The sequence below is a fragment of the Sorangiineae bacterium MSr12523 genome, assembly GCA_037157775.1.
Classification (GTDB): domain Bacteria; phylum Myxococcota_A; class Polyangia; order Polyangiales; family Polyangiaceae; genus Pendulispora; species Pendulispora brunnea.
The window spans coordinates 4900686-5131371 of sequence record CP089982.1; the positions used below are offsets into that span (position 1 = coordinate 4900686).

A 230686-nucleotide genomic window follows, 5' to 3' on the forward strand; every position below is an offset into this window, starting at 1 on the left:
CTGGGGGCGGGTCGTTGGAGGTCCACATGCCTCCCAACCCGGTGACCATCTCGGGTGTCGGAAATTTCCGCACGCGCCGCAGCGGCGGCCAATATTCCGTGTCCTCGAGAATCTCGGCGCACTCCCGCTCGAAGCAGCCCCTGTCGGTTCGCCCCACGAGTTGCTCCGCCGCGCCGTCGTTCACGAGCACGAGCTGCATTTCGTCGGCCATGGCCGGAAGGAGAAGATCGGATGAAATTCCGTCACCGTCGACGAGCCCCGTCCACGTGCAATAGCTGATCATCGCGCCGGCGCTGTTCGTGGTCACTTCGTACGGGGCCACGGAGATCCGGGAGCCCGTACGGCCGAAGCGCTCGCGCAGGAGTTTGCGCTGTTTTCCGTAGAGCACGTGCAGTTCGCGGTACTCCATGGTGGCAAATTGCGAATGAAGCGGATGATCGGAGGGCAACCGCAGCGGCTCCCAGCGGCCATTTTGCAGCACCACGGGCCTGGCGCTGGTCGGCTTCGGATGATCGAACGTGCTCCACCCGATCGCGCCCAGCTGGCGCAGCCCGTCGACGTCGTCGGAGCCGGTCACCACGAGCAGATCGTTGTGGGCCACCAGGGCAACTGGCTCGCCCCGAACTGCCAAGTTGGAAATCGCATCGGTCAGAAAAATGCGCGAGGAATCGAAACCGTCTTTCGTGGCGCTTTGGAATGTACCATTCCCAATTCGCTGGAAATCCGGACGTACCGAGGCGGCGGCGGCCGCAATGGCCGTCTCCAGAGGATCGCTTTCGAATGACAAAGTGCGGGCTGGTTCGACGCCCGCGTTCGTGGGAACGACGAACATGAATGAGAGAAATTCATTGAGTCGCCACGCGGCTGGGGGCTCGGAGTGGCCTTCCAACTCCGCGGCGAGACGGGGAAACTCCACGGCAGCCCGGGAACCCACGAGCGGAACGACGTCGCTCGGCAATCGTGCGCTGTTCTGCATTTCGATTTTTCTACCCTGGTTGATGGCCGGATTGGGTTGGTAATCAAGAATACCATTACATGGCCAAGTGTCGGCTCGTTCGTCTTTTCGAATTGGATATTCGGTATTCGCGTGCGGCCGTGAAAATTTGTGGCGTGCCTCGGCCATGGCGAGCTGAGGTCGCCTCATCGAGCGCGGAACTCGTAACGTATCGAACAAAAAGGTACGGTCTTGCCGGATCTCCCTCGGGCATCTACGTCGTAGGCCATGTCCAGCGAGAGACTGCGAGTCGAACTTCCGACCGGGCAGCATAAAGCCGTGATCGGTGGAATGCCGATTGCCTATCACGTCCACGGAAGCGGGCCGGTCGTGCTTGCCCATCCCGGTGGTCCAGGCGGCGAGTGGGGCTATCTACGGATGCCGGAGGTCGAGAAATTCGCCACCGTCGTTTACGTGGAGCCCCTTGGCACCGGCGCTTCCGGGCGATTGGAGAACCCGGGCGACTATGGCCTGCAGCTCGACGCGTCCAACGTCGAGGGATTGCGTATTCACCTGGGCATCGAGAAGTTTGCCTTTCTCGGCCACTCGTACGGCGGCTTCGTGGCATTGACGTATGCCCTGGCGCACCCGGCTCACGTGAGCGCGCTCATTCTGTACGACACGTCGCCGACGAACGGGCCGGACTTCGACCAGGACGTTGGGTCGAACCTGCAGTCGTTCAAGGACGAGCCTTGGTTTGCGGAGGCCACGACGGCCTTCCAGCAATTGAGCCGCGCCCAGAGCGATGAAGAGCTCATGGCAACGTTCGCCCGCGTCCTGCCATTGTACGTGGCCAATTGGGCCGAGCGGCGCAACGAGCTCGAGGGGCGCATCTCTCGCATGCGGGTTTGCCTCGAAAGGGCCTTTCGCCGAAAGGGGGACGCGCCCGCGGTGCCAGGTACGCCTGCGGGCCGCCCCGCGCCGCACGACTCCTACGACGTTCGCGCTCGCCTGGGCGAAATCAAAGCGCCGACATTGGTGCAAGTGGGCGCCAAGGACTTCATCTGCTCCCCCAAAATGGCCGAGGTGATTCATCGCGGTATCGCGGGCTCGCGCCTGGCCGTCTTCCCGGATACGAGCCATTTCGCCCATATCGAAACGCCACAAGAGTATGCGCGGACCATTCGGGAGTTTCTTTCGAACGTGTAAGAATTGGTGCTGTCAAGGGATCGTTGGTCCCTTGGCGGGTCGTGCGCCGGCATCTAATTCGGATTCATGTCGATTCTCTCCAAAGGCGCCCGCTTTTTCGGGCGAACGCTCCCGTTTGCATGGATCACGCTGGTGGCGAGCGCATGTTCGCAGGCAAAATCGCCCGTCATGGGGGCGGCCGAGACCGAACGTCCGGATAGCCGGCTATCGCAGGGCGATCATACGGCGATGATCGGCGGAATGCCGATTGTCTATCACGTCTATGGCAAGGGTCCTGTCGTGTTTGCCCATCCCGGCGGCCCCGGCGGTGGCTGGGGCTATTTGCGTATGCGGGAGGTCGAACAGTTCGCCACGGTCGTGTACATCGAGCCGATTGGGACGGGGGCATCGGGCCGGCTGTCCAATCCGGCCGAGTACAGCCGCCTGCTCGATGCGGCCAATGTCGACGGATTGCGCGCACACGTGGGGATCGAGAAGGTCATGTTACTCGGCCACTCCTACGGCGGATTCGTCGCATTGACGTATGCCCTCACGTATCCCGATCACGTGGGCGCGCTCATTCTGTTCGACACGTCGCCTACGACCGGACCAGACTTCCAGAAGGACGTTGCCTCGAACATGGAGTGGTTCAAGAACGAACCGTGGTTCGGCGATGCCTCGGCGGCCTTGGACGAGGTGGACCACGTCCAGACGGACGAGGCAATGACGAAGACCTTCACGCGTGCGGTGCCCTTGTACATCGCCAATTGGTCGCAACGCCGCCAAGAGCTCGAGGGGAAGCTTCCTGCCTTCCAGCTCTATGTGGAAAGGAACCATCGGCAGAAGGCCAACATGCCGCAGGACCAGCCGGTCCCGAAGGGCCCCGCGTACGACGTTCGGCCCCGCCTGGGCGAAATCAAGGTGCCCACGCTCATCGAGGTGGGCGAAAAGGACTTCATCTGTTCCGCGAAGATGGCCGACATCATGCATCGGGGCATTCCCGGCTCGCGGCTGGTCGTGCTGCCGAACACGGGGCATCTCGCCCACGTGGAGACGCCGCGGGAGCACGCGCGCGTGATCAGGGAGTTTCTCGGGCAGGTTGCAAGATGATGCGACGCTCGGCGTTGCGCTCGACGGCGGAGCGGCTGTAGAGCAAGGGAAACGTATTTCCGGTGCTCCACGATTCGGCCAGATCGCGGTAGTGCGGTGAGTCGGGGAGCCCGGATTGGCCCGGGGTGTTGATCGCGCGTGACGCGTCCCAGTTGCCCACGTCGAGGACCATGCGGAAGGACGCTCCCGCCGTGTGCAAAAAGTCCTTTTCGTAGGTGGACGCATTGACGGTGAACTCGGAGCCGCCCCGGGGAAGCGGACCGACGTCCAAGCGTGCGCGAGTCCCTTCATCGAGCAGCGGCGAGAACGGATGCTGGAAAGACGAGTGCAAGAGGCGCCCCCATTTCCACTCGGTGGATTGCGGGCCTAGAAGCCGCGTCGTGTCGGCATACGCGGCCTCGAGTGTGTCGGAAAGGAGGCGATCGCGCTTGGCCGTGGCGTCTTCGCCGAACCAACGTTGCGGATGCTCGAGGCCGTCGAGAAGGACCGCGAGATCGGGCTGGGCCACGGCGCTGATTGCGGCGGCGGGGAGTACGGCTTTGACGAAGGCGGGACCGAGGTGGCGCTTTCGCCAAACCTCGAACAGGGCGGCCGGCGCGGAGTCGACACTTTCGACTCCGTCCCACGCGTGCAGCATGGCGGATGCCGCGCTCGAGCGTGGCGAACGCGGAAGGAGCGCAATGATCCGAAGCGCCGGTCGCGAGAGCTGATCACTTTGCAGGCGAATCGAATCCTCGATGGAGATGCGCGGAGAGGCCGACAGCACCTCGCGAATGCGCTGATAACGCGCCGGATTCACCCATTCGAATCCGATTTTCTTTTCCCGATAAGGATAATCGGGAGGAAGATTCATTTGGTTTGCCGTGGCAATGAATCCCTCGGGCGGATTGTACGCACTGGGGAAATCGTCGCCGTTGTAGAATCCTTCCCATTCGTAGCGGCCGTCACCTGGCACGGGAAGCAGGCCATCGTAGCCGCGGCGCTTCGGCGCAAGGCCGCCGGGAACCCACCCGATGTTGCCGTGCACGTCCGCGTAAACCTGATTCTCCGTGGGGGCGCCCCAGTTTCGCATCGCGCTTTTGAAGTCGGCGAAATTGCGAGCCCGCAGCAGGCGAAGGTTGCCATAGTAAGGCGACATACCCGGCTCCTGCCAAGCCGTGCGCACCGCGTAAGCCCGGTGCCGTGCCTCGTCGATCTTCACCACCGGCCCGTGCCGCGTAAAGCGAAGCTCGATGTCGCGCGGCGGCTCACCGGCGACCGGGACCCGTTCCTGGATGATGCGGAGCGATTCCCAGCCTTGTCCGTAGCGGTAGCGATTATGGTCCTGCGGGTCGAGCTCGTAGACGTAGAGATCTTCCTGGTCGAGGAAAAACACGGTGAGCCCGAAGGCGATGGTGCCGTTGTGGCCTATCGAAAGCCCCGGCTGCGAGGGCTCGCCGGCGCCGATCGCATCCAGGCCCGGCGCCGAAAGGTGCGCGATGTACCGCTGCGAGGGCGTCGCGTATTTCCGATGCGGATCGTTGGCCAGAATGGGCCGGCCGGTCGCGGTTCGTGTTGGAGCGATCGTCCAATTGTTGCTGCCCTCCGGCTCCGCGTTTCTCGAGTCCAGCGCGTCGAACGCGATGGAGGCGACGGGCTGGCGTGTCGTGCGGTCGAAGGCGACGCGTTGCGTGGCGAGCTCGAACACCCGAAGAACATCGGGCGGCAGCGCGCACGGGTCGAAACCGGCAGGCACGGTGGTGTGCCACTCGGGTTCCAAATGCGCGCGAACTTGGTCCGCCTCGACCCCCGCCGCACAGGCCACCTTGGCGCGGGCGACCTCGCTGGTCACGTTTCGGGTCAAGCCGTGGCTTCGAATGCGCACCACGTCTTCTGGCTGCCAGTGCGAGGGGGCATATCCCGAAATGCGGAATTCCTCCGGAAGCGATTCCGGGTGTTGGCCGAGCCAGTCCACGTAGGCATTTACCCCGGCTGCGAATTGCGTGGCGGCCATTCGGGCGTCGGGCCCGTAGCTCTCCCACTCGCGGCGCATGTCGCCGCGGTACAGAAAAAGCCGCGCGGCCGCATCTTGCGCGACGTAGGCGGGGCCGAACACCTCCGACAAGGTCCCGAGGCCGCGGCGTCGCCAGAGGTCGATTTGAAACAAGCGCTCGCGTGCGGCGTTGAAGCCCTGCGCCAAGAAAACGTCTTCGACGCTGCGTGCGTAGATATGCGGCACGCCCCATCGATCGTCGATGAGCTCGACGGGACTTCGGAGACCCGCGACGGAGTACGTCGCCGATGCGGGAAGCCTCTGGCCGGCGCTTGCTGCCGGCGGGGTGTCCGCGATGCCGCCGCATCCTACGAAACCGAGCGCGATGGCGGAGGCGGTCCAGTATGAGAAGCGCATCGTGGCGGCAACCTCAGGCCGCGCTGTCACCGTCGTAGGATGGCGGTTTCGAATCGCGGGCGGTGGGGAACTCGGAGGGGGAGGTGGGCTCGGGGCGGTCCCTTTGCGTAGTGACGTTGGTGGTGGAGGACCAGGCCGGGAGGCGGAAAAAAGACGCGAGATCGCGCAAGGCGTCGGCCTGGGCGGAGACCTCTTCGGCCGTGGAGGCGAGCTCCTGAGCGGCATGGACATTTTGCTGCGTGACCCGATCGGTCTGTGCGATCGCGACGTTGATGCGTGAGACGCCCGCAGCTTGCTCGTTCGCCGCGCTGGCCATGCCTTGCACCAACTCGGCGGTGCGGCGGATGGACGGCACCAGCTCGGCGATGCGCTGTTCGGAGCGGGTGACGATGCGCGTGTTGCTCGACGCGAGCTCGCGAATGTCATTGGCGGCGCTTTGCGTGCGCTCCGCGAGCTTGCGCACTTCGTCGGCGATGACGGCAAAGCCGCGGCCGTGCTCTCCCGCGCGCGCGGCCTCGATGGCGGCGTTGAGGGCCAAGAGGTTCGTCTGGTACGCGATGTCCTGCACGATGTACATCTTGGAGGCGATGGCCTCGATGGAGGCGACGCTCTCCTGCACCGACTTGCACCCTTCTTCCGCGGCGACGACGCCGTGGCGGGCGATCTCCTCGACCTTGCGGCTGTTGCGGGCGGTGTGCGCGATCGATGTGCCCATGCGTTCGAGCACGGAGCTCGTGTCGCGCACGCTCACCGCTTGCGTGCTCGTGCCTTGCGACAAAAGCGCCGACGACGAGGAGACCTGCGCGGCCGCAGCGGCCAGGGCATCGGCCCCCGATTGCATGCTGCCGATGAGCGTGCGCAACACGCCAATGAATCGTTTGAACTGCAGGGTCATCTGCGCGACCTCGTCACCGCTCCCGCGCCCCTCGTCGTCGTTGCCGAGGTCGACGTCGAGATCGCCCTTGGCCAGCCGGGTGGTGGCATTGCGCAACACCGTTACCGACACGACGACCAATCGCGAGAGCCACCATGCAACGGCGAGCGCGGCCAACGCGAGGGCGGCGCCGGCGATCCAGAGCCGCGCGCGCGTGCGCTCGACGGTGACTTGCGCGTCCTTGTTGGAGAGCTCGGCGAAGCTCGCGTTGATGTGCACGAGGTCGGTGAGGGCCTGGTTCATCACGTCCAGGTGGGGCACGATCGCGTCGAACTCGCCGGTCTTTCCGGCGAGGAACATCTCGCGGTGCGTAGCATACGCCGCGTACGCTTTTTCGTATTGAAGGAGCCGATCGGTCTCGTCGATTTGAAGCTGCTTTTGTCCGGCCGCTTCCAATGTGTGCGTGAACTCGGGGCTGACGGCCGTCCACCATTCGGCGCGGTATTTCGCCATCACCTGCGCCATGTCCGTGTCGTATTTGCGCACGCGTGCGATGTGCTCCGCACGCTCTTCGGCCGACAGGTCCAATCTTTTGAGATAGCCCAACTCGGTGGCGAGTTGGTCGCGCCGGAGATTTCCTTCTTCAATGCCCATGATGGGGATGAGCATGAAGGCGTACATATTGTCGACTTGGTATTTCAAGTCGCTCGTACCGCGGCGCGCCACGGCCGCCATGGTAGCCACAGTGATGGGAATCATCGACGCGAGAAGCGCGAACTTCCAGAAGAGCTTCAATCGGTGCATCTCGTCCCCGTCCCCATTTGCGTTGCGAAAATCCCTTAGAGAACTCCGTCAGTGGACGCAAGCTCGACGCAACCTATGCGCTGACGGATTGTGGCGCGAGGATCGCCGGGCGGTAGGGCGATCCTTGCTTTTCTGGACCACACATCGCGCCGGTCTCGCCGGTTCGTTCGCGCTGCCGCGGTTCGATCGCCACGAAGTTCCAAGGTAGGGGCTCCGAATCGGCTGTTGCGTTGCGAGATCAATTTTCTCCAAGTCTCGTGCACGGGGTGGTCACTACCTTGGCCGCCATGACGTCGAATCGAAATGTGACGGTGTACGGTGCCTATGGCCATACGGGGCGCTTCGTCGTAGCGGAATTGCTCGCCCGCGGATGGACACCCATTCTTTCGGGCCGCGATGCGGACAAATTGAACGCATTGGATCGGCGCCTCGATGTGCGGCCTGCGTCTGTGGACGATGCAAGCTCGCTCGATCGGGCTTTTGCGGGTTCCGCGGCGGTGATTCATTGTGCGGGGCCATTTGCCGACACGTCGGCAGCCGTCGTAGAGGCTGCGCTGCGGGCGGAAATCCCGTACCTCGATCCGACCGCGGAGGGCCTGGTGGCCATGAACACCTTCGAGCATTACGCAGCGCGTGCTGGGGGCGTGGTCATTCTTCCGGCCATGGGCTTTTATGGCGGACTGGGCGATCTATTGGCCACCGTGGCCATGGACAATGACGACGCGCCGGCGGACGAAGTCCGTGTGGGATTTGCGCTCGACGGATGGCATCCGACCCGCGGCACGCGGATCACGGGGCAGCGCACGGCCGGACGTCGCGTGTTCTATTCGAACAACCGGCTGGAAGTTGGCTCCGATCCGCAGGAGAAAACGACGTGGAATTTTCCGGCGCCGGTCGGTGCGCAGGAGGTCGTGCCGCTCTCCACGGTGGACATCGTGACGATGTCACGCCATCTGCGGGCGCGGGAGATCCGCACGTTCATGAACCTTGCCCCCATTGCCGATCTTCGCAATCCGGAAACGCCGGCTCCGGTGGCCGCCGACGAACGTGGACGGTCGTCGCAATCGTTCCTGGTGGAGGCCGTCGTTCGCCGAGGCGGCAAAGAACGCCGCGCGGTGGCGCGAGGAAGGGATATCTATGCCGTCTCGGCGCCCATCCTCGTCGAAGCGATGGAGCGCGTATTGGACGGGCGCACGCGCGCTGGTCACGCGAGTGGCGTTGTGGCGGCCGGTGCGATCTTCGACGCGGAGGATTTCTTGCGGGCCCTCTCGCCGAAGCACCTCGAGTACGAGGTGGCGTGATCCCGCGGGTCAATCCGTCTCGAAGATGGCGCTGTATTCGCCGGGCGAAATGTCCAGGGCGGTGATGGTCTCGCGGCGGTAGTCGTCCTGGGCACGTGCGACGAGGAGCAGGGCTTCTGCATCTGTTATCGTTCCCATACGGTAGCGGCCGATGGCCAGGGCGGCTTCCTCGTCGCGCTTTCGGAAGGAGGTCCGCACGCGCTCGAGGGCGGCCTCGGTCGGCGGACGCTGCGCATGGCTCGCCACGGCGGCGAGCCGCTCGGAGGTGGGGGCGCGTGATTGGAACTCGGCGCGCTTGTCGAAAAGCGCGGGCGGAAGGCCCGAGCGGCTTCGCTCGTCGCCTTGGAGCACCGGGGGCGGGTCGGCGGGAACGTCGATGGTCGGTTCCTCCGCCACGATGGCGGGATCCGTCGTTCGTGTCGTGGGGGTCGCTTGGGCGAACGACGAGCGGGAGGCGAGCCGTGAATCGGTGGAGTGGAACTCCGAACGGGGTTCGCGGACGATGCTGCTGCGCACGGTCCCGGACTCCGAGCGGGATGGGAGCCATAGCCACGATGCCGTGGCCACGGCGCAGACGACTCCGATCCATGTGGCTGTGCGCAACATCATTTCACCACGTAAGCTTTGTCGGTGGGTGCCTCGCGGCGCAAAAGGACGTGATAGCCAAAGGGCGTCAATACGGGCTCGGAGATCTCGCCGGTCTTCAGGCTGGCCAGCTTGGCATCGATAACATCCGGCATCGCTCCCTTCTTCCACACACCGAGATCTCCGCCGGAGCGCCCGCTCGGATCGTCCGAGTTGGCGACGGCAAGTTGGCCGAACCGCTCCGGGTTGGCGCGCGCCTCGCGGGCGATGCGCTGGGCTTTTTCCTCGGCCTCGGCGCGGGTACGTTCGACGGTGGGGCCGGCCTTTTTCGCCCCGCGGAAGCTGACCAGGATGTGCGCGCCCGCGAGGGTCTCCGCCTCGGCGGTGAGTGCGATGCGTTGAAAGATTTGGTAGCCGAACTCCGATTCGACGGGGTCCGAGATGGTGCCGACGGAGAGGGCGGAGATGGCCCGGTCGAACGAGACGGGGTAGCGGCCACCGTCCACGTTCCATTGGCCCATGCTGCCGGCTTGGGCTTTGTCCCAGCCGTCCGATTCGGCTTGAACCATGGCCTCGACGGCGCCGGGATCGCGGCGTGCGCGGGCGGCGAGCTCGCGAGCGCGCTCGAGGGCCTCGCTCTTGCTGCGCGTGATGCTCCGCGGTGCGCGCGTCGCGCCGGACCAAGCGACGACGAGATGGCGCGCGGCGATGCGCTCGACGGGCAAAGGTTGCAGGCGCACGAAGACGCGATAGCCGTACTCGGTGTCGATGGGATCCGAGATGGCGCCGACGGCGAGGGGAGCGACGACCGTGTCGAGTTCCGCGTCTTCACCCTTCGCCCAGGCGCGAAGTTCGCCGCCCTCGGCGGCAAAGGGATCCTCGGAATGGCGCACGGCGAGCTCGCGGAATTGCGCGGGGGACTTTTTCGCGGTGGCGGCGAGCTCCGTGGCGAGGGCAAGCGCTTCGGGTTTGGTGCGCGCGGGCTTCGGGCGCGCACCGGCGTAGTGCTCGACCTCCGCGTACGCGATGGTGATGACGGCGGCGGCAAGGCGGGTGTCGGCGGCGTGTTGCTGCGCCTCGGTGGACTGCGCAGGTGGCTCGGCCTGCGGCGGAGGAGCCTTGCGGCACCCGGCCAGGGCGATAAGACCGAGGAGAACCACGCCGCGGGCGATCATGGTGCGGCGCCCTTTCGCTCGATGAAGTCTGTGGGGAGCGCGTCGGTGCGCATGGCGATGCCGTAGTCACGGCAGGCGGTGTCGCCGCGGCTGGTGACGCCGATGATCTCTTCGCCGGTGCCGTCTCCCCGCATGCGAAGAACGGGGCCGCCCGAGTCGCCGGCGCAGGTCATCGCCGGTTGCGGAACATAGGTGAACTCGCGCGCGCGAACCTCGGTCACGTTCACGTTGCCCGTGCGTTTGCGCCCCATGCCATATCCCACGGCGCGCGCCGCAGAAGGCTCGATGCCGGCGCCGGAGCGCGCGATGGGGAGCGGCGACACCGTGGCGGGTTGCTCCAGATCGAGCACCGCGACATCGTTGTCCAGACCGTCCGCATGATAGTCGGGGTGAATGCGAACGCCGGTCACCCGAAAAAAGCGGCCTTGCAGGCCGGTGCCTGGCTCGCCGCGGCCAAGATCTGCCTGCGATCCGAAGACGACGGCCAGCGACGACGGGGCGGCATCGCGCACGCAATGGGCGGCGGTCAACACGACCTGCGGGCGCACGAGCGTGCCGGTGCACATGGGTGCCCCCGCGCGCATGCACTCGACGTTCAACATGTTGACGGCCACCACTGCTTCATCCTCCTCGTCGTCTTGCCCGTTAATAATGGCCTGCTCGTTTCGATCCGTGGTCTCCTCCGAGGCACACCGGCCGGCCGGCTCGCCGACGCCGCCGCCATCGCTGCTGCAGGCCAATAGGCCCAAAAGAGTTAGCAGTCCGTGTCTTGGAATTGGCAAAAGCAATCGCATTTGCCGTCGCCCTTCCACGACGTGGGGCAGTTACCCTTGCGGCTGGTTCCGCGCCAGTCGTAATCGCACGAGGGCGCGCTCGCTTCGTCGTCGATGCACGAAGTGAATTGGTCGTCGCAATAGGCGCTCGCCAGCGCGTGCCCGCCGTGCTTCGTCGTGCGCACGCACTGATCGTGGTTCGTGCAATCTTTGGTGAACTGCGAGCCCGTGCTGCTGGTGCCGCAGTTGCCGTAGTTGGAGCCGTTGAAGTTCTCACCCAGTTTTTTGCCGGTGTCGCAGCAGTCGCCGGTCCACGAGCACTTGTTGCAGTCGTGGCAGCCCGTCACCGTCGTGTTGGTGGCGGCGTAGCGGCGCCAGCTCGTCCAGCTGCGTGCAGCCTCGCCGGTGAGCGTCTTGTTCAAGGGAACCGACGAAGGCCAGAGAGACCACTGCGCATCCACCACGCGGAACAGCCGCTCCTCGGCCTTGGTGAGCTGGCGCGCGCGGTCGTAGTCTTCCTTGCTCTCCACGTGATCGACGGGCGGATAGAACGTCGTCTCGAGTGCCGCGAGCAGGCGCCGGATGGCTGCGCGGTCGATCTCCGTGAGCAGGGTGGGGGAGCCATCGGCGCTCACGCCATCGAGGATCTCCTGGTCGCCCGTGTAGCGGGCGGACAGGACCATGCCGTCGAGGCTCACCTTCACCAGGGTTTCCTGGGCAGACTCGACGCTGGAGAACTGCACGTCGATGCCGTTGTCGGTCAGCTGACCGCGCACTTGTGTTTTGTCGCGCTCGATACGAAGCGCCGGATCGGTTTTGCGCTCCAAAACAGGGGTTCCAGCTTCATCCGGAGCCTCCGGACTTCCGGAACAGCCTAGCAAGCCCACGGTGATCCCAATCGCGGCCATCGACGCGCCGATTCGTCTCATGAGGCGCACTCCCTTCTCAGCTTTCCGAGCTTATTGACGTCACGCTAGCTGGGAGGCAGCGGAACACAATGGAACAAATGCGATCCATCTGCGGCCGATCCATGTATCGACATTGAAAAAGTATTCCGCGGTTGCGCGCCAAATCAGGAATGGCAAAACAATCGCGCATGTGCGGTCGAGGAGACGTGGACTACAGTGAAAAAAAGATACGGGAAGCGTTCGCTGACCTGGGCGAGCTCGACGTGCACTTCGATCTGTCCTCCCCCCGCCACAACGTGTCGCCGACCGATCCGGTGCCCGTGGTGCATCGAGAAGACGGCCATTTGAAGCTTGACGGCATGGTCTGGGGCACACGCGAGGAGCGCGCCGCCTCGAAGCGGCCCATCTTGCTCGTCCGCGCAGAGACGGTCGCAAAGGGCTCGCTGGCGAGCCGCACGCGCGGGCTGGTGATGTTCACGAAGTTCTACGAGTGGCAAGGCGAGAAGGGCACGAAGCGCAAACCCTACGCCGTTCGCCAGAAGGACGGTCGCATCCTCGCCCTCGCCGCCCTCTGCAAGCGCACCGTTACGTCGGACGGCGAGGTGCGCGAGAGCTGCACCATCATCACGCAACCCGCCGCAGGCCCTTTGGTCGAGATCCACGACCGGATGCCGGTCCTGGTCACCGACGAGCACTTGGCAACGTGGCTCGATCCATCGACGAAAACCGATGCCGCGCTTCACTTGGTCCAAACGATCCAACCGGCGGATTCTCTGGAGCCATATCCGGAGGACCCGTTGAAGGTCGTCTAAGGAAACGGTGTGGCGGAATTTGGTAATTCGGTTTGCTTCGAATTGGACTTCGATGTTCGTCTTGCTGAGATAACGGCAGCGAGCTACGGTGCCGCGAGTGCGCCGCCACCTTGGTTTCGTCCTAGCACTCGTCGCGCTGGCGGGTTGCCAGCGGCAAAAATCCGAGGAACCCGATGCCGCCACACCCGTGGCCGCGCCACCCGTGCTGGTGCGTGAAGTGCCCGATGCATCGCTCGACGCCTCGGACGATGCGCAGACGAACCACGATGCCGATAGCGGCTCCGAAGTGGCGTGGATCTGCGTGCCGCCTTGGCGCGGAAGTTATCCCGAATGCTCGAAGGGAGCCATGTCCAGCGAAGAAGAGATGAGGAGCTGCCTTCGCGAGCATCCGTATGATCCGAAGTACATTCCACGCTTTCGTATCGCGTCGGGACGATGGGTCAACGTATCTGCGAAGCGTTGGACGTGCATCCTCATCTCCAAAACGGAAAAAGTGCGCTTCACACTCGACACGAGAGCCTCCTGGGATGTCTCCGTCCCTCCGGACTGCGCCTCGGGCATCCTCGACGTCGCGAAGCCGAACTTCTACGGCGCATTCTGGACCGAATGCTCGAAGCGCCAACGCAAAGACGACGTATTGGTTTCCGAGTGACCGCTCACTAGTGTGATATCCGATGAAGGCGAAACTTTGGCATCGAGGTCATGGCCAGCTTTGAAGCCGATTTTGACGCCGTGGCGTTTATTGCCCCGAGCTCCTGCGGCAGTAAAGGGCCACCCGTGGAGGCGGAGGGCTTGGTGCGCTCCGAGGCATGTCGCATTGAGTTGAGTTGCGCGGTTCGATCGAGCGCTTGTACGGTGTCTTCGGTCGGTACCGCGTGAGTCGCGTTTTTGGCTGCGAATGCTGTGGGGTGCCTTAGGGCCGGGAGCGCTGTATTGCCGAAAGGTGAAAGGGGTTATCGACAGCGCCGGCGCTGCGGGCATGGACATCGCTGGAACCCGTCCTGGCCGAGCCCTTTTGGTGCTGGTGAACGAGCGATCGCAATGTGGGTGCGGAGGCAACGGTGCAGGCGCTGGTTGCTCTCGCGTCCATGACAGCGAAGGTGCTGCGTCGGCGGCTCGGCCAATAGATCCGAGTGCGCCGCATCATTTGCAAGAATCTTGAAAAGGGCCAATAAGGTTCGTGAACGCCGTCGTCGCTGACGGATGAATATCTTGGAACCTGCACCGCGGACGCAGGCGAAGCATCCGAACGACGTGTGGACCTTCGACTTCAAAGGCTGCTGAAAATCAGCCGGTTCGTCGGCATCGTGGTGTGTCGTCGGACGCATGACACGTCTCGTTCGGAAGTGCGGCGTGTTCAACGGGCTTTGTGTGACAACGACGCTCCACTCGTTTCCGTTCAACGGCGAGGCGGAGCGTTCGCGACCTGGGGACCCGCAGGACAACGGCGGGCGAGAGAATGCACGCTGACATGCCGTGGTGACTTGCAGTCACGGCTCGCAGCGATTAACATTGAAACCCCGTTGCACCAATCGTAACGGTGTGAACTTTGCTGTTACGTGACGCCCATTCACCGGAGCTACGACAGGCCATCCTCGGAGCCCGAGAACAGAGTCTCTCCTATTCCGAGGTCGCGACGATGCTCGGCATTGGCTACGCGACCGTAAATCGTATTCTGCGGCTTCATCGTGAAACGACTCGGTCGAGCCGCGACCGCCCGGGGGCGGCAACGTTTCTCCGATCCATGGCGATTATGGCTTGCCGTCATCGTCGCAGAGATGCGTGACGCTACTTTGCTGGAGTTGACCAATGTCTTGCTCGCCCGCTCCGGCGCAGTCACGAGTCGGTCGGGCGTGCAACGCGCTCTCGCCCGTCTGGGCTACTCGCGAGAAAAAGTCGTTCGTGCCGTGGAGCGCAACACGCCCGAACGCCGTGCCCGCTGCCAAGCGTTTCTGCCCGCTCCTAACGTTGGCGAGTGCGCCGGAGAGCTCGTCTTCATCGACGAACCGTGCTGCAAGACTGCAGTGGGCGAGCGCGCGAAGGTCATGACTTGCGGGCGTCGTTGCGACGTGGTCGTGATGAACGAGTTTAATATTCGCAAGATGCGCTCCGTCCGCGTCCGCGATGTCATTCTCGTGGCCGGCGCGATTTCTATTTCCTCCCAACCTACAGACCAGAAGTGAATCCGATCGAGAGGATCTGGACCGACATCAAGCCACAAACTCCGGACGCTCCCCATGTTCGCCATTCCATTGCTCAGGCTCAGATCAATTGATCAAGTGTTAGCGTTGACGTCGAGCAGCGCCGACTATGGCGGGTGCCGGCACGAGTTCGACCCGCTGCGACCGCAATGCCTTGAATGGCAAGGTACCGGCCGATGCTGACGCAGTACACATGTGTTCCACATATCGACCCGTCGGGCAAGGACCGCTGGAGCACATCGCTGACAGATCGGTACGGGCTGTTGACAGGCGATCTGTCACCCCTCTTGCAGCTCACGACTCCGAATCACGCCCGCTATTCCGTCACCAGGATCGAGTGTAGCCAGAGGCTTCTGGGCCTCATCGAACCATGGCGGCGGCAGCCCCCGCCGAAGGCGGCACCTGCCACGCAGCATGAGTCTGCAGGAGCCGACTTTGCTCATCAGCTCGCGCGGCTTTCGACTTGGTTGCGGCCAACCGAAACTCGAGACGTCGACCTCTGGCAGGGTTTCAATAACGCCAAGATCGACATCCCGAAACCAGACACGCACGTGCAAAGCATCGACAAGCTCGACCCCGACATCGAGGCCGGCGAAGGAGACGCCGACGTAGACTCGATCACCGCGAAAACAGATGTGGCCTCCTTTTCAAACAGGTCGAGTGAGTATGTGTGCAGGATGCATGTAAGATGTCGATGTCGGGCGACGACGCTCTGCAGGCTTGTACACGTCCGCCGGTACCTTGCCATTCAGGCATCGTGCGGCCGCACTTGGTTGAATTCCTGCCGCCAGCGGGATAGCCGCCGCCGCTCAGCGTCAACTGTGGCCGCGGGTCGCGATTGCACGTCACCGCGCATATCGGCGTGCATTCTCTCATGCGTACCATTGTCCTGCGGGCAGTCAGGTCGTGAGCGCACAAGTCGAATGCCGAGGGACATCCACCACCCGGAGAGCCTGGAGATTCCGCCTCGCGCTTGAACGCAGACGAACGGAGTGCCGTTTGTCACACTGAATCGCGTTGGGCACGCCGTACTTCCGAAAGAGCCGCTCGAACACCTTTCACGGCCTCGTGCGCCGGACGACAAACCACGACGTCGAGCACGAACCGGCTGTATGCATCGACGTATGGTGAGCGGTTCGTACCGTTCACCATCGAGTGACTTCCCCCCCACCACCCTTTGAAGTCGACAGTCCAGACGTCATTCGGATGCTTCGCCTGCATCCGCGGTGCACGTTCCACGATGCTCGTCAGTCTTTGTCGGCGACGTTCGCGAACTTTATTGGCCCTTTTCAAGATTCTTGCGATGGAGCGCTCACTCGGAGTCTGTTCACCGAACCGCCGACGAAGCATCGGTTCGAGTTTTCGTGGTCCCCAACGTTGGATGACGATCTCGTGCTTCGAGCACGGCGATAACAAGGTCCTCTGCGGTCGCGAGTGGCACCGTCTTCGTCTTCGACTTTGCTCCTCGAGATCGTCGTAGCCACTCTCCTTGAACCGCTTGATCCACTTGTCTCCCGCTTGCCGACTCACGCCGAACTCGCGACACAAGGCGGCGATCTTCTCTCCTTCGCCGACCTTTCTACGAACCCGATCTTTAGACTCATCGTTCGGCACTCCTTCCACGACATTCGCCATGAGGCCTGTCAACGATGTCCTAGCACCAGGCCGCCATATCTGCTTTCGCAGTGATCGAGTCTACCTCGGTGTCGTATTTATGGGGCTCAACGTCGTTCTCGACTTGTCGGTGCTTTGCGCGCGTGTGTCTGGTTTCAGGGCGTCGAACCTCGGTCGTCGTCGAGATCACGGCGTTAGCGTCGAGGCCGAGCAGCGCCGACTGTGGCGGCACGAGCTCAACCCGATGCGACGTGAATTGCAAGGTACCGGCCGACGCTGACGCAGTACACATGGATCCCACATATGTAGGCACGACCCGTCGGGGCAAGACGGCCATATCTGCTTTCGCGGTGATCGAGTCTAGCTCGGAATCGTATTCGTAGGGCTCAAGGTCGTTCCCGAGATTATCGCTCTGCACGCGCGTGTCTGGTTTCAGGACGTCGACCTCGGTCTCGTTGGCTTGCCAGAGATCAACGTCTCGAGTTTCGCTTGGCTGCAAACACGTCGCTCGCGTCGTGCAAGTTGATGACCGGCTCCGGCATACTTCAACGGCGTTCGGAAGCGCCACGCCGTGCAGTCGCGCATTACAGAAAATTATTAAGGAATGGACCTGGGGGGGACAATAGGCGACTGCGACGATTTCCTCGCTTATGGGATCCGGGCCGAAGGGACATGAAGCCTGGGACCTTCGTCCACGCCGAGCAAGCGGTGGCGACGCCAGCCTTGTCGAGCGAGCCACGTTCGCGCAGGTTGGACCGGTGGGGCAAGTCCCGTGAGTCCGGCGAGGTCGCGCAAGGCGTGCTCGAAAAGGGCGTCTTTGCGCCACCCGTCGAACCATGCGGCGGAGGAATGAGGGTCGAGCCAAGCCAGGGATGCTCCGTGCTTCCTGTGGTTCATCAACACGTAGAGAAGTGCGTTCCGAACCTCCCGTGGTCGTTTGAGCGCATGGGCGTGGTATCGCTCTTTCCAAACGGAGCCTCGGCGCGCGAGCGCCCGATTGATGGCGCGCGCCAGCCGGATCGAGAGCCCGCGCATTCCGCCCGACAAGCTCGATTTGTCGTGGGCTTCCACGATTAGATGGATATGGTCGTACTGCACGGAGAAGTGCACTATGCGAAAATTGCGAAATTCTGCGTGAGAAGCATCCTTGATGCTTCGTACGAGCGACGCGAATACGCGGCCCGATCGGAGGCCGCATACGTCGTCTCTCGCTCGCAATGTCGCGTGAACAGGATGCGCGGCATTGTGAACGGGCCGCGCGCGATGAGGCACGCCGGACTTCGGATTGCGTTTTCTGCCCGCATCCCTCCGCCGTCCGCCCCACGAGCGAGGGGGCGGCAATTCGAGCTGCAGCTGCTTCATTGCGCGCTTCATCTTGAATGAAGCTAAGTCTTCTGACCGCTAAATCAAGCTGTTTGCCGGGATTTTGTGATCCGTATTAGGTCTGGTGCCGGGACGTCGCTGATAGGCCTCATGGCGAATCGAGTTCGTAGAGAGGGTGGTAAAGGGAGAGAAGATCGCCGCCGTGTGCCGCAAGTTGGCAAGCGGAATGGAGAGTGGCTACGAAAGGGTCTCGAGGAGATTCGAAGACCGAATACTGCGGCGCCACTCGTCGGCGGCTCGGTGAACGGATTCCGAGTGCGCGCACCATCGCAAATCTTGAAAAAGGCCAATAAGGTTCGTGGACGTCATCGCCGACCGGCGAACACCGTAGAAGGTCCACCTCAGGTGCAGGCGAAGGATCATCAACGTCACGGCCGACACCGAGCAGCGCCGACTATCGCGATGGCAGCAGGAGTTCAACAAGGTGTGACCGCAGAAGCCTTAATACGGCGCCACTCGCCGGCCGCTCGGTGAACGGATTCCGAGTGCGCGCACCATCGCAAATCTTGAAAAAGGCCAATAAGGTTCGTGAACGTCATCGCCGACCGGCGAGCATCGTCGAAGGTCCACCTCCGGTGCAGGCGAAGGATCCGAACGATGTCTGGTCCATGGACGTCACGGCCCGCAGCGAGGGTCGAGCGCCGAGCAGCGCCGACTATCGCGATGGCAGCAGGAGTTCAACAAGGTGTGACCGCAGAAGCCTTAATACGGCGCCACTCGCCGGCCGCTCGGTGAACGGATTCCGAGTGCGCGCACCATCGCAAATCTTGAAAAAGGCCAATAAGGTTCGTGAACGTCATCGCCGACCGGTGGGCATCGTGGAAGGTGCACCTCCGGTGCAGGCGACGCATCCGAACGATGTCTGACCATCAACGTAACGGCCCGGCAGCGAGGGTCGACGCCGCGCAGCGCTGACTATCGCGGTGGTAGCAGCAGTTCAACGAGGTGCGACCGCGGAAGCCTTGAATCGCCGAGTCCGGCCGACATGTACAAGCTGCGGAGTGTCGCCGACCGATGCTGACGCAGGTATATGTATTCCGCACATGGGTGCGCGCGACCCGCCGGCAAGGACGGGCATATCTGCTCTGGCGGCGATTGAGTCTGCGTCGGCATTGCCGTCGACTGCGGTCTCGGCGAGGCCTTGCCAGAGATCAACGTCTCGAGTTCCCGTGGGCCGCGAACGAGTTGCACGTGTCGCGGACGTTGATGACCATCGTCGGGGCGCGCAGGTCGGGACGCTTGGACAGCCCGCCTTCGGCGCGGCCTGCCGTCGCCGTGCTTTCAACGTTGTCCGAAAGCCCGCGGCATGCAACAGATTGCCGGCTGACACGATGTCCTGTCCTGGAGCATTCGCGAGACGGGGGACAGCCTCCGGTCTCCGCGCGGTATGGAAAGGCGGCGCGCAGCATCTCGCCGGGCGCGATGCGGGCACTCATCGAGCATACGTGGCCGGGCAACGTCTGCGAGCCCGAGCCACGCACCGACGGAGAGCACGCCGAGTCCGCGATCGGTTGCCGTCTGCCGTGGAACAGCGAAAACAATGTCATCGCTCGATTCGTCGGTGCCTCGCTCACTGCGACGATGCCGTCGCGCCGCTGCGCGGCACGACGATGGGGCCTGCCGCCGCCGTCGCCCCGGTGGCGGCGGAGGCCCGATGTCGGTCATCGATTCAAGGGCGTTGTGTGCAAAGGGAATAGCTGCCGTTGCCGGCATAGGCGTGAATGCGCCATCGGTATTTGCCGGAGGAGCCCGGATAGGATACCGATTCGCTGGCGGACGGTGAATCAGATTTGCTCACTTGGGACCATGCGGAGCCGTTCCACTTTTCCAAGTAGAGATCGAAGTCCGAATTGGAGGGGCCGACCAACTTTCCACCGTGCGTGCCCGATTGTGCGCTGTCGTAGCCGCTTTCGCCGGGTTGGAAGGCCTGTGCGCCGGCGGCGAGGCTGCCGGTGAAGGCGGTGCCGTCGCAGTCCGAGCCGCCGCCGCCGTCGCCCCATGGCGGGCTGTCGCCGAGGACGGCGTTCGGGTCGCGGCCGAGCGATACTTGGCGATCCCACTCCTTTTGCAAATACGTGCCTTGCTCCGTGCTCAGGGCCGATGAGGTGGCGGCGGACGAGCCAAAGCAGGCGTTGCTCGGACCATAGGCTTTTCCGTCGCAGACCGAGACCTTCACATTGTTCAAACTCGAGACCTGCATGAGCAGCCACTGCTTCCAGGGAATGGGCTTGCTCGCATCGAGGGCGGCATCGAGCACCAATACCTCGCCGCTCGAGGCGCTCTTCACGATCGGCACCGTGTGGTACCACCAGCTTACGCTGCCATTGGGATGGTTGTTCGTGCGGACGGTGAGGTTGCCGAAGGAAAAGAGATGGTAAGGCCGGCCCTTGCCCCATTCCTCGGCCTTGGCATTCACGAGCTCGGCGCGGGCGAAGCACGCGTCGTCGGGATAGAGCCAGGAGATGCGCCGCTGGAAGTTGGGTCGGTTGGATGTCGTCATGAAACGCAAATCGCGGGAACGCTGGAAGTGTGCCGTGATGTCGGCATCCGTCCACGTCGGCACCCGCGACATATCCGCTTGTTCCACCGGAACTTGACTGTCTTTTGCGCTGAGCGCGAGTGCGCTCGCGGCCTCGGGATGATTGCGGCGGTATCGCTCGTCGTGCCGGCGCGCTGCACTTGCGTAGCTCTCGTTCGGGTCCCGCACGGCGGAGTTCTCGTCGGCCGCGCTCAATTCCGAGTTGGACTCACCGATGGTTTCATTGGAACCCGACTCCGAGTCCAAATCCGATGCTTGCCCACAAGCTGCGACGAAAAACGAAGTTGCAATGAATGCCACGACCTTGGTGCGCATGTTGGCTCCTAATTCCAGAGGATCACCTCGACGAAAGGTTTGCTGCGGCGTGGGCGCGCCGTTTATCGCAAGCCTCACGCCAAAACGGAAGCGCGGATTTCCAATCTTCGTGGTGCGACAATCGCGTCGCAGGGCTCTTTGTGTCGCACGCATGGCCCGTACGCGTTCCCGTTCCCGATGAAGCCAGCGGGAACGCGTACGGGAGGTGCGATCTACACGCTACAGCGATCCTATCTGCTGCTTGATCCAGCTGACATTCGCCGCGATGCCCGTATAGAGCGTGGTCGTGGCGCATTCGCCGTCGTTGTCGCCCGGACCGTGTGTCTCACCCACGAGGGTCCAGTTGCCGCTGGAACCGGTGATGGCCGGGCCTCCGGAGTCGCCGTGGCAGGCGGAGTGCGTCGCGTCGCCGGAGATGCACACGTCGTTGGCGGTGCCGCCGCCCTCGTAGCAGTCGCTCGGGCGAAGCACGGTCAGATCGATCTCTTGCAACGTCGTCGCGTTGCGGCAGGAGGGCCAGCTCATGCAACCAAAGCCCAGAAGCCTGCCTCGGATGCCGGGGGTGGGCGCCGTTTCGGCCATTTTGATGGGCGTCTTCGTCGACGCACGCGAAAGATGCATCAACGTGAGATCCGTCCCGCGTCGATTGATGCGGCGGTCGATCGAAATGACCTCGCCTCCGGAGCCCTTTTGCGTGGAACCAATGCGTCCCGATGACGCGGAGCCGCAGTGCGTCGCCGTGACGATCCATTGTGGCGCCACGAGGCTGCCCCCGCAGCCGTTGGAGAGGGCCACCATGAACGGGTACACCTCGGTGGCATTGCGCCCGCCGATGATTGGATCGCTGGACGACGCGGTGTCGGGCTCCGTGACCTCGTCGGCGCTGGTCGCGCACGCGAGCGGCGAACATGCCAACAGTAGAAGCGATGCATATGCAACCAGATTGCGACGCTGTTTCGGCTGAGCTGCGAGCTTCATGGCGGAAACCTCCAGAGAAGAGGAGCGCGGCGAAATCGATATCGAAGGACCCCTCATGGGCACTTCGACCGATTGGCCTTTGCCGCGTGCGACGGAGGGAAACCCGTGGGCACAGGAACTCGATCAGGAACGCAGGTCCCCGGTCGGACTCCCACTGCAGACCACCGTTGCTGCCCTCACCACCTCAGCTCATGCGTTTTTGAAACACACGTTCACCGGGGCTCGACGCATGCAGACAACGCCGTCATACGAGCACTTCTTCTCTGCCGAGGCAATACGTATTCGTGCTCAGCCGTTTCTCGACCCGTGCGGGCCTTACGCGAGCACGTGCAAGAGGCGTCCGGAGCCGGCCTTCAAGGGGACGAACGCCTCGGCGGCTTTGACGCCGGCCTCCCGTCCGCGAAAAAGCTCCATGGGTTCGTGGTCTCGTTCGTAGAGCCGCCATGGATCTTGGCTCTCGTGCTCCGTCAATGCGCGGATCTTTTGTTCGCGCACCGCGGTAATGTCCACGTACACGGAAGGGGAGAAGGCCATGGTTTGGCTGCCGCGTTCCACCTCGAAGAAATAGAGCTCGGGTGCAGGATCCAGCATGGCCACGGTGCGCAGGCTCAAAAGCGCAGCGATTTGATGATCTTCGTGCGTATCGAGCGGCCAATGGGAAAACACCATTTCGGGCGCCGACTGTTTGAGCAAGGTCGAAAGCTTGGCGAGGCCCGCGGTGTCGAGCTGCGTCAGCCCGCGATCGTCGTAGGTAAAGTAAGGGTCGGCGCCCAGGATGCGGCATGCGCGGCGGGCTTCCTCACGCCGCGTGGGCAAGGCCTCTTCGAGGCTCTTTCCAGGGACGGAGCCGGAAAAGGTGTAGATGATCTGCACCCGGTAGCCTTCCTTCGCGAGGCGGATCAGCGTGCCGCCGCAGCCTGACTCGGCGTCGTCGGGGTGCGCGCAGATGCAGACAACCGACCGTCTTCCGCCGGGGGGAGGCATCCGAACGGGCTTCGGTGATGCCGCGGCCGAGGTATGGGACGCAGCCACCGCCGGCCGCGATTTGGCTGCTGGTCCCGCGGCGCATGCCGAGACGGAACCCAACATTCCCAGTAGCAAACTTCGACGTGTGGCCGTGCTCACGAGTTTATCCATCCAATCGAGAGGCGCACTATTCGTATATGGATAGGCGCACATTGAGACGTACTAGATAAAGTGTGTCGCTCGAACGCTGCCTCGGTCCAGAATTCGTCGGCTGCGGTGCCTTTTTTCGTGTTGCGAGCTTCAGCTCGGCGCGCGGGCGATGCGGCCTTTAGAAGCCTGCATCGAGGGTGAGTGAAAGCATGGTCAGCGGCTGGCCCCATACCGCACTATTGTCATGATCGGCGAGCGACACCGTGGTGCGCGGTAGGGCCTGCCCGACGAGTGCACCCAACGTGAGGCGCGACTCCGAAAAGATGCGCAGCCCCACGCCGAACTCCAGAAACGGGATGGCCATCGGTCCTTTGCGATCGACTTGATGGGCGTGCGCATTCAATGCGCCGCCGGAGTACTCCATGACCGCGCCCGCGATCCCGCCACCGGCGCTGACCGCCCAGAGCCGCTGTTTGGACTCCCACGTGAAGACGGGACCGACTCCGAGGAGCCAGGCTCGAATGTCGGTCGATGCGCCTTTCGGCTCCCAGGTGTTGGGCACGAGGGGAACCCCTGCGAACAGGGCTATGCCGATGTTTCGCTGGAAATGGTAGCTCGCGCCCAGCCGCAGATTCCACCCGGGCCTCATGCCGCCATAGGGCATGGCCAACGCGGAGAGCCCCGCGGCCACCCGGAACTTCGGAGGTGCGGGTGTCTCGGACGCCGAGGGCTCGGGCGATTCCCCCGGACGGTCGGCCGTTTCGCCGGGACGGTTCGATCCGGGGACTTCGTGCGTGCGAAGTCGGTATTCGACGGCCACACGGACGACCTCGGCGGAGCGAAGGGTCGTGACGTCTTCGGCGGGCGTGCGCAGCACCTCGACGGGCTGCACGTGGCCTGCCGCGTCGACGACCCACACGTGGAGCGCGCCCTCGTCGTCGAGTTCCACGAGGGCGGTCGCACGGAACTCGCGCGCCGTGCCCTCGAGTTCCTCACGCGACGGGGCGAGCGCGTCGGTGCTTCCGGCCATGCCCGGGGCGTGCGCCCGCGGACGGGGAGCGAAGACCTGCCATCCCAAGGTCTCGAGCTCGGCCCGCATGCGCGTGAGGGCGCTTGCATTCGGGCGCCCCAGGAGCACGACCCGCACCGGCGTCGCCGGTGTTGCCGGCGGTTCATCGGCCGCCGCGCTCGATGCGGCGGCAGTGCTCGCGAAGAGGGCCGCGATTCCGAGTGTGCGGCGAAGGCCTCGCCACGTCATCGGCGCTCGAGGAGCTCGAGGGCCCGATCCGCGTGCGGCCCGGACGGGTAATTCGCCATGTAGCGGCGTGCGGCCTCGCGCGCCGCGTCCATCTCGCCGGCTCGCTCGCGCGCCTCCATGAGGCGGCCCAACACTTCCCGCGCGAGCGGGCCCGAGGGGCGCTCGCGAAAGGCCGTCGTGAACCAATTGGCGGCATCGCGCGGCAAGCCGCGTTGATCGAAGCACAATCGACCGAGCTGGAAGGCTGCCCACGCGGCCCGTTCGTCGGTGGGAAACCGACGCCGGATGGCCATGAGGGCCTGCTCCGCATCGTCGAAGTGCCCGGTGAAGCGCGCAATGTCGGCCAGCGCCGCGAGATCCGAAACGTCGCCCTCCTCGCAAAGCCGTGCCCACCCCGCGCGATGGGCCGCGGCGTACGCCTCGTGAAAGCGGTCCGCACCGAACATGATCCGCCACTCCGGTGGCGGTGCCGTGGGTGCAGGTGACGGCGGCGCCGAGGCGAGGGGAGCCAGTGCCCCGTCCTTTTGCGTATTATCCATCTTTTCCGGCATGCGGGGCGCGGCCGGTTTGGGCGGCGTCACGCTCTTCTTCACGTCCTGCGACGTCGTCGGCGCTGGCACGGATGCGGGCGTGCGCCGTGGAACGGGCTGCTCGGTGGCGACCATGTGCTCTTCGTCGCAGACGAGGCGCAGCGACTGCCCACCGCGGACGGCGCGCTCGTGGGCCAATCCGCAGCCGGTCACCACGACGGATCCCTCCTCGAGTTCCAAGGTGAAGGTGCCCTCGGCAGGCTGCCATGCCACTTGGAACTGCGTTCCCGTCACGTGCACCTCGAACGGGCCCGCTGCAAAGTACCAATGGCTGCTCTCGCCATGAACGACGCGGGCGTGCGTCTCGCCGCGCTCCAGGATCACGCGGGCGCCGACGCTTCCCACGTCGACCACGCGCGCGCGGGATGAAGCCGCGAGCACCAACTCCGTTCCGTCCGAAAAATGAATGGGCAACGCCTCCGTCTTCGGCGCGGCGATCCAGTCACCCGCCTGCAGCGGATGGCCCGGCGCAGCCTTCGCAGGTTGGACTTCGAAGGCGAGGGGAGGCTGCGATGGCGCGGCCGCAGGCACCGCGTGCGGAGCGGTTCGGGCGAACGACACCCAAAGGGCATGTGCCGCCACGCCCGTCAACGCCGCCACCAGCAGCGCGGCCACCAGCGCCCAGCGGGAAAAGGCCTCCACGCGCGCCCCTTTTCGGCGGTGCGAGGACTCGTGCCCGAGGAAGCCTTCGCGCGCACGCTCCAGCGAATCGTCGAGGAGCAGTCGCTCGTCTTGCAGCTCGGCGAGCTTTGCCCCGAGGCGCTTGAGCGAGGCCGATGAAGAGGGCGGCCGCTTCATTCCTCGCTCCATCGGCCTCGGCGGATCCACTCCGCGAGCGCGGGATGTTGGCGCGCGTGCGCCAGAAAACGTCGTTCGGCCGCGGCCAGCCGTCGCTTGATGGTGCTCACCGACGTGTCGCACGCCTCGGCCACCTGCGTGAGCTCCATCCCGTCGATGAAGCGCAAGGTGAAGGCGATGCGCTCGTCGACGCCCATCCGCCCGAGGATGCGGTACGTGGCCGCGAGCGCTTCGCTGGCATCCGAATCGGCCCCCGCGGTCCCTGGCTCGGGCTCGGGAAGGTTCTCGTTGGGCAGAAACACCAGCCAGCGCCGTCGTTGGCGCCGGCGAATGCACTCGCGTGCCGTGAAGACCGCGATCCCGGTGAGCCACGACCGCAGGGTCGACGGATCGTCGAGCCGCTCGATGCCGGTCATGGCGCGCAGAAAGACCTCCTGCACGAGATCGGCGAGCTCGACATCGGATCCGAGGACGCGCAGCAGGATCCGCCGCACGTCCCCCGCGTACAGGTCGAAGAAGCGGGCGCGGGCATCCAAATCGCCCGCGCAGAGCCCCGCAATCATGCGCTCCTCGTTCGACACGATCCGCGGCCCGAAGCCGGAGGCCGGCGCGTGCCGGCCCGACTTGGAGTCCTGAGGATCTGCGAACGAGGTGCGCACCGCACCCCTAGAGTGACCGAAGGCGGCTCGCGAGGTTCAACAAAATCCGGCGAAATCAGGGGTGCGTGTAGGTAACGCGGTAAATCACACCGTTGGTGTCGTCCGCGAACAGAAGGGCCCCTTGGCGATCGATGGCGACGCCGGCAGGCCGCCCGAACATCGCACGCCCATCCTCGATCAAGAAGCCGGTGAGGAAGTCCTCGAACGCGGTGGGCTGGCCTTTTGCAAACCGAATGCGCACCACCTTGTAGCCCGAGGCCGTGCCTCGATTCCACGAGCCGCGCAGGGTCACGAAGGCATCGCCGCGGTAGTCCGCCGGAAAAAGATCGCGCTCGTAAAAGACGAGCCCGAGCGGTGCCGCGTGCGCCTGGTAGGTGAGAACCGGCGGCTGGGTTTTCGCACAGTACGCGTCCTTGGTCGTGCCCTGCGGTTCGCCCGTGGTGTAGGCATCCACCTGCCGATCGCCGTAGCAGTAGGGCCAGCCATAATCGGCGCCCGATTGGAGTCCATTGAGCTCCTCGGGCGGTTGATCATCGCCGCGAAAATCCGACCCATGATCCATGCCCCAGAGCTCTCCCGTTTCCGGATGCCAATCGAATCCGATGGTGTTGCGCAAGCCCCGGGCAAAGATGGATCGCTTCGATCCGTCGGCCGATGCCACGAGCACGGTGGCCGATTCTTCGTTGGGCTCGACGCAGGTGTTGCACGTGGATCCGACCGTGACGTAGAGCGAGCCGTCGGGGCCGAAGGCCAAGGTCCGATTGGGGTGCTGCCCGCCATCGGGCAGGCCGTCGAGGAGCACCTTCGGCGTTCCCAACGAGCCGTCCTGCGCGCGATCCGCGACGAGGACCTGCTTCGGCGGTGCCACGTAGACGCGATTGTCTCGAATGGTAATGCCATTGATCCACTCGATACCCGATAAAACGACCTTGGGAGCCTCTGCGAGGCCGTCTCCATCGCGGTCGGAAAGCGCGACCACGTCGCCTTGTTTGCGCCGTGTGACATAGAGCGTTCCGTCGTCGGCCACCGCGAGCATGCGCGGATTGCCCAGATCTTTCGCGAAGACGCTCACCGCGAAGCCGGCAGGTACCCGAAGGCCTTTGACCAGCTCGGGGGTGACGTCGCGCCGCTCGGGTTCGAATTTGTAGCCGCCAACGGGGAGGGGGCCCCCTCCAGGTGGCTTCTCGGCCGTACCGTCGTTCGATTGGTTCGATGATGCGTTGTTCGGCTGATCGCCATTCGAGCTGCAGGCCGCTGCGACGCATGCCAGCATGGCCATCGGCGCGAATGTCGTGCGAAGGATACCCTTCATATCCACCTCCGTTTCGTTCGGGGCCAGCGCACCGCAAGATCGAGACCCGCGTTACCTGAGCAACCAATTCGTCCGACCACGTTCCGTCGAGCCGGCCACATGGCGTTTGCGCGGGATTGCCCCGGTGTGGTCGATTGCCTCGCGATGCACCCCCGACTAGACTCGCGCGGTGCGAAAGAACGAGGGCGACGGTGTGCGTGGACGGATCCGAGTGGCGCTCGCGGCCGTCGCGCTCTCCACCGGCGCCTTCGCATGCGGCGCCCTCATCGGGTTCGAGGACCTCCCCGGAAAAACGTCGCCCCGCGACGCATCGGCCGACATCGCGCCGGACGACGTTCGCGAGGCGAGCGACACGCGCGGTGAGCCCGGGACGCTGGATCCGTCGTTCGGAAAAGGCGGCATCTCGGTGCTCGAGTGGCCGAACATCAATTCCGAGACCTCGCTGATGTTGGACGGCGAGGACATTCTGCTCTTCTTGATGGGGAACGAGCCCGCGCATCTCGCGGCCGTGCGGTGTTCCAAATCCGGCGCATGCGATACCGCCCACGCGGTGACCGTATTCAATGGCTATATCAGCCGGGTCATCCCCGTTCGCGATCCACGCGGCGAAGGTGCACTGATTTACGGATTGGAAAATGGGAGCGGGGATTCTCCTTACCAGAGCACCGTGCACCTTGTGCGTTTGGGGCGCGATGGACGGGTGGAAGAGCTCGCGAAGGAAACGCTGTATGCGCCGACCACGCAGCTCGAAGTCGCATTTGCGGCTGGGATGCATCGAAGCATCGGCGTCGACAATTCGAGACCGAACGATGCTGGGCGCATGAACCTTCGCGCGTATCTGCCCGATGGCGGGCCGGATATGCAATTTGGTCACGGCGGGCGCGTGTCGCTGGCCACGCCGGCCGTGTACTTTCAGCCAGGTGGAGTGTTGCTCCAGTCCGACGGTCGCGTCGTGCTTGCGGGCGCGCCCTACGTCGATGAACTCACGACGTGTCTGCGGTTCGAGAGCGATGGCGGTCTCGAGACGTCCTTCGGCCCCGACGGTGGGGTGACATTGGCAGTGGCCTCTCCAACCATCGTCCCGGACGGGGACGGCTACCTCATTGGAGGCATGGAAGTAGGACCGCGGGCCGTGTTGTTCAGGCTTACGCGGGATGGCCGCCGCGACCCGTCGCATTGGAATGACGGAATGTACCGTTTCGATGTAAGCGATGACACGAACCTGCCCATGACCCACCTTCGATCGCTCGCGGCCATGCCGGGGGGAACGATCCTCGCGTTCGGGAGCATGGCGACGGAAACGTCGAATGTCGTCGCGCTTGCGCGCGTCTCCCGCGGCGGGCTTGACCCGACGTTCGGTAAACGTGGATACGTCCATATCGATGAAGGAGAAGTAACCGGGCAGGCCAGCATGGTCGTCGATGCGGATGGATACGCGGTCGTCGCCTGGCGCGGTGCCGATGGATCGGCGAAACTCGCGCGCTATCGGGGCGAATGAACGCGGTTCGAAAGACGATGCTCGCTCTGCTCGCGGCGGCCTTTGGCGTCGCGTGCAACGTCATTCTCGGTGTGGACGACTTGCCGCGGATGCGCGCGGACGGTAGCGACGCGCAGCTGGATCATGATGCATCGAACGGCGGCGGGGCGGGACGACTCGATTCTTCCTTCGGCGATCGCGGAATTGCGACCATCACCATGAGCGCTCCGCTCTTCCAGCCCGCGTTGATCGTGGAGGGTGACGCCATCCGGATCCTCGCCACGACGGCGGACGGCGAGCTAGTTCTCGTTCGATGTTCCAACGATGGCTCGTGTGATACTTCCCATCCGACGATTCTTTGGAAGGGGCGGGACATCACCGGCTTCGCCGTGAAGGATCCGACTGGGGGTGATCTTCTCATCCACATGAGCACGACGGTCGGCGAGTATCACACCATCGTGCAGCTATTGCGGCTCGAGCGAGATGGCGGGGTCGAAGTTCTCCAGCGCGAAGAGTACAGCAACGTCGTCTCCGTTTCGGATCATGGCGTCGTCGCGAGCCCCTCGAGAATCGTCATGGTGCAGTCGGCGGATTTGGGACCCGACGGTGGGCAAATCCAACTTCGTGCGCTCCTGCCCGATGGCGGTGTGGACCCGCACTTCGGGGCGAATGGGCTCGCCGTTTCCCCCATCTTTGCTGGAGTTCCGCTGTTGACGGGCTCCAACATGGAGCAAGCCGGCGAGGTTTTCGTGCTGTTCGACGATACGCAGCGACGCGTGTCCAGGTGGATGCGTTTTCTCGCGGATGGAGGGCGCGATACGACCTTCGGCTCCGACGGTGGAATCGGTGAATCGAGCGCGCTATCGGAAAGTGAGCCCCTCCTGGCCGACGATGCGGGCTACGTGATCGGTGCAAGATCCAGCGCGGTGCTCGTGCACGTTACCCGCGATGGTCGCGTCGATCTCTCGCGGTGGGATCGAGGTGTCTTCCGATTTCCCTCGATCGCGTCGAGTGACGAACAACCATTCGTGGTTGGCGTGAATGGTCTCGGACGAGGTCCGAAGGAGTCGGTCGTGGTGCTTGCGAGTGCGCACAGACTCGACGGGCTTCGCTTTCTGGTCCTCGTGCGTGTGGGGCCGGATGGGCTCGACCGAAGGTTCGGCAACGATGGCATCGTCATTCTCGGATCCGGCGCCGACGCAAAACCGAACACGCTGGCCATGCAATCCGACGGAAAAGCGCTGGTGATTTGGGAGCAACCCAACGGTTCGTTGAAGCTTGCGCGCTACATCGTCGAGTGAAGTGCCTTCAGCCGCCGTAAAGGCTTTCCCAGAATGCGCAATGGGCATTGACGGGCAGCGGCGCGACGGAGGGATCTTCGGAGAAGACCATCGCATTCGGCGATGCCGAAGACCATGCCGGCCAGGCGGCGCTGGTCGAGTCCGAAGGATCGTGCGCCTTGATGAAATTCGCCCAATGCCGTTTGACCCGCGCGGCGAGTTCGAGCTCCTTGTCCGTGGTCGGAACGCCGGGGCGCTCTTCTTGCCACCACGTCCATGGCAACGGTGTTCCCCAGACGTAAGGCAGCTCGATGGTGTGCATCGCCTGGACGGGCTTGGGGCTGGCCAGCTTGGTGGCGTGCGAAAACAGGTATGCGAAGACCGGCGCTGTGCTCGAGGCGATCAGCTTGCGCGTCGGGCATTCGGCGGAAGCATCGCCCATGACGGCGGCCATGGCGGTGCGAGGATCGCTGCCGTACGACGATAGCGGGTATTCCTTCTCCACCATCGGGCCGAGGGGGCCGAAGGCCATGCCCAGTGCGGTCGTGTAATCGGACGGTGTGGAGAGCGGCAGGGCGCCCATCTGGCCGTCGGTGAAGAAGAAGCCCTCGTTCGCATTGAAGCCTGCCAAAACGGGGACCTTCGCAAAGCGACCCGCCGCCATGGCCGCCCGTGGGGTTTCGGGGAGGAGCTGGCCATCGACGATGGGCAGCACGCCGATGGCCTGATTGCCGCGGACGATGGTCTCCGGCGGGAGGGCGCGCAAGCACGCCTCGTCGAGGGGCGCGCCGGCGTCGCTTCCGGCGTCATTTTCCGCGCAGCCCCAGGACTTGGCCAGCGCATTCGCCGCCGCAGCCGCCTGGTCCGGCGTGCGCGTTCCATCGCAGCTCGAGCTCTCCGTCAGCAGCGCGGAGAAGAGTCCTTGGGAGCTGGGCATGGCGGCGTGGGTGCAGGCGAACTGCCCGCCGGCCGACTCGCCCGCGAGCGTCACCCTCGAGGGATCGCCGCCGAACGCTACAATGTTGCGGTGGACCCACTGCAGCGCGAATTGCTGGTCCAGCAAGGACAGGTTGCCACCGCCATCGGAGGAGGAAAGGGCCAGAGAACCCAAGGCCCCGAGGCGATAATTGATCGAAACGACGACCACGTCCCCCGCATGGGCGAGCGCGGCGCCATCGTAATCGGCGCCGGTGCCATCGACGAGTCCGCCCCCGTGAATCCAAAAGACCACCGCCTTCGGCCCAGAGCCGCCCGGCGGCGCCCAAATGTTCAACGAGAGGCAGTCCTCGGAGGCGCCCGTACGGACCGCGTTCGAATCGAGCAGCGAGACGCCGAAGCACCGCGGCCCAAAGGCTTTCGCGGCGCGCGGCTCGCTCCAACGCGCTTCCGCGGGCGCCTTCCATCGCCGCGCCCCCACGGGGGCCGCAGCATACGGGATCCCCAGGAACGCGCGCACGCCGGTCGGTTGTACGGTCCCAACCACGGGCCCCACGTCCGCGGCCACCGTGACGTCGGAAGACGTCACATCGGACGCGGCGTCGGCCTTCGGCGGCGGAGGCGAGCCTCCTGCATCGTCATCGTCGCACCCCACGAAGGCGCCACACGCCGCAGCGAAACCAAGGGCGAAAACGAAATAGTGTTTCGAGTAGCGCATCATGATTGGATATCGATTTCGATGTAGGTTGGGAATTTCTGAACGTTGGAAAAGTCGTTTTCCAGGATGGATTTGCTCCCCTCGCGCTCCACCTCGCGAAAGCCGGCAAATTTGTATGTAATGTACATCTGCCGGTTGCGGTCCGTTGCGACGAACTCGGCGCGGAGGCGTGCGCCGGCGTCACGGGCACGGTGGATGATGTGGTTCAACAGCACCGTGCCCACGCCCCGAGACATCACCCGGCAGGACATCAAAAGCAGCTTGAGCGTCCACACCTCGGGGCCTTTTTCGACCAGCGCGAGGCCAATCTTCCCGTAAGTGCCATATTTGTCGTTCAATCCCGCAATCAGTAAATCATGATTTGGCGATTGGCGGAACGCCGCCAGCTCGTCGTACGAATAGGTGTAGCCCGTTGCATTGAGCTGGTTGGTGCGGACGGTGAGCTCTTCGGCCCGTTTCAGATCTTCCTCTTGGGCACGCGCAATGACGAATTGCATGCCCAGGGATGCGAGAAACTCGTCCGGGCTGCCTTGGTGGGCATCCTCCACGAGCTTTCGCTGAATGTCCGCTTGGTACATCTGACGGCGCACCCGCGAGTCGTCCGTGATGAAACGAGGATTCATCTCCGGCAAATCCGCCAGCCGGGCCACGTCCGCTGCATCGATGCAGCGGACCTGCGGGTGGGCGAAGCTGACCTCGTCGCGTTCGAAGGGTTGGTCGTCGACGAAGGCGATGGCATCGATTCCGAAGTTCAATGCCTTGGCGATGGCTTGCACCGAGGCGGACTTGTTTCCCCAGTGGATCTGCGGATACAGGAAGTACTCCTCGAGGCCGAGCTCGCGCAGTTTGGCCATCGCCACCTCGGGATCGTTGCGGCTGGCGATGGAGTGCAGAATGCCGCGTTCATCCAAGGCGCGAATTGCCCGCACCGCGTCCTCGCGCACCCGAACGTGCGTATCTTCGAGGAGGATGCCGTCCCAAACGGTGTTGTCCAGATCCCAAATGACGCACTTTACGTTCTTCTTTTCGTCTTTGCGCGCTTTCGTTTCCTCGGCCGCGCCAATGACCACGTCGGTCGTCATGATTTCCTCCACGAATCCGTTCCGCTGGGAATTCCAGGGCTTCGAGCGTGCTCTTGATAGGCATACTCGGCGATGGTGATTTGCTGAATTTGGGAGCTTCCTTCGATGATTTCCATGATCTTCGCATCACCCAAGTAGCGCTGCAGTGGATAGTCGCCGGCCGCGCCATTGGCACCATGGAGCTGCAGCGCGTCGTTGGCCGCGCGCACGGCCGCCGTGGATGCGAAATACTTCGCCATGGACGTGGCGGCGAGTGCGCTGGGATCTTTGACGTCGCGCAGCCGGCCGGCCTCCATGCAGAGCAACTCGGAGGCATGCAGATCGGTGAACATGTTCGTCACCATTTGGCGGACGAGTTGATGCTCCTTGATCGGCACGCCGAACTGTTCGCGCCGGCCGGTGTACGCGACGCAGGCTTCGACGCACGCCCGCTGGATGCCCACGCTGCCCCAGGCCACGGTGTAGCGACCCAAGTCGAGCGCCAGCGAGGCCACCTGGGAGATGCCGAGCCCGCGCCGGCCGACGATGTTTCCCTCGGGCACGCGGCAGCCTTCGAGCCGCACGCTCGCGGTCATGGATGCGCGGATGCCGATGAGATCCAGGATGGGGTCGGTGCGCAGCCCCGGCCGTTCGCGTTCGATCAGCACGGCGGTGGGGCCTTCGGCGGTGCGCCCGAACACGAGAAAGAGATTGGCCACGTGTCCGTACGTGATCCACGACTTGTGGCCATCGACGACGAGATCGCCGCCGTCCGGCTCGATGGCGGTCGTGACGCTCTTGGCATCGCTTCCGACACCGGGTTCCGAAAGGGCGAGCGCGCCGATGCGCGCTCCCGAGGCGAGTTGGGGAAGCCAGGTTTCCTTCTGGGCGCGGCTTCCCCAGCGCAAAATGGCCTGCGCCACCATGGTGTGCACGGTCAAAAGGCTGCGAAGGGACGAACACCCGCGCCCCAGCTCGGCGGCCAAAAGGCCGAGGGTTACCGCGTCCTTGCCTCCGCCGCCGAAGTTCGCGGGAATGGAGATTCCCAAGTATCCACGCTCCGCAAGGCGCCCGATGATCTCGGGGGGCGTCGATTGCGCGCGATGCCAGGCGCCAGCATGGGGCACCACGTGTTCGTCCACGAAGGTGCGAAACTCGGCACGCGCCGCCTCGTGCGCGGGGGCCAGGGAAAGCGTCATGCCGCCTTCTTCTTGTGCACCAAGGCCACCAGGGCACGAACCGAGCGGAAATTGTCGAGCTCCATGTCCTCGTTCTCGATTTCGATGCCGAATTCGTGTTCGACGAAGTTGACGAGCTGAATGGCAAACATCGAATTGACGAATCCCAAACTGAAAATATCGTCCTCGTCCGAGAGCTCGTGCCCGGGGAAGAATTTGGTCAGGTAATGGCGAATCTTGCTCTTGCTGTCTTCCGGCGTCATGGTCGTCCCTCAGGAGTAGTCGTAAAAGCCGCGGCCCGATTTGCGGCCGTGGAGGCCCGCGTCCACCATCTTTTTGAGCAAAGGGCAGGGGCGGTATTTGTCGTCGTTGAAGCTCTCGTAGAGGACTTCGATCGAATAAAGAATGGTATCGAGCCCGATGAGATCCGCCGTCTCCAGTGGCCCCATTTTGTGCTCGAAGCAACCCTTGAAGATCTTGTCCACGTCGGCGGCGCTGGCCACGCGATCTTGCACGAGAAAGACGGCCTCGTTGATGGTGAGCATGAGGACGCGGTTGGAGACGAATCCAGGTACGTCCTCGACGACCACCGCGGACTTGTTCATCTCGGCGAGCAGTCGTTTGCCCGTGTCGATGGTCCCTTCGGTCGTATGAAAGCCACGAATGACCTCGACCATGGGCTTGAGGGGCACCGGATTCATGAAATGCATACCCAGCACCTGCGCCGGGCGCTTGGTGACCGATCCGACGCGCGTGATGGAGATGGCCGAGGTATCGACGGCAAAGACCACTTCCGGCCGGCAAATGGGGTCGATGCGCTCGTAGACCTCTTTTTTGATGGGCCACTTTTCCGTCACATTTTCGATGACGAAATCGACATTCGCCAGGCGCGCGTAATCGGTCGTGAAGGTGATGCGCTCCAGCACTTCTTTGACGTCGATTTTTCGCTCGGCTTTGCCAAATAGCGCGAACGCGCGCACGCCGTTGCGTATTTCCTTTCGGGCGCGTTCGAGCACCTGATCGGAAATGTCGACCAGCACCACGTGATGGCCGGTTTGTGCGAGGTCTTGCGCGACGCCGACCCCCATGACGCCCGCGCCCACGACGCCGACGGAGGTGAATTCCAATTCGAGTGTCGAGTCCATCATTGTCCTTTGCGAATGGCGTAAATGTTGAAAATGTTGGTGCCCACGTAAAGTTCGTCCTGCTCGGCCTTCACGGAGAAGCCGCGGCGCTCGAAGAGCTCCACGAGTTTGCCCACGCGCCCGTCCGCATCGTGGGCCTCCAGGACAATCTGCGAGAATTTGGGCCAGTCGGCGTCGTCGATGCCCTCGATGACCTCGAGTTCGCACTTCTGGACGTCCACCTTCATCAGATCGATGCGCTCGATCTTTTGCTCGCGGATCACGTCGCTCAGGCGGCGCAGCTTGGCGGTGAAGTGGACGGCCGAGAAGCGCACGTCGAGGAGTTCCTCGGTGTGTGCGCCAATTTGGTCCACTTTGGCGTCGCCCGTGCGACGCTGATTTTCCATGATCGTTTTGAGGTTTTGGCGCTCCTCGGCTTCGTCCGGGTGAAAGGACGACATGCCCGCGCTATGCGGATAAAAGGTAAAGGGCGCCTGGCGCTCTTGGTTGGACAATCCCACGTTGAAGACGGTGGCGCGAATGCCGTGTCGGGCCACGTTGCGCTGGATGATCTCGAAAAGCGGAGGCGCCGGCTCGAAGGTGAAGATGCGGACGTTCTTCGCCTCGGTGTGTGCAAACACGGTAAAAAGGCCGATGTTGCCGCCCACATCGAACACGCAGCCGCCGTCGGGAATCACGATGCCGTGTTTGACATAGGAGCGATGCGCGAAGATGTCGTCGTAGAAGTGGAGCGTCTCCGCCTCGTTCTGGTGCGCAACTTCGAGGCCATTCGGTAGACGGAAAAGCGGCGTCTCGGGCGTGCGGGCCGCTTGCGTCGCAGGCCGCGCGGCGGGCCCCGGAGCCGCTCCGGGATTGCGCTGCGCATCGATGACGGCCGCCATTTCTTCGAGGGTGGGGGCTTCGTAAATGCGGCGCAGCGGCAGCTTCACGCGCATGCCGCGCGACAGCCGGTCGAGAAGCCGCGTCGCGACGAGCGAGTTGCCACCCAGCTTGAAGAAGTGGGCATCGGCGGTGCTCACGCTGCACTTCAAAAGGGTTTGCCAGATGGCGGCGAGCTCCTTCTCCGTCTTGGTGGAAAGCGGGCGCGGGCCGCTCTCGTCCTTCGTGGTGTGCGCGACCTCCGCGGCGGGCGAAACGGCGAGGGGAGCCTCCGGGAAGCGTTCCCACTCGACGCTCGATCCGCTGAGCCAAAGCCGGCTGACGGCGCCCAGCAAGACGGCCATGTCCGGCTTGGGATCGAAGGCGTGGCGCATCGACGGGATGACGGTGCGCTGGGAGCCGGGCTTCACCAAACTGCTCAAGGTCTGGCCGGGCCCGACTTCGAGCAGCGTGCGGGCATCGAGCGCCTCGAGTCCGTCGGCGAAACGCACCGGGCGGCAAAGGTGCTTGGCCCAATAGGCCGGATCGGTGGCCTCCGCCGCGGTGATTGGCTTTCCCGTGACGTTCGAGACGTACGGGATCTGCGGCGGGTTGCGGCGAAAGCCCTCCGCGAGGCGGGTCATGCGATCGGCGATGGGTTCCATCATCTTCGAGTGGAATGCATGCGACGATTGCACGCGCCGGGAGGCGACGCCGCGTTCGCGGAGCTTGATGTGAAGCGCATCCACCGCCTCGGGCGGGCCCGAGGCCACGCAGAACTCGGGGCCATTGACGGCCGAGAGCGAGAGGTGCTCCCCGAGCAGAGGCACGAGCTCTCGTTCCGAGAGCATGATGGCCATCATCGCGCCGGCGGGCAGCGTCTCGATCAATTGCGCCCGGCGTGCCACCAAGGTCAGTGAATCTTCGAGGGAGAGCACGCCCGCGAGGCACGCGGCCACGTACTCACCGACGCTGTAGCCAATCATCGACGCCGGGGTCACACCCCACGCCTGCCACTGCTTCGCCAGGGCATACTCGATGACGAAGAGCGCGGGTTGGGCATGCCTTGTTTCATTGAGCCGTTTTTCCTCGGGGCTTGCCTCCCGCTGGTCGCGCGAGAGCATCCGGCGCAGGTCGACACCGCCGCGCGGCGCCGGGGTGGGCTGGCTCGAGGCCGCGTGAATCACCGTGCGAATGTCGACGCCCAGCTCCGGCTGCAGCAGCTCGGCGCACCGGTCGAAGTGCTCGCGGAACACCGGCAAGGTCCGATGGAGCTCGAGCCCCATGCCCAGGTAGTGATCCCCGAGACCGGGGAACATGAACGCAATCGCGCCCGATGCGGCCAGCTGCGCGGAGGATTCGCGTGCGACCACGGCCCCTTTGGCGCGATCGAAGAGCAACGCGCCCCGATGTCCGCGCGCCCCCGGTCCCGCGGAGTGAATCCGAATCAGAGGATCGGGTTGCGGTGCGCCGGCGAGCTGCTGGCGGATGCCATCGAGGCCGGTGTTCAAGTCCGTGGCATTGGGGGCTGCGAGCAGCGCGAGCTGCACATCGCTGGAGAGGTGAAACGATTCCGAAGAAGTGGTCATGCAGTCTTGCTCCGTTCGCCGCGTTCGAGGCACGGTGGAAGGTTCATTGCGCTCGTCATGAAGGCCATCGCGCGTTCGATGTCGCGCAGCACGCTGGTGATGACGCCGTCGCGGAAGAGACGGCGATCGTAGTGAAGCAGGAAGAGAATCTCGGGGCTCAAGCCGGTCCAGACCTCCACGCGCAGGGGGAAGCCGAGTTGGGTGAGCGTGAACGGCGAGGCGGGATCGAGCATCGACGCGACGCTTTGCGCCATGGGAACGTTCTCCATGACGATGTAGCTCTCGAAGGGGTGGCCTTCTCGGGGAAGCTCGCTCCAGCGTTTGACGTCGGAGAGCGAGCTGTGCTCGTGCCGCCGCAGCTCCAGAAAGTCGTTCTGGAGTGCGCGTAGCCACGCGCGCAACGTCGGATAGCGCGATGGCGACGGCGGCCGCACGGGCAGGATGTTCGTGAGCATGCCCACCATGCCCTCGATGTTCGGGATCTCGGGGGCGCGGCCGGATACCAAGGCGCCGTACACGAGGTCCTGCGATTTCGTGTACTCGGCGAGCAAAAGTGCCCACGCGCCATGCACCAGCGTGTTGAGCGTGATCCGTTCCTCGCGCGATACGGCGACGAGCTTCTCGGTGGTGGCGGCGTCCAGGTACGTGTGCTGCTTGGCGAACGCGGGCTCGCCATCGGCCAAGGTGATCGCGTGTCCACCGAGGCTCTCGACGAGGTTCGTGGTGCGACGAAGGCCCTGCAGTTTGGCGCGCCAGAATGCCTCGCTGGCGCCGAGGTCTTGCCGCTCCACGCGTTCGAGGTAGGCACGGGGGGAGACGCCCGGCTTTTCCTGCGACGAAGGCGCGCTGCCGGCGGAGTAGGCGGCATAGAGCGTTTGCAGCTCTTCGAGAAGGAGCATGGTGCTCCAGCCATCGCGCTGGAGGTAGTTGAACCCGATGACGGCCCAATGGTGGGCCTCCGCGGTCCGGATGAACGCGATGCGCATCTGCGGGCAGTCTTCGAGGCGGTAGCCTTCGGCCCGCGCATGGGCGATGTACGCGTGCAGCCGGGGCTCCACCTCCGCCGGGGGCACGTCCCGCCAATCGAGTTCTTCGATGGGCGCGGGCGCACTCGTGTGCACGATCTGCACGTAACGTCCGTCGCCGGTGCGCGTCTTGGCGAACGAGGTGCGAAGGGCAGGGTGGCGGTCGATGAGGGTCTGCCACGCACGCGTAAAGGCGGCGGTGTCGAGCCCAGGGATCGGAATGGCGCCGAACAGCGCATAGAGCCCCGGCTCCGGGTTGGTCTCCCGCTGCGCCAGCAGGTATGCCTGGCCAGGCGAGGCCGGGTAGATGTCTTCCACTGCGATGTTCGTCGTGTCGACGTCGAACGAAGCTCGGGTCCAGGTGGGTCGATCGAGCGCGGACGCCGCTGGTTCGTGCTGCAGGGTCGCGGCCAATTCCGCGATGGTCTGATTTCGAAAGAGGTGCTCCACGGTGAGGTTCAAACCGGCGCGCCGGGCGCGGGCGACCGCTTGAATGCTGCGGATCGAATCGCCTCCCAAGGCGAAGAAGTTGTTCGCGGTTCCCACGGACTCGAGCCCGAGGGTCTCGGCCCAGATGCCGGCCAACGTCTCTTCGATCGGCGAGCGCGGGGCCACGTACACCACCTCCGCGTCCGCCAGCGTCGGTGCGGGCTCCGGAAGCGCGGACCGGTCGACCTTTCCATGCGAGCCGATGGGAATGGCGTCCAGCAGCACGAACGTCGGCGGGATCATGAAATCGGGCAGGATGCGCTGCAGGCCCTTTTTCCAGCCCGGAACCAGTACCGCGGCGAGTCGCTGGCGAAGCGGGTGTGTCCCCAGCTCGGCATCGGCCGACGGCCTGGGACCGAAAAAGCCCGCCGCGACGCCAGGCTCGCGGAAGCGCACGTCGAAGTAGCCGGGAGCGTCGTCGCGGCCGAGAAGGTCGACCTCGTAGCCCATCTCCTCGCCGAGGGCGAAGAGATCCTCGGGGTCGACGGGCACCGCATCGCTCTCGTGTGCCTCGCGGAAAAACGCAGCGAGCCGCGCATCGAGCAGGTGCGTGCACGAAAGCCGCGCCGGCCGGTTCGAGGCGAGGCAACGGTGGATGTCCTCGACGGCGCGCAGCTCGTCGTGCACCTCGTCGTTCGCCTCCAGCTCGGGCGCACCCTCGGCTTCGCCCCGCCGCAAGATCACGTCGTAACGAAACTGGGTCAACTCGTTCCGATGGCGCCCGCGTTTGCTCAGGATGCGCTCGCACACCAGCGCTTCGAGTCCGGTGAAGAACGCGGGGGCGATGACCAGCTCGTTCTCCGTGGCCATCGCGTGGCGGATGCGCCGTTGGATCTCCTCGCTCGAGCGGGACGCCGGCGCTTTGGCGATCTGCACCGAGCGGTGAAACGTCTCGAGAAGCGGCAAGCTGCGCACGTCGCCCACGAAAATCGCCCCGCCGGGCCGCAGCGCGCGGGCAGCCTTTGACAGAACGTCGCGCAGGTAATCGAGGCTCGGGAAGTACTGGACGACCGAATTCAGGATGATGACGTCGTACGCTTCCGGCTCGCTCGGGAAGGCGTTGGCCTCGGCCTGCGACAAGGTCACGCCCTGGAGACCGCGCGCGCGCACCTCGCGCTCCAAGGCTTCGATGGCCACCGCGGAGATGTCCGTCGCATGGTAGGCGGCGCACTCGGGGGCGAGGCGCAGCAGAAAGAGCCCGGTGCCGCAGCCCAACTCCAGGACCCGCGAGGGACGCAGCGCTCGGATGCGCGTGACCGTCGTGTCGACCCACTCCTGCATGGCCTCGTCGGGCAACGGCTCGCCCGTGTAGCTGCTGTTCCAGCCGCTGAAGTCCTGCTCGGGCCGCGATGCACGCGGCGCGCGATAGGTATCGTCGAAGGCTACACTCCAGTTTTGCACGTGCTCGAGACGTCCGGTCCGCGCATCGTTTGCATCGCGATCCGGCACGACATACGCCGCCAAGGACTGGCGCCCGGCGTCTGCGCGCGCCATCACCACGGCATCTTTGACCATCGGCTGCTGGCGCAATGCGGCCTCGATTTCGCCCAGCTCGATGCGGAAGCCGCGAACCTTGACCTGGTCGTCGAGCCGCCCGAGAAACTCGATCATCCCGTCGTGGCGGTACCGTGCCAAATCGCCGGTGCGGTACAAGTGCCGCCCCTCCTCGGCGGCAAACGGATCGCGCGGGAACTTCTCGGCGGTGAGCTCCGGTCGATTCAAATAGCCGAGCGCCACACCCGCGCCGCCGATGCAAAGCTCGCCCGGCCTGCCCGTGGGCACGGGCTCGAGGTGCTCGTCCACGATGTAAATCTGCGTGTTCCCGATGGGGCGCCCGATCGGCACCACGGGCCGGCTCGCGTCCTTTTGGCACGCCCAGAACGTGGCCTCGATGGAAATCTCCGTCGGGCCATACATGTTGTGGAGCTCGATGCTCGAAGGCATGCGCTCGTAGAACTGCTCCATGAGCGCGTACGAGAGCGCTTCACCGCTCGCAAAGACGCGGCGCAAGGAGCGGCAGTTCGGCGCGTCGGGATCCTCCAGAAAGACCTGGAGCATCGACGCCACGAAGTGCAACGTGGTGATGCGTTCGCGCTGGCAGAGCTGCGCCAGGTACGTCGCGTCCTTGTGACCTCCCGGGCGGGCCATCACCAGGCAGCCGCCCACCGACAGCGTCTGGAAGATCTCCAGGAGCGACACGTCGAACGTGAAGGGCGTCTTCTGCACGACGCGATCGGCGGCGGTGAGCGGGTACTGCGCCTGCATCCACAAGATCGTGTTCACGATGTTGCGATGCCGGATCAGGACGCCCTTTGGATTTCCCGTCGAACCGGAGGTGTACATGACGTACGCGAGATGCTCCCGCGTTGTCTTGCGCGGCGGCGCATCGGCACGCGCGCCCGCAGGTTCGTCACCGATGATCCGCACGGGCGCGCCCACGTCGGGCACCTGCGAAGAAAGATGCGCCTGCACGAGCACGACCCGCACCGCCGCATCCCGCAGCATGAAGGCCTGCCGATCCGCGGGGTACGTCGGATCGATGGGAACGTAGCCTCCGCCGGCCTTCAGAATCGCCAGCATGCCGATGATCATGGCCAGCGACCGCTCGACGCACAGGCCGACGAACACGTCGGGCCCGACGCCCAGCTCGACGAGTTCGTGCGCCAGATGGTTGGCACGGGCATCCAGCTCGGCGTACGTGAGCTCCCGATCCTCGAACCGAAGGGCAATGGCCGAGGGGTCTTCGGCGGCGCGTGCTTCGATCAGCTCGTGAAGGAGCTTCTCCTTGCCGGGATAATCGGCATGCGTGGCATTCCACTGGACGACGAGGCGCTCGCGTTCGCCCGGGGCGAGGATGGGCAACTGCGATAGCTTGCGGCCGGGATCCGCGACGATGCCGCCGAGCAGCACCTCGAAGTGATCCATGAGCCGCTCGCACGTGTCGCGATCGAAAAGGTCGCCGTCGTACTCCAGCGCCGCCGCCAGGCCGCTCTCGTTGCCCGCCATGGAGAGCCAGAGATCGAACTTCGACGAGCCGTTGTAGATCTCGATGGGGTCGAGCTCCAGCCCGGACTCGGGCAGGCGGTGCGGCTCGGGGGCCTGCGGGTGGAAGATCGTGAGGACCAGATCTTCGTCCAGGTGCGAGAGCGCCGAAATAGGTGCATTCTGCAAGACGAAGCCGACCTGGAAGAGCGGGTTGTAACTCATGTCCCGCGCCGCCTGGTACTCGTTGACCAAGAGCTCGAAGGGGATCTCCTGATGGTCGGCCGCCTCGCTCACGGTGGTGCGCACCCTTCCGAGGAGCTCGCGGAAGGTGGGATCGCTTCCCAGATCGGTGCGCAGGACGACGGTGTTGGCAAAGAAGCCGAAGAGCGGTTCCACCTCGGGACGCGAGCGCCCTGCGTGCGTGGAGCCGATGAGAATGTCCGTCTGCCCCGTGTAGCGCAGGAGAAGGACCTTGAACGCGCTCAGAAGCGTCATGAACGGGGTGACGCCTTCGCGCTGGCTCAAACGGGTCAGCGCGGTGGAAAGCTCGGCATCGAGCCGGCGCCGCACGAGGCCTCCGGTGTACGACTTCTGCGGCGGGCGGGCGCGATCGCCTTGAACGTCGAGCAGCGGTGGAACCTTGCCCAACTTGGATTTCCAGTAGGCCAGGTGGCGTGCGAACGCAGGGCCCCGGACCTGCTCGTGCTGCGCGCGGGTGAAATCCGCATAGCGCATGGGAAGCGGGGGAAGCGGTGACGGGCGATGGCGTGCGAACGCTGGATAGAGCGCACCGAGCTCGCGAATGAGAAGGCCGAACGACCACGTGTCGCTCACGATGTGGTGACCATTGAGGACGAGCAGGTGCTCGCGTTCGGCGAGCCGGAGCAGCCGCGCCGAAAAGAGCGGCCCTTCGACGAGGTCGAACGCGCGCTGTGCTTCGTCGCGGATCCATGCGACGGCGCGAGCCTGGCGATTCGAGCGCTCCTCGTGCGAGATGTCGTCCACCTGGAGAAGGGGACCGCGCACGACGACGATGCGTTGCACGGGCCGGCCATCGACGGCCGGGAAGGTGGTGCGCAGAGGCTCGTGGCGCTGCACGATTTCCGCGAGGCAGCGTTCGAGCACGGCGACGTCGAGCTTTCCGTGCAGCAAAAAGCCGAGCGGCTGCGTGTACACGTCGTGGCGGGGCAGGAGCTGCTCGAGAAACCACAGCCTCTGCTGCGTGAACGAGAGCGGGGCAGGCGTGCCGTCGGGTTCGCGTCGGACGGCGGCGACGGCGGGCTTCGCAGGCTTGGCGTGCCGGAGTCGTTCGAGCAGCTTTTGCTGTGCCGGCGAAAGGGTGCGTTCACTCATGGCGAGGCGTTCTCCAGGGGCGAGTGGGCGAGCTCGTGCTCGATCTGGTCGTCGGAAAGGGCGGCCACACGCTCGAGCAGGAGGGCTTCGATCCGCGAAGCGGTGTGGGCGACCGTCGGGTTTGCGAGCATGTCGGCCAGCGGGACCTCGACGTCGAACGTGTCGGCAAGGCGCAGAAGGATCTGCGTGGCCATCAGCGATTGGCCCCCGAGCTCGAAAAAGCTGTCGTGGAGGCCCGGCGCCGTGCCGAGAATCTCGGCCCACACGCCGGCCACGGCGCTTTCGATCGGGCCCATGCCCTCGCCCGCCGCCTCGAAGGACGCGGTAGGCTGCGGCTTCGCGGTGTCGGGCACGGGCAGGACCGGACGGGCCTCGAGCCAGAATCGCTGGCGTTGAAAGGCGTACGTGGGAAGGTTCACGCGGCGCGCTTCGTACGGCTGGAAAAAGGCTTTCCAATCGACCGCGCACCCGCGTGCGTGCAGCTCGCCGAGAGACAGCAAGAGGCGCTCGATGTGTCCTTCGTCCTGCCAGAGCGAGCCCACGGCGGCGGCATGGCCGGCGTTGCGGTCTTCCAGGGTCTCCTGCAGCGGCAGCACGAGCACCGGATGCGCGCTGATCTCGACGAAGAAGCGGTACCCTTCGGCGAGCAAGCTCTGGGTGGCCGCCTCGAAGAGCGCAGGCCGCTCGAGCGCCTCGATCCAGTAGCGGGCGTCGAGTGCGGCGCCGTCGATTTTCGTCCCTTTCACCGAGGAGTACAGCGGGATGCGCTCGGGTTGCGGGCGGATGCCTTCGAGTCCGGCGACGGCCGGGTCGAGGTGTGCCGGCAAGGCCATGGCTTCGGCCGCGAGCTTCAGGGCGAAGATCTGGTTCGACTCGAGCGCGCGAAGCAGGGCCTCGATGTCGTCCGAAGGTCCAGCGACGATGCAGGAGCGGGGTGCGTTGATGGCGGCGACGCGCACGCGCGTGCCGAACGGAGCGAGGTACGGCGCGAGCTCGGCGTGTGGGAGATCGACGGAGGCCATGCGGTCGCGCCCTGCGAAGAGCGCGCGCAAACGGCTGCGGGAAGCGACAATCGCGGCGGCATCCTCCAGCGAGAGCGCGCCGGCCACGTACGCGGCGACAATCTCGCCGTCGCCGTGCCCCACGACCGCATCGGGCGTGATGCCCATCGAGCGCCAATGCGCGGCGAGGGCGACGGCCATGGAGAAGGACCTGGATTCCGTGTCCTGCGTGGGAAATGCGCGCGCGCAGGCCTCGAGTTGCTCGCGGAAGGCCGGCGAGCTTTCGAGCAGCGAATGCGTCACGTCCGGCCACGGCGAGCCCCGCCCCGGGAACACGAAGACGATGTCCGCTCCCTCGCGGCGCTCGCCGGTGCTTTGCTCCACGGCGGCGTTCGACGGAACCTCCCCGCGGCCGATGGCCTCGAGGCCGGCCATGGCCTGCTCGCGATCGCAAACGACGAGCGCGGCGCGATGCTTGAAGTGCGTGCGCGTGGTGGCGAGCGCGCAGGCGACGTCGGTGAGTTCGAGCTCGGGGTGCGCGGCCAGGTGCGCGTGGAGCCGTTCGGCCTGGGCTCGCAGCGCGGGCGCGGTCTTGCCCGAAATGACGAGCGGCACGGCCTTCGCCGACGGGCCGACGCGCGGGACGCGTGGGTCGCGATCCAGGGCCGGTGCCTCCTCCAGGACGACGTGCGCATTCGTCCCGCTGATGCCGAACGAGGAGACGCCCGCCCGCCGGGGGCGCTCGGCGACGTTGGTCCAGGCGACGGGCTCGTGGAGGAGCCGAATGGCCCCCGACGACCAATCGATGTGCGGCGAAGGGCTTTCCGCGTGCAGCGTCTTGGGCAAAACGCCGTTTTGCATGGCCAGCACCATCTTGATGACGCCACCCACACCGGCGGCCGCCTGGGTGTGGCTCACGTTGGATTTGAGGCTCCCCAGCCAGAGCGGCATCTCCTTCGAGTGCGCGCGGCCGTAGGTCGCAAAGAGCGCCTGCGCCTCGATGGGATCGCCCAACGTGGTGCCGGTGCCGTGGGCCTCGACGGCGTCGATGGCCTCGGGGCCGAGGCGGGCGCTTTCGAGCGCCTGGCGAATGACGCGCTCCTGCGCGGGACCATTGGGGGCCGTCGGCCCTTGGCTTTTGCCGTCCTGATTGACCGCCGAGCCGCGGACGACCGCCAGGATCGGGTGCCCATTCCGCTTCGCGTCGGAGAGGCGCTCGAGCAGGAGCATGCCCGCGCCCTCACCGAGCCCCGAGCCGTTCGCGTCCGCCGAGAACGCCCGGCATCGTCCATCGGGTGAGAGGCCGCGCTGGCGGCTCAGTGCCGTGAAGCCGCCCGGCGTGGCCATGACCGTGACGCCGCCCGCGAGGGCGAGCGAGCATTCGCCCTGGCGCAACGCCTGGCAGGCCAGGTGAATCGCCACGAGCGACGAGCTGCAGGCCGTGTCGATGGTGACGGTCGGCCCCTGCAGGCCAAAGGTGTACGCGATGCGGCCCGAGGCCATGCTTCCCGAGCTGCCCATTCCGACGTACCCCTCGAGCCCATCGGGCACATCGACCAACCTCGCCCCGTAGTCGTTGTAGACCACGCCGACGAAGATGCCGGTCTGCGAGCCGGTGAGGGTCGTGGGGTCGACCCCTGCGCGCTCGAAGGTCTCCCACGAGATCTCCAGGAGCAGGCGCTGCTGCGGGTCGATGACCAGCGTCTCGCGCGGGCTGATGCCGAAGAACGTGGGGTCGAAGTGATCGGCGTCGTAGAGAAAGCCCCCGCGCCGCGTGGAACTCTTTCCCTTGGCGTCGGGATCCGGATCGTAGAGCGCTTCGACGTCCCACCCGCGGTTGTCGGGCAAGTCGGAGACCGCGTCGCGGCCTTCGCGCAGAAGGTCCCACAGCTCCTCGGGCGAGCGCACGCCGCCGGGCATGCGGCAGGCCATGGCCACGATGGCAATCGGCTCCCGTGCCTTCTCCTCGAGCTGCTGCGCGTAGGCCTTCGCGGCATGCAGCTCGTGCGTCATGCGCCGGAGGTATTCGGTGAGCTTGGCTTCACTAACTGCTGACATTGGCGGAGTCTCCGAACGTCTTGTCGATGAGGCGAAGGAGCTCGTCGGCACTGGCCGCGTCGACCTCCTGGGTGAACGTCGCGTCGGTGGAAAGACGAGGGCCGGTCCACTTCTGCAGGAGCGCCTGCAGCCGAACGGTGATCGCCTGGCGGGTGCTCTCGTTCGCGTGGAGCGCCACCAGCTTGCTCTCCACGTCGTCGAGGGCGCTGGCGGTGGCGTCGTGGGGTTCGTCGGGCAGCAGCCGCTCGAGCAAGACCTTGGCCAGGGCCGCGGGCGTGGGATGGTCGAAGAGGAGCGTGGCCAGAAGACGCAACCCCGTCGCCGCGGAGAGGCGGTTGCGCAGCTCGATGGCCATGAGCGAGTCGAGGCCGAGCTCCTGCAACGGGCGATGCGAATCGAGGGCCTCCGGCGATGCGAGGCCGAGCACCGTGGCGACTTCACCGCGAACGAGGTCGAGCAAGGTGCGGCTGCGCGCCTCGGGCGTGAGGGCGCCGAGTCGCTGCCGCAACGAGGAGGCGTCGGCGATGCGCCCCGCGAGGCGGCGTGAGGCCCGGGCGCGCACGAGGCCTCGGAGCAACGGGCTGAGCGCGTCGCCCTGCCGGCCGAGTGCCACCGCATCGAAGCGCGCCGGGACGATGACCGCGTCGGGGGAGGCGAGCGCACCGTCGAAGAGCAAGAGCCCTTCACCGGATTCGAGCGAGCGCAGTCCACCGCGGGCCATGCGCTGGAGATCGGCGCGGGTGAGGTGCGCGGTCATCCCGGTTTCGTTCGCCCAGTGGCCCCAGTCCAGGGAGAGCGCGGCGCGTCCGCGGCCCCGGCGATGGTGCGCCAGCGCGTCGAGAAACGCGTTCGCCGCCGCATAGTTGCCCTGGCCTGGGCTTCCCAACACGCCGGAAAGCGAGGAGAAGAGAACGAAGGCCGCCAGATCGAGCGATGCGGTGAGCTCGTGCAGGTTCACGGCACCATCGAGCTTCGTGCGCAGAACGGAATGGACCTTCGCCGGGGCGAGCGAGCCGACGACCCCGTCGTCCAGGGTGCCCGCGGCATGCACCACCGCGCTCAGCGGCCGCTCGCGGGGAACCGCCGCGAGGAGCGCTTGCAGCGCCGAGCGATCGGCCACGTCGCACGCGGCCAGCGTGACGGACGCGCCTGCGGCTTCGAGCTCGCGTTGCAGCTCCTCGGCGCCGGGGGCGCGCGCGCCCTGGCGTGACGTGAGCAGAAGATGCTTCACACCGTGGGCTTCGACGAGATGGCGCGCCAAAAGGGACCCGAGCGTGCCGGTGCCGCCGGTGACGAGCACGGTGCCGTCGCGGTTCCAGGCCTGCGGAATGGTCAGAACGAGTTTGCCGATGTGGCGCGCCTGCGCGATGGTGCGGAAGGCACGAGGCGCGTGACCCACGTCCTGCACCGTGATGGGCAGGGGATGCAAGGTGCCGCGCTGGAACCACGCGAGAAGGGTGGACAGCATCCGTCCGATGCGCTCGGGGCCCGCCTCGGCGAGGTCGAAGGCGCGGTAGGCCACGCCGGGGTGCGTTTGGGCGACGGCGTCTGGATCGCGAATGTCGCTCCGGCCCATTTCGATGAAGCGACCGCCGCGCGGAAGAAGGCGGAGCGATGCATCGACGAACTCGCGTGCGAGGCTGTCGAGCACGACGTCCATCCCGCGCCCTTGGGTGGCGTCGAGGAATTGCGCCTCGAAGTCGAGCGTGCGCGACGAGGCAATGTGCGCGTCGTCGAATCCGAGCGCGCGCAAGGTTTCCCATTTGCCCGGGCTCGCGGTGGCGAATACCTCGGCGCCGATGTGGCGCGCGATCTGCGTGGCGGCCATGCCCACGCCGCCGGTGGCCGCATGAACGAGAAGGCGCTCGCCGGGTTGAAGCCGCCCGAGCTCCACCAACGCGTAGTAGGCGGTGAGAAAGACTGCCGGCACGCTGGCCGCCTGGGCGAAGGTCCACCCCTCGGGGATCGGCGCGAGGACGCGATGATCCGTGACGGCGACGGGCGCGAATGCCGCGGGAACGAGGCCCATGACGCGATCGCCCGGCGCAAACGTCGCGACGTCCGGGGCGACTTCGAGCACCACGCCGGCGCCCTCTCCGCCGAGCGGCCCCGCGCCCGGGTACATGCCCAGTGCATTGAGCGCATCGCGGAAATTGAGCCCTGCCGCACGCACGGCGATGCGCACCTGGCCTTCACGCAGCGGCTCGAGGGCCTCGGGGTGCGCCACCAGCGTGAGGCTGTCCAGGGTTCCACGGGTCGGGGCATCAAGGCGCCACGCCGGTTCGGGAGGCACCGTGAGAACGTCCTTGCTGCGCGCGGGCTCGAGCCGGGGCACGAGGATGCGACCCTGACGCAACGCGAGTTGCAACTCCGGCGCCTCGAGGGCGGCGGGCAGAGAAAGACGCGACGCTTCCGTGCCGTCGGTGTCGACGAGGCGAATGACGCGGTCCGCGTTCTCGATCTGCGCGGAGCGGACCAGTCCCCAAAGGGGCGCGTGGACGAGATCCACGTCGTCCTGCGGCGAGGTGGCGATGGCACCGTGGGTGAGCACCACGAGCTGCGTGGCGGCGAGGCGCTCGTCGGTGAGCCACGTCTGCAGCACGGAGAGCGCCCGCACCGTCGCTTCGTGGGCTGCTGGGATGACCTCCGTCGCCGCGCTCCGCGGGAACGACACCACGAGCACGCGGGGCGGATCCTGGAGGCCGGCGAGATCGCCCACGATGGCGAAGTCCGCGCGCGGCGGCGTCTCCTGCGCGAGGGGCATGGCGGTTTCGGTCCACGCGAGGCGAAGCAGTGCATCGTCACGGACCGCGCCCGCAGTGCGAAGCTGCCCGGGCGACACGGGGCGCGTGGTGAAGGCCTCGATGTGCCCCACGGGCTCGCCCGCAGGATCGGCCAGATCGATCGCGAAGGAGTCGGCGCTCCGCACGAAGCGCACGCGCAGCGAGGTGGCACCGACGGCGTCCAGCGAAACGCCGCTCCATGCGAAGGGGAGCACGACGCCGTTCGAGGCATCACCGAGCCCCTGCGCGCCCAGGGCGTGAAGCGCCGCATCGAGCAGCGCGGGGTGCAAGGCAAAGCGCTCCGCGTCCTTGGCGGCGGACTCGGGGAGCGCAACCTCGGCAAAGAGCTCGCCGCCGCGTACCCATGCCGCGCGTAGACCCTGAAAATCGGCGCCGTAAGCAAGGCCGGCTTCGGCGAATCGATCGTAGAGCCCTTCGATCGCGATGGCGGTGGCACCGGGCGGCGGCCAGGCATGCAGGTCGCTTGGTGCGCCTGTTGCGCTTGGTGCGCTCTTCGCAAGCGTGCCGCTCGCGTGTTTCGTCCACGCGCTGTCCTCCGCCGCGTTCTCCGGCCGCGCATGGACGGCGAAGGGGCGGAGGCCGCCTTCGTCCGGGGCGCCCACGGAGAGTTGGAGCGTCACCGCGGCCTGCGCGCTGAGCACGAGGGGTACCTCCAAGGTAAGCTCCTCGAGGTGCGCGAAGCCCACGTGGTGGCCTGCGGCGAGCGCGAGCTCCACGAAGGCCGTACCGGGGAAGAGCACCGCGCCGAAGGCGGCGTGGCCTTCGAGCCAGCGGTGCTCGGCCAACGACACGCGCGAGGTGAAGAGGAACCCATCGCTGTCGGCCAGCGCGATGGCCGTTCCCAGCAGCGGATGCCCGGAGTTCGGCAACGAGGGCGCCGGGCTGGCATCCAGCCAGTAGCGTTCGCGCTGGAAGGCGTACGTGGGCAGGTCCACCCTCTGCGCACCGCGGGCCTGGAAGAACGCGTTCCAATCGACCGCGAGTCCGCGGACGTACAAGTCGCCCAGGGAAAGGAGCACGCGTTCGAGGTCTCCTTCGTCTTGCCAGAGCGAGCCCGTGGCGGTTGGCGAGGCCGTCTGCATCGCATCGAAGTTCTCCTCGAGCGGCAGCATGAGCACGGGATGCGGGCTCACCTCGACGAAGAAGCGATGCCCCGACTCGAGCAATGCCCGCGTGGTGTCGCCGAAGAGGACGGGCCGGCGGATGTTTTCGAACCAGTACGCGGCATCGAGCGCGGAACCGTCGAGGGCGTTGGCCGTGACGGTGGAGTAAAAGGGGACGCTGCCGCGCCTTGGCTGGATGCGCGCGAGCTCGCTCAGGAGCTGCTCGCGCATCTCGTCGATCTGGACGCAATGCGATGCGACGTCGACACGCAGTTTGAGCGCGAAGACTCCGCGCGACTCGAGCTCGCGCAGCAGGGTGTCGATCGCCTCGGGCTCGCCCGCGACGGTGGTGGCGCGCGGGCTGTTGACTGCGGCCACGGAGATGCGCTCGCCGAAGGGCGCGAGGTGGGCAGCGAGTTCGCTGCGCGGGAGTTCGATGGCGGCCATGCTGCCGCGACCTGCGAACTGCGCGAGGGCGCGGCTGCGCAGGGCGACGATGGCGACGGCTTCGTCCCGGGAAAGGGCGCCCGCGACGTAGGCGGCCGCGATTTCGCCCTGGCTATGGCCGATGACGGCGTCGGGGTGCACGCCGAAGGAGCGCCAGAGTGCGGCCAGGGACACCATCATGGTGAAGAGCGCGGGCTGCACCACGTCGATGCGCTCGAGGGGCGGTGCGCCTTCTTCACCGCGCAGGACGTCGAGCAGCGACCACGCGAGGTAGGGCTCGAAGGCGCGCGCACATGCTTCCGCTTCGTCGCGGAATACGGGCGAGTTGTCGAGCAGCGAGGTGGCCATGCCTCGCCATTGGGAACCTTGGCCCGGGAAGACGAAGGCGAGCTTGCCGCTGCCGGTGCTTTCCCCGGTGACCGCGTGCGGCGGCGTTTCGCCGGCGGCGAGTGCCGCGAGGGCGTCTTGCAATTCGGTGCGGTTTTTGGCGACGACGACGGCGCGATGTGCGAAATGCGGGCGGGTGGTCGCAAGCGAATGGGCGATGTCGAGGGGCCGTAGTTCGGGATGCGTTTGCAAATGGTCGCGCAGCCGGGCGGCCTGCGCTCGAAGCGCCGGGTCCGATTTTGCCGAGAGTATGACGGGCACGGGCACGGGCACGGGCACGGGCACGGGCTCGGGCAGGGGCTCGGGATCCTCCACGATAATGTGAGCATTGGTGCCGCTGACGCCAAAGGAGGACACGGCGGCGCGGCGCGGCCGGCCTTCGCGCCGGGGCCACGGTACGGGCTCTTGGAGAAGCTGGATGGCACCCGAGGACCAATCGATGTGGGGCGATGGGTTTTTCGCGTGCAGTGTCTTCGGCAAAAGGCCGTGCTGCATGGCCAGCACCATCTTGATGACGCCGCCCACGCCGGCGGCGGCCTGGGTGTGCCCCAGGTTCGACTTCAGGCTGCCGAGCCAGAGCGGTTCGTCCTTGGAGTGCGCCTGCCCGTAGGTGGCAAGAAGGGCATGTGCCTCGATGGGATCGCCCAGCGCGGTGCCCGTGCCATGGGCCTCCACGACCTCGATGTCCGCGGGCGTGAGGCCCGCTTGCGCGAGTGTCCGAAGAATGAGTCGCTCTTGGGCCGGGCCATTGGGGGCGGTCAGGCCCTGGCTCTTGCCGTCTTGGTTCACCGCCGAGCCGCGCACGATGGCCCGAACGGTGTGGCCGTTGCGCTTCGCATCGGAGAGGCGCTCGAGGAGCAACATGCCCGCGCCCTCCGACCAACTCGCACCATCGGCCTCCGCCGAGAACGCCTTGCATCGGCCATCGGGCGCGAGCACCCGCTGGCGGCTGTACTCGATGAAGCTGCCCGGTGTGGCCATGACCGTGACGCCGCCGGCCAGGGCCAACGAGCACTCGCCCTGCCTCAGGGCTTGTGCGGCCAGGTGGATGGCCACCAGCGAGGAGCTGCACGCCGTGTCCACCGTGACGGTGGGACCGTGCAGCCCGAAGGTGTACGCGATGCGGCCCGACGCCACGCTGGCGGAGCTGCCCATGCCCAAGTAGCCCTCGAGGTCCTTGGGCACCTCGAGAAGCCGTCCGCCGTACCCATTGAAGATGACGCCCACGAACACGCCGGTCTGCGATCCATGCAAGGTGCTCGGATCGATGCCCGCGCGCTCGAAGGTTTCCCACGAGGTCTCGAGCAGAAGCCGCTGCTGCGGGTCGATGGCCAGGGCCTCGCGCGGGCTGATGCCGAAGAACGTGGGATCGAAGTGATCGGCGTCGTAGAGGAAGCCGCCCTCGCGCGCGTAGCTTTTGCCTCGAGCCTCCGGATCGGGATCGTACATCGCCTCCACGTTCCAGCCGCGGTTGTCCGGCAAGGTGGAGATGGTGTCGCGGCCCTCGACGAGGATCTCCCAGAGGGCTTCGGGCGTCTGCGCGCCCCCGGGGAAGCGGCAGGCCATGGCCACGATGGCGATGGGCTCGTCGCCGCCACTCGGCACGGCCATCGAGGGGAGAGCGCGAGGCTCGGGCGCGCTGCCGAGAAGCTGCTTGCCGAGGAAGCGCGCGAGGGCGAGCGGCGTCGGGTGGTCGAAGAGCAACGCGACGTGCAGGCGCAGCCCCGTGGCGGTGGCGAGCCTGTTTCGGAGCTCGACGGCCATGAGCGAGTCGAGCCCGAGCTCCTTCAAGGGGCGATGCGGATCGAGTGCGGACGGAGCGGTCACGCCGAGCACCGACGCGGCATGGCCACGAACCACGTCGAGGACCGCGCCTTCGCGATCGCCCTCGGGCAGCGCCCGCAACCGCTGCTCGAGCGAGGAGCCACCCGCCGTGTTGCTGGCCGTGCGCCGAGAGGCACGCCCGCCCACGATCGCGCGGAACAAGGGCGGGAGAGGGCCCGTCTGCCGGCCGAGCACCGCGAGGTCGAAATTTGCGCCGACGAGGGCGGCGTTGGGTCGCCCGAGGGCGGCATCGAGCAGCTCGAGTCCCCGCTGGGCGGAAAGGGGGCGCAGTCCATCGCGGGCCATGCGCTGCTTGTCGGCCTCGCCGAGGTGCGCGGTCATGCTGCTCTTGTCGGCCCAAAAGCCCCAGTCGATGGACGTGGCGGCAAGGCCGCGTGCGCGCCGGTGATGCGCGAGCGCATCGAGATAGACGTTGGCCGCGGCGTAGTTCGACTGGCCCGGGTTTCCGAGCACGCCCGCAATGGAGGAAAACAGCACGAAGGCCGAAAGGTCGCGCGAAGCGGTCAGCTCGTGCAGGTTCCACGCGGCATCGACCTTGGCGCGCAACACGCGGTGCAGCCGCTCCGGGGTCAGCGACCGAAGCATGCCGTCGTCGAGCGTGCCGGCGGCATGCACCACCGCCGTGAGCTTCGGAGAGATGGTACGGAGGAGAGCTTCGAGCGCGGTGCGATCGGAAGCATCACACGCCGCGATGCTGACGGAAGCACCCGCGGCTTCGAGCTCGCGCCGCAGATCCGCTGCACCAGGCGCACGTTCTCCCTGCCGCGAGATGAGCACGAGCTGCCGTACGCTATGCACGCGCACCAGATGCCGCGCCACGAGCGCTCCGAGCATACCGGTCCCCCCCGTGACGAGCACCGCACCCTCCGCGTCGATCGCCCGCGGCAACGTCAAGACGAGCTTGCCGACGTGCCGCGCTTGGGCGAGTGCGCGGAACGCACGCGGGGCATGCCGGATGTCCCACGCCGTGACGGGCAGCGGACGCAGCACACCGCGCTCGAAGAGCGCCAAGAGCTCGCGGAGCATCTGCTGCACCCGATCGGGACCCGCATCGGGGAAGAAGTCATAGGCGCGGTAGTGCACGCCCGGGTGGGCCTGGGCGACCGTCTCCGGATGGCGGATGTCCAGCTTGCCCATCTCCAGAAAGCGTCCACCGCGGGGCAGAAGGCGCAGCGAGGCATCGACGAACTCGCGGGCGAGGCAGTCGAGGACGACGTCGACACCGCGCCCCTCCGTCGTGCGCAGAAAGTGCGCTTCGAAGTCGAGGGTGCGCGACGAGGCGATGTGCGCATCGTCGAAGCCGAGCGCGCGCAAGGTGCCCCACTTGCCGGGGCTGGCCGTGGCGAAGATGTCGGCACCGAAGTGCCGCGCGAGTTGAACGGCGGCGATCCCGACGCCACCGGCGGCCGCGTGCACGAGCACGCGCTCGCCGGGCTGAATGCGCGCGAGGTCGACCAATCCGTAGTACGCCGTGAGAAACACCACGGGAACGGTGGCGCCCTCGAGAAAGGTCCACCCCTCCGGCATGCGCGCGATGGTCCGCTGATCCGCCACGGCGATGGGGCCGAACGAGGCGGAAAAAAGGCCCATGACGCGGTCGCCGACGGCGAAGTCGGTCACGCCAGGGCCGATGTCCGTGACGATGCCGGCGCCCTCGCCGCCGAGCAGGCCGACATCGCGGGTCAGCATGCCGAGCGAGTCGACCACGTCGCGGAAGTTGAGCCCCGCGGCATGGATAGCCACGCGCACGTGACCATGGGCGAGCGGTTCGAGAACCTCGGGATGGGGAATCAGGGTCAGGCTCTCGAAGGAGCCCTTGGTCGGAATGTCCAGGCGCCACGCGGGTGCCTCCGGTGGGACGAGCGCATCTCTCTCGTGCGCCGCGACCAAGCGCGGCACGAGGCAGCGCCCCTCGCGCAGCGCGAGTTCGTTCTCCGGTGCATCGAAGGCCACCGATAGCGCGCGCCGCGATGCCTCCGTGCCATCGGTGTCGACAAGGACGATGGTGCGATCGGGGTTCTCGCTTCGCGCGGAGCGGGCGAGCCCCCAAATCGAGGCATGGGCGAGATCGGTGACATCGTGATCGCCGAGCGCGGCGACCGCGCCTTGGGTGAGCAGCAAAAGCTTCGACGGCGCGAGCCGTTCGTCCTCGAGCCATGCCTGGAGCAGGTCGAGGCCCTTGGCGAGGATCTCGTGGACGGCGGAGACCGTGTTTCCCTGGCCGCGGGTCGCGAAAGGCGCGACCACGATGTCCGGGCGCGGGGCGCCGCCGTCGAGGGCGCGCCGGAGTGCAGCCAGATCGGTGTAGCGCTCGGCCGGCGCAAGGTCGCGGTGCGCAACGTCCCCGGGGCCCAGGAGGGCCCAACGCGGCGCGGTGGCCGGTGAAGCCTCGGGCGACTCGGTCCACGCGATGCGCAAGAGGCCATCGGCGGCGGTGGGCTGCAGCTGCTCGCGCGAGACGGGGCGGCTCGTGAGCGCCTCGATCCGTGCGATCGGCTCACCCGTGGCATCCGCGAGGGCGAGCGAAACGGTGTTTTCTTCCGACGTGCCGCCGAAGCGAACCCGCAGGACCGATGCCCCGATGGCCCGCAACGAAACGCCGCTCCACGCAAAGGGCAGCGCCGTCGCCATGCCATCGCGCGCGGTGCCGGCGGCGAGCGCATGCAAGGCCGCGTCGAGGAGGGCGGGATGAAGAACGAAGCGATCGGCCTCTTTGGCGACGGGCTCGGGAAGCTCGACCTGGGCGAAGAGGTCATCGCCGCGCTGCCAGGCGGCACGCAGTCCCTGAAATTCCGTGCCGTAGGTGAGACCTGCGGCGGCGAGTCGCGGGTAGAGGCCCTCGAGATCGACGGGGGTGGCTCCGGGCGGGGGCCAGGCCTTCAGATCGAAGTCGAACGCGCCCTGCGTTCCGCCCCCGAGCGTGCCGCGGGCGTGGCGAATCCAGGCGCCGTCCGTGCCGTTCGCGCGCGTATGGATCGCGAGCGGCCGGCGGCCTCCCTCGTCGGGTGCCCCCACGAAGAGCTGGAGCACGATGGCCTCGCGGGGTGGAATCGCGAGCGGCGCCTCCAAGGTAAGCTCGTCCACTCGCTCGAGCCCCACGGACTGCGCCGCCACGAGCGCTAGCTCGACGAACGCGGTGCCCGGAAGAAGGACGGTGCCGAACGCGGTATGGCTCGCAAGCCAGGGGTGATCGGCGAGCGACAATCGCGCCGTGAAGAGAAAGCCATCGCTGTCGGCCAGCGCCGTGGCGGCGCCGAGGAGCGGATGGTTCGCCGCGGAGAGCCCGGCGGAGGCCACGTCCGCCTTGGTGCCGGCGGTGTCGAGCCAATAGCGCTCTCGTTGAAAGGCATACGTGGGCAGCGGCACACGGTGCGTGCCGAGCGGTGCGAAGAAGGCGTTCCAATCGATGGCGAGGCCCGCGGCGTGAAGTTCTCCGAGCGAGAGAAGAAGTCGCTCGAGTTGGCCTTCGTCCTGCCAGAGGGAGCCGGTGACGGCGTGGGGAAGATCGCTGGCCTCGAGGGTCTCTTGCAGGGGCAAGAGGAGAACGGGGTGGGGGCTTATCTCGACGAAGAAGCGATGGCCGTCGCCGAGCAGCGATTGCACCGCATCGCCGAAGAGAACCGGGTGACGGATGTTGTCGAACCAATAGGCGGCATCGAGCTCGGAGCCATCGAGCTTGCGCGCGCTCACCGTGGAGTAGATGGGGATCGCGGCGGCCTTGGGGTCGATGGCGGCGAGGTCCGCCAAGAGCTGCTCGCGCAGGGCATCGATTTGGACGCAGTGGGAGGCGACGTCGGCGCGGAGCTTGAGTGTGAAGATGTTCCTGGATTCGAGATCGCGGAGCAAGGCGTCGATGGCGACGGGATCACCGGCGACGGTGGTGGAGCGTGGGCTGTTGACGGCGGCGATGGAAACGGCGAAGGGAGCGAGGAGGGGCTCGAGGTCGGCGCGTGGCATTTCGACGGCGGCCATGGCGCCGAGGCCGACGAAGGGCAGAAGGGCGCGGCTGCGCAGGGCGACGATTCGTGCGGCGTCGTCGAGAGAGAGGGCGCCTGCGACGTAGGCGGCGGCAATTTCGCCTTGGCTATGTCCGACGACGGCGTCGGGCTGGACACCGAGGGATTTCCAGAGGGCGGCGAGGGAAACCATGACGGCGAACAAGGCGGGCTGCACGACGTCGATGCGGTCGAGGGAGGGTGCACCCTCGCGGGCGTGAAGCACATCGAGGAGCGAGCCTTGGAAGAAGGGCGTGAAGGCGCGCGCGCAGGCCTCGATTTCCGCACGGAAGACGGGCGAGGTCTCGAGCAGGGACTTGGCCATGCCTTGCCACTGGGAGCCTTGTCCTGGAAAGACGAAGACGACCTTGCCGTTGCCGATGCTCTGCGCCAACGCGCTCGCGGGTGTCGTTTCGCCTCGGGCGAGGGAGGCGAGATCGTTCAAGAGCGCGGGGCGATCGCTCGCAACGACGGCGGCGCGGTGCTCGAAGTGCGAACGCGTGGTCGCGAGGGAGAATGCGAGATCCGCGAGACTTAGCTCGGGGTGCTTTTGCACATGGTCCCGCAGCTGGGCTGCTTGCGCTCGGAGGGCCGGGTCGCTCTTGCCTGAGAGTACGACGGGCACGGGCACGGGCACGGGCACGGGCACGGGCAGGGGGGTGGGGGCGGGGAGACCCTCTAACACGATGTGCGCATTGGTCCCGCTGATCCCGAACGACGACACACCCGCGCGGCGAGGGCGCCCGTGGCTCGGCCAGGGCACGCTCTCGTTCAAGAGCCGGACGGTGCCCGAGGACCAATCGATGTGCGGCGAAGGCACCTCAGCGTGCAGCGTCTTGGGCAAAATGCCGTGCTGCATGGCCAGCACCATCTTGATGACGCCGCCCACGCCGGCCGCCGCCTGCGTGTGCCCCACGTTGGACTTGAGGCTCCCGAGCCAGAGCGGCTTCTCCGCGGAGTGCGCCCGCCCGTATGCCGCGACGAGCGCGTTGCCCTCGATGGGATCGCCCAGGCTCGTGCCGGTGCCGTGCGCCTCGACGGCATCGATGTCCCGTGGTTCGAGCCGCGCGCTCTCCAGCGCCTGCCGAATGACGCGCTCCTGGGCCGGACCATTGGGCGCGGTCAGGCCTTGGCTCTTGCCGTCCTGGTTGATCGCCGAGCCCCGCACGAGCGCGAGCACGGGATGCCCGTGCCGCTGCGCATCGGAGAGCCGCTCGAGCAGCAGCATGCCGGCGCCTTCGCCCCAGCCGGCGCCGTCCGCCGACGCCGAGAACGACTTGCAGCGCCCGTCCGGGGCCAGGGCGCGCTGGCGGCTCAACTCGATGAACGCGTTCGGCGTCGGCATGACCGTGACGCCGCCGGCAAGCGCCAGCGAGCATTCACCCTGACGAAGCGCCTGCGATGCCAGATGGATGGCAACGAGCGACGAGCTGCACGCCGTGTCCAGCGTGATGGTGGGGCCGTGCAGTCCCAGCGTGTAGGCAATGCGCCCGGAGGCGACGCTCGCATAATTGCCCAAGCCCACGTAGGCCTCGAGGTCCTCGGGCGCGTGCAGCATGCTGTAGCCGTTGAAGATGACGCCCACGAAGACGCCGGTCTGCGAGCCCGCGAGGGTGGTCGGATCCACGCCCGCGCGCTCGAACACCTCCCACGCCGTCTCCAGCAGCAGCCGCTGCTGCGGATCGACGGCCATCGCTTCGCGCGGGCTGATGCCGAAGAACGCGGGATCGAACTGGTCGGCATCGTGGAGAAAGCCGCCTTCGCGCACGTAGCTCTTGCCCGGTGCGTTCGGGTCGGCATCGTAGAGCGCTTCGGCGTTCCATCCGCGGCCCTCGGGAAAGCCCGAGACGGCATCGCGCCCGTCGCGCAAGAGTTCCCAGAGATCCTCGGGGGTGTTCACGCCGCCGGGATACCGGCACGCCATGGCCACGATGGCGATGGGCTCGTGCGACCGCTCCTCGACCTTCCGCAGCCGTTGATGGCTTTGCTGAAGATCGATGGTCAGCTGCTTGACGTACTCTCGAAGCTTGTCCTCGGTCGCGCTCACAGAACGGCCTCCGTCCTCACGTGATCAATCAGTCGGAAGAGCTCTTCGTCGTCGGAGGCCGCATCCAGTTTCGTGGCCAGCCCGCCGTCTTGCGGTGCAGCCGCCTGCGACATCCATTGGGCGAGGAGCATTTGCAGTCGCTGCGTGACGCCATCGCGCACGCTCTCGTCGGAGCCCAACGCGGAGAGGGCGCGCTCCATCTTGTCGAGCTCTTCGAAGATGGCCGGTGGTTTCGACGGCTCGTGCTCGATGAGTTGCTCGAGCAACAAACTCGTCAGCGCCGCGGGTGTAGGGTGATCGAAGAGCAGCGTGGCCGGCAGGCGCAGGCCCGTCAGGGCGGAGAGCCGGTTGCGCAGTTCGACACTCATGAGCGAGTCGAGCCCGCTCTCTTGCAGCGGGCGGTGCGCATCGATCGCATTGGGAAACGAGATGCCCAGGATGGCCGCAATCTCGCCGCGGATGACGCCGAGCAGCGTCTCCTCCCGATCCGCAGGCGGCACGCCGAGCAGGCGCTTGCGGAGCGCGGGCGTGGCCGCCGGTGCATCGACGACGGTGACGACGGGGGGCGGGGCCTTGGGCCGTGCGAGGGCCCGCAGCAGGGGATGCGTCGCATCGCCCGAGCCCGCGTCCAAGTGCGCCGCGATCGGCGCAGCCTCGGTCAGGTGAAGGCCCGCATCGAAGAGCGTCAGGCCTTCGCCGACCGTGAGGGCGTGCACTCCGCCGCGGGCCATCCGGAGATGGTCGGCCTCGGTGAGGTGCGCGGTCATCGAGACGCCGCGGCCATCGTCCACCCACGGCCCCCAGGCCATGGAGACCGCCTGGAGCCCGCCGCGTTTGCGATGGTGCGCGAGCGCGTCGAGGAAGGTGTTCGCCGCGGCGTAGTTCGCCTGTCCAGGGCTTCCCATGACCCCCGCAATCGAGGAAAAGAGGACGAAGGCCGCCAGGTCGAGCGAGCGCGTGAGCTCGTGCAGATTCAGGGCCGCATCGACCTTGGCCCGCAGGACCGTGCGCAATCGCTCTTGGGTGAGCGCGCCAAGCACACCGTCGTCGAGGGTTCCGGCGGTATGAACGACGGCCGTGAGGGGATGCTCGTGCGGGATGCTTGCGAGCAGCGCTTCGAGCGACACGCGATCGGCCGCGTCGCAGGCGGCGACGGTGACGCGTGCCCCGGCGGCGGTGAGTTCGCGCTGCAGGTCCTCGGCGCCCGGTGTGTTCGCTCCTCGGCGCGAGACGAGAATCAGGTGGCTCACGCCGTGCGCACGCACCAAGTGGCGAGCCACGAGGCTTCCGAGCGCCCCCGTGCCTCCGGTGACCAGCACCGTGCCGTTTCGGTCCAGCGGGCGCGCGGCCTCGGGCGCTGCGGGCAGGCGCACGCACCGAGGGACCAGCACGCGGCCTTCGCGCAGGGCAAAGAGCGGCTCCGCCGGGTCGAAGGCGGCGGCCAGCACGCGGCGCGAGGCCTCGGCAGCGTCGACATCGACGAGGAAAACAGGACGATCGGGATGTTCGGCCTGGGCCGAGCGAACGAGGCCCCAGAGCGGCGCGTGGGCGAGATCGATGTCCTCGTCGGGCCGGGTTGCGATGGCGCCTCGGGTGAGGAGGACCAGACGGGAGGCGGCGAAGCGCTCGTCGGCGAACCAGGCTTGGAGCAGCGCGAGAGCACGGCCCGTGGCCTCGTGGGCGGCGGAGAGCACGTCGTCGGTCTGCGCCAGGAAGGGGACCGCGACCACGTCGGGGCGCGGGATATCCCCTCGATCGAGCTCGCGCTGAAGCGCCGCGAGGTCGTCGTAGAGGTCGACCGGCAGCCCGTGCGAATCGGGACCGAGCAGCGCCCACTGCTCGAAGAGCGGAGGCGGCGACGTGGTTTCGCGTGCCGTCCACTCGACCCGCAGGAGGTCCGCGCGACGAGACGCGCTCACGGCGCGGAGCTGCTCGGCGGACACGGGCCGGCTGGCGAGCGATTCGACGCGCCCCAGGGGTTCGCCGGTAGCATCGGCGAGCACCATCGACACGGCATCGGCACCCGCCGCCCGCGCGAAGCGCACCCGCAGGGCCGAGGCCCCGATGGCCCGAAGCGACACGCCGCTCCACGCAAAGGGCAGCGCAACGTCGCGGGTCTCGAGAAGGTGTTCGACCATGAGCCCGTGCAGCGCGGACTCGAGCAACGCGGGATGCAGAGCAAATCCCTGGCCGCCGGATGCGGGGAGGGAGACCTCGGCGAAGAGCTCTTCACCGCGCGTGTAGACAGAGCGCAGGCCTTGGAATGGTTCGGCATAGACGAGACCCGCTTGGCCAAGGCGCTCGTAAAGGCCCTCGAGGGCGAGCGGGGTGGCCCCAGGGGGCGGCCAGTCGCGCAACGAGGCGTCGTCGTCGCGGAGGTCGGGTGCGGGACCGAGCGAGCCGGAGGCGTGCTTGGTCCAGGGAGCCTCGTCGGGTGCATCGGCGGGACGCGCGTAGAGATCGAGCGCGCGGCATCCTTGCAGCAAGGGGCCGACGGAGAGCTGCAGGACGACGGCGTCGCGCGGCGGCAAGGTGAGGGGTGCGTGAAGGGTGAGCTCGTCGACGGAGGCGAGGCCGAGGCGATGGGCGGCGACGAGGGCAAAGTCGACGAGGGCGGTGGCTGGCAAGATGACCGAGCCAAAGACGGCATGCCCGGCGAGCCACGAGTGCTCGGAGAGGGACAAGCGCGCGGTGAAGAGAAAGCCGTCGGAGCCTGCGAGGGGCACGGCGGCGCCGAGCAGCGGATGGTTCGCGGAGGCAAGGCCCGCCGAGGCAACCGGGGCTCGAAGCGAGGGCGCAGCCTCGAGCCAGAAGCGCTGGCGCTGGAAGGGGTAGGTGGGCAGCTCGACGCGACGAGGGCTGAAAGGTTGGAAGAAGGCGTTCCAGTCGAGGTTGCGTCCGGAGGCGTGGAGGGATGTGAGGGAAGCGAGGAAGGCGTCGAGGTCGTTGCGATCTTTGCGCAAGGAGGTGATGGCCAGGCCGTCGGAAACGAGGGGCGAAAGGACGGGGTGGGGTCCGAGCTCGAGGAAGGTGCGGACGTCGTGTTGGTGGAGTGTGTGCAGTCCGTCGGCGAAGCGGACGGCGTGGCGGACGTGCTCGACCCAGTAGCGAGGGGAGATCAGGTCGGTATCGAGACGACCTGTGAGGTTGGAGACGATGGGGATGCGCGGAGGGTGAAAGTCGAGGGACTCGGCGACGCGTCGGAAGTCGTCGAGCATGCTGTCCATGTGATGGGAGTGAAAGGCGTGGCTGACGCGCAGGCGGGAGGTCTTGCGGCCGAGCGCGAGGAAGTGCCGCTCGAGGTCGAGCACGGCGTCTTCGTCACCACTGATGACGATGGAGGCCGGCCCATTGACGGCGGCGATGTCGACGCCGGGTCGCAGCAGGGAGCGGACCTCGTCCTCGGAGGCCTGGATGGCCACCATGGCGCCGCGAAGGGCGATGCCTTGCATGAGGCGAGCGCGCGCGGAGACGAGGGTGCAGGCGTCCTTGAGAGAGAGCACCCCGGCAACGTGCGCGGCGACGAGTTCGCCGATGGAGTGACCGAGGAGAGCATCGGGCTCGAGTCCAAAGGATTGATAGAGGCGGAAGAGAGCGACCTCGAAGGCGAAAAGGGAGGTCTGAGCAAAGAGAGTCTGGTCGAGATCGTGCTTGGAATGGAAAACGGCGTCGCGCAGCGGGAGGTCGATGTGGGAGCAGACGGCATCGAAGGCGTCGCGAAAGACGGGGAAGGCGTCATAAAGGGCGCGCCCCATCTCGGGCCGCTGGCTGCCTTGCCCAGAGAAGAGGACGGCGAGCTTTCCGCCGGGGTTCGGCGCAATGGAGAGCGATTGCAAAGCGCTGAGCAATTCGAGCCGATCGCGGACGACGAAGGCGGAGCGATGCTCGAAGTGGGAACGGGAGGTGGCGAGGGAGAAGGCGACATCGGCGAGCTGCAGCTCGGGATGGTTCTCCAGATGCACGCGTAACCGCGCTGCTTGTGCCTGCAACGCCGGCTCGCTCTTGGCGGAGAGTACGACAGGCACGGGCACGGGCACGGGCACGGGCACGGGCACGGGGGCGGGGGCGGGGCCCTCTTCCAACACGACGTGCGCATTGGTCCCGCTGATCCCGAACGACGAGATCCCGGCCCGTCGAGGCTTTCCATTCCTCGGCCACGGGACGGCCTCATTCAAAAGCCGCACACTCCCCGAGGCCCAATCGACATGCGGCGAGGGGGTCTCGGCGTGCAGCGTCTTGGGCAAGAGCCCATGCTGCAAGGAGAGCACCATCTTGATCACACCCCCGACCCCGGCGGCGGCCTGCGTATGCCCGATGTTGGACTTCAGGCTCCCCAGCCAGACCGGTTCTCCGTCGGCACGATCCTGCCCATACGTGGCGAGAAGCGCCTGGGCCTCGATGGGATCGCCCAGCGCCGTCCCCGTGCCATGCGCCTCGATGGCGTCGACATCGCGCGGGGCAAGCCGCGCATGTTCGAGTGCCTGGCGAATGACACGCTCTTGCGCAGGACCATTTGGCGCCGTGAGGCCTTGGCTCTTGCCGTCTTGATTGACGGCCGACCCGCGCACGAGCGCGAGCACCGGGTGGCCGTGCCGCGTGGCATCGGACAGGCGCTCGAGCAGGAGCATGCCCGCGCCCTCGCCCCAGCCCGCGCCATCGGCCTGGGCCGAGAACGACTTGCATCGGCCGTCCGGCGCCATACCTCGCTGGCGGCTGAACGCGATGAAGACACCCGGTGTGGCCATGACGGTGACGCCGCCCGCGAGCGCGAGGGAGCATTCGCCCTGACGCAGTGCCTGGCAGGCGAGATGAATGGCCACCAGCGACGAACTGCACGACGTATCCACCGTGACCGTGGGCCCGTGCACGCCGAGCGTGTACGCGATGCGCCCGGAGGCCACGCTGGCGGAGCTGCCCATGCCCACATAACCCTCGAGCTCCTCGGGCGCCGGCCGGGCATCGTACGCATTGTACATGACGCCGACGAAGACCCCGGTCTGCGAGCCGGCGAGCGACGCCGGATCGATGCCTGCGCGCTCGAGCGCCTCCCATGACGTCTCGAGCAACAGCCGCTGCTGTGGATCGATGGCCAGTGCCTCGCGCGGGCTGATGCCGAAGAAGCCCGGATCGAACAGGTCCGCGTCGTACACGAACCCGCCCTCCCGCGCGTAGCTCTTGCCCGCAGCATGGGGATCCGGATCGTAAAGCGAGCCCAGGTCCCACCCGCGGTTGTCGGGAAGGCCGGCGATCGCATCGCGTCCGTCGACCAAAAGCTGCCAGAGATCGTCCGGCGTGCGCACGCCGCCGGGGTAACGGCAGCCCATGCCGATGATGGCAATCGGATCGTCGCCTTTGCCGTTCGCCGTCCGGCGCACCCGGATGGGCGAACGCTGGCCACCGAGCAGTCTCTCGATGAGAAAGCGCGCGAGTGCAGCCGGGGTTGGATGATCGAACAACAGGGTGACCGGCAGCTTCGAACCGGTCATGGCCGAAAGACGATTTCGCAACTCGACGGCGGTGAGCGAATCGAGCCCCAGCTCGCGCAATGGACGGTGCGGGGACAGCGAGCTGGCATCGGCGATGCCCAAAACAGCCGCGATCTCGGGGCGCACCAGCTCGACGAGGGCGCGCTCGCGGGCCTCGGGCGGCATGGCGAGAAGCCGCTCTTCGAGCGACGTACCTTGGACCTCATTGCGGGCCAGCCGTCGCGACGCCCGGACCCGCACGATGCCCCGCAACAAGGGATGAACGTCGCCCGCCGGCTTCGCGAGCTTCCCCGTGTCCAGGCTCGCCGCGACCACCGCGGCATCACTCCCCGCGAGGGCGGCGTCGAAGAGGGCGAGCCCTTCCTGGATGGCCAGCGGTAGGAGACCACCGCGCTCGATGCGCCGCAAGTCGGCCTCGGTGAGGTGGGCGGTCATGGTGCTCTTGCCGGCCCAGAACCCCCAATCGATGGAGAGCGCCGCGAGGCCCCGCGCCCGGCGGTGGTGCGCGAGGGCATCGAGGAAGACGTTGGCCGCCGCATAATTGGCCTGCCCCGGCCCTCCGAGCACGCCGGCCAGCGAGGAGAAGAGCACGAAGGCCGCGAGGTTGCGCGACTGCGTGAGCTCGTGCAGATGCATCGCCGCATCCGCCTTCGCCCGCAGAACGGGGCGCAGCCGTTCCGGCGTCAACGAGCCGAGCACACCATCGTCGAGCGCACCGGCCGCATGAACGATGGCCGTGAGGGGCTGCTCGGCAGGTATGGAAGAGAGCAGCGTCTCGAGCGCTGCGCGATCCCCGGCATCGCAGGCGGCCACCGTGACGTGGGCACCGGCCTTGGTGAGCTCCCGGGCGAGTTCTTCTGCACCTTGGGCGCATCGTCCTTGGCGCGACGTGAGAAGAAGGTGCCGCACGCCGTGGGCCTTCACCAGGTGGCGCGCGAACAGCGCCCCGAGGGTGCCGGTGCCGCCCGTGATGAGAACCGTGCCCTCGGAGAGCGAGACGGGGCTCGGTTCGGAGGCGGCGCGTGCCAGCCTCGGGATGATGGCGCCGCCGTTGCGCAGCGCGAGTTGCGGCTCGCGCGCAGCGAGAATCGCGGGAAGGGCGCGGCGGGAGTCCTCGGAGTCGTCCGTATCGAGAAGGACGATGGCCGCGTCGGGATTTTCCGCCTGGGCGGAGCGCACCAGTCCCCAGATGGGGGCGTGGACCAGATCGGGAACGTCCTCGCGCGCATGGGTGGCGACGGCGCCGCGGGTGAGAAGCACGAGGCGTGTCGATGCCCAGCGCTCGTCGGCGAGCCACGCTTGAAGCAGCGCGAGTGCGCGCGCCGTCGCCTCGTGAGCCTCGGAGACGAGGTCGCCCCGCGCGCTCGCCACGAAGGGCACCACCACGGCATCGGGCACGGGTTCGCCGCGGTCGAGCGCGTTCGCGAGCGCGGCGAGGCTCTCGTAGCGCTCGCCCGGCCCGAGGCGCACCCAATGCTCGGGGGTCGGTGCGTCGACCTGCAACGGCGCCCACTCCACGCGCAACAGCCCATCGCGCACCGAGGAGCGCGCACCGGCGATTTGCTCCGACGAGACGGGCCGGCTGGTGAGCGTCTCGACGGAGGCCACCGCCTGGCCCGCAGCATCGACGGCCTCGATGGCGAAGCCGCCCTCCTCGGACCGAGCGAACCGCACCCGCACGACCGACGCCCCGCGGGCATGGAGCGACACACCGCCCCACGAGAAGGGCAGCACGACGTCGGCCGCCCCGTGAATGCTCTCCACCGCGAGCGCATGCAACGCCGCATCGAGGAGCGCAGGGTGCACGCCATACCGGGCGCCATCCTTGGCCGGAAGGTGCACCTCGGCGAACAGCTCGTCACCATGCTTGTAAACCGCACGCAGTCCCTGGAAGACCTCACCGTAGGTCAGGCCCGCCTGCTCGAGCCGCTCGTAGAAGCCCTGGAGCGGAACCTCGGTGGCGCCCTCCGGTGGCCAAACGCGCGCATCGAAGCCGGGCGAAGCCACCGCCGCGGGGGCGAGCACGCCGCTGGCATGCCGGGTCCACGAAGCATCGCGCTCCGCCCGCGCATGGACGGACAGCGGCCGTCGGCCGGCGCCATCCGGTGCACCGACGGCGAGCTGCAGCAAGGTAGCCCCTCGTGCCGGCAGAACGAGCGGGGCCTCCAGGGTGAGCTCCTCGATCTGCTCGAGACCTGCATGATGGGCCGCCACGAGGCCCAGTTCCACGAAGGCGGTGCCAGGCAAGATCACACGGCCGAAGACCGCATGGCTTGCGAGCCAAGGCTGCTCGACGAGCGACAATCGTGCCGTGAAGAGAAAGCCATCGCTATCCGCGAGTGCGGAGACCGCGCCGAGAAGCGGGTGGTCGGCGGAGGAGAGTCCTGCGGAGGCCACGTCGGCCTTGGTGCCCGATGCCTCGAGCCAATAGCGCTCTCGCTGGAAGGCGTACGTGGGCAGCGGGACACGGTGGGCGCCGAGCGGTGCGAAGAAGGCGTTCCAATCAATCGAGAGCCCGCGGGTATGGAGCTCTCCGAGCGAGAGAAGAAGTCGCTCGAGTTGGCCTTCGTCCTGCCAGAGGGAGCCGGTGACGGCGTGGGGAAGATCGCTCGCTTCGAGGGTCTCTTGCAGGGGCAAGAGGAGAACGGGGTGGGGGCTTATCTCGACGAAGAAGCGATGGCCGTCGCCGAGCAGCGATTGCACCGCATCGCCGAAGAGCACCGGGTGACGGATGTTGTCGAACCAATAGGCGGCATCGAGCTCGGCGCCATCGAGTTTGCGCGCCGTCACCGTGGAGTAGATGGGGATCGCGGCGGCCTTGGGGTCGATGGCGGCGAGGTCCGCCAGGAGTTGCTCGCGCAGGGCATCGATCTGGACGCAGTGGGAGGCGACGTCGGCGCGGAGCTTGAGTGCGAAGATGTTCCTGGATTCGAGATCGCGGAGCAAGGCGTCGATGGCAAGGGGATCGCCGGCGACGGTGGTGGAGCGTGGGCTGTTGACGGCGGCGATGGAAACGGCGAAGGGAGCGAGGAGGGGCTCGAGGTCGGCGCGTGGCATTTCGACGGCGGCCATGGCGCCGAGGCCGACGAAGGGCAGAAGGGCGCGGCTGCGCAGGGCGACGATTCGTGCGGCGTCGTCGAGAGAGAGGGCGCCTGCGACGTAGGCGGCGGCAATTTCGCCTTGGCTATGTCCGACGACGGCGTCGGGCTGGACACCGAGGGATTTCCAGAGGGCGGCGAGGGAAACCATGACGGCGAACAAGGCGGGCTGCACGACGTCGATGCGGTCGAGGGAGGGTGCACCCTCGCGGGCGTGAAGCACATCGAGGAGCGAGCCTTGGAAGAAGGGCGTGAAGGCGCGCGCGCAGGCCTCGATTTCCGCACGGAAGACGGGCGAGGTCTCGAGCAGGGACTTGGCCATGCCTTGCCACTGCGAGCCTTGTCCTGGAAAGACGAAGACGACCTTGCCGCTGCCGATGCTCTGCGCCAACGCGCTCGCGGGTGTCGTTTCGCCTCGGGCGAGGGAGGCGAGATCGTTCAAGAGCGCGTCTCGATGCGCGGCGACGACGGCGGCGCGGTGCTCGAAGTGCGAACGCGTGGTCGCGAGGGAGAATGCGAGATCGGCGAGGCTTAGCTCGGGATGGTTTTGCACATGGTCCCGCAGCTGGGCTGCTTGCGCTCGAAGGGCCGGGTCGCTCTTGCCTGACAGAAAGACGGGCACGGGCACGGGCACGGGCACGGGCACGGGAGGGGGCGTGGGGAGACCCTCTAATACGATGTGCGCATTGGTCCCGCTGATCCCGAACGACGACACACCCGCGCGGCGAGGGCGCCCGTGGCTCGGCCAGGGCACGCTCTCGTTCAAGAGCCGGACGGAGCCCGAGGACCAATCGATGTGCGGCGAAGGCACCTCGGCGTGCAGCGTCTTGGGCAAAACGCCGTGCTGCATGGCCAGCACCATCTTGATGACGCCGCCCACGCCGGCCGCCGCCTGCGTGTGCCCCACGTTGGACTTGAGGCTCCCGAGCCAGAGCGGCTCGTCGGCGGAATGGGCGCGCCCGTACGTGGCCAGAAGCGCGTGGGCCTCGATGGGATCCCCCAGCGACGTACCCGTTCCGTGTGCCTCCACGGCATCGACGTCCTTCGGCGTCAGGCGCGCGCTCTCCAGCGCTTGCCGGATGACGCGCTCCTGGGCCGGGCCATTGGGCGCGGTCAGGCCTTGGCTCCTGCCGTCCTGGTTGATCGCCGAACCCCGCACGAGTGCGAGCACGGGATGCCCATGCCGCTGCGCATCGGAGAGTCGTTCGAGCAGCAGCATACCGGCGCCTTCGCCCCAGCCGGCGCCATCGGCCGCCGCCGAGAACGACTTGCAGCGGCCGTCGGGGGCGAGGCCACGCTGGCGACTCAGGGCCACGAATGCGGCGGGTGTGGCCATCACCGTCACGCCGCCCGCCAGCGCGAGGGAGCACTCACCCTTGCGCAGCGCGTGGCAGGCCAGGTGGATCGTCACCAGCGAGGAACTGCACGCGGTATCCACGGTGAGGGTCGGACCGTGCAGCCCGAAGGTGTACGCGATACGCCCCGAGGCCACGCTCGCCGAGCTGCCCATCCCCACGTACCCCTCGAGCTCCGCGGGCGCGTCCAGCAGGCTGTAGTCGTTGTACATGATGCCGACGAACACGCCGGTCTGCGAGCCCGCGAGCGTGTCCGGTGCGATGCCGGCTCGTTCGAAGGCCTCCCACGACGTCTCCAGCAGGAGCCGCTGCTGTGGATCGATGGCGAGCGCCTCGCGCGGGCTGATGCCGAAAAACCCGGGATCGAAACCGTCGGCATCGTAGAGAAAGCCACCCTCGCGCGCGTAGCTTTTGCCCGCGGCCTCGGGATCGGAATCGTAGAGCGCCTCCGCATTCCACCCGCGACCCTCGGGAAAGCCCGCGACGGCGTCGCGCCCTTCGCACAGCAGGTTCCAGAGATCTTCCGGGGTGCGCACGCCGCCGGGGTAGCGGCAGCCCATGCCCACGATGGCGATGGGCTCGTGGTTCTTCTCCTCCACATCGTGAAGCCGCTCGTTGGCCTCGTGGAGATCGAACAGTGCGCGTTTCAGATAGTCCCGAAGCTTCTCGTCATGCGTCATTGGTCAGACTCCCGACCTTTCGAACTTGCTGGTAAAAATCGAACAACTCGTCGTCGGTCGCGGACTCGAGCTGCCGAGCCACGTCCGGGCCTCCACGTGGAGTCCGAGCCGCCCCCAACTTCGACAGAATGGCTTGCAGCCGCAGCGCGAGGCCCTCGCGCCCCGCATCGTCCGCGTCCATGGTGGTGACGAGCGCTTCGAGCTTGTCGAGTTCCGCGAACGCGGTGGCCTGCGGTGGCGCATCGTCTCCAAACATCGCGGCGTACAACCAGCGCACGAGCTCGAGGGGCGACGGATGGTCGAAGAGAAGCGTGGCGTGGAGTCGCAATCCCGTTGCAGCCGCAAGCCGGTTGCGCAGCTCGAGGGCCATGAGGGAATCGAGTCCGAGCTCCTGCAACGGGCGATGCGGTTCGATGCTGGTGGGCAAGGCGATGCTCAGGGCGAGGGCTGCTTCGGCGAGCACACGTTCGAGCAGCACGCGCTCCCGCTCCTCACGAGAGAGCGGCCGCAAGCGCTGTTCGAGCGATGCCGCCGGCGCCGTCACGACACGCGGGATCGCTTTGGCTCGCGCGAGGCCGCGGAGCATCGGGTGCCCATCGAACCGCGTGGCATCGAAGCTTGCCGCGACGACGGCGGCCTCGATGTGGGCCAGCGCTGTGTCGAAAAGCGCGAGCCCTTTCTCCGGCGTGAGAGGTCGCAACCCGCCGCGCGCCATGCGCTGTTGGTCGGCCTCGGTCAGGGACGCGCTCATGCCCTCGCCGGCCCAGAGGCCCCAGTCAAGGGAGATCGCCGGGAGGCCTTGGCTCCTGCGGTGTTGCGCGAGCGCGTCGAGGAACACGTTGGCGGCGGCGTAGTTCGCCTGGCCCGGGCCACCGAGCGTACCGGCGAGCGACGCGAAGAGAACGAACGCGGAGAGATCGAGCGCGCGGGTGAGCTCGTGCAGATGGACGGCGGCATCGAGCTTGGCCTGGAGCACCGCCCGCAACCGCTCGGGCGTAAGCGAGGCGAGCACACCGTCGTCGAGGGTTCCGGCGGTATGAACGACCGCGGTGAGGGGATGCTCGTGCGGGATGGTCCCGAGCAGGGCCTCGAGCGACGCGCGATCGGCCGCATCGCATGCGGCGACGGTGACGCGTGCGCCGGCTGTGTCGAGTTCGCGCTGCAGATCCTCGGCGCCGGGCGCAGCGAGCCCGCGTCGGGAGATGAGAAGCAGGTGCCTCACGCCATGGGCGCGCACCAAGTGCCGGGCGACGAGGCTGCCGAGCGCACCGGTGCCACCCGTGACGAGGATCGTGCCATGCTCGGCGAACGCGCGGGGTGCGGAGTGGGTGGCGGCGATCCGCGCGAGCCTCGGTGCGAGGGCCTTCCCGTTGCGCAGCGCGATCTGGGGCTCCGCCGCATCGAGCGCGGTGGGAAGCGCGCGCCGCGAGGCTTCCGTGCCATCGATGTCGACGAGAAAGATCCCATGGTTTGGGTTTTCGGCCTGGGCCGAGCGAACGAGGCCCCAGAGCGGCGCGTGGACGAGATCGACGTCCTCGTCCGGGCGCGCGGCCACGGCGCCTCGGGTGACGATGACGAGCCGGCAGGAGGCCCACCGTGGATGGGCGAGCCAGGCCTGGAGCAGCGCAAGTGCGCGCGACGTGGCCTCGTGCGCGGCGGCGATGAGGTCCTCGCTCGGATCCAGGAACGGAATCACGACGACCTCCGTTCCATCCGGGACGGCATCGAGGTGCGCGCAATGGGTGAACGGCAAGCCGCACGAGTCTCGTCCGACGAGCGCCCAGAGGCTGCCGGCCGAGGGCGCAGCCGGCGCGGGCGCGGTCCACTCGACGCGCAGAAGTGCATCGCGTGGCGCCGGCACCGCACCGCGAAGTTGTTCCGCCGAAACGGGCCGGCTGGCGAGTCCCTGGACGTACCCCACGGCCGCACCGCTGGAATCGGCCAAGGTCAGCGCAACGCTGTTTCTCGAAGGATCACGTTGGTAGCGGACGCGCAAACTCGATGCGCCGACCGCCAAAAGCGACACCCCGCTCCACGCAAAGGGCAGCACGGTGGCATCTTCGTCGTCACGGACGCCCGCGATGGCCTGCAGCGCGGCATCGAGCAACGCGGGATGAAGAGCAAAGCCATGACCGTCGGACGCGGGGAGGGCGACCTCCGCGAAGAGCTCTTCACCGCGCGTGTAGACGGCGCGCAGGCCTTGGAACAAGTCCGTGTACGCGAGGCCTGCATCGGCAAGGCGCTCGTAAAAGCCTTCGAGCGAGAGCGAGGCGGCACCGGGGGGTGGCCAGTCGCGCAACGAGGCGTCGTCGTCGCGGAGGTCGGGTGCGGGGCCGAGCGAGCCGGAGGCATGCTTGGTCCAGGGAGCCTCGTCGGGGGCGTCGGCGGAACGCGCATAGAGATCGAGTGCGCGGTGTCCTTGCTGCAAGGGACCGACGGAGAGCTGCAAGACGACGGCGTCGCCGGGCGGCAAGGTGATGGGAGCGTGAAGGGTGAGCTCGTCGACGGAGGCGAGGCCGAGGCGATGGGCGGCGACGAGGGCAAAGTCGACGAAGGCGGTGGCGGGCAAAATGACGGAGCCAAAGACGGCGTGCCCTGCGAGCCATGGGTGCTCGGAGAGGGACAAGCGCGCGGTGAAGAGAAAGCCGTCGGAGCCTGCGAGGGGCACGGCGGCGCCGAGCAGCGGATGATTCGCGGAGGCGAGGCCCGCCGAGGCAACGTGCGCGCGGGCGGGCTTGGGGGCGTCGAGCCAAAAGCGCTGGCGCTGGAAGGGGTAGGTGGGCAGCTCGACGCGACGAGGGCTGAAAGGTTGGAAGAAGGCGTTCCAGTCGAGGTTGCGCCCGGAGGCGTGGAGGGATGCGAGGGAAGCGAGGAAGGCGTCGAGATCGTTGCGATCTTTGCGCAAGGAGGTGATGGCCAGGCCGTCGGAAACGAGGGGCGAAAGGACGGCGTGGGGTCCGAGCTCGAGGAAGGTGCGGACGTCGTGTTGGTGGAGTGTTTGGAGGCCGTCGGCGAAGCGGACGGCGTGGCGGACGTGCTCGACCCAGTAGCGAGGGGAGATCAGGTCGGTATCGAGACGGCCGGTGAGGTTGGAGACGATGGGGATGCGCGGAGGGTGAAAGTCGAGGGACTCGGCGACGCGTCGGAAGTCGTCGAGGATTCCGTCGAGGTGGTGGGAGTGAAAGGCGTGGCTGACGCGCAGGCGCGAGGTCTTGCGCCCGAGCGCGACGAAGTGCCGCTCGAGGTCGAGCACGGGATCTTCGTCACCACTGATGACGATGGAGGCCGGCCCATTGACGGCGGCGATGTTGACGCCGGGTCGGAGCAGGGAGCGGACCTCGTCCTCGGAGGCCTGGATGGCGACCATGGCGCCGCGAAGGTCGATGCCTTGCATGAGGCGAGCGCGCGCGGAGACGAGGGTGCAGGCGTCCTTGAGAGAGAGCACCCCGGCAACGTGCGCGGCGACGAGCTCGCCGATGGAGTGACCGAGGAGAGCATCGGGCTCGAGTCCAAAGGATTGATAGAGGCGGAAGAGAGCGACCTCGAAGGCGAAAAGGGAGGTCTGAGCAAAGAGGGTTTGGTCGAGATCGTGCGCGGAAAGGAAAACGGCATCGCGCAGCGGGAGGTCGATGTGGGAGCAGACGGCATCGAAGGCGTCGCGAAAGATGGGGAAGGCGTCATAAAGGGCGCGCCCCATCTCGGGCCGCTGGCTGCCTTGCCCGGAGAAGAGGACGGCGAGCTTTCCGCCGGGATTGGGCGCAACGGAGAGCGATTGCAAAGTGCCGAGCAACTCGAGCCGATCGCGCACGACGAAGGCGGAGCGATGCTCGAAGTGGGGGCGGGAGGTGGCGAGGGAGAAGGCGACATCGGCGAGCTGCAGCTCGGGATGGTTCTCCAGATGCACACGTAACCGCGCTGCCTGTGCCTGCAACGCCGGCTCGCTCTTGGCGGAGAGTACGACGGGCACGGGCACGGGCACGGGCACGGGCATGGGGGCGGGGGCGGGGGTGGGGCCCTCTTCCAACACGAGATGGGCATTGGTCCCACTTGCCCCGAAGGACGAAATCCCGGCCCGCCGAGGCTCTCCACTCCTCGCCCACGGAACGGCCTCATTCAAAAGCCGCACACTCCCGGAAGCCCAATCGATATGCGGCGACGGCGTCTCGGCGTGCAGCGTCTTGGGCAAGAGCCCATGTTGCAGGGCGAGCACCATCTTGATGACCCCCCCGACCCCAGCGGCCGCCTGCGTATGCCCGATGTTGGACTTCAGGCTCCCCAGCCAGAGCGGCCTATCCTCACGGCGGCCCTGCCCATAGGTGGCAAGGAGCGCGTGCGCTTCGATGGGATCGCCCAATGTCGTGCCGGTGCCGTGCGCCTCGACGGCGTCGACGTCGCGCGGAGCGAGCCGCGCATTCTCGAGCGCCTGGCGAATGACGCGCTCTTGGGCAGGACCATTCGGCGCCGTGAGGCCTTGGCTCTTGCCGTCTTGGTTGACGGCGGACCCGCGCACGAGCGCGAGCACGGGGTGCCCGTGGCGCGTGGCATCGGAGAGGCGCTCGAGCAGGAGCATGCCCGCGCCCTCGCCCCACCCTGCGCCATCGGCCTGGGCCGAGAACGACTTGCATCGGCCGTCGGGGGCGAGGCCTCGCTGCCGGCTGAACACGATGAACGCGCCCGGCGTGGCCATGACGGTGACGCCGCCCGCGAGCGCGAGGGAGCATTCGCCCTGACGCAGTGCCTGGCAGGCGAGGTGAATGGCCACCAGCGACGAACTGCACGCCGTGTCCACGGTGATGGTCGGTCCATGGAAGCCGAACGTGTACGCGATGCGCCCGGAGGCCACGCCGCCGGAGCTGCCCGTGCCCACGTAGCCTTCGAGTTCGCCCGGTGCGTGCAGCAGGCTGTAGTCGTTGTACATGACGCCAACGAAGACCCCCGTCTGCGAGCCAGCGAGCGACGCCGGATCGATGCCGGCACGCTCGAGCGCCTCCCACGACGTCTCGAGCAAGAGCCGCTGCTGCGGATCGATGGCCAGGGCCTCGCGCGGGCTGATGCCGAAGAAGCCCGGATCGAACAGGTCGGCGTCATAGAGGAACCCACCCTCGCGCGCGTAGCTCTTGCCGGGCGATTCGGGATCCGGATCGTAGAGGGCCTCGACCTCCCAGCCTCGGTTCTCGGGCAGGTGCGCGATGACATCGCGGCCGTCGCACAAGAGCTTCCACAGCTCCTCCGGCGTCCGCGCACCACCGGGGAAGCGGCACGCCATGGAGACGATGGCGATGGGCTCGTCCGCGACGGGCGATACCTTGGCCGCCCGCGGTGCCGGCACCGGCGGCTCGTGACCCACGACCTGCGCCGTCAGGAAGCGCGCCAGTGCGGCAGGTGTCGGGTGGTCGAACGAAAGCGTCACCCGCAGTCGCAGGCCCGTGACGGCGGAGAGCCTGTTTCGAAGCTCCACGGCCATGAGCGAGTCGAGTCCCAGCTCTTGCAGCGGCCGTTGGGGATCCAGTGCCCGGGGCGACGAAATGCCCAGCACCGCCGCAATCTCGGGCCGCACGAGATCGAGCAACGTCGCTTCGCGCGCCTCGGGCGCGAGTGCAAGAAGGCGCTGCTGCAGGGAGGAAGCCTCGGCCGTGTTCGTGGCGAGCCGTCGCGCAGCCCGAACGCGAACCAGCCCACGGAGCAATGGATGGACGGCCGCGGCATCCGCGGTGTGCCGCGCAGCCCGTGCGGCATCGAAGCCCGCGGCGACCAAGGCGGCATCGGCCCCGGCGAGGGCGGCATCGAAAAGGGCGAGCCCCTCGTGTGCGGCCAGCGGCTCCAGACCGCCGCGCGCCATGCGCCGCCGATCGGCCTCCGTGAGGTGCGCGGTCATGGCGCTCGTGTCGGCCCAGAAGCCCCAATCGAGCGAGAGTGCCGCGAGCCCTCGCGCCCGTCGGTGGTGGGCGAGCGCGTCGAGGAAGACGTTCGCCGCGGCATAGTTGCCTTGCCCCGGCCCGCCGATCACCCCGGCCAGCGAGGAAAAGAGAACGAACGCTCGGAGGTTGCACGACTGCGTGAGCTCGTGCAGGTGCATCGCTGCATCGAGCTTGGTACGAAGGACGCGGTGCAACCGTTCCGGCGTGAGGGCCGTGAGCACGCCATCGTCGAGCGTGCCCGCCGTGTGAACGACACCGGTGAGCGGGTGCTCGGCGGGGACGGACGCCAGGAGCCTTTCGAGGGCCGCGCGATCGCCGACGTCGCAGGCGGCGACCGTGACTCGGGCGCCGGCCTCGGTGAGTTCGCGCGCGAGTTCTTCTGCGCCTTGGGCGCGTGGCCCTTGGCGCGACGTGAGAAGAAGGTGCCGCACGCCGTGGGCCTTCACCAGGTGGCGCGCGAACAGCGATCCGAGTGTGCCGGTGCCACCCGTGACGAGGACCGTGCCCTCGGAGAGCGAAACGGCGGCCCCTTCGGAAGAAGTCGCCACGCGCGCGAGCCTCGGCACGACGGCGCTGCCTTGGCGAAGGGCCAGCTGCGGCTCTTTGGTGGAGAGAAGCGCCGGAAGCGCGCGGCGGGAGGCGTCGGAATCATCGGTGTCCAGAAGGACGATGGCGGCATCGGGATTCTCGGCCTGGGCGGAGCGGACGAGTCCCCAGATGGGGGCGTGGACGAGATCGGGAACGTCCTCGCGCGGATCGGTGGCGATGGCCCCGTGCGTGAGGAGCACGAGGCGCGCGGAGGCAAAGCGCTCGTCGGCGAGCCAAGTCTGAAGCAATGCGAGCGCGCGGGCGCTGGCCTCGTGGGCATCGGAAATGACGTCCGCCCGTGGACTCGCCACGAAGGGGACGACGACGGTATCGGGCAAACGATCGCCTCGGCCGAGGGAATCCGCCAGCGCGGCGAGGCTCTCGTAGCGTTCACCCGGTCCGAGCCGCACCCAGTGATCGGGCACGGGCGCCGTAGCCTGCAAGGGCACCCAATCGACCCGCAACAGGCCATCGTGCCGGTGAAAGCGCTCCGGCGAGACGGGGCGGGTGGCGAACGCCTCGATGCGGGCCACGGGCTCTCCGGCTACATCGGCCACGTCGATCGATGCCGAGTCCGCGCCGTTTCGAGCGATACGCACGCGCAAGGTCGATGCGCCCACGGCATGGAGCGACACACCACCCCACGAGAAGGGAAGCCCCACATCGCTCTCCTCCCGCAGATCGACGGCGAGGACGTGCAGCGCCGCGTCGAGCAGTCCGGGATGGATCCCGAAGCTTCCCGATGCAGGGCTCGCACGCCGTTCGCCTTCACGGCCCGCCGTCTCGGGCAGCCGCACCTCCGCGAACAGTTCGTCGCCGCGGCGGTAGGCATGGCGCAGTCGGAAGTCCGCGTCGTAGGTGAGGCCCGCCTGGGCGAGGCGCTCGTAGAAGCCATCGAGCGGCAGTTCCGTCGCTCCTTCGGGAGGCCAAACGTGTGCGTCGAAGCCGGTCGAACCCACGGCCGCGGGCGCGAGGGTGCCGCTGGCGTGTCGGTTCCAGGTGGCCTCACCTTCGGGGCGCGCATGCACCGTGATCGATCGCCGCCCCGCCTCATCGGGCGCGCCGAGCGCCAGTTGCAGCGAGGTCGTTCCGCGGGGCGGAAGCACGAGGGGCGCCTCCAATGTGAGCTCCTCGATCTGCTCGAGGCCCGCGTGATGCCCCGCGGCGAGGGCCAGCTCCAGGAAGGCCGTGCCGGGCACGATGACGCTGCCGAAGACCGTGTGACCCGCGACCCATGGATGGTCTGCCGAGGACAACCGCGCCGTGAAGAGATAGCCATCGCTGTCCGCGAGCGCGGAGACCGCGCCGAGTAGCGGGTGGTCCGCGGAGGAGAGCCCGGCGGAGGCCATATCGGCCTTCGTTCCCGACGTCTCGAGCCAATAGCGCTCCCGCTGAAAGGCGTACGTGGGCAGTCGCACCCGGCGGCCGCCGAACGGCGCGAAGAAGGCGTTCCAATCGACCGAGAGCCCGCGCGTGTGGAGCTCGCCGAGCGAGAGAAGAATGCGCTCGAACTGCCCTTCGTCCTGCCAGAGCGAGCCGGCGACCGCGTGAGGGACGCCGCTCGCTTCGAGCGTATCTTGCAGGGGCAAAAGAAGAACCGGGTGCGGGCTGACTTCGACGAAGAAACGATGCCCATCGCCGAGGAGCAACTGCACGGCGTCGCCGAAGAGCACCGGGTGGCGGATGTTGTCGAACCAGTAGGCGGCATCGAGCTCGGGGCCATCGAGCTTGCCCGCCGTGACCGTGGAGTAGAAAGGGACCGCGGCGCCCTTTGGCTCGAGGCCGGCGAGATCGGCGAGGAGTTGCCCGCGCAACGAATCGATGGGGGCGCAATGGGAGGCGACGTCGGCGCGGAGCTTGAGGGCGAAGATGTGCCTGGACTCGAGCTCGCGCAGCAAGGCCTCGATGGCGTCGGGCTGTCCGGCGACGGTGGTTGCGTGATCGCTGTTGACGGCGGCGATGGAGAGGCGCTCGCCGAAGGGAACGAGGAGCGGCTCGAGTTCGGCACGGGGAAGCTCGACGGCGGCCATGGCGCCGAGGCCGACGAAGGGCACGAGGGCCCGGCTGCGTAGGGCGACGATCCGTGCGGCATCGTCGAGGGATAGTGCGCCCGCGACGTAGGCGGCGGCAATCTCGCCCTGGCTGTGGCCGACCACGGCATCGGGCTGGACGCCGAGCGATCGCCAGAGGGCGGCGAGGGAAACCATGACGGCGAAGAGCGCCGGTTGAACGACGTCGATGCGCTCGAGGGAGAGGGCCCCGTCTCGAGCCGAAAGGACGTCGAGGAGCGACCACTCGAGGAAGGGGGCGAACGCATGCGCGCACGCTTCGATCTCGGCGCGGAAGACCGGGGAGGTCTCGAGGAGCGACGTGGCCATGCCGTGCCAATGCGATCCTTGGCCAGGAAAGACGAAGACGACCTTGCCTTCGCCCATGCTTTGGCCGATGGCCGTCGTTGCCTCCGGCTCCCCTCGGCCGAGCGATGCGAGATCCTGGACCAGCGTCTCTCGATCGCGTGCGACGAGGCTGGCGCGGTGCTCGAAGCGCGAACGCGATGTGGCGAGCGAATAGGCGAGATCCACGAGCGCTACGTCGGGGTGCGCCTGCACGTGCTCCTGGAGGCGCACTGCTTGCGCGCGAAGCGCTTCGGCGCTCTTGGCCGATAGGATAACGGGCACGGGCACGGGCACGGGCACGGACACGGGAGCGATGGGATCGACGCCCTCCAACACGACGTGCGCATTGGTCCCGCTGAGGCCAAACGCGGATACCCCCGCGCGCCGTGGCCCATTCGCCCGATGCTCCCAAGGCCGGAGTGCATCCACGACCTGCACGGGAAACGAATCCCACTCGATGAACGGATTGCGCGGCGTGGAATGAAGCGTCGGCGGCAGTGCGCCCTTCTGCAGCGCGAGCACCATTTTGGCGACGCCCGCGAGCCCGGCGGCATACTCCAGGTGCCCGATGTTGCTCTTCACGGCACCCAAGAACAGCGGGCGTGAAGGCTCCCGTCCTTCGCCGTAGACGGCGCCCAATGCGTGGACCTCGATGGGATCGCCGAGCGAGGTTCCCGTTCCGTGGCACTCGACGACATCGATGTCCGACGGCGCGAGCCCCGCATCGGTCAAGGCCGCGCGGAGCACCTTCTGTTGCGACGACCCGTTGGGGGTCGTGATTCCGCTGGACGCCCCGTCGTGGTTCATGGCGGTGCCGCGCACCAGCGCCAGCACCTCGTGCCCGCGCGCCTGCGCATCGCTCAGCCGCTCGAGCGCGAGCACGATGGCGCCTTCACCGCGTCCGTAGCCATCGGCATAGGCCGAAAAAGCCTTCGAGCGCCCATCCGGGGCAAGCGCGCGTGTGCGCGAAAGCAGCACGAAACCATCGGCCGACGCCATCACGCTGGCACCGCCGGCCAGCGCCAAATCGCACTCGCCCTGCCGCAGCGACTGGCAGGCCATGTGCAGCGCCACCAGCGAGGACGAGCACGCCGTATCCACCGAGAGCGCGGGCCCCTGCAGCCCGAGGGTGAACGCCAGCCGCCCCGCGGCGAACGACGGCAGGGAGCCTTGCAGATCGTAGGCTTCCAGCTGATCGGCGTACCCCAAGAACGGCGTGTAGTCGCCCGGGCCGATGCCCACGAACACACCGGTGCTCGAGTCCTTCAGCGACGACGGCGTGATCCCTGCGTTCTCGAGCGCTTCCCACGTCACCTCGAGCAAAAGGCGCTGGCGAGGGTCCAAATGCTTCGCTTCGCGCGGGCTGATGCCGAAGAATGCCGCGTCGAACTGGTCCACGTCGTCGAGCAGCGCTGCGTCGCGCACGTAGCTTTTGCTCATCGCGTCCGGATCCGGGTCGAACACGGCGTCCGCGTCCCACCGGGTTCGCGGAATCGGCGCGACCGCGTCGCCGCCCCGCTCGAGAAGGCGCCAGAAACCGTCGGCGTCGTCGATACCTCCGGGAAGGCGCAACGCCATGCCCACGATGGCCAGCGCTTCGTTGCGCATCGCATGCCGTTCACCGTCGGCGGTGGCCACCTCGGGGCTCGCCGCGAGGCCGAGCGCCGGTGCCAGCGACTCCCGCAAAAAGGCGGCCGCACGTTGTGGCGAAGGATGGTCGAACGCGATGGTGGCGGGCACCTTCACGCCGGTGGCCTTCTGCAAGCGGCGGCGGAGCTCGACGGCCATCACGGAATCGAGGCCCAGATCGAAGAAGCCCTTGCCGGTCTCGATGCGCGAAGCATCGGCATGGCCCAGAACGGACCCCGTCTCCGCTTGCACCAGCGCGACCAACTGCCGCAGACGGTCCGCCTCCGAGAGGGGCCGTAGTTTGCTCAGAAGCTCCGATTCCTGCGCGCTCGAGGGCGACGAAGGCGCCTCCGCGAGCGCGCGCCGCACCTCGGGGATGTCGTCGAGCAGCGGCCGCGGTCGCGCGGCGGCGAAGGTCGGTGCGAAACGCGACCAGTCCATGTCGGCGACGGTGAGCGTCGTCTCGTCGTGATCGAGCGCTTGCACGAGGGCGCCCAAGGCAAGCTCCGGGGCCATCGGCAACACCCCGCGGTTCTGCAGCAGCGCGCTCGCGCGATCGGTCAGCATGCCTCCACCGGCCCACCCGCCCCACGCAACCGAGGTCGCCGTCAGGCCTTCGGCGCGGCGTTGCTCGGCCAAAGCGTCGAGGAAGGTGTTCGCCGCCGCATAGGCGCCCTGTTGGCCGCCGCCCCAGCTTGCCGATCCCGACGAAAAGAGCACGAAGGCGTCGAGCCGCCGCTCTCCGAGCAGCTCGTGCAAGTGCCGCGCGCCCGCGACCTTGCCGGAGACGACGTCGCCCAGCTCGCCCAAGGTCATGCCCGCCAGCGGCGTCTCCTGCGAAACACCGCCCGTGTGCACCACCGCGCGAAGCTCGGGGCCCAAGGCATCGAGCTGCCGCAGCAGCCCTTCGAGCGCACCGCGATCGGCGGTGTCGCACGCGTGCACGGTGACCCGGGCACCCATGGCGGATAGCTCCTCGCTGAGGGCAAGGGCCCCCGGGGCATTCGCACCGCGCCGGCTGACGAGCACCACGTGCTCGGCCCCACGCTTCGCGAACCAGCGCGCCACGTGTGCGCCCAAGGCTCCGGTGCCGCCGGTGATCAGCACCGTCCCTCGAGGCTCGTACGCCCGCGCGGGCCGCGGATCGGGGCCCAGCGGCGCGCGCACCATGCGCCGTGCGAACAGGCCCGTCGCGCGCAGCGCGAGCTGGTCTTCGCGCGCAGCGACCAGGGCTGCCCGCAAGCGTTCCAGCGCCTTCGCATCGAGCGGGGCGTCGGGCAAATCGACCAAGCCACCCCAGCGCTCCGGGTGCTCGAGGCCGACCACGCGCCCCAGGCCCCAGCTCATCGCGCGCGCCGGGTGCGTCAGTCGATCCGAGCGCCCCACCGACACCGCCCCGCGGGTCAGGATCCACAAGGGCGCCAGCACGCCGGCGTCGCCCAAGGCCTGCACAAGGCACAAGGTGAGCGCAAGCCCGAGCGGCACGCTGGGCTGCGCCTCGCGCGGCGTATCGTCCAGTGCGGCGAGGGAAATGACGCCGCGGAATGGCGTCGTTGCTTGGGCAGCTAATTCGCGCAGCCGGCCTGCGAGCTCGGCGCGATCGAGGGCTTCGTCGCCCAGGCGAAGCACGGTGGGGGCAAACGCATCGGCGAGCGCGGTCGTCGCGGGATCCTTTTCGAAGCGCGCCGGAACCACGAGCAGCCAAGGGCCGGACGCGTTCTCGGCGTTGATGGAAATCGGCTTCCAGGTGATGCGGTAGCGCCAGGTGTCGATGGTGCCCCGATCGCGCTGCTGCCGTCGCCAATTCGAGAGCGCGGGGAGCACGTTTGCGAGGGCATCGCGATGCTCCGCCCCGAGCACGTCCGCGTCGCCCTGATCGACGGCCTCCCAGAAGCTCGACTCGCGGGAAGGCTCCATGGCCGTGTCGCTGCCGTCGTTGCCCGTCGCCTCGAGCCAGAAGCGCTCGCGTTGAAACGCATACGTCGGCAGGTCGACGCGCCGCACGTTCTTGCCGGCGAACACGCGGGCCCAGTCCAGCGGGCACCCGCGCGTATGAAGCTCGGCCGCCGACAGAAGGAAACGCGCCCAGTTGCCTTCGTCGCGCCGCAGCGATCCGACTACGCACGGGGCGGGTTCGAGCTCGCGGCGCTCGAGGGTCTCGGTCAAAGCCAGGCCGAGTACGGGGTGCGGGCTTACCTCGACGAAAAAGCGGTAGCCGTCGGAGAGAAGCTTCTCGGTGGCATCCTGCAAACGAACCGTCTGCCGAAGGTTGCGGTACCAATAGGCGGCATCGAGCTCGGTGCCATCGAGCTCCTCTCCGGTCACCGTGGAATAGAGGGGCAGGGCGGCACGGCGCGGCAAAATGCCCGCGAGCTTCCGTTCGAGCTCCTCGCGCACCGCTTCGATGTGCGCGCAGTGGGAGGCGTAGTCGACGCGCACCTTGCGGGCGAAAATCTGGGCCGCATCGAGCTCGCGAAGCAGGGCATCGATGGCCTCGGGATCGCCCGAGACGAGGGTGCTGCGCGGGCTGTTGATGGCCGCGATGGCGAGTCGCTCGCCGAACGGCTCGAGGCGCTTCTCGAGCTCCGCGGCCGCAAGCTCGACGGCGGCCATGGCCCCTTTGCCCGCGAGCCGTGTGAGCTCGAGGCTGCGCAAGGTCACCACCTGCGCGGCATCTTCGAGCGACAGCGCCCCCGCGACGTACGCCGCCGCAATCTCGCCCTGGCTATGGCCAACGACGGCGTCCGGCTCGATCCCCGTCGCCCGCCAGAGCGCGGCGAGTGAGACCATCACCGCAAAGAGCGCCGGCTGGACGACGTCCACGCGTTCGAGCGAGGCTGCATCCCCGCGAAGGACCTCGAGCAGCGACCAGTCGACGTACGGCGAAAAGGCCCGTTCGCAGGCCTCGAGTTGCTCCCGAAAGACGGGCGAGCTCTCGAGCAAGGCGAGCGCCATGCCCTTCCATTGCGAGCCTTGTCCGGGAAAAACGAAGACCACCTTGCCCCCCGATCCGGCGTGACCGCTGACCATGTCCGCCGCCGGGCGTCCTTGTGCGAAGGCTTCGAGCGAGGCGGTTAACTCGCCGCGGTCCCGAACGACGAATGCCGCGCGATGCGCGAAGTGCGCCCGCGTGGTCGCCAGCGAGTATGCGACGTCGACCAGGCCGAGCTCTGGCCGGTTCTCGAGATGCTCGCGAAGGCGTTCTGCCTGGGCCCGCAGCGCCTCTTCGGTCTTCGCCGAGAGCAGCACGGGGGTGGGGACGGGCACGGGCACGGGCACGGGCACGGGCACGGGGTCGATGGCCTCCAGGACAACGTGGGCATTGGTCCCGCTGATGCCAAAGGCCGAAACCCCCGCGCGCCGCGGGCGGCCTTGCACCGCCCAGACCACGGGCTCGTTCAACAGCCGCACGCTGGGCTCCCAATCGATGTGCGGTGAGGGCTCCTCCGCATGCAGCGTCCTGGGCAGAACGCCGTGCTGCATGGCGAGCACCATCTTGATCACACCGGCCACACCGGCGGCGGCTTGGGTGTGCCCGATGTTGGACTTCACGCTTCCGAGCCAGAGCGGACGCTCCTCCGAGTGCGCTTTGCCGTAGGTCGCGAGCAGCGCGTGGGCTTCGATGGGATCGCCCAGGCGAGTCCCGGTGCCGTGCGCCTCGACGGCATCGACATCGCGCGGATCGAGCCGCGCATTGGCCAGCGCCTGCAGAATCACGCGTTCTTGCGCGGGGCCATTGGGGGCGGTCATGCCCTGGCTGCGGCCGTCCTGGTTGATGGCCGAGCCCCTCAGAAGAGCCAGAACGGGGTGGCCGTGGCGCTTGGCATCGGAGAGACGCTCGAGCAGCACCATACCGGCGCCCTCGGCCCATCCCGCGCCGTCGGCCTGCGCCGAGAAGGCTTTGGAGCGACCATCGGGAGCCCCCGCGCGCTGACGGCTGAACGCGATGAAGACGTTGGGCGTGGCGATCACCCCGGCGCCGCCGGCCAGTGCCAGCGAGCACTCGCCAAGCCGCAAGGATTGGCAGGCCAGGTGAATGGTCACCAGCGAGGAGCTGCACCCCGTATCGAGGCTGACCGCCGGACCCTCGAGCCCGAGCGTGTAGGCGATGCGGCCCGACGCCAGGCTGGCCAGGTTGTCGATGGCCACGTACGCCTCGAGATCGCCCGGGGCGCGCCGCACGCGCGAGCCGTAGCCATTTTCGATGATCCCCACGAACACGCCCGTGGGTGAGCCCTGCAGTGTCGTCGGGTCGATGCCCGCGCGCTCCAGGGCCTCCCATGACGTTTCGAGCAAGAGCCGATGCTGCGGATCGATGGCCAGCGCCTCGCGCGGGCTGATCCCGAAGAACGCGGGATCGAACGTGTCGGCATCACGCACGAAGCCGCCCTCGCGCACGTAAGTCTTGCCCGCGGCATCGGGATCTGCATCGTAGAGCGCATCGATGTCCCAGCCGCGGTTGTCGGGGCAGTGCGAGATGACGTCCCGCCCCTCCGAGAGCACGCGCCAGAAATCCTCGGGCGAGCGGACGTCGCCGGGAAAGCGGCACGCCATGGCCACGATGGCAATGGGCTCGTCGTTCACCACCGTCGCGGTCCGGGCGGTGGGCGCGAGCGCGTCCCCCGTGAGCTTCTGCGCGAAAAACCGTGCAAGGGCCGCGGGCGTGGGATGGTCGAACAGCAGCGTAATGGGCGATCGAAACCCAGTTGCAGCTGAAAGTCGGTTGCGAAGCTCGACGGCCATGAGCGAATCGAGCCCGAGCTCCTGCAAGGCGCGTTGCGGTTCGAGCGCACCCGGCGAGCCCATACCCAAAACGGCGGCCATCTCGGGACGGATCCGCTCGAGCACGGCCTGCTCGCGCTCGGCCGGATCGAGCGCGACGAGCTGCTCTTGCAGCGAAGAGGCCGCGGCGACATTGCGGGCGAGCCGCCGCGCCGGACGAACGCGAACCAGGCCTTGGAGCAGCGGATGGACCGAGGGCTGCGCCGAAAGGGCGAGAAAGTCGAAGCGGGCCGCCACCAGGGCGGCTTCGGACCGGGCGAGTGCGACATCGAAGAGGGCGAGGCCTTCGTCGGCGGAGAGGGGACGCAGCCCGCTGCGAGCCATGCGCTGGAGATCGCGCGGATCGAGGTGTGCGGTCATGCCGCTGCGGTCGGCCCAGAAGCCCCAGTCGAGGGAGAGGGCGGGCAGACCTTGGGCGATGCGATGGCGGGCGAGCGCATCGAGGAAGGCGTTGGCGGCGGCATAGTTGGCCTGCCCAGGCCCGCCGAGAACGCCGGAGAGCGAAGAAAAGAGGATGAAGGCGGAAAGATCGAGTGAGCGGGTGAGCTCGTGCAGGTGCACGGCGGCATCGAGCTTGGCGCGCAGAACGGAGCGAAGGCGCTCGGGGGTGAGGGAGGTGAGCAGCCCATCGTCGAGGGTGCCGGCGGTGTGGATGACGGCTCGAAGGGGGTGCTGGGCGGCGATGGAAGCCAGGAGCCGCTCGAGGGAGGCGCGATCGGAGGCATCGCAGGCGACGATGGAGACGTGGGCGCCGAGCTCCTCGAGCTCGCGGCACAGGGCCTCGGCGCCATCGGCCTCGGGACCGCGTCGGGAGGCGAGGAGCAGATGGCGGACGCCGTGAACGCGCACCAGATGCCGTGCGAGAAGCGCGCCCAAGGTTCCAGTGCCGCCGGTGATGAGCACCGTGCCCTCGAAGCGCGTCGGCGTGGCCGACGTGCTCTCCAGCCGGGCGAGCCGGGGAACGAAGGCGAGGCCCTTTCGAAGGGCCAACTGGGGAAGGCCGAGGGCGACGGCGGAGGGGAATGCGCGGCGGGAAGCTTCGGAGTCGTCGGTGTCGAGAAGGAGGATTCTGCAGTCGGGATTCTCGGACTGCGCAGAACGGACGAGGCCCCAGAGGGGCGCGTGAACGAGATCGGCGAGGCCGCGGTCGAGGTGGGTGGCGACGGCGCCGCGTGTGGAGATGACGAGTGGCGAGGCCGAGTCGCCTGCGAGCCAGGACTGCAGAAGCGCGAGCGCTCGGGCGCTGGCCTCGTGGGCGGCGGGAACGAGAGGCTCCGAGCCATCGTGGACGAAGGGCACCACGTCGGGCAACGGCTCCGACGAGGCCGCGGGCAGCTCCACGGGCACCCAATCGACCCGCAGCAGGGTATCCGCATGTGAGGCCGTCATCGCCTGGGTGGTGACCGCGTCGATGCGGGCCACCGGCTCCCCGGTGGCATCCGCGAGATCGAGCGCGATCGTGTCTTCTCCGAGGGAGGCAACGCGCACGCGCAGCCTCGAAGCGCCCACGGCCTGCAGCGAAAGGCCCCGCCACACGGCAGGCGTCCGCCCCTGCAAGGCCGCATCGAGCAACGCCGGGTGCAGATGAAACCGCTCCGCATCGGCCGCCAAGGCGGGTGGAAGCTCCACCTCGAGGGCATCGTCGCCGTGCATCCAGGCGCGGGGCGCCGGCGAACGACCCAGCGTCCCGCTCGCGTGCTTGGTCCACGTCGCCGCATGCTCCGGGCGCGCGTAGATGGCCAAAGCCTCTCGGCCGACGAACAACTGCACCAACACGGCATCGTCGGCGGGCAGCGCGAGCGGCACATCCAGCGTCAGGGACTCGACGCCATCGATTCCGACATAGCGTGCCGCAACCAGGGCCAACTCCACGAAGACCGTGGCGCTGGAGCCGCCGAGCCAGGGATGCTCGGCACGCGACAGGCGCCCGGTGAGGACGTATCCGTTCTCGTCCGCCCGCTCGACAATGGCCCCGAGCAGCGGGTGCTCCGTGGACGCGAGACCCGCAGACGTCACATCGGCACGTTTCTTCTTCGGCGCCTCGAGCCAGAAGCGCTGGTGCTGAAAGGCATACGTCGGCAGGTCGACACGGCGGGGCGATCGCGATGCGAAGAACGCCTTCCAATCGAGGGGCCATCCACCCGCGTGCAGCTCGCCCAACGAGAGCAGAAAGCGCCCCAAGTCCCCTTCGTCGCGTCGAAGGGAGCCCGTGACCGTGCACGGAAGGCCGGCGCGCTCGAACGTCTCGTTCAGCGCGATCGTGAGCACGGGGTGCGGGCTCACCTCGACGAAGAAGCCGTACCCTTCGCGCTCGAGCAGGTCCCGAGCCACCTCCGCGAAGCGCACGGTCTGGCGCAGGTTGCGGTACCAGTATGCCGCATCGAGCTCGGGCCCTTCGAGCCGGCCACCGGTGACCGTCGAGTGCAACGCCACACTCGCCGTCCGCGGGGAGAGCGTCCCCAGCTCGGACGCGAGCCGCTCGGCGATGGCTTCGACCTGCTCGCAGTGCGAGGCATAATCCACGCGAACCTTGCGGGCGAAAACCTGCGCGGCCGAGAGTTGCGCGAGCAACGCATCGACGGCCTCGGGCTCGCCGGAGACGAGCGTCGCGCTGGGGCTGTTGATCGCCGCGATGGACAGGCGCCGGCCGAAGGGCGCGAGGTACGCATGCAGCGCATCGGCCCCGAGTTGCACGGCGGCCATGGCGCCGGTGCCCGCGAGACGGGTGAGCGCACGGCTGCGAAGGGTGACGACTTTTGCGGCATCCTCGAGCGAGAGGGCGCCCGCGACGAACGCAGCCGCAATTTCGCCCTGGCTATGGCCCACGACGGCGTCGGGAAGCACCCCGTGCGAACGCCACAGCGCGGCCAGCGCGACCATGACGGCAAAGAGCGCCGGCTGCACGACGTCCACGCGATCGAGCGACGGCGCACCCTCCCGGCCCTGCAGCACGTCGAGCAGCGACCAGTCGACGTACGGCTCGAAGGCGCGCGCGCACGCTGCGATTTGCTCGCGGAAGACGGAGGAGCTCGCGAGCAACCCGAGCGCCATGCCTTGCCACTGCGAGCCTTGCCCCGGAAAGACGAAGACGACCTTTCCGCCGTCACCCTTGCTCCGTCCCAGGACGGTGCTCGAGGTTGGCGAGCCTTGCGCCAACGCCTCCAGCGCCTCGAGCAGCTCGCTGCGATCTCGTGCCACGAGCGCGGCGCGGTGTTCGAAGTGAGGGCGCGTGCAGGCCAGCGAGAAGGCTACGTCGGCGAGCGGCAGATCCGGGTGCTTGGCCAGGTGCTCGCGAAGCCGCCGCGCTTGCGCGTGCAATGCGGGCTCGGTTTTCGCCGAGAGCAGCACGGGTTCGGGCACGGGCACGGGCACGGGCACGGGCACGGGCACGGGCACGGGGGTGGATTCGGGCTCCTCCAGAATGACGTGCGCGTTCGTGCCACTGACGCCAAAAGAGGAAATGCCCGCACGGCGGCGGCGCTTGTCGGCTGCATCGTAGGCGGGCCAGGGAACGGCGTCGCTCAGGAGCCGAACGGCGCCCGATGACCAATCGATGCGTGGCGAGGGATTCCCGGCGTGCAACGACTTGGGCAAAAGCCCATGCTGCATGGCCAAGATCATCTTGATGATGCCGCCCACGCCCGCCGCCGCTTGCGTGTGCCCCAAATTGGACTTGAGGCTGCCGAGCCAGAGCGGCTTGTCCTGCGCGCGGGCCTGCCCGTAGGTGGCCATGAGCGCGTGCGCCTCGATGGGATCGCCCAAGGTCGTGCCCGTCCCGTGGGCCTCGACGGCATCGATGTCCTGAGGCCCGAGCCGCGCGTTTTCCAGGGCCTGCAGAATCACCCGCTCCTGCGCCGGCCCATTCGGGGCGGTCAGACCTTGGCTCTTGCCGTCCTGGTTGACGGCCGATCCCCGTAGAATGCCCACGATGGGGTGCCCGTTGCGTTTGGCGTCCGACAGCCGCTCCAAAAGCAGCATGCCCACGCCCTCGGACCAACCGGTGCCATCGGCATCCGCCGAAAACGACTTGCACCGTCCATCGAGGGCGAGGCCGCGCTGCCGGCTGAATGCGATGAACGTCCGCGGCGTGGCCATGAGGGTGACGCCGCCGGCCAGCGCCAGCGAGCACTCGCCCTTGCGCAAACTCTGGCAGGCGAGGTGAATTGCCACCAGCGACGAGCTGCATGCCGTGTCGATCGTGACGGTCGGACCGTGGAGGCCGAACGTGTACGCGATGCGACCCGAGGCGACGCTGGGCGAGCTGCCGATGTCCACGTAGCCTTCGAGATCGTCCGGCGCCGGCAAGAGCAGGCCGTAATCGTTGTACATGACCCCGACGAACACGCCGGTCTGCGAGCCTTGGAGCGATGCGGGATCGATTCCCGAGCGCTCCACCGTCTCCCACGACGTCTCCAGGAGCAGGCGCTGCTGGGGATCGATGGCCAGCGCCTCGCGCGGGCTGATGCCGAAAAAACCGGGATCGAATTGATCCGCCTCGTGAAGAAAGCCGCCTTCGCGCGCGTAGCTCTTTCCCGGTGCGTCCGGATTGGGATCGTAGAGCGATTCCAGCTCCCAGCCGCGATTGGTGGGAAATGCGGTAATGCCCTCCCGGCCTTCGGACAAGACCGCCCAGAGATCCTCCGGGCTCCGCACGCCGCCGGGATAGCGGCAGCCCATGGCCACGACGGCAATCGGTTCGCGCGATGCATCGACGAGCTCGCGATTGCGTTTGCGCAATCGCTCGACATTGATCAAGGCCGCACGAAGCGCTTCGATGGTCTCGTTGGGTGAATTACTCATGAATCACTCGGCGGCCGTGTCCGATCCAAATGGGTCCGTGTCTTCGAGTGCGAGTTTGACGAGGTCGCTCGCGCTCATGGCGCCTATGGCATCGATGGAGGGCGCGGCATTCGCGGCATCCGTCGAAGGCGTGGGATTCGTAGTGCTCTCCTCGTCGGCGAGGCGCATGAGTGCATCGAGCAATCCCGCTTCACGCAAGCGCTCGATCGGAATGGTCGATATCTTGTCACGGATATCATATTTCCGTGAATGGGATTCGCTATTCGTGATTCGCGCATTCACCAAATTCGACAATGCCTTGGGGGTGGGATGGTCGAAAACGAGCGTCGATGGAAACGAGACGCCCGCCGCGGCCGAAAGCCGATTTCGGATGTCGACGGCCATGAGCGAGTCGAGTCCGATTTCCTGCAGCGGGCGATGGGCTTCGATCGTGCTCGGGCTGGTCACGCCGAGTACGGCCGCAATCTCGGTGCGCACGAGATCGAGGACCGCGCGCTCGCGGGCCTCGGGCGAGAGGCCGGCAAGCCGTTGCGCGATGGACGCCGGCGCCGAGGCCTTGGGAGCCACACGGACGAGGCCGCGGAACAATGGATTCAACGATGGCGATGACCGCGAGACTTCGCGGCCCAGCGTGGCGAGATCGAAGCGCGCCACGACGACGGAGCTTTCCGCGCCGGCAAGGGCCGCATCGAAGAGCGAAAGCGCTTCCTCCGTGGACAGCGGACGCAGGCCGCCGCGGGCCATCCGCTGCAGGTCGCTCGCGGTGAGGTGCGACGTCATGCCGGTCTTTTCGGCCCAGATGCTCCAATCCAGGGACAGCCCGGCGAGCCCGCGCGCCCGGCGATGGTGCGCCAGCGCATCGAGAAAGGTGTTCGCCGCGGCGTAGCTGGCCTGACCGGCACCGCCCAGGATCCCGGCCAGCGAGGAGAAGAGCACGAAGGCCCTCACGTCGCAGTTCTGCGTGAGCTCGTGCAGGTGCACGGCGGCATCCACCTTGGCGCGCAATACCGCGCGCAGCCGCTCCGGTGTGAGCGATCCCAGGATGCCATCGTCGACGATGCCGGCGGCGTGGATCACGGCGGTGAGCGGGCGCTCGGGTGGAATCGATGCGAGAAGCTTTTCCAGCGCCGCGCGATCGGCCGCATCGCACGCAGCCATCGTGACGTGCGCCCCCGCCGCCGCGAGGTTGCGCTCCAGCTCCGCGGCGCCTGGGGCCTCGCGCCCGCGCCGCGATACGAGCAGCAGGTGCCGTACGCCATGGGCGCGCACCAAGTGTGCGGCGAGAAGGCCGCCCAAGGTGCCGGTCCCGCCGGTGATCAGCACCGTGCCCTCCGGATCGAGTTCCCGAGGTGCCTGCGACTCCTGGGCCGATCGGGCGAGCCTCGGCACGAAAGGCCGTCCATGGCGAAGGGCAAGCTGCGGCTCGGGATGCCCTGTGGCCGCGTGCAACGTGGAGGGAAGGGCCGCGCGGGAAGCCTCGGTGCCATCCGTTTCCGCGATGACGATGGGCGCATCGGGATGTTCGAGCTGCGCCGAGCGCACGAGCCCCCAAAGGGGAGCGTGCACGAGATCGGCGCCGACGAGGACGATCAGCCGCGAGGACGCGAGGCGTGGGTCGGCAAGCCAGGCTTGCAACAGCGCCAGCGCGCGAACGGCGGCATCGTGCGCGTCCGCAATGACGTTTGCGCTGTCGTGAGGGAGGAACGGCGCGACGACCGTGTCCAGCGCGGAGCCATCGCGTGCGAGGCTCTCCAGATCGGCGTAACGCGGCAGCGGCAAGCCCGCCGTTTCCGGTCCGAGCAGCGCCCATCGCCCCGCAGGAGCCCGCGCATCCAGGTGCAGCGGCGTCCACGCGACGCTCCAGAGCCCATCGCGATGCGCCCTGCGGATCTGCTCGGGGGCCATCGCGCGGCTGGTGAGGCCCTCGACCCGGGCCACCTGATCGCCCGAGCCATCGGCGATGCTCAGCGAAACGGTGCTCTCGTTGCGCCGCTCGAAGTGCACGCGCAGGCTCGTCGCCGAGGTCTCCCGCAACGCGACGTTCTGCCACGAGAAGGGCAATGCGAGGCGGGCGTCCTCGTTCGCGGCCAACGCATGCAGCGCGGCATCGAGCAGGGCGGGATGCAGTGCAAACCGCTCGGGCGAGACGCCTTCGGGCAGGTCGGCCTCGGCAAAGAGCTCGTCGCCACGTTCCCAGACCGCGCGCAGCCCCTGGAACTCGGGCCCGTAGGCGAGCCCCGCGTTCGCCAGGCGCTCGTAGAAGCCCTCGAGGCCGAGCGGCGTCGCGTCCGCGGGTGGCCACGCCGTGGTATCGCGCGGACTCGCCTGCGGCACCGCGGCGCCGAGCGAACCGCGAGCATGACGCGTCCACGCATCATCGCCGGCCTCCTCGGGACGCGCGAACAGCGCCAGCGCCCGCCGACCATGTTCGTCCGGCGCCCCCACCGACACCTGCAGCAACACGGTCCCCGAAAGCGTGAGCGGCGCTTCCAACGTGAGCTCCTCGACGGATGCGAGCCCCAGACGATGGGCAGCCGCCAGCGCAAGCTCGAGAAAGGCCGTGCCGGGCAGCACGACGGCGCCGAAGACGCGATGGCCGGCAAGCCAGGGATGCTCGCCGAGCGACCACCGGCCCATGAAGAGGACCGCATCGCTTCCGGCCAGCGCCACCGGCTCGTCGAGCACCGGATGGAACGAAGCCCGCGTCGCACGGCGCGCCCCCTCGAGCCAAAAGCGCTGGCGCTGGAAAGGGTAGGTGGGAAGCTGGACGCGGCGGGGATGGTGGGGCTGAAAGAAGGCGGCCCAATCGAGATGCACGCCCGCGGTGTGCAATCCTGCCGCGGCGGAGAGAAAGGTCTCGAGATCGTCGCGCCCCTTGCGCAGGGTGGGCAGAACGACACAGTCGTCGTCGGGCAGGGCGTTGATGGCGAGGGCCGAGAGCACGGCGTGAGGTCCGAGCTCGAGAAAAACGCGCGCGCCCTCGGCGTGAAGGGTGTGCACGCCATCGAGAAAGCGCACGGTCGCGCGGACGTGCTCGACCCAGTACTCGGCACAGCGCAACTCGTCGCCCTGGGCCAGCTTTCCGGTGACGTTGGAGACGATGGGAATGCGCGGGGGGTGATAGGTGAGCGAGCGCGCGACGCGGGCGAAGTCCTCGAGCATGCCGAGCATGCGGTGGGAGTGAAAGGCGTGGCTGACGCGAAGGCGCGAAACCTTGCGCCCGAGCGCAACGAAGTGCTGCTCGACGAGGCGGACGGCATCGTCGTCGCCGCTGACGACGGAGGAAGAAGGCGCATTGAGCGCGGCAATGGAGACGCGAGGTTGCAGGGACTCGAGCACGGGCACGAGCTCGAGCTCGGAGGCCTGGACGGAGAGCATGGCGCCGCCCTCGGGGAGCGCATGCATGAAGGAAGCGCGAGCCCGCACGAGGGAACAGGCGTCCTCGAGGGAGAGAATGCCGGAGATGTGCGCGGCGACGATCTCGCCGATGGAGTGGCCGAGGAGCAGATGGGGACGCAGGCCCCAGGATTCGAGGAGGCGAAAGAGGGCGATCTCGAGTGCGAAGAGGGCCGGCTGTGTGAACCGCGTTTGGTCGAGATCCGCGCCTGCGAAGAGGTCGAAGCCGAGAAGGGCCCCTGCGGCATCGAGCACCTGGCGAAAAACAGGGAACGCATCGTAAAGAGCGCGTCCCATGCCAGGGCGCTGGCTGCCCTGCCCGGTGAAGAGCAAGGCGAGCTTGCCCGGCGTGCTCCGTTGCGGGCGAGGCGAGCGCGCCAATGCCTCCATCAACTCGTCCCGATCGCGCACCACGAGGGCCGCGCGTTGCTCGAAGTGCGTGCGGCTCGTGGCCAGCGAGTAGGCCACGTCCGCGATCGCCAACGCGGGATTGGCGGCAAGGTGCTCGCGCAGCCGCTGAATTTGCTCGCGCAGCGCAGGCTCCGTCTTGGCCGAGAGAAGCACCGGCCATGGCCCTGCCGTTACGACCCCCTCCGCCTCGGGGCCAAGGCTAGGGTGGGGAGGCGCCTCCTCCAAAATGACGTGCGCGTTGGTCCCCGAGAACCCAAAGGCGGAGACGCCTGCGCGCCGCGGTGCCCCATCGGGACGGCGCGGCCATGGCATGCACGTGTCGACGATGCGAAGGGGAAGCGCACTCCAATCCACGTGTGGATTGCGCGGCGTCGAGTGAATCGTCGCCGGCAGCGCCTCCCGCGCCATGGCGAGTACGATCTTGGCGACGCTCGCAAGACCGGCGGCCGCCTCCAGGTGGCCGATGTTCGTCTTGACGGCGCCCACGAGCAGCGGCCGATCGGCGCTTCGCCCTTCGCCGTAGACGGAGCCCAGCGCTTGGATCTCGATGGGATCGCCCAGCGACGTTCCCGTACCGTGGCACTCCACGGCATCGACGAGGCTTGCCTCGAGGCGGGCATCGCGCAACGCGGCGCGCAGGACCTTCCGCTGCGAGGAGCCATTCGGCACCGTGATGCCGCTCGAAGCCCCGTCGTGGTTCACGGCACTTCCTCGAACGACGGCGAGAACCGTGCGCGCGTGCGCCCGTGCATCGCGCAGCCTTTCGAGCACCAGAACGACGACCCCCTCGCCGCGCCCGTAGCCATCGGCATGCGCAGAAAACGTCTTCGAACGACCATCGGGTGCCAACGCCCGCGTGCGCGAAAGCAGCACGAACGGATCGGGCGACGTCATGACGTTGGCCCCCGCCGCCAACGCGAGATCGCACTCCCCACAGCGGAGCGACTGGCAGGCAAGGTGCAAGGCGACGAGCGACGAAGAGCACGCCGTGTCGATCGAGAGCGCGGGTCCCTGAAGCCCCAAGGTGAACGCGAGCCGCCCCGCGGCGAACGCGCCATGGGTTCCCTGCAGCGCGTACGCTTCGCTCTCCGTTCGGAGCGTCGTGTAATCGCTCGGCCCCACGCCGACGAAGACGCCCGTTTGCGAATCTTCGAGCGATCCGGGCACGATGCCCGCCTCTTCGAAGGCCTTCCAGCTCGTCTCGAGCAAAAGGCGGTGCTGCGGGTCGACGTGCTTGGCCTCGCGCGGGCTGATGCCGAAGAACGCCGCGTCGAAAAGATCGACGCGATCCATCAACGCCGCTTCGCGTACGTAGCTCTTGCTCGCGGCCTCGGGATCCGGATCGTAGACGGCTTCGGCGTTCCAGCGATCGTGGGAAATGGGCGCGACGGCATCGCGTCCTTCCTCGAGAAAGCGCCAGAAACGGTCCGCATCGTCGATGCGGGCGGGAAGGCGAAGCGCCATGCCCACGATGGCGATGGGGTCGTTCTCGGCCGGCGTCTCGGCGACCGCGGGTGCATCGGGCTCGTCGGGCGCGTGGCCCATTGCCTCGTCCAAAAATGCCGCGACGTGACGCGGTGAAGGATGATCGAACGCGAGGGTCGACGGCACGTCGATGCCGCTTGCTCGGCGAATGCGGCTTCGAAGCTCGACGGCCATGAGCGAATCGAGCCCCGAGTCGAAGAATCCTCGATGCGGATCGATGCTCGACGGATCGGCATGGCCCAGCACCGCCGCGGTCTCGCCGAGAACGAGCGCGAGCAGATGGCGCAGGCGCTCCTCCGTTGGCAGGGGGCGAAGCTTCGCCGCGAGCGCACCTTCGTCCATCCGTGACGGAGCCGGCTCGGGTCGAAGCGCGCGCTGAGCATCGGCGATCGAGTCGAGAAGGGGCCGCGCCCGCGCGGCGGCGAAGGCAGGCGCAAAACGAGACCAATCGACGTCGGCCACGGTGAGCGTGGCATTCGCTTCCTCGACGACGCGAAAGAGCGTTGCCACGGCGCGCGCCGGCGCCATGGGCATGATCCCACGGCTTTGCAGCAGTGCATCGGCATCCTCGGTGAGCATGCCCCCGCCAGCCCATGCCCCCCACGCCACCGACGTTGCGGCAAGGCCGAGCTGCCGTCGCTGCTCGGCCAGCGCATCGAGAAAGGCATTGGCAGCACCGTAGGCACCTTGACGTCCGCTGCCCCAGGTTGCCGCAATCGACGAAAACGAGACGAATGCGTCGAGCGGCCGATTCGCGAGCAGCTCGTGCAAGTGCTGCGCGCCCCCGGCCTTGCCCGAGAGAACGTGCGCGAGCTCGGAGAGCGTCGTCGCCTCCAGCGCCGTTTGCTGCGTGACGCCTGCGGCATGCACGACGGCCCGCACCGGCGTTCCCTGCGCATCGAGATCGCGAAGGAGCGCCCCGATGCCCGCGCGATCGGCGGTATCGCAGGCCGCGAAGGTCACGCGTGCGCCCGCCGCCGACAGCTCGGCCCGAAGCGCATCGGCCCCCGGCGCATCGGCCCCGCGGCGGCTGGTCAACACGAGGTGCTCGGCACCGTGCCGAGCGAGCCACCTTGCAACGTGGGCACCGAGGGCGCCCGTTCCACCGGTCACGAGAACCGTTCCACGTGGCTCGAACGCCGGACCTCCCGGGGCTGCCACCCGCACGAGGCGGCGGACGAACCACCCCGCCGGCCGGAGCGCGAGCTGATCCTCCCCGCGCGCATCGAGGGCCGCGAGGGAAGGCGCATCGGCCAAATCATGCAAATCGACGAGCCCACCCCAGCGCTCCGGATGCTCCAGGCCCACGACGCGCCCCATGCCCCAGGTCATCGCCTGGAGCGGGTGCGTCAGCCGGTCCGAGCCCCCCACCGAGACGGCACCTTGCGTGACGAGCCACAGCGGTGCCTCGATGCCGGCATCGCCGAGCGCTTGCACCAGCGCAAGGGTCAACCCAAGGCCGATCGGAACGCTCGGGTGCTCGGGCAGCGGCCGCTCATCGAGCGCCGCAAAGGAGAGAACGGCGCGCACGCGTTCGCCTTCGCCCAACGCTTCACGCACCTGCGCGGAGAGCTGCGCGCGATCGGCGACGGCCGCACGCACCACGGCCACGCGCCCTCCGCGCGCCTCGAGGGCACGGATCAGGGCAAGGGTCCAAGGCTCCTCGGCATACCGCTCCGGCACGATGAGCAACCATGTGCCTTCCGGCATTGGCTTACGGGCCGAGCCGGCCAGCGGTTTCCAAACGACGCGGTAGCACCACGAGTCGGTGGGCGTCTCACCGGCCTCGAGCCAAAAGCGCTGGCGCTGGAAAGGGTAGGTGGGAAGCTGGACACGGCGGGGATGGTGGGGCTGAAAGAAGGCGGCCCAATCGAGATGCACGCCCGCGGTGTGCAATCCTGCCGCGGCGGAGAGAAAGGTCTCGAGGTCGTCGCGCCCCTTGCGCAGGGAGGGGAGAACGACACAGTCGTCGTCGGGCAGGGCATTGACGGCGAGGGCCGAGAGCACGGCGTGAGGTCCGAGCTCGAGAAAAACGCGCGCGCCCTCGGCATGAAGGGTGTGCACGCCATCGAGAAAGCGCACCGTCGCGCGGACGTGCTCGACCCAGTACTCGGCACAGCGCAACTCGTTGCCGAGTGCCAGCTTTCCGGTGACGTTGGAGACGATGGGAATGCGCGGCGGGTGATAGGTGAGCGAGCGCGTGACGCGGGCGAAGTCCTCGAGCATGCCGAGCATGCGGTGAGAGTGAAAGGCGTGGCTGACGCGAAGCCGGGAAACCTTGCGCCCGAGCGCAACGAAGTGCTGCTCGACGAGTCGGACGGCATCGTCGTCGCCGCTGACGACGGAGGAAGAAGGCGCATTGAGCGCGGCAATGGAGACGCGAGGTTGCAGGGACTCGAGCACGGGCACGAGCTCGAGTTCGGAGGCCTGGACGGAGAGCATGGCGCCGCCCTCGGGGAGCGCATGCATGAAGGAAGCGCGAGCCCGCACGAGGGAGCAGGCGTCCTCGAGGGAGAGAATGCCGGAGATATGCGCGGCGACGATCTCGCCGATGGAGTGGCCGAGGAGCAGATCGGGACGCAGGCCCCAGGATTCGAGGAGGCGAAAGAGGGCGACCTCGAGTGCGAAGAGGGCCGGTTGTGTGAAACGTGTTTGGTCGAGATCGGAGCCTGCGAAGAGGTCGAAGCCGAGAAGGGCCCCTGCGGCATCGAGCGCCTGGCGAAAAACAGGGAACGCATCGTAAAGAGCGCGTCCCATGCCGGGCCGCTGGCTGCCCTGTCCTGTGAAGAGCAAGGCGAGCTTGCCCGGCGTGCTCCGCTGCGGGCGAGGCGAGCGCGCCAACGCCTCCATCAACGCGTCCCGATCGCGCACCACGAGCGCGACGCGCTCCGACAAATGGGCGCGAGCCGTCGCGAGCGAATGGGCCACGTCCGCGATCTCCAACGCGGGATTGGCGGCAAGGTGCTCGCGCAGCCGCAGAACTTGCTCGCGCAGCGCAGGCTCCGTCTTGGCCGAGAGAAGCACCGGCCACGGTCCTGCCGTTACGGCTTCCGGGGGAGGCTCGGGGTGGGGGAGCGCCTCCTCCAGAATGACATGCGCATTCGTGCCCGAGATCCCGAAGGACGAAACCCCCGCGCGCCGTTTGCGCTCCCCCGCGGGCCAAGGCACGTCCTCGTTCAGCAGGCGGACCGTGCCCGCCGACCAATCGACATGCGCCGAGGGATGGGCGGCATGCAACGTCTTCGGCAAGCGGCCATGCTGCAGTGCGAGCACCATCTTGATGACGCCGGCGACGCCTGCCGCCGCCTGCGTGTGCCCGATGTTCGACTTGAGGCTTCCGAGCCAGAGCGGCTTGCCCCGAGGTCGGCCGTACGTGGCCACGATGGCCTGGGCCTCGACGGGATCGCCCAACGTCGTGCCGGTGCCATGCGCCTCGACGGCGTCCACGTCCTCGGGTGCGAGCCGCGCATTTTCGAGCGCCTGCAGAATGACGCGTTCCTGCGCCAGCTGGTTGGGAGCGGTCATTCCCTGGCTCTTGCCGTCCTGATTGATCGCGCTACCCCGCAGGATGGCGAGGACGGGGTGCCCATGGCGCTTCGCATCGGCGAGCCGCTCGAGAAGCACCAGGCCCACGCCCTCGCTCCACCCGACGCCGTCGGCCTCGCTGGAGAACGCTTTGCAACGACCATCGGGCGCATTGCCCCGTTGCCGGCTGAACGCGATGAAGCAATCGGGCGTGGCCATCACGCCGACCCCGCCCGCGAGTGCGAGCGAGCAATCTCCCTGGCGCAACGCTTGGCAGGCGAGATGAATCGCCACCAGCGACGAACTGCACGCCGTGTCGATGCTGACGGCCGGCCCTTCGAGCCCAAACGTGTACGCCACCCGGCCGGAGGCGAGGCTCACGAGGTTGTCGATGGCCACGTAGGCCTCGAGATCGTCGGGTACTTGCCTCAGACGCGCGCCGTAATGCTTGTCGAGGACTCCGACGAAGACACCGGTTGCCGTGCCGCGCAGCGCCGTGGGATCGATGCCCGCCCGCTCCAAGGTTTCCCACGTGGTCTCGAGCAAGAGCCGGTGCTGCGGATCGATGGCCAGCGCCTCGCGCGGGCTGATGCCGAAGAACTCGGGATCGAACTCGTCGGCGTCGTAGAGAAAACCGCCCTCGCGTGCGTACGTCTTGCCGGCGGCCTCCGGGTTGGGATCGTAAAGTCCATCGAGATCCCAACCCCGGTTCTCCGGGAAGCCCGCAATGGCATCGCGACCTTCGCACACGAGCTGCCAGAGGTCCTCCGGCGAGCGCACGCCACCGGGGAACCGGCAGCCCATGGCCACGATGGCAATCGGATCGTGCCACTTCTCCTCGGCGCTGCGCAGGCGCTGGTGCGCGTCACGAAGGTCGCCCACGGCCTGTTTGAGGTATGCGCGGAGTTTCTCTTCCGTGTCGCTCATGGATGAACCTCCCCGAAACCTCGATCCAGAGATGCAAAAAGCTCTTCGTCGCTCGCCGAATCGAGATCGAGCGCCGGCGCAGCATTCCCCGAGTTCGCGACGGGTTCCGCGGCCCGCGCAAGCAACGTCTTCAAACGCCGCACGACCTGCGCGCGGGCAGCCTCGTCGCCGTCCAGTGCCGCCAAAGACGCCTCCAACTTGTCCAACTCGGCGAGGATCGGCCCATGCGCCGCCGTTTGGGGGGCCGCGCGCTGATTGTGCGCGAGCAGCTTTTCCGTCAGGGCGGCCGCCAACGCGTGCGGCGTTGGATGCGCGAACAGCAACGTGACCTGCAATGACAACCCGGTTGCAGACGAAATCCGGTTGCGAAGCTCGACCGCCATGAGCGAATCGAGCCCGAGCTCCTGCAGCGGCCGATGCGCCTCGAGCGTGTTCGCGGAGGGCAGGCCGAGGACACTGGCAATCTGGGCTCGGACGACGTCGAGCACGGCCCGCTCGCGCCCCTCCGCGGGCAGCGCGAGAAGCTGTTGCGCGAGCGCCTCTCGTGCCACCGCGGGGCGGACTTCCGCGCGATCGAGCGCGGCGAGATCGAGGCGCGCCGCCACCAGCGCGGGTTCAGGCCGGGCGAGTGCGGCATCGAAGAGGGCGAGGCCTTCGTCGGCGGAGAGGGGGCGCAGCCCGCTGCGAGCCATGCGCTGCAGATCGCGCGGATCGAGGTGTGCGGTCATGCCGCTGCGGTCGGCCCAGAAGCCCCAGTCGATGGAGAGGGCGGGCAGACCTTGGGCGATGCGATGGTGGGCGAGCGCATCGAGGAAGGCGTTGGCCGCGGCATAGTTGGCCTGCCCAGGCCCGCCGAGCACACCGGAGAGCGAAGAAAAGAGGATGAAGGCGGAAAGATCGAGTGAGCGGGTGAGCTCGTGCAGGTGCACGGCGGCATCGAGCTTGGCGCGCAGAACGGAGTGAAGGCGCTCGGGGGTCAGGGAGGTGAGCAGCCCATCGTCGAGGGTGCCGGCGGTATGGATGACGGCTCGAAGGGGGTGCTCGGCCGTCGCCGCGGAGGAAAAGAGGTGCTCGAGGGAGGCGCGCTCGGAGGCATCGCAGGCGACGATGGATACGTGGGCGCCGAGCTCCTCGAGCTCGCGGCGCAGGGCCTCGGCACCATCGGCTTCGAGCCCGCGCCGGGAGGCGAGGAGCAGATGGCGGACGCCGTGAACGCGCACGAGATGCCGCGCGAGAAGCGCGCCCAAGGTCCCGGTGCCGCCGGTGATGAGCACCGTGCCCTCGAAGCGCGTTGGCATGGCCGACGTGCTCTCGACCCGGGCGAGCCGGGGGACGAAGGCGACGCCCTTTCGAAGGACCAACTGGGGAAGGCCGAGCGCGACGGCGGAGGGGAATGCGCGGCGGGAAGCCTCGGAGTCGTCGGTATCGAGAAGGAGGATTCTGCGGTCGGGATTCTCGGACTGCGCGGAGCGGACAAGTCCCCAGAGGGGCGCGTGAACGAGATCGGCGAGGCCGCGATCGAGATGGGTGGCGACGGCGCCGCGTGTGGAGATGACGAGGGGCGAGGCCGAGTCGCCTGCGAGCCAGGATTGCAGAAGCGCGAGCGCCCGGGCGGTGGCCTCGTGGGCGGCGGAAACGACGTGCCCCGAGCCATCGTGGACGAAGGGCACCACGTCGGGCAACGGCCCCGAGGAGGCGGCGGGCAGCTCCACCGGCACCCAATCGATGGCGGCGAGCAGCGGGGGCGCGGACTCGTCACCGAGCCAAAATCGCCGACGCTGGAAGGCGTAGGTTGGAAGCTCGACGCGCCGGAGCGCATGCGGTGCGAAGAAGGCTCGCCAATCGATACGGCGCCCGGCCGTGTGCAATTCGGCGAACGAGAGCAGAAAGCGCGCGAGCTCGCCTTCGTCGCGACGGAGCGAGCCGAGCACGGCGCATCCCTCCTCGCGCTCCTCGAGCGACTCGTGCAGCGCCACGGTGAGCACGGGATGCGGACTCACCTCCACGAAGAAGCGGTGCCCCTCGGGTGCGAGGTGCCGTTGAACGACCTCGGCGAACCGCACCGTTTGGCGGAGATTTCGGAACCAATACGCAGCATCGAGCTCGGACCCCGAAAGCCGGCTCGCCGTCACGGTGGAGTAGAGCGGGATCTCGGCGGGCCGTGGCGCGATCCCGGCCAGCTCGGAGGCGAGAACGCCCTCGATGGCATCGACGTGCGCGCAGTGGGACGCATAGTCCACGCGCACCCTGCGCGCGAACACCCGCGCCGCCGCGAGGCGCTCGAGCAATGCCTCCACCGCATCGGGATCGCCCGAAACCAGCGTGGAACTCGGGCTGTTGATCGCCGCCACCGCCAGCCGGTCGCCGAACGGCGCGAGAAAGTCTTGCAGCGACGTGGCGCCGAGCTGCACGGCCGCCATGGCGCCCTTGCCCGCGAGATGCGTGAGCGCGCGGCTCCGCAACGTGACCACCTTGGCCGCGTCCTCGAGGGATAGCGCGCCCGCGACGTACGCCGCGGCAATCTCGCCCTGGCTATGTCCGACGACCGCGTCGGGGACGACACCCGAGGCCCGCCAGAGCGCGGCCAGGGAGACCATGACCGCAAAGAGCGCCGGCTGCACCACATCGACGCGTTCGAGCGAGGGAGCGCCCTCCCGATCGTGCAGCACATCGAGCAGTGACCAATCGACGTGGGACGCGAACGCGCGCTCGCAGGCCGCGATCTGCTCGCGAAATACGGCGGAGCCCTCGAGCAGCCCGAGCGCCATCCCGCGCCATTGCGAGCCTTGCCCTGGAAAGACGAACACGACCTTGCCATCACCCGAGCTTCGGTGCACGACGGCACGCGGGGAGGGCTCACCGCGCGCCAGCGTCGCCAGCTCCTGCAGCAGCGCCGTGCGTTCGCCGGCCACGAGCGCCGCGCGATGCTCGAAATGCGAGCGCGCCGTGGCGAGGGAATACGCGACATCCGCGAGCGCGAGCTCGGGCCGAGCTTCGAGGTGCGCGTGCAACCGCGCCGCCTGCGCGCGCAGCGCCGCCTCGGTTTTCGCCGAGAGGAGTACGGGCAGGGGCATCGACGCCGACAGGGGCGGGGCCGCGGGCGCGGGGGCTTCCTCGACGATGACGTGGGCGTTCGTGCCCGAAAGCCCGAACGACGACACGCCCGCGCGGCGCGGAGTGTTCCAGTCCGGCCACGGCGTCGCCTCACGTGCCACGGCCAGACCGACGTCGTCCCAGGCAATGTGGGGGCTCAATCGCTCCGCGTGGAGATGGGCGGGAACGCGCCCGTGCTGCAGGGACAGCACGGCCTTCAGGAGCCCGGCCACGCCCGCGGCATATTCGAGGTGCCCGATGTTCGTCTTCACCGATCCCAAAAGCGCCGGCGCACCGCGGTCGCGCGCCCGGCCGTACACGGCATCCAACGCCTCCACCTCGATGGGATCCCCGAGCGGTGTGCCCGTGCCGTGGGCTTCGACGTACCCGACGGACGATGCCGCGCACCGGGCATCTTCGAGCGCCCGTGCCAGCAGTGCTTGCTGGGCGCTGCCGTTCGGCGCCGTCAAGCTGCTGCTCGCACCGTCGTGGTTGATGGCCGACCCTCGCACCAGCGCGAGCACCCGATCGCCGTCCGCCTGCGCCTCACGGAGCCGCTTGAGAACGACGACGCCGCACCCTTCGCCGCGTCCATAGCCGTCCGCATCGGCCGAGAAGGTCTTGCAGCGTCCGTCCTCTGCCAGCGCATTGCTGCTCTCCAGCCAGGTGAACGTGCCCGGCGACAGCAGCAGCGACACGCCGCCCGCGAGCGCCATGCGTGACTCGCCCGAGCGCAGACTCTGGCAAGCGAGATGAAGCGCCACGAGCGACGACGAACAGGCGGTGTCCACCGCCAAACAGGGACCCTGCAGCCCGAGCAGGTACGACACCCGGCCCACACCGATGCTGGGCGCCGTTCCCAATCCCGCATGGGCATCGGCGCGCATCGACGGCGTGGCTTGTGGCTGGGCCGCCGTGTACTCGGATGGTCCAATTCCAACGAAGAGCCCCGTCTGCGTTCCGGCGAGGCTTGCCGGAACGATGGCGGCGTTCTCGAGGGCCTCCCAGCACACCTCCAGCAGGAGGCGATGCACGGGGTCGATCCGCATCGCCTCACGGGGCGAGATGCCGAAAAAATCCGCGTCGAAGTCGGCGACCTCGTCGAGCAGCGAGGCCCGCCCCGCGAGCTCGAGACGGTTTACCGGCAAATCCCGCTCGGTGCTGCGGCCCTCCTCGAGGAGGCTCCAAAGGCCGGCCAGATCGGTGACGCCGCCCGGCAGCCGGCAACCCGCACCGATGATCGCAATGGGGTCGTCCTCGGTGGTCTCGCGCGCAACCGTCGGAGCTGGACGCGTGTCCTCCTGCAGCCCGAGCGACTCGAGAACGAACCGCGCGAGCCCGTCGAGGTTGGGCCGCGAAAAGGCGACCATCTCCGACACGCGCTGGTCGAGACGCTCGGAGAGCCGCCGGGCCAAGGCGACCAATTGCACCGAACGCAGCCCCAGTTCCATCAGTCCCGTGCGTTCGGCGCGCGTCTCGTCTACGGCGCCCCCGAGCAAGGACTCGACTTCTTCGCGGACCAAGCGGCGCGCCACCTGCAAGCGGTCGCCGGGGCTCGCCGCCGAGAGGCGACGCAGCCAGGGAGAATCCACGGCCGCCCCGTCCGGCGCCGGCTGCGTGCGCTGCACGGTTCGAGGTGCGGTGCCAACGGAAAATCCGTCCCAATTGACGTCAACACCTTGTGCATACAAGGTTCCCAGGCCGGACAGCAGACGCGACCATGGCTCGTCCTCTTTTCCATTCAGGGACGGAAGGCAAACCGCTCCGCGCTCGCCCAGGCGTTGCGCGACCAGGTTGGTCAGGGTCGCGCCGGGACCGATCTCCACGTAGGCCGAGACGCCACGCCGGTCGAGGGCCTCGACGGCGGCCATGAACCGGACCGGCTCCAGCATGTGACGCACCCAATATTCGGGCGGCAGCATCGAGAGCTCTTTCCCGCCATCGACCGTGCTGACGAAGGCCATTCGCGGGGGCGCATGCGCCGTCGCGTCGCACGTGCGGAGAAGCGGATCGGCGGCCGCAGCCATCAGCGGCGAGTGAAAGGCGTGTGCCGTGCGAAGCGGCGTCGTTTTCACGCCGTCGGCCGCGAGCTCGCGCGCAAGGCTCTCCAGCGCACAGCTCTCCCCGGAAAGAACGAGGCTCTCCGGCGCGTTGAACGCCGAAATCACGATCTTTCCGGCATGGCGCTGCAGATAGGGCCCGATCCGCTCGGCGCTGGCTTGGACGGCGCACATCGCCCCCGAGCCCGCATGCTCCTGCATGATCCGCCCGCGGCCGACGACCATGCGAAGTGCATCCTCGAGCGAGAAAACGCCGGCCACGCACGCGGCCGCGTACTCTCCCAGACTGTGGCCGACGACGACGTTCGGCTGCACGCCCCACGAACGCCACAGATGGGCGAGCGCATACTGCAGGGCAAAAAGCGCCACTTTGTCGACGGTGTCCTCGGCAAGACGCGTCGAATCCCGGAACAAAACGTCGACGAGGGAGATCCCGAGCCACCCATCGGCGTGCCGCGCGCAGGCTTCGATGCCCGCGCGGAAGGTGGGGCAGGTCTCGAAAAGCTCGCGACCGGAGCCGCCCAGCTCGGACCCTTGGCCGCTGAACAGAAACGCCACCGCGGGCGGGCTTTTGACCACGCCGCGCGCGCCGAGCGGCGGGACGCGGTCCCGCGCGATGCTATCGAGGCCCTGCGCCAGGCCGCCCGCATCGCGAAATGCGACGGCCGCGCGATGCGAGCTCGAGCCGGTCACCACCGCGCGAACATCGCCGAGAGGCGCCCGTTCGCGCTCGAGATCCCGCCTCAATTGCGCGGCACCGGCGCGAAGATCCTCGTCGGATCCAGCGGCCAGCGCACAGAGGAACGCCGGACGCGGGGCCTGTTGCGTGCGCGCCTCCTGCGCCGCATCGAACCATGCGGGCATGGCTAGAATGGCACGATCCGGGTGCCGATACCGCACGTGAAAGCTGTGCCGCGTATACGGAATGCCGCGATCACCCGCGAGTTCGGAGAGGGCTCCACGCCATTCGGCGTCGAATCGGTCCCGCGCCGAGGCCGGAATGGACGAGTAGAAGGTCTCCGACCGCACCTGCCACGCCCAATGGCGCTCGAGCGTATCGTGGTGCGTAGCCGTCTCCTCCGTGACGGAAAGACCTCTCGGATCGAGAAAGGAAAACAGATCGAGCACGAGGTCCCGATCGAACGAAGCCATCATGGACGCGGCCCGGACGCGCGCCTCCAAATCGACGTATTTGCGCAGGATTTCTCCTGTTATTTGCGCAAACTCGCGCCCCGTGTTCATGCCCACGAACCACAGGTCGATGTCCGCATCCTTCTTCAACACGCGGCGAAGCTCGACGGCGGCGCGCCGGGGATCGCTCACCCAATGAAAGGCCCAAATGCTGTAGAGGTAGTCGACGGAAGCATCGGGCAGGGGAAGCTCCTCGAATCGTCCATCGTAGATCTCCACATGGCTTTCGCCCCGGCGCTTTCCCATGCGCTCTTTTGCGAGCTGTCGCATCTGCTCGGCGGGCTCGATTCCCACGAACCGCGTCGATTCCGGGGCGCGGCCGCGAAGATGCTCGAGTGCCAGCCCCGTTCCGCACCCCACGTCGACGACGAGCCGATGCTTCGGGGAAATGACGATGTTTTCGTAGGCCTCGCGGGCCAGCTCGCCCCAAAATGAGGTTTCGTTCGATTCATCGTCGTAGCGGTCCGCAATCGCCGAATAGCTTGCAGCAGTGGTGCGTAAATTCATCGATGTAGCTGGTCAACCCTTGCGTTCACATCTGAAACTCACGTAGAGGGCTTCTCCCGACGTCGACAGGGCTCGATAGTTCGCGAACGGAGCATTATCCATCATGGGTAAAAACACCCGCGCGGAGGTCATGAGCAGATCTCGGTTCGTCGGCTGAGACGTTCGTACCCTGCCGCCCATTCCCTCGAGATAGTTGAGAAACTGGTCGGGCCCGTGCAGCTCCAAACAGGCGAGCACGTTCTTGGTGATATCCGTCTTACCCCGCACGTGGAAATAGCGGTCGAGCGTGTTCAGATATGGAAAAATCTGCGCCTTTCGATACAAGATGTCCGTTAAAACGAACGTCCCGCCCTTCCGGAGAACGCGATGGACCTCGAAGAAGAATTTATCGAGATCGGAATAGCAATGGGACGACTCCACGTTCAACACCAGATCGACCGACGAATCCTGCAGCGGAATGGCCGTGGCCAGCCCGTGGGCGAACCGAAGGCCCGGATGCGCATGCCCGGCGTAGGCCTCGGTGCAATGGGCGACCTGCTGCCTGCTACCATCGACACCGGTGTAAGAGCGTGGCTTGAAATATCGAGTTAGGAACGAACCACCGCCACCTCGACCTGACCCCACCTCGACGACTTCCTTTCCAGTGATGTCCGAGCTCTTCAGCCAAAGCCGATAGAGCGCGCTGTTGCATTGGAATTTCCTGTCTCGCTCCGTGAGTTCGAGTTCCTGGATCGGCGGACCATCGGGCGTGGGGTGGTACCCGAGGTTCATGAATGGAAAGCCGCGGAAATCTTCGACCGAGAGCGGCATTTCGTACAAAAAACGCATGCTCAACGTCGTGGTGTTCCTCGGCTCCCCCATGTGATCGCACAGCGAGACGTAGAGCCTCTCCAAGCGCTCCGGCGAGTAACGTCCGCCCAAGTCGGTCGCGAGCTGCTGCCAAACACGCGGGGTTTTCTCGGTGAATTCGTCGATGACCAAGAGGAACTTCTTCAAGTCCGCCGGCAAGATATCGGAAATGATCCCTAAGAAATTCGTCTCCATTGCGAGCCTCCGGCAGATCCGAGGTGGTCAATATCCCCGTGTGACGGGAGTGTGACGTCGGAGCGGACTGGGGGATGAGTGAGGAACCCCGATTGCTCAGCGCGTATCGGGTGCGAGCGCAGTGCTTGTCTCAACCGCAGAACACGAGGCAGAACACGAGAATGCGGGGTAGGAGAAGAGAGGACTCATTATCCATGTTCTCCCCACCCACTGGAGGACCGCTACGCTGACGGACTGTCCGCTCGGTCTCCGATCGCATCATGCCATTATCGGTGCGTTGCGCAAGTGTAACGAATCATTGATAGGCGCAATGAGTCGCAGGCGCGGGCATGAACGTCGCTCCGTCCGGGACATGAACCGTGACGCGTCCACATTCTTCGTAAATGGCTATTAGGTAGTGGTCGTCGATTAATTCGTGAGGATTGTACGCGGTGCCGGCGCCAGCCTCACCAGGGCCACACGAGGCACGGTGTTGTTGCGCAAACATCACTGTCAGGTACACGGCAGATTTTCGTGCCGTGTTTACGAGACGCATGTCGATTGGTGGCTCCGAGACGTCGATTTCACAACGAGCACAATAGCTCCGCCCGGCAATGGGGTATCGTAGCCAATACGCAATAGCGGATGCCGGACACGGCGTGGCGCGTCGGGCAATAACCTTGCGAACACGATGGGATCCCCATCACCGTCGTGGCCAACTGCATGCGTATACACCGGCACGGGGAGCTGTCATTTCCCACTAGCGAACAATGGTTGTTATTGAACATTCGAAATGATGGCGAATGTGAATTCGATTCAGCGCGATCGATTGTTTGGTATTCAATCGTGTAATGCGTAGTCATCGATACGACACTGGAACGGAGTGATTAAAAGACATCGAATCGGTTGGCGCGAAATGGACGATATCGGCATGAACTCGGCGCGCGTGATTCGTACTTGACGGTCGAGTGCTCGGCGCTAAAGACTATCGCCTACTTCGACAATCTGGAGGAACGATGAATTCCAGTGCGGGGAACGATACCCTCCAGCACGCCCGGCACGCGCCCAAGCGCCTCAAGAAGATTCCCGTCGTCACACCCTGGGACCCACGAAATCTCGTTGGCTTTCGCCGCGACCCCGTGGCGTTCTTGGCCAAATGTGTGGCGCGCTACGGCGATATTTTCAAATTTCATATTTTGGGCATCCCTATGATCATGGTCAACCACCCTGATCATATCGAGCACGTGCTCGTACGTCGTGCTGAGAACTATACCAAGAAAGATACGCTCATATTCGATTTGACCGAGTTCGTTCTGGGAAATGGGTTGATTCGCAATCCCGGAGGGCCAGAGTACGCACGCCAACGTAAATTGATGCAGCCGACGTTCCGCCCCAACGTGGTTGGCTTCTTCACGCAAAACATGATCGACGAATCCCTTCATCTCGCGGAAATGTGGCGCCCCGCGGCAGGGAAGGACACGCCGGTCAACGTGACCGACGACGTCGGGCAGATTGCGCTGCGCATCGTCACCCGCTCGCTCTTCAGCGCGGATGTGGGGGAGACCGCGCGTGAGTTCGAGCTTGCCTTCGCCGACGCCAATGAGGTTCTTGGCTCGCTGTTCCGCAACCCGTTTCCGCCTCTCAGTTTGCCGAGCCGGCGGCGCACGGTCATGCGCGAGGCGACGGCGCGCATGAAGCGCTTCGTGCAATCCTTCGTGGAGCGACGCGTCGCCACGAACGACGTGCGGGACGATCTGCTGGGTATGCTCATGCGCGCCACGTACGAAGACGACGGCGGCCATATGACCGTCGAGCAGCTCTATGACGAAGTGCTCAACTTGGTCATTGCGGCGTTCGAAACCACCACCAGCGGTATTTCGTGGGCGCTTTATCTCATCGCCAAGCACCCGGAGGTGGGGCAGCGCTTCGTGAACGAGATTGATACGAAACTACAGGGAAGAATTCCCACGTATCGAGATTTGAACGAACTGACGTACACACGGCAGATCGTCGACGAGACGCTGCGGCTGTATACACCCGCGTATCAAACGATGCGTTCGGCCAGCGAGTCCGACGACTTGGACGGCTATTACGTCCCCGCCGGGGCGAATATCTATCTGAATAGCTACGTGACCCATCGCCATCCGGAGTTCTGGGACAATCCGGAAAAGTTCGATCCCGAACGCTTCTCGCCCGAGGGCATGGCCGCGCGGCCAAAGCACGCGTACTTCCCGTTCGGCAGCGGTCCGCGCATCTGCATTGGCAAATACTTCGCCTTGGCGGAATTGCAGCTGATTCTCGCCATCATCGCACAACGGTATCGACTGGAAATACCACCGGGACAAGGCGAAATGGTGGCCGACCAGCTCATCACACTGCATCCCAGAAACGGCGTGCGCCTGCTCGTGCGCGAGCGCTGATTCGTCAACTCCGTCAACTCTTTCTCATTTTCGTGGATAGCCCATCATGGACGACGGTTCCAATCGTATTTTTGCGCCTTTTCCGCCCAAGACCAGCCCGTACATCGAGAGAGCGCGCGCTCACCTGGATTCGTGGGTGGGCGAGTTCGGCCTGGTACGGAAGAAGGCATCCGAGCAGCGCTTCATTCGGGCCGACTTTGCCGGATTTGCCTCGATCACCTATCCCGATGCGGGTGAAGGTGGAGTGTACTTGATCGCCGATTGGTTTGCATGGCTGTTCCTCGTCGACGACGAATTGGACGATGGAGTCTTCGGCCGCGATCTCGATCACGTGAAGCGGGTCATGGGCGCAATTCTGGCCACGCTGCGCGCGACCGACGATCCGAGCCAGGCCCCGAGCGCGTCCGGGGACCCGCAGCCTGCGGCCATCACGTCGCTTGCCGACCTGTGGCAACGCACCATTCCGCAGTCGAGCCCTGCGTGGCGGCGGCGCTTCATCCAGCACGTTTCGGAGTGCTTCGCGGCCGCGTCGTGGGAGGCGCGCAATCGCGTGCAGAAGATCGTGCCGTCGGAGCGCGAGTACATCGACAAGCGCCGCCACACCGGCGCGATTTACGTGTGCATGGACCTGATCGAAATCGTCGAGAACATCGAACTGCCCAGCGAGGTATGGGAAAATCCGGTGTTCCAAAGGGCCCTGGACGCCGCGTGCAATGTCGTCTGTTGGACCAATGACGTGTACTCGCTCGAAAAGGAGCGCGGCCTCGGTGAGTACCACAACCTGGTTTACCTCGTCGAACACGCGCGCGGCCTGACCACGCGGCGTGCACTCGCCGAAGTATGGAAGCTCATCGACGCGGAAGTTCAGTCGTACTTGGCCGACGAACGAACCGTGATGGCATCGTTTCCGCAGCACGAAGCGGTGCTCGCGCGCTACGCGGCCGGAATGCGCTCGTGGATGCGCGGAAATTACGATTGGTCCAAAAAGACCTATCGCTATCGGGATGCGCACGATGGCAAAGTCGCTTATCTGGAGCCGGCGCTGACAGGCCGGCAAGCTCTATGAACACGGCGCGCCCCGTATCCGAACCTCGCGGGCCGCAGTTTTCCATGGCAAATGCGATGGCGGCCATCGAGCCGGCCCTGCGAGCCGCCGTCGATCGGCTGCCCGAGACGGAGCGCGCCATTGCGGGCTATCAGTTCTGCTGGTGGGACGAACACGGGCGGCCCACCCCGGGGCGTGGTGGAAAAGGCCTTCGTCCCGCGTTGGTCCTATCGAGCACCGCGGCGGCGGGCGTGACCGCCGAACACGCGATCGGTGCGGCCGTCTCCGTGGAGCTCGTGCACAATTTTTCTCTGTTGCACGACGACATCATGGATGGCGACGTCCTGCGGCGGGGACGGCCCAGCGCGTGGGCCGTTTATGGTCAGAAGGCGACGCTCCTCGCGGGCGACGCACTCTTGGTGTTGGCCATGGACGTTCTCGCCGAAACCAGCGGCCCGCGCGCGCCGTCCGCGATCCGCTCGCTTTGCCAGACGCTGCTCGAGCTCGCGAAGGGCCAGAGCCAGGACATCGCTTTCGAGAAAAGGCCGGACGTCGAGCTGCTCGAGTGCCTCACCATGGCCGGCCGTAAGACGGCCTCGCTCACGCGGTACGCCTGCTCCATTGGGCCGAGCATCGCCGGCATCGACTCCCGCACGGTGCAGCACCTGCAGGACTTCGGCTACCACCTCGGACTGGCTTTCCAGCTGATGGATGATCTCATTGGCATATGGGGCAACGAGAAGCGGACCGGTAAGCCGGTGGGCTCGGATCTCTTGGCGCGCAAGAAGACGTTGCCCGTGGTCGCCGCACTGGCATCCAGCGACGGCGCGCGTGCACGGCTTGCCGAGTTGTACGCGAGCCCCGCGCCTCTTACACCCAGCGACGTTCGCGCCGTGATCGGCCTCATCGAGCGACTGGGCGGCCGCGCCTGGACGGAGGCCGAGATGCGCCGGCAGCTGGACGCGGCACTGTCGAGCCTCGATGCCGCCAATCTCGATCCTGCGGCCGCCGACGAACTCGCAGAAATGGCCTCGATGGCCGTTCGCCGCGACCATTGAAAAAGAAAGAGCTCACCGCACGAAGCGGGTGACCAGCTCGCGTTTGAGCACCTTGCCGCTGGGCCCGAGCGGAAAGGCGTCGACGAATTGGACCCGGCGCGGATATTTGTACGCCGCAAGCCGTTCCTTGCTCCAGCCAATGATCTCGTCCGAGAGGCGCCCGCCCGTCTCGACGCCCGGTTCGGAATGACGATGGCGCACACTTCCTCGATCTCACGTGGGTACACGTTGTATCCGCCCCGTAGACCATGTCCTTTTTTCGGTCGACGATGGTGAGATAGCCCTCGGCGTCCTTCGTGCCGATATCGCCCGAGCGAAACCAGCCGTCGACGATGGCCTCCGCCGTTGCATCGGGTCGATTGAGGTATCCCGCCATCACATTGTGCCCGCGAATGGCGATTTCGCCCGGCTCGCCCGCGCCGAGCAGCTCAATCCGATCTTCGATGTCCGCACGGGCGATTTCCACGTCCACCCCCTAAATCGGCCGTCCCACGGTACCTGGTTTGCACGGCCAATACCGCTGGTTGTACGCCACCACGGGAGAGGTTTCGGTCAGGCCGTATCCTTCGTAGATGCGGCAGTCGAACGTCTCCTCGAAATGCCGCAGCACCTTCACCGGCAGCGCCGAGCCACCCGAGTACGCGCGCTCGAGCGGCGGCCGTCGCGCGTCGGTTTTCGCCATCTCGAGAAGACCAGGAGCTTCACGCCGGAATCGCGCAGGATATGCTCGATTTCACCGGCGCGAAGCAACGAATGGATCGGCACCACGACGGCGCCGAGCGCGAGGACTCCGAAATACGCCATGGGGAAGTCCGGCGTGTTCGACAGAAGCAGCGCGACCTTGTCGCCAGCGCCGATCCCATGATCGCGCAGCACCGCGGCGTATTGCCGTGCGCGGACCCAAAGTTCGGCGTAGGTGACCTTCCGCGGGCCGAGGGCGATCGCAGGGTGATTCGGCCGCCGCACCGCGGATTCGGCCAGGACGGCTGCTAGGGATACGGACACGACGACCTCCGTGTGATCAAGCTCGGATGCGGCGGATGTCGAGTTCCGTCCAAATGGCGTTGAGCGCGTCGGCGAACTCGTGGACTTCCTGCGTCGTGTGCACCGCCGAAGGCGCGACCCGGAGGATCTCCTCTCCGGCGCGGACGCTCGGCGCATCGATGGGCTGGACATAGATGCCGTGGCGCTCGAGAAGGAGGGCCGAAGCTTTCTTGCACAGAATGTCGTTGCCCACGAAAACCGACACGATATGGGACATCGGCGAGATGAAGGGGACGTTCCGTTCGATGAGGAGGCGATGGAGCAGTTGCGCGTTCTCTCGAAGTCGATTGCGCTCGTCGTCGGTCGATCGAAGGTGGCGCACGGCGGCAAGGGCACCGGCCGCAATGGCCGGCGGGAGCGACGTCGTGAAGATGAACGACCGCGAGAAGGCGCGGATCGCATCGATGATCGGTGCCGGTCCCGCCACGTAGCCGCCCGAGGTACCGAAGCCTTTGGCGAGCGTGCCCATGACGACGGTGAAGTCGTCGGCGAGGCCTTCGCGTGCGGCGATGCCGGCTCCTTCGGGACCGTACATGCCGACGGCGTGCACCTCGTCGATGAACGTGGTCGCCTGGTAACGCTTGGCGAGTTCCGCGACTTTCGCCAATGGGGCGATGTCGCCGGACATGGAATACACGGACTCCAACACGATCAACTTGGGCCGCTCCGGTTCCGCGGCCGCGAGCAGCTCCTCGAGGTGTGCCGTATCGTTGTGGCGGAAGACGCGCTTCTCGGCCCGGCTATGGCGGAGACCATCGATGATCGAGGCGTGGTTCAGGGCATCGGAAAAGACGATCGTGCCCTCCAAGCGCCCGGCGAGAACGGTCAGCGATCCATCGTTCGCGGTGTAGCCGGAGGTGAAGATGAGCGCATCCTCCTTGCGGTGGAGTGCGGCGAGTTCGCGTTCGAGCTGAACGTGGTACGGATTGGTTCCCGCGATGTTGCGCGAGCCGCCCGAGCCCGCGCCGAACTGGTCGATGGCGTTCTTCATGGCCTCGAGCACGCGCGGATGCTGCCCCATGCCGAGGTAATCATTGCTGCACCAGACGCTGATTTTCGCGTCGGTTCCGTCACGCCCGTTTCGCGTGACGGCGTTGGGGAAGTTGCCCGCCTTACGTCCGATTTCGAGGAATACGCGCTTGCTGGTGGAAATTTGCTCCATCTCGCGCGAGAAGAATTCAAGGTGCTGCGTCATGGGTCGTTCGCTCTCAGGGGTTAAGGGTTTCGATCGAGCGCAACATCGACGGTCTGCCGCTCCCCCAGGGACGCGCCGCGCACTGCGCTGAATGATTCGTCTATCGTGTGGGCGTGCCGGGCTGCTGCCGGCCGGCGGCGACTTCGGCTTCGAAACGAAGACGGCGCTTGTCCGGTTTGCCCGATTCGAGCAAAGGCAGCTCGGCAAGAATGGAGATCGCGACGGGCGCGTGCCCCGCCGTCAACGCGCGCTCGACATGCTCGCGCAGCGCATTCACGTCGACCGCGGCGCCTGCGTAGGGGACCACCGCGGCGTGCACGTGTTCGACCTCGTCGGCGTCCGCCACGCCATAGACAGCGGCGTGCGCCACGGCCGGGTGGGTGAGGAGGGCATTCTCCACGGCGGCCGGATACACCTTGATCCCGCGGGTCTTGATCATGCTGCCCAGGCGATCGACCAAGTGCAGATAGCCCTCGTCGTCGAGGTAACCGAGATCGCCCGTGTGCAGCCACCCCGCGCGCAATGCGCGTGCGGTAAGCTCCGGATTTCGCCAGTAGCCGTCCATGATATACGGCGAGCACACGCAAACCTCGCCGGTCTGCCCGCGCGGCAGGTCCTCGCCGGTATGCGGATCACGGATGGCCACCTGCACCCCCGGTAAGGGGCGCCCTACGGTGGTCAGTAGCTTCGGCTGAAAGTGGTCCGGCGGCGGAAGAACGCTGATGGCCCAGGCCTCGGTCATTCCGTACATCTGAATCAACACGGGGCCGAATGCCTCGACGGCGTGAGCGAGTCTTCGCGGCGATGCGGTGCAGCCCGTGTAGACGAGTTGACGGATGCTGGACGTGTCGGTCGTCGCACGCGCAGGGTGGTCGACCAGCTGATACAACTGCGGTGTGGCCACGTAGAGCCGCGTGACCCGATGCTTGGCCACGGCGTCGAGCACGCGCGTGGCATCGAAGCCCTCGTGCAGAACGACGGAGCCCTCACCGGCCAGGGCGGCATCCACCAGGGACGCCGCGGCTTGTCCAAGCGGCACGGTGATCAACATGGTGTGCTTCTCGAGGGCGGCCTTCGAGCGCGAGACCATGCTGAAAATGGCCGAGAAAGGCCGGGATGCACCCTTGGGAATGCCCGTGCTGCCGCTGGTGTACGTCACCATGGCGCTCGTGCCGGTGACCGCCGAGGTGACATCGAAGGACGCCTCCGCCTCACCAGGAGGGGCCGTGGAAAGGTCAACGAGGCCCGGCTCGCCGCCCGAAAAGGCCGCAAGCTTGAGGGGGCTTCCGATGCGTGCCGCAATGGCCCTCGCGCGTTCGACGTTCCGTGCGTCGACCACCAGCAACGAGGTCCCACACTCGGCGAGGAGCTCGGCCTGCGTGCCGACGGCTACCTCGTCGAGCGCATTGACCGCGTTGATGGACTGCGGGTGCAGCACCGTGGCCCCGAGGAGGTTCGCCGCGTACCGCACGACCAGCATTTCGGGGCTGTTGCCGGTGGTGAGGAATGTGACCTTGCTCGTCGCGTCGATGCCCTCCCGGCGCAGGACCAAGGCCGCCGTCGTGATCGAGCGGCTGAACTCCGCGGCGGTGATCGGACGATCCCGCCACCATAGAACGACGCGCTCCGGCTTCTCGGCGAACAGAGAAAGCAGCGCCACCACGTAATGGTCAATTGGCTGCATTGAACATACTTTCAGAAATCCACTTCCGCGAAGATCGAACGTCACGCCGTCGGAGTCACTATTCGAAGAATGGCTGCGGCCGCGTCTCGGAAGACGTTGTTCGCCAAGTGAGATGTATAATGGCCGCCACGAAATTCAAGTGAGAGATCGCATTTAAATTAAATCGATCAATGTACGTACGACAATCACGAACGCTCACTCGAAAATCGGAACACAATGCCGAGCATGAAGCAGGGCGCGGATGACGTCCTCGCCCGCTTCGAGGATGGCGACGTGTCGAACGTCGCGCAAAAGCTTCCAGATGATGTGCTCCTGCATGTAGCCAAGACCGCCGAACATCTCCGTGCCTGCGCTCGCGATCTTCCATCCGAGCTGGCCGCAAATGAGCTTTGCTACGACCGCGCTCTTCGTTCCTCCGTGCCTGCGGAAGTGCTCCTCGGGATCGCTGCCGCGCACGATCTCGTCGAATTCGACCGCGGCTTCGCGGGCAACGGCGCGCATCGTGGTCAGCTCGGCCTCCATTTGACCCAATTTCGCGGCGAACACGTCGTTCTGCGCGAGCGGGCGGCCTCCTAGCATCTTCTTGGCGCCATATTCCAGACAGACGTCGCGCACGCGCATGCCGATGCCCACGGCGGTTGCCGCGATTTGCGGACGCATGGCGCTGGTTGCTGCTTCGACGAGCCGTACGCCCTGTCCGCGAAGCATGAGCGATGCGGGAATCCGGCAGCGTTCGAGCGCAACTTGGCTGTAGACGTAGGAACGCAAACCCTCCGTTCGCCACCGTTTGACGACCTTCACGCCCTTCGCATCCATGGGCACGATGAAGGCGCGAAGGTCGCCCTCGGCAACCTTGGCCAATACGACCGTGAACTTGGCGAGGGCCGCCCCCGTGGAGACGAACTTGAGCCCGTCGAGGAGGTACTCGTTACCCAACTTGCGGGCGACGGTGGCCGTACGCAGAAGCTCGCTGCCGGCGGCCTCCTCGGTGGCCGAGAGCGCGCCGAAAAAGGTCGGATCCGTCGCGGACGGGGCGAGGTAGTTCCTCTTCTGGGCGTCGTCGCCATAAATGCGGATCGCCGCGGCGGCGAGGCTGCGTCCGGCGATGCCATTGGCCAGCCCGGCGTCTCCATAGGCGAGCAGTTCCACGATGTCGAGGCTTTCGCGCACGGACAGCCCCAGCCCGCCGTACATCGCCGGCACCCACCAATTGGAAATGCCTTGACGTTCGAGCTCGACGATCGGGGCGAGGGGATGCTCCGGGGAGCTGTCCAACCACGCTTCGCGCCCGAGCACGTGCTCGCGAACGAACACACGGAATTTCTCGATGAGGGGATTCGGGTCAGTCATTGGACGGCTCCTCGCCGGTCGCGAGCCGCAGCGCATGGACTGGAACTACCGTGGACGTGGTGTCGTTCATGGCATTGTGCGTGGGTTCACCGCATCCAACTGAAGAATATCTGGTGGTCTCGACCATCAATGGGCTTCTTTCCTCGACGAAAACGAGCTCGTTCGAGCCGTGCACCGATGCCATCCGGCCTCAACGACCATCCATGCAGCCGCTGCATCGGGCCCCTTGTGTTTCTACGGAGAAAGATCCGAAATTCATTGCCGCGCATCGAAATAATTCCGAGCGACCAGCCCGCTTTTGCAGCGCGTTTCATCGTATTTTTCCGCGCGCACGTCGAGCTTCGCTCTATACGAAATGACGTATATTAACTAGCTGAAAGAAAATGTCGTCTCGACATCTCGACGACTTGCGGGACGCGCGGGTGCACTGGCGCAAAATGCAACGCGCAAGCGAACTCCGACGAGAAAAACGCCATGTTTCGGCGCAAAAGCGACGAGGGTGCGGCGTGCGCGATTGATCCGAAATCGAGGTATGTGGACATCGGCGAAGCGTGCGCTCGATGCGCGCACCTCCGTGAAGGTGATGCTCGCTTCGGGCCGCATGATCATTTTATCGACGCGAACGAATGATTTGCGACGTCTCTTACGTATAGGCCAACACGAGGACATCCACATCACGTGCGGATAGTCCTCGGAGGTCGAGTTGATTTGAGTTGATTTGGCCAATTTAATGGACGCGCTCGAAAAGTAGACGAAATCGCACTCCCGTTCGCAAAAGTTTTGCTCCGAAACGATGTCGAAATTGCTAGATGGAAAATCCAACTTTCGTGGAAATCATTCAGTGTGCACGTTTGCGTTCTTGCAAAAGCGAACGACGCCAGCGTATGGCGTCGTTCTCGCCAGTGCATTCGACATTGCAGAAGACATTGCAGAAGTGAATGGAGACGGACTGACGCTGATCCTGGGTCCGAAGGTCGCGCCGATGTTGCGCGTGGCTCCGCGTATCCACTGCTGAACGCTTGCGCGTGATCGCGCGCGAGCTATGCTGCGACCGGTCGATATGGCAGCGTCGTTGCGCTAGCTGTCGACGGATGCTTGCGTTTTAGGGGGAGGGCGAAACTGCGTTGCTCGCGTGTGCAGCGCACGTTCGAGTTGTGTCTTTCACATTTTCCTCCGGCGCCTTGATGAGCATACATTCTACTGCCTCGAGCTATTCGGCAATTGCAGACAAGTACGACGACCCCGCGAACGAAACGTCCTTTTGGGGACGTCTTGCTCGCCAGGCGTACGAGCGCATGGTCCTTTTGCCCGAGTACCGACTCGTCGTCGATGTCGGGTGCGGGAGCGGCCTCGCGCTGGAGCACCTTCAGGGCCGAGCCCCCGCCTCCACCTCGTTCGTGGGGATCGAACCCGCAGAACAGATGCGGGTCATTGCAAAGCAGCGTACGGCTGGGGGAGGACGCGTCGATGTGCGCGACGGCCGATTCGAGGAGCTCCCGCTCGCCGATGCGTCGGTGGACTACCTCTATAGTCTTTGGGCGTTCCACTGGGTGAACGAGCCGCGGCGTGCGGCGGCCGAGCTCCGTCGCGTCCTCAAGCCGAACGCCGAGCTCGATATGTGGTTCGTCGGTTTGAACACGGGATGGGAATTCGCCCAGGCCACCGGCGAAGTGCTCCTTCGTTACGTCGATCTAGAGACGCGGCTCCGTTCCGCATCGATGCTGGCCTCGTTCGACCGCGAATCGGTGGACGATCTGTTCTCGTTTTTGCCTTCCAGGGGTCTCACCATTACCGAGGAGACGGAGACCCACTTCGACACGCTGGAACGCCATTGGGCATGGCAGATCCGCTCGGAGACATTTTATACGGTCATCGCACCCGAGAGGCGGGAGCACTTCGATAACGAGTTGCGCGAGGCCATCGCCAAGCTCGGCGACGAGCGAGGGGTGCCCTACACGAGGCATAGCTTCCACGTGCGCTACCGCCATCGCGACAGCGTTTCGGTCACGGTACCGTCGTGGCTTTCGGCGGTGCGTGAACGCGAAGGGGAGGCGTCCGCGCAGCGTCCGTTGTCCCTCTGCACGCTGACCGCGGCCAACGCCCAGGATCTCCGTGCGGCGGCCACCCGGCTGAGCGCACTCGTCTCCGACGGGGAGCGCGATGTGCACGCCGTCGTGGAAGGGGCACACGGCCAGGGCGCCCACCGCGCGGCGGTTGCCTTCGCCGATGCACCGACCCTGGCCCACGACCTGCGCGAACTGGGCCGAAAACGCGCCCCGCGCCTTTCATCGACCGGTGTCGTCAAACGGCGCCCGGTCGTGGCATTCCTGTTCAGCGGTCAGGGCGCCGAGCTCGCGGGGGTTGCGCGCGAGCTGATCGAGACGAGCCCTGTCTTTCTCGCGGGCATCGAGGCGTGCGCGCGCCATGCGGATCCATCGATCGACGGCTCGCTGCTCGACATTCTGCTCCACGATCCGGAGCGGCTCCGCGACGACACCATTAATAAGGTGGCGCTGTTTGCGCTCCAGTACGCGTTGGCCCACCTGTGGCGGTCGTGGGGCGTGCACCCGAACGTCGTCGTCGGCCACAGCCTCGGCGAATACGCAGCGGCGTGCGTGGCCGGGGTCTTTCCGTTGGAAGACGCCGTACGCCTGATCCTGGGGCGCGGTCGTGCGATGCGCGACCATGCCGCACCTGGGTCGATGTGCGCGGTCCAAGCCACCGCCGAGACGACTCGGCCTCATTTGGAGGCACGCGCTGGGAAGGTCGTCATTTCGGCCTTCAACGGCCCCGATAGCCTGGTCCTCTCCGGCGAGACGGCCGCGTTGCAACAGGTGACCGACGAACTCGGCGCCCGCGGAATCAAGACGACCGCTCTGCCCACGGCGCAGGCGTTTCACTCGCCGCAGATGCGGCCCGCGGTCGAGCCCTTGCGTCGATCCTGCGAGGGCGTCGCGCACCACACGCCGCATGTCTCGTTCGTGAGCACGGTGGACGGCGGGCAGGAAATCGCGGCGCTGGATGCGGAGTACTGGGTTCGCCACATGCTCGAGCCCGTGCATTTCTCCGCCGCGGTGGAGACGCTCGCCAAGCGCGGCGTCACCGCGTACATCGAAATGGGCCCCCGGGCGACGTTGACCCACTTGGTGGCGCAATGCCTCGGGGAAGGGCCCGCTGCCTATCTGCCCTCGTTCAGCCGCGACAAGGACGACGACACGTCGAGCTGCTGGACCACCTTGCTCACGGGCCTCGGCACGCTGCACACGCAGGGCGTCGACGTGGACTGGACGGCCTTCTCGCCGGCGGCCGCGCACCACACGGTTTCCATCACCGATGCGACGGGCGCTGCGACCGAGGCTGCCGTGCACGATGCATCGGGTGGCTCGCTTTGGCAGCGTCAGCTCCTCGCCACGGCGCCCGTCGATCGGGCCGAGGTGGCTCGCCGGCTGGTGCGCGCCGAGGTCGAGGACATCCTCGGCTCCGAGCTGCACTCGCCGCGTGCCGAACGCACCGGCCTGAAGGAGCTCGGGCTTCGCTCCCTTCAAATGGTGGCCGTGGCACGCCGGCTGTCCGATCGACTCGAGCAGCGCGTCTCCGAGACCATCGCGTTTTCCCGGCCCAACATCGAAGCCCTCGCCCGGTTCGTGCTCGAGACGCTCGAACTCGACGAGCACGCCGAATCGAACGAGCGCGTGCCGGCCCGCACGGCGGCGGGCGAAGACCCGATTGCCATCGTGGGCATTGGCTGCCGTCTGCCCGGCGGCGTCGCCGATCCAGACGGCTTCTGGGCCCTGCTCGAAGCGGGCCGCGAAACCGTGGAGCCTCTCCCCGCGCACCGCCGGAGCATGGCCGCATGGGCCGAGGCCGATCAGGCGCTCGCCTTGGGCGTGCGCGCCTCCTTCGTGGGCGACGTGGCCGAGTTCGACGAGGCGTTCTTCGGCATTTCCTCGCGCGAGGCCATGCGCATCGACCCCACCTACCGCCTCTTGTTGGAGGTGTGCTGGGAGGCCCTGGAGAACGCCGGCATCGTTCCGGGCTCGCTCGTCGGTACGTCGACCGGGCTCTTCGTCGGGGTGGGGCCCTCGGAGTACGACGCCGTGCGACCTCGGGTCGCCGCATCGCTCGACATCGACGCGTACTCCGGACTGGGCACCGCCCCGAGCATCGCGGTGGGGCGCATCTCCTTCGTGCTCGGCCTTCAGGGGCCGTCGCTCGCGGTGGATACCGCGTGCTCCTCGTCGCTGGTCGCGCTCCATTTGGCGTGCCAGAGCCTGCGCTCGGGCGAGTGCCAAATGGCTCTTGCCGGTGGTGCGTCGTTGATTCTGTCGCCGGGCACGTTCGCATGGCTGGCGAGCAGCAATGCGCTCTCCGCAGATGGACGCTGCAAGACGTTTTCCGCGAATGCCGACGGCTATGGGCGCGGCGAAGGCGGGGCGGTCATCGTGCTCAAGCGCTACAGCCAGGCGCAGGCCGACGGCGATCGCGTATGGGCCCTGGTGCGCGGTTCCGCGATCAACCATGATGGTGCCAGCAGCGGTCTCACCGTTCCGAATGGGCGCTCGCAGGAGGCGCTGGTCAAGCGCGCCCTCGAGGATGCAGGGTGCGCCGCCTCGTCGGTGGCTTACGTCGAAGCCCACGGTACGGGCACGCCGCTCGGCGATCCCATCGAGGTCGAAGCCTTGCGCGCCGTCTACGGGCGCGAGCGCGCCGCCTCCGAGCCTTTGTTCCTCGGGTCCGCGAAAACGAACCTCGGGCATCTCGAGTACGCCGCTGGCATCGCCGGTCTATTGAAGGTCGTTCTATCCCTTCGGAACGGACGCATTCCCGCGCATCTGCACGCCGAGACCCTCAATCCGCGGATCGCCTGGGACGAAGCACCGCTCGCCGTTCCGCAGGCGGCTGTGGCGTGGCCCGCGTGGAACACGCCGCGCCGTGCCGGGGTGTCCTCGTTCGGCCTCTCGGGCACGAACGCCCACGTCATCGTGGAGGAAGCCCCCGCCGCATCCCACGAGATTTCACCGATGGAGGCGGATGCGCGTGCCTGGCCGGCGCTGCTGTCGGGCACCACGGAGGCCGCGGTGCGTGCGCAAGCCGCGCGGTTGCACGCACAGCTCGCCGCGAAGCCCGAGGAGGGCTTTCTCGATGTGTGCCGATCCCTCGCGACGACGCGTTCGCACTTCGAGCACCGCGCGGTGCTCGTCGCGCGCGATCGCTCCGAGCTCATGGACGCGTTGGACGCGCTCGCCCGTGGGACCGCGAACACCAACACGGTGATCGGACGCGACGGTGGTGATGGAAAGGTCGTCTTCGTCTTCCCGGGGCAAGGCTCGCAGTGGGCGGGCATGGCGGTTTCGCTGCTGGAGACGTCGGCGGTGTTTCGCGCGGAGCTCGAAGCCTGCGCGCGCGCATTTGCTCCCCATGTCGATTGGTCGCTCCTCGACGTTTTGCGGGGCGTCGAGGGAGCGGCCTCGCTCGAGCGCGTCGACGTCGTGCAGCCGGCGCTCTTCGCCGTGATGGTCTCCCTGGCGGCCCTCTGGCGCTCGATGGGCATCGAGCCCGACGCCGTCGTGGGCCATAGCCAGGGCGAAATCGCCGCCGCGTACGTGGCCGGTGCCCTGTCGCTCGAGGATGCGGCCAAGGTGGTGACCCTGCGCAGCCGCGCGCTCACGCAGCTCGCGGGCAAGGGCGCCATGGCGGCGGTGGAGCTCGGCGTGGAAGCGTTGCAGCCGCACCTTTTGCCCTTCGGCGCGAGCCTGTCGGTCGCCGCGATCAACAGCCCGCAGGCGACCATCGTCTCGGGCGAGCCGGACGCCATCGATGCCTTGCTTCGCGATCTGTCGGCGGCGGGGATCTTCGCGCGGAAGGTGCGCGTCGACTATGCCTCGCATAGCGCACATGTCGATGCGGTGGAGGCCGAACTCGCGCGGCAGCTCGGGGACATCACCGCGCAGCCGTCCCGGGTACCGCTCTTCTCGACGGTGACGGGCACCGTGCTGCAGGGTACCGAGCTCGATGCGGGCTACTGGTACCGCAACTTGCGGCAAACGGTGCGGTTCGCCGATGCCACGCGCAGCCTGCTGGCAAGCGGGCACCGTTTCTTCGTCGAGGCCAGCCCGCACCCGGTGCTCAACCTCGCGCTCAAGCAGACCATCGAGGGCGCCGATGCCGTGGTCGTGGGCTCGTTGCGCCGCGACGAAGGGGACTTCGCGCGCTTCCTGCTCTCCTTTGCCGAGCTTTCCACGCGCGGCCGCCACATGGATTGGAAGGCCTACTTCGAGCCCACGGGCGCGCGGCGGATCCCGCTGCCCACGTATGCCTTCCAGCGGCGGCGACTGTGGCTCGACGCGCCCGCGGCGGCGCACGCGGACGTGGCATCGGCGGGCCTCGCGTCCGCCGAGCATCCGCTGCTCGGTGCTGCAATCGCCGTGGCCGACACGAATGCGCTTTTGCTCACGGGCCGCGTGTCCCTCGCGGAGCATCCCTGGTTGGCCGCACACGAGGTCTTCGGCACGGTCATCGTGCCGGGCACGGCCTTCGTCGAGCTCGCGCTCGTGGCGGCCCATCGCGCCGGATTGGATCGCGTCGAAGAGCTGGTGCTGGAAGCCCCGCTCGTTCTTCCCGCCGAAGGCGCCATGTTGGTGCAGGTGTCGGTCGGAAGCCCCGACGAACGAGGCCAGCGTGCGCTGTCGATCCATGCGCGCCCCGAGCACGCCGACACCGCGTGGACGGTGCACGCGCGCGGTGTGCTCGCGGCCGCCGTGCCGGCCGAGGCAGAGGCCTTCACGGCGAAGGCGTGGCCGCCGGCCGGTGCGCAGGCCCTCGCGCTGGACGGTTTCTACGAGGGCTTGGCCCGCGACGGGTTCGGTTACGGCGCGGCATTCCAGAACTTGACGGCAGCGTATGCGCGGGGCGACGAGCGCTTCGCCGAGGTCACGTTGCCCGAGGAGCTCGCGAAGGACGCAACCCGCTTCGGGTTGCACCCCGCATTGCTCGACGCCGCCCTGCACGCGCTCGCCGTCGGCAGCACCATCGAGGGGCTGCCGTTCGCGTGGAGCGGTGTATCGCTTCGCGCCGTCGGGGCGACCACCCTTCGCGCCCGCTTGGTGCGCGATGCGTCGGGCTCCGTGGCGCTGGATCTCGCGGACGCCGCCGGTGAACCGCTCGCCCGCATCGAGTCGTTCACGACCCGTCCTGCATCGGCGGAGCAGCTCCGCGCGGCCTCGTCCCCGCAGCGCGACGCACTGTTCCGCGTGGAGTGGACGACCGTCGCGACGCCCGACGACGCCCCCGACGAGCGCTGGGCTCTGGTGGGCCCCGACGCGCCGTACGCGAACCTGGCCGCCTTGCGGCATGATCTCGACGAGGGCGCGGCACCGCCGGATGCCGTTCTCGTGTCCTTCGCGCCCCAGATTCAGGCCGGCGTGGACACTCTCCACGGAGCCACGGCCGATGCGCTTTCGTTGCTCCAAGAGTGGCTCTCGGACGAGCGACTCACGGGCTGCCGCCTCGTGCTCCACACGTCCGGTGCCGTCGCGCCCGATCCCGACGAGGACGTGTCCGATCTCGTGCACGCGCCGCTCTGGGGCCTGGTTCGCACCGCGCAGGTGGAGAATCGCCAACAGGCCATCGTCCTGGTCGACACGGACGACGCCGAGGCTTCGCAGCGCGTGATGTTCTCCGCCTCCCGGGCCGGTGCGCAGGTGGCCGTTCGCGATGGGCGCATCCTCGTGCCGGCGCTCGCGCGGCTGGCGCAGACGGCGCAGGCCGAGCACGTCCTCGCGCCGGAGGGCACGGTTCTCATCACCGGTGGCACCGGTACCCTGGGCACCCTGCTGGCACGCCACCTCGTGCGGGTGCACGGCGTGAAGCATCTGCTCCTGACGTCGCGGCGCGGGGCCGATGCGAACGGCGCCTCCGAGCTTCGGGCCGAGCTCGAAGCGGAGGGAGCCTCCGTCACCCTGGCCGCATGCGACGTGGCCGATCGCGCGGCGCTCGAAGCGCTTCTCGCCTCGGTTCCCGCAGAGCATCCGCTCACGGCGGTGGTTCACGCCGCCGGTGTGCTCGACGACGGTGTCGTAGGCTCGCTCACGCCGGAACGCCTGCACACCGTGCTTCGTGCCAAGGTCGATGCGGCGCTGCACCTGCACGAGCTGACGGCAGGCCTCGACCTGTCGGCCTTCGTTCTGTTCTCGTCGCTGGCGGGCGTGCTCGGTACGCCGGGCCAATCGAATTACGCGGCCGCCAGCGCCTTCCTCGACGCGCTCGCGCGTCATCGCACGGTTCGTGGTCTCGCCGGGCTGGCCATCGACTGGGGCTACTGGGAGCAGAAGAGCGGCATGACCGCGCACCTCGGCGAGGCGGACCTGCAGCGCATGGCGCGTGGGGGGCTGCGCCCGCTCGCGTCGGAGGAAGGCCTCGCATCGTTCGACGCGGCCCTGGCAGGGCACGGCGATACCCTGGTGGTCGCGCGGTTCGACGTGGCCGCGCTGACCAAGCAGGCCGATTCGCTCCACCCCATGCTTCGCGGGCTCGTTCGCGTGCGGAGCCCGCGCGCGGTGGCCGCCAACACGAGCGTCGTGTCGACGTCGTCGATGGCGCAGCGCCTGCAAACGCTGTCGCCCGAGGACCAGGAGCGCGATCTGCTCGACCTGGTGCGCCGCGAGGTGGCCACCGTGTTGGGAATCGCGTCGGCCGATGTCCTCGAGCCGCACCGCCCGTTGCAGCGACTCGGGCTCGACTCGCTCATGGCCGTCGAACTGCGGAACCGGCTTTCCGCAGCCACGGGCCTGCAGCTCCGCGTCACCTTGCTCTTCGACCACCCGACGTGCGCCGCGCTGGCGCGGTTCCTGGTGTCCGAGCTTCGCGGACCGGAAACGCAGGTGCCCATCGCCGGCGCCAAGGTCCACGCGGTCGATGCGGCGCAGGACGATCCCATCGTGATCGTGGGCATGGGATGCCGCTACCCCGGTGAGGTGCGCTCGCCGGAGGAATTCTGGCAGCTCTTGAGCGGTGGCTACGACGTCATTTCGAGCTTCCCCGACAACCGCGGGTGGGACCTCGAAGGGCTCTACGATCCGGATCCCGATGCCGTGGGGAAGACGTATGCGCGCGAGGGCGGCTTCCTCTACGACGCCGACCAATTCGACGCGGCCTTCTTCGGGATCAGCCCGCGCGAGGCGCTGGCCATCGATCCGCAACAGCGGCTCTTGCTCGAGGTCTCGTGGGAGGCGTTCGAGCGGGCCGGCATCGTGCCCGACGATCTGCAAGGCACGGAGACCGGCATCTTCGTCGGCTTGATGCACAACGATTATGGCCGGCTTTCGGCTCCCGAGGAGCTCGAAGGGTATGTGGGCATGGGCAGCTCCGCGGGCGTGGCGTCCGGGCGCATTGCCTACACCTTCGGTCTGCACGGTCCCACGGTCACCGTCGATACGACGTGCAGCTCGTCGTTGGTGGCCATCCATCTGGCGAGCCAAGCGTTGCGCAAGGGCGAATGCTCCCTCGCGCTGGCGGGCGGCGTGTGCGTCATGCCAACCGCGAGCACCTTCATCGCGTTCAGCCGCCAGCGCGGTCTCGCGCCCGACGGTCGCTGCAAGTCGTTCTCGGCCGAGGCCAACGGTGCAAGCTGGTCGGAGGGCGCGGGCATGCTGCTTCTCGCGCGCCTGTCGGACGCGAAGCGTGAGGGCTACCCGATCCTCGCGATCGTCCGCGGCTCCGCGATCAATCAAGACGGCAAGAGCCAAGGCCTCACGGCCCCCAACGGGCCCGCCCAAGAGCGCGTGATTCTGCACGCCCTCGAGAGCGCCGGACTCGGTCCCTCCGACATCGACGCCGTGGAGGCACACGGTACGGGCACGAGCCTGGGCGATCCCATCGAGGCGCAAGCGCTGCTGGCCACGTACGGGCGCGGGCGATCGGCGGACGAGCCGCTCTGGATCGGAAGCCTCAAGTCCAACATGGGCCACGCGCAGGCGGCCGCGGGCGTGGGCGGCGTCATCAAGATGGTGCTGGCCATGCAGCATGGCGTTCTGCCCGAAACGCTGCACGCGCAGAATCCCTCGCCACACATCGATTGGTCGTCGGGAACCCTGCAACTTCTGAGTGAGGCGGTCCCGTGGCTGCAGACCGGTCACCCGCGCCGTGCAGGTGTCTCGTCGTTCGGGATCTCGGGCACGAACGCGCACGTCATCTTGGAAGAAGCGCCGGCCGCCGAGGAGCGCTCACCGAGTGTGACGCTGACGGTGCTGCCCTTGATGGTGTCGGCCAAGAGCGAGGCGGGCTTGAGGGCCCAGGCGTCTCGTCTGCGCGCACACCTGGAGATTCGGACCGAGCAAGAGCTCACCGACGTGGCGTATTCGCTCGCCACGACGCGTTCCCACTTCGAACACGGCGCCACGATCGTGGCACGCGGCCGCGCCGATGCGGTGGCCGCGCTGGAGGCGCTGTCGGAGGGTCGCCCCGCGTCGAACGTCGAGATGGGACGCCGCGCGGAAGCCGGCAAGCTGGGTGTGCTGTTCACGGGGCAGGGAAGCCAGCGCCCGGGCATGGGGCGCGCACTCTACGAGACGTACGGCGTGTTCCGCGATTCGCTGGACACGGTCTGCGCGTACCTGGATGTCGAACTGGAAGTCGATGATCGGCCGTCGCTGCGCGAGGTGATGTTCGGGGAGGACGCGTCGTTGCTGGACGAGACGCTGTATGCGCAGACGGCCTTGTTTGCGCTGGAGGTCTCGCAGTACCGGCTTTTGGAGAGTTGGGGCGTGCGCCCGGACTTCGTGCTGGGGCACTCCATCGGCGAGTTGGTGGCGGCGCACGTCTCGGGCATCTTGAGCCTGGAGGATGCGTGCAAGCTGGTCGGGGCACGGGCTCGCTTGATGCAGCAACTGCCGCGCGGTGGCGCCATGGTTGCCGTGCAGGCGACCGAGTCGGAGGTTACCGCGGCGCTGGGTTCCAAGCGCGCGAGCATCGCGGGCTTGAATGCGCCGATGTCCACGGTGGTGTCGGGTGACGAAGACGCGGTGCTGGAGGTAGGCCGGCACTTCGAGGCCCAGGGCCGTAAGGTGACGCGTCTGCGGGTCAGCCACGCGTTCCACTCGGAGCACATGGAGGGCATGCTCGAGGCATACGGTCGTGTGGCAGGGAGTTTGACGTACGGGCAGCCGCGGATGGGCGTGGTGTCGAACGTGACGGGCAAGCTGGCGACGGAGCAGGAGCTGCGCTCGGGCGAGTACTGGGTGAGGCAGGTGCGCGAGGCGGTGCGGTTCTCCGATGGCGTTCGCGCGCTGGACGCGCAGGGCGTGCGCACCTTCCTGGAAGTGGGCCCGCATGCCGTGCTGTCGGCGTTGGCCCGAGAGTGCCTCGTGAAGGAGAGCGCAGCCTTCCTCGCGGTGCAGCGAAAGGGACGCGACGAGGTCGAGACGATGATCGGCTCGCTCGGTGCGCTGCATGGCCGCGGGGTTCGTGTGGATTGGTCTGCGTACTTCGCGGGGGCCAAACATGTGGAGCTTCCGACGTACGCGTTCCAGCGTGAACGATTCTGGCTCGATGCACCGAAGAAGGGGCGCGCGAAGGCGGGGCATCCGTTGGTGGAGAGCATCGTGCGTTCCGCGCAGAGCGACGAGTACGTGTTCACGGGGCGGGTGTCGGCCGGCGAGCAGGCGTGGGTTGGCGAGCATCAGATCTTTGGCAAGACGCTCGTGCCCGGAACGGCGCTGGTGGAGCTCGCGTTGAGTGCGGCGCACCACGTGGGGCTCGAGCAGCTCGAGGAGTTGACCCTCGAGGTCCCGATGCTGGCCCCGAGCGAGATCCAGATCTCGGTGGGCGCAGCCGACGATACCGGCCGGCGGCCCATGGCGTTGTATGGCCGGGACAAAGGTGAGGCGTGGACGCGGCACGCGATCGGGACATTGGCATCGGGCGCTGCGCCCGCCGCATCCGAGCTTCGGGTGTGGCCCCCGGCGGACGCCACGGCGTTGCCGGTGGAAGGTGTGTACGAGCGCCTTCGGCAGGCCGGCTACGGGTACGGTCCATCGTTCCAGGGTCTGCGCGCGGTCTGGCAGCGCGGCGAAGAGCTTTTCGCCGAGGTCGAGCTTGCGCCCGAGCAAGAGACGCAAGGCTTCCTGGTGCACCCCGCGTTGTTCGACGCTGCGCTGCATGCGTTGGTCGTCGATGCCGGCGCGGAGGTGATGCTGCCCTTCGCATGGATCGGGGTGCGCCTTTTCGCGGTCGGCGCAAGGCACCTGCGCGTGCGCATCGCCCATGGCGCCATGCACCTGGCCGATGCCACCGGCGAGCCCGTGCTCACCGTGGATTCGCTCGTCAGCCGTCCCGTTTCCGCCGCGCAACTCGCGCAAGCCGGTTCCATCGACGCGCTGTCGCATCTCGCATGGACGGAGCAAAGCTTCGCGCCGCAGCAGGAGCCTGCGCCGGACATGGTCCTGGCGGAGCTGACGCGTGGTGCCGAGCAAGGGGAGATCGAAGCGGCGCACGAGGCGGTGCAGCACGCCCTGTCGCGGGTTCAAGCCTGGCTGGCGGAAGAGCGCAGCGCAACGCTGGTGCTGGTGACGCGAGGGGCGGTGAGCACGAACGCGGACGAAGGTGTCACCAACCCGGCGCACGCGGCGGTGTGGGGGCTCGTGCGGAGCGCGCAGGCGGAAAACCTTGGGCATCGCATCGTGCTCGTCGACACCGATGGCAGCGAGGCTTCGCGCGCAGCACTGCGCGGTGCGGTTGCAAGCGGCGAAGCGCAGATGGCCCTGCGGCAAGGTCGTTGCCTGGTGCCGAAGCTGGCCCCCGCGCCCAAGGTCGCCGGGCGTCCCTCTGCATGGTCGGAGACCGGAACGGTGCTGATCACCGGTGGGACCGGCTCGCTCGGCGGTCTTCTGGCCCGCCACCTGGTGCGCAACCACGGGGTCAAACACCTGCTGCTCACCTCCCGACACGCGCCCGCAGCCGCGGATCTCCAACGCGATCTCGAGGCCGCCGGGGCGACCGTGACACTCGCCGCCTGCGACGTCGCGGACCGCTCCTCGCTGGAGGCGCTCCTGGCCACCATTCCGCAGGCCCACCCGCTGACGGCGGTGATCCACGCGGCGGGAGTGCTCGACGACGGTGTCTTCGAAGGGCTGACCCCCGAGCGCGTGCAGCGCGTGATGCGCGCCAAGGTCGACGGCGCCGTGCACCTCGAGGCGCTGACCCGCTCGAGCGACCTTTCCCACTTCATCGTCTTTTCCTCCGTCGCCGGCGTTCTCGGCGGAGCGGGCCAAGCCAGCTACGCCGCAGCCAACGCCTTCCTCGATGCCTTTGCGCAATGCCATCCGGGCCGCGTGCAATCGCTGGCGTGGGGCCCCTGGGCGAGCGACGGCGGCATGACGTCGCACCTCACCGACGCCGATCGGCGTCGCATCGAGCGCGCCGGGTTGAAGCCCCTGTCGGCCGAGGAGGGCCTCGAGCTCTTCGACGCGGCCACTGCCCGCGCGGACGCAGCCCTCACGGTCGCACGCTTCCATCACGCGCTGCGTGCCCGCACCTCGCCCCGCACGGCACGCAACGAAGCGACGGCATCGTCGCTGAAAGAGCGGTGGCTCGCCCTGCCGCCCGCGGAGCGCGAGCGCGCACCGCTCGAGATGGTGCGCGCCGAAGTGGCCGCCGTGCTGGGCATCGCCTCGGTGGGTGCCATCGATCCGCAACGCCCGCTGCAGGAGCTCGGACTCGACTCGCTCATGGCCGTCGAGCTGCGCAACCGATTCGCCACGGCCACCGGACTGCGCCTGCAAGCGACCTTGCTCTTCGACCACCCGACCCCCGAGGCGCTCGCCCGCTTCCTGAGCCGGCATGTCCTGGGTGACGACCTCGGCCCCGCCGTGTACGAGCGCGCGCCCATCGAGCCCGTCGAGGCGGATCCGATTGCCATCGTGGCCATCGGTTGTCGCTACCCCGGAGGTGTGCGTACGCCCGACGCGTTTTGGCAACTTCTCCTCGAAGGCCGCGAAGCCATCACCCCGTTTCCCGACAACCGAGGCTGGGATCTCGAGTCGCTCTACGATCCCAACCCCGACGCCAAAGGAACGAGCTACACGCGCGAGGGTGGCTTCCTCCACGATGCCGACCTCTTCGATCCGGCCTTCTTCGGCATCAGCCCGCGCGAGACCCTGGCGATCGATCCGCAGCAGCGCCTGCTGCTCGAGACGACGTGGGAGGCGCTGGAGCGCGCGGGCATCGAGCCGGGCACACTTCAGGGCTCTCAGACCGGCGTCTTCGTCGGCGTGATGTACAACGACTACGGGCAGCTCTCCGCGCCCGACGATCTGGAGGGGTACGTCGGCATGGGCAGCTCCGCCAGCGTGGCCTCCGGCCGCATCGCGTACACCTTCGGGCTGCAAGGTCCCACCGTCACCGTCGACACGGCGTGCAGTTCGTCGCTGGTGGCCATTCACCTGGCCTGCCAGGCGCTGCGTCGCGGTGAATGCACGCGAGCCCTCGCGGGCGGTGTCACGGTCATGGCCACGCCGGTCGCCTTCATTGGCTTCAGTCGCCAGCGCGGCCTCGCTCCCGACGGGCGGTGCAAGCCTTTCTCTGCGAACGCCGACGGTGTCGCCTGGGCCGAGGGCGCCGGCATGCTCTTGCTCGAGCGACTCTCGGACGCCCAACGCCACGGCGATCCCATCCTGGCCGTCTTGCGCGGTTCGGCGGTCAACCAGGACGGCAAGAGCCAAGGCCTGACCGCCCCCAACGGACCGGCCCAGGAGCGCGTCATTCTCCAGGCCCTCGACGACGCCCGCCTCGCGCCACGTGACATCCAGGTGATCGAGGCCCACGGCACGGGCACCACGCTGGGCGATCCCATCGAGGCCCACGCCCTTGCCAACACGTACGGGCGCGCCCACGCGGGCGATAGCCCCGTGTGGCTGGGCAGCCTCAAGTCGAACTTCGGCCACACCCAAGCCGCCGCGGGCGTCGGCAGCATCATCAAGATGGTGCTGGCCATGCAGCACGGCGTTCTGCCCAAGTCGCTGCATGCGCAGAATCCGTCGTCGCACGTCGACTGGTCCTCGAGCGCGCTGCAGCTTCTGAGCGACGCGGTGCCGTGGCCGAAAAACGGAACACCGCGGCGTGCGGGTGTCTCGTCGTTCGGTATCTCGGGCACGAACGCGCACGTCATCTTGGAAGAAGCACCCACCGTGGCGGCGGAGCATACGCCGCGGCCCGTGGCTCCGGTGTTGCCGCTGGTGGTATCCGCCAAGAGCGAAGCCAGCGTGAGGGCGCAGGCCCTGCAATTGCGTGCGCACCTGGAGTTGCATCCGGAGCACGAACTCACCGACGTGGCGTACTCGCTGGCCACGACGCGCGCGCACTTCGACTACGGCGCGACCATCGCTGCACGGGATCGTGCCGCGGCACTTGCCGGGCTGGATGCGATCGCCGAAGGGCACTCCGTTGCAAACGTGCTGCTCGGCCGTCGGGCGGAGACAGGCAAGCTCGGTGTGCTGTTCACGGGGCAGGGAAGCCAGCGCCCGGGCATGGGGCGCGCGCTCTACGAGACGTACAGCGTGTTCCGTGCGTCGTTCGATGCCATCGACGGCCACCTCGAGATGACTCCCTCGCTGCGCGAGGTGACGTTCGGGGAGGACGCGTCGTTGTTGGACGAGACGCTGTATGCGCAGACGGCCCTGTTTGCGCTGGAGGTCTCGCAGTACCGGCTTTTGGAGAGTTGGGGCGTGCGCCCGGACTTCGTGCTGGGGCACTCCATCGGCGAGCTGGTGGCGGCGCACGTCTCGGGCATCTTGAGCCTGGAGGATGCCTGCAAGCTGGTTGGGGCACGGGCTCGCTTGATGCAGCAACTGCCGCGCGGGGGCGCCATGGTTGCCGTGCAGGCGACCGAGTCGGAGGTTACCGCGGCGCTGGGCTCCAAGCGTGCGAGCGTCGCGGGCTTGAATGGGCCGATGTCCACCGTGGTGTCGGGCGACGAAGACGCGGTGCTGGAGGTGGGCCGGCACTTCGAGGCCCAGGGCCGAAAGGTGACGCGTCTGCGGGTCAGCCACGCGTTCCACTCGGAGCACATGGAGGGCATGCTCGAGGCGTACGGTCGCGTGGCAGGGAGTTTGACGTACGGGCAGCCGCGGATGGGCGTGGTGTCGAACGTGACGGGCAAGCTGGCGACGGAGCGAGAGCTGCGCTCGGGCGAGTACTGGGTGAGGCAGGTGCGCGAGGCGGTGCGGTTCTCCGATGGCGTTCGCGCGCTGGACGCGCAGGGCGTGCGCACCTTCCTGGAAGTGGGCCCGAGTGCCGTGCTGTCGGCGTTGGCCCAGGAGTGCCTCGTGAACGAGGACGCGACCTTCCTTGCGGTGCAGCGAAAGGGACGCGACGAGGTCGAGACGATGATCGGCTCGCTCGGCGCGCTGCATGGCCGCGGGGTTCGTGTGGATTGGCCCGCGTACTTCGGGCCTCTGGCGGCGCAGCGCGTGGAGCTTCCGACGTACGCGTTCCAGCGCGCCCGATTCTGGCTCGACGCACCGAAGAAGGGGCGCGCGAAGGCGGGGCATCCGTTGGTGGAGAGCATCGTGCGTTCCGCGCAAAGCGACGAGTACGTGTTCACGGGTCGGGTGTCGCCGGGCGAGCAGGCGTGGGTCGGCGAGCACCAGATCTTTGGCAAGACGCTCGTGCCCGGAACGGCGCTGGTGGAGCTCGCGTTGAGTGCGGCGCACCACGTGGGACTCGAGCAGCTCGAGGAGTTGACCCTCGAGGCTCCGATGCACGCTCCCTCCGAGGTCCAGGTCTCGGTGGGCGCCGTCGACGAGTCCGGTCGCCGACCCGTGGCGTTGTATGGCCGAAGAAAGGGTGAGGCGTGGACGCGGCACGCGACGGGGACCTTGTCGTCCGCAGGTGCGCCCGTCGCAGCGGAGCTTCGGGTGTGGCCGCCGGCGGGGGCCACGGCGTTGCCGGTGGAAGGTGTGTACGAGCGCCTTCGGCAGGCGGGCTACGGGTACGGTCCATCGTTCCAGGGCCTGCGCGCAGCCTGGCGGCGCGGCGACGAGCTTTTCGCCGAGGTCGAGCTTGCGCCCGAGCAAGAGACGCAAGGCTTCCTGGTGCACCCCGCGTTGTTCGACGCTGCGCTGCATGCGCTGGTCGTCGATGCCGGCGCGGAGGTGATGCTGCCCTTCGCATGGAGCGGGGTGCGCCTTCTCGCGGTCGGCGCAAGGCACCTGCGCGTGCGCATCGCCCACGGCGCCATGCACCTGGCCGACGCTGCCGGCGAGCCCGTGCTCACCGTGGATTCGCTCGTCAGCCGTCCCGTCTCCGCGACGCAACTCGCGCAAGCTGGTGTGACCGATGCGCTGTCGCATCTCGCATGGTCCGTGCGAGCCGCCGGCCCGGACGACCCCGCGCTGGACGTGGTCGTGGCGGAATTGACCCGCGCGGCCGGCCAAGACGAGATCGAAGCGGCGCACGAGGCGGTGCAGCACGCGCTATCGCGGGTTCAAGCCTGGGTAACAGAAGAGCGCAGCGCAACCCTGGTGCTGGTGACGCAAGGGGCGGTGAGCACGAACGCGGACGAAGGTGTCACCAACCCGGCGCACGCGGCGGTGTGGGGACTCGTGCGGAGCGCGCAGGCGGAAAACCCTGGGCATCGCATCGTGCTCGTCGACATCGATGGCAGCGAGGCATCGCGCGCAGCACTGCGCGGCGCGGTCGCAAGCGGTGAAGCGCAGATGGCCCTGCGGCAAGGTCGTTGCTTGGTGCCGAAGCTCGCCCCCGCGCGCAAGGCCGCGGGGCGTCCCTCCGCATGGTCGGAGACCGGAACGGTGCTGATCACCGGTGGGACCGGCTCGCTCGGCGGTCTTCTGGCCCGCCACCTGGTGCGCACCCACGGGGTCAAACACCTGCTGCTCACCTCCCGACGTGGCATCGAGGCCGACGGCGCGTCCGAGCTTCGCGCCGACCTCGAAGCCGCGGGCGCGTCCGTCACGATGGCCGCGTGCGACGCGGCCAACCGCTCCTCGCTGGAGGCGCTCCTGGCCACCATTCCGCAGGCCCACCCGCTAACGGCGGTGATCCACGCGGCGGGAGTGCTCGACGACGGTGTCTTCGAAGGGCTGACCCCCGAGCGCGTGCAGCATGTGATGCGCGCCAAGGTCGACGGCGCCGTGCACCTCGAAGCCCTGACCCGCTCGAGCGACCTTTCCCACTTCATCGTCTTCTCCTCGGTCGCGGGTGTTCTCGGCGGAGCGGGCCAAGCCAGCTACGCCGCGGCCAACGCCTTCCTCGATGCCTTTGCGCAATGCCATCCGGGCCGCGTGCAATCGCTGGCGTGGGGCCCCTGGGCGAGCGACGGCGGCATGACGTCGCACCTCACCGACGCCGATCGGCGCCGCATCGAGCGCGCCGGGTTGAAGCCCCTGTCGGCCGAGGAGGGCCTCGAGCTCTTCGACGCGGCCACTGCCCGCGCGGACGCAGCCCTCACGGTCGCGCGCTTCCATCATGCGCTGCGTGCCCGCACGTCGCCCCGCACGGCACGCAACGAAGCGACGGCATCGTCGCTGAAGGAGCGGTGGCTCGCCCTGCCGCCCGCGGAGCGCGAGCGCGCATCGCTCGAGATGGTGCGCGCCGAAGTGGCCGCCGTGCTGGGCATCGCCTCGGTGGGCGCCATCGATCCGCAAACCTCGTTGCAGATGCTCGGACTCGACTCGCTCATGGCCGTCGAGCTGCGCAATCGTCTTGGTGCTCGCACGGGCCTGCGCCTGCCGGCGACCGTCTTGTTCGATCATCCATCGCCGGCCGCGCTGACGAAACTCATTCGAGACAAACTCCTCTCCGACGAATCGCCCGCCGCCGCGACGGCCGCGGAACTCGACCGATTGGAGAACCATCTTTCTGCCTTGCACGCGAACGAAGCGTTGCGAGAAGCACTCACGATTCGGCTGCAGACGCTTTTGAGAAAGTGGTCGGGCGCCCGCGAAGCCAATGGCGGAGCGGAGTTCACCGACAAGGTCGATGCGGCGAACGTCGACGAGCTGCTTCACATCCTTGATCAGAGATTCGGAGAAGAAAATGTCGGTAGTTCGTGAGGAGAAGCTCGCTGGATACGTCAAGCGCCTGACGCATGAACTCCATGCGGCCGAAACACACGTTCGAAAGCTCGAAGAGAAGTTGCACGAGCCCATCGCCATCGTATCGATGGCCTGCCGTTACCCCGGTGGCGTAACCAAGCCCGAGGAGCTCTGGCAGCTGGTCGAGGAAGGGCGCGATGCCATCACGAGCTTCCCCGACAACCGCGGCTGGGATCTGGAATCGCTCTACGATCCCGATCCCGACGCGAGCGGCAAGAGCTACGTGCGCGAGGGCGGCTTCCTCCACGATGCCGACCGTTTCGACCCGGCCTTCTTCGGCATCAGCCCGCGCGAGACCTTGGCCATCGATCCCCAACAGCGTCTCCTGCTCGAGACGACCTGGGAATCGCTCGAGCGCGCGGGCATCGATCCCGTCGCGCTCCGTGGCTCGCAGACCGGCGTGTTCGTCGGCGTGATGTACAACGACTACAGCCAATTGGACGCGCCGGAGGACCTCGAGGGGTACGCCGGCATGGGCAGTGCGGGAAGCATTGCATCGGGGCGCATTGCCTACGCATTCGGCTGGCACGGCCCCACGGTCACCGTGGATACGGCGTGCAGCTCGTCGCTGGTGGCGGTCCACCTGGCGTGCCAGGCGTTGCGGCAGAACGAGTGCTCGCTCGCACTGGCCGGTGGTGTCACCGTCATGGCAACCCCGGGCGCGTTCATCGTCTTCAGCCGGCAGCGCGGACTCGCCACCGATGCGCGCTGCAAGTCGTTCGCGGCGGAGGCCGACGGTACGATTTGGTCCGAGGGCGTGGGCCTGCTCTTGCTCGAGCGTCTTTCCGACGCCAAGCGAAACGGCCACCCCATCGCCGGCATCGTTCGCGGGTCGGCGGTGAACCAGGACGGCCAGAGCCAGGGCCTCACGGCACCGAACGGGCCCGCGCAGGAAAGCGTGATCCGCCGCGCGCTCGAGAACGCGCAACTCGAGCCCCGAGACATCGACGCCATCGAGGCGCACGGCACGGGCACGTCGCTGGGCGATCCCATCGAGGCGCAGGCGCTGCTGGCCACGTACGGACACGCGCACTCTCAGGAGAAGCCGCTTTGGCTGGGCAGCCTCAAGTCCAACCTGGGCCATACGCAAGCAGCGGCGGGCGTTGCCGGCATCATCAAGATGGTGCTGGCGATGAAGCATGGCGTGCTGCCGAAGACGCTGCACGCGGAGAACCCGTCGGCGCACATCGATTGGTCGTCGGGGGCGATGCGGCTGCTGCAAGCTCCCGCGCCTTGGCTCGCCGGCTCCGAAACGCGCCGCGCGGCCGTTTCTTCCTTTGGTGTCTCGGGCACCAATGCGCATGTCATTCTCGAGGAGGTCCCTCGCTCCGCGCCCGCAGAAGCGGAGACGCCCGCGAACGCCGCGGCGATGCCGGCGGTACCGGTGATGCTGTCGGCCAAGGGCGAGGTGGCCTTGCGCGCGCAAGCGGCCGTGCTCCGCGGGTATCTGTGGGCACACCCGGAGCTCTCGCTCACCGACGTGGCGTACTCGCTTGCCACGAGCCGCGCGCACCTCGAAGACCGCGCGGTGATCGTGGCCGGCGAGCGTGCGGCGTTGATGACAGCGCTGGATGCGCTGGCCGCCGACGATGGCGCGGCGGCGCATGCAGTCATCGGCCGAATGGCGCACGCGGGCAAGCTTGCGCTGCTCTTCACGGGGCAGGGGAGCCAGCGGCCTGGAATGGCCCGCGGGCTGTACGACGCGTTTCCCGTGTTCCGGGAGGCTTTCGATGCGATCGACGAGCGCCTTGCGCGCGAGCTCGGTGAAGAGCGCCTCCTGCGCGACATCGTGTTCGCGGCGGAAGGCACCGAGGAAGCCGCACTGCTCGATCGAACGGTGTTCGCGCAGTCGGGGCTCTTCGCCCTGGAGGTTGCACTCTTCCGACTGTTGGAAAGCTGGGGGCTCATCCCGGACCTTCTCGCCGGCCACTCGATCGGCGAGCTGTCGGCTGCCCACGTCTCGGGCGTTCTCTCGCTCGACGATGCGTGCACCCTCGTGGGGGCACGGGCGCGTCTGATGCAAGCGCTGCCGAGCCGCGGTGCGATGATCGGTGTGCGCGCGACCGAAGGCGAGGTGCTCGCCCTCCTTGCCGATCATCCCGGGGCCGACATCGCCGCGGTCAACGGCCCCGAGTCGACGGTCGTCAGCGGTGTGCGCGAGGCCGTGGAGGCCATGGCGAAACACTTCGAGGCGGCGGGCCGCAAGACGGTGCGCCTCCGCGTGAGCCACGCGTTCCACTCCGTCGAGATGGACGGAATGCTCGAGGCCTTCGCCGCGGTGGCGCGAACGCTGACTTACCATGCACCGCGCATCCCCATCGTCTCGAACGTCACGGGACGGATCGCGAGCGAGGGCGAACTCGGTTCGCCCGAATACTGGGTGCGGCACGTGCGTCAGACCGTGCGCTTCCTGGACTCCGTGCGCGTGCTTTGCGCCGAGGGCGTGACGACGTTCCTCGAGCTCGGTCCTCACGGTGTGCTGTCGGCACTGGCCCGCGAGGGTGCGCCGGAGGAGACGCAAGCGGCGTTCGTGCCCGCGCTTCGAAAGGATCGCGCCGACGTGGAGGCCCTGCTGGGCGCCATCGGCGAGCTTCATACGCGCGGCCTTTCCCTGGATTGGCCCGCGTTCTTCCGCCCGGCGAACCCGCGGCGTGTCGACCTGCCCACGTACGCGTTCCAGAGGGAGCGGTTCTGGCTTGCCTCGAAACCGGCCCGCGGCGACATCGCGGAGCTCGGGGCGCCGGAGAAAGAGTTCTGGGGCGTCGTCGAAAGCGGCGACATCGAGGCGCTCAGCGGTGCCCTGCAGGTGGAGGACGACGGACACCGCAACGCGATTGCCGCGCTTCTTCCGCGCCTTTCGCAATGGCGGCGCCGGCAGCAGGAGCGAGGCATCCTCGAAGGGTGGCGCTACCGGGTCGTCTGGAAGACGCTCGCGCGGAGTGAATCGGCCCACGAGCCTCTCGGTGCATGGCTGCTGATCGTGCCCGCGCGGTTCGACGAAGACGTCGCGACCGTGCAGCGCGCGCTGGTGGAACATGGCGCCTCCGTTCACGTCGTTACGGTCTCCGAGGAACACGTGGACCGCGCAGCACTGGCCGCGACCTTGCGCGAACACGCGGGTGATTGGCGCGGGGTGTTGTCGCTGTTGTCGCTCGACGAGATGCCGCTGCCCGGGCACGAGCACGTGCCCGCGGGGTTGGGGCTCACACTCTCGCTGGTTCAAGCCCTGGGCGATGCCGGCATCGAGGCGCCGCTCTGGCTTCTCACGTGCGGCGCGGCCACGAGGCCCGTTGCATCGATGGTCTGGGGCCTCGGACGCGTGGTGGGGCTCGAGCATCCATCGCGGTGGGGCGGGCTCGTCGACATCGACGGTGCGCTCGATGCGGCCGCGTTGGAGTCATTGGCCGCGGTTTTGCGCGGCCTTGGCGACGAAGATCAACTGACGCTTCGCGATGGGCAGATCCTCGCGCGGCGGCTGGTGCGTGCTCCCTCCGACGAAGGCACCGCGCCGTCCGCCTTCGCGGCGCGCGGGGCGGTGCTCATCACGGGCGGTACCGGGGCGCTGGGTGGTCACGTGGCGCGCTGGTTCGCCGAGCACGGGGCCGAGCACTTGATGCTCGTGAGCCGGCGCGGTCCGGGTGCCCCGGGCGCCGAAGAGCTGCAAAAGGAGCTCGCCGATCGCGGGATCGGCGTCACCATCGCGGCGTGCGACGTGTCGGATCGAACCGCCGTGGACGCACTGCTCGGCGAGTTGCGCGCGCGCGGGATCCCATTGCGGAACGTCGTTCACACGGGCGGCGTGGCGCGCGAGCTCGCATTGGGCGCGACGAGCCTGGACGATTTGGCCGAGTCCCTCGCCGGCAAGGCGCATGGCGCGCAGCACCTGCACGATGCGCTGAAGGATGAACCGCTCGACACGTTCGTACTCTTTTCCTCGGGCGCCGGCGTTTGGGGCGGGGGCGGGCAAGGAGCCTATGCCGCCGCCAATGCCTACCTCGACGCGCTGGCGGAGCATCGCCGAGCCCATGGCCTGCCGGCCACGTCCATCGCCTGGGGCGCCTGGGCAGGCGGCGGCATGGTCGATGCGCGCGCCGCGGCCGAGTTCCGCCGCCGCGGCCTGCCGCCCATGTCCCCCGCGCTGGCCCTGACGGCGCTCGGCCATGCGCTTGCGCAGCGCGAGACGCAGCTCACCGTCGCCGACATCGAGTGGGCCCGTTTCGCACCGGCCTTCGCAGCGAGCCGGGTTCGCCCCCTGCTTCACGATCTTGCCGACGCGCGCCGCGCGCTCGAAGCCGCGGGTGACGCGCCCGATCGGATGTTCGCGGAGAGTGAACTCGTCACCAAACTGCGGCCTCTGTCGCCGGAGCAGCGATTGCGCCATCTCGTCGCCATGGTGCAGGCGGAGTCGGCCGCGGTGCTGGGGCACGCCGATGCGTCGCGGGTCGATGCCCGCAAAGGGTTCTTCGACGCGGGCCTCGATTCGCTGACCGCCGTGGAGCTTCGACAGCGCCTGCAAAAGGCCACGGGAATCAAACTGAAGGCCACGGTGACGTTCGATCACCCGACGCCCGAGCGCCTGGGCGCACACCTGCGTGATGCACTGGCGCCTGCATTGGGTGAAGCCGTGGCGCAGGAGCAGACGGCGCGGGCGCGTGCTTCGAGCGACGAGCCGGTGGCCATCGTCGGCATGGCGCTGCGCCTACCGGGCGGCGCCAACGATGCCGAGAGCTTCTGGAAGCTCTTGGAAGAGGGGCGCGACGCAGTCGGGCCCATCCCTTCGAGCCGCTGGGATAGCTCCGCGATCTACGACCCGGATCCCGAAACGCCGAACAAGAGCTACGTGCGCGAGGCCGCCATGCTCGACGGTGTCGACCTGTTCGACGCGGCGTTCTTCGGCATCAGTCCGCGCGAAGCCAAGTACGTCGATCCGCAGCATCGCTTGCTCCTGGAGACCAGCTGGCAAGCCCTCGAGCGCGCGAACATCGTCCCCGCATCGCTTCGGGATTCGCGCACGGGCGTCTTCGTGGGCGTGGCCAGCGGTGACTACCTTTCGCCGTATGCGGGCACCGAGGAGCTCGAGGCGTACGCGATTCAGGGCTCGCATTCCTCGTTCGCGGCGGGCCGTTTGGCCTTCACACTGGGCCTGCAGGGACCGGCGCTGTCGGTGGACACGGCGTGCTCCTCGTCGCTGGTGGCGCTGCACTTGGCCTGCCAGGCGCTGCGCCGGGGCGAGTGCGAGCTCGCGCTGGCAGCCGGTGTACAAGTCATGTCCTCGCCGGAGTCGTTCGTGGTCCTGTCGCGGGCACGTGCGCTGGCGGCCGACGGGCGCTCGAAGACGTTCTCGGCGAACGCCGACGGCTACGGGCGTGGCGAAGGTGTGGTGGTGCTCGCGTTGGAGCGCCTCGGCGATGCGCGCGCGCGTGGCCGCCAGGTGCTCGCCGTCGTTCGCGGCAGCGCCACGAACCACGACGGCGCCTCGAGCGGCATCACCGTGCCGAATGGTGCGGCGCAGGAAAAGGTGCTCCGCGCGGCGCTGCGAGACGCCGGCTTGGGACCGAACGATGTCGATGTCGTGGAGTGCCATGGCACCGGGACTTCCCTCGGCGATCCCATCGAGGTTCAAGCCGTCGCCGCCGTTTATGGACTAGGTCGAAGCGCCTCGAACCCCTTGCGGGTCGGCACCGTGAAGACGAACGTGGGGCACCTGGAGTCGGCCGCGGGCCTGGCGGGCGTGGCCAAGATGGTCGTCTCGCTGCAGCATGAAGCGCTGCCCGCGACGTTGCACACCTCGCCGCGCAATCCCCACCTCGAGTGGGACACGCTCGGTGTCGAGGTGGTCGACGGCCTGCGTTCCTGGCCCCGCAACGATGGTGGACGGCCGCGCCGTGCGGGAGTCTCCGCGTTCGGCCTTTCCGGGACGAATGCGCACGTCATCCTGGAAGAGGCGCCCCAGACGGAGGCTGAAAAGCCGACCGCGGTCGCGTCTGTCGCGTCTGTCGCGTCTGTCGCGTTTCCCGTTCTTCTCTCCGGCCGGAGCGCGGAGGCGCTGCACGCGCAAGCCGCGCAGCTCGCCGAGCACCTGGCCGCTCACCCCGAGCTGACGCTGGCCGAGGTTGCCCACGCGTTGGCGACGAGCCGCACGCACTTCGAGCACCGCGCATCGTTCGTCGTGCGCGATCGACATGGCTTGAACGAGTCCCTGGGATCCCTCGTTCGAGGTGGCGTTTCGTCGACCCAAAGCGGTGCGGGCAAGCTCGCATTCCTTTTCACGGGGCAAGGCAGCCAGAGGGCGGGCATGGGCCGAGCGCTCTACGAAGCGTTCCCCACGTTCCGTGCGGCGCTCGATGCCGCTTGCACCCTGATCGATCGGGAGCTCGCGGCGCAGGGCCCGTCGCTGCGCGAGGTGCTGTTCGCCGCCGAGAGCACGCTTCTGGACCGAACGATGTACGCGCAAACGGCCCTGTTTGCGTTGGAGGTCGCGCTCTTCCGTCTCGTGGAGAGCTGGGGTATCGAGCCCGATCTTCTGCTGGGTCACTCGATCGGTGAGCTCGTCGCCGCGCACGTCGCCGGCGTGCTCTCCCTCGAGGACGCATGCAAACTGGTCGGCGCCCGCGCGCGACTCATGCAGGCACTGCGTGAGGACGGGGCGATGGTCACCGTCCGCGCGACCGAGGACGAGGTGCGCGCTGCGCTTCGTGGTCCGGGCGCCTGCATCGCGGCCGTCAACGCTTCCGACTCCACCGTCGTCTCCGGCGACGAAGACGCCGTGCTCGAGCTCGCGAAGCACTTCGAAGCGCTGGGCCGCAAGACCACGCGGTTGCGCGTGAGCCATGCGTTTCACTCGCACCACATGGATGGCATGCTCCAGGCGTTCGGCCGGGTGGCCCGTAGCCTCACGTACCACGCGCCGCGCATCGCCATCGTGTCCAACGTGACCGGGGCGGTGGCCCGCAAGGACGAGCTCTGCTCGTGGGAGTACTGGGTCCGGCACGTGCGCGAAGCCGTCCTGTTCGCACAGGGCATCCGCACGCTCGAGCGTGAAGGCGTGCGCACCTTCCTGGAGCTCGGCCCGCACGGCGTGCTGTCGGCGCTGGGCCAAGACGTGCTCGGTGGCGACGACGGGACCGATTTCGTCGCGATGCTGCGCAACGGGCGCGACGAAGTGGAAACGCTGAGCGCGGCCATCGCGGCGCTGCACGATCGCGGGCAGGACGTCGGTTGGGGCGCGTTCTTCGCACCGCTGGGGGCCCGTCGCATCGAGCTCCCGACCTATGCCTTCCAGCGCGAGCGATTCTGGCTTGATGCGCCGAAGAAGGCGCCCGCCATCCAGGGGACGGACGATACCGAGTTCTGGACCGCCGTCGAACGAGGCGACGCGCGTTCGCTGGGCGACGCGCTGCAGGTCGAGGACGAGGCGCACCGCAGCGCTCTCGCCGAGCTGCTTCCCCGGCTATCGCAGTGGCGTCGTCGCCGTCAGCAAGAGAGCACCATCGACGGGTGGCGCTACCGCATCGTGTGGAAACCTCTCGACCGGGGCGAGACGATCCCGCTCGCGGGCACGTGGCTCCTCGTGGTTCCCGCGCGTCTCGCCGATGACCCGGGTGTCGACGCCTTGCGCGCAGCCCTGATCGAGCGCGGCGCCTCCGTGGTGACCGTCACCGACGACGCCGTGGATCGCAAGGTCCTCGAGGCGGCGTTGCAGCAAGCCCCGCGCGAGCTCGACGGCGTACTCTCGCTTTTGGCGCTCGACGAAACGCCCTTGGCCGACCGAGTGCCCGTCGGACTCGCCCTGACGGTGGCCCTCGTGCAGGCGCTCGGCGACGCAGGCATCGGCGCGCCCTTGTGGCTGCTCACCCGCGGTGCGGTGGCACCGCAGGCACCTGAGCGCGCGACGGTCGAGCGCCCGCTTCAATCCATGATCTGGGGCCTGGGGCGCGTGGTGGGTCTCGAGCACCCCGAGCGATGGGGCGGCATCGTCGATGCGGGCGATGCACTCGATGCGAAGGTGCTCGACGTCCTCGCGGCATCGGCACGCACCGGCGAGAATCAACTGGCGCTGCGCAACGGCAGCGTGTACGCACGCCGTCTCGTTCGCGCGCCCGGAACCGAGCCCGCCTCGGCCCAGGCCTTCGCGATGCGGGGCACCGTGCTGATCACCGGCGGCACCGGTGCGCTCGGTGGTCACGTCGCGCGCTGGTTCGCGGCCCGTGGCGCGGAACACGTGCTGCTGGTGAGCCGGCGCGGCCCCGACGCCCCGGGCGCCGCCGACTTGCAGGCGGAGCTCGGCGCGCTCGGTGTTCGCGTGACCCTCGCATCGTGCGATGCATCGGATCGATCGTCGCTCGAGGCCGTGCTGGCATCCATCCCCGCCGAGTACCCGCTGACCGTGGTGGTGCACGCGGCGGGGACGCTCGACGACGGGCTGCTCGGCTCCCTCACCCCGGAGCGACTCGCATTCGTGGTCCGTGCGAAGGTCGATGCAGCCGTGCACTTGGACGCGCTCACGCAGGCGCACCCCGTCTCGGCGTTCATCCTGTTTTCGTCCGTATCCGGCGTGATCGGCAGCCCCGGGCAGGCCAACTATGCTGCGGCCAATGCCTTCCTCGACGCCCTGGCCGAGCATCGCCGGGCGCGCGGGTTGCCGGCGACGTCGGTCGCCTGGGGCGCGTGGGCCGGCGGTGGCATGCTCAACGAGCGGGCCGCGGCCGAGGTGCGGCGGCGAGGCATGTCGCCCATGGATCCCTCGCTCGCGATGGCCGCACTCGGCCGCGCCCTCGAGCGGGACGAGACGAACCTCACCGTGGCCGACATCGCATGGGCACGCGCCGGCGCGGCCCTCGCGGCTCCGCTTTTCCGCGACCTGCCCGACGCGCGCCGGGAGGCCTCGAGCGCATCGGCACAAGCCTCGGAAGGGGAGCTCCTCGCGCGGCTGCGATCGCTGCCGGCCGACGAGCAATTGCGCCATCTCGTCACCCTGGTCCAGTCGGAGACGGCGGCGGTCCTCGGCCACGGCGAGCCGGCGAAGCTCGACGTGCACAAGGGCTTCTTCGACCTGGGCCTCGACTCGCTGACCGCGCTGGAGCTGCGCCGGCGGTTGCAAAAGGCAACGGGCGTCAAGCTGCCGAAGACCCTGACGTTCGATCACCCGACACCGGAACACGTCGCGCGCCTTTTGCTGGGCGGCGTCGAGGCCCACGTTCGCAGCGCCCGGCCGGTGGTCCTCGTCTCGGGCAACGAGCCTGTGGCCATCGTGGGCATGGCCCTGCGGCTGCCGGGCGGCGCCGACGACGCGCAGACCTTCTGGAAGCTGTTGGAAGAGGGACGCGACACCGTGGGTCCCATTCCGGAGAGCCGCTGGGACAACCTCGCGGTCTACGATCCGAATCCCGAAGCGCCGAACAAGAGCTACGTCCGCGAAGCCGCCATGCTCGACGGCGTGGACCTCTTCGACGCGGCGTTCTTCGGCATCAGCCCGCGCGAAGCCAAGTACGTCGACCCGCAGCATCGGCTGCTCCTCGAGGCGAGCTGGGAGGCACTCGAGCGCGCGAGCATCGTGCCCGGTTCGCTGAAAGACTCACGGACGGGGGTGTTCGTCGGCGTGGGCGCAGGCGAGTACACCCCGCCGCAGGATTCCCCCGAGGAGGTGTACGCTATCCAAGGGACGCGGTCATCGTTCGCCGCGGGCCGATTGGCCTTCACCTTGGGCCTACAAGGCCCTGCGCTGTCGCTCGACACGGCGTGCTCCTCGTCGTTGGTGGCGCTTCATCTGGCCTGCCAGGCGTTGCGCCGTGGCGAGTGCGATCTCGCCCTCGCAGCCGGTGTGCAAGTCATGGCCGCCCCCGAGGCGTTCGTGGCCCTCTCCCGCGTGCGGGCGCTCTCGCCCGACGGTCGCTCGAAGACGTTCTCGGCCAACGCCGATGGCTATGGCCGCGGCGAAGGCGTGGTGGTTCTCGCGTTGGAACGGCAGGCGGACGCGCGTGCGCGCGGGCACCACGTGCTCGCACTCGTGCGTGGAAGCGCCACCAACCACGACGGCGCATCGAGCGGCATCACCGTGCCGAACGGAACCTCGCAGCAGAAGGTGTTGCGCGCCGCGCTGGGCGATGCAGGCCTCGAGCCGCGCGACGTCGATGTCGTGGAGTGCCACGGCACCGGCACGGCCCTGGGCGATCCCATCGAGGTGCAGGCGCTTGCCGCGGTCTACGGCGAGGGTCGAAGCGCCGAGCGTCCGCTGCTGCTCGGTGCCGTCAAGACGAACGTGGGCCATTTGGAGGCCGCGGCCGGCCTCGTGGGCGTCGCGAAGATGCTCGTCTCGCTGCAACACGGCCACCTGCCCGCGACCTTGCACACGACGCCGCGCAACCCGAACGTCGAGTGGGATGCACTTCCGATTCGCATCGTGGATGCCCTGAGGCCGTGGCCGCGGCCGGAGGATGGCAGCCCCCGACGCGCCGCGATCTCGTCGTTCGGGCTCTCGGGCACCAATGCGCACGTGATCGTCGAGGAAGATCTCACCCCGGCACCCGTTGCGCCGGAAGCGCGCCCGGACATGCCCGTCGTGCCCGTGCTGGTCTCGGGCAAGAGCGAAGCCGCAGTGCACGCGCAGGCCGCGCGCCTGCTCGAGCACGTGATCGCGCACCCCGATCTCGATGTGCGCGACGTGGCCCATTCCCTGAGCACGACGCGCTCGCACTTCGAGCACCGCGCCGCCTTCATCGCCACGGATCGCGCCGAGCTGACCGGTGGCCTCGAGGCTTTCGTGCGCGGCCTCCCGCACCCCCGTGCCGTCATGGCACGGAGCAGCGAGGGAGGCCGCCTGGCTGTGTTGTTCACGGGCCAAGGCAGCCAGCGAGCCGGCATGGGCAGGGAGCTGTACGAGGCGTTCCCCGTCTTCCGTGACACGCTCGATGCGATTTGTGCTCACCTCGATCGGGAACTCGGAGAGCGGCTGCAGGCCGTGCTGTTCGCCGAGGGGGAGCGGCTCGATGAGACCCTGTTCACGCAGACGGCTTTGTTTGCGCTGGAGGTGGCACTCTATCGGCTGCTCGAAAGCTGGGGCGTCCGAGCGGACGTGCTCCTGGGGCATTCGATCGGCGAGCTCGTGGCCGCGCACGTGGCGGGGGTGTTCTCGCTGGAGGATGCCTGCACGCTGGTTGCGGCCCGCGCGCGTCTCATGCAGGCGCTGCCCCGAGGTGGCGCCATGGTCACGGTGCAGGCGTCCGAGCAGGAGGTCCTCGAGGTGCTCGCCCGCATCACCGGAGCGTGCATCGCGGGCCTCAACGCGCCCATGTCGACGGTCATCAGCGGCGACGAGGCCGCGGTGCAGAGCATCGCACGCGACTTCGCGGCACGGGGTCGCAAGGTCACACCGCTGCGCGTCAGCCACGCGTTCCACTCGCAGCATATGGACGGAATGCTGGAGGCCTTCGGACAGGTGGCCCGGCGCCTCACGTACTCGCCGCCGCGCATCCCCATCGTGTCGAACGTCACGGGCAAGGTGGTGTCCGAGCACGAGCTTGGGTCGTGGGAGTACTGGACGAAGCAAGTCCGCGAGACTGTGCGCTTCTCGGATGGCATCCGCACGCTGCACGCCGAAGGGGTGCGCACCTTCCTCGAGCTGGGGCCGCACGGCGTGCTGTCGGCGCTGGGGCGCGAGTCCTTGACGGGCGACGCCGCCGAGGAGACGGCTTTCCTCACGGTGCTGCGAAAGGATCGCAAGGAGCCCGAGACCTTGGGCCTCGCGCTGGGCAGCTTGCATGGCCGCGGACAGCGCATCGACTGGAGTGCGTTCTTCGCACCGTGGAGCGCTCAGCTCGCCGAACTACCGACGTACGCGTTTCAGCGTGAGCGATTCTGGTTCGACGTGGACCGAACCGCGCGCAAGGGCGAAACCGCGGATTTGTGGGACGCCGTCGAAGCGCTGCAACTCGAAGGCGACGACGATCGCGCAGCGTTGGCGACGTTGCTGCCGAAGCTGTCGAGCTGGCGCCGCCGTCGCCAGGAGCAAAGCACCGTCGATGGATGGCGCTACCGCGTGATCTGGAAGCGCGCCGCCAAGCGCGCAACCGTATCCCTTTCCGGGCAGTGGCTGCTCGTGGTTTCGCCGGCGAGCGATGCGTTGGTTGCGGCCCTGAGCGAGGTGCTCGGCACGGTGAACGTGCTCGAGGTGTCCGACACCGCGCCGCTGGCCGAGCAACTGCGCGCCGCGGACGTGGCGAACATGCGCGGTGTCCTGTCGTTGCTCGCCCTCGACGAGGCGGCGGGCCTCGGGCGCACGTTGTCGCTCGTGCAGGCGCTCGCGGAGCTAGGAAATACCGCGCCTCTCTGGCTGCTGACCCAAGGTGCGGTGAGCGTTGGCGCCTCGGATCGATTGGAGCACCCGACGCAGTCGATGGCTTGGGGCTTCGGCCGCGTTGTCGGCCTGGAGTACCCCGCGATGTGGGGCGGTCTCGTCGACCTGGACGAGGCGGGAACATGGAAGCAGACCCTCGGCGCGGTGCTGGATGGCGGCGACGAAGATCAGGTCGCGCTGCGCGGGGGAGACATCCACGTGCGCCGCTTGGTCCGCGCTCCCCGTTCGCGTGCGGCGACGACGGAGAAACCGGTTCGCGGTGCGGTCCTGATCACGGGCGGGACCGGCGCGCTGGGAGCCCACGTGGCGCGGTGGTACGCGGAGCGCGGCGCCGAGCACATCGTGCTGGTGAGCCGCCGCGGCGCGGATGCACCGGGGGCGAATGCGCTGAACGGCGAACTGGAGGCCCGCGGCGTACGGGTCACACTCGCCGCGTGCGATGTCGCGAAAAAGGCGGACATCGCGCAGCTCCTGAACGAGCTGGACGCCCAAGGCATCGCGCTTCGAAGCGTCGTGCACGCGGGCGGTGTGGCGCAGGAGAAGCCGCTGGCGGCGACCACCCCGTCGGATCTCGACGAAGCGCTCGCGGGCAAGGTGCACGGAGCGCAACATCTGCACGAGCTGCTCGGGGAGCGTCCGCTCGACGCCTTCGTGCTCTTCTCGTCCGCGGCCAGCGTTTGGGGCGGCGGACGGCAGAGCGCTTATTCCGCTGCGAACGCGTACCTGGATGCGCTGGCCGAGCATCGCCGCGCGCACGGGTTGCCTGCCACGGCCATCGCGTGGGGTGCGTGGGCGGGCGGCGGCATGGCCGACGCACGCGCCCTTGTCGAACTGGGCCGCCGTGGCATGTCGGCGCTGCCGCCGGCGCTCGCGATGACGGCGTTTGGCCAGGCCCTCGACGACGACGAGACGAACCTCACGGTCGTGGACCTCGATTGGGCACGCTTCGCCCCGGCCTTCGCCGCCGCGCGCGTGCGGCCGCTGTTGCACGATCTTCCCGAGGCACGCGCCGCCATCGACGCCGCTCCGGCGACCGAGGCGGACAACGCCATCGTGCACGCGTTGCGTCCCCTCACACCGGCGGAGCGCCTGCGGCACCTGGTCGCGGTGGTCCGCACCGAGTTGGGGGCTGTGCTGGGCCACGCCGATGCGTCGCGGATCGATCCGCGCACCGGCTTCTTCGACCTGGGACTCAACTCGCTCACCGCCGTGGAGCTCCGACAGCGCCTGCAGAAGGCCATCGGCATCCCGTTGCCGGCCACCATCACGTTCGACCACCCGACACCGGAGCGCGCAGCGCTTTACGTGCGCGACACCCTGGCGCCGGCGCTGGGTGAGACCGTGGTTCGCACGCAGGAGACGCGGGCACGTGTGTCGAGCGACGAGCCGGTGGCCATCGTGGGCATGGCGCTGCGCCTGCCCGGCGGCGCGACCGATGCGGAAAGCTTCTGGCGCGTGCTCGAGCAGGGCACCGACACCGTCGGCCCCATTCCGGAAAACCGCTGGGACGCGACGATGTACGATCCCGATCCCGAAGCTCCGAACAAGAGCTACGTGCGCGAGGCCGCGACGCTCGAGGACGTGGACCTCTTCGATGCCTCGTTCTTTGGCATCAGCCCGCGCGAAGCGAAGTTCGTGGACCCGCAGCATCGGCTGCTGCTGGAGACGAGCTGGCAAGCGCTCGAGCGCGCGGGCATCGTTCCCGGGGCGCTGAAGGACTCCCAGACGGGCGTGTTCATCGGCATCGGCGCCGGCGACTACCCCTCCGTGCAAGGAGGCGCCGAGGAGGCCGAGGCGTATGCCCTGCAAGGAACGGCGCTGTCGTTCGCGGCAGGTCGTCTGGCCTTCACCTTGGGCCTGCAGGGACCGGCCTTGTCGGTGGACACGGCGTGCTCCTCGTCGCTGGTGGCATTGCACCTGGCCTGCCAGGCATTGCGCAGGGGCGAGTGCGAGCTTGCCCTGGCGGCGGGCGTGAACGTCATGGCGTCGGCCGAAGCCTTCGTCCTTCTCTCGCGAACGCGGGCGCTGGCGGCCGACGGGCGGTCCAAGACATTCTCGGCCCATGCGAACGGCTACGGGCGCGGCGAAGGCGTCGTGGTGCTCGCATTGGAGCGCCTTGCCGATGCTCGGGCGCGCGGGCACGAGGTGCTCGCACTCGTGCGGGGCAGCGCCACGAACCATGATGGCGCTTCGAGCGGCATCACCGTGCCGAACGGCACCGCGCAACAAAAGGTGCTTCGCGCGGCCCTTCACGACGCGGGAATCGGTCCGAAGGACGTGGACGTCGTGGAGTGCCACGGCACCGGGACGTCCTTGGGCGATCCCATCGAGGTGCAAGCCTTGGCCGCGGTCTACGGCGAAGGACGGAGCTCCGAGCGCCCGCTGCGGATCGGCGCACTCAAGACGAACGTGGGGCACTTGGAGGCTGCATCGGGCTTGGCTGGCGTGGCCAAAATGGTCGTATCGCTGCAGCACGGGCATCTGCCCGCGACCTTGCATACGACACCGCGCAATCCGCACGTCGAATGGGCGGCCCTTCCCGTGCACGTCGTCGATGCGTTGCAGCCGTGGGCGCGCCACGAAGATGGTACGCCGCGCCGTGCGGGCGTCTCGTCGTTCGGCCTTTCGGGCACCAATGCCCATGTCATCCTGGAAGAGGCGCCCGTGCAGGCCACGCCCGCCCTCGAGGGCCCGAAGGCCGGAACGCCCGTGCCGGTGCTGCTGTCGGCAAAGAGCGAAGCGGCCCTGCGTGCGCAAGCCGCGCGACTCGGAGAGCATCTCGCCGCGCACCCCGAGCTCGGGCTCGAGGACATCGCCTACTCGCTGGCAACCAGCCGCACGCACTTCGAGCATCGCGCGGCGCTCGTAGCCGCCGACCGCACCGAGTTGGCATCGGCGCTCGCGTCGCTCGGTCAAGGCGGTGCGAGCCTGCGCCCCTCCACGGGGCGGCTCGCGGTGCTCTTCACCGGGCAGGGGAGCCAGCGGGCGGGCATGGGGCGCGCCCTTTACGACGCGTTCCCGCTCTTTCGCGAAACCCTCGACGCCCTTTGCCGTGAGCTCGACCGCGAGCTCGGAGCCGATCGGCCCTTGCGCGACGTCATGTTCGCCGCGGAGGAAACCGACGACGCGGCACTTTTGGACCAAACGGCGTTCACGCAGACCGCGCTCTTTGCGCTGGAGGTCGCGCTCTTCCGGCTCGTCGAGAGCTGGGGCATCGTGCCCGACCTTCTCCTGGGCCACTCGATCGGCGAGCTCGTGGCCGCACACGTCGCCGGGGTTCTCAGCCTGGAGGACGCGTGCAAGCTCGTGGGGGCACGGGCGCGCCTGATGCAGGTCCTGCCGGGCAAGGGCGCCATGTTCGGCGTGCAGGCCACCGAGGACGAGGTCCTTCCGCTTCTCGGCGGCGCTGACATCGCAGCGCTCAACGGCCCCTCGTCGACCATCGTCAGCGGCGACGAATCGGCGGTGGAGCGCATCGCGAAGCACTTCGAAGCGCTCGGACGCAAAACGACGCGGCTGCGCGTCAGCCACGCCTTCCACTCGGCGCAGATGGACGGCATGCTCGAGGAGTTCGCGCGTGTCGCCGGCGGGCTCACCTACCATCCGCCGCGCATCCCGATCGTGTCGAACGTCACGGGCCGGCTCGCGGAGGCGGGCGAGCTTGGCTCCGCCGAGTACTGGGTGAAGCACGTTCGCCGGGCCGTGCGCTTCGTCGACGGCGTTCGCACACTTCGCGAGGAACGTGTCACCACCTTCCTCGAGCTCGGTCCGCATGCCGTGCTCTCTGCGCTCGGACAAGAGACCGCCTCGGGCGACGGCCACGAGGCCTCCATCTTCGTACCGTCGCTGCGCAAGGGCCGGCCCGAGATCGCCACCTTGATGGCCGCCGTCGGCAGCTTGCATGGTCGCGGTCAGGCCGTGGATTGGGCGGCCTTCTTCGCGCCGTCCCAACCGCGCCGTGTGGCGCTGCCCACGTACGCCTTCCAGGGCGAGCGATTCTGGCGCACCGTATCGAAACCATCGTCCACCGCGCTGGGCGAACCTGCGAGCCGGTACTTCCTCGCGGGACGAAAGCTCGATCTGCCCGACGGCTCGGTTCTTCACACCGTGGAGATTGGACCGGCGTTCCAAACCTACCTTCGCGACCACATCGTCTACGGGCGCGTCGTCGTGCCGGGTGCGTTCGTCTTGGCCGTGTTCCTCGCCGTGGCGGAATCGCATTGGCCGGAGCAGCCCGTCGAGCTGCGCGATGTCGAGTTCGTGCGCGCCATGACCTTCGAGCAGCCGACGGAATTCGCGTTGGCCCACGTCCAACTCACGCCGGCGAACGACGGCAGCTCGGGCTTCTTCGCCACCATCGCCAGCCAGCGTGAAGGCGTCTGGGTCACCCACGCCCGCGGCCGCATCGGGCCCGTGGCCTCGGGCCAGCTCCAGCCGGCCGCGCCCTTGCCCGACTACCCCGCGGATCGGCCGTCCATCTCGTTCCCGCAGGTCGTCGAGCACTTCCACGTGCGCGGCATGGACTGGGGGCCGCAGTGGGGTTGGCTGCGCCGGGCCACGGTCCTTCGCGATGGGGTCGGGCTCGCATACCTCGAAGTGCCCCCCGGCGTGCAGGTCGGCGACGCCCCGCTTCACGGCGGCTTGATCGACAACGGCTTCGGCATGGGGGCCGTCTTCTCCTTGCTCGGCGACGGCGTTCTCGACACGGAGAACGGCTCGCCCATCGTCCAAGTGCCCTTCTCCGTCGACCGCTTCGTCTGGCGCGGACGCAGCCTGACGCCGTCCTGGAGCGAATTCGTCATTCGCAGCGACCGCGCGCAAAGCCGGTTGGACGACCTCGCGGTGGCCGATATTTCGTTTTGGTCCGAGGGCGGCGAGCAGGTCGCGCACATCGAAGGCATCTCCCTGCGCAAAGCACCGGCGGACCAGTTCCTCCGCAACCAGGCCACCAATCTGTACGCGGTGACGTGGGGCGAGCATGCACCGGCTTCGTCGTCGACGACGCCCACGTGGGCGCTCGTGGGTCCGGACGCCCTCGGCCTGGAGGCGACCTTCGCCGCGAGCCCGACCTGGCAGGGGCGCCATGCCGATCTCGGGGCCTTGGCGAACGCGCCGGACGCCGTCGTGGCCACCTTCGTCGTGGAAAGCGACGACACCGTCGAGGCGGCCCACGATGCGGCGACGCGTGCGCTTTCTCTCGTGCAGGCGTGGCTCGCCGATGCGCGACTTGCGGCGGGCCGGCTCGTCATCGTCACACGCTCCGCGATGGCCGTGCAGCCTGCGGAAAACGTCCCCGGCTTCGCGCTGGGAACGCTCTGGGGCATGGTGCGCTCCGCCCAGGCGGAGAATCCGGATCGGCGCATCCTGCTGATCGATACCGACGGCAGCCCCGAGTCGCGTGCGGCGCTTCCTGCCGCCCTCGAAGTGACCGAGAACCAACTCGCCTTGCGCGAGGGGCGTCGGTTGCTGCCGCGGCTCGCCCGCGTCGCGCGGACGTCGCAGTCGATGGCCCGCCCGCTGGATCCGGAAGGCACCGTGTTGATCACCGGCGGCACGGGAAGCTTGGGCGCGCTCGTGGCGCGGCACTTGGTGCGTACCCACGGCGTCAAGCACCTGCTGCTCACCTCACGCCAAGGTCTCGCGGCCGACGGTGCGGAGGCACTGCAGCGTGAGCTCACCGAAGCCGGCGCCACGGTGACCATTGCAGCATGCGACGCGAGCCGGCGTGAGGCGCTGGAAGGGCTCTTGGCGTCCGTCGCCGCCGCACATCCGCTGACCGCCGTGGTTCACGTCGCCGGTGTGCTCGATGACGGCGTCATCGGTTCGTTGACCCCCGAGCGCCTGCACGCCGTGCTGCGTGCCAAGGTCGATGCGGCCACGCACCTGCACCAGCTGACGCAAAGGCAGGATCTCGCCGCGTTCGTTCTCTTCTCCTCGATTTCGGGTGTGTTCGGCGGCGCCGGGCAAGCAAACTACGCGGCGGCCAACGCCTTCCTCGATGCGCTCGCCCAGCACCGGCAGGCGCGAGGCCTCACGGCGCTTTCGCTCGACTGGGGCTACTGGGCGCAAAAATCCGCACTCACTGCGCACCTCACGGACGCCGATCTTCGACGTATGGAGCGCGGTGGTCTGCGTGCGCTCTCCTCCCTCGAAGGCCTGGCGCTGCTCGATGCGGCGCTCACCCGGTCCGACGCCGCACTCGTGGCGGCGAACTTCGACACCAAAGCGTTGCGTGCGCGGGTCGATGCATTGCCGCCGCTGTTCCAGGATCTCGTGCGCGGACAAGATCCACGGCCCGCGTCCGTGAACACCGCGGAGTCCAGTGCGGCGGTCCAGTCCCTCAAGCAGCGGCTGTTTGCCCAGCCACCCGCCGAGCGCGAGCGGACCTTGCTCGAAATCGTGCGCAATGACATTGCGCCCATTCTGGGTATGACATCGCCCAGTGCCCTCGAAGCGAACCGACCGCTCTCCGAGCTCGGGCTCGATTCGCTCATGGCCGTCGAATTGCGAAATACGCTGGGCCGCCGCGTCGGTGTGACACTGCCGGCGACGTTGGCCTTCGATTACCCGACACCTGCCGGGCTGGTCCAATACCTTCTATCCGACGCACTGAACGTATCGGGGGCGGAATCGGAGCAAAATGGATCCAAGGCGAAGATTGGTGACGCCGAAATACGTAATGTAATGCAATCGATTCCACTCGAGCGTTTGCGCGAGGCGGGGTTGGTCGACGTCTTGCTGCGCCTCGCGAATGTTCCAAATCACGAGGACAACGGCGCCAGCAAGAACGCCGCACCCGCCATATCCGCAATGACCACGAACGAATTGGTCAAGTTGGCACTCGACGCGAGCGCCGACAATTTCGATGACGAGGAAAGTGCCCTTTATGAGTGATCCGAAAGACGAGGTTTCCGAAGCGCTCCGCGCCTCCCTGTTGACCGTCGAACGTCTGCGTCAACGCAATCGGGAGCTCGTTCGTGCATCGCGTGAACCCATTGCCATCGTGGGCATGGGTTGCCGCTTTCCGGGCGGCGTGCGCACTCCGGAGGATCTCTGGCGGGTCGTGAGCGAAGGCCACGATGCGATTTCGGCTTTTCCGGAGAACCGCGGCTGGAACCTGGAGCCGCTGCGCAATCCCGACCCCGAGGCCACGAGCGACACCTTTGCGCGCGAGGGCGGATTTCTTCACGAGGTCGACCGTTTCGACCCCGCCTTTTTCGGTATCAGCCCGCGCGAGGCGCGCGAGTTGGATCCGCAGCAGCGCGTGCTGCTCGAGACGACGTGGGAGTCGATGGAGCGGGCGGGCATCGATCCGGGAACGCTCCACGGTTCGCAGACGGGCGTGTTCGTCGGCGTGATGTACAACAATTACGCCAAGCACGAAGTCCCCTTGCCCGAAGGGCACGAGGGCTACATCAGCATGATCAGCTCGGCGAGCATGATCTCCGGGCGCATTGCCTATGCGTTCGGCCTGCACGGTCCGACCGTGACCGTGGACACCGCCTGCAGCTCGTCGCTGGTGGCCATCCACTTGGCCTGCCAGGCGCTGCGCCAAGGAGAGTGCTCGTTGGCGCTGGCCGGCGGCGTCAGCGTCATGGCGGCGCGCAGCGCGTTCGACGAGCTTTCGTTCTTGATCGTGGGTTCGCCGCAAGGTCGCTGCAAATCATTCGCGGGCGACGCGAATGGCCCCGGGTGGTCGGAGGGCGCGGGCATGTTGCTGCTCGAGCGCCTCTCCGATGCCAAACGAAACGGGCACCCCATTCTCGCGGTGGTGCGCGGTTCGTCGGTGAACCAGGATGGCAAGAGCCAGGGCCTGACGGCACCCAACGGACCGGCGCAGGAGCGCGTGATCCGCCAGGCGCTGGAGAATGCGCGCTTGAAGCCCGAGGAGGTCGACGCCGTCGAAGCGCACGGCACCGGCACGACCCTCGGCGATCCCATCGAGGCGCGGGCTCTGTTCGCGACCTACGGGCGGGCGCACTCCAAAGAGAAGCCGCTGTGGCTGGGCAGCCTGAAGTCCAACATGGGCCACACACAGGCCGCGGCGGGCGTGGGCGGCGTCATGAAGATGGTGCTCGCCCTGCAGCACGGGGCGTTGCCGAAGACACTGTACGCGGGGAATCCTTCGCCGCACATCGATTGGTCGCAGGGCACGGTTCGCCTCCTGGGCGATACGGTTCCTTGGCCGGCGAATGGGCAGGCTCGGCGCGCGGCGGTGTCGTCGTTTGGTTTGTCGGGGACGAACGCCCACGTCATCGTCGAGGAGGCCCCGGCCCGGGAAGACGTCCGCGAGGCCGGCGAGGCACGAAGCGCGCTGCCGATCGCGGTGTCGGCCAAAAGCGAAACGTCGCTGCGTGCGCAGGCATCGCTTCTTCGGGCACACCTCGAGGCGCATCCCGAGGCCGCGCTGGCCGACGTGGCGTACTCGCTGCTGACGAGCCGCGCGCACTTCGAACACCGCGCCTCGTTCGTCGCGACGGACCGAGCTTCCCTGCTCACGGAGCTCGAGGCCTTTGCCGAGAACCGTCCCAACGCGCGCGCCTTCGTGGCGCGAAGCACGGCGGGCGGGCGCATGGCGGTGCTCTTCACGGGGCAAGGCAGCCAGCGTGCGGGCATGGGGCGCGCGCTCTACGAGGCATTTCCGGTATTTCGCAGCGCGCTGGATGCCATTTGCGCGCGCTTCGAGCTCGGGCGGCCACTGCGCGAGGTTCTCTTCGCGGCGGAGGGCAGCGAGGATGCGGCGCGGCTCGATCAGACGATGTTCACGCAAACGGGCCTGTTTGCGCTGGAGGTTGCGCTGTACCGGCTCCTGGAGAGCTGGGGCGTCAAGGCCGATATTCTCCTGGGCCACTCCATTGGCGAGCTTGCGGCGGCGCACGTGGCGGGGGTGCTCTCGCTCGACGACGCGTGCACGCTGGTGGCAGCGCGCGCGCGTCTGATGCAGAACCTGCCGCAGGGCGGGGCCATGGTCACGGTCCGAGCGTCGGAGGCGGAGGCCTTGGACGTCCTCGCGCAGGTCGGGGATCGTGCATCCATCGCGGCGCTCAACGGCCCGCTCTCCACGGTGATCAGCGGCGACGAGGAGGCCGTGCTGGCTGCGGCGCGCATCTTCGAGGAGCGAGGACGCAAGACGTCGCGCTTGCGCGTGAGCCACGCGTTTCATTCGCACCGCATGGACGGCATGCTCGAGAACTTCGCCCGCGTGGCGAAGAGCCTGACGTACCATGCGCCCGAGATCCCCATCGTTTCGAACGTCACCGGCAAGCCCGCGACCGAAAGCGAGCTACGCTCCCCAAGTTACTGGGTGGAGCAGGTCCGTCGGGCCGTGCGCTTCGTCGATGGCGTGCGCACGCTGCACGCCGAAGGCGCGCGCACCTTCGTGGAGCTCGGCCCGCACGGCGTGCTCTCGGCCTTGGGCGAGGAGGCTCTCGCGGACGAGGCGGGCCTCACCTTCGTGTCCGTGCTCCGCAAGAACGAGTCGGAGCTCGCGACGCTGACCGCGGCCGTGGGCACCCTGCATGCGCGCGGCCGGTACCTGGACTGGAAGACGTTCTTCGAGCCGCTGAAGGCGCGCCGGGTCGACCTGCCCACGTACGCCTTCGAGCGCGAACGCTTCTGGCTGGATGCGACGAAGAAGAAGACCGAAAAAGCAACCGCCGCCCCCGACGAACGCGAATTCTGGCACGCCGTCGAGAACGACGACGTGGACGCACTCACTGCGGCGCTTCGCGTGGACGATGACGCGCACCGTTCCGCGCTGGCAACGTTGCTCCCGGGCCTGTCGCGCTGGCGAAGGCAGCGACGTGAGTCGAGCACGATCGACGGCTGGCGCTACCGCGTCGCGTGGAAGCGCGCTGAAACGACGTTGCCGGAGACGGACTTTCATGGCCTCTGGCTCCTGGTCGCGCCCGCCGACGACGCACTGACCACCGCGCTGGGACGCGCGCTCGAGGAAAAGGGTGCCACCGTGAAGGTGGTCTCTGCGGACGGCGCCGATCGCGAACGATTCGCGGCGCAGCTTCGCGAGCTCGAGCCCGCGCGGGGCGTGCTCGCGCTGGCGACGTTCGACGTTGGAACGACCTTGGCGCTCGTGCAGGCCCTCGGCGATGCGGGCCTCGATGCACCGCTTTGGCTCCTCACCCGGGGTGCCGTGCGCGTCGACCGAAACGAGCCGATGGCGAATCCCTTGCAGGCGATGACGTGGGGCCTCGGGCGGGTGGTCGCGCTGGAGCACCCGGAGCGATGGGGCGGTCTCGTCGACCTGGACGCCGAATTCGACGCGGGTCGCTTGCTCGAAGCGCTCGCGGGCGGCTTGGGGGAAGAGCGCGAGTTTGCGCTGCGTCGCACCGGCGCGTTCGTGCGGCGGCTCGTGCGGGCGCCGCTGGGCGAGGCCGCGGAGCGTGCCCCGCGCGCGGTTCCTCGGGGGACGGTCCTCATCACCGGTGGCACCGGTGCACTGGGTGCTCATGTTGCGCGTTGGTTCGCGACCCGCGGTGCCGAGCACCTCGTGCTCACCAGCCGTCGCGGGGTCGAGGCGCCGGGCGCGGCCGCCTTGCAGACGGAGCTCGAGCAGCTCGGTGCCCGTGTCACCGTAGCGGCCTGCGATGCCTCGGATCGGGGCGCGCTCGAGGCGCTGCTGTCGGCCCTGCCCGGCGAGTACCCGCTCGCGGTGGTGGTGCACGCCGCGGGAACCCTCGACGATGGCCTGCTCGCGTCCCTCACGCCGGAGCGGCTGCAGTCGGTCCTGCGGGCCAAGCAGGAGGCCGCGGTTCATTTGCACGAGCTCACCCGAGGGCATTCGCTGTCGGCGTTCGTGCTCTTCTCGTCCATCGCGGGGGTCATCGGCGGGGCCGGGCAGGGGAACTACTCCGCCGCCAATGCCTTCTTGGACGCGCTCGCCGAACGCCGGCGCGACGAGGGCCTGCCGGCAACGTCCATCGCATGGGGCGCGTGGGCCGAAGGCGGCATGGCGCAGGGCCGGGCCGGCGTGGCCTTGCGGCGTCAGGGCGTGTTCGCCATGGCGCCTTCGATGGCACTGGCCGCGTTGGGCCAAGCGCTCGATCACGACGAGACCAACGTCACCATCGCCGACATCGAGTGGAAAGCCTCCATCGCCGGCGAACGCGTGCCGCCGCTCTTCCGTGATCTTCCCGAGGTGCAAGAGGCCCGCGCCGCCGCACCGCCCGCGTCCGCCTTCGAGCGCGAACTCATCGCGTCCCTCCGCATCATGTCGGAGGGCGAGCGCCTGCGCCACCTGGTGTCGATGGTCCGCGGCGAAACCGCGGCTGTGCTCGGCCACGCGGAGGCGAGCCGCATCGAGGCCGAGAAGGGCTTCTTCGACCTGGGCCTCGATTCGCTGACCGCGCTGGAACTGCGGCGCCGGCTGCAGAACGCGACGGGCATCAAGCTGCCGACGACGCTGACGTTCGACTATCCGACGCCCGAGCACGTGGGGCGCTTCCTCCGCGAAGCGTTGGCCCCGGCGCTGGGCGATCTGGCCCCGAAGGGCGAGACTCGCATGCGGGTCGCCGCGGCGAGCGACGAGCCCGTGGCCATCGTGGGTATGGCACTGCGTCTGCCGGGTGGGGTGTCCGATGCCGACTCCTTCTGGAGCCTGCTCGAACAGGAGCGCGATGCCATCGGACCGATCCCCGAGAGCCGTTGGGATACGGGCGCCTTCTACGATCCGGATCCCGATGTCGCGAGCAAGAGCTACGTGCGTGATGCGGCCATGCTCGACGGGGTGGATCTGTTCGATGCCGCCTTTTTCAGCATCAGCCCGCGCGAGGCGAAGCACCTCGACCCACAGCATCGTTTGCTGCTCGAGGCGAGTTGGGAGGCGCTCGAACGCGCGAGCATCGTTCCCACCGCGCTGAAGGATTCGCCGACGGGCGTGTTCGTGGGCATCGGCGCCAGCGAATACACCTGGCTCGAAGGCAGTGCGGCCGAGCGCGAGGTGTACACCATCCAGGGATCCGGTGCCTCGTTCGCCGCAGGCCGTCTCGCCTTCACCTTGGGGCTGCAGGGTCCCACGCTCTCGGTGGACACGGCATGCTCGTCGTCGCTGGTGGCTCTTCACCTCGCGTGCCAATCGTTGCGCCGCGGCGAGTGCGATCTGGCGCTGGCCGCCGGTGTGCAGGTCCTGGCCTCGTCCGAGTTTTTCGTTCTCCTTTCGCGCGCACGCGCCCTGGCCCCCGATGGTCGATCGAAGACGTTCTCCGCGAACGCCGACGGTTATGGGCGTGGCGAGGGCGTGGTGGTCCTCGCCCTCGAGCGCCTCGACGACGCGCGCGCGCTCGGTCACGAGGTGCTGGCCTTGGTTCGCGGAAGCGCGGTGAATCACGATGGCTCGTCGAGCGGGATCACCGTCCCCAATGGGACGTCCCAGCAAAAGGTGGTGCGCGCGGCGTTGCAGGATGCAGGGCTCGAGCCCAACGACGTGGACGTGGTGGAGTGCCACGGTACCGGCACGTCGCTGGGCGATCCCATCGAGGTGCGGGCCCTGGCCGCCGTGTATGGCCAGGGGCGGACTGCACCGCTGCTGCTTGGCGCGGTGAAGACGAACGTGGGGCACTTGGAAGCGGCCGCCGGCTTGGCGGGCGTGGCCAAGATGATCGTGTCGCTGCAGCACGAGAGCCTTCCCGCAACGTTGCGCACGACGCCGCGCAATCCCCACTTGGAGTGGGACGCGCTTCCGGTCGACGTGGTCGATCGCCTTCGACCTTGGAGCCGCACGGACGGAGCGAGGCCGCGTCGGGCGGGCGTTTCGGCGTTCGGAATTTCCGGAACGAATGCGCACGTCATTCTCGAGGAGGCGCCGGCCCCCGCGACCGCAGCGCCGATGGCCGAGCGGGTCATGGCGGCCGTGCCGGTGTTGTTGTCCGGCAAGACCGAGGCGGCGCTGCAGGCGCAGGCGGGGCTCTTGCGCGCGCACCTCGAGGCGCATCCCGAGGTTGCGGTGCTCGATGTCGCCTACTCGTTGGCGACGAGCCGGGCGCACTTCGAGCATCGGGCTGCGGTGGTGGCGCAGGACCGCGCCGAGCTGCTCGACGCGCTGGAGAAGCTTGCACGCGGCGAGGCCGCACCGCGGGCATCACTCGGGCGGGACTCGGTCACGGGCAAGGTCGTCTTCGTGTTCCCGGGGCAGGGATCGCAATGGGCCGCGATGGCGCGCTCGCTGCTCGAGACCTCCGCGGTCTTTCGCGATCACATCGACGCCTGCGAGCAGGCCTTTGCGCCGCACGTGGATTGGTCACTTCGGGCTGTCCTGGAAGGCCAACCCGCCGACGCCCTCGAACGCGTCGACGTGGTGCAGCCCGTGCTCTTTGCCGTCATGGTCTCACTGGCCGCGTTGTGGCGCTCGATGGGCATCGAGCCCCATGCCGTGGTGGGCCACAGCCAGGGTGAGATCGCCGCCGCCTACGTCGCCGGCGCATTGGCCCTCGAGGATGCCGCCAAGGTCGTCACCTTGCGCAGCAAGTCGCTCACGCGGCTCGCGGGCAAGGGCGCCATGGCCTCGGTGCAGCTCGCGGCGGCGGAGCTCGGGGCCTACTTGGAGCCATTCGGCACGCGGCTGTCGGTGGCGAGTGTGAACAGTCCGCAATCGACCTTGATCTCGGGCGATCCGGACGCGATCGACAGCTTGCTCGCGCAGTTGGGCGCGAAGCAAATCTTCGCGCGCAAGGTGCGGGTGGACTACGCGTCGCACTGCGCGCACGTCGAGGCCGTGGAAGCCGAGCTCTTGGAGCGGCTCGCGGGAATCTCACCGCGCGCGGCCACGATTCCTTTCTACTCCACGGTTACGTGCACGCCGCTCGAAGGCACCGAGCTCGATGCGGGCTATTGGTACCGCAATTTGCGGCAGACGGTCCGCTTCGCCGAGACGTCCGAAGCGCTTCTCGCGAACGGCCATCGCTTCTTCATCGAGGTAAGCCCGCATCCGGTGCTGTCGCTCGCCTTGAACGAGATGCTCGAGGGGCAGGCAGCATCGGCCGGTGCCGCCGTCGTGGGCACGCTCCGGCGCGACGAAGGTGACTACGGTCGATTCCTGCTGTCCTTCGCCGAGCTGCATGGCTGGGGCCTCCACGTGGACTGGGCCGCCTTTTTCGCCTCGCACGGCGCCCGACTCACGCGGCTCCCGACGTATCCCTTCCAGCGCGAACGATTCTGGCTGGACGTGGACCAAACGCCGCGCAAGGGCGAGACCACGGATTTGTGGGACGCGCTCGAAACGCTGCAACTCGATGGCGACGAGGATCGCGCGGCGTTGGCGCTGTTGCTGCCGAAGCTGTCGAGCTGGCGCCGCCATCGCCAGGAGCAAAGCGCCATCGATGGATGGCGCTACCGCGTGATCTGGAAGCGCGCCGCCAAGCGCGCAAGTGTCACCCTTTCCGGGCAGTGGCTGCTCGTGGTTTCACAGGCGAGCGATGCGTTGGTTGCGGCGCTGAGCGAGGCACTCGGCACGGTGAACGTGCTCGAGGTGTCCGACACCGCGCCGCTGGCCGAGCAACTGCGCGCCGCGGACGTGGCGAACATGCGCGGTGTTCTGTCGCTGCTCGCCCTCGACGAGGCGGCGGGCCTCGGGCGCACGTTGTCGCTCGTGCAGGCGCTCGCGGAAATAGGAAATACCGCGCCTCTCTGGCTGCTGACCCAAGGTGCGGTGAGCGTTGGCGCCTCGGATCGACTGGAGCACCCGGCGCAGTCGATGGCGTGGGGCCTCGGCCGCGTTGTCGGTCTCGAGTACCCCGCCACGTGGGGCGGGCTCGTCGACCTGGACGAGGCCGGGACGTGGAAGCAGACCCTCGGCGCGGTCCTGGATGGCGGCGACGAAGACCAGGTCGCGCTGCGCGGGGGAGACATCCACGTGCGCCGCCTGGTCCGGGCTCCCCGTTCGCGTGCGGCGACGACGGAGAAACCGGTTCGCGGTGCGGTCCTGATCACCGGTGGGACCGGCGCGCTGGGAGCCCACGTGGCGCGGTGGTACGCGGAGCGCGGCGCCGAGCACATCGTGCTGGTGAGCCGCCGCGGCGCGGATGCACCGGGGGCGGATGCGCTGAAGAGCGAACTGGAAGCCCGCGGTGTACAGGTCACGGTGGCTGCGTGCGATGTCGCCAAGAAGGACGACGTCGCGCGGCTCCTGAACGAGCTGGACGTCGCAGGCATCGTGCTTCGGAGCGTCGTGCACGCCGGTGGCGTCGGGATGGAGAAGCCGCTTGCGGCGACCACCCCGTCGGATCTCGACGAAGCGCTCGCGGGCAAAGTGCACGGGGCGCAGCATCTGCACGAGTTGCTCGCCGAGCGGCCGCTGGATGCGTTCGTGCTCTTCTCGTCCGGCGCAGGCATTTGGGGCGGCGGCGGGCAGGGGGCTTACTCGGCCGCGAACGCGTACCTGGATGCGCTGGCCGAGCATCGCCGCGCGCACGGGTTGCCTGCAACGGCCATCGCGTGGGGTGCATGGGCGGGCGGTGGCATGGTCCACGACCGTGCCCTCGTCGAACTGCGGCGGCGCGGCATGTCGCCCATCCCGGCGAACCTCGCCCTGAGCACCCTCGGTCAGGCCCTCGAGGACGACGAGACGAACCTCACGGTCGCGGATCTCGACTGGGCCCGCTTTGCCCCTGCGTTCGCCGCCGCGCGTCCGCGTCCGCTGCTTCACGATCTTTCCGAGGCGCGGCAGGCCATCGAGGCTTCGAGCGCCCTGGCGCCGGCCGGCACCGACAACGAGCTGGTCACCCGGTTGCGTCCTCTCGCACCGGTCGAGCGGCAGCGCCAGCTCGTGGCGGTGGTTCGCACCGAGGTGGGGGCGGTGCTGGGCCATGCCGACGCCGCGCACATCGACGCGCGCAAAGGCTTCTTCGATCTGGGCCTCGACTCTCTGACGGCCCTGGAGCTGCGGCGTCGTCTGCAGAAGGCGACAGGGATCAAACTCAAGGCGACGGTGACGTTCGATCACCCGACGCCCGAGCGGCTGGCTGCACACCTGCGCGATGCGCTGGCGCCTTCTTTGGGCGAAGCCGTCGCGCACGAGCAGGTTGCCGTGACCCGTGCATCGAGCGACGAGCCCGTGGCCATCGTGGGTATGGCGTTGCGCCTGCCCGGCGGTGCGAACGATGCCGAGAGCTTCTGGCGGCTGTTGGAAGAGGGCCGCGACGCCGTCGGTCCCATCCCGCCTGCGCGCTGGGACACCGCCGCGACCTACGATCCGGATCCGGAGACACCCAACAAGAGCTACGTCCGCGAGGCCGCCATGCTCGATGGTGTCGACCTGTTCGACGCGTCGTTCTTCGGCATCAGCCCGCGCGAAGCCAAGTACGTCGACCCGCAGCATCGCTTGCTCCTGGAGACCAGCTGGCAAGCCCTCGAGCGCGCGAACATCGTGCCCGCGTCGCTCAAGGACTCCCGCACGGGCGTCTTCGTCGGCATTGGTGCGGGCGACTACGTCACCTTGCAAGGCGGCTCCGACGAATTGGAGGCCTACGCCATCCAAGGAACGAGTTCGTCGTTCGCGGCGGGCCGTTTGGCCTTCACGTTGGGCCTGCAGGGGCCGGCGCTGTCGGTGGACACGGCGTGCTCCTCGTCGCTGGTGGCGTTGCACTTGGCCTGCCAAGCGCTGCGCCGGGGTGAGTGCGAGCTCGCACTCGCGGCGGGTGTGCAGGTCATGTCCTCGCCCGATACATTCGTGCTCCTCTCGCGCACGCGCGCCCTGGCACCGGACGGGCGCTCGAAGACATTCTCGGCGAACGCCGACGGCTACGGGCGTGGCGAAGGTGCGGTGGTGCTCGCGTTGGAGCGCCTCGGCGATGCGCGCGCGCATGGTCGCCACGTGCTCGCCGTCGTACGCGGCAGCGCCACGAACCACGACGGTGCCTCGAGCGGCATCACGGTGCCGAACGGCACGGCGCAGGAAAAAGTGCTTCGCGCGGCGCTCCAAGACGCCGGCTTGGCACCGAGCGACATCGACGTCGTCGAGTGCCACGGCACGGGGACCTCCCTCGGGGACCCCATCGAGGTTCAGGCCCTCTCCGCCGTTTACGGTCAAGATCGACGTAGCTCCGGCCCCTTGCAGATCGGCACCGTGAAGACGAATGTCGGGCACCTGGAGTCGGCCGCGGGGCTGGCCGGTGTGGCCAAGATGATCGTCTCGCTGCAGCACCAAGCGCTGCCCGCGACATTGCACACCACACCGCGCAATCCCCACCTCGAGTGGGACACGCTCGGTGTCGAGGTGGTGGATGGCCTGCGGCCCTGGACGCGCAACGACGGTGGACGGCCGCGTCGTGCTGGCGTTTCCGCGTTCGGCCTTTCGGGGACGAATGCGCACGTCATCCTGGAAGAGGCGCCCCACACGGAGGCTGAAAAGCCGGCCGCGGTCGCGTCTGGCGCGCCTGTCGCGTCTGTCGCGTCTGGCGCGCTTCCGGTCCTTCTTTCCGGCCGGAGCGAGGACGCACTGCACGCGCAAGCGGCCCGGCTCGCCGAGCACCTGGCGGCCCATCCCGAGCTGGAGTTCGCCGACGTCGCCTACTCGCTGGCGACGGGCCGCACGCACTTCGAGCAGCGCGCGTCCTTCGTCGCGCGCGATCGGAACGAGTGCATCGACGCGCTGACGAACCTCGCCGCCGGGCAGCTGGCCCATGGCGAAACGGCGCACGGCGACGGCGGCAAACTGGCCATGCTCTTCACGGGGCAGGGGAGCCAGCGCGCTGGCATGGGGCGCGCGCTCTACGACGCATTCCCCACGTACCGTGAGGCCCTCGAGGAAATTTGCACGCACCTTCAGCGCGAGCTCGGCTCCTTCGGGCCCAAGTTTCGCGAGGTGCTCTTTGCGGCTGCCGGAACCGAAGGCGCTCCGTTCCTGGAGGAGACGCTCTACACGCAAACGACCCTGTTCGCCGTCGAGGTTGCACTCCATCGGCTGGTGGAAAGCTGGGGCGTTCGCGCCGATATCCTGCTCGGTCATTCCGTCGGCGAGCTCGTGGCCGCGCACATTGCAGGCGTCTTCTCCCTGGAGGATGCGTGCAAACTCGTGGCGGCACGCGCGCTCCTGATGCAGGAGCTGCCGGACATCGGAGCCATGATCACGGTGCGCGCCACCGAGGACGAAGTTCTCGCAGCCTTGGCGCAGCTCGACGTGCGTGCCTGCATCGCAGGGCTCAACGCGCCGTCGTCCACCGTGGTCTCCGGGGACGAGGCGGCCGTACGCGAGGTGGCGAAGCACTTCGAGGACCTCGGACGAAAGGTCACGCGCCTGCGCGTCAGCCACGCCTTCCACTCGCACCACATGGACGGCATGCTCGCGAAGTTCGGCCGGGTGGCGCAGGGGCTCACCTACCACGCGCCGCGCATTCCCGTGATCTCCAACGTCACCGGCCGCGTGGCCAGCGACGATGACCTTTGCTCGTGGGAATACTGGGTGCGCCAGGTGCGGGAGCCCGTGCGCTTTGCCCAGGGCATCGCGACCCTCCATGCCGAGGGCACGACCACGTTCTTGGAGCTCGGCCCGCACGGAGTGCTCTCGGCCCTGGGGCAGGAGTGCCTGCCCGAGGGCGCCTTCGTGGCCTCGCTGCGCAAAGATCGCGACGAGGTGGACGTGCTCCGCTCGGCGCTGGCCGCGTTGCACACCCATGGCGTGCACGTGGACTGGAGCGCCGTCTTCGAGCCCTTGCAGGCGCGACGGGTCGACCTGCCCACGTATGCCTTCCAGCGCGAGCGATTCTGGCTCGACGGGGCGCGTGCAGGCCGGGGCCCGATCGCCTCGGAGGAGACCGAGTTCTGGGCGACCGTCGAGCGCGGAGACGTCGATGCCTTCCAAGGCATGATGCTCGCCAAAGACGAAGACGACCGCAGCACGCTGGCGTCGCTTCTGCCGCGGCTGTCCGATTGGCGCCGCCGCAGGCACGAACGAAGCGCGCTTGACGGCTTGCGCTACCGCATCGTCTGGGAGCTTCTCGCCCAACCCGCCGCGGCACCTGCCGTAACCGGCACGTGGCTGTTGCTCGTGCCCATGTCGCTCGCATCCGATGCCCTGGTCGGCGCGCTGCAGGTAGCGCTCTCGAAGCAGGGAGCCCGCGTGGACGTCGCGCCCGTGGCCAACGACGCCGATCGCGACCGCCTCGCGGCCGAGTTGCGCGACCGCGCCGCCGGTCCGGACGGCCTGCACGGTGTCCTGTCGCTTCTCGCGATGGACGAAACAGCGCGCGACGATGGATTGCCCGCGGGGCTCGCGTGGACGATGTTGCTCACGCAAGCGTGGGTCGACGCCGACGTCGAGGCGCCGTTGTGGCTATTGACGCGCGGTGCGGTGGGCCCGGCGCTTTCGCGCCCCGTTCAATCGATGGCGTGGGGCCTGGGTCGCGTGGCGGCGCTGGAGCATCCGTCGCGTTGGGGTGGTCTCATCGATCTGGGCGACACGCTCGACCCCGCGGAGCTCGAGGCCTTGCTGCCCGCGCTTTCGCTTCGCACCGAAGACCAGCTGGCCTTGCGCGACGGCAAACTGCACACACGCCGCCTCGTGCGGGCGCCCTCGGCGGAGGGGCGCGACTTCCAGGCGCGCGGAACCGTCCTCGTCGTAGGCGGTGGCCCGGAGCGGCAAGCCTACGTGGCCCGCTGGTTCGCCGAACGCGGTGCCGAGCATATCGTGCTCGCCCGTCCAGCCGGCACCGACGCCGCGGCCTTGGATCTCGCCGCCCGCGTCACCTTCGCCGCGTGCGACATCGCGGACCGTAGCGCGCTGCAAACGCTGATCGCGGACCTCGACGCGCAACACGCCGACTTGCGGAGCGTCGTGCATGCAGGCATCGTCATCCCGGAGCGTGCGCTCACCGCCACGAGCCTCGACGACCTTGCCCAAAGCGCGCACGCCGCCGCAGGGGCCGAGCACCTGCACGCGCTGCTGAACGAGCGAGCGCTCGATGCCTTCGTGCTCTTCTCCTCCGGCGCGGGCGTCTGGGGCGGGGGACAGCAGGGCGTCTACGCCGCCGCCAATGCCTTCTTCGACGGCCTGGCCGAGCACCGCCGCGAGCAAGGATTGCCCGCGACCGCGCTCGCCTGGGGACCGTGGGGTCGCGAAGCTTCCCATGGAAGCGAAGACCCGCACGTCACCGAGATGCGCCGTCGGGGCCTCTCCCCGATCGAGCCTTCGCGCGCCATGGCGGCCGTCGGGCAAGCCCTCGCACACGGCGATGTCAGCATCGCCGTCGCCGACATCGACTGGGCGCGCTTTCTCCCGCTCTTCGCGGCGGCCCGCACGCGGCCGCTGTTCCACGGCATCCCGGAAGCCCAACAGGCCCTGGCCGAGGCCCCGGCCGTGGGACCGTCGGAGAGCAAGCTCGCGGCAACCCTGCGACCGCTCTCCGCGGACGAACGACTTCCGCAATTGATTGCGCTCGTGCAGGCCGAAACCGCGGCGGTGCTCGGCCACACCGATCCCCTTCGGATCGATCCGGAGATGGGCTTTTTCGATCTGGGTCTCGACTCGCTCATGTCGGTCGAACTCCGTCGTCGCCTGCAAAAGGCAACCGGCGCCAAGCTCCCGACGACCGTGACGTTCGATCACCCCACGCCCGCGCGCGTGGCGACGTACTTGCTCGAAACGCTGGCGTCCGCCCTTGGCGAGGCCTCGACGCGCACGGGCCAGCTGTCCCGCGCGCGCGCCTCGAACGACGAGCCCATCGCCATCGTCGGAATGGCGCTGCGCCTTCCTGGGGATGCCAACGATCCGGACGCCTTCTGGGCCCTGCTCGAACAGAATCGCGACGGCATCGTTCCCATCCCCAAGAGCCGCTGGGACAACGATGCGATTTACGATCCCGAGACGGCCACGCCGAACAAGACGTACGTGCAGCACGCCGGAATGCTCGATCGCGTGGACCTGTTCGACGCGTCGTTCTTCGGCATCAGCCCGCGCGAGGCCAAAAACATCGACCCGCAGCATCGCCTCCTCATCGAGGCGAGCTGGCAGGCGCTCGAACGCGCCGGCATCGTTCCGGGGTTGCTCAAGGACTCGTCGACGGGCGTCTTCGTGGGCGTCGGGCCCGGTGACTACGCCACCCTGCCGAGCGAGACGGACGAGACGACCTACGCCATTCAAGGCGGCAGCCCTGCGTTTGCCGCAGGCCGGCTGGCGTTCACCCTGGGCCTTCAGGGGGCCGCGCTGTCCGTGGACACCGCGTGCTCTTCCTCGTTGGTGGCGCTGCACCTGGCTTGCCAAGCGCTGCGTCGCGGCGAGTGCGATCTCGCCCTCGCGGGTGGTGTGCAAGTCATCGCCACACCCGACTTGTTCATCGTCCTCTCGAGCACGCGCGCCCTGGCGCCCAACGGTCGCTCGAAGACGTTCTCCGCCGACGCCGATGGCTACGGCCGAGGGGAGGGCGTGGTCGTCGTGGCGTTGGAGCGCTTGAGTGACGCGCAGGCACGCGGGCGCGAAATCCTGGCGGTGGTTCGCGGCACGGCGGTCAACCACGATGGAGCCTCGAGCGGCATCACGGCGCCGAACGGCACGTCGCAGCAGAAGGTGCTTCGCGCAGCGCTGCTCGATGCGGGCCTGGCACCGGCCGATGTCGAGGTGGTGGAATGCCACGGCACCGGCACGTCGCTGGGCGATCCCATCGAGGTGCAGGCCTTGGCCGCGGTGTACGGTGAGGGGCGAAGCGCGCAGACGCCGCTGTTGATCGGTGCGGTCAAACCCAACGTGGGGCACTTGGAAACGGGCGCCGGGTTGGTGGGCGTGGCCAAGATGGTGCTGTCGCTGCAGCACGAGACGTTGCCCGCAACGTTGAACACGACGCCGCGCAACCCGAACCTGGAGTGGGATGCGCTTCCCGTGCGCGTGGTCGACACGAACCTCGCCTGGAAGCGCCGCGACGATGGCACCCCGCGGCGGGCCGGCGTTTCGTCCTTCGGCTTCTCGGGGACCAATGCGCACGTCATTCTGGAGGAGGCGCCCGCGCACACCCGACCCACGCCCGCGGCCGAGGCGACCGGCGTGGCCGTCCCGGTGTTGCTCTCGGGCAAGAGCGAGGGGGCGTTGCGCGAGCAGGCCTCGAGCTTGCGTGAATTCCTCGCGGCGCGGGCGCACCTTTCCCTCGTCGACGTGGCCTACTCGCTGGCCACCACGCGGTCGCACTTCGAGCACCGCGCGGCGGCCGTGGTCCGCGATCGCGACGAGCTCATGGTTGCATTGGAGGCGCTGGAGCGCGGCGATGGGACGCCGAAGACCGTGCGCGCGCAAAGTGCGGGAGGGCGCGGCAAAGTCGTCTTCGTCTTCCCGGGCCAAGGCTCGCAGTGGGCCGAGATGGCGCGGCCCCTGCTCGAGAGCTCGCGCGTATTCCGCGAGCAGATCGAAGCGTGCGAGCGCGCCTTCGCGCCCTACGTCGACTGGTCGCTCGTGGCGGTGCTGCAAGGCGCGGCCGAACGCGGCGCATCCCTGGAGCGCGTCGACGTGGTGCAGCCGGTGTTGTTCTCGGTGATGGTGTCGCTGGCTGCTCTGTGGCGATCCATGGGCGTCGAGCCGCACGCCGTCGTGGGGCACAGCCAGGGCGAGTTGGCGGCGGCCTACGTGGCCGGTGCCCTTTCACTGGAGGACGCCGCCAAAGTCGTCGCCCTGCGCAGCCGGCTCCTGACGAAGATTTCCGGCAAGGGAGCCATGGCCGCCGTGGAGCTGGGCGCCTCCGAGCTGGAATCGTACCTCGCACCGTTTGGCGAGAGGCTCTCGGTGGCGGCCATCAACAGCCCGCGCGGCGTGACCGTCGCCGGTGAGCCCGAGGCCATCGACGCGCTGCTCGCCCAACTGGTGGCGGCGCGCATCTACACGCAAAAGGCGCGCGGCGATCACGCGTCGCATTGCGCGCAGGTCGAAGTTCTCCGCGACGAGCTCCTGGCTGCACTGGCCGGGGTGACTCCGCGCGCGAGCCGCGTACCGCTCTACTCCACAGTCACGGGCACGCGGCTCGACGGAAGCGAGCTCGATGCCGGCTACTGGTACCGCAACCTGCGGCAATCGGTGCGCTTCCAAGACGCGGCGGAGGGCCTCTTCGCCGATGGGCATCGCATCTTCGTGGAGGTGAGCCCGCACCCCGTGCTGGCGTTGCCGCTGCACGAGGCCCTCGAGTCCAAGGGAGATCCCGTCGTGGTGGGCACGCTCCGCCGCGGCGACGGGCACTTCACGCGTTTCCTGCTGTCCTTCGCGGAGCTTCACGCGCGCGGGGTGGCCGTCGATTGGAACACCGTGTTCGGACCGCTCTCGCCCCACCGCGTGCAGCTGCCGACGTACGCGTTCCAGCGTGAGCGATTCTGGCGCGACGGCGTCCGGGCGCACCGGTCCGACGTCACCTCGGCAGGTCTCGACTCCGCAGAGCACCCGCTCCTCGGGGCCGCCGTGGCCTTGGCCGATTCCGATGCGTTCCTCTTCACGGGGCGCCTCTCGCTGCGCGCTCAGCCCTGGCTCGCCGGCCATGCGGTTTTCGGCACAGTTATCGTGCCCGGCACCGGCTTCCTCGAGCTCGCACTCGTCGCCGCCCATCGCGTTGGCCTCGACCAGGTCGAGGAGCTCACCCTGGAGACGCCGCTGGTGCTGCCCGCCGATGGTGATGCGGTGCTGCTCCAGCTCTCGGTGGCCGCGCCCGACGACGCCGGGCGCAGGGCCATGGCGCTGTACGCGCGCGCCGAGGGTGCGGCGTCCGAGGCTCCGTGGACGCGGCACGTCAGCGGCACCCTCGGCCAGGGCGCGCCCCGCGGGCCGGCCAGCGACCTTCGCGTTTGGCCGCCCGCCGACGCCACGGCCATCGCGCTCGACGGCTTCTACGAGCGCATGGGCGATACGGGCGTTTCGTACACCGGCGACTTCCGCGGCCTGCGCGCCGTTTGGCAGCGAGGTGGAGATCTCTTCGCCGAGGTGGAGCTTCCCGAGGCAGCCGCCAAAGAAGCCGAGCGCTACGCCCTTCACCCGGCGCTGCTCGATGCCGCCCTCCACGCGCTCGCCGCCGAGTACGTCCAAGGCGCGCCGGCCGATGGTTCGCGCGGCGTCGAGCTCCCGTTCTCGTGGGAGGGCGTCTCCTTGCGCGCGGTGGGCGCATCGCGCCTGCGGGTGCACTTCGCACGGACGGAAAACGGCACATCGCTCGTCCTGGCGGATGCCACGGGCGAGCCCCTGGCCACGGCGGACTCGTTCGTCAGCCGTCCGACGTCCGCCGATCGCGTGCAGGCTGCCGCCCCGGCGCGCGACAGCGGCATGCTCCGCATCACGTGGACGGCGGCGGACATGCCCGATGCCTCCGCCCCGCGCGACGTGGCCATCGTGGGAGACGATGCCCTCGGCCTGGCGAAAGCTTGGAACGAGGCTGCAGGTCGCCTCGAGAGCTTCGCCGACCTCGATGCATTGAAGCAGCAGCTCGATCGCGGCGCGGGCGTGCCCGACGTGGTCATCGTTCCCTGCGGCGCCCGCAGCCGCTCCGGCACGACAGCTGCCGCGCTGTCCGCGGATCTCGTTGCAGCCTCGCACCAGGCGACGGCGGCGGCCCTGGTGCTCCTGCAAACGTGGCTCGCGGACGAGCGGCTCGCATCGCGGCAGCTCGTGCTGGTCACCCAAGGCGCCATCGCCACGGAAACCGGCGAGGACGTACCCAACCTGACGCACGCGGCGATCTGGGGCCTCGTGCGCGCCGCCCAGCTCGAGAACCCCGAGCAGCGCATCCAGCTCGTCGACATCGACGACAGCGATGGCGCGCGCCGCGCGCTCTCGGGTGCGCTGCATGCGCCGGAAACGCAGCTGGCCCTTCGCGAAGGCCGGTGCCTTCTTCCGCGCTTCGCAGCGGCCCGCGCCGACGACGCCCTCGTCGCCCCGGCCGATGCGCCGTGCTGGCGGTTGGACATTCCGAACAAGGGCACGCTGGAGAGCCTCACCCTCACCGCGCACCCCGATGCCGCGGCGCCGCTCGCGCCCGGATACGTGCGCCTCGCGGTGCATGCTGCGGCCCTCAACTTCCGCGATGTGCTCGACGCGCTGGGCATGTACCCGGGCGATCCCGGCGCGCTTGGCCAAGAGGGCGCGGGGGTCGTCCTCGAGGTGGGCCCCGGCGTCACCCACGTCGCGCCTGGCGATCGCGTGATGGGCATCATCGGCGGCGCCTTCGGTCCCACGGCGGTGACCGATCATCGCCTCCTCACGCGGATGCCGGCGGGGTGGTCCTTCCGCGACGCGGCCAGCGTCTCCGTCGTGTTCCTCACGGCGTATTACGCCCTCGTCGATCTCGCGCGGCTTCAGCCCGGCGAACGCATCCTCGTGCATGCGGCCGCAGGCGGCGTCGGCATGGCCGCCACCCAGCTCGCCCGTCACCTCGGCGCCGAAGTCTTCGGCACGGCCAGCCCGGGCAAATGGGAAACGTTGCGGGCGCTCGGCTTCGACTCGGCCCACATGGCGTCGTCGCGCACGCTCGACTTCGAAGAGCACTTCCGCCGCTCCACGGGCGGGCGAGGGGTGCATGTCGTGCTCGACTCGCTGGCGCGCGAGTTCGTCGATGCCTCGCTGCGCCTGATGCCCTCGGGCGGTCGCTTCCTCGAGATGGGCAAGACCGACGTTCGCGATCCCCGCACCGTCGCCGCCGAGCATCCCGGCGTCGCGTACAAGGCGCTGGACCTCATCGCCGACGCGGGGCTCGACCGCATCCAGGAAATGCTCCGCGAACTCGTGGCGCTGTTCGAGCGCGGGGCGCTGCGTCCCGTGCCCATCACCACGCACGACGTTCGCTTCGCCCCGCGCGCATTCCGCGCACTCGGGCAGGCGCGGCACGTGGGCAAGTTCGTCCTCACCATCCCGCGTCTGCTGAATCCCGAAGGCACGGTGCTCATCACCGGCGGTACGGGAACGCTGGGCGCGCTCCTCGCACGGCACCTGGTTCGTGCGCACGGGGTGCGGCACCTCCTTCTCACCTCGCGCCAAGGCCCCGAGGCGAAGGGCGCGGCCGCCCTGGTGCAGGAGCTCGCCGAGGCGGGGGCCCAGGTCACCGTGCGCGCGTGCGATGCGGCCGATCGTGGCGCGCTCGAAGCGACACTCGCGTCCATTCCTGCGGAGCACCCGTTGACCGCGGTCGTGCACACCGCGGGCATGCTCGATGACGGCGTGCTGGGAGCACTCACACCCGAGCGCCTCGACGCCGTGCTCCGCCCGAAGCTCGACGCCGCCGTGCACCTGCACGAGCTCACCCAATCGATGGACCTCGCGGCCTTCGTTCTCTTCTCGTCGCTGTCCGGCGTGATGGGGAGCGTGGCCCAGGCGAATTACTCGGCCGGCAACGCCTTCCTCGACGCCCTCGCGCACCACCGCCGGGCACGCGGCCTCGCCGCCCTCTCGCTGGCGTGGGGCTACTGGGCCGACAGGACCGGGATGTCCGCGCACCTCAGCGACGTCGACGTCCAGCGCATGGTCCGAAGCGGCATCCTGCCCATCTCCGCGGGCGACGGCATGGCGCTGTTCGATGCCGCCTTCGCCAAACCCGACGCGCTTCTCGTGCCCGCCCCCTTGGACCTCGTGGCCATGGGCAGGCAGGCGCTGGTGCATCCCTTGTTCCGCGGCATCGTCCGCGTGAAGGCTGCACGGGCGCGTGCCGCCAACACGGAAAACGGCATATCCCTCGAGCAACGCCTGCAAAAGCTTCCGCCCGAGGCCCGCGAGGAAGCCGTGTTCGATCTGGTTCGCACGGAGGTGGCCACCGTCTTGGGCATCGCCTCCCGAGACAACCTCGAGCCGCATCGCCCACTGCAGGAGCTCGGGCTCGACTCGCTCATGGCCATCGAGCTGCGCAACCGGCTCTCGACCGCGACGGCGCTGCGCATCCCGTCCACCGTGGCGTTCGACCATCCGACGCCCGCCGCACTCACCACGTTCTTGCTCGGCAAGGTCGCACCCAGCGGTGAACGAGCGCCGCTCGTCGCCGCCGCCTCGGAACTCGACCAAGTCGAGCGCACCCTCATGGCGCTCTACGCCAAAGACTCGTTGCGAGAAACGCTCACCCACCGATTGCGTTCGCTGCTGCGGACATGGTCGGCCGATGGCCAGGACGATTCGACCTTCAACGAAGAAGTCGATGCGGCCGATGCGGACGAGCTTCTTCGCATCATCGACAACACCCTCGGAGAAACTGCGAATGTCATCCGTTAGTGAAGCAAAGCTCACTGAGTACTTGAAACGCGTGACTCAGGAGCTGCGTGCGGCACAAACCCAGGTGCGAAAGCTCGAAGAGAAATCGCACGAGCCGATCGCCATCGTGTCGATGGGCTGCCGCTTTCCCGGTGGTGTGCACGAGCCCGAGCAGCTCTGGGAGATCTTGCGCGAAGGCCGAGACGTCATTTCGGATTTTCCGGACAATCGAGACTGGGACGTCGAAGGCATCTACGATCCCGATCCCGAGGCCCTCGGCAAGAGCTACGTCCGCCAGGGCGGTTTTCTGCACGACGCCGATGCGTTCGACCCGGGATTCTTCGGCATCAGCCCGCGCGAGGCGCTGGCCATCGATCCGCAGCAACGGCTCCTGTTGGAGACGTCGTGGGAAGCCATCGAGCGTGCCGGCATCGATCCGGAGGCCCTTCGCGGATCGCAGACGGGCGTCTTCATCGGGGTGATCTACGACGACTACGCGATGCTCGACGCCCCGCCCGATCTGGAGGGCTACGTCGGCATGGGCAGCGCGGGCAGCGTGGCCTCCGGGCGCATCTCGTACACGTTGGGCCTGCACGGTCCCGCGGTGACCGTGGAAACGGCCTGCAGCTCGTCGCTGGTGGCGATTCACCTGGCGTGCCAGGCCTTGCGGCAGGGCGAGTGCTCGCTGGCGCTGGCCGGCGGCGTGTCGGTGATGGCGACGCCGGGCGTGTTCATCTTGTTTAGCCGCCAGCGCGCCCTGGCACCGGATGCGCGGTGCCGCTCTTTCTCCGCCGAGGCCGACGGATCGAGCTGGGCGGAAGGTGCGGGCATGCTGCTGCTGGAGCGGCTGTCCGATGCCAAGCGGAATGGGCATCCCATTCTGGCGCTGGTGCGGGGCTCGGCCATCAACCAGGACGGCCGCAGCCAGGGATTGTCCGCGCCGAGCGGGCCCGCACAGGAACGCGTGATTGTGCAAGCCCTCGAGAACGCGCGCCTTGGACCGCAGGACATCGACGTGGTCGAGGCACACGGCACGGGCACGAGGCTGGGCGATCCCATCGAGGCCCATGCGCTGTTCGCCACCTATGGCGCGGCGCGCTCGACGGAGACGCCGCTGTGGCTGGGCAGCTTGAAGTCGAACGTGGGGCACATGCAGGCGGCGGCCGGTGTGGCGGGCATCATCAAGATGATCCTGGCCATGCAGCACGGGACCATGCCCAAGACGCTGCACGCGGAGAATCCATCGCCGCACATCGACTGGTCTCCGGGCACCATTCGGCTCTTGAACGAGGCGGTGGCATGGCCCGCGCGCGATGCGACCCGGCCGCGACGCGCGGGCGTGTCGTCGTTCGGCGTGTCGGGAACGAATGCGCACATCGTCCTGGAAGAAGCCCCCGCCGCACAGCCGGCCCCCGAACCGGCCGCCGAGCGGACGACCAAGGCGGTGCCCGTGTTGTTGTCCGGCAAGAGCGAGACCGCATTGCAGGCGCAGGCCGCACGCCTGCACGAGCACCTCGAGAAGCATCCAGAGCTGGCGCTGGTCGATGTCGCACACTCGCTGATGAGCGGACGCTCGCAGTTCGATCATCGGGCCGCGCTGGTGGTGCACCATCGTGAGGAGCTGCTCGGATCCCTGGCGACGTTGGCGCAGGGCGATGTGGCCGCCAACACCGTGGTGGGACGGAGGGCGACGGGTGGCAACAAGGTCGTCTTCGTGTTCCCCGGGCAGGGATCGCAATGGGCCGGGATGGCGCGCTCACTGCTCGAGACGTCCGCGGTCTTCCGTCAGCAGATCGAGGCCTGCGAGCAGGCCTTTGCACCGCACGTGGATTGGTCGCTCGAGGCCGTCTTGCAAGGCCGTGCCGGCGAGGCGCTGGAACGAGTCGATGTCGTGCAGCCCGTGCTCTTCGCCGTCATGGTCTCGCTCGCCGCGGTGTGGCGTTCGCTGGGCGTCGAGCCCCACGCCGTGGTGGGCCACAGTCAGGGTGAGATCGCCGCTGCCTTCGTCGCTGGGGCACTGACGCTCGAGGACGCGGCCAAGGTCGTCACCTTGCGCAGCAAGTCGCTCACGCGGCTCGCGGGGAAGGGAGCTATGGCGTCGGTGCAGCTCGGGGCGGCGGAGCTCGGGCCGTACCTGGAGCCGTTCGGCGCGCAGCTGTCGGTGGCGAGTGTGAACAGCCCGCAATCGACCTTGGTGTCGGGCGATCCGGATGCCATAGACAGCTTGCTCGCGCAGCTGGGCGCAAAGCAAATCTTCGCGCGCAAGGTGCGGGTGGACTACGCGTCGCACTGCGCGCACGTCGAGGCGGTGGAAGGAGAGCTCCTGGAGCGGCTCGCGGGGATCTCACCGCGTGCGGCCTCGGTTCCGTTCTACTCGACGGTGACGGGACGCCGGCTCGGCGGGGCCGAGCTCGACGCGGGCTACTGGTACCGCAACCTGCGGCAAACGGTCTGCTTTCGGGAGGTCGCCGAAAGCCTCTTTGCCGAGGGCCATCGCTTCTTCATCGAGGTGAGCCCGCATCCGGTGTTGGCACTCCCCCTCGGCGAAACGCTCTCCGAGCTGGGTGAGCCGGTCGTCGTGGGCTCCCTCCGACGCGACGATGGCAGCTTCGCACGGTTTCTCCTGTCCTTCGCCGAGCTGCACACCCGCGGTCTCGCGGTGCCGTGGAGCGCGGTCTTCGAGCCCCTCGGTGGCCGTCGCGTCGACCTGCCGACGTACGCCTTTCAACGGGAGCGATTCTGGCTCGACCCGCCGCGCATGTTCGCTGCACGCGCATCGCACCAGGAACGCGCCACCGAGGATGCCGAGTTTTGGGAGGCCGTCGAAAAGGGCGACATCGAGGCCCTGGGCAACGCCCTTCGCGCTCGTGACGACGTGCATCGCAGCGCCCTGACCGCCTTGATGCCCGCGCTGTCGACCTGGCGCAGCCGCCGGCGTGAGCAGGCCACCATCGATTCGTGGCGTTACCGCATCACGTGGAAGTCGCTGCCGCACTCCGAGGCCAGGGTGGATCTCCGCGGCCGCTGGCTCTTGGTCGTCCCCGAGCGCGTGGCCAGCGACGACGGTGTCGCATTCGTGAACGGTGCGCTCACCCAACGGGGCGGCAACGTCGTCGTGCTTTCGGTCGGGGATGACGCCCTGGAACGCGAGGCGCTGGCCGCGCGGCTGCGTGAGATCGCGCAGAACGAAACCCTGCGGGGCGTCGTGTCGCTCTTGGCGTGGGACGAAACACAGCTGGCGTCGCACGGAAACGTGCCCGCAGGCCTGGCGCTCTCCCTCAGCCTCGTGCAAGCCCTCGAAGACGCGGGCATCTCCGCGCCCGCCTGGTTCCTCACCCGCGGCGCGGTCCGCGTGCAGGACACCGAGCCGCTGCAGCACCCCGTGCAAGCGATGCTCTGGGGCCTCGGCCGCGTGGCCGCGCTCGAGTACCCGGCGCTCTGGGGCGGGCTCCTCGACATCGACGCCGCGCTGGATCCGAAGGCGCTCGCGCCCTGGCTCGCGCGTTTGGGCTCCGCGAACACCGAAGACCAGCTCGCACTGCGAGATGGAAAGCTGTACGCACGGCGCCTCGTTCGCGCCCCGCTCGGCGACGCGGCGAGTGCGCGCGCCTTCCAGGCGACGGGCGCCGTGCTCATCACCGGCGGCACCGGCGGCCTGGGCGCGCACGTGGCGCGCTGGTATGCGCAGCATGGCGCCGAGCACGTGGTGCTGGTCAGCCGCCGTGGCCCCGATGCCCCGGGCGCTGCGGACCTCACTGCGGAGCTCACGGCGCTTGGCGTCGGCGTCACCGTCGAAGCGTGCAACATCGCCGACCGCCCCGCCGTCGAGGCGCTTTTGCAAAGACTCCAGGCGCGGGACATCTCCGTGCGTGCCGTCGTGCACGCGGGCGGTGTCTTCCCGCAGATTGCACTGCGCTCGACCCGCGTGGCCGATTTGGCCGAGGTCCTCTCGGGCAAAGCGCTCGGCGCGCAGCATCTGCACGAATTGCTCGCGGACGCTTCGCTCGACGCCTTCGTGCTCTTCGCCTCGGGCGCCGGCGTTTGGGGCGGCGGCAACCAGGGCGCCTACGCCGCGGCCAACGCCTTCCTCGATGCCCTGGCCGAGCATCGCCGTGCGCTGGGCCTGCCGGCGACGTCGATTGCCTGGGGTGGCTGGGCTGGCGCCGGGGGTGTGGACGAAGCGGACGCCGAAAGGCTTCAACGTCGCGGGGTCGCGCTGATGGAGCCCGCGCTGGCCGTGTCGGCTTTGGGCCAAGCCGTCGCGCACGAAGAGACCAACCTCACTATCACCAACATGGATTGGGCGCGCTTCGCCCCGGTCTTCGAAGCGGCCCGCGCCCGCCCGCTGCTGCACGATCTCCCCGAGGTCCAGCACGCCGCCGCGAAGCAGCCCGACAATGCCGCGGCCAAGGGAGAGCGCCTCGCCAAGCTGCAGGCCATGCCCGCGAACGAGCGAACCGCGCACCTCGTCTCGGTACTTCAATCACACACCGCCGCGGTGCTGGGCCACTCCGACGCCTCCAAGGTGGACGTGCACAAGCACTTCTTCGATTTGGGGCTCGATTCGCTCACCGGCTTGGAGCTCCGAAATCGCGTCGTCGCCACCACGGGACTCACCGTGCCGTTCTCGCTGTTTCTCCAGGCCACCAATGTCCGCAACGTGGCCGACCTGCTCGCTCGAAAGGTGCAGGAGACGCATAGCCCGCAACCGGCGGAAGCGCCCCCCGCAGCTGCGGACAACGACGAGGAGAACCTGCGTGCGCTCGTCGCACAGGCCAAGCGCCTCTGCCAGAACGACGCCTATGAGACCGGCGAAGAGCTGCTCATGGTCGCCGGCCGCATTCGCCGCGAGCGCGAGGCCAAAAACCCCGCCCAATACCGAGACTACCCCTCGGAGCCCATTCCGATCGCCCGCGCCGGCGCCGCGTCTTCTTTGCCTTCGCTGTTCTGCATTGCGCCCATCGTCCCCATTCCGTCCGCGGTCACCTATGCCCGATTCGGCACGGCCCTCGACGGGATCCGCAACGTGTGGGCCATGCCGCACCAGGGCTTCGCCCAGGGCGAATCGCTCCCCGCCGACCGTGCTGCGCTCGCCCGGGCGACCGCGCAGAGCATCTTGCGCACGGCCTCGGACAAGCCCTTCGCCGTGGTCGGCTTCTCCGCCGGCGGCTGGCTCGCCCACGACGTGGTGAACGAACTGGAAAACGTTGGGGCATCGCCCGCGGCGTTGATCATGATCGACTCGTACCGCCTGAACACCGTGCCGGCGCAGATGATCGCGTCGTTCCGGCATTCCTGGATGAAGTACTTTCCAACCCTTCCCTGGACGGACTCGGAATTCACCGCCCACGGCTGGTACCTGCGCCTGTTCATGGATTGGGCGCCCTCGAAAATCGCCGCGCCGATCCTTCTCGCCCGCGTCACCGAGCCGGTGGACGGGATGGAGAATCAAACGGTGCAGGGGAGCTCCGACTGGCGCGCCACGTGGGATCAGCCGCACTCCCTCGTCGAAGTGCCCGGGGATCACTTCAACGTGCTGCTCGAGCATTCGAACACCACCGCGCGTGCCATCCACGAGTGGCTCTCGGGGCTGCGCACCGCGGAGCATCCCGCGCCGCGCCGCAGGGAAGGAATGGTGGCCATCCCATGAAAACCGGAATTCGCATTGCCACCATCGGCACGTACATTCCTCGAACGCGCGTGCCGAATGCCGAGCTCGCACCGGGGCTCGAAATCCAGCCGGCATTCCTCGAAAACAAAATTGGCGTACGCCAGCGTGCCGTCAAAGACGCGACGGAACGGACGAGCGACCTTTGCCAAAAGGCATTCGAAAGCCTTCTGCAGCGCCGCCACGTCGACCTCGCGGCGGTGCGCCTGGTCTGCGTGGTGACGCAGAATCCCGATTGCAGAATCCCGCACACCGCGGCCATCGTTCATCGCAAATTGGGCGCAGGAAAACAATGCGCCACCTTCGACATCTCCCAGGGATGCGCGGGTTACGTGCACGGAGTGGCCATCGCATCGGCCTTTCTCCAGAGCCTGGGCGAGGGTGACGGCCTGCTTTTTACCTGCGATCCATACTCGGTCATCGTCGACCCGAAGGATCGCGGCACCGCCCTCATCTTCGGGGATGCCGCCACGGTGACCTATCTTTCGCGAAAAGAGCCGGGCTACACCGTCGTCGACTCCGATTTCGGAACGGTCCCCGAAAGCACAGAGTGCCTTTTCGACGATGGCCGCCGCCTTCACATGGACGGGCGCCAGGTATTTTCCAATGCCGCGCGCGAGGTCCCGGAGAGCATCCGCCGCATCCTCGGGCGAAACGAATTGACGAACGACGATGTCGACCAGTTCTTGCTTCACCCTGGTTCGAAATACATCGTCGACTTCCTGCGCGGGGCCTTGGGCCTCGACCACACCAAAGTACCGTTCGGAATCGAGGATTACGGAAATACCGTCTCCTCGTCGATTCCCCTCATGCTCGAGGGGTGCCTGACATTGCACAAATACCCGCGGATCGTTTCCAGTGGATTCGGGGTCGGATTTTCGTGGGGGACCAATCTCGTCGAGTGGCGAACCTGAAGGACAGAACCGATATGATTACGAGAGACAACATCGTTGAATTGTTTGGCGCGGCCGAGATCCACGTGTCCATGGCCGATTTGAAAGATGGTGAGCCCCTCGCCATGCAAGGGCTCGATTCGCTGGATATGGCCAATCTGCTCTTCCAGATCGAGCAGAAGTTCGGCCTCACCATTTCTCCGAACGACGCGTCCAGGCTGCGCACGGTGCAGGACATGGTCGACTACGTCGGAAGCAAGCGCCATTGACGATGAAGCCCACGACGACCGAGGCCTGGGTTCTGCGAAAAGATCCCGGCCTACGCAACGGCGAACGCGCCCTCGGCCCGCTGACGCTCGAGTCCTTCGACCTGACGCCCCTCGGTGAGGACGACGTGCTCGTCCGCCCGCTCTACGGCTGCTGGGAAGGAAATATGGATCATGCCCTGCGCAGAAGCCCCGTCGACCTCTGCACCTTGCGCGGGGAAGAGACCGTGGTCGTCGGCAATGCGGGGGTCGTGCAGGTCGTCGAGACGGGCAGGAACGTCACCACCTTGCAAGAAGGGGACGTTTGCATCGTCTTCTGCAATGGCACCTGGGACGAGTATGGGTACCCCATTCGCATCTTCGGATACGACGCGCCCGGGACCGTGGGGGTTTTGGCCAAGACGACCAAAATGCACCACCGCCAACTGGTGCGCGTACCGACGCCGACGTCCCGCGCGGCCCTGCGGCAGTGGGCCGCGTTTTCGCTCCGCTACGTGACCGCATGGGCCAATTGGCGTGTGGCCTATGCGTGCTGGCGCTCGCAGATGATCGATTGCCCGCACGAGGACGCCTTGGTGTGCGCCTGGGGCGGCGGCGTAGCCCTGGCCGAGCTCTCGCTGGCCAAGACGATGGGCTTCGAGGCCGCCATGGTCACCTCGACACCGGAGCGCGCCGCCCTGCTTCGCCAGCATGGCATCGAGCCTATCGATCGAAGCTCCTGGACCGAGTCGACCTTCGAAAAGGAGTTCCTCGGGGCCGTGCAGTTGCGAAGCAAAGGTCGCGGCGTATCCATCTTCGTCGACAACTTGGGCATCTCGTACAAAACGACGCTCAAGTCCCTGGCGCGGCAGGGCGTGATCACCACGTCGGGCTGGAAACACGGAATGACCTTGGCCGCTTCACGCGCCATGGAGTGCATTGGGCGCCATATTCACGTGCATACCCATTATGCGCGCTACGAGGAGGGGGAAGCCTCGGTTCGTTTCGCCCACGAGAACGGCTGGCTGCCGCCCGTGGACGATCGCGTAACCACCTGGAATCGCATTCCGGACCTCGCGCAGGAATACGCTCGAGGCCGCGTCGATTCCTATTTTCCCATTTTTTCCGTCAACGAAGATCTATTGGCCTCGTACGACGAGGTCTGAAATTCGTATTTGAAAGAGGTATTTCATGCAATCGAATGAACAACAGCGCCCCGCGGGCAGCCTCAGCCCGGAACAAGTCGCGAATTTCGAGCGCGATGGGTTTCTCGTCGTCGAAAACCTGGTCGATCCGGAAAGCTGCGACGTGCTGCTCCGGCGCGGAATGGAGCTCGCGGCCGGGTGCGATCCGAGCACCTTCATCGCCGCTTTTGCTTCGTACGGCAAAGGCAAGAAGTACGAAACGGACAATGCCGCCGCGCGCTACATCCAAGAATCGGCGGACAAGGCGAGCTTCTTCTTCGAACCGTCGGCCTTCGACGGCCCCGGACAACTCAAGGTGTCCAAGGAGCAGGCCATCCTCAAGATTGGCCATGGCCTGCACGATTGCGATCCGGTGTTCGACACGTTCTCGCGCCAACCGCGGTTCAAGGCGCTCGTGGAGAGCTTGGGCCTGCGCAAGCCGCTGCTCGCCGAGAGCATGTACATGTTCAAACACCCGAAGGTGGGCGGCAAAATCGACATTCACCAGGACGGCACCTTCCTCTTCACGGAGCCGAGCAGCGTGATCGGCCTGTGGACGGCCCTCGAAGATGCCACCGTCGACAATGGGTGCCTCTGGGCGCTGCCGGGCGGCCACAAAGGCGGATTGCGATCGCGATACATTCGCACGGAGCAGGGCGACAAGTTCGACGTGTACGATGCGACGCCGTTCCCGGAGAACGAGTTCGTGCCGCTGGAGGCGAAAAAAGGCTCCGTCGTGGTGCTGCATGGCGCGGTGCCCCACATGAGCCGCGCCAACGTCTCGCCGCGCTCGCGGCAGGCGTACAGCGTGCATTTGATCGATGGCACGCTGCCCTGGCCGGCGGGGAACTGGCTTCAGCGGTCGGCGTCCAATCCGTTCCGAGGCTTCTAGACCATGCCCGCCTCTACGCAGCCGGCTCGGCGGACGCTGTCGCCGAGTGAAGCCGTTTATATCCGACTACGAACCTTCATCGTATACAGCGTATGCGTAGATGGTGACATCGACCTTTCGGCCATGCGCCGCGCCTTCGTGGCGCTCCGGGAGGCGCATCCGCTCCTCGGATGCACGCTGAAGCAAAACGGCGAAGAGGCCTATTTCGAATCGGACGACATTGGGCAGCCGACGGTGCTCGTCTCGGAGCGCGAGCCGGATCCGCTGGCCCTTCCGGGGCTCGAGCTCGATCAAGCCAGGGCCCTCAGCGGGCTCGAGATCGTTCGCCGCGGGCACCGTGCGCGGGTCGATTTGCACGTGCACCACAGCATGGCCGATGCGGCCCATGGCCTTACGCTCCTCGAGGAGTTGTGGGCGCGCTACACGGATTGCGTCACGAACGGTGACACCGCGCTGGACGTGGTGGAGGTTCAGCCGCTCCCCGCCTCGTACGAAGAGCTGCTCGCCGCGCGCGGCGTTCGCAAAGGAGAGCGCACCGGGCTCGAATGGCTCGCCCCACCGTCTCCCGCGACGCCGTCTCCCGCGGCGCCGAAGCCGGAGCCCATTCGCCACGAGCTCTCGATGACCCGAGGCCGCATGCGGCTGACCAACGAGACCACGGCCGCACTCGAGCAGGCCGCCCGCGCCAACGGCACCACGCTCGACGCGCTGGCCTCGGCAGCCATTCTGGCGGCGGCCGCGAGCTTTCACCCGGCCGCGGCGACGCGCTCCGACGCATCGCCCACGCCGTTGCCGTTCATCCTCGCGATGAACGTGCGGCCGCACCTGACGCCGCCCGCAAAGCCCGCCGACGGGACGACCATGATGGGCCTCTCCACGCACCTGGCTCTCTTCGGCCCGCGCACGTCGCTCCTCGACGTGGCCCGGGGCATCGACCAGCGACGGAACGCCGAGTTGTCGGAAGGGCTCATCCAGCAGGCCGTGTTGCACGAAAGCTTCACCAAGACGCCCGAGAAGGTGACCCCGCCCACCGAGGTCGTCGCCGTGTTCTCCACCAATTGGGGAATGATTCCGGACGTGCGCGTGCCCGATGGCCTCGTGGCGACGGACTTCGTGGGCATGCTGTTTCCGCCGGCCCGTACCCACGCGGGCGTTCCCATGTTCCTGCTGACGACCTTCCAGGGTCAGCTGAGCATGCAAGCCATGTTCACCGCTGCGCGCCCGGGTCTACCCACGACGCAGCAGATTCTCGACGCCGTCAAATCGCAAATCGACGGCTTGCTCCGCAACAACGAAGTCGCCCGGTAACGAGGTTATTGTCATGGGTTCGGTACTCCAAATATTGAAGCTCACCACGAATTCATCCAACGCGCTGTCGCAAGTCAATGTCGGCGGCGAGGGAATGAGCGAGAGCGAAAGCGACAAGATCAAGCAGAACATCGGGGCGAGCTACGACTTTTTCAGCAGTTTTGGCAGCAGCTTCTGGAACTGGGGCATGGATCAACATGCCGTTCACCAGAAACTCGCGCGCGAAATCCCCAATTACGATCAATACGGTTCCGACGGTTGCTCGGAGCAGCTCTATTTCTACACCTTCAACAAGATTCCGCGGGTGGCGGGGCAGGTGAGGAAGGTGCTCGAGGTGGGATCCGGCACCGGCGCCGGCCTCAATTTCATCTCGAGGCTCGAGGCAGGGAGCGAATTCGTCGGTTTGGACATTTCGCAGAAAGCCGTCGCGCGCGCCAATGGCACCTTTGCCCGCCCCGGGGCACTCTCCTTCGTTCACGGTGACGCCGAGCGCCTTCCGTTCCCCGATGGTGAGTTCGACGCGGTCATCAACGTGGAGAGCTCGCACAATTATCCGAACTTGGGCAAGTTCATTGCCGAGGTCGCGCGCGTGCTTCGCCCGGGAGGGTACTTTTCACACGTGGACATGTATTCGACGCAACGCCGCGAGGCCATGAATCAATGCAAGACCCAAACGAAAGACCGCCTCGTTTGGCTGGAGGAGGAAGACGTCACCGATCACGTGAAGGCCTCCATCCGCAAGCGTCTGAGCCCCAACAGCGTCTTTCTGAAGCGATTGAAGGCCAACACCCCCCGCTCCGTTCGCCCGCTGGTCAAATCGGGTATTGGCGCGTGGTTCGTGAAAGACCGAAGTTCGATTGACATTCTCTCCAAGTTGCTGAGCCGGCGGGACGACCGCTCGACCAATCTGCAAGCCGAAATACGAACGTACGCGCACACCCTGGCCAAGAAGGCGCCGTGAGGAGCACCACATGAACGGGACGACGAAATCGAACAACGCCATCTTGATGATCCACGGCCTCTGCTGCGGGGCCGAGGTGTGGGACCGCATGGCGGGCGCATTCCGCCAGCTCGGTTGGCGGGTGGAAGCGCCCACGTTGAGCCCGCACCTCCGGGTGAAAGACGCTCCGTCCGACGAGCTGGCGAAAATGAGCCTCAAGGACTACGTCGACGAAATGGAGGGCGCGGCCCGGCGCCTCGAGGCGGATACGGGCCACCGGCCCATCGTCGTTGGGCATTCGCTGGGTGGGCTCATCGCGCAGAAGCTCGCGGAGCGCGGTGCGGCGCGCGCGGCCGTGTTCATGACGCCCCTGGCGCCGGCCGGGGTGCCTCCCAAGCTGTCGCTCGCGCCCTTCGTGACCTTGGGCAATATTCTCTTTTCGCGAAACCTGGAGAAGAGACCCGTCAAAATCTGGGAGACGGGATTCAAGTGGGGCATGTTGAACGGCGTTCCCGCGTCGCGGCACAAGGAGATTTACGCGACCATGCGCTATTGCTCGGGCATGGTCTTCCGCGATCTCATCATGCCGGACAAAAATCCGGAGCGCGTGGCCTACGTCGACGAAACGCGGATCAACGTCCCAACGTTGACCATTGGCGCGGTCAAAGATCGTACTGTGCCCGTGGCCACGCACCGCCTCGTGGCCGAGAAGTACAAGCGCGTGGGCGGCGACTACCTGGAGTATTCCGATCGCGCGCACTGGGTGTTGGACGATCTCGGCACCGACCGCACCGTCGCGGACATCACCAACTGGCTCGAGTCGAAGCAGCTCGGTTTGGCGTAGCCGCACACTGAAAAAAGCCCCGCCGCCCAACGTGAACGTGGGCCGCGGGGCTTTTGCGTTCCATCAGGGAAGTGCCATCGCCTTCGTCAGGGCACGAGGATCGCGCGAAGATGTTCCCGCGACGAAGGTGTAATCGCCGCCGTTGACCTTCCACACATGCGTCGACGTATCCCACGTGGCGAGTCGCTGGGCGGGCACCGTAAGCTGGATCGTTTGGGCCTGACCGGGCTCCAGCGACACTTTCTTCCAGCCCACGAGGCGATTCGGGGGCTCTCCCAAGCCCGCGGGCAGCTTGGCATACACTTGGGCCACTTCGGCTCCTGCGCGCGTGCCGTCGTTGGTGACCGTGAACGTCACCGTCACGTCTCCCTTGGCCTCACGGCGGGCGTCCAAGTTCGAATACGAGAACGTGGTGTACGACAATCCGTGGCCGAACGGGAAAAGCGGCTCGAGCTGCTTCGCGTCGTACCATCGATACCCGATCAGCAGGCCTTCGCGGTAGACCACGTTGGGATCGCTCGGCGAGATGACCGGCTGCGGCAAATCCGCATCTTGCTTGGGAAAGGAGAGGGGAAGCTTGCCCGACGGATTGGCATCGCCGAACAGCAAATCGGCCACCGCCTGACCGCCGCGCACGCCCGGATACCAAACTTCGAGAACCGCGTGGACGCGATCGATCCAAGGCATCAGAACGGGGCTTCCCGTTTGCAGAACCACCACCACGCGTTTGCCCTTGGCCGCGATGGCCTCGATGAGGGCATTCTGATCGTAGCTTTGATTGTACGGATCCGTACGCGTATCGGGCAGGGCCAGACTGGCGAGATCGTTTCCTTCGGTTTCCCACTGGGTCGCGAAGACGATGGCGACATCCGCCTGGGCCGCCGCATTGGCCGCGGCCACCGAGTCGTTTCCATCGAAATACGTGACCTTCGCCCCCGGCGCCTTGGCCTGGATTGCCGCAAGTGGCGCCGATTTGTACCACGTTGCACAATGCGGAATGAACACGGGGCCGGGCGGCTCTTGGCATCCGCTGACGGCATTGCCATCGGCCGCCGGAACCGCGCCCGAGCCACCCCCGGACAGAACGCCGGCGTCGGCATGGCCGCCAATCACGACGATGGACGACACGCCCGTCGCGTTAGTCGCGTTAGTCGCGGCGAGCGGCAGGGCCGCGGATGCATTCTTCAACAGCACCGCCGATTGGCGCGCGACAGCGAGGGCCGACGCATTGCCGGCGTCCTGGTCGATGGCGCCGGAGGGGAGCGGCGGCGCATCCATGATCCCTACGCGCGCCAAGGTGCGCAATTTCCGGTGAACCATGTCGTCGAGCCGCGACATGGGCACCGAACCGTCGTCGACGGCCGCCCGAAGCTTCGTATTGAAGTGGGAGCCGAGCATTTTGAAGATGGGGTGGGTGCTGGCGTCGTTGGAAAAGCCGGGTTGCTCCTCATCGAGCCCGGCGAGGGCTGCCGGTGCCGTGCTGTGCGTGGCGCCCCAATCCGATTGAACGACACCCCGAAAGCCCCACTCTTTCTTGAGAACGTCGGTCAAAATATACGGGTTTTCGCAAGCATACGTGCCGTTCACTTTGTTGTACGCGCACATGACGCTACCGGGTTGGCCTTCTTTGATGGCGATTTCGAAGGCGAGCAGCTCCGTTTCGCGCATCGTGCGCTCGTCGACCTGCGAATCCGAGGTCATGCGGCTCGTCTCGTGGTCGTTCATGGCATAATGCTTGACGGTGGCAATGACCTTTTGCCCCTGCGTGCCGATGGTGCGCGCGGCGAGCATGGTGCCGCTCAATACCGGGTCTTCGCCCATGTTTTCGAAGGTGCGGCCGCTGCGCGGTTCGCGGGCCAGATTGGTCGCGCCACCGAGCCCTTCGGTATATCCAAGTGTGCGCAATTCGATGGCAATGCGTTTGCCATATTCTTGGGCAAGATCCGGATCCCAACTGGCCGCCAGCGCGAGGGGCGCAGGCAGGGCCGTGGCATGCGTGTCCTTGAGATTGACCCCGCAGGCGGAATCCGCACTGGTCACTTGGGGAATACCGAGCCGCGGAATTCCAGGGATGTAGCTCGCCCCGAGCAAGGCCTCGGGAGGAAACGTGCCATATCCCGCAATGGGCATTCCCGTGCCATGCACGAGCGCGATTTTCTCGTCGCTCGTCAGTTGCGCAACGAGCTTCGTGGCCCGCCGCTCGGCCACCGAGTCGGGGTCGTTTGTCGCCGGCGGCGCATCGCCGTCGTTGCTCGTACACGCTGGCGCGATCATGGCACTGCATGCGAGCGCAACGGCCGTGCGGCGGAAATACATACGACTCATGATTCCTCCATAAGATGTCATCTTCACTTCATGAATGGACCCATCGCGCCAAAATGAATCTCGATGGGATGGGACCCTGAGTTGAAATCGAATATGCCGTATATAGCTTAGCGAGAGATCATTACGAACATTGAATGTGGGAACGACTTCAAAGTAGACGAAAATCATTCACGACCGCAGCGGCGCGCCTGCTCGGGGTCGGCACGTCGCATGAACGGCTCGCCGCGCAGCACACCGTGGCACCATGGGACTCAACGCTGCGCCCCCATGTGCGCGGGGAACCGTCCTCGTCCTCGATGCCGAGCACTCGAACGCCGTCGCGTCGCAGGCAAACCATCGGCTGGACCGCCCCCTACGTGGACGACGGCGCAACCTATGCTTTGGCAAGCAGCCAAACCGTTGGCTGCCGTTCATGACGGCGTGGAGCGAGACCTGCCATGTCCTACGAAGAGAAGTTCGCTGACTTGATCAAGCTGTGCCAAAACGCGACGCGCGACGGTGCGAACCTCGTGCTGCTCCCCGAACCCGAGATCCTCGGCGATACGTACGAGGAGCTTGTCGAGAGTTTGAACCGAATTGCCGACGCCGACTTGAAGGTGTCGATTGTGCCGCGCCGGCAGCGTGCCAGCATCAACTTGACCATCAATTAGTGCGTGTCGACCACGGTCGGAGCGTGGTCGCTACCGCCTCGATCACGTGGGTCGTCGAGAATCGACGCCGAGCGCACGTGAGGGACCAGGTCCTCCGAGACGAGGATATAGTCCACACGCGCCGCATCCAGACGGCCAGGACGAGCCCGGCGATTGAACCAGGTATAGCGACGCTCCTCGGGATGGAGATGCCGGTAGATGTCCACCATTCCGCTCCGCGCCAGGAGCTCCGCGAGCGCGGCCCGAGCTCGCACGTGGGGTTCTTCGGTTCGCAAACGCGGGTACGTGTCGAGCTTCGTCGGAGAGACGTTCCAGTCACCCGCCAGGATCACTCCGCCGGAGGCGCGGAGCTCGTGCGCGCGATGGATCACCCGCTCTTGAAATCGTCGTTTGAAGGCGTGTCGATCGCCATTCATCATCCCGAGCTCGTGATCGAAGTACGGTTTATCGGTGCCGTTGACGGCATAAACGTTCCCGATGACGCGGCCGCGCAAATGCGTAAAAACGATTCGCCCTTCGAGATCCCACTCGGGCCTCTCCATGTTCGCCGGGCCGAGCGATTCGCGGATGTAGGTAACGACGCCGTAAGCGCGACCGCCCCGATAGGTCACGTTGCGCGCATCGCGGTTCAGCGAAAAGTGGCAGCGATATCCGGGGAGGGCTAGTTGCATATTCGCAATGTCCTCCGTATCGCACATCCGTATGCGTGTTTCCTGAAGGCAGAGGACTTCGGGCGTCCCGAACTGCGCGAGAATGGCCGGCAAGCTCGCCAGCCGCGAACGGAGATTTTCGATGTTCCAGGAGACCAGCTTCAAAGCGGGACACAACGATAGTACGCAACGCCATCCGACATGAATTTATCGGCGTGCGACCACTCCGCGGCGGTCGCCGTGAAATCGATGCGCGCGGCATGGTTCGAGGAGAGGAAGCCGGCGGCCGTCGCATCCGTGGGCACGTCCTTGTAATCGTCGTAGCGCAAAAGCGCATAACGCCGGCCGGAGACGAGCCCGGATGCGGTGACCGTGGCATGGAGCTGCACCGGTGCCTCGCCCTTGGAGACATTGGGCTCGTCACTCCGGTCGACGGACAGCCGAACGGGCAGGGTCGCTGAGCGTTCGTCCACGATTCCGGTCACCGCGGTGCCGTAATCGACATCGCGCGGGATGCATCCGCCCGCCGACGAATCGTAGGTGCACTTCTTCCGTGTCGCGGAAAGGGTGCCCATGGTGCGGTGCAAGCGATGTCCGAAGTTGGAATGGAACCAAAGCGTGTCCGCCGGATCGTACGACGACGCGCTCTCGTACTCGATGCCCACCGCCGGTACGATGTGGTCGTAGTCCGGATCGTCGGTGCCGTCGGCGAGGTACACGGCGAAAATCGCCGGGTGACCCTGGCGCAAATGAGACTTGAGCCAAACCGAGAACGCTTCGAACTGCGGCTTCGGTTCGTTGGAATTCCAATTCTTGAACCCGAAATGAAGGCGCTCCAGGGTTTTCGACTCGTTGACCCCGAGCAGCACCTCGCCGCCGGCCACCTTGCGCACCACCTTCTGCGAGATCCACGAGCCGTAGTGCAGCGCAATCGACTGGATCGACGTTTCACCGCAATAACCGTGGCCATTGGGCCACTGGGCGCGCGGTGGAATGTCGATTTGGTTCGAGTGCGAGGCAAGAAGACTCGCAGCAAGGCACAAGCCAAAACGCAGCGGGGCGGTCATTTCCTTAATGACGCCTCGTACCAGCGTTTCGCGCGCGAGAAATTACAGCCGCGAGCACTCTCGAGGGGCCGCGCGTCGATGATGACGGGCCCCGCTTCAAGAATCCACGAAAGCGTGGAGCTGCAATTGCCCCACGGCGACGCTTCGGTCGGCCGTTTGGAAGGTGTTGTAGAACCGAGCCGGAGGTGGCGGTCGGTCCTCTTGAGAACGCGTTGTACCTCGCCGCGGCTCCAATCGGCCTGGCACGCGACCCCTCACTCCAGGAGTTGCGAGAAACTCTCGAAGAACTCGACGTCCAGGGCGCCGAGAACGGCGTCGGAGCGGAATCAGCCCGACCATCATCGGCGACGAGCCCTGGGTTTAGCGGAGCCATTGTCATCCCCCGCGATCGTTCACCTGGGTACGCAACGATAATAGGCGACGCCGTCCGAGTCGAACGTATCGGATTCGGCCCATGTATTGCCGGTGGCCGTGAAGTCTACACGTTTGTCGTATTTCGAGGCCAGAAAGCCCGCAGCCATGGCATCCGTGGGGACGTTTTTGGCCTTGTCGTAGCGTAGGAGCGCGTAGCTTCGCCCCTTGGTGAGGCCCGACACCGTCACCGTCGTCTGCATGGTTTCCGCCGACTCGCCTAGCGACACATTGGGCTCGGCGTTGCGAGCCATGACCAACCGGACCGGCAGCGTCGCCCTCTTTCTGTCGGTGATCCCCAGCACGGCGATGCCGTAGTCGACGCCTTGCGGAATGCACCCCCCGGCGTTGCTGTCGTTAATACAACTCTGCCGGGTGCCCCATGACGCACCAAAGGTGCGGCGGACCCTGCCACCAAAGTTGGTATTGAACGAAAGGGTGTCCTGGGCGTCGTAACCTGATGCTCGGCGAAAGTCGATGCCCACGGCCGGCATGATGTGGTCGTACTCGAGGTCGCTGCTCTCACTGAGGTAGGCTGCGAAAATTACGGGATGGCCTTGGACCATCTGGCCTTTGAGCCACGTTGCGAATTGTTGGAACTGCGGCGCGGACGTCTTTTCGTAATCCCAATTTTCGTAGTCGAAATGCAGCGCATCGAGGGCTTTGGTCTCGTTCACCGCGAGCAGGAGCTCGCCCCCCGCGGCATCGCGCACAACCTGCTGCGAGACCCACGCGCCGTAGTGTAGTGCGATGGACTGCAATGACGTTTCCCCGCAGTACCCGTGTCCGTTGCGCCACTGCTCGCGGGGTGGAATATCGAGCTGGACCGAGCCGATTTTTTCCTCTTCGATCGAGGCATCCCCGCATGCGCACGCGCCGACTAGGAGAGCGCCCGCCGTCACGGCCGGACCGAATATCCGCGCACCCAATATCCGAATGAAAATCGGGATGCCGTTACACAGGTTGATTGTCATGCGAAATTTTACTCGTCATTGCAAGAAAAATTGCCTCGAATGATACGGTTCGATACCGTGACTTTTGTTCGATATGTCGGATTAGTAACGGTCATTTCGTGTAATACGGACGCGTGGCGGCATCGATTCGAGCCAGGAGGTCGTCCATCAGCATCGCCTCCGGGCTGCCGGCCGGCAAGCTGGTGCGCACTTCCGCCAAGTTGGTGCGTGCGCTCAGGAGAGCCTCGTACGCCGACTGCGTTTGCAGTTTCTTCAAAACGTCCACTGAGGTGCGACGCGTGTTCCATCCGCGGTATTTGTCGCTGTTGACGGTCACGCCTCGGAGCTCGGTCACGATCGCCTTCAAGGTGTCGCCAACGAGGACGGGGATCGCCGGAATACCGCCGTTCGGAGTGGGGGGTGGCTCGAGGAACACACGGTTGAGCATCCAATTTTGGAATTCGCTCAATCGATCCGTGTAGCCGGGGTACTTGGCATTGTCGGCTGCATGATCGATCCCGACCGCCAGAAGCTCATTGAGCTGTTGCCACGCTCGGCCCTGGTCGATCGTGGAGCCGGCGCGTAGGAACGCTGCCGTACCGTCAAGATAGCGCTGCTCGATGTTACGCTGGTGTTCGGTTGCACCCTCGCCGCGCAGAATGAACTTCAGGTGCTCGTTGTAGTTGGCTCCCCAGTATTTCATCAGTGGATCTTCGGTGCGATCGAACGTCGCGCATGTGGGATCGATGGACGGGATCCGGTCGGTGCAGAAGGGCTGCGTAGGCTCGCTCTTCGACAAGCCATACAGGAGCTTGACGGCGGCATGATCGTAGGGGCCCGGGGGCGCGGGGTCGGTCGCGGCAGCGTCAGAAACCTCGATGTAATCCATCACCGAGCTCTGTTGAGGAGGCGGCACCAGCGAGCCCTTGAAATTGTGCCGGAGGCCCAAGGCGTGGCCAATTTCATGCAGCGCGATGTGGGTAATGTACTTATTCACCGCTTGCGCCCCCGTCAACTTGGCCGCTCGTGGCCCATCCTCATCGTTGCGTTCATCCGAGGCCCCAGCCCACAGCGCGCACAATCGGGTGGGCCGGAAACTACCCCAAGTCATCTCCCGAATGCGCGGCGGTGTCTTAGGCTGGATCGTGCGTTTGAAGGCTCGCGTGGGCGGGTCCAATTTCTCGATGGCATCCCTGAAAAAGCCGGCGGAAAAGTAGACACTGGCGCCTCGGATTTCACCCGTATTCGGATTCAGTCGCCAATCGGCGTACGCGATACCGTTCGGATTGGGATCGTAGATGAAGTAGTTCTTGTCGTCGTCGCCAAACGAGTCGCCGGGTCCAGCTACGCTGGCCTCGAAGACCTTGAAGCCGAACACCTGGTTCCAGTTCTCGATGCCCGCCTTGATGGCGCCGACGATATCGTATTTCGGGTGTTCCTTTGCGACCTGCAACACTGGGTCGGAAATGAACCACTTGATCGGCGCCATCCCCGAGTTGATGTTCCATTTGATCGCGCGCTCCAAAGTGCCCCCGGTGTTCTTCACGAGAAGGGGCGGTGACCGGTAGTAGTACTCCTGTGAGACCTTACCGGCATCGAACGGCGTGAAGCCCTTCCCTTCGGTGTACCTCCGCAAAGCGACGCCAAGTGTGCCAGATATCCTGTACCAATTCTCGTCATAGTCTGGAGAGCCCGTCGTCGTGTCGTTGAGCGCGCCGGTAAACACCTGCTCGAACGTGGCTCCGTCGTTGACGCGGCGGAAGTTTTGCAAGTACGAGAGATCGACTTGGAAGTGCAGTGGTTTGTCGCCCTTCGCGTAGGCATCGGAGACGATGCCAAATCGATTGAGACCGCCCGCCGGGTCGAAGAGTACGTAATCGTCGTGCCCGCGGAGTGAGAGGAATGGTTCGTAATCGCCCACCAGCGGGTAGGCTTCGATGATCGACGACGGATCGAAGATGTCGCTGGAGGCGAGTCCGTCCTGAGCGTCGAACACGAACAGCTTTCCATTTTGCACGCGAAACGTGACCACCCGTGTCCCAAGCGATGTCGCTGGAAACGGGCCAGGTTGCGGGTTCGCTAGAAGCTGCTTCGCGTAGGCCGATAGGAAGTAGCGGCGATTTAGTTCTTTCTTGTTGATGGCGACATAAAATGAATCTTTGGCATGGGACGATGGGACCGACAGCGCGGCGCCGCCCGATGTTGCGTCGGCCTTTTGGGTCAGTTCCTTCGAGAGTGTCCGCGCGATGGAGACGAATGCTTGATCGCGCGCCAGCAGGTCGGCGTCGCCGGAAGGTGGCGCACTCTCGCTGGCACACCCTGCGGCTGCGGCGAAAGGAAGAAGAACGACACCCCATACCGTTGCGCCGAAGTTGAATGTAAACATAAAGACCCTCCAGGACATAGCCCCGCCCCAAAAAGCGGAGTTGTCCTCATACAAGCAATCACCAAGTCGTCTTGAAATAGAGACGCGCGGCGAACGGGGGTGGCGCAAATTAAATTCGTACCACGAGAACGTCGGCACTTGGACCTCCGCGCCGTAGGCTTGCTCACGTAGCTGAAACATCCTTGCAAGCCGCCGTCGAGTCGCTCGGTGTCATAAGGCGAGCCAGTCTGCGGCCGGTGCGCCGAAACTCCGCGCATAGCGAACAGTGCACATGGTTAGAATGAAATAGATCCGACCTTCATGCATCAACATCGATCCCGCCGTGCCAATGGGAGGGCCGGGTTTATCGCCCACCGCAGGGTATCTACACATCGCGCGTGGAATGCGGTCAATGTCGCCCATCGTCGTCGAGTGAGATGTCCGATGTTTGACATCAACGGTAATTCACGACTTCGTAGACTCATTCGCGTTCATTCCTCTCTAGAGCGCCCAATGGAGGCCACCTCCGCATCGTTCTTTTACAACGACGCGCGCCAGCGCGAAGTGACGCAGCGTCGCGCGGTTTTTTTTCGGCTGCCAGCAAGCTTGATGTCGTCGGGGCGGCAAGTGCTTTTGCGATATAGACGAGCTCCCGGCTACTTACGCACTCATCGTAGATTTGTTGATCGATTCGCGTGCAGCCGGGAATCTTGTCTCCCGAACCTTTTCGGAGACTCGAACATGCGTTTTCAAACGAACTATCGACCGGCTCGTCTGTCGGTCGCGGTCCACAGGATATCCGCAGTCACGCTGGTTGGTATCGTGACAGCGGTGTTGGTATTTGCGTGTGGCAACGACCCGTCCCCATCGCAGCCGGAAACTCCAAATGCATCGCCGGAGGCTGGGCCTCGCCAGGATGCCGGAGGTCCGCAAACCGATGCGCAACCCGATCACGTGTCACCACCACCCAGCGCCGGTATCGCGCGCCCGCAGGCCGGAGGCGAACCCACCGCCATTGCACTCTTCGATCATTGGGCGTACATCACCGTCGGTCCTCGCATGATGATTTGGGACGTGACCAAACCGAGCGCACCGTCGTTGCGCGGAGAGACTGCACCGTTCGCGAGCATTCTCCATAGCGTGGCCGTCGAGGGTACCTTTGCATACGTCAGCGAGGCCACACCCGAGGGTGACGGCCAAGTGCGTGTCATCGACGTACACGATCCCGCGGCGCCTGCCGAAGTCTCGTCGTTTCACCTCGGACCGTCCACAACCCCCGAGCCCGCGCGTGGAATGGCAATTGTTGGAAAACAACTTTTCGTTGGCGGTGACGCGGCAATCTGGGTGTTCGACCTCACCAACCCGGGCACGCCGGCACCGGTCAAGTCGATCCAAGGCGGCGCTGAGCATCTTCGCCTCGTCGGCAATCGCCTCTATTATTGGCGCCGCGACATCACTGGCGATCTAGCTCTGGGAGCGCTCGATACCACCGCGAATCTCGCGAACCTCGGCCAGGCGCGCTATTTGAACGCGCTCGGTGCCGACGTTGCGGACGGTGACTTGGTCATCGTCACCGGGGATGGCACACGAGTCTTCGACGCTCGCAATCCCGCGAGCCCGGGCTCGCCGTTGTTCCAGAGCGGTACGCAATCACGCACCCTTGCAGCCCGCGGCCGCACGGCTTGGGTCCCCGGCTGGGACGGGCTGCACGTGCTCGATCTATCCGACCCCAAGAAGATCTCCGACACGGGGCCTACCACGATGCCATCCGAGGGGATCAACGACGTCGCCATCTCGGGCAACGCCCTTGGTGTCGTGACCGACCGCGGCCGGCTGCTCACCGTCGACGTCAGCCAGCCGCGCGCGCCCGTGTCGAAGGCGGTCGTGGATATTTCTCTTTGCGGTAGCTGCACGAGCGTGCACGCCGCGGCGGGAAATTTGTTCATTGGCGCCGGCTCCGCCGGCCTGCGCACGGGCCGTGTTTCGGATTTGTCGTTCCTGGGCAGCGCGTACCCTGGCACTGCGCTCGACTTCGAGCAGGTCGTGGTCCAAGGCAACATCGCGTACGTTGCGGATTGGTACGGGGGAGGATTGCGCATCTACGACGTGTCCGACGCGGCTCGCCCCAAGCAACTCGGCCAGCTACAAGGCGGGAACTTCCACGCGGTCGCCTACTCCAATGGTCGCGTTTACCTCGGACAGCGCACCAATGGCGGCTTGCTCGCCGTGATCGACGTGGCCGATCCGGCTCATCCCACCGTGCTTGGATCGGTCGAGACCGAAGGAACATGGGACATCACCTTGCGGAACTCGCTTGCCTTCGTGGCCGATGACGGCGGGTTGAAAATCTTCGACGTCTCCAATCCGGCGTCGATCAAGAACGTCGGCCAGTACGCATGCTCGTACGCGAGAAGTGTAGCTCTGTCGGGAAACATCGCGGCGCTGGCATGCACCGATGGCTTCCATTTCGTGGACGTGTTGCAGCCATCCCAGATCGTGAAAAAGTCCGTGTGGGCGCCCAAGTGGCCCGGGTCCTCCGCCGCCGTGGCCGCCTTGGGAGCTCGGATGTACCTCGGACACGGCGGGGGCGTCACCGTCGTCGACGTCACCGATGCCGCCTCGCCCAAAGTGCTCGACGCATGGCCGACCTCGTACGACGTCCGCAGCCTGACTTTGTCCGCGCCGGACCAGTTGATTGCCGCATGCGCGATTGGCGGTGTGTACCGATGGAGCCTTCCCTCGAAGTGAGTGGCGTGTAGCTTGCTCACGGCGCCGGGCGTGCTGCCTCTCGCCATCGAAGTCGACGTCGTTTGCTCTACGGACGTGACGTCCGCGTCACCCTTTCGGGCACAACGTGGCGCACCTCCAATGTTCAGCAAGGCACGGTTCCAGGCCGGCATGGAGGTGCACGCGGAGTTCGTGCGGCGATCTCTGCGACGGCTCGGCGTCCCAGAGAACTTGGCCGATGATGCGCGGCAGCAGGTCTTCGCGATCTACGTGCGCAAGATCGGGCTCGTTCACGCGGGCGCCGAGCGAGCTTTCCTGTTTTCGACATCGAGCCACGTCGCCGCGCACATTCGTCGAGCCCTGGCGCGACGCCGTGAGCTCTTCGGGGAAGCCGTCCAGGAGGTCGCCGACCCGGCGCCACGCCCGGACCAACTCGTCGAGCAACGCCAGGCCCGCGCGCTCCTCGACAAGGCGCTCGATGCATTGCCCGCCGACCTGCGCGCCGTGTTCGTGCTGTTCGAGCTCGAGGACCTGTCGGCGCCCGAAATTGCGAAGCTCACCGGGCTACCCACTGGGACTGTCGCCTCTCGTCTGCACCGGGCCCGCAAGATATTTCACAAGGCCGCCCGTCGCTTGCGCGAATGAGGGCCAAGTCGAGTTAGCCCGCTGCAAGTCGGCTCTGAAGCGTATCCAATAGCCATCGCCCTGCGAGACCGAGAACCTGATCGCGCCGATGTGCCGCGTAAATGGTCAAGGCGTCGGGGGGGGCTGGGTCATCAGCGATCTCCAACGGCAGCAGCCGGGACGCAGCGATTGACGCTGCGACGATGTGCTCGGGCATGCGGCACCATCCAAAGCCGGCGAGCAGGAAGTCAAGACGTCGGCCAACATCGACGAAGCGCCAGAGTCGCGCGCTTACGAGCCCGTAGTTCTCCCCTGAGGGGGAGGCCGGGTCCGATAGCACGAGCTGCACGTGCTGCTCGAGATCAGCGCGTGTTGCCGGCCGCGCGAGCCGCGCGAGGGCGTGATGAGGCGCAACGACTGCCATCAGGCGGATCCGCAACAAGGGATATGCAACGATGTCGTCCGGAACCGCGGGCAGCAATAGACATATCGCCAGCGCTGCCGATCCTGCGCGCAGCCGTCGCAAGGATCCACCAAGACCTTCCGTCGAGAAGGTGACCGCGAGCTCGGGAAATTCACTGCCGAGCGCCCTCATGCTTTCGATCAGGGGCGCTGTCGGTACCAGCGGGTCGATGGCGATGGCGAGCTCGGGTTCGACACCTCTGCGGCTGTTCGCTGCCACCGCTTCGAACCGTGCCGCACTCGCCAATACCAGACGCGCTTGATCCACCAGCACCTTCCCTACGTCGGTGAGGCGCGGCCTGTACCCCTCCCGATCGAAGAGGGTGACGCCTTGATGTTCCTCGAGCGTGGCGACCGCCTGGCTGATTGCGGATTGCGCGCGCCCGAGGGCCCGTCCCGCAGCCGAGAAACTGCCCGAATCGGCGATGGTCACGAGAACACGCAATTGGTCGAGGCTGAGCGATCCGAGGCCGGCAAACTCCATCGTGTTTGCCGATGAAGATCATCACAACTTCACCACTTTCTCAAGATGGGCTCCGGCTGCAAATAGACGGGAGTCCCTACGCGTCGCCCACCCGCGTCGCCAAGCAAGTCCTTTCACTCGAAGGAACCTCCCATGCCCAAACTCCTCGTCGTTGAAACCAGCCCCCGTGGCGATCATTCGATTTCACGGAACATGACGCGAACCTTCGTGAGCCAGTGGCGCGCCGCGCACCCGAGCGGTGACGTCGTCGAACGCGATTTGGCGGAGACTGATCTGCCGTTCATCACGGGTCCGTGGCTCCAGGCGTACTTCACGCCGCCGGAGCAACAGTCCCCCGAGATGAAGGAGATTCTGGGTCTATCCGATGACCTCGTCCGCGAGCTGCTTTCCGCGGACCACATCGTGATCCACCCCCGTATACAACTACAACGTTCCCGCATCCCTGAAAGCTTGGATTGATCACATCGTTCGCAAGGGAATGACCTTGGGTTTCGACGGCAAGGGACTTCTGGAGAACAAGAAGGCCACCATCCTGCTTGCATCGGGCGGCGTTTATACGGAAGGCTCTCCGATTCGTGATCGGGATATTGCCACCAACTACCTCCGTCTGATTCTCGGAGTTATCGGCATTACCGATGTAAATATCGTCGCTGGCGGAGGTGCCAAGGCAGTCGATATGCGCGAGGCCACGATGGAAGGATTTCTGGCGAAGCTCCAGCCCGAGATCGAACGCGCGGCCACGGACCGGACGTAAGATGTCGGCAACATCAGTGCTCTGTGCTTCGCATTCTCCTCTTATGTACTGCCGAGCCAGGAAGCCACGTCAGGAATCGGAGCTCCTTTCGGTTTTCGCCACGCGAGCGGAGGGCGTTCGCCGCCTTGCTCCGGACGTCATCTTTGCCTTCGGGCCAGACCACTACACCTCGATGTTCCAGCGACTTGCTCCCGCCCCACAGCCATGAGGATTTCGAGCAAGGTTCTCTGACCATCACCGGTTCGTTCGAGCATTATCTACGGACCCCATGGGGCAGGGATCGCACAGCATGGCGCGATGATCGCGTGGCAAAGTGCGACAGTCCCTCCGTTGCCATCATCCCGGCGGGCATGATCCACACGACGGCCTGGTTCGGTGGTGATGGTCGCATGATCGACATCTTCTCGCGCCCCCTCGGGCGGATTTTTCTCAGCATGCGGGTCGGGTTCGCAACGAAGACGACTACCCCCCTCCGGATTGGAGTCCAGATTCGTGGATACCCTAGCTCTCGACGCGGTTCTGTCGCGACTCAACATCGACTATTGGTACGATGTCGACCACAACGCCGGGCGCAATGCCCACGAGTTCTTCGTCGACCAGGACCCGGTCTATCAAATTCAGGACCGAGTCTTTGCCGGCCGCGAGGCGATCCGAAGATTTTACGCCTGGCGCGAGGGGCGCGGAGTGAGAGTTTCGCGACACTGTATTTGCAATGCGCGGGCGGTATTCGACCCGGATGGATCGGCAAGAATGACTTCAATCCTTTTGCCGTACGCGGCGGATGGAGAGCCGGTCCTTCCCACTACGGCTCCCATCCAGATTGCGGATGTGGAAGACGTATGTCGGATCGTCGATGGATCCTGGCGGTACACGTCCAAGCGTTTGACCACGATATTCGCAGGCGGCGTTCCCATCACTCTGCCGACCTCGCGAGACTGGCATAACCATCGTAACTCAAAAAGGAGTTTTTCTCATGCACCATATCTCCGAAGGCGAGCTCCGCGCCGAGCTCGTGTCGCGCGCACGCGCGCTGATTCCTTTGCTCGCGAAGAACGCGTCCCAGACGGAGGCGGGCGGACGTGTCGTCGAGGACAACATGACCGCGATTGAAAAGGCCGAGCTCTTCAAGCTCATGGTTCCGCGTCGTTTCGGCGGGCTCGAAACGGACTTTCGCACCATGCTCGAAGTCTCGCGTGCTCTCGCCATGGGGTGCCCTTCGACGGCGTGGGTGACCACGCTCATGAATACTTCCGCGTGGTTCGTCGGCCTCATGGGTGCCCAGTCGCAGCAAGACGTCTGGGACGCCAATCCGACGGTGCGGATGGCGGGAGTCATCACGCCTTCCGGGAGGAGCCGCCGGGTCAAAGGTGGATTGAAGGTGACCGCCAAGTGGCCATGGGCCAGCGGTTGCCTCCATGCGCAATGGGCATTCGTCGGCCTCCCCATCGTCGACGAAAGTGGCGCTACGATCGAGCAAGGGATGGCGATCATCCCGATGAAGGACCTCACCATCGAGAACACATGGTTCGTCGCCGGGATGAAAGGGACGGGAAGCAACACCATCGTAGCCGAAGACGTCTTCATCCCCGAACATCGCATCATGTCCGCGTCCAAGGTGCTTGCGGGGGACCGACCGACGCCATACAAGGAGGAAGCTCTTTATCACGCGGCGTTCGTTCCAGTGACGGCGCTGGTGCTCGTCGGTCCTCAACTCGGTATGGCGCAGGCTGCACTCGACTTCGTCATCGAGAAGGCTCCGAAGCGCGGCATCTCCCATACGACATACGAGAATCAGACGACGGCACCGACGGTGCAGCTGGCTATTGCCGAGGCGACGATGCTGGTCGATACGGCCCACTTCCATGCCTATCGCGCGGCCGCCGATATCGACGGCGCTGCACGCCAAGGCCGGCAGATGAAGTACGTCGAACGAGCGCGCGTCCGCATGGACGCAGGCTACGTCGCGCGCGCTGCGCGCGAAGCGATCCGCATCCTTTGCTCCGCTCATGGTGCGTCGAGCTTTGCCGAATCGAGCCCGCTGCAGCGATTCTGGCGCGACTCCGAGGTCGCGAGCCGCCACGCCATCGTGAATCCTGAGATCAGCGCCGAGATTTTCGGTCGTTCGCTTTTGGGAATTTCGGGGGGCGTTTCACACCTGGTCTGAGGTCTGAACAGGCTGCGTAGGCCTGTGCGTAAACCCTCCTTACATGAAATCGGACTCGTCATGACTGAACCTTCCTCCATCGTGATTGTCACGGGCAGCCCGACCCGCCCTTCGCGCACGACCGGTCTCGCGCAGCTCGTCGGTCAGCGGCTTTCGCGCGATGCCTTTCGCGTGCGCGTGCTGCACGTTCGCGACCTACCCGCCGAAGCGCTGCTCCACGCCGATTTCAGCCACCCCGATATCCAACGAGCGAGTCAATGGGTGGCCCAAGCCGACGGCGTGATCCTGGTCAGCCCCGTCTACAAGGCTGCGTATACCGGCATGCTCAAGGCGTTCATCGACATTCTGCCTCAATTCGCGCTGCGTGATAAAGTAGTCCTACCGCTCCAGGTCGGCGGTACGCTCGCGCATGTGCTCGCGATCGACTATGCGATGCGCCCCATGCTGCAGTCCCTCGATCCGCGGCTCATCGTGAGTGGGCTATTCATGCTGGACAAGACGATAGAGGTCGGCGCGGACGGTGTGACGCTGTTCCCCGACGTCGACTCGCGGCTCGAGCAGGTCACGCAAACGTTCATCGAGGGGCTGCGCGCGCACGCAATGCGCACGCGATGTTAGCGATAACGACCTTCTCCCGGTGGGGGATGTAGCCGTCCGGGGTGGCAGCTCGAGCGCGGCGGCATAAGGGGACGAGTGACGTGGCACGGTCGCAGCTTCTGCAAAGAGCGCATCGGCATCCCCAGCGGAATGCACCTATCGCCCTAGATAGACTGTAAATTCGTTTCCACGCCAGTGTTCGAAGGGCAGGGGCAAGGAGCCGTAGCCGTTGGCGGGATCTCTAACGTAGGCGAGATATTCACCAGATTGCTCAAATGCATTCTCCGCGAGGATTATGGCACCAGTCCTGAGATGAGGCTCGATTAGCTTGAGGATCGGCATATATAGCGTGAACGCGCCATCGAGATGCAGCATGTCGATCTCGCCAGGTAGCTGGGCCAAGGTGTCGCGAGCGTCGCCTTCGCGGATCTCGACGTGCTTCTCCAAGCCCGCCGCCTCGAGGTTGGCGCGTGCGCGTCGCACCTTGCTAGGCTCTAGCTCCGTGCCGATCAGCCTTCCGGCGCGTCCCGCGTCCTTGAGCGCCGCGGCGAGGTAAATGGCAGAGATGCCCATCGATGTTCCAAACTCGACGATATGCTGGGCATTTCCGGCGCGGGCACATAGATAGAGCATGCGGCCGAATTCCGCGGACACGTTCAAGAAATTGTCCGCAAATGCGCGATAGGTTCCTCGTAGATCCTTCTTTTCGGATTCCACGAGCTCTTGCACGTAGTCTTCGAGCACGTAGTCGCGCCGCGAAAGGTCCTTCTGGAATTCGCCATCCGCGGCCGCCGCCTCTTGGAAAAGGCGGCGGAGCGTGTCCGCTACGGGACCTTGATCGAGAGAGTTCACCGCAATGGGACGCGGGAGATTTGGATTCGTCAGGTTCATGGGCGCTCACCGTAGGTTTCCCCAATCGATCCGTCCAAGACATAGATTGCCCGTTCTATGATACCTTCTGGGCAACGATCCCAGCTCGATGGAACTCCGACACCTGCGCTACTTCGTCACGATCGCCGAGGAGCAGAGCTTCCGCCGCGCGACCACCAGGCTCCACATCTCACAGTCTCCGCTGAGCCGGCAGATGAAGGACCTCGAGGAGGAAATGGGCGTCGAGCTCTTCGAGCCCGCCGGACGGGGCATCAAGCTCACTGCCGCAGGCCGAGCCTTTGCCGAGAGGGCTCGGGGAATCCTTGCGAGCGTCGAGGCAGCCGTGGACGAAGCCAAGGGGATCGCCGAGGGGAGGCTCGGCACGGCGGTCATCGGCTTCGAAACAGGAGCGACCTTCATGGGGGCGTTATCCTCCCTCGTCGCAGTGTTTCGCCGACGAATACCTCGTGTCGGCCTGCAGCTTGTCCCGATGAGCAGCGTCGAGCAGTGGACGGCGTTGCAACAGGGAACGATCGCCTTTGGCTACGGTGCCTACGCCCCCAGTGACGATGCCCTGAGCTATTTGGAAATGACGCGTGACCGACTTGGGCTGCTTGTCTCTCGCGAGCATCGACTCTCACGGCTCGAGAAGATTCGGCTTCGCGATTTGGAGCGCGAGCGCGTGCTGTTGCAGCCACGTCAGCTTTATCCGAGGCTCCACGCCGACATCATCACGGCAGCTCGGGGGAAAGGCATCACCCTGCACGTGACGGCGGAGGTGGCTGATCTCGAGGCGCTCCTGGCATTGGTCGTGGTTGGCGACGCGGTCACCTTCCTGGCCGAGAAGTTCTCGGAAGCGGTTCCGCAGCCTTCGTCAGTGTGGCGTCCCGTCGAAGACCTCCACATCAACCTGAGTGAATTCGTCACATGGCGCACCGCCGACGCCGACGCGCCGGTAGTCCGGGCCCTGATTGAGAGCGCACGAGAAGTGAGCCCAATCCTGCAACGCGCCCCAAGCCGTAAGCGCTCTTCCCCGGCCACCAAGCGAAGACGTCGAAGGCGAAGCAAGACATCACCCAGATCTTGAACGAATCCGCCGCGCTCTCGAAAAAGTGGGGCTTCTTGCCCCTACGGAGCCTCGAGAGCTCTCCCGTCGCGTCGTGGGCATACGCACGCGGCGGTGCGAGCGATCATCAATCGCTCGCGCAGGACACGAGAACTACCAGCCGCCCCTCATCTACACTCGGCTCGCCGAGATGGTGGGCCAAGGCGATTTGGTCAGATGTTTCGCGAATTACCGAAACGGCTCACGGGAAGGGAAACTCACGGTTCAGCTGCCGGCCAATTGTCCGGCAATCGTCCAAACGTCTGTGAAGTACCCCAATTTTCCCGATAAATTCGTGGGCGCAACAGGATTTGAACCTGCTGCAGAAATCCACGAAAGTACGCAAGAAGACGAAGAAAGTCGGGCGGAGGGGGGGCCTCAATTGTCCGCTGGCGACCCTTCGCCAGGACCATTGGAGGTTGTTGTAGAGCTTGCTGCGGCGGCATCTCAATGGTCGCTCGTCAGCATGGTGGCGCGCGAGCTCGCTTGTCGGCGGAACGAAGTCGATGTAGCCGTCGGCCCTGTCGAGAACGCTTTGTATCTGGCGGGTGCCGCGGGACAATGGGCAATTGTTAGCGAACTCTTACGGGAGCTCGAGGCTCGCCGTAGAGATCGGTTGCGCGTCAGCGGACCGGAACTGCGCCTCCTCCTTAAAGAGGCGAAGGCGGACGGCAGTGAGGGCTGACAGTGGGCAGCATAGCTATGCTGGCGCGGTCCACATGCCGCGCCGCTGTTCGCCGTCGGCACGCGCTGTGGGCGCGTGCCTTCGCCCAGGGGATGAGCATCTCGCAGATCGCTCGCCGGTGGGGCGTGCACCACACCACCATCGCGGCCGCGCTCGACAAGCCGCACCGATCTGACGACCACGCCGGTCTCGAATCGGACGGAGGTGCCTCGTGAGCGCCCGCAGTCGACAGATCACGTACGAGATTCCGACCGGGAGCGTTCCTCGACGGTGCCGGGGGAGCGGGTGCACGGCGCTCATCTACTTCGTCAGGACGGAGCATCGCTCGATGCCCCTGAACTCGGACGGCACCCCGCACTGGGCAACCTGTCCAGCGTCCAAGGAGTTTCGGACGCGCGAGAACCTCGAGCGCCGGCTCGCCGAGCTCCGCGCCGACGAGCCCGCGCGGAGGAGCCGATGATCGCCCTCCCGTGCGTGAACGACGTCCTCGACGGACGCGCGCGTTGGACCGTCATCAATGGAGACTGCCTGGCGCTTCTCCCTGGCATCCCGAATGCGGATGTTGCGATTCTGGACACGGCGTACTCCCGTCGTGTTCACGAGGGAGCCCGCACGAGCCGGCGCCGCGACTTGCCCGACGTCGCCAAATGGTCGTGCCGCAAGAAGCGACGCCTGGATCTCGGATTCGAGCACCTCACCCCGAAGCTTCGTCGCGGCCTCGCGCGTTGGTGCGGGGAACGCGTTCGCCGGTGGACGCTCGCGTTCAGCGACGCGGAGAGCTCCTGGCTGTGGCGACTGAGTCTGGTCGCCGCAGGGCTTAATCACCGGCGCACCGGCGAATGGGATCGGTTGGGTGGTGCGCCGCAGTTCTCGGGCATCGAGCCCGCTCCTGCGAGCGAACACATCACGATCTGCCACCGGCGGGGAAGGCGGCGTTGGAACGGTGGCGGGAAGGCGGCGCGTTGGTCTCACCCCGTCGTCGCCAATCGCCTTGGTGCGCGCGGCTCGCGCGTGCACCCCACGCAGAAGCCCGAGGGTCTGCTGGTCGACCTCGTGTCCGACTTCGCCGATCCCGACGACGTCGTGATCGACCCGGTGATGGGCTCGGGCACGACGGGCGTCGCCGCGATCCGTCTGGGTCGACGGTTCATCGGTATCGAGCTCAATCGGGTCTGGTTCGAGATCGCTCTTGAGAGACTGCGCGCCGAGGAGGCGCAAAGCACCCTGCAGGCGGCACGCGCCGGGCAGCAGGCGCTCTTTGAAAATTGGAGGACGTCATGATCGTACCGTGCCCTGGGCACCTGGTTCCGCAGGCTCGCCGTGCGCTCAGCCAAGGGCTCGCCGACATCCACCAGCGCCTCGCGCTGCTTGTGCGCGGCGCCTATGAGCTCGGCGATGGCGACACCGTTATCGCGCTCCTTCGAGCCTCGCACGAACTTCGAGCCGCGAGCCTGAAGGCCGACGTGGCGACGGGAAAGGAGGGCCGACCATGATCGAGATCCTTCGCCGACGACCACACCCCGTCGTACCGCGTCCGCCCAAACGACCGCGCACCAAGCCGAAGCCGCGACGCCGACGCGGGTGGCGGGACCTGCCGCAGGAGGTTCTTCGCGAGTTCGCCCAGCACGGCGAAACCGAAGCCATCGACATCTCGGACCTTCGCCAGGAAGAGAACTTCCGCTTCTGGGAGAAGCCGTAATGGCACGCATCCGCACGCTGAAACCCGAGCTGCTTGAGGACGCGGTGACGGCGGGTCTCAGTCATGGTGCCTTTCGCTTGTTCGTGGGGTGCATCTTGCTCGCCGACGACTACGGAAACCTTCGCGCCGATCCTCGTCGGTTGCGCGGCGAGGTGTTCTGGGGCTCCGACGCGACCGGTCCGACCGAGGTGACGCGCCTGCTCGGCGAGCTTTCGGAGGCGGGCCGCGCCGGCCCCCAGTCGGGCCTCGTGCAGCTCTACACGGTTCGCGGGCAGCTCTACGCCCATATCCGAAACTGGGAGAAGCACCAGAAGGTCGACCATCCCGGTCGACCGCGTTGTCCCTCGCCCAACGATCCGGAAACCGAGGAATATTCACCAAATAGCCAATCCTCGCGAGACCTTCGCGAGCCTCTCGGAGGCTTCTCGCAGAGCAGAGGCTCGCACTTCGCGCATCACCGCGACGAGCCGGCACATGCCGTCGACCGTCTTTTGGCGGAGGGCGAGGAGAAAACGGAGCAATTCTCACTAAGTGGCGAATCCTCGCGAGACCTTCGCGAGGGTCTCGGCGGCGCCTCAGAGTCGTCCGAATCGGCGAGCACCCATAGCGTCGTGCAGAGCGGGAATGCTGCCGAAGCAGCGTCGACCGCCAGCGATGAGAAATCGGAGGAGTTCTCACCAAATAGCGAATCCTCGCGAGACGTTCGCGAGGCCCTCGCGCCTGACATGGACCAGTACCCCGACCAAGGAATAGGAATTAATACGTCGGCTTTGCCTCCTGCCGGCTCCGACGAGCCGGCGCCCATTCCGGAGAGTTCGTCACCGAAAACGGAAGAACCTCGCCCTCACCGACCCACGAACAGCCAGGCCACCTTGCCCTTCGCGCAACCCACGCCTGCAGCATCGTCCTCGCATGAGCGCGCCGTCTTCGACCACTGGCTCACGGGCTGGCGCAAAAACGTCGGCGGCATTCGGGAACCAAAGCTCGATCCCAAGCGACGTGGGCGAATCAAGGCCCGCCTTCGCGAGGGGTTCACCGTCGACGAGTTGAAACGCGCGATCGACGGTCTTTGGTCGAGCGACTGGCACCTGGGGCAAAACGAAACCGGCAAGCGGTACGTCGACATCGAGCTCGTCTGTCGCGACACGAGCCACGTCGAGCGATTCCTCGAGATGACCCGCTCGGAACCGAGCGCGCCAAGTGCGCGGGTGACTCGCATTTCCGAGCCTGATCCATCCGAGTTCGTGCCGCCCCCTGCGGGTTTTCGCGAAGCCCTTGAGGCGATCGCTACGCGCATGTCTGCCACCCGGCCTGCAGGCTCGGTCGTGAAGGCCGATCCCGAGCGGGGCGCCGACGTGCGTTGGTCGTCGAAGCGTGAACCCCGAGTGGAGAGCGGCCATGCAGGCTAGCCAGCACCTGCGGCTCGTCGGCGCGCGATCGACGCCCGAACCCGTCCACGATCCGGAATCGGGACGGATTCCGCCGCACGACCTCGACGCCGAGGTGGCGGTGCTCTCTGCGCTGCTCCTCGACGACCAGCGCATTCGTCAGGTGAGCTCGTTCCTGCTGCCCGAGCACTTCTACGCCGAAGCCCATCGGCGGATCTACGAAGCGCTCACCCACGTGGCAAAAACCGATGCGCCCGACGGCGAACGGGCCTGCATCGTTCGGGTGGGCTCATGGCTCAAAGACCGCGGAAGGATCGAGCAGATCGGGGGAATGGCCTACCTCACGGAGATCCTGAATTACGCGCCGGCCATCGCCAATGTCGGGCAGTACGCCATGATCGTCCACGACAAATGGCGTGCTCGCCAGGTGATCGCACGTTGCCAGGAGTTTGCCGCGCGCGGATACGTGGACTACGGCGATGCCCAGGCGTTCGCGGACGGCGCCGTGCGTGCACTCTCCGACGTCGCACGCCGGAACATCGCCGGTAAAGTCGAGTCGAACCTCACGGCGCTCAAGCGCATCGTGAAGGAGATCGCCGCTCGAATGGAGGCTGCCGGGACGCGGCCGGTCGGCATTCTCACGGGATTCGCCGGCTACGATCACGAGACCGGCGGCCTTCACGCGTGCGACAAGACCACCATCGCCGCGCTACCCGGCGTGGGGAAGACCGCGTTCGCACTGCAGATCGCCGTCAACGTCGCCATGCAAGGGATCGGCGTCTTGATCCTCTCCAACGAGATGGGCCGAGATCAGCTGCTTCTCCGGATCCTCGCACGGCTCGCGCGCGTCGATGGACGGCGCTTGCGAGACGGTAAACTCACGCAACCCGAGTGGGATCGGGTCATTGAGGCCGCGGGGAAGCTCGCCATTTTGCCGATCCTCATCGACGATACCGAGGGCATGACGGTCGGCTACGCCATGCATCGCGCGCGGATGGAGGTCGGTCGGATGCTCGAGGAGTTTGAGGCGCCCCTGGGCCTCATCGTCCTCGATTGGGTCCAAAACTTCGGTCGAGATGCCGAGATGCACGGAGCGAAAGACCACGAGGTGGTCAAACACTCGACGCGCGCATTGAAGGACCTCGGCAAAGAGCTTCGTCTCCCCGTCCTCGAAGTTGCTCAGATGAAACCCGCCGAGATCGACCGCACCACGAAAGTGCGACCGCGGCCGACGAAGGGCTGCGTCGCCGATAGCTCGTGGGTCGAGAAGGTAAGCGACGGTGTTGTCTACCTTCACCGCAATCCACTTCGCGAAGGAGAGCGCATCGTGGGCGAGGACCCGAGCTCGTTGACCTTGTGCATGACCAAGAACCGTTGGGGAGACGAGGGATGCCTGCAGCTCCGTTTCGATCGGCCTCTGCAGGCATTTGAGTGCATCGACTCGAAATTTGGAGAAGCAGCATGATCTCAGTGTCACTTCCGCGAGCGATTCTTAAATTTGTGGTGTCGGGGTCCCCCGTGATCGCGGGGGACCGCCTCGAGGAGTATGAAGCCCGCGTCCGAAATGCGGGGTCGGCCATGGTCCGGCAAGCCGGATGGAAGATGGTGCCGGGGGACACCTATGGCCTTCGTCTTTTCCTGCACCGCCGCCGGAATCAGGGGGCTTGGGACGAGTACGCCGCCATGATGCAACGCGCTCTGAAGGGGATCGTGATTCCGGGGCGCGAGGCCGTCGTGGATGCGCAGGTCCGCGTCATGGTCAACCGGGTCAACCCTCATGCCGAGGTGACGGTCACCGCGTTCGCCGGGCGCGCCGACCCGGAACGGAGCTCGTCATGATCAGCGTTCCCAATCGGACCGACGTGGCGCCGGTGAGCCGGACCATCGCCGCTTTCGATCCAGGGCCGAGGTGGACGGGCTTCGCGTGCGTCACCATGCACGGGGGAGCCGGACGTCCCGTGAGGTTCGTCTACCGCGAGGGTCGGAAAATGGAATCGACTCCGGAGCAGATCAACTGGTGCTTCGCGCTTGGCGTCGACCTGGTGGCCGTCGAAAGCGTCGACGGAGTTCCGTACGAGGATGTGCGGGCTGCGAAGCTGATGGAAACGAACGGCGTCGCGCGGGCGATCGAGTGGCTCGCGCTCGGGCGCGGCCTGCCCGTCGAGCGGCTCAGTGCGCGAGCTTGGCGGTCACCGCTTTGCGGCCGGGGCAACGCTTCTGACGATCAGATCGCGCGCGTCGTGGCGCTGCACATCCGCGAGCTTCCGCGAAGGACGAACGTCCATGTTCGCGATGCCCTCGGCCTGGCGGTCGTCGCGGGTTGGCGGTTCTTGCAAAGGCGCGAGGCGCGAGCGGCCGGCACGGGTGCAGCCCGCGGCCGCGCGAAGGGAGCAATACGATGAAGACGGTGGATTTTGTCCCGGAGGAGGTCGAGTGCAGCGACCTGCGCCCGGAGGATTGCGCGATCACGCTGCTCGTGGTGGTGAGCCGCTGTGCGGGATGCCGGCGGCCGATGGTGCCGCTGCATGCGCAGTTCCGCGGGGTTGGCCATGCCGCCGAGTTTGCCCGCCAAGCCGTTCGGGCGAACTTCCCAATCCAGGATCGGCTCTTCCGTGACGAGAGCGGCCATTTGCAATGCGCAGACTGTGCGGCGAGGGAAGGGGCAACCTTCGTGTGCGCGCTCTGCGGCGCCCGTCGCAGCTTGAGCGAGGTCAAAGAGGAGTTTGGGACTCGGTCGCGCGAATTTCTCTGCAAACCCTGCTACGCGACCGTCCCCGCCGTCGAGTGGGTGGACAAGTGCACGGAGCTTCGCAACGCCCACCGGGCGGAGTGATGGCCCCGTGGTCGAAGGCAAGGGGGGAAGTGGGCATCGATGGCTCGGCGCCGGTCGCCGGGTCGTAGGAGGAGCGATGATGATTCGGACAGTCACACAAAACGCCGCGCGTAAGGCAACGCCGCGTACCCATTCGTTCGGAGGACGCCCCGAACACACCCCGCTGGGGCTCTCCGTGCTCGAGCGCGAGCGGCTCCACGCGTTCTTCTGCGAGTACGAATCCGCCATTGGTTTTCGCAGCACGTTTCGCGAAATGATCGTGGTGCTCGCCTGGGGCGACGTTCCGTCCGGCATGGCCGTTCACGCGTCGCGGCCGGCAGTGAACGACGCCGAGGACCGGATGCTCGAGCGGATCGCGCTCGGTGTCGTCGGACCAGCGCGCAAAATCTATCAAGCTCTCTCTCTCATGGCATCGCGTGGGGAGGGGGCTCTCGTCAGCGTACTGTGGTTGCTGCACGGTCACCGGCACCCGACGGCCGCCTACCACGTGTTCTCCGACGTCGCGCCCATCGTTCATTTGACCGACGCGGCGGAGGAAGTCCGCGAAAAGCTCGCCCTGCACGACGGCGATGAGCGATACGACCGGGTCACGCGCGACTATCCCACCGCATTGGCCGCCCAGCGCGAGGCCATCACGGCCGAGTTCTGGCGAACCGTGGGTTTGATCCACCGGGCGGACGAGCGAGTCGGACGATGGACACGGCGGCCCTTGCCGCGCAAGAAAGATGAGTCGGACGAGGCCTACGCCGGGCGTAGCAAGGAGCGCGAGAGCAAGGTGCAACACTACACGCGAATGCGTTTGGCGTGGTGGCGCCTGCTCGAGCAGCTCCTTCGAGCCTACGACTACGACGGAACCACGTCCGCGAGCAATTCGGCCGTGGCCGAGGCGGATCGCGAGGCCACGCCCCAGGCAGCGATTCGGTGGCGCCTTGCGTACCGCGGGCCACGCGTCAACGGGCGACCTGTCCATCAGGCCATGAAGGCGCACCAGATAGCGCGGGCGGCCTTCGTCGCGAGCGCAAGGCGAAGCGCGGAGAAGCTCCGCATCCGCGCGGCGCTCGCGTACCGGAGCGCTCTCGCCGAGGTCTCGGAGAAGGCATGAGAACAGCCGTGCGCGGAATCGAGACATTGTCTCTCTTCCCCGATGAGGAGAGAAAGGTGCGGCCGTTGCGGCCGACGATTCCGCGCGGCCTCGTGCACATTGGTCTGCTTGCCAAGAGCGCCGACCACAAGACCAAGAACCTTCTGGCCGAGCTGCAGAGGCTCGAAGCGCTGACCGGTGGGGGCCTGGTTCATCAACTTCGACCCCGTGGTCACCACTACGTGGATATGATCAAGCTCGCCGAGCGCTTTCCGAAGTTTCTCCAGCCGAACGACGACGAGGTCGGCGCTGAACCTATCATGAAGGGGGCCGACGTTGAGGAGCTTCGCGCGGACGTTGCCGAGCTTCGGGCACTGGTTGTGCAACTGCTCGACGCGGTGGGGTTTATTCGGGATCTTCTCGCCGACCGCGTACGGGCTGGCGAGGGATAGGCTCGCGAGTCCGAAGAGCGTGTTGCGCGTCAGGCCCAGCTGGCAGGATGCCTTCCCCTGGGGAGGCGTGCCCCATTCAGAAGCCCGGGAGACCTCGCGCTCGCAGCCACTCGCGAGCGAGCACGGGAGGGATGGCGGCGTCCTCGAGCCGATCCACCGCCACGAAGTCCCGTAGGACACCGAGTTCTCCGTCGGGGCTGTTTATGAGCTCCTCCGGCTCGAAACCGGCGAGTACCCCAAGCTCGGCCAGCATCACCGGCGCGTCAGAAACGAAGAAGGGACTCGTGTCGTGCTGGTATTCGTGTTGCGAAAGGTGCAATCGAACGAGCGCGCCGATCAGAACCAAGTCCACCAACAACGCGGCCTGCGTTGGGCTGGTGAGCGTCCCCCGCCAGTCCAGCGGAGCGATGATGTGGCGTCGGTCCAGTGGTCTGACGGAAAGCAAAGAGGCAGCGTCGTGCCACAGCGCAAAGAGGTCGTCCTCGTCATAGTCAGTCGGCAACCGACCCGCACGCGCATAGTCTGCAATAGAAATGGCGTTCGCAAATAGTCGTGTTTTGCGGGCGCTGTCCCCTGTAATACCTGTTACCCGACGGTACGGGTACACGGCCGCACTGAGCCTCAAAAGCATCTGTTCGAAAAGCTCGATGAGCGCGAGGCCGAATTGCTCTGGAGCAACCTCTTGCAGGGTCCTCGGATGATCGGGAGGAGGGCCAAAGGCCGCGCACGCCGTCATGCACAAGGTGCTCACGCGATTTAGATTTTGGTGGTGCTCGTCCCCATGAAGGGCAGCCAGGATATTCGAGCGCGCGCCGTCGCGGGCGACGGCCGATGCGCCGTACTCGTAAACGACGGTCCCATCGCTCTGGGGCACCTGCACAATTTCGAGCTCGATTCGCTCCGTGAGTGCAATGGGTTCCGATAGCGCCACGCCGTGCTCACGCAGCCAATCGACCAGCACGCACCGGGATGCGACTATTCTTCTTGCTTGTCTCACGCCTGCCTCCATCGTGAATGCGAAGCTGAACCCCGTATGAGATTGCCGGGGGCAAGGTTTAGATGGGCACGCGGCTTTTGGGGCATGGAATGCGGCACGCCAAGGGGCGGAAGGCGTATTGATGGGTAGACGGGCGGGATTCCCGAACGACGGCACGGTTTCGCGAGCTGTAAACGTATCAAATCGGTGGCAGGGAACGCCTCTTTCCGGAGAATCGTCCTCCTCTGCTGCCTGGTTGCTAAGAGATTTCCCGGCCGCTTCTGAGCCGACGAGACGACAGCGGCCCTTCTACCTGCCGGGGCGCCTCGTGACGATGAATCTCGTGTGGAACGCGTACCAATCTCCCCCGGGCACGTCGTCTCTCGCGACGTTCTGCCGTTGAAGACCAGATGTATTGACCCGTCTTGGTACGCGCAATGGCAGGCTGAACTATGGCCTCGAGGTTCGCAACATTTTCGGCTGCTGGTCGACGTTCAATGGCGTGAGCTTTAGGAAGGCCCTTGAGGGGGAACGGGAACGCATCGATCAAGAAACCCAAGCTCTTGATCGCCGTAGCGCGCACTTTGAACGCGCGGAGATTCAGGCGCTTCTGGATGCGCTCTACCGGCGTCGAGCTCGACTGGATCGACTCGCTGATGGGTACGTTGCCCATACGACGCTTCTCGACGCATTTCGAGGGAGGCGACGACGTGGCTATCGAAAGATGTGAGCGTTCGAACCTCGAGTTCCTCTGGACGCGCAGCCGGAACACACGCGCCGGCGACTCGCGGTCGTCGGGTAGCCCTTCGTTCGGAGTCGGTCGATCCTGCGCGCTATTCGATTGCCGCGATTATGCAATTGCGTCCACCATCGGGCGAGCCAGGTCGGTTTTCATCAACCCGCGGCGGAAAGCGCGAGCATCATCGTGATGCGGACTTGGTGAGGACGTTCCTTCAGGGCGCGGGTGAGCGTTCGGAACTCCTCTTTGGTGAAATCGCTCGCCCAACAAAGGGTGGCGAAGTAGTCGACGAAGTCCCGGTCGTAACGGATCTTGATGTTCGTATGCGCGTCGCGTAGGACGCGTTCGCGCTCCTTGCGTGCGCTTTGCGTGTCCAGCCCTGTCCGCCCACACATCTTCCGATCCGCGTAGGCCTTCGCGACGCGTAGGATGAGGAGGTCGACGGATTCGAGCCTTGTCGATCGAGTGTTCATCAGGTCTCTCCTTGCGACCGGCTTCGCCGGCGCCGCGAATGAATCGCCCGAGGGCAATAGGGACGGAGAGCCACGGCGGAGGGTGATAGGGCCGCGGGCCGGGCCGAGCAAAGGTATCCCGCGGCGGGCCGGCGGCTTGCGCTATGCGGCCGTCGGAAACTCGAATTTACCGACTTCCATAAATGTCCGCAGCTCGAGGGCGGCTTGGGACAAGGCGTCGGGGCCGGTGATCATCTCGCGAGATACTTTGCCTACAATCTCCGCGGGGACACGCCAGCGCATCGTCTGGGTGTCGGACTCGTAGCTCCACACCTTGTCGAGCCGTTTCAAGTACTCCTCGGTCGGGATCGGCTCGCCCCCAAGCCCGATCTCTCCGGTCGACTGGTGACGCCCCAATCCGGCCAGGCCGTAGCGCCGTGCACGCTCGGCCATCGTGATCTTGGAACGCAGAAGAATCCCGACCTCCTCGTCGCCGGCGGATCGGAGAAAGACTTCGACGACGTCCTCCACGACGCGGTTTACACCACCAAAATTCTGTCTCCCCGCCGCTTCGACAAACCATTTGGCGTCGTCGTTGAGTTCGTGCAGCGCCACCTTCACCGTTACTTCCTTCATGGATGTCCTCCGTTGCTGGCTTTCGTCATTTGCGTTCCTGCCGCGGCGACCAAAGCCCGGCACCCCGCGGGCTTCAAGCCAACGGGCGGCGTCCGCGTGCGGGATCTTTCCATCTTCGATTTTGAGCTCCCCGTTGCGGGCCAGAAGTCGCACGTTCGCCGCGGACATTCCGACAAGGACGGCCAGCTCTCGCGGCGTGACATCCTTCCGCGCAGCGAGCTTGTGACGTGCGAATGCGCCAACGAGCACGAGACCGATGGGCGTCTCTTCCACGTCGCCGTCTTCAAGGAGATCGCCGACACCAAATGTGCCCGGCTTTCCAGCGCACGAGTACAGGAGTGAGCACGCCTCCTGAATGGCGTCGATGGCGCACCCATCATCGGGCCAATCCGTCGCGTCCAGGCCACGTTGCGCGTAGTGGGTGAGCAGCTCACCGGCCCACTGAACGTTGCTTGCGTCGTCCGACTCTCGGACGACGGTCAGTTTCGGCGCGAGGCCGAAGACGAGTCGACCGACGAAGTGCTCGACGAGGTCGGCCATCTCCCGGCCCACGTTCTCGGGGGTCAGATCCGCCAGTTTCGGTGTTTCGGAACGTCGCGCCATGTGCCTGCCTCCGTCGGGTCGCTTCGATATTCGTTACGGAACGAATAATAATATTTGTTATTCGTCGCGCAACGAATAATGTACCGGAGACTCGTTTGGCTGAAATATTCGAGGATTAAATGATCAGGTCGTTTTCCCGCCACTGGCTCTGCCGTGCGATATTGGGGGAGAAAGGCCGCCGACCCGAGTCGCCGCTTTTGTTTTGGAGCGGGTGGGTCCACCACCGGGCCAGGTTGGTTAGCCCAGACGCTGGCGCTCCGGTCGGCGTCCTGTCGTGCTGTCCCGGGCCCCGGGTGTCGGTGTTCGCGCCGCTTCGAGCACGTGGGCCGCGGCGCGCCACACCCCGTCCGCACGCCCGCGGGCCTGTGGCCGGACCGCAGCTTGGCTCGCACGTCAGGTCGACGCGTCGGACCGAGCCGCGTGCCAACGTCCCGGGTGCCCGAAATGGTTTGGGTTGCTCATCAGGGGCGATGGAGACAGCGTCGGGGGTGCAGGAACATCATCAAGGCAAGCTCGAGGTGGCAAAGATGCCGCCCTCGCTCCGCGCTGATGTCTCTCGTCGGAGGACAACGTGGCTGGTGAGAATTCAATGAACTTCGAGGCGAACATCATGCTCCTGGCCGACGGCCGGCGCGTCGCGCTTGTGAGCGACTTCTTGGGGGTGGAGGGGCAGCAGGCACTCGATACGATCGACGTGACGCACATCGCTCCGCCCCGTTCGGCGAGGGCACTCCTTCGAAAGGTCGACGCACGCGATGGGACGTATCGGATCGTGGGCTGGAACTTGGGGCCGGGGATCGTGGACGCCACCGAGGAGGTCCGATCGATGGAACACCCAACCACCGAGATCACGTTTCGCACGACCCGCGTGGCGGGCTGATTCACGTTCCAGCGGGCCGTCCCAGGCGGCGAGCCTCTGATATGTTCGGACGCAATGGCCGTTTACACGACCTTCTTCGTCGCCACGGTGGAGGAGCTCTACGCTGCCCTTCCGAACTGGGTCAAACCACTCGAGCACCCCGTGAAAAGGACGCGCACGAACCCGTTTACGGGCGAGTCCGTCACTTACGATTCATGGGAGCCTGAGGACGTTTTTGCCGCGGCGAGCGGCGAGCCGCCCGCCGAGCCGCGGGCACCGAGCATCGTCACGGGCGCTGGTGACTACGAGGCGTTTCTGCACGCGCGGCTTCCGAAGGGCGTGCGATCCCTTCCGCATTTCGCGGGCAAGAGCATTCTCCCCCCTCACACCCAGCAATTGCTCGCGGCCATCGCAAGCCGCGAGGAAGAGGCTCTCGCGCCCGCCTTGTTCCCATCGCCGTCCACGCGCTCTGGCGCCATGCTGGACCGTCTTCCCGCGTGGGGCATCGAGGCGCTGGCCGCGGTTCGCGACGAGGAGCTCAGGGCGCTCGGCGAAGTGCTCGCGGAACGAGAAGGCTAATTTCTCGATGATGGCTGGCCGGCGGAGGCTTGCGCATGGCTTGTTACCGAACTCCGAACCCTAGGCCGGACTGCCTGCGAGGGCGGAGGTCACGTCTATCTGCTCACCGAGCCGTAATCGCAGGCGCCCCGCGCGAGATACGCTTCATGCATCGAAAACGGCATGCTCGTCGGTTGCGCCGATAGCGCGTTCGAGCCAACGGGCGAATGCACGCAAGTCCACACCGTGCATCACCGCCGTCCGATTGGCTTCGTTGACCGGGATCGATAGCATTCCAAAAAGACAGAGGGTGACGTCCCGCAGCACCCGAAGGGGCCGTCGGTCGGTATGTTGGAGAAAGCCTATCCAGTCGTCGAGCATGTGCTCTGCGAGCCGTGCACGCTCGAATCGGGCGAATGCCGCTGCGCCGCCTTGGGAACGTGCCGCGGCCGAAGCGGCGGTACGCTCTCGCGCGGCGTGCTGGCGCACCGCCATCAACAACATCAGAACGGCGTCGTGCTCCCGCGCTCGCCCTTCATGCACTTCGGTTTTCGTTCGTGTCGCCCCCCCGACCGCTGGGTGCTCCTTCATACCAAGATAGTCGTCCGCGGCTTCGAGGAAGTTTCCGTCCATTTGTCGACGGGCCAAGCCTGAGCGCTCGAGTGCGTCGTCTCCCTCGGGATTCGCGTTCACGGAGGTCGGGTGGAGTGAGCTACGGACCGCTTGTCGTTGACATCGCTGGACTCGGGGATAAACATTACTGCAACGGCGGCCACCCCCGCCGAACCTCGACCGACCACCCCCCGCGTGGTCATCCTTCGGGGCAAAGGGGCTCAGTCTCGGGTGGGGCAACGTCTTTGCGTTTGCCGTGTCGACGTGAGCGGGGGTCATGCGGTGCGGCGACCGGAGACGAACGATGACCCAGAACAAGCAGCTGAAGACGGAAGTTCGTGCGCGCATGGCGCGCACGGGGGAGTCCTACACCGCCGCGCGCACCCACATCCTCGCGCCCGCGGCTGACGAAGGAAAAGGACGCCACGGGGCGCACGCACCCCGGGCCGATGCGACGGAGCCCGATCGTCATCAGAACGAGACGATGAATCGGTACGAGCAAGCCGTGATCCGCCTCACGATCCGGGCCTCCGATCGCGTTGTTGCCGTGGATGACGGCGTCGACAAGTGGCTTTGCCGCACGTCCGAATTCGAACAAGTTGAACGCGACATGCGGAAGCAACCGGCGATTGAGGTCGATGATCCGGACGACTTCGATGATGCCTGCGTCGACGCGTACAATGACTTCTGCGGGCGATTCAAGACGGTGGCTACCGTCGTGGGCTCGAACCGAGGGGAGTGGTACCCCCTCGTCCTCGCCGCCATCGACGCTGACTTGATCGCCCAAGAGCATGCCGGGGCGTACGGCACGCCGCCACCGTCCGCCGGGGCATCGGACGGGAGCGGAACCGAACGGGCGCACAAGCAAGGGCACGCACGTTCGGATCGTGCGGGGAAGCTCCCGGTGAGTTCACGGCCCCACGTCGTTGGCCGCGAAGGACAGGATAAGAAGGGCCGCGAGACGAAGTCTGAATCGGCCGATGACCGACCGTGGTCCAAGATCCCCTGGCGAGAGATTGTGCTCTACCATCTTGACGGCTCGGAGCTCACCTATCGCGCCGACCGCCGGCGGTTCATCGCCGCGCTGAACGAGTTCCGGCGCAGCGAGAGCATTGCGAACTACTTCCTCGTCGAACATGATCCGTCCAATCTCGACGACTGGGCTTCGTCCCAAGGCCTCGAGGTCGATGACGTCGACTGGGCGGGATTCCGGCAGGAGTCTGAAACGACGTGGGGCTTGGGCCAGGACGTGGCATCTCCCGCCAGGCAACGATCGCTTCGGTTGCTCGAGCGCCTCGAGGAGGATTTTCGGGTTTACGCCAAAGTCCTAGGCGTCAACGAGAAGACCTACCTCGCGGTCTACGACGGGGGCCCCGTGGCGTGCGCGCACGAGGAGGACGCCGTTCGTCGAGCGCTGGGGCGCGTCGCGAAAGGGGACTGGGAAGCACTTCGTCGGCTCCTGCCCGTCTGCAACGACCGGATTGTCGCGGGGTTTGCGGCGCGGCGCGGGCTCACCCTGCACAATGACAAACTCGAACGGATCCTTTCCGACGAGGAGTTGGATAGGGTCTTTTACATCGACCCCTGACGTGTTCGTAGCGATCGGTGAGACGCCCGTCGCCCTCGGCCGGGCGAGCTGGGACCACTGCGCGGGCAATGCGCCGCGGCGCTAATGAACACGGTGAGTTCCAGAGGCAGAACGACGACGTCGCCGTGGGCGGCGCTGGGTATTGGCGGGACGCGCCCCGTGAGGGGCGCCCATTTACGGCGAGGGGATGAGAACGGCGCCCCAGTCCTGCCGCGTTCCTATGACGCTTCCGTGGAGCGTCGGAGCCCGCCCACGGAGCGCCGCAGCGGGCTTTCGAAATCGTCCCCTACCCGAAAGCCCGGGACATCGCGTTTGATGAGCCAGCGGAGCGCTTCCCTCCACGGGATGCGTTGAGGGCGTGTCCCTTTTTTCGGGCGAAGGTGGCCTTCCGCGATATCCCGTTGCACGGTGCGGATCGCGCATCCCGACACCGCGGCGAGTTCGCGTGGCGTGACGTCGTGGCGCTGGTCGACGGCGATGCGGCACTTGCATGCCAGGAGTACGACGCCGATGGCGTCGCTTGGATTGACGTCATCCGGCATGTCCAGGATGCGGCCGCCGCCGTTCGGATTTCCCGGCGAGGTGTAGAGAAGGTCGAAGATGGTGGTCATCCCATCGGCAACGATCCCGGTGTGCGTCCAGTCCCCGATCGGCAGACCGCGCCGCGCGGCGAGCGTGAGCCACTGGGCCGTCCTTCCGGGATTGCTTGTTGCCGCTAGCACCTCGGCCCTTGGTAGGGGGCGTATGCCGACTTCCTCGAGGAACTGCAGCTCTTGGTGAAGCCGATGGTCGATTACTTTCTGGCACACGTCGATGGCGACCTGACGCGGGTCGAGCTTCGACAGCAGGATGCGCTCGCCGCCTGAGTCGTCCGCTATCTTCCGTCTTCTCGACATCGGCCTCGAAGTGGCCTCCCGCAGGACCTTCGTCGGGCGCGTAGTCGTTGGCTTCGTTTGTCTCTTCGGCATTCGATTCGGCAAAAAAGGCAACGATGAAAGCTCGTTGCGTTTCGTCAAGCGCAACATTGCGTTTGGTGAAACGCAACATTGCGTTTGGTGAAACGCAACCGATCCCGGTCGCGATTCACGGACCGACCTGCGCGGCCTGGAGCACCGAAAACGGCAAGCGAGTGGCGGACGAAACGCTGCAAGGGAGGATCCGTAGTTCGACGTCGGTGCTCACGTGAGGTCGAAGAACAGGAAGACGCCGTGGTGCACGGGTCAAACGTGCCGGTCGAACTTGGACATCACTGAGCGGACTAAGACTTGTTGAGGCACCGCATAGCCTCGTCCACACGCCATATTTGACCATTATTTTGGCGATACTGCAGTGGACTAGATCGACAAGATGATTTGACATGGTAGTCCGCGTGTGGCATGAGTCTGCCAAACCATGCGACTCGATAACGGACGACGATGAGCGACATCGACAAGGATACCGTCCACCTCGTGCGACTCGCCCTTGAGGGTAAGGCAGACGACGTGGCGGCGCTCTCCCGGCGATTACTTCGAGCCGTTGTTGCGCGTCGACCTGATCTGGCATCTGTTGCGAAGGACGTGTTGGAGGCCGCAGCAGCTGGGCCGACGCGCGCGGCGCAGCCGCTGCCCGTGGATCTGGACAGCCGGCTCGAGTTGCTCCGTCGGGAGCAGGCCCCAAAACTTGCATTAGAACCTACTTGGCCGGTCCCAGTGCGGGAACAACTGGCCGCGGTGGTTGCGGAGCGCGAGCACGAAGATAAACTGGCAGATGCTAATATATCGCCGACTCGCTCGCTACTCTTCGTGGGGCCGCCCGGCGTTGGGAAGACGCTGGCGGCCAGGTGGCTTGCGGCTCACGCCAAGCGCCCCCTCCTGACCCTCGACCTTGCCGCGGTGATGAGCAGCTTCCTTGGGCGCACGGGTAACAACATTCGTGTCGTCTTGGACTTCGCGCGCCGTATACCGTCCGTCCTGCTTCTCGACGAATTCGACGCGATCGCCAAGCGGCGTGACGACACCACTGAGGTCGGTGAGCTGAAGAGGCTCGTGACCGTGCTACTTCAAGCCGTCGACGATTGGCCCGCGAGTGGCATTCTCGTTGCGGCGACGAATCACCCGGAACTTCTTGATCCCGCCGTCTGGCGCCGGTTCGATCGTGTGGTCGAGTTTCCGAATCCAACGCCGGAAGAAATCGCCTCTGTGATCCGGCAACTCATAGGGACTGATCACGTGTCCGAGGAGCGCATAGGGCTACTCGCGGCCCTGCTTCACCCTCGCTCGTTCGCAGACGTCGTACGTGTTGTCAACAGCGCGCGCCGCGCGGCCGTTGTAAGCGAATCGTCAACCGCGGCGGCCCTGGAACGTGTCATCGCGACCCTGTCGGAGAATGGCGATCTCGAGACGAAGCTGCGCGTCGCGGCGTGCCTGGTTGGCTCGGGTAAATCCCAGCGGGAGGTCGCGAGCATTACGGGGCTGTCGCGCGACACAATCCGCAAGCATCTCGGTGGAGTAACTACTTCGCGCGCGAAACGCTCCAAAGGAGCCATTCGTCGAGAGGAGGAGCACTGATGGCACGGGAACACAACTTCTTGCTGGGTCAGGGTGAGCGTCTCGTCTCGAAGGTATCTGTTCGGAAGGCAGGCGGTGAGAAGGGGCTGCCTTACGACCTTAAGACAGCGAAGGATCGAATCGCAGAGCGGCTAACGCGCGTCGATTCGCAGATCACGGGCCTTCCGGACGACGCGTGCCCGCGCGGAGAAGCTGTCGCGATCGTCACACTGCACCCGCGATTCCTGTCGAAGAGCGACTACCCGGGCGAGCTTTTCTCGGCTGTTGGATTGCGGGCCGTCGGAAGCCGATCGCGTAGCGTTCGGCCTGAACGTTGGGGGATTGAGAAACACGGAGAGGACGCGATCACAGAGGACATCTTCGTTGCGGGGGCGAGATCGGCGTTTCACCGTTGGGCGGCAACGGTGAAACGGTGGACCGAGGACACTAAGGGAGCCGTATCGCTAAGTCACATCGAGGATCTCACTGCATTCGACGCGAAATCAAAGCTACGAGGCATTCCTGATGGGAAGGGCGTGTTGCTGGAGGTCGTGCTCCACAACTCGGGCAGCGACGAGGTAGTTCGCGCCTTCATCAGGTACGCGAAGGACCATCGTGCCGAGCCGCTCATAGAGCGCCGCCGCGACGTGCAGGGGTTAACCTTCCTGCCCATTCGCGTTGATCCTCGGAACGCCGAGGCCATTGCGCGCTTCTCGTTCGTCCGCGTCGCACGTGGAATGCCCACGCTGCGGCCGTTCCGACCTGAGTTATTGCGAGGTACGTCGGGCTTTGAGGTGAAGCTACCGAAGGGACCGCCGGTCGATGCATCCTCGCGTGCAGTAATCTTCGACGGCGGATTGCCCGTGGCGGCTCAAAATGCCTTGGCGCCGTGGGCTAAGCTCATCCAGCCGGTGGGGCTCGGCCCAGCGGTTCCGGCCTTCGAAGAACACGGTCTCGGCGTGACGACGGCATTTCTGTTCGGACCGATCCCTCGAAATCAGTCTCCGGCGGCCCCGCTGTGCGCCGTTGATCACGTGCGCGTACTCGATGACAAGACGGGCAGCGCCAACGATCCGGACTACTTCGACGTGCTCGACCGCATCGTCGGACATCTGGACAAGAACCTCGATCTCTACTCATTCGTGAACATCAGCCTCGGTCCTGCACTCGCAGTCGATGACGACGAGGTGACGCTATGGACTGCCGCTCTCGACAAGCGATTTGCCCACGGGCGTTGCATAGCGACTGTTGCTGCGGGGAACGACGGTGAGCTCGATGAAACCACCGGCCTCAATCGTATCCAACCCCCCGCAGATGGTGTGAATGTACTCTCCGTGGGCGCCGCAGATCGACTCGGAGCTGGCTGGCAGAAGGCTACGTATAGCTGCGTTGGACCTGGTCGAAGCCCGGGGCTCGTGAAGCCGGATGGTCTTGCCTTCGGTGGATCGACAGACGAGCCGTTTGGAGTGCTCACGTCCCAGCTTCGTGGCGGCTCGACGCGGGGCACGAGCTTCGCGGCACCGTTCGCATTGCGCTCAGCCGCCTCAATCGTCGCGCAGTTGGGAACACGCCTCTCGCCACTCGCAGTGCGCGCACTGCTAATCCATCGAGCGCACACCGAGGATGGGCACGAGCGGAAGTACGTCGGGTGGGGGCGATTCGAACGCAATGCGCTGCAGCTCGTCACGTGCGATGACGACGAAGCCCTGGTGGTATTTCAGGGAGAACTCCCCGTGGGAGAACACCTGCGCGCACCCATCCCCGTCAACAACGTGCAGTTGAGTGGTGACGTTGTGTTGTCGGCGAGCCTGGTGATTGCTCCCGATGTCGACCCAGAGCACCCGGGTACGTACACGCGGAGTGGCCTCGAGGTCTCGTTCCGGCCGCACAGTCGCAAGTTTCCGAAACCGCGTGACGGAAAGCAGTCGAAGCACGCCAAGACGCGCTCGTTCTTCTCTTCGTCGCTTCTCTACGGGCAGCCAGAGACCGTGCTACGCGAGGATGGGCACAAGTGGGAGCCGTGCCTCCATCACGAGGAACGCTTGCGCGCGACCTCGTTATCGGAGCCGTGTTTCGATATTTACTACCACCACCGTGAGAGCGGCATGAAGGTCGTGGATCCCCAACCAATCCCCTACGCCTTTGTTGTGAGCCTAAAGGCGCCGAAAGTACCCGACCTCTACGATCGCGTGGTGCGCGCCTACGCAAACGTCCTCGTCCGGCTCCAGCCTCAGACGAGGATCCAGATTCCGACGTAAGCGCCATCATGTTGGAGCTGCCGGGTTCAGCGCGAATCGTCGACGTGATGCTCGCTGCGCCGAACCTGCTCGACGTGCCATCGAGGCAGTGGGGCAGGTCTCTTACGAGCCCGACGCTCCCGATGGGCGCGGTCCGCGGGCTCGGTTTCTTCGGTGCGGCCGGTCATTCGCCAAGGGTGACCCGGCAGCACGCGCCGCGGAACTCATTAGGGAAATCCGGTTGTGGACGCGCTCTAGTGAAAATCACGACTCATTGGCGGGACGGCGCGGTTTCCTGGGCGCGAGAGGGCAAGGCGCTTCAGCGCGGCTACGATCAAGTATACGCAGGCGCCATCGCGCTCGATGTTTCCGTGCGCCGTGAGCATCGTGCTGGTCGTGGCCACGTGGTGCAGGAGCTCGAACACCCTGGCGTAAAGGATCAAGTTGATGAATCCCTCCTCGTCCTCTAGCGTGATGAACACCACGCCGCTGGCTGTTTGCGGGCGCTGGCGGCAGATCACGAGGCCAGCCGTCGTCACCCGTGCCCTGTGCGGCATGGCCATGAGCTCGGAGGAACGCTTCACTCCAGCCGCAAGCGATGGCCGCGCGAGCCGCATCGGGTGGTCCGCGACCGACACCCCCGTGCTTCCGTAGTCGAGGACGAGCTGCTCGGCGCGGGTCAGGTGGGGCAGGGCAGGGAGAGCGTCGCCAAGGTCGAGTCCCGTGAAGAGCCCTGCGCCGCGCGGGGCGCGCACCTTCCAGAGCGCCTCGCGGCGACCCCCTTGCACGAGGACGTCGAGCGCGCCCGCCGCGGCCAAGACATCGAGCTCTTTTTTCTGCAGGGCCGCGCGCGCGGCGAGCTCCTCGATCGACACGAACGACCCTCCCGTCTTCCGCGCCTGTTCGATGCGTTTGCCGCCTTCCTTGCCAAGTCCACGTACCTGCCGGAGCCCGACCCGAATGGCACCATCTTCGACGGTGCAATCCCAATCGCTTGCATGAACGCAGATTCTCCGTACCTCGATGCAGTGTCGTTTGGCGTCTTCGAGAATCGTCGACGCCGAATAGAAACCCATCGGCTGGCTGTTGATCAGGGCCGTCGCGAACTCCGCCAGGTGGTGCCGCTTGATCCACGAGCTCGCGTACACGAGGAGCGCAAAGCTCGCGGCGTGGCTCTCGGGGAAGCCGTATTCGGCAAAGCCCTGGATCTGCGCGTAGAGCTGGTCGGCAAACGCCTCCGAAATGCCTCGCTCCGCAAACCCTTGCGTGAGGCGCGCGCGGTGACGCTCAAGCGTCCCACGCCGCTTCCAGGCGGCCATGTCACGCCGGAGGGCATCGGCTTCGCCGCCCGTATAGCCCGCGCCGACGATCGCGATTTGCATGACCTGCTCCTGGAAGATCGGCACGCCCAGCGTGCGGTCCAGAATCGGCGCGAGGATCGGGTGCGGTGAGTCGCACGGCTCCTTCCCCGCGCGTCGCCGGAGGTACGGGTGGATCATGCCGCCCTGAATGGGCCCCGGCCGGACAAGCGCCACCTCGACCACCAGGTCGTAGAATTTCCTCGGTTTGAGGCGCGGGAGCATGGCCATCTGCGCACGGCTTTCGATCTGGAACACGCCAACGGTGTCGGCCTTGCAGAGCGCGTCGTAGACCTCGGGATCTTCGGGCGGGATCCGCGCCAGCCGATCGATGGCCGTTGCAGCGTGGACGCGCGCATCGTGCTGGACCAGATCGAGCGCTTTGCGGATGGCGGTGAGCATGCCGAGGCCGAGGACGTCGACCTTGAAGAATCCCAAACTGTCGATGTCGTCCTTGTCCCATGGGATGATCGTCCGATCCTTCATCGTTGCCGGTTCGACGGGGGCGACGTGGACGAGCGGCTCGGCGGAGAGGACGAAGCCGCCGACGTGGATCGAAAGATGCCGCGGAAAACCTTGGATAGCCTGCGCCATCGTGAGCACCATTTGGATGCGCTCGTCGTCGCGGTCGAACCCGGCGTTCTTCAAGCGCTCGGCCCGCACGGCGCTGGCCGAGTCCCAATACGACACAACCGAGGCCAGTCGCCCGATCTGCTCGAGTGAGAGCCCGAATACCTTGCCGACCTCGCGGAGGGCCGATTTGCCGCGGTAGGAGATGACCTCGCTCACCATGGCGGCGCGATCGCGGCCGTAGGTCGAATAGATCTCCTGAATGACCTCCTCGCGCCGCTCGTGCTCGAAATCGATGTCGATGTCCGGAGGCTCTTTGCGCTCGGCGGACAGGAACCGCTCGAAAAGAAGGTTCGAGCGGGCGGGGTCCACCGCGGTGATGCCCAGGCAGTAGCAGACCGCGCTGTTCGCCGCGCTCCCTCGGCCTTGGCACAGGATGTCGCGGCGCCGGGCCATCGCCACGATCGATTGCGTGCTGAGAAAATACGGTGCGACCTCGAGATCGGCGATGAGCCGCAGCTCCCGCTCGACCTGCTCGCGGACCTTCTCGGGAATCGCGGCACGATAGCGTCCGCGCGCGCCGTCGTAGGTGAGTCGGCGAAGTGCCTCGTCGGGCGTCTCGTTCGGGTGGGCCGGCTTTTCGAGCTCGAACGGGAACCGGTACGCCAATTCCGACATGCGGAAGTGGCACGCATCGGCGATGTCGCGCGTGCGGGCGAGCCAGTCGGGATGATCCGCAAAGATCGCTCGCATCTCCGCCGGCGACTTCAGGTGCGCCTCGGCGTTCGGAGCGAGGTCCCGTCCGGCGGCTTCCAGCGTGGTGCATTCGCGAATGCAGTGCACGACGTCGTAGAGCGGCTTCGTATCCCGGCGCGCGTAACGCACAGCGTTCGTGGCGACGATGGGCGCGTTGAGTTCCCTGGCCAGGCCCTGCGCACGCGCGCCGCGTGGACCGTCGCCGCCATCGAGGTGCCGTCGCACCGCGATCGAGAATCGTTCGCCGAATGCCTCGCGAAGGGATCGCGCATCGGCGTCGGAGACGTCTTCGTGGATCATGCACCAGAGCCCCTCGGAGCGATCGCATACAAAGGTCACCGGTACGCCGGCCGAGCAGTTGCGCGGGACGCCGTCGGTGCGTTTGCGCGCAACACCTTTAGGGTGCAGGCGATGGCTCTCCGTCAGGATCTCGCACAAGTGCTTGTAGCCGCCTAGCGTTGCCACGTGGACCGTGATGCTCGCGTGCGGCGGGGCTGCGCGGGTGGTCAATTCGCAGCCGACCACGAGCCGGACCCCCTGCGTCTCGGCTTCCTCGTGCGCCCGGACGATGCCGTAAAGCCCATCGCGGTCGGCGATGCCGATGGCGTCGTACTGGAGTTCGGCGGCACGTTGGACGAGCTCCTGGGGGAAGGACGCCGCTTGGAGAAAGGAAAAGTTCGAGCGTGCCCCGAGCTCCACGTAGTCCGACGGTGGGTGGAGGGGCGGGCGATGAGGTGCAGACGAGCGGCCGAGGCCCATCGGTCAATCCATCCATCCGTAGAGGAGGGCTTGGCCACTCTCCCGATCCCGCGCGATCCACGCCATTCGTCGCTCATCCGCGTGCCAGGCGGCGATGAAGTCGCGTCCTCGGATTCCGCAACGCCACCATTGAACGGCTTCGAGGCGCACGAAGGTGCGCACCGGCCTGTACCCGTCGGCCAAGATGATGGGCGATGCGAGAAGCCTCGTCGGGGCAGGGGAGGGCGAGACCCACGGGCGGATCGTGGAACGCTCGGCGTACGGCACGAGTCGGGTCTGCTCCTCCGGAACCCAGGTGTTGGCAATGCTCAAGACGCCAACGCACCCGTCGCCGAGGTTCGCGGAGAGCTCGGCCACGAGCCGGGGCAGGGTGCGTTCGGCGCGCGCTTCGGCGACAAAGAGATCGAGCGGCACGCCATTCTTCCTCGCAAGGTCGGTCGCCCGAAGCGCCACGGCGAGGATCGGCGCCTCGATCGTCCACGCCTCCGCGCGGGCTCGGGCCACAGCGAAGAGCTCGCCCGCGCCGGCGACGGGCGTGGGCAACGTGAGTGTGAGCGACGCCGAGGGAGGCACGCCGCGATCGCGGCAAAGGGCTCGGTCGAGCGAGAGCACGAGCTCGAGCGTGGTCGTTGCCATGGCGCGGCCGGCGAGCCGCGCCGCGAGCCGGTCGCAAAGCCGCTTCACCACAAACATCAGCTGCTCGGTATGCTCGATGCCGTATTCGAGCTCGGCGCGTTCCTCGGGAACCTCCGGGGGCTCGTAGGGTACGAGGGGGGCGCGGTCGTCGCCTGCCAAGAGAGCCATCACCTCGGCGTGCGCGGCGCCGAGGCGTACGGCCAGTCCACGCGGAGGAAGGCGCTGAAGGTCGCCTACGCAGCGCAGGCCGAGGTTTTCGAGCCAGGCCCGATCGGCCTCGTCGACGGGCAGCGCGCGGAGCGGGAGATCGTGGATCGCGACCGCATTGCCCTCAGGCGGTACGACGCACACGCGCTCCGTCTTTCGGGCGTGCT

Annotated in this window: 93 protein-coding genes and 2 pseudogenes (2 of these 95 only partly in view); 46 read left to right on the top strand and 49 right to left on the bottom strand. The window is 66.8% G+C overall.

Translation table 11 applies throughout. From position 1 onward, the window contains the following. Positions 1–976, bottom strand: partial view of a hypothetical protein gene (locus LZC95_19030; protein ID WXA98903.1) — the 5' portion only. It extends 446 nt beyond the left edge of the window; only the first 976 of its 1422 coding nucleotides appear in the window; it begins with the start codon at positions 974–976; the stop codon falls past the left edge of the window. A 246-nt stretch (positions 977–1222) separates the two neighbouring features. Between LZC95_19030 and LZC95_19035 the strand changes: the two genes are divergently transcribed. Both LZC95_19035 and LZC95_19040 read left to right on the top strand, forming a co-directional pair. Beyond that, positions 1223–2143 (top strand): alpha/beta hydrolase, encoded by a 921-nt coding sequence (locus tag LZC95_19035; protein WXA98904.1) that lies wholly within the window; start codon positions 1223–1225, stop codon positions 2141–2143. A gap of 66 nt (positions 2144–2209) precedes the next feature. Then, complete coding sequence (locus tag LZC95_19040; protein WXA98905.1) at positions 2210–3232, top strand: alpha/beta hydrolase; 1023 nt, start codon at positions 2210–2212, stop codon at positions 3230–3232. Here LZC95_19040 and LZC95_19045 read toward each other — a convergent pair. Next, positions 3201–5621 carry a penicillin acylase family protein gene (locus tag LZC95_19045; GenBank protein WXA98906.1) on the bottom strand — a complete coding sequence of 807 codons (2421 nt, stop codon included), beginning with the start codon at positions 5619–5621 and terminating at the stop codon, positions 3201–3203. The genes LZC95_19040 and LZC95_19045 overlap by 32 nt on opposite strands. A gap of 13 nt (positions 5622–5634) precedes the next feature. Next, positions 5635–7299: a methyl-accepting chemotaxis protein gene (locus LZC95_19050; protein ID WXA98907.1), complete on the bottom strand. Its 1665-nt coding sequence runs from the start codon at positions 7297–7299 to the stop codon at positions 5635–5637. 287 nt (positions 7300–7586) lie between these two features. Here LZC95_19050 and LZC95_19055 point away from each other — a divergent pair, with 287 nt between their 5' ends. Then, on the top strand, positions 7587–8600 hold the full coding sequence (locus LZC95_19055) for an NAD(P)H-binding protein (GenBank protein WXA98908.1): 1014 nt from the start codon (positions 7587–7589) through the stop codon (positions 8598–8600). Between the two features lie 9 nt (positions 8601–8609). On the opposite strand, the gene LZC95_19060 is transcribed toward LZC95_19055, so the two are convergent. The 4 genes from LZC95_19060 to LZC95_19075 are packed head-to-tail and all read right to left on the bottom strand — an operon-like array spanning position 8610 to position 12062. After that, the gene (locus LZC95_19060) at positions 8610–9209 is read right to left on the bottom strand and encodes a hypothetical protein (protein WXA98909.1); all 600 of its coding nucleotides are present in this window, start codon (positions 9207–9209) and stop codon (positions 8610–8612) included. Next, the gene (locus LZC95_19065; protein ID WXA98910.1) at positions 9206–10360 is read right to left on the bottom strand and encodes a peptidylprolyl isomerase; all 1155 of its coding nucleotides are present in this window, start codon (positions 10358–10360) and stop codon (positions 9206–9208) included. The genes LZC95_19060 and LZC95_19065 overlap by 4 nt, the downstream gene beginning before the upstream one ends. Beyond that, entirely contained in the window at positions 10357–11109 is a 753-nt protein-coding gene (locus LZC95_19070) for a trypsin-like serine protease (protein WXA98911.1), read from the bottom strand. Before LZC95_19070 ends, LZC95_19065 begins: the two co-directional genes overlap by 4 nt. Positions 11110–11114: 5 nt before the next feature. Continuing rightward, positions 11115–12062, bottom strand: coding sequence for a hypothetical protein (locus LZC95_19075; protein WXA98912.1), 948 nt, complete (start codon positions 12060–12062; stop codon positions 11115–11117). Between the two features lie 185 nt (positions 12063–12247). Here LZC95_19075 and LZC95_19080 point away from each other — a divergent pair, with 185 nt between their 5' ends. The 3 genes from LZC95_19080 (at position 12248) to LZC95_19090 (ending at position 15036) form a co-directional block, all read left to right on the top strand. Then, positions 12248–12853, top strand: a complete 606-nt coding sequence (locus tag LZC95_19080) for an SOS response-associated peptidase (GenBank protein WXA98913.1) — start codon at positions 12248–12250, stop codon at positions 12851–12853. A gap of 97 nt (positions 12854–12950) precedes the next feature. Beyond that, positions 12951–13505 (top strand): hypothetical protein, encoded by a 555-nt coding sequence (locus LZC95_19085; protein ID WXA98914.1) that lies wholly within the window; start codon positions 12951–12953, stop codon positions 13503–13505. 1255 nt (positions 13506–14760) lie between these two features. After that, positions 14761–15036, top strand: coding sequence for a hypothetical protein (locus tag LZC95_19090; protein WXA98915.1), 276 nt, complete (start codon positions 14761–14763; stop codon positions 15034–15036). Between the two features lie 2280 nt (positions 15037–17316). On the opposite strand, the gene LZC95_19095 is transcribed toward LZC95_19090, so the two are convergent. The 8 genes from LZC95_19095 to LZC95_19130 form a co-directional block, all read right to left on the bottom strand. Next, complete coding sequence (locus LZC95_19095; protein WXA98916.1) at positions 17317–18030, bottom strand: transposase; 714 nt, start codon at positions 18028–18030, stop codon at positions 17317–17319. Positions 18031–19720: 1690 nt separating this feature from the next. Beyond that, complete coding sequence (locus tag LZC95_19100; protein ID WXA98917.1) at positions 19721–20905, bottom strand: hypothetical protein; 1185 nt, start codon at positions 20903–20905, stop codon at positions 19721–19723. Between the two features lie 219 nt (positions 20906–21124). Continuing rightward, positions 21125–21883, bottom strand: a complete 759-nt coding sequence (locus LZC95_19105; protein WXA98918.1) for a trypsin-like serine protease — start codon at positions 21881–21883, stop codon at positions 21125–21127. 315 nt (positions 21884–22198) lie between these two features. After that, positions 22199–22972, bottom strand: a complete 774-nt coding sequence (locus LZC95_19110) for a PIG-L family deacetylase (GenBank protein WXA98919.1) — start codon at positions 22970–22972, stop codon at positions 22199–22201. 205 nt (positions 22973–23177) lie between these two features. After that, positions 23178–24257, bottom strand: coding sequence for a hypothetical protein (locus LZC95_19115; protein WXA98920.1), 1080 nt, complete (start codon positions 24255–24257; stop codon positions 23178–23180). Next, entirely contained in the window at positions 24254–25645 is a 1392-nt protein-coding gene (locus tag LZC95_19120) for a tetratricopeptide repeat protein (protein ID WXA98921.1), read from the bottom strand. Before LZC95_19120 ends, LZC95_19115 begins: the two co-directional genes overlap by 4 nt. Further along, positions 25642–26304 (bottom strand): sigma-70 family RNA polymerase sigma factor, encoded by a 663-nt coding sequence (locus LZC95_19125; GenBank protein WXA98922.1) that lies wholly within the window; start codon positions 26302–26304, stop codon positions 25642–25644. The genes LZC95_19120 and LZC95_19125 overlap by 4 nt, the downstream gene beginning before the upstream one ends. A 55-nt stretch (positions 26305–26359) precedes the next feature. Further along, positions 26360–27616: a PQQ-dependent sugar dehydrogenase gene (locus LZC95_19130; GenBank protein WXA98923.1), complete on the bottom strand. Its 1257-nt coding sequence runs from the start codon at positions 27614–27616 to the stop codon at positions 26360–26362. 169 nt (positions 27617–27785) lie between these two features. Here LZC95_19130 and LZC95_19135 point away from each other — a divergent pair, with 169 nt between their 5' ends. Both LZC95_19135 and LZC95_19140 read left to right on the top strand, forming a co-directional pair. Continuing rightward, positions 27786–29114, top strand: a complete 1329-nt coding sequence (locus LZC95_19135; protein ID WXA98924.1) for a hypothetical protein — start codon at positions 27786–27788, stop codon at positions 29112–29114. Beyond that, on the top strand, positions 29111–30394 hold the full coding sequence (locus tag LZC95_19140; GenBank protein ID WXA98925.1) for a hypothetical protein: 1284 nt from the start codon (positions 29111–29113) through the stop codon (positions 30392–30394). The genes LZC95_19135 and LZC95_19140 overlap by 4 nt, the downstream gene beginning before the upstream one ends. A 7-nt stretch (positions 30395–30401) precedes the next feature. Here LZC95_19140 and LZC95_19145 read toward each other — a convergent pair whose 3' ends face one another. From LZC95_19145 to LZC95_19210, 14 genes are read right to left on the bottom strand one after another with little or no spacing between them, the layout of a single operon-like run. After that, the gene (locus tag LZC95_19145) at positions 30402–32030 is read right to left on the bottom strand and encodes a carboxylesterase family protein (protein ID WXA98926.1); all 1629 of its coding nucleotides are present in this window, start codon (positions 32028–32030) and stop codon (positions 30402–30404) included. Further along, entirely contained in the window at positions 32027–33109 is a 1083-nt protein-coding gene (locus LZC95_19150; GenBank protein ID WXA98927.1) for an HAD-IIIC family phosphatase, read from the bottom strand. Before LZC95_19150 ends, LZC95_19145 begins: the two co-directional genes overlap by 4 nt. Next, on the bottom strand, positions 33106–34287 hold the full coding sequence (locus LZC95_19155; GenBank protein WXA98928.1) for an acyl-CoA dehydrogenase family protein: 1182 nt from the start codon (positions 34285–34287) through the stop codon (positions 33106–33108). Before LZC95_19155 ends, LZC95_19150 begins: the two co-directional genes overlap by 4 nt. Beyond that, positions 34284–34529 (bottom strand): acyl carrier protein, encoded by a 246-nt coding sequence (locus LZC95_19160; protein ID WXA98929.1) that lies wholly within the window; start codon positions 34527–34529, stop codon positions 34284–34286. Before LZC95_19160 ends, LZC95_19155 begins: the two co-directional genes overlap by 4 nt. Positions 34530–34538: 9 nt before the next feature. Then, on the bottom strand, positions 34539–35411 hold the full coding sequence (locus tag LZC95_19165) for a 3-hydroxyacyl-CoA dehydrogenase NAD-binding domain-containing protein (protein WXB00357.1): 873 nt from the start codon (positions 35409–35411) through the stop codon (positions 34539–34541). Continuing rightward, the gene (locus LZC95_19170) at positions 35411–37858 is read right to left on the bottom strand and encodes an FkbM family methyltransferase (protein ID WXA98930.1); all 2448 of its coding nucleotides are present in this window, start codon (positions 37856–37858) and stop codon (positions 35411–35413) included. The genes LZC95_19165 and LZC95_19170 overlap by 1 nt, the downstream gene beginning before the upstream one ends. Next, complete coding sequence (locus LZC95_19175) at positions 37855–43710, bottom strand: amino acid adenylation domain-containing protein (GenBank protein ID WXA98931.1); 5856 nt, start codon at positions 43708–43710, stop codon at positions 37855–37857. The genes LZC95_19170 and LZC95_19175 overlap by 4 nt, the downstream gene beginning before the upstream one ends. Further along, positions 43707–46769, bottom strand: a complete 3063-nt coding sequence (locus tag LZC95_19180; GenBank protein ID WXA98932.1) for a type I polyketide synthase — start codon at positions 46767–46769, stop codon at positions 43707–43709. The genes LZC95_19175 and LZC95_19180 overlap by 4 nt, the downstream gene beginning before the upstream one ends. Beyond that, positions 46756–59397 carry an SDR family NAD(P)-dependent oxidoreductase gene (locus LZC95_19185; GenBank protein WXA98933.1) on the bottom strand — a complete coding sequence of 4214 codons (12642 nt, stop codon included), beginning with the start codon at positions 59395–59397 and terminating at the stop codon, positions 46756–46758. The genes LZC95_19180 and LZC95_19185 overlap by 14 nt, the downstream gene beginning before the upstream one ends. Continuing rightward, positions 59394–70016: a type I polyketide synthase gene (locus LZC95_19190; GenBank protein WXA98934.1), complete on the bottom strand. Its 10623-nt coding sequence runs from the start codon at positions 70014–70016 to the stop codon at positions 59394–59396. The genes LZC95_19185 and LZC95_19190 overlap by 4 nt, the downstream gene beginning before the upstream one ends. Next, positions 70006–90129, bottom strand: coding sequence for an SDR family NAD(P)-dependent oxidoreductase (locus LZC95_19195; protein WXA98935.1), 20124 nt, complete (start codon positions 90127–90129; stop codon positions 70006–70008). The genes LZC95_19190 and LZC95_19195 overlap by 11 nt, the downstream gene beginning before the upstream one ends. 3 nt (positions 90130–90132) lie before the next feature. Beyond that, entirely contained in the window at positions 90133–99873 is a 9741-nt protein-coding gene (locus tag LZC95_19200; GenBank protein WXA98936.1) for a type I polyketide synthase, read from the bottom strand. Then, positions 99870–106724, bottom strand: coding sequence for an SDR family NAD(P)-dependent oxidoreductase (locus LZC95_19205; GenBank protein ID WXA98937.1), 6855 nt, complete (start codon positions 106722–106724; stop codon positions 99870–99872). Before LZC95_19205 ends, LZC95_19200 begins: the two co-directional genes overlap by 4 nt. Positions 106725–106736: 12 nt before the next feature. Next, a complete protein-coding gene (locus LZC95_19210) occupies positions 106737–107768 on the bottom strand; it encodes a class I SAM-dependent methyltransferase (GenBank protein WXA98938.1) in 1032 nt (343 codons plus the stop codon). Between the two features lie 995 nt (positions 107769–108763). Between LZC95_19210 and LZC95_19215 the strand changes: the two genes are divergently transcribed. Genes LZC95_19215 through LZC95_19225 form a run of 3 tightly spaced genes read left to right on the top strand, consistent with a single transcriptional unit; the run spans position 108764 to position 112270 of the window. After that, on the top strand, positions 108764–110167 hold the full coding sequence (locus LZC95_19215; GenBank protein WXA98939.1) for a cytochrome P450: 1404 nt from the start codon (positions 108764–108766) through the stop codon (positions 110165–110167). A gap of 46 nt (positions 110168–110213) precedes the next feature. Then, positions 110214–111233, top strand: coding sequence for a hypothetical protein (locus LZC95_19220; GenBank protein ID WXA98940.1), 1020 nt, complete (start codon positions 110214–110216; stop codon positions 111231–111233). A 44-nt stretch (positions 111234–111277) separates the two neighbouring features. Continuing rightward, positions 111278–112270, top strand: coding sequence for a polyprenyl synthetase family protein (locus LZC95_19225; protein WXA98941.1), 993 nt, complete (start codon positions 111278–111280; stop codon positions 112268–112270). Positions 112271–112282: 12 nt separating this feature from the next. Here the strand turns inward: LZC95_19225 and LZC95_19230 are convergent, their stop codons facing one another. The 6 genes and pseudogenes from LZC95_19230 to LZC95_19255 form a co-directional block, all read right to left on the bottom strand. Next, a complete protein-coding gene (locus tag LZC95_19230; GenBank protein WXA98942.1) occupies positions 112283–112471 on the bottom strand; it encodes a hypothetical protein in 189 nt (62 codons plus the stop codon). 103 nt (positions 112472–112574) lie between these two features. Beyond that, a pseudogene (locus tag LZC95_19235) lies at positions 112575–112952 on the bottom strand (AMP-binding protein). Further along, entirely contained in the window at positions 112883–113275 is a 393-nt protein-coding gene (locus LZC95_19240; GenBank protein WXA98943.1) for an AMP-binding protein, read from the bottom strand. The pseudogene LZC95_19235 and the gene LZC95_19240 overlap by 70 nt, the downstream one beginning before the upstream one ends. 16 nt (positions 113276–113291) lie before the next feature. Beyond that, positions 113292–114509, bottom strand: coding sequence for a 5-aminolevulinate synthase (gene hemA, locus LZC95_19245; GenBank protein ID WXA98944.1), 1218 nt, complete (start codon positions 114507–114509; stop codon positions 113292–113294). A gap of 100 nt (positions 114510–114609) precedes the next feature. Continuing rightward, positions 114610–116193: an AMP-binding protein gene (locus LZC95_19250; protein ID WXA98945.1), complete on the bottom strand. Its 1584-nt coding sequence runs from the start codon at positions 116191–116193 to the stop codon at positions 114610–114612. A 195-nt stretch (positions 116194–116388) separates the two neighbouring features. Then, the gene (locus tag LZC95_19255) at positions 116389–117543 is read right to left on the bottom strand and encodes an acyl-CoA dehydrogenase family protein (GenBank protein WXA98946.1); all 1155 of its coding nucleotides are present in this window, start codon (positions 117541–117543) and stop codon (positions 116389–116391) included. A 50-nt stretch (positions 117544–117593) separates the two neighbouring features. On the opposite strand from LZC95_19255, the gene LZC95_19260 reads away from it, so the two are divergent. The 12 genes from LZC95_19260 (at position 117594) to LZC95_19315 (ending at position 188102) form a co-directional block, all read left to right on the top strand. Then, positions 117594–117902: a hypothetical protein gene (locus tag LZC95_19260; protein WXA98947.1), complete on the top strand. Its 309-nt coding sequence runs from the start codon at positions 117594–117596 to the stop codon at positions 117900–117902. Between the two features lie 825 nt (positions 117903–118727). Further along, positions 118728–136607, top strand: a complete 17880-nt coding sequence (locus tag LZC95_19265; GenBank protein ID WXA98948.1) for an SDR family NAD(P)-dependent oxidoreductase — start codon at positions 118728–118730, stop codon at positions 136605–136607. Next, a complete protein-coding gene (locus LZC95_19270; GenBank protein ID WXA98949.1) occupies positions 136591–155895 on the top strand; it encodes an SDR family NAD(P)-dependent oxidoreductase in 19305 nt (6434 codons plus the stop codon). Before LZC95_19265 ends, LZC95_19270 begins: the two co-directional genes overlap by 17 nt. Beyond that, positions 155888–176149, top strand: coding sequence for an SDR family NAD(P)-dependent oxidoreductase (locus LZC95_19275; GenBank protein ID WXA98950.1), 20262 nt, complete (start codon positions 155888–155890; stop codon positions 176147–176149). Before LZC95_19270 ends, LZC95_19275 begins: the two co-directional genes overlap by 8 nt. Beyond that, entirely contained in the window at positions 176136–181778 is a 5643-nt protein-coding gene (locus tag LZC95_19280) for an SDR family NAD(P)-dependent oxidoreductase (protein WXA98951.1), read from the top strand. Before LZC95_19275 ends, LZC95_19280 begins: the two co-directional genes overlap by 14 nt. Beyond that, positions 181775–182710: a ketoacyl-ACP synthase III gene (locus tag LZC95_19285; GenBank protein WXA98952.1), complete on the top strand. Its 936-nt coding sequence runs from the start codon at positions 181775–181777 to the stop codon at positions 182708–182710. Before LZC95_19280 ends, LZC95_19285 begins: the two co-directional genes overlap by 4 nt. A gap of 14 nt (positions 182711–182724) precedes the next feature. Next, the gene (locus LZC95_19290; GenBank protein WXA98953.1) at positions 182725–182958 is read left to right on the top strand and encodes a phosphopantetheine-binding protein; all 234 of its coding nucleotides are present in this window, start codon (positions 182725–182727) and stop codon (positions 182956–182958) included. Positions 182959–182960: 2 nt separating this feature from the next. Continuing rightward, positions 182961–184100, top strand: coding sequence for a hypothetical protein (locus LZC95_19295; protein WXA98954.1), 1140 nt, complete (start codon positions 182961–182963; stop codon positions 184098–184100). Positions 184101–184125: 25 nt separating this feature from the next. Then, a complete protein-coding gene (locus LZC95_19300) occupies positions 184126–185010 on the top strand; it encodes a phytanoyl-CoA dioxygenase family protein (GenBank protein ID WXA98955.1) in 885 nt (294 codons plus the stop codon). Positions 185011–185013: 3 nt separating this feature from the next. Next, on the top strand, positions 185014–186318 hold the full coding sequence (locus LZC95_19305; GenBank protein ID WXA98956.1) for a hypothetical protein: 1305 nt from the start codon (positions 185014–185016) through the stop codon (positions 186316–186318). A 13-nt stretch (positions 186319–186331) separates the two neighbouring features. After that, complete coding sequence (locus tag LZC95_19310; GenBank protein WXA98957.1) at positions 186332–187279, top strand: methyltransferase domain-containing protein; 948 nt, start codon at positions 186332–186334, stop codon at positions 187277–187279. Between the two features lie 10 nt (positions 187280–187289). Continuing rightward, positions 187290–188102 (top strand): alpha/beta fold hydrolase, encoded by an 813-nt coding sequence (locus LZC95_19315; GenBank protein WXA98958.1) that lies wholly within the window; start codon positions 187290–187292, stop codon positions 188100–188102. Between the two features lie 63 nt (positions 188103–188165). On the opposite strand, the gene LZC95_19320 is transcribed toward LZC95_19315, so the two are convergent. After that, positions 188166–190427: a glycoside hydrolase family 3 C-terminal domain-containing protein gene (locus LZC95_19320; protein ID WXA98959.1), complete on the bottom strand. Its 2262-nt coding sequence runs from the start codon at positions 190425–190427 to the stop codon at positions 188166–188168. Positions 190428–190864: 437 nt separating this feature from the next. Between LZC95_19320 and LZC95_19325 the strand changes: the two genes are divergently transcribed. Next, positions 190865–191077, top strand: a complete 213-nt coding sequence (locus tag LZC95_19325; GenBank protein ID WXA98960.1) for a hypothetical protein — start codon at positions 190865–190867, stop codon at positions 191075–191077. Here LZC95_19325 and LZC95_19330 read toward each other — a convergent pair. The 4 genes from LZC95_19330 to LZC95_19345 form a co-directional block, all read right to left on the bottom strand. After that, positions 191074–191841, bottom strand: coding sequence for an exodeoxyribonuclease III (locus LZC95_19330; protein WXB00358.1), 768 nt, complete (start codon positions 191839–191841; stop codon positions 191074–191076). The genes LZC95_19325 and LZC95_19330 overlap by 4 nt on opposite strands. A gap of 47 nt (positions 191842–191888) precedes the next feature. Further along, on the bottom strand, positions 191889–192794 hold the full coding sequence (locus tag LZC95_19335) for a C39 family peptidase (GenBank protein WXA98961.1): 906 nt from the start codon (positions 192792–192794) through the stop codon (positions 191889–191891). A gap of 392 nt (positions 192795–193186) precedes the next feature. Beyond that, a complete protein-coding gene (locus LZC95_19340) occupies positions 193187–194179 on the bottom strand; it encodes a C39 family peptidase (protein WXA98962.1) in 993 nt (330 codons plus the stop codon). A 91-nt stretch (positions 194180–194270) separates the two neighbouring features. Then, positions 194271–196544 carry a zinc-dependent metalloprotease gene (locus LZC95_19345; GenBank protein WXA98963.1) on the bottom strand — a complete coding sequence of 758 codons (2274 nt, stop codon included), beginning with the start codon at positions 196542–196544 and terminating at the stop codon, positions 194271–194273. 801 nt (positions 196545–197345) lie between these two features. Here LZC95_19345 and LZC95_19350 point away from each other — a divergent pair. Beyond that, a complete protein-coding gene (locus LZC95_19350) occupies positions 197346–199271 on the top strand; it encodes a hypothetical protein (GenBank protein WXA98964.1) in 1926 nt (641 codons plus the stop codon). Between the two features lie 120 nt (positions 199272–199391). Further along, positions 199392–199895 carry a sigma-70 family RNA polymerase sigma factor gene (locus LZC95_19355; GenBank protein ID WXA98965.1) on the top strand — a complete coding sequence of 168 codons (504 nt, stop codon included), beginning with the start codon at positions 199392–199394 and terminating at the stop codon, positions 199893–199895. A 13-nt stretch (positions 199896–199908) separates the two neighbouring features. Here LZC95_19355 and LZC95_19360 read toward each other — a convergent pair whose 3' ends face one another. Beyond that, the gene (locus tag LZC95_19360) at positions 199909–200769 is read right to left on the bottom strand and encodes a LysR family transcriptional regulator (GenBank protein ID WXA98966.1); all 861 of its coding nucleotides are present in this window, start codon (positions 200767–200769) and stop codon (positions 199909–199911) included. Between the two features lie 243 nt (positions 200770–201012). On the opposite strand from LZC95_19360, the pseudogene LZC95_19365 reads away from it, so the two are divergent. From LZC95_19365 to ssuE, 3 genes and pseudogenes are all read left to right on the top strand, one after another. After that, a pseudogene (locus tag LZC95_19365) lies at positions 201013–201574 on the top strand (NAD(P)H-dependent oxidoreductase). Positions 201575–202547: 973 nt separating this feature from the next. Next, on the top strand, positions 202548–203738 hold the full coding sequence (locus tag LZC95_19370; protein WXA98967.1) for a hypothetical protein: 1191 nt from the start codon (positions 202548–202550) through the stop codon (positions 203736–203738). Positions 203739–203798: 60 nt separating this feature from the next. Then, a complete protein-coding gene (ssuE, locus tag LZC95_19375) occupies positions 203799–204356 on the top strand; it encodes an NADPH-dependent FMN reductase (GenBank protein ID WXA98968.1) in 558 nt (185 codons plus the stop codon). 135 nt (positions 204357–204491) lie between these two features. Here the strand turns inward: ssuE and LZC95_19380 are convergent, their stop codons facing one another. Beyond that, positions 204492–205226: a class I SAM-dependent methyltransferase gene (locus tag LZC95_19380; protein WXA98969.1), complete on the bottom strand. Its 735-nt coding sequence runs from the start codon at positions 205224–205226 to the stop codon at positions 204492–204494. 88 nt (positions 205227–205314) lie between these two features. Here LZC95_19380 and LZC95_19385 point away from each other — a divergent pair, with 88 nt between their 5' ends. From LZC95_19385 to LZC95_19440, 12 genes are all read left to right on the top strand, one after another. Further along, positions 205315–206292: a LysR family transcriptional regulator gene (locus LZC95_19385; GenBank protein WXA98970.1), complete on the top strand. Its 978-nt coding sequence runs from the start codon at positions 205315–205317 to the stop codon at positions 206290–206292. Between the two features lie 795 nt (positions 206293–207087). After that, entirely contained in the window at positions 207088–207210 is a 123-nt protein-coding gene (locus tag LZC95_19390) for a hypothetical protein (GenBank protein WXA98971.1), read from the top strand. Positions 207211–207451: 241 nt separating this feature from the next. Beyond that, entirely contained in the window at positions 207452–208276 is an 825-nt protein-coding gene (locus LZC95_19395) for a site-specific DNA-methyltransferase (protein ID WXA98972.1), read from the top strand. After that, positions 208273–208488 (top strand): hypothetical protein, encoded by a 216-nt coding sequence (locus LZC95_19400; GenBank protein ID WXA98973.1) that lies wholly within the window; start codon positions 208273–208275, stop codon positions 208486–208488. The genes LZC95_19395 and LZC95_19400 overlap by 4 nt, the downstream gene beginning before the upstream one ends. Beyond that, positions 208485–208694 (top strand): hypothetical protein, encoded by a 210-nt coding sequence (locus LZC95_19405; protein ID WXA98974.1) that lies wholly within the window; start codon positions 208485–208487, stop codon positions 208692–208694. Before LZC95_19400 ends, LZC95_19405 begins: the two co-directional genes overlap by 4 nt. Beyond that, positions 208694–210103: a conserved phage C-terminal domain-containing protein gene (locus LZC95_19410; protein ID WXA98975.1), complete on the top strand. Its 1410-nt coding sequence runs from the start codon at positions 208694–208696 to the stop codon at positions 210101–210103. Before LZC95_19405 ends, LZC95_19410 begins: the two co-directional genes overlap by 1 nt. Next, positions 210093–211547: an AAA family ATPase gene (locus LZC95_19415; GenBank protein WXA98976.1), complete on the top strand. Its 1455-nt coding sequence runs from the start codon at positions 210093–210095 to the stop codon at positions 211545–211547. Before LZC95_19410 ends, LZC95_19415 begins: the two co-directional genes overlap by 11 nt. 113 nt (positions 211548–211660) lie before the next feature. Then, positions 211661–211921, top strand: a complete 261-nt coding sequence (locus tag LZC95_19420; GenBank protein ID WXA98977.1) for a hypothetical protein — start codon at positions 211661–211663, stop codon at positions 211919–211921. Further along, the gene (locus LZC95_19425) at positions 211918–212484 is read left to right on the top strand and encodes a hypothetical protein (protein WXA98978.1); all 567 of its coding nucleotides are present in this window, start codon (positions 211918–211920) and stop codon (positions 212482–212484) included. Before LZC95_19420 ends, LZC95_19425 begins: the two co-directional genes overlap by 4 nt. Beyond that, a complete protein-coding gene (locus LZC95_19430) occupies positions 212481–212915 on the top strand; it encodes a hypothetical protein (protein ID WXA98979.1) in 435 nt (144 codons plus the stop codon). The genes LZC95_19425 and LZC95_19430 overlap by 4 nt, the downstream gene beginning before the upstream one ends. Before the next feature lie 76 nt (positions 212916–212991). Continuing rightward, the gene (locus LZC95_19435; protein ID WXA98980.1) at positions 212992–214017 is read left to right on the top strand and encodes a hypothetical protein; all 1026 of its coding nucleotides are present in this window, start codon (positions 212992–212994) and stop codon (positions 214015–214017) included. Between the two features lie 8 nt (positions 214018–214025). Beyond that, positions 214026–214448, top strand: a complete 423-nt coding sequence (locus tag LZC95_19440) for a hypothetical protein (protein ID WXA98981.1) — start codon at positions 214026–214028, stop codon at positions 214446–214448. A gap of 76 nt (positions 214449–214524) precedes the next feature. Here LZC95_19440 and LZC95_19445 read toward each other — a convergent pair whose 3' ends face one another. The 3 genes from LZC95_19445 to LZC95_19455 form a co-directional block, all read right to left on the bottom strand. Beyond that, positions 214525–215379, bottom strand: coding sequence for a hypothetical protein (locus tag LZC95_19445; protein ID WXA98982.1), 855 nt, complete (start codon positions 215377–215379; stop codon positions 214525–214527). 939 nt (positions 215380–216318) lie between these two features. Beyond that, a complete protein-coding gene (locus LZC95_19450; protein ID WXA98983.1) occupies positions 216319–216636 on the bottom strand; it encodes a hypothetical protein in 318 nt (105 codons plus the stop codon). A 141-nt stretch (positions 216637–216777) separates the two neighbouring features. Beyond that, the gene (locus tag LZC95_19455) at positions 216778–217854 is read right to left on the bottom strand and encodes a hypothetical protein (GenBank protein WXA98984.1); all 1077 of its coding nucleotides are present in this window, start codon (positions 217852–217854) and stop codon (positions 216778–216780) included. Between the two features lie 589 nt (positions 217855–218443). On the opposite strand from LZC95_19455, the gene LZC95_19460 reads away from it, so the two are divergent. Further along, positions 218444–218734, top strand: coding sequence for a hypothetical protein (locus tag LZC95_19460; GenBank protein ID WXA98985.1), 291 nt, complete (start codon positions 218444–218446; stop codon positions 218732–218734). Between the two features lie 54 nt (positions 218735–218788). Further along, entirely contained in the window at positions 218789–219292 is a 504-nt protein-coding gene (locus LZC95_19465) for a hypothetical protein (protein WXA98986.1), read from the top strand. 144 nt (positions 219293–219436) lie between these two features. On the opposite strand, the gene LZC95_19470 is transcribed toward LZC95_19465, so the two are convergent. After that, positions 219437–219814 carry a hypothetical protein gene (locus LZC95_19470; GenBank protein ID WXA98987.1) on the bottom strand — a complete coding sequence of 126 codons (378 nt, stop codon included), beginning with the start codon at positions 219812–219814 and terminating at the stop codon, positions 219437–219439. A gap of 373 nt (positions 219815–220187) precedes the next feature. On the opposite strand from LZC95_19470, the gene LZC95_19475 reads away from it, so the two are divergent. Next, positions 220188–221471, top strand: a complete 1284-nt coding sequence (locus LZC95_19475; protein WXA98988.1) for a hypothetical protein — start codon at positions 220188–220190, stop codon at positions 221469–221471. A 218-nt stretch (positions 221472–221689) separates the two neighbouring features. On the opposite strand, the gene LZC95_19480 is transcribed toward LZC95_19475, so the two are convergent. Further along, a complete protein-coding gene (locus tag LZC95_19480) occupies positions 221690–222367 on the bottom strand; it encodes a hypothetical protein (GenBank protein ID WXA98989.1) in 678 nt (225 codons plus the stop codon). Positions 222368–222886: 519 nt separating this feature from the next. On the opposite strand from LZC95_19480, the gene LZC95_19485 reads away from it, so the two are divergent. After that, positions 222887–224017 (top strand): AAA family ATPase, encoded by a 1131-nt coding sequence (locus LZC95_19485; GenBank protein ID WXA98990.1) that lies wholly within the window; start codon positions 222887–222889, stop codon positions 224015–224017. A 773-nt stretch (positions 224018–224790) separates the two neighbouring features. Further along, a complete protein-coding gene (locus LZC95_19490) occupies positions 224791–226254 on the top strand; it encodes a S8 family peptidase (GenBank protein WXA98991.1) in 1464 nt (487 codons plus the stop codon). A gap of 233 nt (positions 226255–226487) precedes the next feature. On the opposite strand, the gene LZC95_19495 is transcribed toward LZC95_19490, so the two are convergent. Together LZC95_19495 and LZC95_19500 are read right to left on the bottom strand one after the other, a co-directional pair. Next, entirely contained in the window at positions 226488–229676 is a 3189-nt protein-coding gene (locus LZC95_19495) for an error-prone DNA polymerase (GenBank protein WXA98992.1), read from the bottom strand. A gap of 3 nt (positions 229677–229679) precedes the next feature. Next, a protein-coding gene (locus LZC95_19500; protein ID WXA98993.1) for a DNA polymerase Y family protein crosses the window boundary here: on the bottom strand, positions 229680–230686 show its 3' portion. 493 nt of this gene lie beyond the right edge of the window; 1007 of the gene's 1500 nt are visible here — the last part of the coding sequence; the start codon falls outside the window, past its right edge; the stop codon is at positions 229680–229682.

What these genes read in the sequence shown, in the direction of transcription:
- LZC95_19345 (WXA98963.1), bottom strand. Translation starts at nt 196,544, where the DNA reads ATGTTTACATTCAACTTCGGCGCAACGGTATGGGGTGTCGTTCTTCTT.
- LZC95_19380 (WXA98969.1), bottom strand. Translation starts at nt 205,226, where the DNA reads ATGAACCTGACGAATCCAAATCTCCCGCGTCCCATTGCGGTGAACTCT.
- LZC95_19115 (WXA98920.1), bottom strand. Translation starts at nt 24,257, where the DNA reads ATGACGTGGCGAGGCCTTCGCCGCACACTCGGAATCGCGGCCCTCTTC.
- LZC95_19475 (WXA98988.1), top strand. Translation starts at nt 220,188, where the DNA reads ATGACCCAGAACAAGCAGCTGAAGACGGAAGTTCGTGCGCGCATGGCG.
- LZC95_19150 (WXA98927.1), bottom strand. Translation starts at nt 33,109, where the DNA reads ATGACGACCGACGTGGTCATTGGCGCGGCCGAGGAAACGAAAGCGCGC.
- LZC95_19110 (WXA98919.1), bottom strand. Translation starts at nt 22,972, where the DNA reads ATGTTGGGTTCCGTCTCGGCATGCGCCGCGGGACCAGCAGCCAAATCG.
- LZC95_19215 (WXA98939.1), top strand. Translation starts at nt 108,764, where the DNA reads ATGAATTCCAGTGCGGGGAACGATACCCTCCAGCACGCCCGGCACGCG.
- LZC95_19180 (WXA98932.1), bottom strand. Translation starts at nt 46,769, where the DNA reads ATGTCAGCAGTTAGTGAAGCCAAGCTCACCGAATACCTCCGGCGCATG.
- LZC95_19155 (WXA98928.1), bottom strand. Translation starts at nt 34,287, where the DNA reads ATGACGCTTTCCCTGGCCCCCGCGCACGAGGCGGCGCGTGCCGAGTTT.
- LZC95_19295 (WXA98954.1), top strand. Translation starts at nt 182,961, where the DNA reads ATGAAGCCCACGACGACCGAGGCCTGGGTTCTGCGAAAAGATCCCGGC.
- LZC95_19105 (WXA98918.1), bottom strand. Translation starts at nt 21,883, where the DNA reads ATGAAGCTCGCAGCTCAGCCGAAACAGCGTCGCAATCTGGTTGCATAT.
- LZC95_19165 (WXB00357.1), bottom strand. Translation starts at nt 35,411, where the DNA reads ATGGACTCGACACTCGAATTGGAATTCACCTCCGTCGGCGTCGTGGGC.
- LZC95_19250 (WXA98945.1), bottom strand. Translation starts at nt 116,193, where the DNA reads ATGCAGCCAATTGACCATTACGTGGTGGCGCTGCTTTCTCTGTTCGCC.
- LZC95_19370 (WXA98967.1), top strand. Translation starts at nt 202,548, where the DNA reads ATGCACCATATCTCCGAAGGCGAGCTCCGCGCCGAGCTCGTGTCGCGC.
- LZC95_19335 (WXA98961.1), bottom strand. Translation starts at nt 192,794, where the DNA reads ATGACCGCCCCGCTGCGTTTTGGCTTGTGCCTTGCTGCGAGTCTTCTT.
- LZC95_19220 (WXA98940.1), top strand. Translation starts at nt 110,214, where the DNA reads ATGGACGACGGTTCCAATCGTATTTTTGCGCCTTTTCCGCCCAAGACC.
- LZC95_19290 (WXA98953.1), top strand. Translation starts at nt 182,725, where the DNA reads ATGATTACGAGAGACAACATCGTTGAATTGTTTGGCGCGGCCGAGATC.
- ssuE (WXA98968.1), top strand. Translation starts at nt 203,799, where the DNA reads ATGACTGAACCTTCCTCCATCGTGATTGTCACGGGCAGCCCGACCCGC.
- LZC95_19275 (WXA98950.1), top strand. Translation starts at nt 155,888, where the DNA reads ATGAGTGATCCGAAAGACGAGGTTTCCGAAGCGCTCCGCGCCTCCCTG.
- LZC95_19130 (WXA98923.1), bottom strand. Translation starts at nt 27,616, where the DNA reads ATGAAGGGTATCCTTCGCACGACATTCGCGCCGATGGCCATGCTGGCA.
- LZC95_19100 (WXA98917.1), bottom strand. Translation starts at nt 20,905, where the DNA reads ATGCGCACCAAGGTCGTGGCATTCATTGCAACTTCGTTTTTCGTCGCA.
- LZC95_19145 (WXA98926.1), bottom strand. Translation starts at nt 32,030, where the DNA reads ATGATGCGCTACTCGAAACACTATTTCGTTTTCGCCCTTGGTTTCGCT.
- LZC95_19395 (WXA98972.1), top strand. Translation starts at nt 207,452, where the DNA reads ATGATCGCCCTCCCGTGCGTGAACGACGTCCTCGACGGACGCGCGCGT.
- LZC95_19225 (WXA98941.1), top strand. Translation starts at nt 111,278, where the DNA reads ATGGCAAATGCGATGGCGGCCATCGAGCCGGCCCTGCGAGCCGCCGTC.
- LZC95_19355 (WXA98965.1), top strand. Translation starts at nt 199,392, where the DNA reads ATGTTCAGCAAGGCACGGTTCCAGGCCGGCATGGAGGTGCACGCGGAG.
- LZC95_19075 (WXA98912.1), bottom strand. Translation starts at nt 12,062, where the DNA reads ATGAGACGAATCGGCGCGTCGATGGCCGCGATTGGGATCACCGTGGGC.
- LZC95_19465 (WXA98986.1), top strand. Translation starts at nt 218,789, where the DNA reads ATGGCCGTTTACACGACCTTCTTCGTCGCCACGGTGGAGGAGCTCTAC.
- LZC95_19435 (WXA98980.1), top strand. Translation starts at nt 212,992, where the DNA reads ATGATGATTCGGACAGTCACACAAAACGCCGCGCGTAAGGCAACGCCG.
- LZC95_19420 (WXA98977.1), top strand. Translation starts at nt 211,661, where the DNA reads ATGGTCCGGCAAGCCGGATGGAAGATGGTGCCGGGGGACACCTATGGC.
- LZC95_19340 (WXA98962.1), bottom strand. Translation starts at nt 194,179, where the DNA reads ATGACAATCAACCTGTGTAACGGCATCCCGATTTTCATTCGGATATTG.
- LZC95_19310 (WXA98957.1), top strand. Translation starts at nt 186,332, where the DNA reads ATGGGTTCGGTACTCCAAATATTGAAGCTCACCACGAATTCATCCAAC.
- LZC95_19190 (WXA98934.1), bottom strand. Translation starts at nt 70,016, where the DNA reads ATGACGCATGACGAGAAGCTTCGGGACTATCTGAAACGCGCACTGTTC.
- LZC95_19415 (WXA98976.1), top strand. Translation starts at nt 210,093, where the DNA reads ATGCAGGCTAGCCAGCACCTGCGGCTCGTCGGCGCGCGATCGACGCCC.
- LZC95_19160 (WXA98929.1), bottom strand. Translation starts at nt 34,529, where the DNA reads ATGACGCCGGAAGACAGCAAGAGCAAGATTCGCCATTACCTGACCAAA.
- LZC95_19390 (WXA98971.1), top strand. Translation starts at nt 207,088, where the DNA reads ATGAGCATCTCGCAGATCGCTCGCCGGTGGGGCGTGCACCACACCACC.
- LZC95_19425 (WXA98978.1), top strand. Translation starts at nt 211,918, where the DNA reads ATGATCAGCGTTCCCAATCGGACCGACGTGGCGCCGGTGAGCCGGACC.
- hemA (WXA98944.1), bottom strand. Translation starts at nt 114,509, where the DNA reads ATGACGCAGCACCTTGAATTCTTCTCGCGCGAGATGGAGCAAATTTCC.
- LZC95_19430 (WXA98979.1), top strand. Translation starts at nt 212,481, where the DNA reads ATGAAGACGGTGGATTTTGTCCCGGAGGAGGTCGAGTGCAGCGACCTG.
- LZC95_19270 (WXA98949.1), top strand. Translation starts at nt 136,591, where the DNA reads ATGTCGGTAGTTCGTGAGGAGAAGCTCGCTGGATACGTCAAGCGCCTG.
- LZC95_19450 (WXA98983.1), bottom strand. Translation starts at nt 216,636, where the DNA reads ATGAACACTCGATCGACAAGGCTCGAATCCGTCGACCTCCTCATCCTA.
- LZC95_19485 (WXA98990.1), top strand. Translation starts at nt 222,887, where the DNA reads ATGAGCGACATCGACAAGGATACCGTCCACCTCGTGCGACTCGCCCTT.
- LZC95_19405 (WXA98974.1), top strand. Translation starts at nt 208,485, where the DNA reads ATGATCGAGATCCTTCGCCGACGACCACACCCCGTCGTACCGCGTCCG.
- LZC95_19065 (WXA98910.1), bottom strand. Translation starts at nt 10,360, where the DNA reads ATGATCGCCCGCGGCGTGGTTCTCCTCGGTCTTATCGCCCTGGCCGGG.
- LZC95_19265 (WXA98948.1), top strand. Translation starts at nt 118,728, where the DNA reads ATGAGCATACATTCTACTGCCTCGAGCTATTCGGCAATTGCAGACAAG.
- LZC95_19305 (WXA98956.1), top strand. Translation starts at nt 185,014, where the DNA reads ATGCCCGCCTCTACGCAGCCGGCTCGGCGGACGCTGTCGCCGAGTGAA.
- LZC95_19495 (WXA98992.1), bottom strand. Translation starts at nt 229,676, where the DNA reads ATGGGCCTCGGCCGCTCGTCTGCACCTCATCGCCCGCCCCTCCACCCA.
- LZC95_19400 (WXA98973.1), top strand. Translation starts at nt 208,273, where the DNA reads ATGATCGTACCGTGCCCTGGGCACCTGGTTCCGCAGGCTCGCCGTGCG.
- LZC95_19320 (WXA98959.1), bottom strand. Translation starts at nt 190,427, where the DNA reads ATGAGTCGTATGTATTTCCGCCGCACGGCCGTTGCGCTCGCATGCAGT.
- LZC95_19035 (WXA98904.1), top strand. Translation starts at nt 1,223, where the DNA reads ATGTCCAGCGAGAGACTGCGAGTCGAACTTCCGACCGGGCAGCATAAA.
- LZC95_19140 (WXA98925.1), top strand. Translation starts at nt 29,111, where the DNA reads ATGAACGCGGTTCGAAAGACGATGCTCGCTCTGCTCGCGGCGGCCTTT.
- LZC95_19455 (WXA98984.1), bottom strand. Translation starts at nt 217,854, where the DNA reads ATGGCGCGACGTTCCGAAACACCGAAACTGGCGGATCTGACCCCCGAG.
- LZC95_19410 (WXA98975.1), top strand. Translation starts at nt 208,694, where the DNA reads ATGGCACGCATCCGCACGCTGAAACCCGAGCTGCTTGAGGACGCGGTG.
- LZC95_19325 (WXA98960.1), top strand. Translation starts at nt 190,865, where the DNA reads ATGTCCTACGAAGAGAAGTTCGCTGACTTGATCAAGCTGTGCCAAAAC.
- LZC95_19045 (WXA98906.1), bottom strand. Translation starts at nt 5,621, where the DNA reads ATGCGCTTCTCATACTGGACCGCCTCCGCCATCGCGCTCGGTTTCGTA.
- LZC95_19315 (WXA98958.1), top strand. Translation starts at nt 187,290, where the DNA reads ATGAACGGGACGACGAAATCGAACAACGCCATCTTGATGATCCACGGC.
- LZC95_19255 (WXA98946.1), bottom strand. Translation starts at nt 117,543, where the DNA reads ATGACTGACCCGAATCCCCTCATCGAGAAATTCCGTGTGTTCGTTCGC.
- LZC95_19200 (WXA98936.1), bottom strand. Translation starts at nt 99,873, where the DNA reads ATGAGCGACACGGAAGAGAAACTCCGCGCATACCTCAAACAGGCCGTG.
- LZC95_19205 (WXA98937.1), bottom strand. Translation starts at nt 106,724, where the DNA reads ATGAATTTACGCACCACTGCTGCAAGCTATTCGGCGATTGCGGACCGC.
- LZC95_19175 (WXA98931.1), bottom strand. Translation starts at nt 43,710, where the DNA reads ATGAGTGAACGCACCCTTTCGCCGGCACAGCAAAAGCTGCTCGAACGA.
- LZC95_19300 (WXA98955.1), top strand. Translation starts at nt 184,126, where the DNA reads ATGCAATCGAATGAACAACAGCGCCCCGCGGGCAGCCTCAGCCCGGAA.
- LZC95_19285 (WXA98952.1), top strand. Translation starts at nt 181,775, where the DNA reads ATGAAAACCGGAATTCGCATTGCCACCATCGGCACGTACATTCCTCGA.
- LZC95_19060 (WXA98909.1), bottom strand. Translation starts at nt 9,209, where the DNA reads ATGATGTTGCGCACAGCCACATGGATCGGAGTCGTCTGCGCCGTGGCC.
- LZC95_19460 (WXA98985.1), top strand. Translation starts at nt 218,444, where the DNA reads ATGAACTTCGAGGCGAACATCATGCTCCTGGCCGACGGCCGGCGCGTC.
- LZC95_19095 (WXA98916.1), bottom strand. Translation starts at nt 18,030, where the DNA reads ATGAAGCAGCTGCAGCTCGAATTGCCGCCCCCTCGCTCGTGGGGCGGA.
- LZC95_19210 (WXA98938.1), bottom strand. Translation starts at nt 107,768, where the DNA reads ATGGAGACGAATTTCTTAGGGATCATTTCCGATATCTTGCCGGCGGAC.
- LZC95_19055 (WXA98908.1), top strand. Translation starts at nt 7,587, where the DNA reads ATGACGTCGAATCGAAATGTGACGGTGTACGGTGCCTATGGCCATACG.
- LZC95_19040 (WXA98905.1), top strand. Translation starts at nt 2,210, where the DNA reads ATGTCGATTCTCTCCAAAGGCGCCCGCTTTTTCGGGCGAACGCTCCCG.
- LZC95_19280 (WXA98951.1), top strand. Translation starts at nt 176,136, where the DNA reads ATGTCATCCGTTAGTGAAGCAAAGCTCACTGAGTACTTGAAACGCGTG.
- LZC95_19050 (WXA98907.1), bottom strand. Translation starts at nt 7,299, where the DNA reads ATGCACCGATTGAAGCTCTTCTGGAAGTTCGCGCTTCTCGCGTCGATG.
- LZC95_19120 (WXA98921.1), bottom strand. Translation starts at nt 25,645, where the DNA reads ATGAAGCGGCCGCCCTCTTCATCGGCCTCGCTCAAGCGCCTCGGGGCA.
- LZC95_19170 (WXA98930.1), bottom strand. Translation starts at nt 37,858, where the DNA reads ATGACCACTTCTTCGGAATCGTTTCACCTCTCCAGCGATGTGCAGCTC.
- LZC95_19480 (WXA98989.1), bottom strand. Translation starts at nt 222,367, where the DNA reads ATGTCGAGAAGACGGAAGATAGCGGACGACTCAGGCGGCGAGCGCATC.
- LZC95_19385 (WXA98970.1), top strand. Translation starts at nt 205,315, where the DNA reads ATGGAACTCCGACACCTGCGCTACTTCGTCACGATCGCCGAGGAGCAG.
- LZC95_19195 (WXA98935.1), bottom strand. Translation starts at nt 90,129, where the DNA reads ATGAGTAATTCACCCAACGAGACCATCGAAGCGCTTCGTGCGGCCTTG.